This window comes from Massilia sp. AB1 (assembly GCF_018119385.1).
Taxonomy (GTDB): Bacteria; Pseudomonadota; Gammaproteobacteria; order Burkholderiales; family Burkholderiaceae_D; genus Telluria.
In genome coordinates this window covers 1-179183 of record NZ_JAGKSG010000004.1, presented here as the reverse complement: position 1 = coordinate 179183, position 179183 = coordinate 1, and the positions used below count along the sequence as shown (strand labels likewise).

167 protein-coding genes and 1 tRNA gene are annotated in these 179183 nt (G+C 65.9%); 58 read left to right on the top strand and 110 right to left on the bottom strand.

Annotated elements, in window-relative coordinates; genetic code table 11:
* Nucleotides 1–66 precede the first annotated feature (66 nt).
* Complete coding sequence (locus J8847_RS04435; protein WP_373999823.1) at nucleotides 67–2148, bottom strand: ATP-dependent DNA helicase; 2082 nt, start codon at nucleotides 2146–2148, stop codon at nucleotides 67–69.
* 35 nt (nucleotides 2149–2183) lie between these two features.
* Nucleotides 2184–2384: a YdcH family protein gene (locus J8847_RS04430; RefSeq protein ID WP_211523466.1), complete on the bottom strand. Its 201-nt coding sequence runs from the start codon at nucleotides 2382–2384 to the stop codon at nucleotides 2184–2186.
* Nucleotides 2385–2565: 181 nt separating this feature from the next.
* On the opposite strand from J8847_RS04430, the gene J8847_RS04425 reads away from it, so the two are divergent.
* Nucleotides 2566–3354: a PP2C family serine/threonine-protein phosphatase gene (locus J8847_RS04425; RefSeq protein WP_211523465.1), complete on the top strand. Its 789-nt coding sequence runs from the start codon at nucleotides 2566–2568 to the stop codon at nucleotides 3352–3354.
* A 164-nt stretch (nucleotides 3355–3518) separates the two neighbouring features.
* On the opposite strand, the gene J8847_RS04420 is transcribed toward J8847_RS04425, so the two are convergent.
* The 6 genes from J8847_RS04420 to J8847_RS04395 all read right to left on the bottom strand — a co-directional run bounded on the left by J8847_RS04420 (nucleotide 3519) and on the right by J8847_RS04395 (nucleotide 11550).
* Nucleotides 3519–4187, bottom strand: coding sequence for a hypothetical protein (locus J8847_RS04420; protein WP_211523464.1), 669 nt, complete (start codon nucleotides 4185–4187; stop codon nucleotides 3519–3521).
* Between the two features lie 14 nt (nucleotides 4188–4201).
* Nucleotides 4202–5302, bottom strand: a complete 1101-nt coding sequence (gene zapE, locus J8847_RS04415; RefSeq protein WP_211523463.1) for a cell division protein ZapE — start codon at nucleotides 5300–5302, stop codon at nucleotides 4202–4204.
* 84 nt (nucleotides 5303–5386) lie between these two features.
* Nucleotides 5387–6817: a dihydrolipoyl dehydrogenase gene (gene lpdA / locus J8847_RS04410; protein ID WP_211523462.1), complete on the bottom strand. Its 1431-nt coding sequence runs from the start codon at nucleotides 6815–6817 to the stop codon at nucleotides 5387–5389.
* A gap of 196 nt (nucleotides 6818–7013) precedes the next feature.
* Complete coding sequence (locus tag J8847_RS04405) at nucleotides 7014–7343, bottom strand: PspC domain-containing protein (protein WP_211523461.1); 330 nt, start codon at nucleotides 7341–7343, stop codon at nucleotides 7014–7016.
* Between the two features lie 40 nt (nucleotides 7344–7383).
* Nucleotides 7384–8628 (bottom strand): 2-oxoglutarate dehydrogenase complex dihydrolipoyllysine-residue succinyltransferase, encoded by a 1245-nt coding sequence (odhB, locus tag J8847_RS04400; protein WP_211523460.1) that lies wholly within the window; start codon nucleotides 8626–8628, stop codon nucleotides 7384–7386.
* A 66-nt stretch (nucleotides 8629–8694) separates the two neighbouring features.
* A complete protein-coding gene (locus J8847_RS04395; protein WP_211523459.1) occupies nucleotides 8695–11550 on the bottom strand; it encodes a 2-oxoglutarate dehydrogenase E1 component in 2856 nt (951 codons plus the stop codon).
* 305 nt (nucleotides 11551–11855) lie between these two features.
* Here J8847_RS04395 and J8847_RS04390 point away from each other — a divergent pair, with 305 nt between their 5' ends.
* Genes J8847_RS04390 through J8847_RS04370 form a run of 5 tightly spaced genes read left to right on the top strand, consistent with a single transcriptional unit; the run spans nucleotide 11856 to nucleotide 16259 of the window.
* Nucleotides 11856–12524, top strand: a complete 669-nt coding sequence (locus J8847_RS04390; protein WP_211523458.1) for a PepSY-associated TM helix domain-containing protein — start codon at nucleotides 11856–11858, stop codon at nucleotides 12522–12524.
* A 31-nt stretch (nucleotides 12525–12555) separates the two neighbouring features.
* The gene (locus J8847_RS04385; RefSeq protein WP_211523457.1) at nucleotides 12556–13068 is read left to right on the top strand and encodes a DUF2271 domain-containing protein; all 513 of its coding nucleotides are present in this window, start codon (nucleotides 12556–12558) and stop codon (nucleotides 13066–13068) included.
* A gap of 10 nt (nucleotides 13069–13078) precedes the next feature.
* The gene (locus J8847_RS04380; protein ID WP_211523456.1) at nucleotides 13079–13903 is read left to right on the top strand and encodes a DUF4198 domain-containing protein; all 825 of its coding nucleotides are present in this window, start codon (nucleotides 13079–13081) and stop codon (nucleotides 13901–13903) included.
* A 2-nt stretch (nucleotides 13904–13905) separates the two neighbouring features.
* Entirely contained in the window at nucleotides 13906–14916 is a 1011-nt protein-coding gene (locus tag J8847_RS04375) for an FAD:protein FMN transferase (RefSeq protein WP_211523455.1), read from the top strand.
* The gene (locus tag J8847_RS04370) at nucleotides 14913–16259 is read left to right on the top strand and encodes a sulfite reductase subunit alpha (RefSeq protein WP_211523454.1); all 1347 of its coding nucleotides are present in this window, start codon (nucleotides 14913–14915) and stop codon (nucleotides 16257–16259) included. Before J8847_RS04375 ends, J8847_RS04370 begins: the two co-directional genes overlap by 4 nt.
* Nucleotides 16260–16311: 52 nt before the next feature.
* Here J8847_RS04370 and J8847_RS04365 read toward each other — a convergent pair whose 3' ends face one another.
* A complete protein-coding gene (locus J8847_RS04365) occupies nucleotides 16312–16710 on the bottom strand; it encodes a KGG domain-containing protein (protein WP_211523453.1) in 399 nt (132 codons plus the stop codon).
* A gap of 270 nt (nucleotides 16711–16980) precedes the next feature.
* Between J8847_RS04365 and J8847_RS24045 the strand changes: the two genes are divergently transcribed.
* From J8847_RS24045 to J8847_RS04325, 8 genes are all read left to right on the top strand, one after another.
* Nucleotides 16981–18534: an ATP-binding protein gene (locus J8847_RS24045; protein WP_211523452.1), complete on the top strand. Its 1554-nt coding sequence runs from the start codon at nucleotides 16981–16983 to the stop codon at nucleotides 18532–18534.
* Complete coding sequence (locus J8847_RS04355; protein ID WP_211523451.1) at nucleotides 18531–19190, top strand: response regulator; 660 nt, start codon at nucleotides 18531–18533, stop codon at nucleotides 19188–19190. Before J8847_RS24045 ends, J8847_RS04355 begins: the two co-directional genes overlap by 4 nt.
* Nucleotides 19162–19662 carry a hypothetical protein gene (locus J8847_RS04350; RefSeq protein WP_211523450.1) on the top strand — a complete coding sequence of 167 codons (501 nt, stop codon included), beginning with the start codon at nucleotides 19162–19164 and terminating at the stop codon, nucleotides 19660–19662. The genes J8847_RS04355 and J8847_RS04350 overlap by 29 nt, the downstream gene beginning before the upstream one ends.
* A 149-nt stretch (nucleotides 19663–19811) precedes the next feature.
* A complete protein-coding gene (locus J8847_RS04345; RefSeq protein WP_211523449.1) occupies nucleotides 19812–20252 on the top strand; it encodes a hypothetical protein in 441 nt (146 codons plus the stop codon).
* Nucleotides 20253–20304: 52 nt separating this feature from the next.
* Nucleotides 20305–20685: a BlaI/MecI/CopY family transcriptional regulator gene (locus J8847_RS04340; protein WP_211523448.1), complete on the top strand. Its 381-nt coding sequence runs from the start codon at nucleotides 20305–20307 to the stop codon at nucleotides 20683–20685.
* A complete protein-coding gene (locus J8847_RS04335) occupies nucleotides 20682–20879 on the top strand; it encodes an oxidoreductase-like domain-containing protein (RefSeq protein WP_211523447.1) in 198 nt (65 codons plus the stop codon). The genes J8847_RS04340 and J8847_RS04335 overlap by 4 nt, the downstream gene beginning before the upstream one ends.
* Before the next feature lie 163 nt (nucleotides 20880–21042).
* Nucleotides 21043–21507, top strand: a complete 465-nt coding sequence (locus J8847_RS04330) for a DUF421 domain-containing protein (RefSeq protein ID WP_211523446.1) — start codon at nucleotides 21043–21045, stop codon at nucleotides 21505–21507.
* A gap of 172 nt (nucleotides 21508–21679) precedes the next feature.
* Nucleotides 21680–22270, top strand: coding sequence for a CHRD domain-containing protein (locus J8847_RS04325; protein ID WP_229512483.1), 591 nt, complete (start codon nucleotides 21680–21682; stop codon nucleotides 22268–22270).
* Nucleotides 22271–22276: 6 nt separating this feature from the next.
* Here the strand turns inward: J8847_RS04325 and gluQRS are convergent, their stop codons facing one another.
* The gene (gene gluQRS / locus J8847_RS04320; protein ID WP_211523445.1) at nucleotides 22277–23179 is read right to left on the bottom strand and encodes a tRNA glutamyl-Q(34) synthetase GluQRS; all 903 of its coding nucleotides are present in this window, start codon (nucleotides 23177–23179) and stop codon (nucleotides 22277–22279) included.
* A 50-nt stretch (nucleotides 23180–23229) separates the two neighbouring features.
* Nucleotides 23230–23721, bottom strand: a complete 492-nt coding sequence (locus J8847_RS04315; RefSeq protein ID WP_211523444.1) for a nuclear transport factor 2 family protein — start codon at nucleotides 23719–23721, stop codon at nucleotides 23230–23232.
* A 261-nt stretch (nucleotides 23722–23982) separates the two neighbouring features.
* Between J8847_RS04315 and J8847_RS04310 the strand changes: the two genes are divergently transcribed.
* Nucleotides 23983–24357, top strand: a complete 375-nt coding sequence (locus tag J8847_RS04310) for a hypothetical protein (protein WP_211523443.1) — start codon at nucleotides 23983–23985, stop codon at nucleotides 24355–24357.
* Here the strand turns inward: J8847_RS04310 and rnk are convergent.
* The 9 genes from rnk to J8847_RS04265 all read right to left on the bottom strand — a co-directional run bounded on the left by rnk (nucleotide 24354) and on the right by J8847_RS04265 (nucleotide 32249).
* Entirely contained in the window at nucleotides 24354–24761 is a 408-nt protein-coding gene (gene rnk / locus J8847_RS04305; RefSeq protein ID WP_211523442.1) for a nucleoside diphosphate kinase regulator, read from the bottom strand. The genes J8847_RS04310 and rnk overlap by 4 nt on opposite strands.
* A 472-nt stretch (nucleotides 24762–25233) precedes the next feature.
* Complete coding sequence (locus J8847_RS04300) at nucleotides 25234–25815, bottom strand: SRPBCC family protein (protein ID WP_211523441.1); 582 nt, start codon at nucleotides 25813–25815, stop codon at nucleotides 25234–25236.
* Nucleotides 25816–26008: 193 nt separating this feature from the next.
* Nucleotides 26009–27310 (bottom strand): citrate synthase, encoded by a 1302-nt coding sequence (gene gltA / locus J8847_RS04295; RefSeq protein ID WP_211523440.1) that lies wholly within the window; start codon nucleotides 27308–27310, stop codon nucleotides 26009–26011.
* 71 nt (nucleotides 27311–27381) lie between these two features.
* Nucleotides 27382–27648 carry a succinate dehydrogenase assembly factor 2 gene (locus tag J8847_RS04290; protein WP_211523439.1) on the bottom strand — a complete coding sequence of 89 codons (267 nt, stop codon included), beginning with the start codon at nucleotides 27646–27648 and terminating at the stop codon, nucleotides 27382–27384.
* A gap of 243 nt (nucleotides 27649–27891) precedes the next feature.
* A complete protein-coding gene (locus tag J8847_RS04285; RefSeq protein ID WP_211519177.1) occupies nucleotides 27892–28602 on the bottom strand; it encodes a succinate dehydrogenase iron-sulfur subunit in 711 nt (236 codons plus the stop codon).
* 49 nt (nucleotides 28603–28651) lie between these two features.
* On the bottom strand, nucleotides 28652–30430 hold the full coding sequence (sdhA, locus tag J8847_RS04280; protein ID WP_211523438.1) for a succinate dehydrogenase flavoprotein subunit: 1779 nt from the start codon (nucleotides 30428–30430) through the stop codon (nucleotides 28652–28654).
* A gap of 2 nt (nucleotides 30431–30432) precedes the next feature.
* Nucleotides 30433–30801 (bottom strand): succinate dehydrogenase, hydrophobic membrane anchor protein, encoded by a 369-nt coding sequence (gene sdhD, locus J8847_RS04275; protein ID WP_211523437.1) that lies wholly within the window; start codon nucleotides 30799–30801, stop codon nucleotides 30433–30435.
* A 3-nt stretch (nucleotides 30802–30804) separates the two neighbouring features.
* Nucleotides 30805–31230 (bottom strand): succinate dehydrogenase, cytochrome b556 subunit, encoded by a 426-nt coding sequence (gene sdhC / locus J8847_RS04270; RefSeq protein ID WP_211523436.1) that lies wholly within the window; start codon nucleotides 31228–31230, stop codon nucleotides 30805–30807.
* A gap of 254 nt (nucleotides 31231–31484) precedes the next feature.
* Nucleotides 31485–32249, bottom strand: coding sequence for a GntR family transcriptional regulator (locus J8847_RS04265; RefSeq protein ID WP_211523435.1), 765 nt, complete (start codon nucleotides 32247–32249; stop codon nucleotides 31485–31487).
* A gap of 285 nt (nucleotides 32250–32534) precedes the next feature.
* On the opposite strand from J8847_RS04265, the gene J8847_RS04260 reads away from it, so the two are divergent.
* The 6 genes from J8847_RS04260 to J8847_RS04235 all read left to right on the top strand — a co-directional run bounded on the left by J8847_RS04260 (nucleotide 32535) and on the right by J8847_RS04235 (nucleotide 40170).
* Entirely contained in the window at nucleotides 32535–33524 is a 990-nt protein-coding gene (locus J8847_RS04260) for a malate dehydrogenase (protein ID WP_211523434.1), read from the top strand.
* Between the two features lie 102 nt (nucleotides 33525–33626).
* Entirely contained in the window at nucleotides 33627–34616 is a 990-nt protein-coding gene (locus J8847_RS04255; RefSeq protein WP_211523433.1) for a CoA ester lyase, read from the top strand.
* Nucleotides 34616–35176 (top strand): hypothetical protein, encoded by a 561-nt coding sequence (locus J8847_RS04250; RefSeq protein WP_211523432.1) that lies wholly within the window; start codon nucleotides 34616–34618, stop codon nucleotides 35174–35176. The genes J8847_RS04255 and J8847_RS04250 overlap by 1 nt, the downstream gene beginning before the upstream one ends.
* 76 nt (nucleotides 35177–35252) lie before the next feature.
* Nucleotides 35253–37961: an aconitate hydratase AcnA gene (gene acnA / locus J8847_RS04245; RefSeq protein WP_211523431.1), complete on the top strand. Its 2709-nt coding sequence runs from the start codon at nucleotides 35253–35255 to the stop codon at nucleotides 37959–37961.
* A 405-nt stretch (nucleotides 37962–38366) separates the two neighbouring features.
* Nucleotides 38367–39620, top strand: coding sequence for a DUF2863 family protein (locus J8847_RS04240; RefSeq protein WP_211523430.1), 1254 nt, complete (start codon nucleotides 38367–38369; stop codon nucleotides 39618–39620).
* Between the two features lie 46 nt (nucleotides 39621–39666).
* Nucleotides 39667–40170, top strand: coding sequence for a GNAT family N-acetyltransferase (locus tag J8847_RS04235; protein WP_211523429.1), 504 nt, complete (start codon nucleotides 39667–39669; stop codon nucleotides 40168–40170).
* 83 nt (nucleotides 40171–40253) lie between these two features.
* Here J8847_RS04235 and J8847_RS04230 read toward each other — a convergent pair whose 3' ends face one another.
* Nucleotides 40254–40706, bottom strand: a complete 453-nt coding sequence (locus tag J8847_RS04230; protein WP_211523428.1) for a hypothetical protein — start codon at nucleotides 40704–40706, stop codon at nucleotides 40254–40256.
* 215 nt (nucleotides 40707–40921) lie between these two features.
* Between J8847_RS04230 and J8847_RS04225 the strand changes: the two genes are divergently transcribed.
* The gene (locus J8847_RS04225) at nucleotides 40922–41710 is read left to right on the top strand and encodes a carbon-nitrogen hydrolase family protein (protein ID WP_211523427.1); all 789 of its coding nucleotides are present in this window, start codon (nucleotides 40922–40924) and stop codon (nucleotides 41708–41710) included.
* Here the strand turns inward: J8847_RS04225 and J8847_RS04220 are convergent.
* The gene (locus tag J8847_RS04220) at nucleotides 41682–42626 is read right to left on the bottom strand and encodes a LysR family transcriptional regulator (protein ID WP_211523426.1); all 945 of its coding nucleotides are present in this window, start codon (nucleotides 42624–42626) and stop codon (nucleotides 41682–41684) included. The genes J8847_RS04225 and J8847_RS04220 overlap by 29 nt on opposite strands.
* A gap of 110 nt (nucleotides 42627–42736) precedes the next feature.
* Here J8847_RS04220 and J8847_RS04215 point away from each other — a divergent pair, with 110 nt between their 5' ends.
* Complete coding sequence (locus tag J8847_RS04215; RefSeq protein WP_211523425.1) at nucleotides 42737–43477, top strand: SDR family oxidoreductase; 741 nt, start codon at nucleotides 42737–42739, stop codon at nucleotides 43475–43477.
* Nucleotides 43478–43487: 10 nt separating this feature from the next.
* On the opposite strand, the gene J8847_RS04210 is transcribed toward J8847_RS04215, so the two are convergent.
* Nucleotides 43488–44168, bottom strand: a complete 681-nt coding sequence (locus J8847_RS04210) for a Fe2+-dependent dioxygenase (RefSeq protein WP_211523424.1) — start codon at nucleotides 44166–44168, stop codon at nucleotides 43488–43490.
* 67 nt (nucleotides 44169–44235) lie between these two features.
* Nucleotides 44236–46497, bottom strand: a complete 2262-nt coding sequence (locus tag J8847_RS04205; RefSeq protein ID WP_211523423.1) for a catecholate siderophore receptor Fiu — start codon at nucleotides 46495–46497, stop codon at nucleotides 44236–44238.
* A gap of 206 nt (nucleotides 46498–46703) precedes the next feature.
* On the opposite strand from J8847_RS04205, the gene J8847_RS04200 reads away from it, so the two are divergent.
* Nucleotides 46704–47132 carry a VOC family protein gene (locus tag J8847_RS04200; protein ID WP_211523422.1) on the top strand — a complete coding sequence of 143 codons (429 nt, stop codon included), beginning with the start codon at nucleotides 46704–46706 and terminating at the stop codon, nucleotides 47130–47132.
* A 37-nt stretch (nucleotides 47133–47169) separates the two neighbouring features.
* On the opposite strand, the gene J8847_RS04195 is transcribed toward J8847_RS04200, so the two are convergent.
* The 6 genes from J8847_RS04195 to J8847_RS04170 form a co-directional block, all read right to left on the bottom strand.
* The gene (locus tag J8847_RS04195; RefSeq protein ID WP_211523421.1) at nucleotides 47170–48600 is read right to left on the bottom strand and encodes a rhodanese-like domain-containing protein; all 1431 of its coding nucleotides are present in this window, start codon (nucleotides 48598–48600) and stop codon (nucleotides 47170–47172) included.
* Between the two features lie 160 nt (nucleotides 48601–48760).
* Nucleotides 48761–49918: a serine hydrolase gene (locus tag J8847_RS04190; protein WP_211523420.1), complete on the bottom strand. Its 1158-nt coding sequence runs from the start codon at nucleotides 49916–49918 to the stop codon at nucleotides 48761–48763.
* On the bottom strand, nucleotides 49915–50388 hold the full coding sequence (locus tag J8847_RS04185; protein WP_211523419.1) for a CYTH domain-containing protein: 474 nt from the start codon (nucleotides 50386–50388) through the stop codon (nucleotides 49915–49917). Before J8847_RS04185 ends, J8847_RS04190 begins: the two co-directional genes overlap by 4 nt.
* A 4-nt stretch (nucleotides 50389–50392) precedes the next feature.
* Nucleotides 50393–51514 carry a M14-type cytosolic carboxypeptidase gene (locus tag J8847_RS04180; RefSeq protein WP_211523418.1) on the bottom strand — a complete coding sequence of 374 codons (1122 nt, stop codon included), beginning with the start codon at nucleotides 51512–51514 and terminating at the stop codon, nucleotides 50393–50395.
* A gap of 124 nt (nucleotides 51515–51638) precedes the next feature.
* Nucleotides 51639–52004 carry a hypothetical protein gene (locus tag J8847_RS04175; RefSeq protein WP_211523417.1) on the bottom strand — a complete coding sequence of 122 codons (366 nt, stop codon included), beginning with the start codon at nucleotides 52002–52004 and terminating at the stop codon, nucleotides 51639–51641.
* A 246-nt stretch (nucleotides 52005–52250) separates the two neighbouring features.
* A complete protein-coding gene (locus J8847_RS04170; protein WP_211523416.1) occupies nucleotides 52251–52571 on the bottom strand; it encodes a KGG domain-containing protein in 321 nt (106 codons plus the stop codon).
* A gap of 343 nt (nucleotides 52572–52914) precedes the next feature.
* Between J8847_RS04170 and J8847_RS04165 the strand changes: the two genes are divergently transcribed.
* A complete protein-coding gene (locus tag J8847_RS04165; protein ID WP_211523415.1) occupies nucleotides 52915–54144 on the top strand; it encodes a hypothetical protein in 1230 nt (409 codons plus the stop codon).
* 162 nt (nucleotides 54145–54306) lie between these two features.
* Here J8847_RS04165 and J8847_RS04160 read toward each other — a convergent pair whose 3' ends face one another.
* On the bottom strand, nucleotides 54307–55737 hold the full coding sequence (locus J8847_RS04160; protein WP_211523414.1) for an aldehyde dehydrogenase family protein: 1431 nt from the start codon (nucleotides 55735–55737) through the stop codon (nucleotides 54307–54309).
* A 248-nt stretch (nucleotides 55738–55985) separates the two neighbouring features.
* Here J8847_RS04160 and J8847_RS04155 point away from each other — a divergent pair, with 248 nt between their 5' ends.
* From J8847_RS04155 to J8847_RS04145, 3 genes are read left to right on the top strand one after another with little or no spacing between them, the layout of a single operon-like run.
* The gene (locus J8847_RS04155; RefSeq protein ID WP_229429760.1) at nucleotides 55986–56954 is read left to right on the top strand and encodes a glycosyltransferase family 2 protein; all 969 of its coding nucleotides are present in this window, start codon (nucleotides 55986–55988) and stop codon (nucleotides 56952–56954) included.
* 37 nt (nucleotides 56955–56991) lie between these two features.
* The gene (locus J8847_RS04150; RefSeq protein ID WP_211523412.1) at nucleotides 56992–57645 is read left to right on the top strand and encodes a glycosyltransferase; all 654 of its coding nucleotides are present in this window, start codon (nucleotides 56992–56994) and stop codon (nucleotides 57643–57645) included.
* On the top strand, nucleotides 57642–58205 hold the full coding sequence (locus tag J8847_RS04145; protein ID WP_211523411.1) for an HAD-IIIA family hydrolase: 564 nt from the start codon (nucleotides 57642–57644) through the stop codon (nucleotides 58203–58205). The genes J8847_RS04150 and J8847_RS04145 overlap by 4 nt, the downstream gene beginning before the upstream one ends.
* A 76-nt stretch (nucleotides 58206–58281) precedes the next feature.
* On the opposite strand, the gene J8847_RS04140 is transcribed toward J8847_RS04145, so the two are convergent.
* The 8 genes from J8847_RS04140 to J8847_RS04105 all read right to left on the bottom strand — a co-directional run bounded on the left by J8847_RS04140 (nucleotide 58282) and on the right by J8847_RS04105 (nucleotide 67720).
* A tRNA-Pro gene (locus tag J8847_RS04140) sits at nucleotides 58282–58358 on the bottom strand.
* Nucleotides 58359–58510: 152 nt separating this feature from the next.
* Complete coding sequence (locus J8847_RS04135) at nucleotides 58511–59350, bottom strand: AbrB family transcriptional regulator (RefSeq protein ID WP_307727494.1); 840 nt, start codon at nucleotides 59348–59350, stop codon at nucleotides 58511–58513.
* Between the two features lie 207 nt (nucleotides 59351–59557).
* Entirely contained in the window at nucleotides 59558–60625 is a 1068-nt protein-coding gene (locus J8847_RS04130) for an ABC transporter ATP-binding protein (RefSeq protein WP_211523410.1), read from the bottom strand.
* Between the two features lie 18 nt (nucleotides 60626–60643).
* Nucleotides 60644–62458 (bottom strand): iron ABC transporter permease, encoded by a 1815-nt coding sequence (locus tag J8847_RS04125; protein WP_211523409.1) that lies wholly within the window; start codon nucleotides 62456–62458, stop codon nucleotides 60644–60646.
* Nucleotides 62459–62519: 61 nt separating this feature from the next.
* Nucleotides 62520–63611 carry an ABC transporter substrate-binding protein gene (locus J8847_RS04120; RefSeq protein WP_211523408.1) on the bottom strand — a complete coding sequence of 364 codons (1092 nt, stop codon included), beginning with the start codon at nucleotides 63609–63611 and terminating at the stop codon, nucleotides 62520–62522.
* A gap of 21 nt (nucleotides 63612–63632) precedes the next feature.
* A complete protein-coding gene (locus J8847_RS04115; protein ID WP_211523407.1) occupies nucleotides 63633–64604 on the bottom strand; it encodes a tripartite tricarboxylate transporter substrate binding protein in 972 nt (323 codons plus the stop codon).
* Between the two features lie 35 nt (nucleotides 64605–64639).
* Nucleotides 64640–65713 (bottom strand): porin, encoded by a 1074-nt coding sequence (locus J8847_RS04110; RefSeq protein WP_211523406.1) that lies wholly within the window; start codon nucleotides 65711–65713, stop codon nucleotides 64640–64642.
* A 120-nt stretch (nucleotides 65714–65833) separates the two neighbouring features.
* Nucleotides 65834–67720, bottom strand: coding sequence for an MFS transporter (locus tag J8847_RS04105; RefSeq protein ID WP_211523405.1), 1887 nt, complete (start codon nucleotides 67718–67720; stop codon nucleotides 65834–65836).
* 290 nt (nucleotides 67721–68010) lie between these two features.
* Here J8847_RS04105 and J8847_RS04100 point away from each other — a divergent pair, with 290 nt between their 5' ends.
* Entirely contained in the window at nucleotides 68011–68211 is a 201-nt protein-coding gene (locus J8847_RS04100; RefSeq protein WP_211523476.1) for a hypothetical protein, read from the top strand.
* A gap of 94 nt (nucleotides 68212–68305) precedes the next feature.
* Here J8847_RS04100 and J8847_RS04095 read toward each other — a convergent pair whose 3' ends face one another.
* Both J8847_RS04095 and J8847_RS04090 read right to left on the bottom strand, forming a co-directional pair.
* Entirely contained in the window at nucleotides 68306–69625 is a 1320-nt protein-coding gene (locus J8847_RS04095) for a homoserine dehydrogenase (protein ID WP_211523404.1), read from the bottom strand.
* Between the two features lie 21 nt (nucleotides 69626–69646).
* Nucleotides 69647–70876, bottom strand: a complete 1230-nt coding sequence (locus J8847_RS04090) for a pyridoxal phosphate-dependent aminotransferase (RefSeq protein WP_211523403.1) — start codon at nucleotides 70874–70876, stop codon at nucleotides 69647–69649.
* Between the two features lie 128 nt (nucleotides 70877–71004).
* On the opposite strand from J8847_RS04090, the gene J8847_RS04085 reads away from it, so the two are divergent.
* The 8 genes from J8847_RS04085 to J8847_RS04050 all read left to right on the top strand — a co-directional run bounded on the left by J8847_RS04085 (nucleotide 71005) and on the right by J8847_RS04050 (nucleotide 77526).
* Entirely contained in the window at nucleotides 71005–71385 is a 381-nt protein-coding gene (locus tag J8847_RS04085) for an Mth938-like domain-containing protein (protein WP_211523402.1), read from the top strand.
* 160 nt (nucleotides 71386–71545) lie between these two features.
* On the top strand, nucleotides 71546–72016 hold the full coding sequence (locus J8847_RS04080) for a peroxiredoxin (RefSeq protein ID WP_373888804.1): 471 nt from the start codon (nucleotides 71546–71548) through the stop codon (nucleotides 72014–72016).
* A gap of 219 nt (nucleotides 72017–72235) precedes the next feature.
* Complete coding sequence (locus J8847_RS04075) at nucleotides 72236–73999, top strand: PhoH family protein (RefSeq protein WP_211523401.1); 1764 nt, start codon at nucleotides 72236–72238, stop codon at nucleotides 73997–73999.
* 221 nt (nucleotides 74000–74220) lie between these two features.
* Nucleotides 74221–74979: a hypothetical protein gene (locus J8847_RS04070; RefSeq protein ID WP_211523400.1), complete on the top strand. Its 759-nt coding sequence runs from the start codon at nucleotides 74221–74223 to the stop codon at nucleotides 74977–74979.
* Between the two features lie 29 nt (nucleotides 74980–75008).
* Nucleotides 75009–75365 (top strand): YciI family protein, encoded by a 357-nt coding sequence (locus tag J8847_RS04065; RefSeq protein WP_211523399.1) that lies wholly within the window; start codon nucleotides 75009–75011, stop codon nucleotides 75363–75365.
* 93 nt (nucleotides 75366–75458) lie between these two features.
* Nucleotides 75459–75851 (top strand): YciI family protein, encoded by a 393-nt coding sequence (locus J8847_RS04060; protein ID WP_211523398.1) that lies wholly within the window; start codon nucleotides 75459–75461, stop codon nucleotides 75849–75851.
* Entirely contained in the window at nucleotides 75851–76258 is a 408-nt protein-coding gene (locus J8847_RS04055; protein WP_211523397.1) for a VOC family protein, read from the top strand. Before J8847_RS04060 ends, J8847_RS04055 begins: the two co-directional genes overlap by 1 nt.
* On the top strand, nucleotides 76258–77526 hold the full coding sequence (locus tag J8847_RS04050) for an RNA polymerase sigma factor (protein WP_211523396.1): 1269 nt from the start codon (nucleotides 76258–76260) through the stop codon (nucleotides 77524–77526). Before J8847_RS04055 ends, J8847_RS04050 begins: the two co-directional genes overlap by 1 nt.
* A 46-nt stretch (nucleotides 77527–77572) precedes the next feature.
* On the opposite strand, the gene J8847_RS04045 is transcribed toward J8847_RS04050, so the two are convergent.
* The 5 genes from J8847_RS04045 to J8847_RS04025 all read right to left on the bottom strand — a co-directional run bounded on the left by J8847_RS04045 (nucleotide 77573) and on the right by J8847_RS04025 (nucleotide 87988).
* Nucleotides 77573–78421, bottom strand: coding sequence for a FecR domain-containing protein (locus J8847_RS04045; RefSeq protein ID WP_211523395.1), 849 nt, complete (start codon nucleotides 78419–78421; stop codon nucleotides 77573–77575).
* On the bottom strand, nucleotides 78387–82238 hold the full coding sequence (locus J8847_RS04040; protein ID WP_211523394.1) for a filamentous hemagglutinin N-terminal domain-containing protein: 3852 nt from the start codon (nucleotides 82236–82238) through the stop codon (nucleotides 78387–78389). The genes J8847_RS04045 and J8847_RS04040 overlap by 35 nt, the downstream gene beginning before the upstream one ends.
* 11 nt (nucleotides 82239–82249) lie before the next feature.
* Entirely contained in the window at nucleotides 82250–83872 is a 1623-nt protein-coding gene (locus J8847_RS04035; RefSeq protein ID WP_211523393.1) for a ShlB/FhaC/HecB family hemolysin secretion/activation protein, read from the bottom strand.
* Between the two features lie 201 nt (nucleotides 83873–84073).
* Complete coding sequence (locus tag J8847_RS04030) at nucleotides 84074–86353, bottom strand: CHASE2 domain-containing protein (protein ID WP_211523392.1); 2280 nt, start codon at nucleotides 86351–86353, stop codon at nucleotides 84074–84076.
* Nucleotides 86354–86368: 15 nt separating this feature from the next.
* Entirely contained in the window at nucleotides 86369–87988 is a 1620-nt protein-coding gene (locus tag J8847_RS04025; protein ID WP_211523391.1) for an HD family phosphohydrolase, read from the bottom strand.
* A 176-nt stretch (nucleotides 87989–88164) separates the two neighbouring features.
* On the opposite strand from J8847_RS04025, the gene J8847_RS04020 reads away from it, so the two are divergent.
* Nucleotides 88165–89076, top strand: coding sequence for an MBL fold metallo-hydrolase (locus tag J8847_RS04020; protein ID WP_211523390.1), 912 nt, complete (start codon nucleotides 88165–88167; stop codon nucleotides 89074–89076).
* Complete coding sequence (locus J8847_RS04015) at nucleotides 89073–91418, top strand: GspE/PulE family protein (protein WP_211523389.1); 2346 nt, start codon at nucleotides 89073–89075, stop codon at nucleotides 91416–91418. Before J8847_RS04020 ends, J8847_RS04015 begins: the two co-directional genes overlap by 4 nt.
* A 36-nt stretch (nucleotides 91419–91454) precedes the next feature.
* Here J8847_RS04015 and pulA read toward each other — a convergent pair whose 3' ends face one another.
* From pulA to rpsF, 8 genes are all read right to left on the bottom strand, one after another.
* Complete coding sequence (gene pulA / locus J8847_RS04010; protein WP_229512490.1) at nucleotides 91455–94457, bottom strand: pullulanase-type alpha-1,6-glucosidase; 3003 nt, start codon at nucleotides 94455–94457, stop codon at nucleotides 91455–91457.
* Nucleotides 94458–94770: 313 nt separating this feature from the next.
* A complete protein-coding gene (locus J8847_RS04005) occupies nucleotides 94771–95781 on the bottom strand; it encodes an inorganic phosphate transporter (protein WP_211519124.1) in 1011 nt (336 codons plus the stop codon).
* Between the two features lie 24 nt (nucleotides 95782–95805).
* A complete protein-coding gene (locus J8847_RS04000; protein ID WP_211523387.1) occupies nucleotides 95806–96432 on the bottom strand; it encodes a DUF47 domain-containing protein in 627 nt (208 codons plus the stop codon).
* A 74-nt stretch (nucleotides 96433–96506) separates the two neighbouring features.
* Nucleotides 96507–97904, bottom strand: coding sequence for a replicative DNA helicase (locus J8847_RS03995; RefSeq protein ID WP_373888805.1), 1398 nt, complete (start codon nucleotides 97902–97904; stop codon nucleotides 96507–96509).
* 96 nt (nucleotides 97905–98000) lie between these two features.
* Nucleotides 98001–98453 carry a 50S ribosomal protein L9 gene (gene rplI / locus J8847_RS03990; protein WP_211523385.1) on the bottom strand — a complete coding sequence of 151 codons (453 nt, stop codon included), beginning with the start codon at nucleotides 98451–98453 and terminating at the stop codon, nucleotides 98001–98003.
* Between the two features lie 38 nt (nucleotides 98454–98491).
* Nucleotides 98492–98782: a 30S ribosomal protein S18 gene (rpsR, locus tag J8847_RS03985; protein ID WP_036249492.1), complete on the bottom strand. Its 291-nt coding sequence runs from the start codon at nucleotides 98780–98782 to the stop codon at nucleotides 98492–98494.
* 30 nt (nucleotides 98783–98812) lie between these two features.
* The gene (gene priB / locus J8847_RS03980; protein ID WP_211523384.1) at nucleotides 98813–99103 is read right to left on the bottom strand and encodes a primosomal replication protein N; all 291 of its coding nucleotides are present in this window, start codon (nucleotides 99101–99103) and stop codon (nucleotides 98813–98815) included.
* Between the two features lie 34 nt (nucleotides 99104–99137).
* Complete coding sequence (rpsF, locus tag J8847_RS03975; protein WP_020656856.1) at nucleotides 99138–99524, bottom strand: 30S ribosomal protein S6; 387 nt, start codon at nucleotides 99522–99524, stop codon at nucleotides 99138–99140.
* Between the two features lie 279 nt (nucleotides 99525–99803).
* Here rpsF and J8847_RS03970 point away from each other — a divergent pair, with 279 nt between their 5' ends.
* Both J8847_RS03970 and lexA read left to right on the top strand, forming a co-directional pair.
* On the top strand, nucleotides 99804–100019 hold the full coding sequence (locus tag J8847_RS03970) for a DUF6289 family protein (RefSeq protein WP_211523383.1): 216 nt from the start codon (nucleotides 99804–99806) through the stop codon (nucleotides 100017–100019).
* Nucleotides 100020–100188: 169 nt separating this feature from the next.
* Nucleotides 100189–100821: a transcriptional repressor LexA gene (gene lexA / locus J8847_RS03965; protein ID WP_211523382.1), complete on the top strand. Its 633-nt coding sequence runs from the start codon at nucleotides 100189–100191 to the stop codon at nucleotides 100819–100821.
* Between the two features lie 110 nt (nucleotides 100822–100931).
* Here the strand turns inward: lexA and J8847_RS03960 are convergent, their stop codons facing one another.
* The 23 genes from J8847_RS03960 to J8847_RS03850 all read right to left on the bottom strand — a co-directional run bounded on the left by J8847_RS03960 (nucleotide 100932) and on the right by J8847_RS03850 (nucleotide 125778).
* Entirely contained in the window at nucleotides 100932–101633 is a 702-nt protein-coding gene (locus tag J8847_RS03960; RefSeq protein WP_211523381.1) for an SEL1-like repeat protein, read from the bottom strand.
* Between the two features lie 87 nt (nucleotides 101634–101720).
* A complete protein-coding gene (locus J8847_RS03955) occupies nucleotides 101721–102332 on the bottom strand; it encodes a hypothetical protein (RefSeq protein WP_211523380.1) in 612 nt (203 codons plus the stop codon).
* Between the two features lie 81 nt (nucleotides 102333–102413).
* On the bottom strand, nucleotides 102414–103031 hold the full coding sequence (locus tag J8847_RS03950) for a hypothetical protein (RefSeq protein WP_211523379.1): 618 nt from the start codon (nucleotides 103029–103031) through the stop codon (nucleotides 102414–102416).
* A 195-nt stretch (nucleotides 103032–103226) separates the two neighbouring features.
* On the bottom strand, nucleotides 103227–103832 hold the full coding sequence (locus tag J8847_RS03945; RefSeq protein ID WP_211523378.1) for a hypothetical protein: 606 nt from the start codon (nucleotides 103830–103832) through the stop codon (nucleotides 103227–103229).
* 75 nt (nucleotides 103833–103907) lie between these two features.
* Nucleotides 103908–105149 (bottom strand): cystathionine gamma-synthase family protein, encoded by a 1242-nt coding sequence (locus J8847_RS03940; protein WP_211523377.1) that lies wholly within the window; start codon nucleotides 105147–105149, stop codon nucleotides 103908–103910.
* A 6-nt stretch (nucleotides 105150–105155) separates the two neighbouring features.
* Nucleotides 105156–106679: an amidophosphoribosyltransferase gene (gene purF / locus J8847_RS03935; RefSeq protein WP_211523376.1), complete on the bottom strand. Its 1524-nt coding sequence runs from the start codon at nucleotides 106677–106679 to the stop codon at nucleotides 105156–105158.
* 53 nt (nucleotides 106680–106732) lie between these two features.
* Nucleotides 106733–107221: a CvpA family protein gene (locus tag J8847_RS03930; RefSeq protein ID WP_211523375.1), complete on the bottom strand. Its 489-nt coding sequence runs from the start codon at nucleotides 107219–107221 to the stop codon at nucleotides 106733–106735.
* Between the two features lie 16 nt (nucleotides 107222–107237).
* Nucleotides 107238–108146 carry an SPOR domain-containing protein gene (locus J8847_RS03925; RefSeq protein ID WP_211523374.1) on the bottom strand — a complete coding sequence of 303 codons (909 nt, stop codon included), beginning with the start codon at nucleotides 108144–108146 and terminating at the stop codon, nucleotides 107238–107240.
* A 14-nt stretch (nucleotides 108147–108160) separates the two neighbouring features.
* Complete coding sequence (folC, locus tag J8847_RS03920) at nucleotides 108161–109459, bottom strand: bifunctional tetrahydrofolate synthase/dihydrofolate synthase (RefSeq protein ID WP_211523373.1); 1299 nt, start codon at nucleotides 109457–109459, stop codon at nucleotides 108161–108163.
* A gap of 69 nt (nucleotides 109460–109528) precedes the next feature.
* Entirely contained in the window at nucleotides 109529–110401 is an 873-nt protein-coding gene (gene accD, locus J8847_RS03915; protein ID WP_211523372.1) for an acetyl-CoA carboxylase, carboxyltransferase subunit beta, read from the bottom strand.
* Between the two features lie 287 nt (nucleotides 110402–110688).
* A complete protein-coding gene (locus J8847_RS03910; RefSeq protein ID WP_211523371.1) occupies nucleotides 110689–110958 on the bottom strand; it encodes a hypothetical protein in 270 nt (89 codons plus the stop codon).
* Between the two features lie 296 nt (nucleotides 110959–111254).
* Complete coding sequence (gene trpA, locus J8847_RS03905) at nucleotides 111255–112055, bottom strand: tryptophan synthase subunit alpha (protein WP_211523370.1); 801 nt, start codon at nucleotides 112053–112055, stop codon at nucleotides 111255–111257.
* Between the two features lie 65 nt (nucleotides 112056–112120).
* Nucleotides 112121–113365, bottom strand: a complete 1245-nt coding sequence (gene trpB, locus J8847_RS03900) for a tryptophan synthase subunit beta (protein ID WP_211523369.1) — start codon at nucleotides 113363–113365, stop codon at nucleotides 112121–112123.
* Complete coding sequence (locus J8847_RS03895; RefSeq protein ID WP_211523368.1) at nucleotides 113349–114041, bottom strand: phosphoribosylanthranilate isomerase; 693 nt, start codon at nucleotides 114039–114041, stop codon at nucleotides 113349–113351. Before J8847_RS03895 ends, trpB begins: the two co-directional genes overlap by 17 nt.
* An 8-nt stretch (nucleotides 114042–114049) precedes the next feature.
* A complete protein-coding gene (gene truA, locus J8847_RS03890; RefSeq protein WP_211523367.1) occupies nucleotides 114050–114850 on the bottom strand; it encodes a tRNA pseudouridine(38-40) synthase TruA in 801 nt (266 codons plus the stop codon).
* Nucleotides 114847–117918, bottom strand: coding sequence for a FimV/HubP family polar landmark protein (locus J8847_RS03885; protein ID WP_211523366.1), 3072 nt, complete (start codon nucleotides 117916–117918; stop codon nucleotides 114847–114849). Before J8847_RS03885 ends, truA begins: the two co-directional genes overlap by 4 nt.
* Before the next feature lie 362 nt (nucleotides 117919–118280).
* The gene (asd, locus tag J8847_RS03880; RefSeq protein ID WP_211523365.1) at nucleotides 118281–119408 is read right to left on the bottom strand and encodes an aspartate-semialdehyde dehydrogenase; all 1128 of its coding nucleotides are present in this window, start codon (nucleotides 119406–119408) and stop codon (nucleotides 118281–118283) included.
* A gap of 23 nt (nucleotides 119409–119431) precedes the next feature.
* Nucleotides 119432–120502, bottom strand: a complete 1071-nt coding sequence (gene leuB / locus J8847_RS03875) for a 3-isopropylmalate dehydrogenase (protein WP_211523364.1) — start codon at nucleotides 120500–120502, stop codon at nucleotides 119432–119434.
* Nucleotides 120503–120521: 19 nt separating this feature from the next.
* Nucleotides 120522–121169, bottom strand: coding sequence for a 3-isopropylmalate dehydratase small subunit (leuD, locus tag J8847_RS03870; protein WP_211523363.1), 648 nt, complete (start codon nucleotides 121167–121169; stop codon nucleotides 120522–120524).
* 53 nt (nucleotides 121170–121222) lie between these two features.
* Nucleotides 121223–121345 carry an entericidin A/B family lipoprotein gene (locus J8847_RS03865; protein ID WP_211518867.1) on the bottom strand — a complete coding sequence of 41 codons (123 nt, stop codon included), beginning with the start codon at nucleotides 121343–121345 and terminating at the stop codon, nucleotides 121223–121225.
* Nucleotides 121346–121398: 53 nt separating this feature from the next.
* Entirely contained in the window at nucleotides 121399–122799 is a 1401-nt protein-coding gene (gene leuC / locus J8847_RS03860) for a 3-isopropylmalate dehydratase large subunit (RefSeq protein WP_211523362.1), read from the bottom strand.
* A gap of 247 nt (nucleotides 122800–123046) precedes the next feature.
* Nucleotides 123047–124933 (bottom strand): chemotaxis protein CheA, encoded by a 1887-nt coding sequence (locus J8847_RS03855; RefSeq protein WP_211523361.1) that lies wholly within the window; start codon nucleotides 124931–124933, stop codon nucleotides 123047–123049.
* Complete coding sequence (locus J8847_RS03850) at nucleotides 124933–125778, bottom strand: protein phosphatase CheZ (RefSeq protein ID WP_211523360.1); 846 nt, start codon at nucleotides 125776–125778, stop codon at nucleotides 124933–124935. Before J8847_RS03850 ends, J8847_RS03855 begins: the two co-directional genes overlap by 1 nt.
* 391 nt (nucleotides 125779–126169) lie before the next feature.
* On the opposite strand from J8847_RS03850, the gene J8847_RS03845 reads away from it, so the two are divergent.
* The 3 genes from J8847_RS03845 to J8847_RS03835 all read left to right on the top strand — a co-directional run bounded on the left by J8847_RS03845 (nucleotide 126170) and on the right by J8847_RS03835 (nucleotide 128545).
* Nucleotides 126170–126634 (top strand): universal stress protein, encoded by a 465-nt coding sequence (locus tag J8847_RS03845; RefSeq protein WP_211523359.1) that lies wholly within the window; start codon nucleotides 126170–126172, stop codon nucleotides 126632–126634.
* 99 nt (nucleotides 126635–126733) lie between these two features.
* Nucleotides 126734–127378 carry a response regulator transcription factor gene (locus J8847_RS03840; RefSeq protein ID WP_211523358.1) on the top strand — a complete coding sequence of 215 codons (645 nt, stop codon included), beginning with the start codon at nucleotides 126734–126736 and terminating at the stop codon, nucleotides 127376–127378.
* Between the two features lie 372 nt (nucleotides 127379–127750).
* Nucleotides 127751–128545, top strand: coding sequence for a Crp/Fnr family transcriptional regulator (locus J8847_RS03835; protein ID WP_211523472.1), 795 nt, complete (start codon nucleotides 127751–127753; stop codon nucleotides 128543–128545).
* A gap of 241 nt (nucleotides 128546–128786) precedes the next feature.
* On the opposite strand, the gene J8847_RS03830 is transcribed toward J8847_RS03835, so the two are convergent.
* From J8847_RS03830 to J8847_RS03805, 6 genes are all read right to left on the bottom strand, one after another.
* Entirely contained in the window at nucleotides 128787–129875 is a 1089-nt protein-coding gene (locus J8847_RS03830; RefSeq protein ID WP_211523357.1) for a glycine zipper 2TM domain-containing protein, read from the bottom strand.
* Nucleotides 129876–129938: 63 nt separating this feature from the next.
* Nucleotides 129939–130586, bottom strand: a complete 648-nt coding sequence (gene pdeM, locus J8847_RS03825; protein ID WP_211523356.1) for a ligase-associated DNA damage response endonuclease PdeM — start codon at nucleotides 130584–130586, stop codon at nucleotides 129939–129941.
* Complete coding sequence (locus J8847_RS03820) at nucleotides 130583–133045, bottom strand: ligase-associated DNA damage response DEXH box helicase (protein WP_211523355.1); 2463 nt, start codon at nucleotides 133043–133045, stop codon at nucleotides 130583–130585. Before J8847_RS03820 ends, pdeM begins: the two co-directional genes overlap by 4 nt.
* Nucleotides 133042–134676, bottom strand: coding sequence for an ATP-dependent DNA ligase (locus J8847_RS03815; RefSeq protein WP_211523354.1), 1635 nt, complete (start codon nucleotides 134674–134676; stop codon nucleotides 133042–133044). The genes J8847_RS03820 and J8847_RS03815 overlap by 4 nt, the downstream gene beginning before the upstream one ends.
* Nucleotides 134669–135733, bottom strand: coding sequence for a ligase-associated DNA damage response exonuclease (locus J8847_RS03810; RefSeq protein WP_211523471.1), 1065 nt, complete (start codon nucleotides 135731–135733; stop codon nucleotides 134669–134671). Before J8847_RS03810 ends, J8847_RS03815 begins: the two co-directional genes overlap by 8 nt.
* 115 nt (nucleotides 135734–135848) lie before the next feature.
* The gene (locus J8847_RS03805) at nucleotides 135849–137558 is read right to left on the bottom strand and encodes an ATP-dependent DNA helicase RecQ (protein ID WP_211523353.1); all 1710 of its coding nucleotides are present in this window, start codon (nucleotides 137556–137558) and stop codon (nucleotides 135849–135851) included.
* A 397-nt stretch (nucleotides 137559–137955) separates the two neighbouring features.
* Between J8847_RS03805 and J8847_RS03800 the strand changes: the two genes are divergently transcribed.
* Nucleotides 137956–138228, top strand: coding sequence for a hypothetical protein (locus tag J8847_RS03800; RefSeq protein WP_211523352.1), 273 nt, complete (start codon nucleotides 137956–137958; stop codon nucleotides 138226–138228).
* Nucleotides 138229–138333: 105 nt separating this feature from the next.
* On the opposite strand, the gene J8847_RS03795 is transcribed toward J8847_RS03800, so the two are convergent.
* From J8847_RS03795 to J8847_RS03785, 3 genes are all read right to left on the bottom strand, one after another.
* Nucleotides 138334–139974, bottom strand: a complete 1641-nt coding sequence (locus tag J8847_RS03795; RefSeq protein ID WP_211523351.1) for a flagellinolysin — start codon at nucleotides 139972–139974, stop codon at nucleotides 138334–138336.
* Between the two features lie 100 nt (nucleotides 139975–140074).
* On the bottom strand, nucleotides 140075–140833 hold the full coding sequence (gene ugpQ, locus J8847_RS03790) for a glycerophosphodiester phosphodiesterase (RefSeq protein ID WP_211523350.1): 759 nt from the start codon (nucleotides 140831–140833) through the stop codon (nucleotides 140075–140077).
* A gap of 20 nt (nucleotides 140834–140853) precedes the next feature.
* Nucleotides 140854–141201 carry a DUF1294 domain-containing protein gene (locus tag J8847_RS03785; protein ID WP_211523349.1) on the bottom strand — a complete coding sequence of 116 codons (348 nt, stop codon included), beginning with the start codon at nucleotides 141199–141201 and terminating at the stop codon, nucleotides 140854–140856.
* A gap of 145 nt (nucleotides 141202–141346) precedes the next feature.
* Between J8847_RS03785 and J8847_RS03780 the strand changes: the two genes are divergently transcribed.
* Nucleotides 141347–141874: a hypothetical protein gene (locus J8847_RS03780; RefSeq protein ID WP_229429856.1), complete on the top strand. Its 528-nt coding sequence runs from the start codon at nucleotides 141347–141349 to the stop codon at nucleotides 141872–141874.
* A 55-nt stretch (nucleotides 141875–141929) separates the two neighbouring features.
* A complete protein-coding gene (locus J8847_RS03775; RefSeq protein WP_211523348.1) occupies nucleotides 141930–142355 on the top strand; it encodes a DUF3597 domain-containing protein in 426 nt (141 codons plus the stop codon).
* 17 nt (nucleotides 142356–142372) lie between these two features.
* Here the strand turns inward: J8847_RS03775 and J8847_RS03770 are convergent, their stop codons facing one another.
* Both J8847_RS03770 and trpS read right to left on the bottom strand, forming a co-directional pair.
* Nucleotides 142373–143422 (bottom strand): zinc ribbon domain-containing protein, encoded by a 1050-nt coding sequence (locus J8847_RS03770; RefSeq protein ID WP_211523347.1) that lies wholly within the window; start codon nucleotides 143420–143422, stop codon nucleotides 142373–142375.
* Between the two features lie 135 nt (nucleotides 143423–143557).
* On the bottom strand, nucleotides 143558–144580 hold the full coding sequence (gene trpS, locus J8847_RS03765) for a tryptophan--tRNA ligase (protein WP_211523346.1): 1023 nt from the start codon (nucleotides 144578–144580) through the stop codon (nucleotides 143558–143560).
* A 308-nt stretch (nucleotides 144581–144888) separates the two neighbouring features.
* On the opposite strand from trpS, the gene J8847_RS03760 reads away from it, so the two are divergent.
* On the top strand, nucleotides 144889–147213 hold the full coding sequence (locus J8847_RS03760) for a family 1 glycosylhydrolase (RefSeq protein WP_211523345.1): 2325 nt from the start codon (nucleotides 144889–144891) through the stop codon (nucleotides 147211–147213).
* Between the two features lie 163 nt (nucleotides 147214–147376).
* Nucleotides 147377–149113, top strand: coding sequence for a cation:proton antiporter (locus tag J8847_RS03755; RefSeq protein ID WP_211523344.1), 1737 nt, complete (start codon nucleotides 147377–147379; stop codon nucleotides 149111–149113).
* On the opposite strand, the gene J8847_RS03750 is transcribed toward J8847_RS03755, so the two are convergent.
* Both J8847_RS03750 and J8847_RS03745 read right to left on the bottom strand, forming a co-directional pair.
* Nucleotides 149110–150705, bottom strand: a complete 1596-nt coding sequence (locus J8847_RS03750) for an FAD/NAD(P)-binding protein (protein ID WP_211523343.1) — start codon at nucleotides 150703–150705, stop codon at nucleotides 149110–149112. The two genes, J8847_RS03755 and J8847_RS03750, sit on opposite strands and share 4 nt — an antisense overlap.
* On the bottom strand, nucleotides 150705–152216 hold the full coding sequence (locus tag J8847_RS03745) for a polyamine aminopropyltransferase (RefSeq protein WP_211523342.1): 1512 nt from the start codon (nucleotides 152214–152216) through the stop codon (nucleotides 150705–150707). The genes J8847_RS03750 and J8847_RS03745 overlap by 1 nt, the downstream gene beginning before the upstream one ends.
* 61 nt (nucleotides 152217–152277) lie before the next feature.
* Between J8847_RS03745 and J8847_RS03740 the strand changes: the two genes are divergently transcribed.
* Genes J8847_RS03740 through J8847_RS03715 form a run of 6 tightly spaced genes read left to right on the top strand, consistent with a single transcriptional unit; the run spans nucleotide 152278 to nucleotide 156994 of the window.
* Complete coding sequence (locus J8847_RS03740; RefSeq protein ID WP_211523341.1) at nucleotides 152278–152664, top strand: DUF350 domain-containing protein; 387 nt, start codon at nucleotides 152278–152280, stop codon at nucleotides 152662–152664.
* A gap of 39 nt (nucleotides 152665–152703) precedes the next feature.
* Nucleotides 152704–153729 carry an SPFH domain-containing protein gene (locus J8847_RS03735; RefSeq protein WP_211523340.1) on the top strand — a complete coding sequence of 342 codons (1026 nt, stop codon included), beginning with the start codon at nucleotides 152704–152706 and terminating at the stop codon, nucleotides 153727–153729.
* Between the two features lie 12 nt (nucleotides 153730–153741).
* On the top strand, nucleotides 153742–155181 hold the full coding sequence (locus J8847_RS03730; protein ID WP_211523339.1) for a DUF4178 domain-containing protein: 1440 nt from the start codon (nucleotides 153742–153744) through the stop codon (nucleotides 155179–155181).
* A gap of 6 nt (nucleotides 155182–155187) precedes the next feature.
* Nucleotides 155188–155349, top strand: coding sequence for a hypothetical protein (locus tag J8847_RS03725; RefSeq protein ID WP_211523338.1), 162 nt, complete (start codon nucleotides 155188–155190; stop codon nucleotides 155347–155349).
* Entirely contained in the window at nucleotides 155346–155705 is a 360-nt protein-coding gene (gene speD, locus J8847_RS03720; RefSeq protein ID WP_211523337.1) for an adenosylmethionine decarboxylase, read from the top strand. The genes J8847_RS03725 and speD overlap by 4 nt, the downstream gene beginning before the upstream one ends.
* 35 nt (nucleotides 155706–155740) lie before the next feature.
* The gene (locus J8847_RS03715; RefSeq protein WP_211523336.1) at nucleotides 155741–156994 is read left to right on the top strand and encodes a CaiB/BaiF CoA-transferase family protein; all 1254 of its coding nucleotides are present in this window, start codon (nucleotides 155741–155743) and stop codon (nucleotides 156992–156994) included.
* Between the two features lie 184 nt (nucleotides 156995–157178).
* Here J8847_RS03715 and J8847_RS03710 read toward each other — a convergent pair whose 3' ends face one another.
* The 3 genes from J8847_RS03710 to J8847_RS03700 all read right to left on the bottom strand — a co-directional run bounded on the left by J8847_RS03710 (nucleotide 157179) and on the right by J8847_RS03700 (nucleotide 159379).
* Entirely contained in the window at nucleotides 157179–157502 is a 324-nt protein-coding gene (locus J8847_RS03710; RefSeq protein ID WP_211523335.1) for a hypothetical protein, read from the bottom strand.
* Between the two features lie 121 nt (nucleotides 157503–157623).
* Entirely contained in the window at nucleotides 157624–158406 is a 783-nt protein-coding gene (locus J8847_RS03705; RefSeq protein ID WP_211523334.1) for a hypothetical protein, read from the bottom strand.
* Between the two features lie 70 nt (nucleotides 158407–158476).
* Nucleotides 158477–159379 (bottom strand): LysR substrate-binding domain-containing protein, encoded by a 903-nt coding sequence (locus J8847_RS03700; RefSeq protein WP_211523333.1) that lies wholly within the window; start codon nucleotides 159377–159379, stop codon nucleotides 158477–158479.
* Between the two features lie 93 nt (nucleotides 159380–159472).
* On the opposite strand from J8847_RS03700, the gene J8847_RS03695 reads away from it, so the two are divergent.
* Nucleotides 159473–160570, top strand: coding sequence for a tartrate dehydrogenase (locus tag J8847_RS03695; RefSeq protein WP_211523332.1), 1098 nt, complete (start codon nucleotides 159473–159475; stop codon nucleotides 160568–160570).
* Between the two features lie 60 nt (nucleotides 160571–160630).
* Here J8847_RS03695 and J8847_RS03690 read toward each other — a convergent pair whose 3' ends face one another.
* The 10 genes from J8847_RS03690 to J8847_RS03645 all read right to left on the bottom strand — a co-directional run bounded on the left by J8847_RS03690 (nucleotide 160631) and on the right by J8847_RS03645 (nucleotide 170983).
* Nucleotides 160631–163273, bottom strand: coding sequence for a tyrosinase family protein (locus J8847_RS03690; protein WP_211523331.1), 2643 nt, complete (start codon nucleotides 163271–163273; stop codon nucleotides 160631–160633).
* Complete coding sequence (locus tag J8847_RS03685; RefSeq protein ID WP_211523330.1) at nucleotides 163270–163545, bottom strand: hypothetical protein; 276 nt, start codon at nucleotides 163543–163545, stop codon at nucleotides 163270–163272. The genes J8847_RS03690 and J8847_RS03685 overlap by 4 nt, the downstream gene beginning before the upstream one ends.
* Before the next feature lie 208 nt (nucleotides 163546–163753).
* Nucleotides 163754–164782 (bottom strand): sigma 54-interacting transcriptional regulator, encoded by a 1029-nt coding sequence (locus tag J8847_RS03680; RefSeq protein ID WP_229512480.1) that lies wholly within the window; start codon nucleotides 164780–164782, stop codon nucleotides 163754–163756.
* 106 nt (nucleotides 164783–164888) lie between these two features.
* A complete protein-coding gene (locus tag J8847_RS03675) occupies nucleotides 164889–165638 on the bottom strand; it encodes a hypothetical protein (protein WP_211523329.1) in 750 nt (249 codons plus the stop codon).
* On the bottom strand, nucleotides 165626–166096 hold the full coding sequence (locus J8847_RS03670; RefSeq protein ID WP_211523328.1) for a hypothetical protein: 471 nt from the start codon (nucleotides 166094–166096) through the stop codon (nucleotides 165626–165628). Before J8847_RS03670 ends, J8847_RS03675 begins: the two co-directional genes overlap by 13 nt.
* 108 nt (nucleotides 166097–166204) lie before the next feature.
* Entirely contained in the window at nucleotides 166205–167425 is a 1221-nt protein-coding gene (locus tag J8847_RS03665; RefSeq protein ID WP_211523327.1) for a Xaa-Pro peptidase family protein, read from the bottom strand.
* A gap of 34 nt (nucleotides 167426–167459) precedes the next feature.
* Entirely contained in the window at nucleotides 167460–168710 is a 1251-nt protein-coding gene (locus J8847_RS03660; RefSeq protein ID WP_211523326.1) for an FAD-dependent oxidoreductase, read from the bottom strand.
* A complete protein-coding gene (locus J8847_RS03655; protein WP_211523468.1) occupies nucleotides 168707–168979 on the bottom strand; it encodes a 2Fe-2S iron-sulfur cluster-binding protein in 273 nt (90 codons plus the stop codon). Before J8847_RS03655 ends, J8847_RS03660 begins: the two co-directional genes overlap by 4 nt.
* Complete coding sequence (locus J8847_RS03650; RefSeq protein ID WP_211523325.1) at nucleotides 168972–170090, bottom strand: FAD-dependent oxidoreductase; 1119 nt, start codon at nucleotides 170088–170090, stop codon at nucleotides 168972–168974. The genes J8847_RS03655 and J8847_RS03650 overlap by 8 nt, the downstream gene beginning before the upstream one ends.
* Nucleotides 170087–170983, bottom strand: a complete 897-nt coding sequence (locus J8847_RS03645) for a dihydrodipicolinate synthase family protein (protein WP_211523324.1) — start codon at nucleotides 170981–170983, stop codon at nucleotides 170087–170089. Before J8847_RS03645 ends, J8847_RS03650 begins: the two co-directional genes overlap by 4 nt.
* A gap of 202 nt (nucleotides 170984–171185) precedes the next feature.
* Here J8847_RS03645 and J8847_RS03640 point away from each other — a divergent pair, with 202 nt between their 5' ends.
* A complete protein-coding gene (locus tag J8847_RS03640) occupies nucleotides 171186–171947 on the top strand; it encodes an AraC family transcriptional regulator (protein ID WP_211523323.1) in 762 nt (253 codons plus the stop codon).
* A gap of 93 nt (nucleotides 171948–172040) precedes the next feature.
* Here the strand turns inward: J8847_RS03640 and J8847_RS03635 are convergent, their stop codons facing one another.
* The 7 genes from J8847_RS03635 to J8847_RS03605 form a co-directional block, all read right to left on the bottom strand.
* Complete coding sequence (locus J8847_RS03635) at nucleotides 172041–172982, bottom strand: 4-hydroxyproline epimerase (RefSeq protein ID WP_229512478.1); 942 nt, start codon at nucleotides 172980–172982, stop codon at nucleotides 172041–172043.
* Between the two features lie 288 nt (nucleotides 172983–173270).
* Nucleotides 173271–174419, bottom strand: coding sequence for an MFS transporter (locus J8847_RS03630; RefSeq protein ID WP_229512476.1), 1149 nt, complete (start codon nucleotides 174417–174419; stop codon nucleotides 173271–173273).
* Between the two features lie 59 nt (nucleotides 174420–174478).
* Nucleotides 174479–175351, bottom strand: coding sequence for a hypothetical protein (locus tag J8847_RS03625; RefSeq protein ID WP_211523321.1), 873 nt, complete (start codon nucleotides 175349–175351; stop codon nucleotides 174479–174481).
* A 17-nt stretch (nucleotides 175352–175368) separates the two neighbouring features.
* On the bottom strand, nucleotides 175369–176157 hold the full coding sequence (locus J8847_RS03620) for a hypothetical protein (protein WP_211523320.1): 789 nt from the start codon (nucleotides 176155–176157) through the stop codon (nucleotides 175369–175371).
* A complete protein-coding gene (locus J8847_RS03615) occupies nucleotides 176154–176669 on the bottom strand; it encodes a hypothetical protein (RefSeq protein ID WP_211523319.1) in 516 nt (171 codons plus the stop codon). The genes J8847_RS03620 and J8847_RS03615 overlap by 4 nt, the downstream gene beginning before the upstream one ends.
* 49 nt (nucleotides 176670–176718) lie before the next feature.
* Complete coding sequence (locus J8847_RS03610; protein ID WP_159696031.1) at nucleotides 176719–177009, bottom strand: DnaJ domain-containing protein; 291 nt, start codon at nucleotides 177007–177009, stop codon at nucleotides 176719–176721.
* A gap of 86 nt (nucleotides 177010–177095) precedes the next feature.
* Entirely contained in the window at nucleotides 177096–177248 is a 153-nt protein-coding gene (locus J8847_RS03605; protein WP_211523318.1) for a hypothetical protein, read from the bottom strand.
* Nucleotides 177249–177391: 143 nt separating this feature from the next.
* On the opposite strand from J8847_RS03605, the gene J8847_RS03600 reads away from it, so the two are divergent.
* Complete coding sequence (locus J8847_RS03600; protein ID WP_211523317.1) at nucleotides 177392–179149, top strand: glutamine--tRNA ligase/YqeY domain fusion protein; 1758 nt, start codon at nucleotides 177392–177394, stop codon at nucleotides 179147–179149.
* The last annotated feature ends 34 nt before the right edge of the window (nucleotides 179150–179183 follow it).

Sequence of the window (179183 nt, the reverse complement as noted above, 5' to 3'; positions counted from 1 at the left end):
CCCCCCCCCCTAAACCCGGGCGTCCGGGCCCGGGGGGCCCGGCAACGACGGGCTAGCGTGTGTGGTTCAGGCGGCTCCGCCGCCCTCAGCCGGCTCCGACGTCCCCTCGAAGAACCCAATCACATCCGCCTGCACCCGCGTACGGCGGAACGGCGGCAAACTCTGCCAGATGCGCCGGCCATACGGCTTGGTGATCAGGCGCGGATCGCAAATCATCAGCACGCCCCGGTCCTCCACGTCGCGAATCAATCGCCCGGCGCCCTGCTTGAGCGTGATGATCGCCTCCGGCAACTGGTGATGAACAAAGCCATTCATCCCCTGCTTTTCCATCACCTCGATGCGCGCAGCCAGCACCGGATCATCCGGCGGTGCGAACGGCAGCTTGTCGATGATCACCAGCGACAGCGCGTCGCCGCGCACGTCCACGCCTTCCCAGAAACTCTGGCTCCCCACCAGCACGGCGTTGCCCGCATTGCGGAAGGAATCCAGCAGTTCGGTACGCCCGCGCTCGCCCTGCACGAAGAGCGGGAAATCCAGCCCGCGCTCGGCGAACTCGGCGCGCAGGCGCTCGGCCACGCGGTTGACCGCGCGGATCGTCGTGCACAGGAAGAAGGTGCGTCCGCCCGCCGCCTCGATCACCGGCAGCGCGCAGTCGACCACGGCATCGGTATAGCCCATCGAATTCGGCTCCGGCAGCCCGGTCGGCACGTACAGGATGCCCTGGTCGCCGTAGTTGAACGGGCTCGGCCAGGTCTTGGCCGGTTCCCCAGTCAACCCCAGCTGGTCGGAGAAATGGCGGAAGTCGTTCTTCACCGCCAGGGTCGCGGAGGTGAAGATCCAGCTGCGCGGCGTGCCTTCGCGCTGGCTGGAGAAGATCGGCGCGATCGACAGCGGCGTCTTGTGCAGCTGCAGCGAGGACGAGAAGGCCTCGACCCACAGCACGCACTGCTCGGCCGCGGCCGCTTTCATGTCCGGCTTCCAGGCGTCATAGGCGGCGCTCAGCTCCAGCGCGCGCACGCGGCAGGCTTCGATGGTCTCGGCGCGCGCGGCGTTCTCTTCCAGCACCGCGATCATGCCGGACAGCTCTTCCTTGAGCGTCTCGAGGGCCGGGAAGAATTGCGAAGCCGGCAGGATCTGCGGCAGCGACAGGCGCATGTTGTTGTCGCCGCCGAACGCCAGGCGCAGGTCGCGCGCGGCTTTTTCCACGACGGTGACGACCTTGGCCCAGTCCGGGCCGCCGCGCGCATGCGCCAGGCCTTCGGCCAGCACGTCGCGGCACAGTTCCAGCACTTGCGAGGTCGACACCGACTGGCCGAAGAACAGGGTCGCGGTGTCCGGCAGCTGGTGCGCCTCGTCGAAGATCACGGTATTCGCGGACGGCAGCAGCTCGGCCACGCCGGTGTCCTTCAGGGCCACGTCGGCGAAGAACAGGTGATGGTTGACCACGACCACATCCGCTTGCTGCGCTTCCCTGCGCGCCTTCATCACGAAGCAGTCCTGGTAGTACTGGCACTCCGCGCCCACGCAGTTGTCCCGGGTCGATGTGACCAGGTTCCAGATGGTGGCGTTTTCCGGCACCTTGGCCAGCTCGGCCTTGTCGCCCGAATTGGTCATCTTGATGAAGCGCGAGATCTCGCGCAGGTGGCCGACGTCGTCGCGCGAGGTCAGGCGGCCGTTCTGCAGCGTACGCTCCAGGTTGTAATGGCAGACATAGTTGGCGCGGCCCTTGAGCAGGGCCACCGATACCGGCGCGCGCAGTGCGGAGCGCACGGTCGGAATGTCGCGCAGGAACAACTGGTCCTGCAGGTTCTTGGTGCCGGTCGAGATGATGGTCTTGCCGCCCCATAGCAACGCGGGAACCAGGTAGGCGAAGGTCTTGCCCGTGCCGGTGCCGGCCTCGGCCATCAGGACTTGCTGGTCGGCGATCGCCTGGGCGATGGCCTTGGCCATCTCGGTCTGGGACTGGCGTGGCTTGAAGGTGCCGACGGCAGGCGCGAGCGGGCCGCCCGCTCCGAACAGGCGGTCGATGTCGGCGTCGTACTTTCCGGCCGGGGCGCTGGCTTGCGAAGCGGCGTCGGCGCCCGCGTCATGCAATGGCGTCGCGACCGGTTCTTCGGCTGCGCCGGGAACTGGGAGATGATCGGTCAAAATGTCGTGTTCGGTGTGGCCGGGCGGGAAGCGCCTCAGGCCGGGATATCGGGCACCAGCTGCATCTTCAGCAGCGTAATATGGTCTTTGAGCTGCAGTTTGCGCTTTTTCAGGCGTCGCAGCTGTAATTGGTCGGTGTGGCCGTCGGCCGTCAGCATGGATATGACAGCGTCGAGGTCGCGGTGTTCCACGTCGAGTTCAATAATGCGGCGCTGGATGTCCTGGACGTCGATCATGATGTCTGTTCCAAACAGTTCTGGTGTTATGCGTTACGGGAATTCGGTCCGCTGAAGGCGGTGCAGTGTGTCGCTTGGCCTTTACGGCTTGCAACATTCGGTCTTCTCAGTGCATAGTTTAATCTACGCTGAGGTTGCCGCCAACAAAGATTGGTGTAAGCGCTACGGAAAACACGAGTTTATGACTTCATACAAGATCGAAGCGGGGACCGCGCAACACATCGGGAACCGCCCGCAGCAAAACGACCGCACTGCCCTCATGACCGGCGCACGTGCGCCCGGCTACGTACTGGCCGTGCTGTCGGACGGGATCGCCAGTTCGGCCGGGGCCGACCAGGTGCTGCATACGGCGCGCCAGGTCTTCGACGAATTCAAGCCGGGCGACCACCCCAGCCTGGAGCGGCTCGGGCAGGTGCTCCAGGACATCATCAGCGAATCGCACCTGGTCATCAAGATGAATGCGGTGACCACCAGGACCGAGATCCATGCGAGTTTCGTGGGCCTCGTCCTGACGCCGCACGGCGAGGCCGTCTGGGCCCACGTGGGCGATTCGCGCCTGTACCGCTTTGAAAACGGCAAGTGCCTGGCGCGTACCAACGATGCGGCCTATATTGAGCACCTGCAGGCCGACGGCTTGCCGGAGGATGCGGCGCGCAACCACCGCAAGTCGAAATTGCTGCTCAATGTGCTGGGGAACGAGCGCAAGGAACCGTTCCTGACCTTCGGCAGCCATACCGGGCTGGCGGCCGGGGATTCGTTCCTGCTGTGCTCGGATGGGCTGTGGCACTTCTTTACCGATGCCGAGCTGGCGGCGGTGACGGCCAAGGCGACGCCGCGTCAGGCGTCGGAGATGCTGATCGAGAAGGCGATGGAGCGCTCGCAGGGCAAGGGTGGGAATTGCACGATGGCGATCATCAAGCTGGTCAAGCCGGCGCAGGATGGGGCTGGGGTGGTGAAGCGGGTGGTTTGAGGGGCTAACGGAGCGCGTCCAAACTTGGGTCCCCGCCTTCGCGGGGATGACGTTCAAACGTACGTAGCCGAAGTTACCCGCTGCAGCCTTCGCGCGCCGCCAAACAACGTCATCCCCGCGAAGGCGGGGACCCAAGTCCGTAGCACACCACTAACGCAAAACGATCACTTCCCAGCCGCCGCAGCAGCATCCGCCTTCGCCTTCGCCTCTTCCGCCGCCCTCTTCGCGGCCTTCGCCTCACGCTCCGCCATGCGGCGCGCCACTTCCTTCTGGCGCTCTTCCGACTTGCGCATGCGCTCCGCGAAATCCTTCACATTCTCCGCACGCTCGGCCGCGGTCAGGCTCTCGGCATCGTCGCGTTCGCGCTGCTTCTGGCGCTCGCCCGCGGCACGCGGACGCGGCGGCGGCAAGGCGGCCGGTTCGCGCGGCGGCGCCGGCGGCTGGGCGGCCAGGGCGGCTTCCTGGGCCTGGTACTCGGCCTCGGCCTTCGCCATGGCGCGGTCGCGTTCCTCGACCTTCAGCCGGCGCTTGTAACGCTCGGCCTCGATCTCGATCGCGCGCTGCGCCGACAGCGCATTGCGGCGCCGCTCCTGCGCCTCGTCCAGGCATTTGTTGACGAAGAATTTTTCATAGCAGACCGCCTCGCGCTCGGCATAGCGCGCCTCGATGGCCGCGCGCTCCTTCGCCACCGCCGCCAGGCGTTCGTCGGCCTGGGCCACGGACGTGGTCGGCTCGGTCGCCAGGGTCATCGGCGCCGGGTCGGTCGTGGCGCAGGCCGCCAGCAGGCCGGCCAGCAGCGCCGCGGTGATGCGTACTGCAAATGGATTCGTCATGGATCTCCTTTCGGTCAGGCGATGGCGTCGGCCGCGCCGCGGCGCTCGGCCAGCATGTACTCGCGCGACTGCATCTCGATGATACGCGATACCGTGCGGTGGAACTCGTTCGCCAGCTGGCCCTGGGTGTAGAGCTCTTCCGGCTCGACGGCGGCCGACATGATCAGCTTGACCTTGTGGTCGTAGAACACGTCGATCAGCCAGGTGAAGCGGCGCGCTTCCGAGGCCTGGCCCGCCGACATCGCGGGAATGCCCGACAGGATCACGGTGTGGAACTGGCTGGCCAGCTCCAGGTAGTCGTTCTGCGAGCGCGGGCCGCCGCACAGGGTGGCGAAGTCGAACCAGATCACGCCGCCGGCGCGGCGCAGCGCGCGGATCTCGCGGTTCTCGATACGCACCACTGGGTGCGGGTCCTCGGCGGTGTCGGCGATCTTGGCGAAGGCTTCGCGCAGCGCGTGGTCGGAGGCGGCGTTCAGCGGCGTGTAATAGGCCTCGACCTGCTCCAGCGCGCGCTTGCGGTAGTCGTTGCCGGCGTCGACGTTGAGGACATCGAGTTTGTCTTTCAGCAGCGCGATGGTCGGCAGCATGCGGTCGCGGTGCAGGCCGTCCGGATACAAGGTCGACGGCTCGTAGTTCGAGGTCATCACGAAGCTCACGCCGTTGTCGAACAAGGCCTTGAGCAGGTTATACAGGATCATCGCGTCGGCGATGTCCGAGACGTGGAATTCGTCGAAGCAGATCAAACGGTATTTCTTGGCCACGCGCTTGGCGACTTCGTCGAGCGGGTCGGCCACGCCCTTGAGCTGGTCGAGCTGGTGGTGCACGGAGCGCATGAACTCGTGGAAGTGCAGGCGCGTCTTGCGCACCACCGGCACCACCGAGTAGAAGGAGTCCATCAGGAAGGACTTGCCGCGCCCCACCCCGCCCCACATGTACACGCCGCGCGGCACGTCGGGGCGGTTGATGAGGCGCTTGAAAGCGGACGACCGCTGGGCCTTGTAATGGACCCAGTCGTCGTACGCCTGCTGCAGGCGGTCGACCGCGGCCTGCTGGGCCGGATCGGACTTGAAGCCGCGCTCGTTGAGGGCGTGCTGGTAATACTCTTGGACGTTCATAGACGGTGCTGTAAAAACATGGGGTGGACGGTACACCGCCCACCCCATGTGTGTGCGGCGGCGCGAGCGCCGCCACGGGACTGCTTAGAAGTTGAGCGAACGCTTGTCCACCGCCAGCGCGGCTTCCTTGGTCGACTCCGACAGCGACGGGTGTGCGTGGCAGATACGGGCGATGTCTTCCGACGAGGCCTTGAACTCCATTGCGACCACTGCTTCCGAGATCAGCTCCGAGACCATCGGGCCGACCATGTGGACGCCCAGGATCTCGTCGGTGGTGGCGTCGGCCAGGAACTTGACCATGCCCGAGGTGTCGCCCAGCGCGCGCGCACGGCCGTTGGCCATGAACGGGAAGCTGCCGGCCTTGTAGGCCACGCCGTCCGCTTTCAGCTGCTGCTCGGTACGGCCCACCCACGCGATTTCCGGCGAGGTGTAGATCACCCACGGAATGGTGTTGAAGTTGACGTGGCCGTGCTGGCCGGCGATGCGCTCGGCAACCGCGACGCCCTCTTCCTCGGCCTTGTGCGCCAGCATCGGGCCGCGCACCACGTCGCCGACCGCCCACACGCCCGGCAGGCTGGTGCGGCACTCGTCGTCCACGACCACGAAACCGCGCTCGTCGAGCTGCAGGCCGACGGTCTCGATACCCAGGCCGATGGTGTTCGGCACGCGGCCGATCGAGATGATCAGGCGGTCGAACTCGGCGGTCTGCGCGGCGCCGGTGTTGTCGGCGTATTCCACGGTGACCTTGTTGTCGCCCTTGGTGATCGCGCCGATCTTGCAGCCCAGGCTGATCTTCAGGCCCTGCTTGGTGAACAGCTTGTGCGCTTCCTTGGCGATCTGCTCGTCCACGGCGCCCAGGAAGGTCGGCAGGCCTTCGAGCACGGTCACGTCCGCGCCCAGGCGGCGCCACACGCTGCCCATTTCCAGGCCGATCACGCCGGCGCCGATCACGCCCAGCTTGCCCGGGACGGCGTCGATCGCCAGTGCGCCGGTGTTCGACAGGATCAGCTTCTCGTCGAAGGCTGCGCCCGGCAGTTCACGTGCGTTCGAGCCGGTGGCGACGATCACGTTCTTGGCGCTCAAGACGTCGGTGGTCGGGCCGCTTACGTTGATGGTGTAGCCGCCTTCAGCCTTGCCGGCGAAGGCGCCGCGGCCGTGGAAGAAGGTGACCTTGTTCTTCTTGAACAGGTAGATGATGCCGTCGTTGTTCTGCTTGACGATGCCGTCTTTGCGCTTGAGCATCTGGGCCAGGTCGATTTCCAGGCCCGAGACCTTGATGCCGTGGTCGGCGAAGGCGTGGCCGGCGTGCTCGAAGTTTTCCGACGATTGCAGCAGGGCCTTCGACGGGATGCAGCCGACGTTGGTGCAGGTGCCGCCCGGGGCAGGCTTGCCGGCGGCGTTGCTCCATTCGTCGATGCAGGCCACTTTGAAGCCCAGTTGCGCTGCACGGATGGCAGCCACGTAGCCGCCAGGACCGCCGCCGATCACGACGACGTCAAATTGTTTATCGCTCATTATTTATCCTTGTTGGTTCGATCCGCGTCCAGTCACCCGCGGCCTCAACCGTCATCCCCGCGAAGGCGGGGACCCAAGTTTGCGTGCTCAATGCCGACGCGTCACGCCAGTAGCAGCGCGACGAACTTAGGTTCCCGCCTTCGCGGGAATGACGTTCGAAAGCTAACGACGTCGGTGACGTCCTGGATCGAACTGATTATTCTTCGGGAACAAAAATCCACAACAGCAGGTAGACCACCGCGCCGAATCCGAACGTGACGGTGAACAGCACGAACACCAGCCGCCACACCCAGGAGTCCACTCCCGAGGCAACGCCCAGCCCTCCGCACACCCCGCCCAGCCAGCGGTCCACGCGCGAGCGGCGCAGGCCGCTCAGTTCGTCGGACAGCGAGCCGTTCCCCTTGTTCAGGTTCACGGACGGGGTGCTCGAGAGCACCCTGGCCTTGGCTTGTTCGAATTCGGCGTCGGTCAGCGCGCCGGCCTGGTGCAGCTCGTGCAGCCGTTTGATTTCGTCGGACAGGTTCATGTCGTTCTCCAAACAGCGTTTCAGGCGGCGCGCTTGCCGATTACAGGTCCAGCAGCAGGCGGGCCGGATCTTCCAGCGCGTCCTTCATGGCCACCAGGCCCAGCACGGCTTCGCGGCCGTCGATGATGCGGTGGTCGTAGGACATCGCCAGGTAGTTCATCGGACGGACCACGATCTGGCCGTTCTCCACGACAGCGCGGTCCTTGGTCGCGTGCACGCCCAGGATCGCCGACTGCGGCGGGTTGATGATCGGGGTCGACAGCATCGAGCCGAACACACCGCCGTTCGAGATCGAGAAGGTACCGCCCGACAGGTCGTCCAGGGTCAGCTTGCCGTCCTTGGCCTTCTGGCCGAATTCACCGATCTTCTTCTCGATTTCGGCGATCGACATCTGGTCGGCGTTGCGCAGGATCGGCACCACCAGGCCACGCGGCGAACCGACAGCGATACCGATGTCGAAGTAGCCGTGGTAGATGATGTCGTTGCCGTCGACCGACGCGTTCAGGATCGGGTACTTCTTCAGCGCGGCCACAGCGGCCTTGACGAAGAAGGACATGAAGCCCAGCTTGACGCCGTGCTCTTTCTCGAACTTGTCCTTGTACTTGTTACGCAGTTCCATGACCGGAGCCATGTTCACTTCGTTGAAGGTGGTCAGGATGGCGTTGGTCTGTTGCGACTGCAGCAGGCGCTCGGCGATGCGGGCGCGCAGGCGGCTCATCGGCACGCGCTCTTCCGGACGGTCGCCCAGGTTGGCCGGGGCCGGTGCGGCGACTTGCGCCAGGGCCGGCTTGGCGGCCGGAGCAGGAGCAGCAGCAGGCTTGTTGGCGACTGCGGCCAGGGCGTCGCCCTTGGTCACGCGGCCGTCGCGGCCCGAACCTTCGACGCCGGCGGCGCTCATGTTGTTGTCAGCCAGGATCTTGGCGGCGGCCGGCATGGCCACGCCTGCCTTCGACTGGTCGGCAGCAGGCGCTGCAGCCTGGATCGGCGCGTTCGGGGCGGCCGACGGGACGGCGCTCACCTGCAGCGGGCTCACCTGGGCCGAGGCTTCGGTATCGATGATCGCGATGACTTCACCCGACACGACGGTCGCGCCGTCGGCCTTGATCAGCTGCGTGATCACGCCGGCGCTCGGGGCCGGCAGTTCCAGGACCACCTTGTCGGTCTCGATGTCGATCATGTTCTCGTCGCGCGAAACGGATTCGCCGACTTTCTTGTGCCAGGACAGCAGGGTCGCTTCTGCAACCGATTCCGACAGTTGGGGGACCTTGACTTCGATTTGTGCCATGTTGTTTTAACTCCGTTATGTATTCTGTGCAAAGACCCCGGGCGCGAACCCGGGGCAGTGGTGTTTTTACTTCGTCAGGATGAAGCCCTTCAACTTCGCGAACGCGGTTTCCAGCAGTTCCTTCTGCTGCGCCACGTGCTTGTCGGCATAGCCGACCGCAGGAGACGCCGAGGCTGCGCGGCCGGCATACGCCAGGCGCTGGCCTTCTTCCATGCTTTCGAAGATGTTGTGCTGGATCTGGAACCACGGACCCTGGTTCTGCGGTTCATCCTGCGCCCACACCACTTCGGTCGCGTTGCTGAACTTCTTCAGTTCGGCGGCGAACGACTTGTGCGGGAACGGATACATCTGCTCGATACGGACGATCGCCACGTCGCCGGCGTTGCGCGCCTTGCGGGTGTTGACCAGGTCGTAGTAGACCTTGCCCGAGCAAACGATCACGCGCTTGACCTTCGACGCTTCGATCTTCTCGTCCACTTCGCCGATCACGGTCTGGAAACCGCCCTTGGCCAGGTCGGTCAGCGGCGAGCCGGCGTCCTTGTTACGCAGCAGCGACTTCGGCGTGAAGATCACCAGCGGCTTGCGGAACTGGCGCACCATCTGGCGGCGCAGCAGGTGGAAGATCTGGGCGGCCGTGGTCGGCTGCACCACTTGCATATTGTTGTCGGCGCACAGCTGCAGGAAGCGCTCGATACGGGCCGACGAGTGTTCCGGGCCCTGGCCTTCGTAGCCGTGCGGGAGCATCATGGTCAGGCCGGATGCGCGGCCCCACTTCACTTCGCCCGAGGCGATGAACTGGTCGATGACGACCTGGGCGCCGTTGACGAAGTCGCCGAACTGGGCTTCCCAGATGGTCAGGGTGTTCGGTTCGGCGGTCGAGTAGCCGTACTCGAAGCCGAGCACCGCTTCTTCCGACAGCACCGAGTCGATCACGGTGAAGTGCGCCTGGTTGTCCGAGACGTTGGCCAGCGGCAGGTAGATGCCCTGGTCCCAGCGCTCGCGGTTCTGGTCGTGCAGCACGGCGTGGCGGTGCACGAAGGTGCCGCGGCCGGCGTCCTGGCCCGACAGGCGGACGGCGTAGCCCGAGGACAGCAACGAAGCGTAGGCCAGGTGTTCACCCATGCCCCAGTCGAGGTTCATCTCGCCCTTGCCCATGGTGGCGCGGTCGTTCAGGACCTTCTCGACCAGCGAGTGCGGCTTGAAGTTTTCCGGCACCTTGGTGATGCGTTCGGCCAGGCGCTTCAGTTCGGTCAGCGGCACGGCGGTGTCGGCGGCGTCGGTCCACTTCTTGTTCAGGAACGGCGCCCAGTCGACGGCGTACTTGTTCTTGAAGTTGGTCAGCACCGGATCCACGGTGTGCTTGCCGGCGTCCATGGCGGCGCGGTATTCGGCCACCAGCTGGTCGCCGCCGTCGGCCGCGATGGTGTTCTGCGCAGCCAGCTTCTCCGCGTACAGCTTGCGGGTGCCCGGGTGCTTGGCGATCTTCTTGTACATCAGCGGCTGGGTCAGGGCCGGGGTGTCCTGCTCGTTGTGGCCCAGCTTGCGGTAGCAGATGATGTCGACCACGACATCCTTGCCGAACTCGACGCGGTAGTCGAGGGCAATTTGAGTAGCAAGAACAACTGCTTCCGGATCGTCCGCATTGACGTGCAGCACCGGCGCTTCGATCATCTTGACGACGTCCGAGCAGTACAGGGTCGAGCGCGCGTCGCGCGGGTCGGAGGTGGTGAAGCCGATCTGGTTGTTGATGACGATGTGGACGGTACCGCCGGTGCCGTAGCCGCGGGTCTGGGCCAGGTTCAGGGTTTCCATGACCACGCCCTGGCCGGCGAAGGCCGCGTCGCCGTGCACCAGGATCGGCAGCACTTCCTTGCCCTTGCGGTCGCCGCGGCGTTCCATGCGCGCCTTGACCGAACCTTCGACCACCGGGTTGACGATTTCCAGGTGCGACGGGTTGAACGCCAGCGACAGGTGGACCGGGCCGCCCGGGGTCGAGATGTCGCTCGAGAAGCCCTGGTGGTATTTGACGTCGCCGGCCGGCAGGTCGTCGGCGTGCTTGCCTTCGAATTCTTCGAACAGGTCGGCCGGGCTCTTGCCCAGGGTGTTGACCAGGACGTTCAGGCGGCCGCGGTGGGCCATGCCGATCACGATTTCCTGGACGCCCTTTTCACCGGCGCGCTGGATCAGTTCGTCCATCGAGGCGATGAAGGATTCGCCGCCTTCCAGCGAGAAGCGCTTGGCGCCGACGTACTTGGTGTGGAGGTAGCGTTCCAGGCCTTCGGCCGCGGTCAGGCGCTCGAGGATGTGCTTTTTCTTTTCGGCGCTGAAGGTCGGGGTCGAGCGGATCGACTCCAGGCGCTCCTGCAGCCAGCGCTTTTCGGTCGGATCGCTGATGTACATGAACTCAGCGCCGATCGAACGGCAGTAGGTGTCGCGCAGCATGTTCAGGATGTCGCGCAGCGAGGCGGTTTCCTGGCCAAAGTAGGTATTGCTGATGTTGAAGACGGTGTCCTGGTCCGCATCGCTGAAGCCGTAGAAGCTCGGATCGAGTTCCGGCAGGGGCGGACGTTCCTGGCGCTGCAGCGGGTCCAGGTTGGCCCAGCGCGAGCCGAGGTAGCGGTAGGCGGCGATCAGCTGGGTGACGGCGACGCGCTTGCGGCCCATTTCGACGTCGGGGGTGGCGGTCACGGTACGGATCGGGCCCTGCTTGGCGCGTTCCGCGAACGAGGCGACGACCGACGAGTGAACCACGTCGGGGCGGCTGGAGCCGTCGACCGCAGGCACGTGCTGCATCTGGTCGAAGTAGGCGCGCCAGTTGTCCGGCACCGAACCCGGGTTGTTCAGGTAGGCCTCGTACAACTCTTCCACGTACGGCGCATTACCGCCGAACAGGTATGAGTTGGCGTTATATTGCTGCATCATTTGTTGCTCACCTTTCTTCGCGCTTCGCGAGTATGGGGCGGGTTGGTCTAACCTTCCGCGACACGGCCTGACCGGTTAGCGGATCGCACTTACTACATCAAGTTGTGGGGGAAGGACTTAATTCTTGGCGCTAATGCGCACGCTTTTGCGTACTCAGTTGCCAATTAGCGCAGCCAGCGTGGCCCGCGACATTGTAACGCATCAGCTCTCGCAAGGCTGACAAGGTCGAGAGAAATTATTTATGAGGGAAGAGAAATCGATACTGCCCCGTTGACCACGTAAATGATAATCGTTATCATTTGCAAATGCAGCCGACCCTTACCTCTTCCTCCGCCCCAGCGCCCGCTTCCGCCCTTCCCGGGGCGCGGCGCGCCATGTGGTTAAAACAATTGCATCAATGGCACTGGATCAGCTCCGCCCTCTGCCTGATGGCGATGTTGCTTTTTAGCATCACCGGCTTCACCCTCAACCACGCGGCCCAGATCGAGGCCAAGCCCCAAGTCACCCGCCTGAAGGCCAGCCTGCCCGAGCCGCTGCGCGCCCAGCTGGCCGCCTACGCCGAGGAACACGCCGACGCCGAGGTGCCCCTGCCCGCCGAACTGGCGGACTGGGCCAACGGTGCCTTCCCGGTCGACGTGCGCGGCAAGCGCGCCGAATGGAGCGAAGAAGATGCCTATGTCGCCCTGCCCCGTCCGGGCGGCGACGCCTGGCTGCGCATCGCGGCCGACGGCAGCGCGGAATACGAACGCACCGACCGCGGCTGGATCAGCTGGCTCAACGACATGCACAAGGGCCGCAACACCGGCGCCGTGTGGAGCTGGTTCATCGACATCTTCGCGATCGCCTGCCTGGTGTTCTGCATCACCGGTTTCCTGATCCTGAAATACCACGCCGCCAACCGGCCTTCGACCTGGCCGGTGATCGGCTTCGGCATCCTGCTGCCCGCCGTGCTCGCTCTTCTATTCGTTCATTAAATATATCCACCTTCATATATAAGGCACCCTGATGAAACTGTCCCACTCGCTCGTCTTGACCCTGCCGCTGGCCTCCGGCTGGGCCATGGCCGCCGACCTGTCCGTGAAGTTCGAACTGCCGCAGCTGAACGTGGCCGAGTACCACAAGCCCTACGTGGCGGTGTGGATCGAGCGCGCGGACCAGACGGTCGCGTCCAACCTGGCCGTCCTGTACGACGTCAAGAAGAAGGACAACGCGGGCGAGAAGTGGGTCAAGGACCTGCGCACCTGGTGGCGCAAGGCCGGCCGCGACGCCAAGCTGCCGATCGACGGCGTGAGCGGCGCGACCAAGGCGGCGGGCACCCATACCCTCTCCTTCGGCCCGGCCGTCAACGGCCTGGACAAGCTCCCGGCCGGCGACTACAAGCTGGTGATCGAAGCGGCGCGCGAAGCGGGCGGCCGCGAACTGGTCAAGGTGCCCTTCGCCTGGCCGGCCAAGGGCAAGCTGGCGGCGAATGCGGCCGGCAAGGAAGAACTCGGCGCAGTGTCCATCCAAGTCCAATAAGGGAGCCTCCATGCAAACCCGTATCCTGAAGCACACCGTCCTGGCCCTGGCATTGGCCGGCCTGTCCCTGTCGGCCAGCGCCCACCGCGGCTGGATCAAGCCCAGCGCCACCCTGGTCGAGAAGGAAGAAGCCTGGGTCACCATCGACGGCGCCGTGTCGGAAGGCCTGTTCGACTTCGACCACGTCCCGCTGCGCATGGACGGCCTCACCGTCACCGATCCGGACGGCGCCACCGCGCCGGCGCAAGGCGCGGTGCTCGGCAAGCTGCGCAGCACCCTCGACCTGCGCATGCCGAAGGACGGCACCTATCGGCTGGCCCTGGTCAGCAACAACGCGATGGGCAGCTACAAGCTGAACGGCGAAGTGAAGCGCTTCCGCACCATGGAGGCCAACCTGTCCAAGGACATCCCGCAGGGTGCGCAGGAGGTCAAGACCACCATCACCGCCACCCGCCTGGAAACCTTCGTCTCGGCCAACAAGACCTCGGCCGGCGCCCTCAAGCCGACCGGCCAGGGGCTGGAACTGGTGCCGGTGACCCACCCGAACGAACTGCATGCCGGCGAGACCGCGCGCTTCCGCTTCCAGCTCGACGGCAAGCCGCTGGCGAACTTCCCGTTCAGCCTGGTGCCGGGCGGCGTCAAGTACCGCGGCACCCTGGGCGAACTGCGCTTCACGACCGACGCCAGGGGCGAAGCCAGCTTCACCCTGCCGGCGCCGAACATGTACTGGCTGACCGCCAAGTTCCCGGTCGAGCAGCCGAAGGGCCCGTCCGACGCGGCAGGCGACTCGCGCCGCTACAGCTACTCGGCCACCCTGGAAGTGCTCCCCCAGTAAGCATGCGCGACGTCCTCGTCCCGCTCGACATCGACATGGCGCTGCCGCCACCCGGCAGCGTGCTGCGGCGCGCGGCCGGCGCCTCGATGGGGACCGACTGGTCGGTGCGCCTGATGCTGCCGGAAGGCGTCGACGGCGCCGCACTGGCCCAGGCCCTGCAGCGCGAGCTGGACGAGATCGTGGCCCAGATGAGCCATTGGGAACCGGATTCCCTGCTGTCGCGCTACAACCGCGCCGAGGCCGGCAGCTGGCATGCGCTGCCGCCGCAGTTCTACGATGTGGCCAAGTACGCCCTCCAGGTGGCCGAGGACACCGGCTGGGCCTACGATCCGGCCGGCGGCGCCCTGGTCAACCTGTGGGGTTTCGGCCCGACGGGACGCTATGACCAGGCAGGCTTCTATGCGCCCGCGCCGGACGCCATCGAGGCCCTGATGGCAAAGCGCGCGGCCAGCCGCCCGGTCCTCGACCGTGAGGGACGCCGCCTGCTGCAGCCGGGTGGCGCGGTCCTCGACTTCTCGTCCGTGGCCAAGGGCTATGGCGTCGACCGCCTGGCCTGCTCTCTCGAACGGCACGGCGTGCGCCACTACGTCGCCGAAGTCGGCGGCGAGCTGCGCGGCGCCGGCATGAAGCCGAACGGCGAACCGTGGTGGGTCGAGATCGAAGGCGTACCCGGCGCCGGCAAGGCCGGCGAGCAGCCGGTGCTCGCCCTGCATGGGCTGGCGGTAGCCACCTCGGGCGACTACCGGCGCTGGTTCCACCATGGCTTGACGCGCGCTTCGCACACGCTCGACCCGCGCAGCGGCCAGCCGGTCGCCAACGAGCTCGCATCGGTGACGGTGGTGGCCGATACCTGCATGGCGGCGGACGCGCTGTCCACCGCCCTCACCGTAATGGGCCCCGATGAAGGCCGCGCCTTCGCGGACGAACGCGCCATCGCGGCCCGCTTCCTGGTGCGCGGCCGCGGCGCCCTGATTGAAACCACGACCGCCGCCTGGCGGTCCCTGCTCCAATGATGTTGACGATCGACCCCGTGCGCTGGGGCAGCGCGCTCGCGCTGTCCGGCACCTACCTGGCCATGTGCCTGGCCATCTGGCGCGCACGCGTTGCCGTCCGCGTCCAGCCTGACGCGGCGCCCGCCGACTGGCTGGTCGCCTACGCGAGCCAGACCGGCAGCGCCGAATACCTGGCGCGCCGCACCGCCGAGACCCTGGTGACTTCCGGCCTGGACGCACGCGCCGTGTGCATGTCCTCGCTCGACGCGCAGGCCTTGGGCCAGGCAAAGCGCATCCTGTTCATCGCCAGCACCTACGGCGAAGGCGATGCGCCCGACAGCGCCGCCCGCTTCGCCAGCCACGCCATGGGCACGGCGTGGGACCTGTCCCAGCTCCACTATGCCGTCCTGGCGCTGGGCGACAACACGTATGCGAACTACTGCGGCTTCGGCCGCCAGCTGGACGGCTGGCTCAGGGCGCGCGGCGCCACGCCCCTGTTCGAGCGGATCGAGGTCGACCGCGGCGCGCCGGCGGCGCTGAGCGAATGGCAGCACCAGCTCAGCCGCCTGGGCGGCACCAGCGACGTGCCCGATTGGGAAGCGCCGGGCTATGGCGAGTGGCGCATCGCCGAACGCAGCCTGATGAATCCCGGCAGCGCAGGCGCCCCGCTCTACCGCCTCGCCCTGATGCCGCTGGACGGCGAACTGCCCGAATGGCGCGCCGGCGACCTGGCCCAGGTCAGCCCGCCGGGCGACCCCGATCATCCGCGCGAGTACTCGGTGGCCTCGATCCCGGGCGAAGGAAAGCTGGAACTGATGGTGCGCCTGCAGCGGCGCGAGGACGGCACGGCCGGCGCGGCTTCCGGCTGGCTGTGCGAACAGGCGGCGGGCGGGGACGTCGTGCGGCTGCGCATGCGCGCGCACGAGCGCTTCCGCCTGGGCGCGAACGCGCGCCGTCCGCTCATCGCGATCGGCAACGGCAGCGGCCTGGCCGGCCTGCGCGCCCTGCTCAAGGAACGGATCGATGCGGGCGTGCACGACAACTGGCTGCTGTTCGGCGAGCGCAACGCGGCGCACGACTACCTGTGCCGCGAAGAGCTGGAGCAGTGGCTGGCCAGGGGCGCGCTGACGCGCCTGGACCTCGCCTTCTCGCGCGACCAGGAGACCCCGCGCTACGTGCAGCACCTGCTGCGCGAACAGGCCGACGTGCTGCGCGCCTGGGTGGCGGACAACGCCGCCATCTATGTCTGCGGCAGCCTGCAGGGCATGGCCGGCGGCGTGCACGACGCGCTTGCCGAGCTGCTCGGCAAGGAACACGTCGATACGCTGATGGCGCAAGGACGCTACCGGCGCGACGTCTACTGACGACGCAACAAGACCGCCGGCACCCGCCGGCGGTCTTCGACTTCAAACGCGCTTAGCGCTTGTTGTCGTTCTTGTGGCTTTGGCGTCCAGCCTCGGCATGCTGCTCCGGGGTACCGCCCTGGGTGCCCCTGCCGCCCTGGTTGCCACCCTGGTTGCTGCCTTGATTGCCACCCTGGTTACCGCTCTGCTGGCTGCCGCGGCCGCCAGACTGCTGGTTGTCGTTCTTGTGGCTCATCGAGCCGGCACGACGCGCCTCTTCCGACGTGAACTCATGGGCATTGCCCGATGCGTGTGCGGCGCGGCCGCCTTCGCTGGCGATTTCACGCTGGCGCTGCGGGTCCATCGATGCGAAACCGCGGTTGCTGGTATCGCCGCTCTGCTGGCTACCCTGGTTGCCCTGGTTGCCCTGGTTACCCTGCTTGTTGTTGCCGCCTTGGTTGTTCGATGCCATGATTGCCTCCTATCATTGTGAACAGATCAGCCGCTGTGGCTGAAGTCGGACACCCATCGTAGTCATCCCGACCCAGCCTGAACACCAAAAATGGAGGGTGCTTTTGTAGGACTGCATCCCGGTCCTCCCGCCGGTTTCTCTGTCGGCATCTTGGGAATGAATGTGTCCAAATTTCACGCACGGGCGCACTTTTTAGCATAGCAATTATCATTACCTCAGAGTTATAGTCAGCTCGTACTACAATTCAGAACGATATTTATCCTGGACAACGTGAAAATTTCCATCGGCGCCCGTCTGTTCGTGTCGGTCTTGCTGGCCATCCTGGCCGTGGCGGCCAGCGGCGTTGTCTTGCTGCGGCAAAACGTCCTGGCCAGTTTCGGCGACTATGCCGTGGCCATCGAACTGGACCGGTTGGACGAATTATCGGCCTCGCTCGCCCAGCAATACCGCAACCGTGGCGGCTGGCGATTCCTGCCTGGAGACGACGGACGCCGCCGCTGGATCGCGCACGAGCTGGCCCGCCTCCAGGAGGCGCGCGAACAAGGCGCACCGCGTCCCCTGCCCCCGCCGCCCGCGCCGGCCGCACCGGCTGAACCCGCAAACATGGTGGCCATGCCGGCGCCGCCCGTGGCTCCCGTCGCTCCCGTGGCCCCCGCGCCGCCTGCGCCTCCTCCGCCCCCCCTTCCGCCGCCGGACATTCCTGAGCCCGGCATGCCGGGACTCGCCTCCGACCTGCACGAGCGCGTGACCCTGCTCGACGCCCAAGGCCGCTACCTGGCCGGACGCGTACCGGGCACGCTGCCGCTGGCGCGGCGCGCGATCACGGTCGACAACAAGACGGTCGGCTACCTGGGCGTGGCGCGCAGCCACCAGCCCAGCGATGCCATGGCCTATGCCTTCCTGGCCGAGCTGCGCGCCAGCCTGTGGATGATCGGCGCGGCGGCGGTGGCGCTGAGCGCCCTGGCCGCCGTGCTGCTGGCGCGCCACTTCCGTCGTCCCATCGACCGCCTGGCGCGCGGCGCCGGTGAGCTTGCGGCGGGCAATTACGGCATCCGCCTGCCGCATGAACGCAGCGACGAACTGGGCGACCTGGCGCGCCACTTCAACGCCCTGGCCGAGCGCCTGTCGCAGGCCGAGACGGCGCGCCGCCAGTGGGTGGCGGACACCTCGCACGAACTGCGCACGCCGCTGGCCGTACTGCGCGCCCAGCTGGAGGCGATCCAGGATGGCGTACGCAGCGCCACGCCCGACACCGTGGACGCGATGCTGCGCCAGGTGCTGTCCCTGAACAAGCTGATCGACGAGCTGTACGCGCTGGCGCGCGCCGACGTCGGCGAACTCGCTTGCCGGCGCGAAGCCGTCGACCTGTGGCGCCTGGCGGGCGATGAAGCGCAGGCCTTCGCCGAGCGCATCGCCGGCGCCGGCTTGAGGCTCGACATCGGCCCGGCGCCAGTGCGCGCCGATGTACTGGCCGACCCCGACCGCATGCGCCAGGTGCTCGACAACCTGTTCGAAAACAGCCTGCGCTACACCGCCGCCGGCGGCAGCATCCGCCTGCACGCCCATGCCGATCAGGGCAGCCTGCACCTGACGCTCGACGACAGCGCGCCGGGCGTGCCGGACGAGGCCCTGGCGCGCCTGTCCGAGCGCTTCTACCGCGTCGACGCTTCGCGCAGCCGCGCGCACGGAGGCGCCGGACTCGGCCTGGCCCTGTGCCGCCGCCTGCTCGAGGCGCAAGGCGCCGGCCTCGCTTTCGCCCACTCGCCGCTGGGCGGCCTGCGCGTGACGCTCAGCCTTCCTCTCGCATCGAAGGAGACCGCATGACGACCCTGATGATCGTCGAGGACGAGCCGGAGCTGGCGGCCCTGGTCGCTGACTATGCTCGCGCGGCCGGCTACGAGCCGCGCGTTGTCGGCGACGGCGCGCTGGCGCTGGAAGCGATCCGCGCCACTCCGCCTGCCCTGGTCGTGCTCGACCTGATGCTGCCCGGCCTGGATGGCCTGGCGCTGTGCCGCGCCGTGCGCGCCTTCTCGGAGGTGCCGATCGTGATGGTGACGGCGCGCGTCGAGGAGATCGACCGTCTGCTTGGCCTGGAAAGCGGCGCCGACGACTACCTGTGCAAGCCCTTCAGCCCGCGCGAACTGATGGCGCGGGTGAAGGCCATCCTGCGCCGTGCCGGCAACGCGCCGCCGCCACGCGTGCTGGAGGTGAACGAAGCCGCGCGCCGCGTCAGGGTGCACGGCAAGGCGCTCGACCTGACGCCGAGTGAATACGCGATCCTGGCCGCGCTGGCGCGCCGCCCGGGGCAGGTGCTGTCGCGCGCCCAGCTGCTGGACGCCGCGCGCGCCGACAGCCTGGACGCGACCGACCGCGCCATCGACAGCCACATCAAGAACCTGCGGCGCAAGATCGATGCCGCTGCGCCGGGCCTGGAGGCGATCCGCTCCATCTATGGGCTGGGTTACCGCTGCGATCTATAAAGGAATGCCGTTGAAAGCCTCTGTCAAATACACCTTGCAAGAGACACGCAACGTTCTGATTCGAATGGCATGCCGCAGGCGGCTGGTGCGGGCTGGCCGGCCATTACCCGTGTTCGTGAGTGGAGACGCCCTCGACATGCAAATTGCCGTGGGCAACTGCACGGTACTCGCGACGAGTTACGACTATTTCGATGGCTGCCACCACTGGATCTATTTGCTTGGACCGGACGGCAGACCGATGGATAAACTCTGCATGCGCGATCAAGTAGGCGACATCGAGAACGTCCAGGTGCTATCCCAACACGAGATTTCATTTGGCTATATCGGCACCAATGACAGGTGGCGGCTTCGCGTGGATGAGGAAGGCTTTCGCTCGTTTTCATTGAGTGCACTGCGCATGCGAACAAATCGCTTCCTTTTGCGCAAGCGACATTGCGTCGTACATCGAACGAAAGGAGCCCCGGGACCCTGAATCGGAGCCTGAGGTCGGGGAGGCTGAAAAAACTTAGCGTAACGCAAGACGACTCCATTTTTTCTCCACATTTGGCGTGCAGGATGCAGTCATGGCCCGCCGCGCTGTTGGCGCATCCTGTGCGGGCCGCAGCCGAAAGGAGAACGATAATGAAGACGACCATCCCCCTGATCCTGCTCGCCCTGCTGTGCGGCAGCGCCAGCGCCCAGCAGGCGGAAACCCGCAACGGCCACGTATGGATCAAGTGCGGCCCGGGCACCAAGATCAAGTGCCCGCCGCCGCCGACTCCACCGGATCCGCCAGCCCCGCCCGCGCCACCGGCGCCGCCTGCACTGCCCGGCCATCACGACGGCTTTGCTCCGCCCCCGCCTCCACCGCCGGCGATGCCGACGATTCCCGCTCCGCCGGAGCCGCCCGAGCCGCCGCCGATGCCGAAGGTTCCCGACCAGGCCCATGCCGCTTGTGCCGACAAGTCCTCGGGCACCAAGATGACCTGGGCTCTGGGTGAGGAAGGCACCATGACCGGCACTTGCGAACGCAAGGCGGGGCGGATGCAGTTTGTGTTGGAAAGCCTGTACAAGTCGCGTTGAGCGCCGGAGTGGGGCCATGGACTTTGGAGTCTAGATCATTTAATCTAGATCCATGAGTACCATTGATGCCCCACCGAAGCCGACTCCGTCCGAGCTCGAAATGCTGCGCCTGCTGTGGCAGCTCGGCCCGGCCACCGCGCGCCAGGTCCATGAAGCCGCGGTCGAGACACGGCCCGACATGGGCTATGCCAACGTGCTGCGCCTGCTGCAAGTCATGCACGCCAAAGGCCTGCTTCAGCGCGACGAAAGCGCCCGCGCCCATATCTATGCGCCTGCCCAGCCGCAGGACAGCCTTCAGACCAGCCTGATCAAGGAGCTGATCCACAAAGCCTTTGCCGGTTCCGGCAAGGAGCTGGTGCTGGCCGCACTGCGCGGCCACGTCAGCAAGAAGGACCGCGAGGAAATCCAGGAATTGCTGAAGCGAGAGAAATGAATACGGTGCTCAAGCGTCCGGTCCCGCCGGTGCAGCCGGACCTGGAAGACTGCTGCCGCAGCGGTTGCGTTCCCTGCGTATTCGATCTCTACGAAGATGCGCTGGCGCGTTACGAAAAGGAACTGGCGGCCTACGAAGCGGCGCTCGCGGAGCAAGCCGTCAACGCAGTCTCCGGACCAGCGCCACGGCACTGATCCCACCCTGCGCCCCGGATTTGGACCGCAGCTCAACGTAGGCAAGCACCCCGCCCTCATCCACGCAAACTCCCGACCGATCCTCCCTCAGCCCGCACGCTTGAACTCGTCTTGTTGGCAAATTCATTACAATCGACTCAACGGTTCATGCATTGGAGGTCGTATGTTCGATATGGATCTTCCTTGGTGGGAATTCATAGTTCGGGGTTTGGCGGTCTACCTGCTCCTGCTGATCATGGTGCGTCTCTCGGGACGCCGGACGGTGGGTCAGTTCACGCCTTTCGATCTGCTGGTCGTGATGCTGCTGTCCGAAGCGGTGTCGAACTCGCTGTCGGGCGGCGACAATTCGCTGGTCGGCGGCCTGATCTGCGCCGCGACCCTGGTCGCCATCAATGCCCTGGTCGGTGTCGCTACGTCGCGCAGTGAGAAGATCTCTACGCTGGTCGACGGCGATGCTGTCCTGATCGGTCGCGACGGCGTCTTCTTCGAAAAAGTCATGCGCAATTGCCGGCTGTCGGACAGCGATATCGAGGAAGCGTTGCGCGAGCACGACTGCCCGCGTTCGGAGATGAAATGTGCTTTCCTCGAAGCGGACGGCGAAATCACCATCATGCGTAATCCCCAATAACGACGCCCCATTTCCGCTTCGATTTCCAGGCACCATTTCCGTCAGCGATTTGGGTGCCTGTTCTCCTTTGCCCTTCAGTACCGTGTGGCCTGGAACGTATGCCTGTGCTACTTTTTTCACCAGCGCTCCGTGTGAGCGCGGGTTGGTTTCTTTCCTAATCAGGAGGTATACCATGAAGAAAGTCTTGTCCGCGTTGACGCTGGCCGCGTCGACGCTCGCACTTGCACCCTCCGCACTGGCAGTCGATTATTTCCGCGCCGTGGCGAGCGGACCAGGCGAGGCGCCGCCCAACGCCTTTCCCGGCTACAGCATCGCCAGCCTCCAGCTCGACGGCATGATCCTGCGCGCCGATATCCCCTTCTCCGACCTGACGACCGGCACGGTGGCGGCCCACATCCACTGCTGCACCGCAGACAGCCTGATGGGCACCGCCGGCGTGGCGATTCCGCTGTTCGGCTTCCCCTCTGGCGCAAGCTCCGGCAACTACAGCCAGACCTTCGACCTGGCCGATCCCGCGGTGTATGACCCGGCCTTCCTGACCGCCTTCGGCGGCACGGCGGCAGGGGCGAGCGCTGCCCTGCTCGACGCAATGGGCGACAACACGGCCTACCTGAACATCCACACCACCCAGTATCCGGGCGGCGAGATCCGCGGCTTCATCGTGGCGGCGCCGGTTCCCGAACCGGGCTCCTGGGCAATGCTGGGGGTCGGACTGCTGGGCGTGGGCGTGATGGCGCGCCGGCGCATCGGCGTCCCAGGCTGAAGCCGGCTAGCTCAGTCCTGCGCCCGGATGGCGCTCGAGAAGCCGGCCCCAGGCCGGGATAGCCGCGCGCCAGAAGGCATCGAGCGAGTCCGCCTGCTCGACGCCGAGTTCCAGAAAACGCGCTGTCTCCAGCAGCGCGGCGACCGCGCTCGCCTCGTCGCCGGCCGTCACTGCCAGGGCCCCCGTCTGCTTGGATAATTTTTCGCCGTTGGCGTTGCGCACCACCGGCACGTGCAGGTAGCGCGGCGTCGGCACACCCAGCACGCGCTGCAGGAAGATCTGGCGCGGGGTGGAGTCGAGCAGGTCCGCGCCGCGCACAATGTCGGTAACGCCTTGCTCGGCATCGTCGACCACCACCGCCAATTGGTAGGCCCAGTAGCCGTCGGCACGCTTGAGCACGAAGTCGCCCGAGTCGCGTGCGAGGTGCTGGGTCACGCGGCCGGCGAAGCGATCGGTGAAGCTCACCTCGTCCATGCCGGCGTCCGGCACACGCAGGCGCAGGCTGCGCATGCCGCGCCCCTCGGCCAGGCCGTAGCGGCAGGTGCCGGGATAGATCGCTGCCCCATCGGGCGCGAAGCCCAGGCGCGAATCGGCGATCTCGCGCCGGTTGCAGCCGCAGGGATAGGTGTGAAGCGCAATGCGCTCAGCCGCCGCCGCATACAGGTGCTTGCGCCGGCTCTGCCAGACGATCTCGCCGTCGGCATGCATGCCCAGCGCATCGAGCAGGGCCAGGATGCCTTCGGCGGCGCCGGGCACGCTGCGGCCCTCGTCGATGTCCTCGATGCGCACCAGCCAGGCGCCCTCGTGAAAGCGCGCGTCGAGATAGCTGGCCACCGCCGCCACCAGCGAGCCCGCATGCAGCGGGCCGGTGGGCGACGGCGCGAAGCGTCCGATGTAGGGTTTGCTCACTTGCTGACTAACGAAATCCGGAAGGCGGTCACCTTAGCACAGGCGCCGGTTCAGGACTTCGTCTTCTTCGCGTTTTCGTCGATCAGCTTTTTGACCTGGCCGTTGACCTCGTTCGGCACCGCCATCGACAGCTGGTAATGCAGGATTTCAAAGCCCTTGTTCGTCTTGCGGATCACGCCGCTGGCCATGCAGGGGCCCATGTTCGGGGTGTCCAGCAGCTCGTCGAACCAGATGATCGAACCGTCCGCCGATGCGTACACGTTGCGGCGCGTGGCCTTGAAGCTCCAGGCGGACTTTCGGTCGAAGTACTTCTTGGCCCAGGCCTTGAACTCGTCGCGCTTCCACAGTTCCGTGCGATCGGTGCCGATGTACACGCCGTCCTTCGCCATCTTGTCGAAATAGGCCAGGCGCGCATGGGCCGCGTCGTCGTGCCACTCGTCGACGAAGGCGTTGACCTGGCGGGTCAGCTCGGCATTGGTCTCCGCACGGGCAGCGCCGACCAGGCTCAGAAACAAAAAACAGGCAGTGAGGAAGCGCTTCATGGACGTCCTTTATACAGTTGGGATAAGAACCGCGGACATTGTACACATTGAAATGTAACAAATTGTGCAAAGGCCCTGCTGCCGAGATCGGCGGTGTACATTTGCCAACATCGACACATTCATTAATGCAATGAAGCGACCGGCGGTCACGATCCCAGGCATGGAGGCCAAGCATGCTTTCGCATCCGGGCAAACCCGGCAAAAGCCGGGCCGCGACGCTCTTCCCTCACCAGGGCGCGTATATCAGATAGGGAAATGTTGATGAAGCATGCCATCACCTTGCTGGCCTTGGGCATGCTGCCTGTTGCGGGCGCGCTTGCCGACGCGCCGCCGAATCCGCCTACGCCTGTGACGACGGCGACCGCAGCCGACATCCGCGCCGCAGTACGTCCGCCGGCGCTCGAAGAGGCGTTGCGAGCGGCCCTTGCGGAGACGTCCGAACCGGAGCGCGACAAGCAGAAAGCGACGTTCGGCAGTGACGCGCGGACAAGCTTCGAGCGCCAGTTTGAAGAAGCCAAGGTGCCGTACTGCCTGCACGGCGACGGCCTGAAGCGGCAGTCGACTTTCTTCCTCAGCGGCTACATCGCCCTGCCCTTCGTGTTCGTGGCGCGGGCACGGGGCAAGTGCCTGTTCTAGCGGTGCAGTTCGCCGGCGCGCTCCGGCTGGTACTCGACGCCGCGCACGGTAATGTGGAAGCGGCCGCCGTCGGGGCGGTTCCAGGCGATGCTGTCGCCAACCTTCAGGCCCAGCAAGGCGGTACCGACCGGCGTCAGCACGGACAGTTGTTCTCCGCTGTCGGTCATGTCCTTCGGATAGGTCAGGGTCAGCGTGACCTCTTCCTCGCTGTTATCGAAGCTGAAGCGCACGCGCGAATTCATGGTGACGACGTCGGGCGGCATGTCCCAGGGTTCGACCATGTCGGCACGGCCGAGTTCATTGAGCAGCGCATCGCGCGCGTTGGCCTGGGCGGCCGGCAGGCGGTCGAGCACGCGCTCCAGGCGTTCCAGGTCGAGCCACGAGATAGTGATGGACGGTTTCATGTTGTTCTCCAAATAGAGGCCGCTCTCTGGCGGCCATCGACAAAAGGGATCCACCGGCGCGCTAGGCGCCGGAGACGATGTGATGGAGGTCGCTCGGGAGGAAGGCGAATGACAGGCTTTACCTGCCTTGTTTCCTCACCGAGCCCAGGAAAGCCAGGCGAGATTACGGGAGGAATGCACGGCGCGAATGACGGGCGCTGCGGCGCCGCTGCCAATAAGACAGAAGGCGTGGCGGGTCATGGGGCGGCGTGCGTGAGTCATGTGAGGAGTATAGCCTTTGTGACGAGATCGTCAACGGTCGAGACACATTGAGACAATTTGTCGCGTCTTATTTACAACCAGATGTTACACCAGGGATAATTTGGGTGCGGCGGTCGCTTTCGACCAAACCGGGCATTCGACCCTGCCGGCCGGATGTGCGATTCATACGACGCCGCACATCATCATACTCGCCCTGTCAATCGGAAAACTGCTACTCCCGCCGGTCCAGTCGCGACAACATTGCCGCCATCATCGCGGCGACATCTTTCCTTACAACGCTTGTCTCCACAGCTTCCGGCACACTGAACTTCGGCTCGATGGTGGCGTTGTACTCTACCCTGGTGCCGCTGGCGCCTGCCAATGGCGTCAGCTCCCAGCGCGCCCGGTAGACTTTCATGTCGCCCTCGACCAGCGAGATGTCGATGCGATCCGGCGCCCGCTCGTGCACCTGCACCACCAGGCGGATCGCCTGGCTGAAAAACAGGAAGCGGGCTTCACCCAATTGTTCGACGACGACCGTGTTGTCGTTGCGGGACAGGACGCGAACACTATGCAGGTTCGGCAGGTAATCGGCAAAATGCTCGTAATCGGTGAGAATACCCCAGACAACGCCTGGCATTGCCGCCACCTTGGCGCTCGACTTGATCTGGTAGACCTTGCCTCCATCGGCGCCGGCAACGCGCTCCACCTCGAGTGCGAACCTGGGCTCGCCCGGCTGCGCTGCCACTTGGGCAGCGATCGAGCCCGATAAAGTGCACCCGAGCAACAGCATGGTTGAGAGGCGACGTAGCATTCGCCGAGCGTAGCATGCGGATGCGCTTGGGTGGCAAGCCCGCGCCGCACCGGTGCGCAGGCCTCAACCATGGCGCCAAGCTTAACTTCTTCGCGCCAGGAACGAATCGATGCCCTGTGCAGACAGGTTGAAATAAAAAAAGCGGGCCGAAGCCCGCTTCCTGAAGACACAGCCCCTGCACGGGGCGGTCCGATTAACGCTTGTCGATCGTCGGCACGTCGCGCACCGGCGAACCAACGAACAGCTGGCGCGGACGGCCGATCTTCTGTTCCGGATCGGCGATCATCTCGTTCCACTGGGCGATCCAGCCGATGGTACGGGCCATCGCGAAGATACCGGTGAACAGCGAGACCGGGATGCCCAGAGCCGACTGCACGATGCCCGAGTAGAAGTCGACGTTCGGGTACAGCTTGCGCGACACGAAGTATTCGTCTTCCAGCGCGATGCGTTCCAGTTCCATCGCCAGCTTGAACAGCGGGTCGTCCTGCAGGCCCAGTTCGTTCAGCACTTCGTGGCAGGTTTCGCGCATCAGCTTGGCGCGCGGGTCGAAGTTCTTGTACACGCGGTGACCGAAGCCCATCAGCTTCACGCCCGAGTTCTTGTCCTTGACCTTCTCGATGAAGGCCGGGATGTTCTCGACCGAGCCGATTTCCTTCAGCATGGTCAGTGCGGCTTCGTTCGCGCCGCCGTGCGCCGGGCCCCACAGGCAGGCGATACCGGCAGCGATACAGGCGAACGGGTTGGCGCCCGACGAACCGGCCAGACGGACGGTCGAGGTCGATGCGTTCTGCTCGTGGTCCGCGTGCAGGATCAGGATGCGGTCCAGAGCGCGCACCAGCACGTCATTGACCTTGTACTCTTCGCACGGGTTGGCGAACATCATGTGCATGAAGTTCGCGCTGTACGACAGGTCGTTGCGCGGGTACATGAACGGCTGGCCGATCGAGTACTTGTATGCCATGGCGACCAGGGTCGGCAGCTTGGCGATCAGGCGGATAGCCGAGATTTCACGCTGCTTGGCATCGTTGATGTCCAGCGAGTCGTGGTAGAACGATGCCAGCGCGCCGACGGTGCCGACCAGGACCGACATCGGGTGCGCGTCGCGGCGGAAGCCACGGAAGAAGAACTGCATCTGCTCGTGCACCATGGTGTGCTTGGTCACGGTGTCGGTGAAGGTCTTCTTCTGCTCTGCGTTCGGCAGTTCGCCGTTCAGCAGCAGGTAGCAGGTTTCGAGGAAGTCGCAGTTGACGGCCAGTTGCTCGATCGGGTAGCCGCGGTACAGCAGCTCGCCCTTGTCACCGTCGATGTAGGTGATGCTCGAGTTGCACGAGGCGGTCGACATGAAGCCAGGATCGTAGGTGAACTTGCCGGTCTGGCCGTACAGCTTGCGGATGTCGATGACGTCCGGGCCGATGGTGCCCTTATAGATCGGCATGTCGACCGACGGGCTGCCGTCCGAGAACGACAGAGTGGCTTTGGTATCAGAGATGTTCATGGCACTTCCTTCTTTTGGGAGTGGAGTCTACAAAATATATAAAACGAAACCTCGCGAAACCTCGGTTCCGCTCACGCTTGCCGCAGCCGCGCCAGGAGGGCGCGCACGTGCGGCAGGTCGACCTCGCCTTCGGGCTCGGCGCGCCCCAGCAGCAGGTCCATCAGCGGGTTGTCCGCCAGGTCCAGCAGGCGGGTCAGCGCATCGACCTCCTCGTCGCTCAGGTCCACTTCGTGTGCGTCCAGGAAGCGCGTGAGGATCAGGTCGTTCTCGAGCAAGCCCCGGCGTGCGCGCCAACGCAGGCGGGCACGGTTGGCTGGGTCGGATTGATGCGTTTTCACACTAGAGTCCGTTGTTGGGTCAACACTATACTCCGGCTGCCAGGAATTGGCAGTACGGTACTTTTACTGTATTTGCGGCAAATTTGCCTGCATTTGCGCCAAAGTTACCCGTCGTTCCGGGCCTCGGCGGCCCCCTTGGCCGGAACCTAAGTTCGTTTGCGTTACCACGACGATCTCTAGTAGCGGTACTCACGCAAACTTGGGTTCCGGCCTCCGCCGGAACGACGGGATGGCGGCCGAGCTTTAGATCGCGCGGCGGACCAGCAATTCCTTGATCTTGCCGATCGCCTTGTTCGGATTCAGGCCCTTCGGGCACACGTCCGTGCAGTTCATGATCGAGTGGCAGCGGAACAGGCGGTACGGGTCTTCCAGGTTGTCCAGGCGCTCGTTGGTGGCTTCGTCGCGCGAGTCGGCGATGAAGCGGTAGGCCTGCAGCAGGCCGGCCGGGCCGACGAACTTGTCCGGGTTCCACCAGAACGACGGGCAGGAAGTAGAGCAGCAGGCGCACAGGATGCACTCGTACAGGCCGTCGAGCTCTTCGCGCTCTTCCGGCGACTGCAGGCGCTCTTTCTCCGGCTTGATCGAATCGTTGATCAGGTAAGGCTTGATCGAGTGGTATTGCTTGAAGAACTGGGTCATGTCCACGATCAGGTCGCGGATGACCGGCAGGCCCGGCAGCGGGCGCAGCACGATCGGCTGGCTCAGTTCGTTCAGGTTGGTGGTGCAGGCCAGGCCATTCTTGCCGTTGATGTTCATTGCGTCCGAACCGCACACGCCTTCGCGGCAGGAGCGGCGCAGGGCCAGCGAGTCATCGACGTCGGACTTGATGCGCTGCAGGACGTCCAGCAGCATCTTGTCGGTATCTTGCAGCTCGACGGTCACGTCTTGCATGTAAGGCTTCGTATCCTTGTCCGGATCGTAGCGGTAAATCTTCAGTTGGACGGTGCGTGCCATGTTTTTACCTGTCTTCTAAGCCGGGGCCCTGCCCCGGCTTCTTCAAATATTAGAAAGTACGTGCCTTCGGCTTGAAGGTCTCGACGGTCAGCGGCTTGGTGACCACAGCCTTGTACTCGAGGCGGTTGCCTTCCGAGAACCACAGGGTGTGCTTCATCCAGTTCTCGTCGTCGCGCTTCTCGTAGTCGCTGTGGGCGTGGGCGCCGCGCGATTCCTTGCGGGCTGCTGCCGAGACGATGGTCGCCTTCGCGGTCTCGATCAGGTTGTCCAGTTCCAGCGCTTCGACGCGCGCGGTGTTGAACACCTTCGACTTGTCCTGGAAGGACACGTGCTTGCGGCGCTCGTCGAGCTTCATGATTTCCTCGACGCCCTGGTTCAGCAGTGCGTCGGTACGGAACACGCCGCAGTACTTCTGCATGGTGGCGCGGATGTCGTTGGCCACGTGCTGGACCTTCTCGCCGCCGGTCGAGGTCTCGAGGCGGTTCAGGCGGTCCAGCGCGAAGTCGGCGGCGTCCTTCGGCAGCGGCTTGTTCAGCTTCTGCTTCAGGTTCGAGGCGACGACGTGGTTGCCGGCCGCGCGGCCGAAGACCACCAGGTCGAGCAGCGAGTTGGTGCCCAGGCGGTTCGCGCCGTGGACCGAGACGCAGGCGCATTCGCCGATCGCGTACAGGCCGTTGACGATTTTCTGGCCGCCGGTGCCGTCAGGAGCGACGACCTGGCCATGGATGTTGGTCGGGATGCCGCCCATCTGGTAGTGGATGGTCGGAACGACCGGGATCGGCTCCTTGGTGGCGTCGACGTTGGCGAACTTGTGACCGATTTCGAGAATCGACGGCAGGCGCTTCTTGATGGTGTCGGCGCCGATGTGACGCAGGTCCAGCAGGACGTGGTCCTTGTTCGGACCGCAGCCGCGGCCTTCCTTGATCTCCTGGTCCATCGAGCGCGAGACGAAGTCGCGCGGCGCCAGGTCCTTCAGGGTCGGCGCGTAGCGCTCCATGAAGCGTTCGCCGTTCGAGTTGATCAGGATACCGCCTTCGCCACGGACACCTTCCGTGATCAGCACGCCCGCGCCGGACACGCCGGTCGGGTGAAACTGCCAGAACTCCATGTCCTGCAGCGGCAGGCCGGCGCGCGCCGCCATGCCCATGCCGTCGCCGGTGTTGATGAAGGCGTTGGTCGATGCGGCGAAGATGCGGCCTGCGCCGCCGGTGGCGAAGATGGTGGTCTTCGCTTCCAGGATCATCGTGTCGCCGGTTTCCATTTCCAGGGCCAGCACGCCGACCACGTCGCCTTCGGCGTCGCGGATCAGGTCGAGGGCCATCCACTCGACGAAGAAGTGGGTACGGGCGCGGACGTTGCGCTGGTACAGGGTGTGCAGCAGGGCGTGGCCGGTACGGTCGGCGGCCGCGCAGGCGCGCTGGACCGGCTTTTCGCCGAAGTTCGCGGTGTGGCCGCCGAACGGACGCTGGTAGATGGTGCCGTCCGGGTTACGGTCGAAAGGCATGCCGAAGTGTTCGAGCTCGTACACGACCTTCGGTGCTTCGCGGCACATGAATTCGATCGCATCCTGGTCGCCGAGGTAGTCGCCGCCCTTGACGGTGTCGAACATGTGCCAGTACCAGTCGTCTTCGCTCATGTTGCCGAGGGACGCGCCGATGCCGCCCTGGGCCGCCACGGTGTGCGAACGGGTCGGGAACACTTTCGACAGCACCGCCACGTTCAGGCCGGCTTCGGCCAGTTGCAGCGATGCGCGCATGCCGGAACCGCCGGCGCCAACGATGACCGCGTCAAAACGACGGGTAGGGATTGCAGGTTTGATTGCTGCCACGATTACACGCTCCAGAGAATTTGCACGGTCCAGGCGGCGCAGGCAATCAGCCAGAGAATCGTCGCCAACTGCAGAAGCAGGCGCACGCCTGCCGGCTTGATGTAGTCCATCCAGATGTCACGGATGCCGACCCAAGCGTGGTAGAACAGGCCGAACAGGGCGACCAGCGAGAACAGCTTGAACCACTGCTTCGCGAACAGGCCAGCCCAGCCTTCATAGGTAAAGTTCTGGCCGGTCAGGAACATGACCAGCAGGATGACGGTGTAGACGGCCATGACGATGGCGGTGACGCGCTGCGCCAGCCAATCCTTGACGCCGTAGTGGGCGCCGACGACGAGGCGGCGCGGGCCGATATTATTCTTGGTTGCCATGGTTTAAAACACTCCGAACAGTTTCAGGCCGACCAGCACGGTCAGGGCCAGGCTCACGACCAGCACCCAGCGTGCGGTCTTTTGCGCAGCGTCCTTGTCCAGGGCCAGGTGGTTGTCCATGAACAGGTGGCGAACGCCGGCGGTGAAGTGGTGCAGGTAGGCCCAGGACAGGCCCAGCAGGATGATCTTGACGAACACGTTGCTCATGATGCCGCGGAAGTGCTCGAACGAGGTCTCCGACAGCAGGCTTTCCTGCAGCAGGTACAGCAGGAACGGCAGCATCAGGAACAACCCGGCGCCGCTGATGCGGTGCAGGATCGACACGATGGCCGACGGCGGCATGCGATATTTGCCAGTAATATCGCTAATGCCAATATTGCGGAACTCCGGCCGCCCTTTTTTTGCAGCTTCTCTCACGGCTTCGGACATACAACACCTCCCTTATGACGACAAATTTTTAGTGAACCCTTCATTTTCACCGATTTTGTGACCGGGCCCCACACGCTGCCGTGCAGCATGGCGGGACACCTTGCGTCGAACCGGGTCAATGTCCGTCGCTTACCCAAAACCAACATATTTTAATCGCATCAAGCGATCGTTGCAGCAGCCCGCGTGGGATTGCTGCAACTGCAAACCGGGCTCCCCACGACGGCGGAACCCGGTTTGCGTCATTCTTTACACCGTCACGACAGCTCGTTCAGGTAGTGATGCTGCGCGGTCGAGTACAGCCCGCGCCGCAGTTCCACGGCCTTGTCGCCGTAGGTAAACGAGACCCGCTCGGCGCACAGCAGCGGCGTTCCTTCCGGTACCTTCAGGAACTCGCTGGCCGAGGCGTCGGCGGATACCGCCCGGATTTTTTCGCTCGCGCGGATCATGCGGGTGCCGAACTCGGACTCGAACAGGCCGTACATTGGCCCCTTGTATTCCGCCAGCCGCTCCGCGCTCAGGCCCTTGAACAGCTGGCCCGGCAGCCACAGCTCTTCCAGAATGGTCGGCTGGCCTTCGAAGGACTGGACCCGCTTGATATACACGACCGCGTCGCCCGACTTGAGTTCCAGCAGGCGCGCGACCTCGGCCGGGGCGCGGATGCGCTTGACTTCGACGAAGCGGCTCTCGGGATGGTGGGGAACGCCCTCGTCGGGCATCAGGCGCAGGAAGCGGAAGTGGGCGCGCTCCTCGGCGTGGGTGGCGACGAAGGTGCCCTTGCCCTGGCGGCGCACCACCAGGTTCTCGGCCGCCAGCTCGTCGATGGCTTTGCGCACCGTGCCCTGGCTGACCTTGAAACGCCCCGCCAGCTCGACTTCGCTGGGCATCAGTTCGCCCGGTTTCCATTCGCCCGCTTGCAGGCTTTGGGTGATCAGGGCCTTGATCTGCTGGTACAGCGGCCGGAACGAAGGCGATGCGCTGCCGGCGGGATCGCTGGCCTGGTTGGTCGGGACGGGGTTCATAGACCGCGATTTCACCACAAAAGTGCAACACCGTCCAGTGTAGAAGGCCTCCACACATGTGTCTTATATAAGACATATGATATGAATTGACTGATGGAACGGCAGAGGAGTACACTCGCGGTCGACCTGGCGTCCGTTCTTGCACTTATTGTACGCGCGCGACACCAGTCTCACGGGCCGGATCGTGGATGGCGCTTTTGGTATCATTGCAGTTTTCCCAAACAGGCGTATCCTCGGCATCGACCCAGGCACCGACCGTTTTCATTCCCACTTTGGAGATTCATCATGGCTAAAACCCCAATGCGCGTTGCCGTCACCGGCGCGGCCGGCCAGATCGGCTATTCCCTGCTGTTCCGCATCGCCAACGGCGACATGCTGGGCAAGGACCAGCCGGTCATCCTGCAGCTGCTGGAAATCGACAATGAGAAGGCACAGAAGGCGCTCAAGGGCGTCATGATGGAAATCGACGACTGCGCATTCCCGCTGCTGGCCGGCATGACCGCCCACGCCGACCCGATGACCGCCTTCAAGGATGCCGACTTCGCCCTGCTGGTCGGCGCCCGTCCGCGCGGCCCGGGCATGGAACGCAAGGACCTGCTGGAAGCCAACGCCCAGATCTTCACCGTGCAGGGCAAGGCGCTGGACGCCGTCGCTTCGCGCAACGTCAAGGTGCTGGTGGTCGGCAACCCGGCCAACACCAACGCCTACATCGCCATGAAGTCGGCCCCGAACCTCCCTAGCAAGAACTTCACCGCCATGCTGCGCCTGGACCACAACCGCGCCCTGTCGCAAGTTGCCGCCAAGACCGGCAAGCCGGTGTCGTCGATCGAAAAGCTGGCCGTGTGGGGCAACCACTCGCCGACCATGTACGCCGACTACCGCTTCGCGACCATCGACGGCCAATCGGTCAAGGAGATGATCAACGACGACGTCTGGAACCGCGACACCTTCCTGCCGACCGTCGGCAAGCGCGGCGCCGCCATCATCGAAGCGCGCGGCCTGTCGTCGGCAGCCTCGGCAGCCAACGCCGCCATCGACCACATGCACGACTGGCACGTCGGCACCAACGGCAAGTGGACCACCATGGGCATCCCGTCGGACGGTTCGTACGGCATCCCGAAGGACACCATGTTCGGCTTCCCTGTCACCGTTGAAAACGGCGAATACAAGATCGTCCAGGGCCTGGAGATCGACGAGTTCTCGCAAGAGCGCATCAACCTCACGCTGAAGGAACTGACCGAAGAGCGTGAAGGCGTGGCCCACCTGCTGGCCTAAACTTCCACGCGGTTGATGGAACCGGCCAAGCCGCCCGTCCGCCGCATACGCCGTGCCGCCTCTCCAGGCGGTACGGCGGCTTCCGCTTCGACTGAACACCACATGCATCCTTCCGAGGTTTTATTCCAGGGCAAACGCCAGCCGCTCCTGCTCCCCGCCTGCGATCACTACGCCGGCTCGGAGAAGCTGATGCGCAAATCGATGGCCCTGCAACAAGAGCTTGGGCCCGTCTTCGACATCACCTTCGACTGCGAGGACGGCGCCGCCGCCGGCAGCGAAGCCGGGCATGCCGCCCTGGTGGCGTCCCTGCTGAATAGCGAAGACAACCGCTTCAACCGCATCGGCGCGCGCGTGCACGAGCCGGGCAGCCCCCATTTCGAGCACGACGTCGCCACCATCGTGGGCGCCGCCGCGCCGCGCCTGGCCTTCGTGATGCTGCCCAAGGTGAGCAGCGCCATGGAAGTGGCGCGCGCCATCGACCTGATCAACCAGCACGCCGCGCCGAGCGGCCGCAGCGACCTGCCGGTGCACGTGCTGATCGAGACCCACGGCGCCCTGCGCGAGGCCTACGACATCGCCGCCCTGCCCCAGGTCGAATCGCTGTCCTTCGGCATCATGGATTTCGTGTCCGCCCACTACGGCGCGATTCCCGCCGGCGCCATGCGCACTCCGGGCCAGTTCACCCACCCGCTGGTGGTGCGCGCCAAGCTCGAGATGGTCGCCGCCTGCCACGCGCACGGCAAGGTCCCGTCGCACAACGTGACCACCGACATCAAGGACAGCGCGATCGTCGCCAACGACGCCCAGCGCGCGGCCGCCGAGTTCGGCTTCACCCGCATGTGGAGCATCCACCCCGACCAGATCAAGGCGATCCTGAAGGCCTTCACGCCGCGCCTGTCGGAAGTGAACGAGGCGACCAACATCCTGAGCGAGGCCATGGCGGCCGGCTGGGGACCGATCGCCCACCATGGCCGCTTGCACGACCGCGCGAGCTATCGCTATTATTGGACGGTGTTGCAGCGCGCTAAGCTGGCTGGCCTTGCGCTGCCCGAAGCCGCGGCGGCCATCGTCAACCACACGGAAGCCTCCTGATGTCCACCCAACTGTCCAAACTCCTTGCCGCCGGCGCTTTCGCGTTCGCGGCCGCCGGCGTATGCGCGCCGGCCACCGCCGCCCCCGCCGACAAGCACCCGAAGGCGGAAGCCGTCCTGAAAGCGCAGGCCAAGAAATCCAAGTCCAAAGCGAAGAAAGCCAAGGCCGGCGCCGCCGGCGCGGCCGCGGCCGCCGCGGCATCCGCCGAGCCCACCGTCGATCCGAGCAATCCGGAGCAGGCCGAGCCGGACATCACCGATACGATCGTCACCGAATACGCTTGTGAACTTAACAACAAGGTCACGATCTACACCAACGAAAAAGACGATGCCCACATCGCCCTGCGCTGGAAGAAGCGCCTGCACCGCCTGGCGCGGGTGGGCACGACGACCGGCGCGCAGCGCTTCGAAAACCCCTTTTGGGGCTTGATCTGGATTGGCATTCCGGCCAAGGGCATCCTGCTGGATTCCCGCCTGAACCGCCAGCTGGCCAACGAGTGCAAGACCCCCCAACAGGCGGCGCCCATCGTGGCTTCGTCGCCCGAGGAAAAGAAAAGCTGATTCGCGGCCAGCATCGCCGCGCATTGCCTGATGTTATTGATAGTGAAATAACAAAATCCCCACTGAAGGAGAGATTATGTCTCGCAACACTCTGAACACACTGAAGGAATTCCCGATCGGCGCAAGCCAGACCGGTCAGTTCTACTCGCTGCCGGCCCTGGCCGAAAGCCTCGGTGTGAACCTGTCGCGCCTGCCGGTGTCGATCCGTATCGTCCTCGAGTCCGTGCTGCGTAACTGCGACGGCAAGAAGGTCACCGAAGAACACGTGAAGCAGCTCGCCAACTGGGGCGCGACCGCCGAGCGTACCGACGAGATCCCGTTCGTCGTCGCCCGCGTCGTGCTGCAGGACTTCACCGGCGTGCCGCTGCTGGCCGACCTGGCCGCGATGCGCAACGTCGCCGCCAAGACCGGCGCCGATCCGAAGAAGATCGAGCCGCTGGTGCCGGTCGACCTGGTGGTCGACCACTCGGTCACCATCGACCACTTCCGCGAGCCGGGCGCGCTCGACCTGAACATGAAACTGGAATTCCAGCGCAACAACGAGCGCTACCAGTTCATGAAGTGGGGCATGCAGGCATTCGACACCTTCGGCGTCGTGCCGCCGGGCTTCGGCATCGTCCACCAGGTCAACCTGGAATACCTGGCGCGCGGCGTCATGAAGCAGGGCCAGGTGTTCTACCCGGACACCCTGGTCGGCACCGACTCGCACACCACCATGATCAACGGCGTCGGCGTCGTGGGCTGGGGCGTGGGCGGCATCGAGGCGGAAGCCGGCATGCTGGGCCAGCCGGTCTACTTCCTGACCCCGGACGTGATCGGCGTCAACCTGAAGGGCAAGCTGCGCGAAGGCTGCACCGCGACCGACCTGGTGCTGACCGTCACCGAAATGCTGCGCCGTGAAAAAGTCGTGGGCAAGTTCGTCGAGTTCTTCGGCGAAGGCACCCGCTCGCTGTCGACCACCGACCGCGCCACCATCGCCAACATGGCCCCGGAATACGGCGCGACCATGGGCTTCTTCCCGGTGGACGAAGCGACCGTCGACTACTTCCGCGGCACCGGCCGTACCGAAGAAGAACTGGCTGCCTTCGAGAACTACTACAAGGCCCAGGGCATGTTCGGCATCCCGCAGGAAGGCGAGATCGACTACACCCGCGTGCTGGAACTGGACCTGTCGACCGTGACTCCGTCGCTGGCCGGCCCGAAGCGTCCGCAAGACCGTATCGAACTGGGTCACGTGAAGAACACCTTCACCGACCTGTTCAGCAAGCCGACCACCCAGAACGGCTTCAACAAGTCGCCGGAAGACCTGTCGAAGGTCTACGAGACCACCAACGGCGTGCGCGTGAAGAACGGCGACGTCCTGATCGCCGCGATCACCTCGTGCACCAACACCTCGAACCCGAGCGTGCTGCTGGCTGCCGGCCTGCTGGCCAAGAAGGCGGTCGAGCGCGGCCTGACCGTCGCTCCGCACATCAAGTCCTCGCTGGCCCCGGGATCGCGCGTGGTCACCGAGTACCTGACCGCCGCCGGCCTGCTGCCTTACCTGGAAAAGCTGGGCTTCGGCGTGACCGCCTACGGCTGCACCACCTGCATCGGCAACGCCGGCGACCTGACCCCGGAACTGAACGCCGCGATCGTCGAGAACGACATCGTCGCCTCGGCCGTCCTGTCGGGCAACCGTAACTTCGAAGCACGTATCCACCCGAACATCCGTTCGAACTTCCTGGCCTCGCCGCCGCTGGTCGTCGCTTACGCGATCGCCGGCAACATGACCCGCGACCTGATGTCGGAGCCGGTCGGCAAGGACACCAACGGTGTCGACGTCTACCTGGGCGACATCTGGCCGTCGTCGCAGGAAGTGGGCGAGCTGATGCGCCTGGCGATGAACTCGGAGGTGTATCGCAAGAACTACGCCGACGTCAAGGGCAACCCGGGCGAACTGTGGGAGCGCGTGTCGTCGACCGAAGGCCAGGTGTACAACTGGCCTGAGTCGACCTACATCGCCGAGCCGCCGTTCTTCAGCGACTTCGAGATGACCCCGAAGGCAGCCGCCAGCGGCATCACCGGCGCCCGCGCGCTGGGCGTGTTCGGCGACTCGATCACCACCGACCACATCTCGCCGGCGGGTTCGATCAAGGAAGACGGTCCGGCAGGCAAGTGGCTGAAGGATCACGGCGTCCTGAAGGCCGACTTCAACTCCTACGGCTCGCGCCGCGGCAACCACGAGATCATGATGCGCGGCACCTTCGCCAACGTGCGTATCAAGAACAAGATGATCCCGCCGAAGGCGGACGGTTCGGCGGTCGAGGGTGGCATCACCATCCACCAGCCGTCGGGCGAGCAGCTGTCGATCTACGACGCGGCAATGAAGTACGTGGCGGAAGGCACCCCGACCATGATCTTCGGCGGCGAAGAGTACGGCACCGGTTCGTCGCGCGACTGGGCGGCCAAGGGCACCCAGCTGCTGGGCGTGAAGGCCGTGATCTGCCGTTCGTTCGAGCGTATCCACCGCTCGAACCTGGTGGGCATGGGCGTGCTGCCGCTGCAGTTCATCGGCAACGACAGCGTTGAAAGCCTGGGCATCACCGGCAAGGAAACCTACGACCTGAAGGGCCTCGAAGGCGAGATCAAGCCGCAACAGCTGGCGACCCTGGTGATCCACCGTGAGAACGGCGAATCGCAGGAAGTCAAAGTGCTGCTGCGTATCGATACCCCGATCGAAGTCGACTACTACAAGCATGGCGGCATCCTGCCGTTCGTGCTGCGTCAGCTGCTGGCTGCTTAAGCTGGACTGCTGAAGTGAAAAGGGCCGGAACCTGAGAAGGTTCCGGCCTTTTTGTCTTGGACACGGCGCTTGCGGCCGCCAATAAAAAAGAGCCCTGCCGATCCTGTCGGCAGGGCGATCCGGTTGCCCGGCGGGGGGTGGTACTCGACCGGCAGTCCGGCTCGGCGCTGTTCCTGCCCACAGGGGAGCGCATGCCAAACCGCATAATAAATGATAACGATTCCCATTATCGTTTAATATGGCAAGCTTGGCAAGCGCGCTTCTCCACGACCGCGTCAGACAATGGATGTTGCCTGCGTGTTCATGACATGTGGCCGAATCAACTACAATACCGGGGGTAAGGGTTTATGATGACCCCCATGGACTTTCGATCCACACTTCATTGACAAGAGACCCCTTAGCGCCATGCGTCGTCCATCCAAAGATTCATCTCCTAAACTATCCGCAGAAAGCCAGCGCCTCGTCAGCATCTCGCAAGCCATCATGCAGGCTGCGAGCCGCGTCGAGGAACGGGCCTGGGAACGCCAACTGGACACGCAACTGCAGAAACTGCTCAAGACCAACCATCAGGAGAGCATCGACCTGGCCCTGAACGTCCTGTTCAAGGACGACCTTGGCGCCTACGACGTTCTGATGGATACCGTCGAAGCCGTCAGCGAGTCGGCCTCGATGGTCGAGCAGCAGGACGGCGGCGACGTGACCTGGCAGGCCCTGCTGGTCGCAGCGCCGATCCTGGCCTGGACCCGCTTCTCTATCGCGACCGGGAACATCCCGAGCGAACTGCTGAACACGCTGTCCGCGCACTTCTCGGGCCACCTGCTGGCCGAAGGCACGCGCCTGGCCATTGCTCCCACCCTATATTCGATCGACCAGCTGCCGCGCACCCACGCCGAGACCTACGCGCTGACCCACAAGCTGGCCGCGGCCGCGCACAAGGGCGGCACCATCAAGCCCGCCGCGCGCGAAGCCGAGACCGCGCCCTTCCTGGCCGATACCCGCTACCTGCTGGTGGCCGTCGTCGCGCCGCAGGGCGCGCCGCTGTTCCGCTGGCAGGAGCCGCAGCACCACACCCACTTCGCCGAAGAGCGCAACCGCGCGCTTGAGCAGTGGCGCGCCCAGGCCACGGCCAATGTCGCGCGCCTGCTGCCGGGCTGCGGCATCGAGCTGCTGCTGCCGGAAGCGTATTACGTGGCCTGCCGCGAAGCCGACAAGCTGATCCGTCCGATCTCGATCCGCGCCGCCGTGCATTACCTGACCAACACGCTGGGCGTGGAAGCCTCGGACCTGCGCGCCGTGATCGCCGGCTTCGGCGAAGAAGCCTCGGACATCCAGATCGACGAGTACCGCGTCTCCTTCACCATGCGCCAGAGCCCGGACGTGGTGTACGGCATCGTCTGGCCGCTGTACGGCCAGGAAGACGAGAACGGCACGCCGATGGAAGGCCCGCTCGCGGCCGGCCCGACGCCGCTGACCCCGATCAACGAGATCGTCGCCCACCTGAACGATGCGGGCATCGCCCACATCAAGCGGATCAACGAGCGCTATGTCGCCGAGTACTGCGACGACTGCGGCGCGCCGCTGTTCGCCGATCCGACCGGTGAGCTGGTCCACGCCGAAATGCCGGAAGACGCGCCGACCGGCACCGAGCACTTCCATTGACAATGCAGGCGCCCCCGGGAACCGGGGGCGCTTCATTTTTCCTGCCATGATCGACCTGCACATCCGTCCCGAACGGCCCGCCGATGCGGCATCGATCGCCGCCCTGCTCTACGCCGCCTTCGCCGGCAACCAGCACAGCAATCACACCGAACACCAGATCGTCGAGCGCCTGCGCGCCGGCGGCCGCCTGGCCGTGTCGCTGGCCGCCCTGCTGCCCGATGGCCGGCTGGTCGGGCATGTCGCCTTCTCCAAGGTGACTATCGATGGGCGCGACGAAGACTGGTATGGGCTGGGGCCGCTCGCGGTGCTGCCGCAGGCGCAAGGCCAGGGCGTCGGCGCGGCCCTGGTCGAGGCCGGATTGTCGGTCTTGCGCCGCAAGGGCGCGCGCGGCTGCGTGGTGCTGGGCGAGCCGGCGTATTACTGCCGCTTCGGCTTCGCGCAGGATGCGGGCTTGCGCTACCCGGGGCCGCCGCCGGAGTACTTCATGGCCCTGCCGTTCGCTGGTCCGGCGCCGCAAGGCGTGGTCGCCTACGACGGCGCGTTCGCCTGAGATACACCAAGTCCACCTTCCTCCAAGGACCGGGCCATGAAGCGCTCACGCTTCGCATGGCAGTGTGGAGAAGCCGCAGCTACTTAGCGCCGAGTCCCCCGCGCTTCAGGGACGTCCGATACCATCTTGTCGTGATAGGCGATGGTGCAGGCCCGCACCCCACACAGGATTCCGAGACCGAAAGCCAGCGGTAAGCAGTCGCTGACGGACAATGCCGGCCCGAAGACCATCCGGCTGATCACCGTACCGAGACCTGAGGCAAGCATGAAGTAGCCGCCGAAGTGGAAGAATTGCAGCGGCTCCCGCAGGAGAAACGGGTTGATCGACCAGTCGGGATAGCGCCAGGTTGTTGCCGACAACGGGTTGAATCGCTGAAAGCCAACCACGCCGAGCAGGGCCACTATCCCGAAGACGAACACCGCGATCAGGAACAGAACCGGCATGTCTTCGGTCTGCTCCGGTGGGGTGGAAGGAAACGCCGATGCAACGAGCGTCGCAGCAATCAATGCCAGGCGGATAGTGGTCCATTTCGACATGATCAGCTCCTCGCTTGTCTTGCGCCCGCACCCCAGACTTGGGGATAGCGATGCGCAGCGTACCTCAATGCCGATGTCTGGTGCGAGTCCTGTCGGGCTCATCCTCGCATTCAACTCATCCGGTGACAAGGGCTCCAGCGTAAAATCATGCATTGCTGAACGCACGGCTGCATGACAGCCTGTATCTAGCCTTTCCCAGACCATACATGCCTACGATGACCAAGCCCGTTTTCGCCGCCGCGCAATGCAGTGTGCGCGCCGGCGACCTTGCCGAGAATATCCAGCGCCATCTCGTCTTCATGCACGCCGCACGCCGGCATGGCGTACGCTTCCTCGTCTTCCCCGAGCTGTCGCTGACCGGCTACGAGCCCGCCCTGGCCGACGCGCTCGCCCAGCAGGAGGACACGGCGCTCCTGGAGCCCTTGCGCAGCCTGGCGCAGGACGCCGCGATGACGACCGTGGTCGGGCTGCCGCTGCGCTCCGCCGCCCATGACAAGCCGCTCGTCGCCGCCTTCATCCTGCATGCCGACGGCAACATGACGGTGCATGTCAAGCAGCACCTGCACACCGGCGAAGAGATGTATTTCAGCCCCGGCGACGGCGGGCCCATGCTCGAGGTGAGCGGCATCCCGACCGCCCTGTCGATCTGCGCGGACTTCGGCCAGCCGTCGCACGCGGAAGCGGCCGCCGCCGCGGGCGCGCAAGTGTATGCGGCGAGCGTCCTGATCGGCGAGGGAGGCTATCCGACCGACAGCACGATCCTGCGCGGCTACGCGGAACAGCATCGCATGGCGGTGCTGCTGGCGAACCACGGCGGGCCGACTGGAGGCTGGACCTCGGCCGGGCGCAGCGCGTTCTGGGATGAACGCGGCGCGCTGGTCGCCGCCGCGTCGGGGGCAGGCGATCAATTGCTTCTTGTTTCGCGCGGCAACATGGGATGGGTCGGATCGACCGTTTCCGTAGAGGTAGGCGTCCCTAGCGAAGAGGCTGGGCTGGCGCCCTGAACTGCTCCGCCAAGCCCTGCGCGCGGAAACGCTCCACCACGAACTCCACGAATGCCCGCGTCTTCGCGGGCAGCAGCCGCCGGCTCGAGTAGTAGATGCACAATGGACGCGCTTGTGCGTGCCAGTCCGGCATCAGGTGCACCAACTCGCCGCTGCGCAGGAAGGGCAGCGCGTGCGGCGCCGGCAGCAGCGCCACGCCCATGCCCGCAGCGGCGGCGGCCGCCATCGCTTCAGGATCGTCGCAGACCGCCGCCGCGCGGAACTCTACGGGCACTTGTTCGTCGCCCGCCTCGGTGCGCAGGGTCCAGCTGTACAGCCTGCCGGTGCGGATGGCGCGCCGCGCGATCCCGTCGTGGGCCGCCAGCTCGTGCGGCGTGTGCGGCGTGCCGCGCCGGGCGAGATAAGCCGGCGCTGCGGTCACGATGATCGGCACCTGGGTCAGCTCGCGCGCGATTACGCCTTCGCTCAGCTCGATCCCGCCGCCGATGGCCACGTCGAAACCTTCGCCCACCAGGTCGACCTGGCGGTTCTCCAGATACAGGTCGGGCACGATCGCCGGATAGCGCTCGCGGAAAGCTTCCAGCATCGGCACGAAATAGGTGCGGCCGACGGCCGGCGCCATGCTCACCTTGAGCGTGCCCGCAGGATGGGCCGCTGCCTCCCGCGCGGCCAGCACCGCTCCTTCGATCTGGCGCCACGGTTCCGCCACTTCACGCAGGAACTGCTCGCCCTCCTCGGTCAGGCGCAGCTGGCGCGTGGTGCGCTGGAACAGGCGCACGCCAAGCTGGCGCTCGAGCGCGGCGACGTTTTTGCTGACTGCGGCCGGCGTCATGCCGAGCCGGCGGGCGGCGGCGGAAAAGCCGCGCTCCTCGGCGCTGTAGATGAAGGAAACCAAGTGGCTGATCGATTCGAGCATGCCTCCATTTTATACCTGGAGTTGAAAGTATTTCGACAATCGCCCGGCTAGTTTCAACTCCCGGTCAGGGCAATACTGATGTTCACCAACCATCCCACCAGGAGAACATCATGCAAAACCTTCAGAACAAAGTCGCCTTCGTCACCGGCGGTTCGCGCGGCATCGGCGCCGCCATCGTGCGCCGCCTGGCGCTCGAGGGCGCCACCGTCGCCCTCACCTACCAGAGCTCGGCCGACGCGGCGCAAGCCCTGGTGAGCGAGATCGAAGCCGGCGGCGGCCGCGCGCTCGCCATCCGCAGCGACGCCGGCGACCCGGCCGCACTCCAGCAAGCCATCGACCAGGCGGCGGACCGCTTCGGCCGCATCAACATCCTGGTCAACAATGCGGGCGTGCTGCACCTGGGCCCGGTGGACGAGTTCGCACTCGAGAACTTCGACAACACGATCGCCGTCAACGTGCGCGCGGTGTTCGTCGGCCTCAAGGCCGCGCTGCGGCACATGGGCGAAGGCGGACGCATCGTCAACATCGGCAGCGTCAACGCATTCCGCGTGCCCTTCGCCGGCGCTGCCGTGTACGCGATGAGCAAGTCCGCGCTGAGCGGACTCGTCAAGGGACTGGCGCGCGACCTGGGTCCGCGCGGCATCACTATCAACAACGTCCTGCCGGGGCCGGTGGACACCGACATGAACCCGGAGAACACGGATTTCGGCGCCTCGCTGCACGGTTTGATGGCCCTGCCGCGCCACGGACGCCCGGAAGAAATCGCCTCGATGGTGGCCTACCTGGCCGGCCCCGAATCCGCCTTCGTGACCGGCGCGGATCTGGCAGTCGATGGCGGTTTCGGCGCCTGAACCGCCGAGCTCAGGTCTCGGCCCACTGGCGCAGCAGGTTGTGATAGTGGGCCGTCAGCGCCACCGTCTCCTGGCAATCGCCCAGGCGGGCGCGCAGGGATTCGATGGTGCGGTCCAGCTCGTACAGCATGCTGCGCCGGGTGTCGTCGCGGATCATGCTCTGGGTCCAGAAAAAGCTGCAGATGCGCTCGCCCTGCGTGACGGGTTCCACCCGGTGCACGCTGGTCGAGGGATAGACGATCAGGTCGCCCGCGTCGAGCTTGACCTCGTGTTCGCCGTAGGTGTCCTGCACCACGAGTTCCCCGCCCTCGTATTCTTCCGGTGCCGACAGGAACAGGGTGCCGGAGACGTCGGTGCGCAGCATGCCGCTTGCGCCCGGCACCACGCGCACCGCGCCGTCGACATGGTTCCCATAGTGCTCGCCCACGCCATAGCGGTTGAACAGCGGCGGCATCGAACGCACCGGCAGGACGGCGGCGAAGAACATGGCGTTGCGCGCCAGCGCCGCCTGCACGATGGCGGACAGCTCGCGCGCCTCCGGCGAGGCTTCCGGCAGCTGCCGGTTGCGCTTGACCTGGCCACCCTGCGCACCCACGGTGGCACGGCCGTCCTGCCAGTCGCTGCGATCCAGCCTGGCGCGGATGCCGCGCAGTTCGTCCTGGGTGAGCACGTTCGGGATATGCAGGAGCATGGGAATCCTTTCAACAAAAGCGTGCCGGCCGGGTTCCAACCCCGGCCGGCACGAAGGGTTCAGCCTGTCAGAAACGGATGTTCGCGCTCAGGCTGGCCGAGCGCGGCGCGCCCGGGGTGTAGCGGTAGCCGCTCTTGTTGATGCTGGCCACGTAGCGCTCGTCAGCCAGATTGTAGACGTTCAGGCGCAGGTCGATGTTGTCGTTGAGCTTGTACGACGCCATGGCGTCGAACACCCAGTAGGACTCGGTGAAGGCCGGGGTGCCGATGGCGCCGTCGGTGCCGCGCTTGAGCTTGTCGCTGAAGCGGGCGCCGGCGCCGATCTTCAGGCCGAAAGGCAGGTCGTACGAGGTCCACAGGGTGAAGGACTGCTTGGGCGTGTAGCTCAGGCTGTTCTCGCCGGAGGCCGTGACCATGCGGCCGCGCTCGACGCTGGAGTCCTGGTACAGGTAGCCCGCGCTGACCAGCCAGTTGGTGGCCAGTGCGCCGGTGGCGCCCAGCTCCACGCCCTGTACGCGCTTGCGGCCGGTCTGGTGCCAGGTCAGGTCGACCGGATCCTGCTCGACTTCGTTCTTGACCTCGGTGCGGAACAGCGCGGCGGTCAGGGACAGCTTCTGGCGCAGCAGGTCCAGCTTGCCGCCCACTTCCTGTGTCGTGGTCTTCTGCGGATCGTAGATCGGGTTCTGCGCGTTGTTCAGGTTACCCGACACGGTGAAGTTCGCGCCCGGCGGCTGCTTGGAGCTGGCCATCATCGCATACACGCTGCTGTTGGCGGTCGGCTTGTACAGCAGCGAGGCCTTGCCGTTGACCAGGGTGTCGGACACGGTGAAGTGGGTCGGCACGAGCACGTTGTTGGTCAGGGTGACCACCGAATAGTCGCCCTCGTAGCGCTCGGCGCGCACGCCGGCGTTGAAGATCCAGCGCTCGCCCAGCTTGACGGTGTCGAACACGTACACGGCCTGGGTGTCGATATCGCCCTTGTTGTAGGCGCCGGTGCGGCTCGGCGCGAAGCCGGTGACCGGATCGGCCGGATTCGGACGATACAGGTTGGCCGCCGGCAGCGAACCGAGGCCGGTGCGGCCATAGCTGATCTGGCGTTCGTTGGCCAGCTCGAGGCCGCCGACCAGCGTATGCGCCAGCGCGCCGGTCGCGAAGTCCGCGGTCAGGGTGGTCTGGTTGGTCAGGATCTTGTTTTCCTGATCCTTCGAGGTCCGGGTGCTGCGCGCCACGGTCCAGGTGGACGGGTCGTTCTGCACCGGGGTCTGCAGGTTGACCGCGTTGGCCAGCCAGGCGCTCAGGATGTAGTCCTGGCGGGTACGGCCGTAGCGGCTGGTGTTCTGCAGGCGCAGGCCCGGCGAAAACTCGTGCTCGACGCGCACGGTGGCCATGTCGGCCTTGATCTTGTCGAAGTCGCTCCTGGAACCGTAGAAGTTCTCGGGATCGACCGGCGCCGCGGCGCCGATGAAGGCGCGGGTCGGGTCCGGGCTGCTGTAGCCAGGCAGGCCCACCGTCGAGACGCCGCCGTCCGGGATATTGTCCTGATCGACATGCAGGTAGTCCAGGTGCACGCGGGTCGCGCCGTTCAGGCCGAAGCCGATGCTCGGGGCCACTGCCCAGCGCTGGTTCTTGACCACGTTGCGCGCCGGATTGCCGGCTTCCTGGGCCATCACGTTCAGGCGCAGGGCGATGCCGCGCTCGGCGTTGAGCACGGTGTTGAGGTCCGCGGTGGCGCGCTTCTGGGAAGCGCTGCCGACGGTGGCCGAGGCCGAAGCCGCCTGCGCCATATGGGCCTTCTTGCTCACCAGGTTGACCGAGCCGGTCGGCGCGCCGCGCCCGGTGTCGGTGCCCGCCGGGCCCTTGAGGACGTCGATCTGCTCCAGGTTGAAGACGTCGCGCGAGATCGAGCCGACGTCGCGCACGCCGTCCACGAACACGCTGCCCGAGGTATCGAAGCCGCGCATGAAGATCGCGTCGCCGGTATTGGTGTTGCCGTTCTCGCCGAGGAAGAAGGCGCCGACGCCCGGGGTGTTGCGCAGCGCTTCGGTCAGGGTCTGGGCGCCCTGCTGCTCGAACAATTCCTTCTTGATGACCTGCACGGTCTGGGCGGTGTCGACCAGTTTCTCGGTGTACTTGGGCGAGGAAGCATGCTCGGCGCGGAAACCGTTGGCGCCCTGGCCCACCACAGCCACGGTCGCGGCCGGCTTGACGTCGTCCGGCGGCGGCGCGACGTTGTCCGCCTGGGCGGCCAGCGGCAGCAGGATGGCCGCCAGGGCGGTGCCCATCACGTGGGGGTTGGCAGGCAGGCGCTTACGGCTTTTTATTGCTTTCATTACAAACCTTCTCTCGACAAGTGGACGGAACGATCGATGACTGAACCTTATGGGATGGCAGCATTGTAAAGAAAAAGTAAAGCTAAGTAAACGAGAATCATTCTTATTCTCATGCGCGTTAAGTAAAATGCGGGCGAATGCGTTCGGTTGTCCGGAGCGGTATCATCGCTGGACCATTTGGTGTCTCACTCGACAAGGAGAACGGCATGGAAACTCAGGAACTGCACCGCGGGCGGCTGATCGACCATATCCAGCTGGTGGTGCGCGACTTGCCGGCCTCGCAGGCGTTCTACGAGGCGGTATTCGAGGTTTTGAAGGTGCCGATGGGCGGCACGGGAGAGGGGTATTTCTGGGCCGACGAATTGTTCGTCTCGACCGCCGACAGCGAGGCGGCCCAGGGCGTGCTGACCGGGCGCCACCATCTCGCCTTCCAGGCCGAGGACCGCGCCATGGTCGACGCCTTCTACCGGGCGGCGCTAGCGAATGGCGGCAAGGACAACGGCGGGCCGGGCGAGCGGCCCTATCACCCCGGTTATTACGCGGCCTTCGTGCTCGACCCGGACGGCAACAACATCGAGGCCGTGCACCACGGCGCAGCGCAGCGCAGCGCGCCTTCCGTGAAGATCACGTTCTGAGGGGCCAGGGCAGCCTGCAGCCGCCCTGCCCGCCGCGTCAACGAATTCCGGAAGCGCTCGCGTCCGAGGACCGGCGGTAAGGGGTGGCGGGCGGCGCCGGCGGTGCATAGTAGCCGCCGTTGCCGCTGTAGCTGCGCTGGCTCTCGCGCTGCTCCGCGGCCGCGTTCCCCTGGGCGACCAGGACGTTGACGCTGTCGACGAAGTCGTTCACGCGCCTGCGCTCCCTGACGATCTCGCTGCCAAGCTGCTTTTCCAGCGCGGCGGCCTGTTCGATCAGCTTCAGGTTGTCGCGGCTGGCGACCCTGCCGAAGCGTCCCCATGCTTCGTCGGGCAGGCAATTGCGCCCACGCTTCATGGAGCAGGTATAGGGGTGAGTCCGTTCCGCCCTCTCCACATAGACACCGAACTGGCCGGCGTCGAGACTTGGCATGCCGTTCACCATCGATTCGACCCTGTCCATGCAGGCGCGGTAGGAATCCGTGCGCTGGCTCAGGGCGTCGATCACGCCGTTGTTCAGGTGCGGAACCTGGTAGTTGAAACTGCCGCAGCTGGCCGACAGCGGCTTCATCGCGCGCGCACGCTCGATCATTCCGCCCAGGCTGGCAAGCGGTGCGTCGTCCACGACCACCGTCAGGTATTTGGCCGGGTTCGCATCGAACTCCGCCCACGCCGCCTTCAGGCTGCGCGCCACTTCGGCATCGTTGCCGGCAATGCGCTGCGCCAGGTCGGCCTTGCGCCCCTTGTGGTCCTCGACTTCGGGCCGGATCTTCTCCAGGCAGAGCTTGCGTGCCTGCCGGATTCGCCTGGCATTCACCTCCAGCTCGGCTTCCACCTCGTTCGAGGCGAACGAGGCGACGCCTGCAGCGACGTTCTCGCCAGCATAGGTGTACGCGCAATCCTTCAGCAGGCTGGCATAGCGTTCCGCCGGATCTGTCTCGGTTTCGCCTTCGAAGGCGTATCCGGCCTTCTGCCAGCCATCCATGCCCGCGCGCAGCCAGTAGACCTTGCTGTACCCGGCCTGCACCATGTTGGCCGCGGCAAGCTGCGACAAGGCGCAATGGGTGTGGTGGCAGTACACCAAGACCGGCTGGGTGCGCCGCCCCTGGGTCAGCTTGCCAAGATCCTCGGCCAGCTTGGCAAGCGCGGCCGGGCTGTTGCCTGCCGCCCAGGGCATGGGGATCGCGCCCGGGAGCTTGCGCTGATCGCCGACCGCGGCGACCACGGTCAGTTCCGTGCCGAGCTTTTTCATGAGGCAGCGGGCTTCGCGCGGCGAGACCGTCACGACGCCTTCGATGGTGGCCGGCGTTTCGCCACGCGCGCGCCGCTCATACTGGGTTCCCTGGGCTTCCTGGCCCGGGCTGCAGGCGGAGACGGCGGAAGGAAGGTCGGCTGCCCAGGCGGCGCCGGACAGGGTTGCGCTCGCGCCCAGGAAGAGGAGCGAAGCGAGAGAGAAAGCGCGGTTGATCATGTCATTCTAACAATTTAAATTTCCACCATTCATTTTATATGTGGGGTGGATAAAATCGCTAGAAATTTAAGCAGCCTGCCGCAGAGTGTGGACAAGCGCATACACAGGGCCATGCACGGTGCAGGAAGGCGGCCGGGCTTCGGTCCGGCCGCCCGGGCGCTTATTTGCGGATGGCGGCAATGACCCTGGTGGCGAATTCGGCCGGGTTGCCCGCGTGCCAGCGCCATACGATCACCAGGTCGTGGTCGGGCGAGACCAGGATGGTGTTCTGCCCTGCCCCCAGCGCCGCGTAGGCGTTCGGCGGCAGGCCCGGCAGGTTCTTGCCCTTGGTATTCAGCCACCACAGGTAGCCGTAGTCCGGGCCGTGCTCGCTGGGCGTCAATGCCGCCTGGACATAGGCCGGAGGCACGATCTGCCGGCCGTTCCATGCGCCGCCGCGCAGCCACAGGTAGCCGAAGCGGGCCATGTCCCAGCTGTTGATCCACATGCCGCCACCCCATCGTGTGCCGCCGCTGACGGAAGGCGCCTGCTTGCCCTTCAGTTCGACATAGCTGTTATGGTAGGGAACCCATTTCCAGGTGCTGGAGGCGCCGATCGGGTCCATCACCTGCTCCTGGAACACCTCCGGCACCGGCTGCTCGAACACGCGCAGCAGCGACAGTGCGAAGCGGTTGATGCGCACGTCGTTGTATTCGTAGAAGCCCCCCGGTGCCTTTAACGCGCGCGGTTTGCGCTCGCCGGCGCCGAACTCCGTCTTGCCGACGAAGTCGCCGTTCTTGCCCCACATGCTGCCTTCCCACTCGGATTCCTGCTGCAGGTGCTGCTTCCAGGTGACCTGCGCATTGTGGCTGGTCGCATAGCCGCCGTCGTTCACGCGCCTGGCGACCGGCTCGTCGACGCCGAGGCGGCCGTCGCGCACGGCCACGCCGGCGACCGTCGCCAGCATGCTCTTGGCCACCGAATAAGTCGGATCGACAAACTGCGTATCGCCGAACTCGGCCACCACATAGCCCTTGTAGATCACCAGGCCATTGGTGCGGGCGCGCTTGGTCGGCATCGAGCCGAGGCGCGTGCCGAAGGTGGCTTCCTGGTCGGAGAAATCGAGGGCGCGGGAGGTCTCGTGCGATTGCGCATACTGCACCGCCGCCGCCAGGGCCGCCGGGTCCAGGCCCAGCTGTTCAGGCGATCTGCGCGCCCAGTCTCCCGCAGGCGGGAAGTAGGCCGAGGCAGCGGTGGTGGCAGTGCCGGGGGTGCCGCAGGCAGGCAGCAGTATGGCGACACCGAGCGCCAGCAGGCAGCGGCGCGACAGATTCGTCATGGATTGGTCCAGGTGGAATAAGGATTGCGGATCAGGCTGGAGTTGTAATAGCGCTTGTCGCCGGTGACTTCGTGGCCGACCCAGGCTGGCCGCTCGAAGGCGGTGTCTTCGGAGGGCAGCTCGATCTCGGCCACCACCAGGCCCGCGTTCTCCCCCAGGAATTCGTCGACTTCCCAGACGAAGCCCGCATGCTCGATGCGGCGCCGGGTCTTCTCGACCAGCGGACGCTCGCACAGGCGGTCGAGCAACTCGGCCGCCTCATCCAGCGGGATCGGGTACTCCCATTCACCGCGCGTGGCGCCGATACTCTTGCTCTTGATGGTCAGGACGCCCTGCCCGCCTTCGATGCGCACACGCACGGTGCGCATCGGGTCGGCGCACAGGTAGCCCTGGCGCAGCAGCACGGGCTCGCCGAGCGAGCGCCAGTCGTCGCCTACCAGCAGGAACTTGCGCTCGATCTCGAGGCCCATGGCATCAATCCAGCGATTGCAGGATAGGCTGCAGGATCGCCGCGCCGAGCGCCGCGCTGCGGGCGCCGTTCCAGCCGGTGTGCGGATCGGGCAGGTCGGCGTTGTCCTTGAACGGCATCTCGAGGGTGAGCGAGAGGCACTTGAAGGTGTGGCCGATGTATTTCGACGCCAGGGTCAGCAGCTCGTCGTTGTACTTGCTGGCCGCGTAGCCGTACACGTTCTGGAAATCCGGGCTGGACGCCATGTACTGCTCCACGAAGGCCTTCTGGCGCGCCATGCGTTCCGGCGTGAAGTCTTCCAGCATCTCGTTGCCGGCCACGAAGTTGTAGGGCAGCGCCTCGTCGCCGTGGATGTCGAAGAACATGTCGACGCCGGTCTCGTGGATCTTGTTCTTCACGCACAGCACTTCCGGGCTGCGCTCGAGGCTCGGGGTCATCCACTCGCGGTTCAGGTTGGCGCCGGCGGCATTGGTGCGCAGGTTGCCGCGTACCGAGCCATCCGGGTTCATGTTGGGGACGATGTAGAACACGGCGCGGGAAAGCAGCTTGCGCGAGATCGGATTGGCATTGTCCAGCAGCGCATCCATCATGCCTTCGACGAACCACTCGGCCATGGTCTCGCCAGGATGCTGGCGCGCGATCACCCAGATCTTCTTTTCGGCCTGCGGATTGCCGATCACGACCAGGTTCATGTCGCGGCCGTCGACCGTGGTGCCGATGTCGTGCACGCGCGCGATCGGGTTTTCGGCGACTTCGCCCAGCAGGCGCAGGTGGCGTTCCCAGGTGTAGGGCTCGAAGTAGGCGTAGTAGACGCTGTCGAGCTCAGGGGTATGGTTGACGGTCATGACCTGGCCGTCGAAAGAGGTCGGCACGCGGAACCAGTTCTCGGTGTCGTAGCTCGCGGCCACCTGGTAATCCTCGAAGCCCTTCGGGTAGGTGGCCTGGCCCGCGTTCAGGAAACGCATCGTGCAAGCCTGGCCGCGCGCGCCCTGCAGGCGGAAATGGAACCACTGGTGGATGTCGGCGTGTGAATCGCTGCGCAGATTCAGTTCGATCTGCTTGGGGTGATCGGCGCGGACGACGTCGATGGCGCCGGAGTCGAACATCTGGCTGATTTTGATGGGCATGGAGGATCCTTTCGTGGCCGAGTCAACAATACCGAGCATATTACCGAGGATCGTGCCGCGGGCAAAATGCCGAATGGCGGCCGCCGGACCGGCCCCTGCCATCCGGCGCCGCGCCTTGCCTAGATTACTGGGCTTCGAGGTCGATCAGGTCCTTGGTGTACAAGCCCATGATCTGGCGCATCAACTCGACGTTGGCGCGGTCGAGCACCACGGTCAGGTCTTGCTTGCTGTCGAGGACGAAGTGCATGCGCAGTGCGCCCGGCAGTTCCTTGCAGTTCACGTACTGCGCGCGCGGCGTGTAGGGATTGTCCCAGTCGTGCTGCGTGATCGCCGGGCCCGGCGGCGGCGCGACCAGGCTCGGATCGCGGTTCACCGGCAGGTGCTTGAGCAGCCAGAACACGATGGTCGCCGGCACGTAGATGGCGAGGTCGCTGGCGCCCTGGGTGGAGAACTTGGTCAGCAACAGGTTGCCGACACGGTCGCACGACATGGAGAGGCTCTTGACTTGACGGATAACCGCTGGTTTCACGACGTTGTTCCTTAGGGAAGATTGAAAAAGGCGCAGCGATTCTACCGCATCCCATCGGCGTTTTGTGTGGCCAGAAAGCCAATGTCAGGAGAGAAAGCAGGAAGGGATGGCCAATAACAAAGCGGGAGCCTCGAAGGCCCCCTGCTGGATGTGGTGTCAGCCTGCCGCGACGTCCGGCAGGCCAGGCAAGCGGCTGACCTTGCCGGCTTACTCTTTCGAGCCGCCGCGGTTGCCGCTCGACGAGCTTTGGCGGTTGCCGCCGCTCTTGCTGCTGGTACGGGATGCGCCGCCGGCGCTGGCGCTGGCCGACTGGCGATTGCCGTGGCTCATGCTGCCGGCACGGCGTGCTTCTTCCGAAGTAAATTCGTGTGCCGTTCCTTTTGCGTGGGCAGCCTTGCCGCCCTGGCTGGCGATCTCGCGCTGGCGTGCCGGATCCATCGAAGCGAAACCGCGATTGCGGGTACCGCTGCTCTGGCTGCTGCCGCCCTGATTGCCGCCCTGTTTGCTACCTTGATTGCTTGAGGCCATGATGGTCTTCTCCCTGTTCGCTTTTAGAAACCGCCGCGTCCTGCGGCAGGCTTAACCCGGCTTGCGGCAAAGCGCCGATGAGCGAGGGTCGAAGTCATCTTAGGCACGGGTGATGGATGAGGGTATAGGACGTTTTCAGATGACTTTGTAGGACTACACGCGACAGAAAATGCAGTTGCGAAAATGTACTTCCAGTCGTCAATAAAGGCGCAGCCAGCTGATCAGAAGCAGTCCTACACAGCCCCCCTACGTCTTCCTATACATAGCAGAGGGAGGGACGAGCATCATGGCAATATCAGGCGGTGCTTGTCTCGCGCCGCCACCATTCCAACAGGAGGCCAAGATGGATGCGAACCAACGCAGCGAAACCAATAACCAGACCAACAATGGCGCCAATGAAAAATGGACCCCGGGATCGAAAGGTAATACCACGAGCGGGCCGAACGATCATACCTATCCAAATGGCGACACCATGCAGCAGGTGCAACCGGGCTCGGGCCCGGTTGGCACCCAGCAGGCGGACCTGAATGCGGGGGCGTCGGAGCAGAACTGGTTCAACCGTGACGACAGCAAGTTCCCCGCGACCGGCGGCGACCTGCATGGCGGCTCGATGCAGAGCCAGCAGACCGGCGGTTCCGGTCCGCAGCAGGGTATTACCGACAGCCACCAGCGCCAGATGGAGATGCATTCGGAGGCCTGGGGCCTGCTGGAGCAGCCGGTTGGCCGCCGCGACAAGCACGGCGGCGTGGACGTCCACCCGCATACGGGCAACAGCCAGGCCGTGCATGACATGAATCCCCAGAATATTAACCAGCCTGAGCTGCAGGGCGGCTCGCTGGGTCACCATCACCACCACTACGACGCGCCGCAGGTGGTCGGCGAGTCGCCGCTGCGCAGCGCGCAGGCCGACCTGTCGGCGACGCCGCACGAGGAACTCTACGGCCGCGACCAGGTGCATGCGCCGCGCAATGCGATGCAGGCCGGACCGCGGAACATGCAGTCGGGTGGCGGGGAGCAGCAGTCACGGCAGTCCCAGCAGGGTGGCGGCATGCAGTCGGGCGGCGCGCAGTCCGGCAGCATGCAGTCCGGCAGCAGGCAGTCCGGTAGCGCAGCGTCAGGAAGCGCCCCGTCGGGGAGCGCTCCATCGGGCAGCGCGTCTTCGCGTGGCGTACAGCCAGGCAGCATGCAGTCGGGCAGCGTGCAGTCCGGCAATACGCAATCGGGCAGCGGCCAGTCCGATCAAAGGGAGTACGCCAACGAGCAGCGAAGCGGCGGCCACTCCCAATACAGCGCCGACCGTGACGGTTCCCAGACCGGTGAACAGGCTCGCGACAAGGGTACCGAAGATGTCCACCTGTCGAACGACGTCGCGGGCGGTTTGCCGCGCAGCCCGGGCAACAGCGGCCCGCGCAGCGACAATCCGGGCTGGAAGCCAGGCGGCAGCATGCAGCGCGACCCTGCCGTGCATGAATCGAACGACACCATCGGCGGCCTGCCGCGCAGCCCCGCCGGCGCCAACCAGCTGGCGGGCGACCGCAAGATGGATGACGACACCGGCTTCTCGCGCAAATAAGGCGTGACCGGCCTGATATAAGCCGGGTGTTTGACGACGTCCCCGCAAGCATGGGGCCGTCTGGCGGGGAGGTGCACTCCACTTGGCATGCACCTCCCCGCTTCACTTCTCCCGCTCATCCCGCCATGGCCTGCGCCTGGGGCAGCCGGGATGGAAGGCCGGTCAGGCCCCGGTATAACTGGTCTTGACGGTCGTGAAGAACTCGACTGCGTTGGTCCCCTGCTCGCGCGGTCCGAAGCTCGACGCCTTGGTGCCGCCGAAGGGCACGTGGTAGTCGACGCCTGCGGTCGGCAGGTTCACCATCACCATGCCGGCCTTCGCATTGCGCTTGAAGTGCGTGGCATGCTTGAGCGAGGTCGTGCAGATGCCGGACGTCAGGCCGAACTCGGTATCGTTCGCCAGCGCCAATGCATGCTCATAGCCCTTGGCCGGGATGACCGAGGCCACCGGCCCGAAGATCTCTTCGCGCGCGTGGCGCATGCCCGGCTCGCAGTCGGCGAACAGCGCCGGACTCAGGAAATAGCCGTCCGTGTCGCGCTGCAGGCGCTCGCCGCCGCACACGAGGCGTGCGCCCTCGCCTTTCGCGATCTCGATGTACGACAGGTCCTGCTCCAGCTGCGAGGCATCCACGACCGGGCCGATGTCGATGCCCTGCTGCAGCGCATGGCCGACCTTGAGCGCCGCCATGCGGCTTGCCAGTGCATCGATGAACTTGCCGTAGATTTGCTCGTCGACGATCAGGCGCGAGGACGCGGTGCAGCGCTGGCCGGTCGAGAAGAACGAACCCTGCAGCGCGGCGTTGACGGCCACGTCCAGGTCGGCGTCGGCCAGCACCACCAGCGGGTTTTTGCCGCCCATTTCCAGCTGGACGCGCGCACGGCGGCGGGCGCAGGCGAGCAGCACGCGCTCGCCGGTGGAGGTCGAGCCGGTGAAGCTGACCGCATTGACCCGGCTGTCGTTCAGCATGGCTTCGCCCACCACGCGCCCCGGTCCCATCGCCAGGTTGAACACGCCCGCCGGCAGGCCGGCGCGGCTGATGATCTCGGCCAGCGCCCAGGCGCTGCCCGGCACCAGTTCGGCCGGCTTGAACACGACCGTGTTGCCGTAGGCCAGTGCCGGCGCGATCTTCCAGGCCGGAATCGCGATCGGGAAATTCCATGGGGCGATGATGCCGACCACGCCGACCGGCTCGCGCGTGACGTCGACGTCGATGCCCGGGCGCACCGAGGCCAGGTGGTCGCCGCGCACGCGCAGCGCTTCCTGGGCGAAGAACTTGAAGATGGCGCCGGCGCGGCCTGCCTCGGCGATCCCTTCCGGCAGCGTCTTGCCTTCCTCGCGCGACAGCAGCGTGCCCAGTTCCACTTTGCGCGCCAGGATCTCGGAACCGATCGCGTCGAGGGCGTCGGCGCGCTGTTGCACGCCCGACAGGCCCCAGGCCGGCGCGGCCGCGTGCGCGGCGGCCACCGCCAGCGCGGCCTGCTCCGCACCCGCGCTCGCGTACTCGTCGATCACGTCACTGCGGTCGGACGGATTCCGGGTGGTGGTCACGCCTGCGCCGTCGATCCACTGGCCATCGATATACAGTTGTTTCATGCTCGGTCCCTGCTTGTCATGTTGTTCACAGGCGGCAGTGTAACAAAGGTCGCCAGCATACCCGTCCGAAATGCCTTCCGCGGTCCTGTCCAGCACAGCTTTTGATCCACATCCAAGCTGCTCCGCCGGGCAGGAACCCGGCAGTAAGCAAGCACTCGAACCGCACTCGACACCCTCGTGAACATGCCCTGCGGGGCGCCAGTCCGGCACGGCGGACGGTGCGCTTGCAAGCATCAGCGGAGACCACAATGTCAGCAACGGATGACGCACTGATTGCCGTTTCGGTCGTACTGCCGGCGTGCGGCCGCATGGACCTGCTCGACCGCAGCCTGGATGCGCTGATGCGGCAGAGCCTGGACCCGCGCAGCTACGAAGTCATCGTCGTTGACGACGAACCGAACCACAACACCCTGCACCTGGTCGCCGGCTGGCGCAGCCGCACCCTCGAGCGGGGACCGCGACTGGCCTACGTCGCCAACCCGGGGCCGCGCGGTCCGGCGGCGGCCCGCAATCGCGGCTGGCGCGCGGCGCGCGCGGCGATCGTCGCCTTCACCAGCGACGACGCGGTCCCGGCCGCCGACTGGCTGGCCCAGGGACTGGCGGCCTTCCGCGACGATATCGACGTCGTTTGCGGCCGCATCGAAACGCCTGCCCATGCCCATGCCCATGATCGGCTCGATTTCACCAGCGCCAACTGCTTCATCCGCAAGCCTGTCCTGGAACGCATGGACGGGTTCGACGAACGCTTCAGCGTCCGCCGCGGCACCGACGCCGACCTGCATTTCCGCCTGCTGGAGAGCGGCATCCAGGTCAAGCGCGCGCCGCAGGCGCTGGCCGAGCATCCGATGCGCCCTGCGCCCTGGGGGGCGAGCCTGCTGCAGATTCGCCACGCCGTCTTCGACGCCTTGCTGTACAAGAAGCATCCGGCGCTCTACCGCCAGAAGGTCGAACCGCGTCCGTGCTGGGAGCACTACGCCACCGTCGCCGTGCTGCTGCTGGCGCTCGCGGCCCTGGCAGCCGGCGCCAAGGCCCTGGCCTACGCGGCTGGCGCCGCCTGGCTGGTCCTCACTGCCCGCCTGTGCGCGCAGCGCCTGCGAGGAAGCACGCGCACTCCCTCGCACGTGGCCGACGTGATCCTTACCTCGATGCTGCTTCCGCCGCTGGCGGTATTCTGGCGGCTGGCCGGCGCGGTGCGCTACCGCGTCCGCTTCGCGTGAGTCCGCGATGCCAGGACTTCGCCACTCCGCCTCCCGCATGGCCACTTTGCGGCGCCGCCTGGGACTTGCGCAAGACCGCTTCCTCATTCTGCACGCAGCGGGCCTGGCGCCACGCGCCGGCGCCGATACGGCAATCCTGGGGCTTGCCATGCTGCGAACGTGCTGGGGCGTGCATGCCGATCTGATCGTCGTATACGAGGACCTGGGGCGAGCCACGGCCTGGAAGCCGCAGCTGAACCGCCTGCGCACTGCCGCCGCCGATCTCGGCATCACGGCGCAGGTGCGCTTTACCATGCTGGCGGCCCCCGCGCAGATGCGCGCGTACCACGGCGCGGCGAACGCGGTCGCCGTCACGCCCTGGTATGCATCCGCCTGCACGACCACTGCGGCCGCGATGGCCTGCGCCCGCCCGATCATCGGCACGCGCGTCGGCGGCGTCGAGGACATGGTCGTCGATGGCTTGACAGGCTACCTCATCCCGCCGCGCGATGCCGAGGCGCTCGCCGCGCGCCTTGCAGCCTTCCACCGCCAGCCCGCGCAAGCCGACGCGATGGGCGCAGCGGGACGCCGGCACTTGCGCGCGCGCCGCAGCGGCCAGCCACAGGTAGGCTGCGAAGACATTCAGGCCCGCCCTGCCGCCCTCGACGACGATCGGCAGCCGGCGTGGCTGCCGTACGGAGAGGCAGGATGAAAGCAATCTTCCTGGACAAGGACGGCACCCTGGTGGATGACCTGCCTTATAACGTCGAACCGCGCCGCATTCACCTGGTGCCCGGCGCGGGCCTGGCGCTGCGCCTGCTGGCCGACATGGACTACCGGCTGTTCGTGGTCACGAACCAGTCCGGCATCGCGCATGGCTGTTTCGGGGAAGAAGCCATGGAGCCGGTGGCCGAGCGCCTGTCCGACCTCTTGTTCCGTGAACAGGTCGCGCTCGACGGCTATTATTACTGCCCGCACCACCCGCTTGGCACCGTTCGGGACTACGCGATGGCCTGCCATTGCCGCAAGCCCTCGCCCGGCATGCTGTTGCGGGCTGCGCATGAACACGGGATCGACTTGCGGACTTCCTGGATGATCGGCGACGTCCTCCACGACGTCGAGGCGGGCAACCGTGCAGGGTGCCGCACGCTCCTGATCGACAACGGCAACGAAACCGAATGGCGGCTCGGACCTCGGCGCCTGCCGACGCGCATCGCCCCCGACCTCTATAGCGCGGCGCGCCTGATCGCCGAGCATGAGGAAGCTCGCTGAGGCAGGCGGAAGTGCTGCGCAAGGCCAGAAAAAGAAAAAGGCCAGCTCGAAAGCTGGCCTATCTCTTTGATTCTATTGGTCGGGGCGAGAGGATTCGAACCTCCGACCCCCTGCACCCCATGCAGGTACGCTACCAGGCTGCGCTACGCCCCGACGAGCCAACAATTATATCAGAGACAGAAAAATTGCTTGAGTTTTTGTTATACGTTTTCACGCAAATGCGTGTGCCGGCATGCGTCAAGCGTGCTCGCCGGAGCGCTCATGGGCTGACCGCCGGCGCCGGCCTCGGATGCGGGGGCCCTCTTTCACCCCAGGCGGCGCCAGACCCTGTACAGCGGCCCGATGGCCACCACCACAACCACCATGCGCGACACATGAAAAGCCGTCACCACCGGCACACCCTGGTGCAGCACGCGCGCCGTGAGGGACATCTCGGCGATCCCGCCCGGTGAAGCCGCCAGGATCATGGTCCCCGGATGCAGCCCGGCGGCCATGGCGACCAGGAAGGCGAACGGCCCCGCCAGCAGCATCGTGACCAGCGTGCATGCCGCCACCCCGCCCAGGTAGCGCGGCGCGGTCCGCACGAAGTGCGGCGTGAAGCGGGTGCCGAGCGAAATGCCGATGAACAGCTGGCCCGCGCGGATCATCCACTCGGGCAGGCGCGAGAGTTCCACGCCGGCTGCGGTCAGCATCAGGCTGACCGCCAGCGGCCCGATCACCCAGGCATTCGGCAATTGCAGCCGCTTGAGCAGCAAGGCGGCGGCGCCGGTCAGCAGGATCAACAGGATCAGTCCCGGCACATGGACCGTGGCCGCTAGCGGCACGAAAGGATCATGTCCCTCGCCCCAGCCGTGGCCCGACAGCCAGCGCACCGCGAAGGGAATCAATCCCACCACCATCATGATGCGCAGGCTGTGCGCCTCGGCCACGCGGTCCACGGCGGCGCCATGACGCTCGCCCTGCACCGCCATCTCGGACGCGCCGCCGACCGCCATCGCGAAGAAGGCGGTCGCCTCGTCCACCCCGGCCAGCCGGCGCAGCAGCGCGCCCGCCGCCATGCCGAGGCAGATCGCGAAGGCCACCGCCAGCGCGATCCATCCGATATTGCGCGCCAGGACCGCCAGCACCGGCGCGCTGAAGTACAGCCCGAGCGCGCTGCCGATCGCCCACTGCCCTGCCTCGCGCCTGCACCGGCGCGGCCATGCGCGCCCCGGCCATGCAGGCGAGCGCGGTGGAGAACAGCGGCCCGATCATCCACGGCAGCGGCGTGTCGAGCGCCACGCAGGCCTGGGCCGCGGCGAGCGCCAGCAGCAGCGCCGGCGCGAACCGCCGCAGGCCTGGCGGCGGCGGACTCAGAACACCCAAAGCTTCTCGGCCGGCATCTCGAGCCAGTACTGGCCCGGATCGATGCGGTGCTTGGAGTAGGCGCGCACGCTGGCCGCCTCGCCCTTGAACAGGCACTCCCAGCGGTCGCCCAGGTACATGCAGGTCGACAGCGGCAGCTGGATGCCGTTGTCGACCGGAGCGCGGCCGATCCGCACCTCCTCGACGCGGATCAGGGCCGCGGCATCGGCCTTCCCTCCGGCGGCGCCGCGCGCGGTGGCCTTCAGCTGCATGCCCTCGACCTGCAGACGCGCAGCATCGCCCTCGCGCCCCACCACCTGCGCCGGCAGGCGGTTGTTACTGCCCATGAATTCGGCCGTGAACAGGGTCTCCGGCGACTCGTACATCGATTGCGGCGTGCCCTGCTGCTCGATCCTGCCGTTGTTGAGCAGCAGGATGCGGTCGGCGATCGCCATCGCCTCGGCCTGGTCGTGGGTCACCATCAGGGCCGACAAGCCCAGGCGCACGATCAGTTCGCGCAGGAAGGCGCGCGCTTCTTCGCGCAGCTTGGCGTCCAGGTTGGACAGCGGCTCGTCGAGCAGGATCACCGGCGGGTTGTACACCAGCGCCCGCGCGATCGCCACGCGCTGCTGCTGGCCGCCCGAAAGCTGGTGCGGATAGCGCTCGCCCAGGTGCCCCAGGCCGAGCTGTTCCAGCACCTCGCGCACCTTCGGCTCGATCTCGCGCGCCGCCATCTTGCGCAGCTTGAGGCCGTAGGCCACGTTGTCGAACACGGTCTTGTGCGGCCACAGCGCGTACGACTGGAACACCAGGCCCAGGCTGCGCGCCTCGGCCGGCAGTTCGAGCCGGGCGGCGCCGTCGAACACGCGCCGCTCGCCGATGTCGATGGTGCCGGACTTCGGGCTTTCCAGGCCGGCCACGGCGCGCAGCAGCGTGGTCTTGCCGCTGCCCGAGGGCCCCAGCAGCGCCACCACTTCGCCGCGCTGCAGGTGCATCGACACGCCTTTCAGGATCGGATTGGCGGAAGCGCCGCTGCCGTAGTCGAGATGCAGGTCGTTGACGGTCAAAACGTTCATAGATGTCTCGCAGATTGATTAGTTGTGCAGCTTGACGCCGAAGCGCAGCGCGATGCCCAGGCCGATGGCCACGAGCGTGATATTGATGAAGGACAGCGCGGCCACCAGGTCGGTCGAGCCGCCGGCCCACAGCGAGACCAGCATGGCGCCGATCACCTCGGTGCCGGGCGTGAGCAGGTAGACGCCGGTCGAGTATTCGCGCTCGAAGATCAGGAACACCATCAGCCAGGCGCCCAGCATCCCGTACTTGATCAGCGGGAGCGTGACGTCGCGGGTGACGCGGCCGCGGCTGGCGCCGACAGCGCGCGCCGCCTCTTCCAGTTCCGGGCCGACCTGCAGCAGCGAGGTCGAGACCAGGCGCATGCCGTAGGCCAGCCAGACCACCGAATACGCCAGCCACAGGGCGAAGATGGTCGAGCGCAGCTGGCGCAACTGGGGAATGAAGTGTTCCGACAGCCAGGTGGCGATGCCGCTGTCCATGCCCTTGAGGATCTCGTCCAGCCAGCTCGGCACGAACAGGAAGACCCACAGGAAGGACAGGCCGGCCAGCAGGCCCGGCACCGCGCGCGGCACCAGCACGCTGTAGTCGAGCAGGCGGGTCACGCCGTCCGGCTTGCGGTGCATGGCCAGGGCGATCGCGGTGTAGCAGACCACGGCCAGGGCGCCGCCGATCACGCCGATCAGGATCGTATTGATGATGCCGCGCACCAGCGAGTGCTGTTCGAAGATGTCGCGGAAGTGCTGCAGGGTCAGGACGTCGGCCAGGTTCACACCCTCGCCCCAGTACTGGACGAAGGAGCGCAGCACGATGCCCGACAGCGGCACCACGATGGTGACCGCGACCCAGCCGCCCAGCAGGGCCAGCGCCAGCCACTTCCACTTGCCCAGGGCGAGCGGCTTCTGGCGCGCGCCCTTGCCCTTGATCGAGACGTATTTGTTGGCCGACTTCAGCAGCCAGCGCTGCAGCATCACCAGCGGCATGGTCACCGCCACCAGGCACACGGCGACGGCCGCCATCAGGTGGTAGGACGGGGTGCCGAGCTTGTTGGTCAGCTTGTACAGGTAGGTGGCCAGCACCAGGTGGCCTTCCGGGTCGCCCAGCACCAGCACCAGGCCGAACACCTCGAAGCCGAGGAAGAACACCAGCACGCCGGCATAGGCCAGGGCCGGCATGATCATCGGCAGGGAGACGTTGAACATCACCTGCAGCGGCGAAGCGCCGGAGACGCGCGCCGCCTCCTCGACGTCCGAGCCGAGGCTCTTCAGGGCGGACGAGGCGTACAGGTAGACGTGCGGCACGTGGGTCAGGCCGGCGATCACGACGATGCTGGTGAAGGAATACACGTTCCAGGGCACCACGCCGATCAGTCCGTGCACCCAGGTCGAATAGAAGCCGACCGGGCCCATCGCCACCACATAGCCGAAGCCCATGACCATCGGCGACACGAAGATCGGCACCAGCAGCAGCGGCCCGATCCAGCCGCGGCCCGGCAGGTCGGTGCGCACCATCAGGAAGGCCAGCATGCCGCCCAGCGGCACGGCGATCACGGCCAGGCCGGTGGCCAGCAGCAGGCCGTTCTTGAAGGCCATCCAGAAGTCGCTGTCGTCGAAAATGAAGCGGTAGGCGTCCAGGCCGAGCGCCTTGTCCGGCATGAAGAAAGGCGCCGTCAGGACACTCTGGTAGAACACCAGGAACAGCGGCAGGAAGATCGCCAGGCAGGCGAGCAGGACGACGATGGCGCGCGGCCAGTTCAGGCGCGGCTTGCGCGCCTTGGGCGCATGCGGCGCGGCCCGCGACGGCAGGCGTGCGCCAGGCAGGGAGAAGGTAGACATGGGGAGATCCGATCAGGCAGCAAATCGGCGGGCCGGCGGCCCGCCATGGGAACCGCGCTTCTTACTTCTTGCCGGCGGTGGCTTTCCACTCCTTGAGGAAGGCCATGCGGATGGCCGGATCCAGGTATTCCGCCACGGCCGGGCTGACCGGCAGCGGCTTGATGTTCTTCTCGCCCACCATCTTGATCAAGTCGCTCGAGGTGGTCTCGCCGGTGACGTCGGCGCGGATCGCATACAGCTTCGAGGCGTCGGAGATCACGGTCTGGCCGCGCTTGGACAGCAGGTAGTCCATCCACAGCTTGGCGGCGTTCGGATGCTTGGCCGCCTTGTTGATGAACTGGACGCGCGAGATGATCAGGGTGTAGTCCTTCGGCAGCACCACGCCCAGCGAGGGATCGGTCTTGGCGCGCACCAGCGCGTAGGAGCCCAGCACGTTGTAGCCGATCAGGTTCTCGCCCGACGAGATCCGCTCGAGCATGGTGCCGGTCGAGGACTGCACGCGCACCCGGGCCGTGCCGAAGGCTTGCAGCAGCGGCTTAAACTGCGGGAAGTCGCGCTCGTCCTGGGTGATGAACATGAAGCCGACGCCGGATTTCTCGATGTCGTAGGTGGTGACCTTGTCCTGGAACTTCGGCTGCGCGATGATGCGCGCGAAGTCGGCATGGGTCTGCGGAATGTCGGCGCCGGTCACCAGGCGCTTGTTGTAGACGAAGGCGGCCGGCTCGAAGGTGGTGCCGTAGGCCGTGTCCTTCCACACCGCCCAGCCCGGGATCTTGCCCGCTTCGACCGACTTGTACGGCATCGCATGGCCGCCCGCGGCGAGCTTCATCTGCAGGTCCATGGCGGAGGACCACAGCACGTCGGCGGTGTCGCCGCCGGCCGCGTTCTCGGAAATGAAGCGGTTGTAGACTTCGGTCGAGTTCATGTCGTTGTACTCGACCGTGATGCCCGGATAGAGGACGTTGAAGTCCTTGATCAGCGGCTGCGCGGCCTTGCTGTCGGTGGCGCCGTAGACGACCAGCTTGCCCTCCTTCCTGGCGCCGTCGACGATCTGCTGGTAGGCCGCCGGATAGCCGGCCGGCACCTGCGCCAGGGCCGGGGCGGCGATGAAGGCGGCGACGGCTGCGGCGATCAGGGTGTGCTTGATGTTCATGTTGTCTCCTTGTGTTTTTCGTTAGTGTTGGCGTACCAGCTTGAACTGCCTGGCTTGCCGGTTGTAGTCGGTGACTGCCTGCTTGATGTACCGGGTCAGGGCCTCCCCGGTGAGGGAAAAGGGAGTCAGGCCGGCCTGCTCGCGCAGGCGCGCGAAGCCGGGCGCGGCTTGCATGCGCTCGAAGGCGGCGACCCAGCGGCGGTAGTCGGCGTCCGGCACGTCGGGCCCCATCCACACGCCGCGGATCACCGGCCAGACCAGGTCGTAGCCCTGCTCGCGCGCGGTGGGCACCTTCGCCAGCACGCCCGGCAGGCGCTTTTCGGACAGCACCGCCAGCACGCGCACCTTGCCGGGGCCGGCGTACAGCGAGGCTTCGGAGGCGTCGCCCGATATCGCCTGCACGTGGCCGCCGGCCATCGCGGTAAAGCCCTCGCCGCCGCCTTCGAGGGCGACGAAGCGCAGCTGCTTCGGGTCGATGCCTGCAAGGCGCGCCAGCAGCGCCATCTTCATCCAGTCCTGGCTGCCGATGGTGCCGGATACGCCGATCAGCACGGCCTGCGGATCGCGCCGGATCGCCTCCACCAGCTCGCCCAGGCTGCGCCAGGGCGCATCCGCGCGGACCGCGATCATGCCGTAGTCGGCGCCCAGCGCGGCCACCCAGCGCACGTCGTCGGCGGTGGCCTTGCCGAACTTGCCCTGGGCGAGATTGAGCAGCGAGCCGCCGGAGAACGCGACCAGGGTGTCGGGCTCGGCGCGCCGCTGCGAGACCAGCGCGTGCCAGGCCACGGCGCCGATCCCGCCCGGCATGTAGCTCAGCCTCAAGCGGGGATCGCCCGGCCCTTCCGGCAGGGCCTTGCGCGCCAGCTTGCAGGTCAGGTCCATCGCGCCGCCCGGCTTGGACGGCACGATGCACTCGGCCTCGCCGCCGTGCGCGGAACCTGCCATGCAGGCCGCGCACAGCAAAGCGCTGGAGAGGAATCGCAGGATGGTCATGGCGTGCATCGGAACCGTGGGTCCGCGCCTGCGCATCAGAAGCGGTGCTGGATGCCTGCGGTGACGCCGGTCTGCGTCGTGCCCATGCCCGCGTCGTCGCGCGACAGGCCGACCAGCTGGCCGTTGTCGGCCTTGGCGTGCGCCGCCGACAGATACAAGTCGGTGCGCTTGGACAGCGCGTACAGCATGCGCGCCACGAGCATGGTCGGGTTGGCGTCGCGCGCCGCCGGCAGGTTCCTGGTGTTGATGTGATAGACGGCGCCGGTCAGAGTGGCCTTGCCGGTCACGAAGCTGACGCCGCCCCAGTAGGTATCGGCGCGCAGGTCCGGCGTGGCCGCCTTGCCCGATTCCAGCTTGTAGCCGCGCATGCCGGCCGTGTAGCGCCACGGGCCGGTCTTGTAGTCGGCGCCCAAGTGGAAGACATTGGTCTGGTCGCGGCGGCCGGTGGCGGCCAGGGTCAGGCCGTTGACCTGCTCCCAGGACGCCATCAGGCCGACGCCGTTGGCGAACCAGGAACCGCCGACCGCGACCTTGCGGCCGTCGGATTCGTGGGCCGGCTGTTCGCCCAGGCCGATGCTGGCGCCGTAGGTGAAGGTGCTGTCGCCCGACTTGGTGGTGCCGGTGTACTTGACCAGGTTGTCGAAGGCGGTGGTCATGCCGTATTTCGACGGGCCGGTGGCGCCGCCGGTGGTGGCCCAGGAATAGTTGGGCGCGAAGCCCATCGGGTCGAACTTGATCACCAGGTCATAGGTGGTGGTGAAGGAGCGGCCGATGATCACGCGGCCGAAACCGCCTTCCAGGCCGACGTTGGCCTGGCGCTTGAACAGCGGGCCGTCCGATGCGCCGGTGTCCATCAGGATGCCGCCTTCGAGGGTATAGACGGCCTTCAGGCCGCCGCCCAGGTCTTCGCTGCCGCGCAGGCCCCAGCGCGAGGTATTCTTGCCGCCCGAGACGACGCGCGCCATGCTGCCGCCGTCGGCGTCGGCATGGTTGACGACTTCGACGCCGGCGTCGATCAGGCCATAGACCTGGACGTTCGATTGGGCGTTGGCGGACTGGTTCAGGGAAAGCGCTGCCAGGACGGCGAGCGCGAGGGCCGACTTCTTCATAAGGTCTCCGGTTGTTGTAATCGTGGCAGTCGCGGTGCGCTGCTGTTTGATCAACTATATGGGCCTCAAGCTTTCAATCAGCTTTCAGCCCACCGGAGATGCGTATGAAAGGACCGGCTCCTACTTCCAGTCGCCGCGCAGGGCCAGCACCTGCTCCTGCAGGTACTCGGGCGTGGCCTTGTCCGGTGTGACCGGCAGGCCGACCGCCAGCGCCAGCTTGGAGCGCACGCCGCGCTCGATGCGGCGCTCGAACAGGTTGGTCTTGTCGCGGGTGAACATGCTGCCCCACAGGCCGCGCAGGGCCATCGGAATCACGGGCACCTGGCTGCGCGCGACGATCTTGGCGATCCCGGCGCGGAACTCGCTGATCTCGCCGGTCGAGGTCAGCTTCCCTTCCGGGAAGATGCAGACCAGTTCACCGTCGTGCAGCGCATGGGCGATGTCCACGAAGGCCTTCTCCATCACCCACGGGTCTTCCTTGGCCGGCGCGATCGGGATGGTCTTGGCGGCGCGGAACAGCCAGCTCAGGAAAGGCGTCTTGAAGATGCGGTGGTCCATCACGAAGCGGATCGGACGCGGGCTGGCGGCGCCGATCACCAGCGCGTCGACGTAGCTGACGTGGTTGCACACCAGGACCGCCGGGCCCTGTTCCGGAATGCGCGCCATGTCCACGGTACGCACGCGGTAGACGGTGTGGATCAGGAGCCAGGCCAGGAAGCGCATCAGGAATTCCGGCACCAGCGAGAAGATGTAGACCGCCACCAGGGCGTTCAGCAGGGCCGTGACCAGGAACATTTCGGGAATGGTGAAGCCCTGCCCCAGCAGCAGGATCGCCACGCCGGCCGAGGCCACCATGAACAGGGCGTTGAGGATGTTCATGCCGGCGATGGTGCGCGAGACGTGCTTCTGGTCGCAGCGGGTCTGGATCAGGGCGAACAGCGGCACGATGAAGAAGCCGCCGAAGATGCCGATCAGGACGATGTCGGCCAGGATGCGCGGCACGCCCGGCTGGGCCAGCAGCGCGAAGGCGTCCACCGCGGCGGTCCCGGCATAGGCGCTGCTGGCGAAATACAGGTCGATGCCGAACACCGACAGGCCGATCGAGCCGAAGGGCACCAGGCCGATCTCGACCTTGCGGCCCGACAGGCGCTCGCACAGCAGCGAGCCGGCGCCGATCCCGAGCGAGAACACGGTCAGCAGCAGCACGAACACGCTGTGGTCGCCGTGCAGGTAGTCCTTGGCGAACAGCGGGAATTGCGCCAGCACCAGCGCGCCGTAGAACCAGAACCAGGAATTGCCCAGCATCGACAGGAACACGGTACGGTTCTGGCGCGAGAAGTTCAGGTTGCGGATCGATTCGGCAAACGGGTTGCGGCTGATTTTCAGCTCCGGCGCCGGGGCCGGCGACGGCGGAATCCGCCAGCTGGCAAGCAAGCCCAGCACCGCGCAGCCCAGGGTGGCGCCCGCCACCAGCTCGATGCCGAAAGGCTTGGTGGCCACCAGCACGGCGCCGGCGACTTCGCCCAGCAGGATGCCGACGAAGGTGCCCATCTCGATGACGCCGTTGCCGCCCACCAGTTCTTCGGGCTTGAGCTGCTGCGGCAGGTAGGCGTACTTGACCGGGCCGAACAGGGTCGAATGCAGGCCCATGCCGGCCACGGCCGCCACCAGCAGCCACAGCGTGTGGGTCAGCCAGCCGATGCAGGCCACCAGCATGATGGCGATCTCGAGCAGCTTGACGAAGCGCGCCAGCTGGCCCTTGTCGAACTTGTCCGCGACCTGGCCGGCGGTGGCCGAGAACAGCACGAAGGGCAGGATGAACAGGCCCGGGATCAGGTTGTTCAGCAGGGCCGGATCGAGCGTGGTCCAGGACAGCGCGTCATAGGTCAGCACGACCAGCAGCGCGGTCTTGAACAAGTTGTCGTTGAAGGCGCCCAGGAACTGGGTCCAGAAGAAGGGGCCAAAACGGCGCTGCGTCAGCAGGGAAAACTGGTTCGGTTGGCTCATGCGCAAATTCGCTGAAAAAGGTTCGCTGGACGGGAGTGCGTAATGTACAACGGCGGACCCCGGTAAACAAACGCTGTTTCTCACATTCATTATCCGGTAGCCGGAAGGGATACCTGCGGTCGCAGGTCTCGATACCCATGTCACTTGGCGACGCGCTATTGAACACGAATCGTGGCGCTGGACGGGCGTGCGAAATCAAACTGTATGTTTCAAACAATACCTGATTGAAATGGCTCAAGCAGGCCCCGTTCCGGAGCCATGCTGCAGTGCAGCGCAGGTAGAATCCGCGGATGACTTCCGCCAACTTCCACGTTTGCTACGCCAGCGTCGCCAGCGCGCTGTTCGAGCACATCGAGCAGGATCTGCTCCTCCTGACCACCGCCCTCCTCGACGACGACGAGGCCCAGCCACAGCGCCATTTGCCCGGCCACCTGCCCGATACGGTGCGGGGAACGATACCGGTCCAGTGGGACATGCCGCCCATCTGTTGACGCGGCCTGGGCGAAACCCGGGCAAAAAAAATGATACGGAAAAACGGCCCAGGCCGTCGTTTCCGTATCATGTTCGCCGCGCAGCGGCGCCGGATCAGCTCAGGGCTTCGAGACGGATGCGGGTGACCTTGCTGATCACCGCCGGCAGCTGCTCGATCTTGGCGATCGCCGCGTCGATGTTCTTCTCGCGCGTCTGGTGGGTCAGCATGATGATGTCGAGGTCGGTCTGGTCGCCCGGCTCCTTCTGCAGCACGGCGTCGATCGAGATGCCGGCGTCGGCCAGGATGCGGGTCAGGTCGGCCATCACGCCCAGCTGGTCCTTCACGTGCACGCGCAGGTAGTAGCTGGTGGTGATCTCGGACATCGGCACGATCGCCACGTCGGTCATCTCGCCCGGCTGGAAGGCCAGGTGCGGCACGCGGCAGTACGGGTCCACGGTCGCCAGGCGGGTCACGTCGACCAAATCGGCGATCACGGCCGAGGCGGTCGGCTCCGAACCGGCGCCCTTGCCGTAGTAGAGCGAGGCGCCGACGGCGTCGGCCTGCACCAGCACGGCGTTCATCGCGCCCTCCACGTTGGCGATCAGGCGCGCGGCCGGGATCAGGGTCGGGTGCACGCGCAGTTCGATGCCGTCGCCGCTTTCGGTGCGGGTGCGGCGCGTGATGCCCAGCAGCTTGATGCGGTAGCCCAGCTGCTCGGCATAGCGGATGTCGGCCGCTTCCAGCTTGCTGATGCCCTCGATATAGGCCTTGTCGAACTGCACCGGGATGCCGAAGGCGATCGCCGACATGATGGTCAGCTTGTGCGCCGCATCCACGCCTTCGATGTCGAAGGTCGGGTCAGCCTCGGCATAGCCCAGCTCCTGCGCCTGCTTGAGCACCGTCGCGAAGTCCAGGCCCTTCTCGCGCATTTCGGACAGGATGAAGTTGGTGGTGCCGTTGATGATGCCGGCCACCGATTCGATGCGGTTGGCGGTCAGGCCTTCGCGCAGCGCCTTGATGATCGGCACGCCGCCGGCCACCGCCGCTTCGAAGGCCACCGTCACGCCCTTGTCCTGGGCGGCGGCGAAGATTTCGTTGCCGTGCAGCGCCAACAGGGCCTTGTTGGCGGTGACCACGTGCTTGCCGTTGGCGATCGCCTTGAGCACCAGCTCGCGCGGCAGTTCGTAGCCGCCGATCAGTTCCACGACGATGTCGATGTCGGGATGGTTGACCACGGCGAACGGGTCGGCCACCACCTCAATGCTGTTCCCGGTCAGCTGGCGTGCCCGTTCAATATTGCGCACTGCCGCCATGGTAATTTCGATGCCGCGGCCGGCACGGCGGCGGATCTCTTCCTGGTTGCGCTGAAGAACGTTAAAGGTGCCGGCACCGACAGTGCCGAGCCCCAGTAGGCCAACTTTGATGGGTTTCATGGTGTTGTTTCTCGTTGAAGTCTAGGCGCGTCCATGGCGCCGTCGGTAGCCGTCGAGGAAGCGCGCGATGCGTCCGCAAGCGTCGGCCAGGTCGTCGGAATTGGGCAGGAACACCAGCCGGAAGTGATCCGGGGCGATCCAGTTGAAGCCGGTGCCTTGCACCAGCAGCACTTTTTCCTCGGACAGCAGTTCGCAGATGAACTGCTGGTCGTCCGTGATCGGGTACATCTTCGGGTCGAGGCGCGGGAACATGTACAGCGCGGCTTTTGGCTTCACGCAGCTCACGCCCGGAATGTCGGTAAGCAGTTTGTGCGCGAGGTCGCGCTGTTTGAGCAGGCGGCCGCCCGGGCCCACCAGGTCGGCGATGCTCTGGTAGCCGCCGAGGGCGGTCTGGATCGCGTACTGGCCCGGCGCGTTGGCGCACAGGCGCATCGAGGCCAGCATGTTCAGGCCTTCGATATAGCCCCTGGCGTGGCGCTTCTCGCCCGACACCGTCATCCAGCCGGCGCGGTAGCCGCAGGAACGGTAGTTCTTCGACAGGCCGTTCAGGGTCAGGAACAGCACGTCGTCGGCGAGCGAGGCGATCGAGACGTGCTCTTCTTCGTCGTACAGGGTCTTGTCGTAGATCTCGTCGGCGTAGACGATCAGCTGGTGCTGGCGCGCCAGCTCCACGATCTCGAGCAGCACTTCGCGCGGGTACAGGGCGCCGGTCGGGTTGTTCGGGTTGATGACGACGATCGCGCGCGTGTTCGGCGTGATCTTCTTGCGCATGTCCTCGATGTCGGGGAACCAGCCGGACTGCTCGTCGCACACGTAGTGGACGGGACTGCCGCCGGCCAGGCTCACGGCCGCGGTCCAGAGCGGGTAGTCGGGCGCGGGCACCAGCACTTCGTCGCCGTTGTTCAGCAGGCCTTGCATCGCCATCACGATCAGCTCGGAGGCGCCGTTGCCCAGGTAGATGTCGTCGATGCCGACGCCCTGGATGTTCTTTTCCTGGGTGTAGTGCATGACCGCCTTGCGCGGCGCAAACATGCCCTTGGAGTCGGTATAGCCGGCCGCGCCCTGCATGTTGCGGATCATGTCGTGCACGATCTCGTCCGGCGGATCGAAGCCGAACACGGCCAGGTTGCCGATGTTGAGCTTGATGATCTTCTGCCCGTCGTCTTCCATCTGGCGCGCCTTTTCCAAGGCGGGGCCGCGGATTTCATAGCAAACGTCGTCGAGTTTGTTTGATTTGGAAATCGGTCGCAAGATATCCTCTGGAAGAAAGCGTTATGTTGCAGTGCGAAAAATACCATTCTGCCGCAAGCGCACAAATCAAGCAACCTTGCCGATTTCGGTACAATGACCGATCCCCTGCCCTCTGACAAAGCACGACAATGAAGCTCCACTCCGACAACACTCAACAATACCAGACCGTGACCGGTTACGACGCCAAGGGGGTCGAAATCAACGCCCAGCGCTTCGATTTCAGCCTTACGGTCATGCCCGAAGTCCCGCCCCGCCCCTGGAACGTGGCGCGTTTCGAAGATTTGACGAACGCCCATTTCGAGGAAATCGCCAAGGACGCGCCGGACGTGGTCGTGCTCGGCACCGGCGAGCGCCAGCGCTTCGTGCACCCGAAACTGGTCGCCAGCCTGTCCAGCTTGCGCATCGGCGTCGAATGCATGGACAGCCAGGCCGCCTGCCGCACCTATAACATCCTGATGGGCGAAGGCCGCAAGGTGACCCTGGCGCTGATTATCGAGCAGGCCTCTTGAAATAAAGAAACACGTCTCCATCTTGGCGAAAATTGTTACCTTGGCAGCCCGGGACTAGCCTGCGGTGGCGGTGCGGGATTATCATGCGCACTGCCGCTCCCTGCGCGCCAGGGAGGATGAACGCGCAGCGCGCCGCGCTGCCACTGCCCAGGAGACGCCCGTGGCCGAGAGCCCAACCGCCGCACCAATTGCCCCCTTCTCCGCGCCGATGACCAGCGGCCTGACCTTCGAGCTGGCCGGCCGTCCCGCCAAGTACACGGTGCTGTACTTCTATCCCAAGGACAACACCCCGGGATGCACCACCGAGAGCATCAACTTCCGCGAAGCCTATCCCGAGTTCCAGGCGCTGGGCGCCGAGATCTATGGCCTGAGCCGCGATTCGCTGCGCTCGCACGAGAACTTCAAAGGCAAGCTGGGCCTGCCCTTCGAACTGATTTCCGACCCGGAAGAGGCCGTCTGCAACCAGTTCAATGTCATGAAAATGAAGAATATGTATGGCAAGCAGGTACGGGGGGTCGAGCGCAGTACGTTTGTCATTGACGCTCAAGGCCGATTGGTGAAAGAATGGCGTGGCGTGAAAGTCAATGATCACGTCGCCGAAGTGCTGGAATTTTTGAAGAGCCAGCCTTAAAGGATGGCTCCAGGTAAACAACTTCTGGATTGCTATCGCCTATTTTGAGTCAACCCGCAACACATCCGCATCAATCCAATCTGGCTGCCTGCCGGCCCGGGCACATTCCGGGCCACGTTCGCAAGCAGCAAGTTCCCCGAGTACCGATTCCGAACGACGGCGCGGCCCTGTGGCCCGCGCGTGTTCGGCCTTCCCGTCTTTTTTGAGATTGAGACCCTGATGCCACTGCCCAAAATGCCTACCAAGCCAGCCACCATGCTGCTGGCCAAAGATTACCCGAAGGCGGAACCCGGCAAGTCGCCGGTCCGTCCCGCATCCACCCAGACCGACAGCGAACTCGAAGAGCTGATCAGCGGCCAGGCCGTGCCTGCGCCCAAGACTCGCCCGCGCAAGAAGGCCGCGCCGGCCCCTGCGCTTGCTGCCGTGCCCGCGCCGGAACGCGGCGAGACCCAGCGCAGCGCCCCGGCCACCGTGGCCAAGCTGCGCGAGACCGATGCCGACCAGCCGCATCCAGCCAAGCACAAGCCGGTCGAAGTCACCGTCAAGTCGTCCACCAGCCGCAAGGCCGACAAGTCCGGCATCACCAAGGTCTTCGTGCTCGACACGAACGTCCTGATGCACGACCCGACCTCGCTGTTCCGCTTCGAGGAACACGACGTCTACCTGCCGATGATGACCCTGGAAGAACTCGACAACCACAAGAAGGGGATGTCGGAAGTCGCGCGTAACGCGCGCCAGGTCTCGCGCACCCTCGACGCCCTGATCGCCAACGTCGACGACGACGCGATCGAGGCCGGCATCCCGCTGGCCAAGCTGGGCAACAAGGACGCCAAGGGCCGCCTGTACTTCCAGACCAGGCTGGGCGCCGCCCCGCTGCCGGAAGGCCTGCCCTCGGGCAAGGCCGACAACCAGATCCTGGGCGTGGTGCGCGCGCTCGAGGAAGAAATGGCCGGCCGTGCCATCGTGCTGGTGTCCAAGGACATCAACATGCGCATCAAGGCGCGCGCCATGGGCCTGCCGGCCGAGGACTACTTCAACGACCATGTGCTGGAAGACACCGACCTGCTGTACTCGGGCATCGTCCAGCTGCCGGAAGACTTCTGGGACAGCCATGGCAAGGACATCGAGTCGTGGCAGGAGAACCGCAACGGCTATTCCTCGACCTTCTACCGCATCACCGGGCCGGTGGTGCCCAGCCTGATGGTGAACCAGTTCGTCTACCTGGAACCGAAGGATGGCGACTCGCCCTTCTACGCCCAGGTCAAGCAGATCAACGGCAAGACCGCCGTGCTGGAGACCCTGCGCGACTACAGCCACAACAAGAACAACGTGTGGGGCATCACCGCGCGCAACCGCGAGCAGAACTTCGCGCTGAACCTGTTGATGAATCCGGAGTGCGACTTCGTCACCCTGCTCGGCCAGGCCGGCACCGGCAAGACCCTGCTGGCCCTGGCCGCGGGCCTGGCCCAGGTGCTGGAGACCAAGCTGTACAACGAGATCATCGTCACCCGCGTGACGGTGCCGGTGGGCGAGGACATCGGCTTCCTGCCGGGCACCGAGGAAGAGAAGATGTCGCCCTGGATGGGCGCTTTCGACGACAACCTGGAAGTGCTGATGAAGTCCGACGGCGACGCCGGCGACTGGGGCCGCGCCGCGACCCAGGACCTGATCCGCTCGCGCATCAAGATCAAGTCGCTCAACTTCATGCGCGGCCGCACCTTCGTGAACAAGTTCCTGATCATCGACGAGGCGCAGAACCTGACGCCGAAGCAGATGAAGACCCTGGTCACGCGCGCGGGCCCGGGCACCAAGATCCTGTGCCTGGGGAATATCGCGCAGATCGATACGCCGTATCTCACCGAAGGCTCGAGCGGCCTGACCTATGTGGTCGACCGCTTCAAGGGCTGGGGGCATAGCGGGCACGTGACCCTGGCGCGCGGCGAGCGCTCGCGCCTGGCCGATCACGCGAGCGACGTGCTTTGACCGTTTTCGCTCCGGAGAGCCCGCCAGATGGCGGGCTTTTTATTTGCCTGTATGCCGTGCGGATGAAACCGCGTTAGCACGACGCGACGGACTTGGGTTCCGGCCTTCGCCGGAACGACGTGCTGGAGCTAGCCGCTAGCTCATAAACCGTCGTTCCGGCGAAGGCCGGAACCCAAGTTCGCAGCACACCACCATTTTCACCGTTCACCACAACAACAAGAATGCCCCTCTTACTAAAACTCCTGCTCGTCCCCTCCCTCATCGCCGCCGTTACCCTCGCAGGCCGCCGCTGGGGCCCCAAGGTCGCCGGCTGGCTCTCCGCCTTCCCCATCGTCTCCGGCCCCATCCTGCTGGCCATCGCCCTCGAACAGGGCAGCGACTTCGCCGCCACCGCCGCCGCCAACACCCTGCTCGCCGTGCTGGCCATCCTGGTTTTCAGCGTCGCCTACGCCCGCATGGCGAAGCGCCAGGGCGTGTTCGCCTCCATGACCGCCGCCCTGCTCGCCTGGGCCCTGAGCGTCGCCCTGCTGCGCAGCCTCGAATTCCCGCTGTGGGCCGGCTTTGCCGCCGTCCTCGCCGCCCTGCTCGCCGCCCCGCGCCTGATCGGCAAGATCGATGCGCGCAAGACCTCCGCCGCCCCGGCCCGCGACCTGCCCTGGCGCATGGCCGCCGGGGCGTTCCTGACCCTGGCCGTCACCGCCGCCGCCGCCCAGATGGGCCCGCGCCTGAGCGGCATGTTCGCCATGTTCCCGGTCATGAGCACGGTGCTGGTCGGCTTCTCGCACCGCAGCTCCGGCCCCGGCTTCGCGGTCGACCTGCTGCGCGGCATGGTGCGCGGCTACTATGCCTTCGCCGTGTTCTGCCTGGTGCTGGCCCTGCTGCTGCGCGCCCAGCCGCTGGCGCCGGCCTTCCTCGCGGCCACGGTGTGCGCCCTGGCAGTGCAGCTGGGCTTGCGCGCCGCCATGGCCCGCTTAAAATAGCTCGATTCACCATACACAAGGAGACCGGGATGCCCCACATGTTGCTGATCCACGAACCCGTCGGCCAGCGCGCCACCCGCAGCGATCCGGAAGGCCGCGCCGTCTACGACCGCATGCTGCGCTGGGGCGACGACCTGAAAGCCCGCGGCCTGCTGCTGGGCGGCGAATCGCTGGCCTCGACCGAGCACGCAGTGCGCGTCAGCACCGGCGGCGGCCGGGCGCGCATCGTCGACGGCCCCTTCGCGGAAGCCAAGGAAATGGTTGGCGGCTTCTTCCTGGTCAACGTGGACACGCGCGAGGAAGCCGTGGCCCTGGCGCAGACCTGCCCAGCCGCCGAATGGGCGACGGTCGAGGTGCGCGCCTTGGCGCCCTGCTTCGAAACATAAAAAAATATCAGCGGCGATGTCGAAACGCCGCGCCGCCGTTCGTCGTAGGGAATGAAAGGCGGCATGCGCCGCTTTCCAACCAAGGAGAACGACATGCGTTTCATGATCATCGTCAAGGCGACCGGCGCGACGGAAGCGGGCGTCATGCCCGACGCCAGCCTGTTCGCCGCGATGGGCGAGTACCACCAGGAACTGGCCCGCGCCGGCGTCTTGCTCGACGCCAACGGCCTCAAGCCGAGCAGCCAGGGCTGGCGCATCCGCTACAAAGGCAAGCAGCGCAGCGTGATCGACGGCCCCTTCGCCGAGACCAAGGAGCTGATCGCCGGCTACACCCTGATCCAGGTCCGCTCGCGCGAAGAAGCGCTCGAATGGGCGCGCCGCTTCCCCAACCCGCACGGCGAGGACGCCGCGGCCGAGATCGAAGTGCGCCCGCTGTACGAGATGGACGACCTCCCCGCCTACGCCCAAGCCCACAAGGAGCAATGATGCATACCCAGATCTACGTGAACCTCCCGGTCAAGGACCTCGAACGCAGCAAGGCCTTCTTCGGCGCGCTCGGCTTCAGCTTCAATCCCCAGTTCAGCGACCAGAACGCCGCCTGCATGATCGTCAATCCCGACGCCTATGTGATGCTGCTGGCCGAGCCCTTCTTCCAGGGCTTCACGCGCAAGCCGATCTCAAGCGCCAGGGACAGCACCGAGGTGCTGGTCTGCCTGTCGCGCGACAGCCGCGCGGCGGTCGACGAGATGGTGGCCAAGGCGCGCGAAGCCGGCGGCAGCGTGCCGGCCGAAGCGCGCGACTACGGCTTCATGTACCAGCACGGCTTCGAAGACCCGGACGGCCATATCTGGGAGCTGGCCTATATGGCGTCGATGCCCCCGGCGCAGGCCTGATGGACGCCAGCGTCGATCAGGCGATTGCGGGCGTCTGGCGTATCGAGTCGGCCCGCATCGTCGCGAGCGTGGCGCGTATCGTGCGCGACGTCGGGCTGGCCGAGGAGCTGGCCCAGGACGCGCTGGTCGCGGCGCTCGAGCACTGGCCCCGGGACGGCATTCCCGAGCGTCCCGGCGCCTGGCTGCTCACCGCCGCGCGCAACAACGCCCTCGACCGCCTGCGGCGCGACCGCTCGCTGCGCGACAAACTGGAACAGATCGGCCTCGACCTCGAGGCCCAGGAGGCGCTCGTGGTGCCCGACTTCTCCGACAGCCTGGACGACAAGCGGGGCGATGTGTTCCAGGACGACATGCTGCGCCTGATGTTCACCGCCTGCCACCCGGTGCTGCCGGCCGACGCCAGGGTGGCGCTCACCCTCAAGCTGCTGGGCGGCCTGTCGACCCCGGAAATCGCGCGCGCCTTCCTGGTGCCGGAAGCCACCATGGCCCAGCGCATCGTGCGCGCCAAGCGCAGCCTGGGCGAGGCCAGGGTCGCCTTCGAGCTGCCGCCGCCCGAGGAACTCGACGAACGCCTGGGAACGGTGCTGGAAGTGGTCTACCTGGTCTTCAACGAAGGCTACTCGGCCACCGCCGGCGAAGACTGGATGCGCCCGCAGCTGCTCGAGGAAGCCCTGCGCCTGGGCCGCATCCTGGCCGAACTCGCGCCCGGCGAACCGGAGGTGCACGGCCTGGTGGCCCTGATGGAATTGCAGGCCTCGCGCATGCATGCGCGCCTGGACGGCGCCGGCAAGCCGGTGCTGCTGCTCGAGCAGGACCGTGCACGCTGGGACGGGGTGCTGATCCGGCGTGGGCTGGCAGCCCTGGAACGCGCCGCGAAGCTGGACCTGCCGCGCGGCCCCTACGTGCTGCAGGCCGAACTCGCGGCCTGCCACGCCCGCGCCCACCGCGCCGAGCTGACCGACTGGCGCCGCATCGCGGACCTGTACGCGGAGCTGGCCGCGATCCAGCCCTCGCCGGTGGTGGAGCTCAACCGCGCGGTCGCCGTCGGCATGGCGGACGGGCCGGCCGCCGGGCTGGCCCTGGTCGACCAGCTGGCCGCCGGCGGCAAGCTGGTCGGCTACCACTGGCTGCCGAGCGTGCGCGGCGACCTGCTCGCCAAGCTCGGACGCGGGCGCGAAGCGAAGCAAGAATTCGAACGCGCCGCCGCCCTGACTTCCAACGCGCGCGAGCGCGAACTGCTGCTCGAGCGCGCGGCCTCCCAACAATGACAAAACCCCGCGGCCGGGAGCCGCGGGGTTTTGGTGGAGGACACGGTCAGCGTACGATGCAGTCGGTCGACTGTCCCTGTCCGGGTCCTGCGCCATTGCTGGCCACCGGACCGCCGCTGCCGGCGTCGAAGCTCGGCGGCGGAACGAACTGGATGCCCGGGTTCGACGGCACGATCACCGGCGGCTGGTTCACGTTCGGCACATAGCCGAACTGGCCGGCCTGGAAACCGAGCGCGCCGCCATTGTTGGTGACGATGATGGCGCCGTCGGTCACCTGCAGGTGCAGGCCCGGGGCCAGGGGCGGCGGCGCCGGACCGTCCGCACCACGGGGCAGCTTGCCGCCCGCGCCAATCGGTGTCTTTTCCGCCGGGTTCGACGGCGGCAGCGCACTGGTGTTGTACTCGATGCGTATGCCGGCCGGCGGTGGTGGCGGCACGTACTGCGCCACGAAGGTGGTGCCGCGGATGCCGATGGTCGCGGTCGGCGTCTTGAGCGAGAACTTTTCCTTGTTGCGCTTGCCCATCAGGCCGGTGATCGAGCGCAGGCCGCCCTTCACCAGGCTGTAGCTGGCGTTGTCCGCTTCCGGCTTGTTCTCGTCATAGGAGAAGTTCTCGACCTTGAAGGTGGTGCCGGGGCGCAGCGTGATCTCGCTGTTGTCCACGAACTTGATCTGGGCGTAGGTGTTCTTCTCCGACACCAGGGTGTCGCCGCTTTCGATCTCGGAACGCAGAGCCAGCACCTTGACGCTGCCGTCCGCCTTCTTCGCCAGCAGCGGGCCGCTCAGGTGCGTCACCATGCCGGCCACCTGCGCCGCCCAGGCCGCGCCGCCGGCACCGAGCAGCAGCGCGAACAGCAGCGCCTTAATTGCAGTACATTTTTGCAGCAGGTTTTTCATTCTTCACTCCAGTGTTCTCCGCGGACGCAGGACCGGCCTGCTTCTCGTTCTTCTCCGGCTGTTCCGGACCGCCCTGGCCCGCATCGGCCTTCGCCTCGTTCTGGCGGTTGATCAGGTTGACCGCCACGCGCTGCGTGTCGTCGATCGGTGCGGTCGCCTTGCCCTGGCCGGGGGTCGATACCTGGCAGGCCGGCAGGGTCGGATCTTTCGAGCACAGCACGGCCGTCGGCAGCACCGCTTCGCAGCCTTGCAGGTTTGGCGACACCACGCATTGCGCCAGCTTCGGCAGGCGCACTTCGCAACCCTGCAGGGACGGGCTGCCGATGCACTGCGCCAAGGTCGGCAGCACCACGCCGCAGCCCGGGGCGCCTGGCTTGACGATGCACTCCGACAGCGTCGGCAGCACGCCTTCGCACACCGGGGCGCCCGGGTCCACCAGGCAGGAATCGAAGGTCACCTGCACGGTCTGGGCGCAGCCTTCCTGGCCCGGATTCACCTTGCACACCTCGATGGGCGGCAACACCACGGCGCAGTTCGGCCCCGTCGGGTTGACCAGGCAAGCCTCGAAGGTGGCGCGCCGGATCACCGGTTCGCAGCCCGGCTGCTTTGGGTTGAGCTGGCACTGGGACAGCGGGGGCAGGATGCTGCCGCAGTCCGGGCCGGCCGGATTGACGATGCAAACCTGCAGCGCGGCATCCAGCACCGGGGCGCAGCCCGGCAGCGCCGGATTGACCAGGCAGGCGGACAGCGGCGGCGGCGGGAGCGGTTCCGGTTCAGGTTGCGGATCCGGTTTCGGGTCCGGTTGCGGATCCGGCTGCGGCTCGGGTTGCGGATCCGGCTTCGGGTCCGGCTGCGGCTCGGGTTGCGGGTCGGGTTGCGGATCGGGTTGCGGGTCCGGTTGCGGGTCCGGTTGCGGATCGGGTTGCGGGTCCGGCTTCGGGTCCGGTTGCGGGTCCGGCTTCGGATCCGGCTCCGAACCGGTGGTGGTCACCGTGAGGCGGTCCGCCGGCACCAGGATGCTGCCCGGTGCGATCGAGGTCGAGCCGCCCTCCACGCTCACGCTGCCGCTGGCGGTGTTCACGCGCGCGGCGGCGCCGATGGTGACCGCGCCGCCATTGTCGGCGAACAGGCGGATGTTGCCGCTGTCCGAGCTCACGCTGCCTTCGATGGTCAGCGGGCTGTGGGTGATCAGGCTGATGTTGCCGCTGCCCGTCTTGATGCCCTGTTCATAGGACTCGGTCGCCGCCACGGTCAGGCCGCCGGTGCTCTCGATCGCGATCGCGCCGCCGTTGCCGCTGCCGGCCTGCACCACGTCCTGCAGGATCAGCGGGCGGTCGTTGACGATGTTGATCGGGGCGATGCCGGCCGCCGTATTGGTGGCCGAGAGGATGTTGGCGCTGGTATGCAGCGGGAGCTTGTCGCTGCCGATGCCGCCGCGCGAGGTCAGCGACAGGTAGCTGCCCTTCAGCGCGCCGGCGCCGCCGATGGAATCCGCGTCGATCAGCACGGCGGTTCCTTCGAGCGCGCTGTCGACGAGCAGGTCGCCGCCGCGCAGGTTCACTTCCACCCCTGCTTTCACGCCCACCAGCTCGCCCAGGGTGGCGACGCGCAGGCTGTCGATCCAGTTGAAATGAAACTGGTGGCCGGACGCGGCGCCTGCCAGGGCGCCGTCGACCTTGTTGGCGCCGCTCAGGTACACCGTGCCGCCCTGCACGGCCAGGTCGCGCGTCGTGATCGCGCCCGACCCGTTGATCGAACCGCGTGCGCTCAGGTCCACCAGGCCGCTCGCGTTCACCGCGCCCGACAAGCTCAGGCTTTCGCCGGCCTCGAGCACGACGTCGCTCGACTTGATGGCGCCATCCACGCTGAGCGCGTTGCCGCTCAGCTTGACGCCGGCGCTGGCCTCGATGGTGGCGGCGCGGTCCACCGACACGCTTGCGCCGCCCAGCCTGGGGTGCAGGTTGCCGACGAACTGGCTGTTGGCGCCGGTGAGCGTGACCGGGGCGCCGATGCTGATCGCGCCGCGCGTGTCGATCACCAGGTTGCCCGCCAGGGTCACGGGACTGTCGATCCTGACCATCCCGTTGTGGGCGCTATTGCCGATGCTGATCTGGTAGACGTCCATCTTCGCCAGCTGGGACGGCTGCAGGCTCAGGGAGCCGGTGTCGTAATAGCTGCCGATCTCGGCCACCTTGATGGCGGTGGCGTCGTTATAGGTGGTGAAGCTCACCGTCGGCAACACGCCGTTCACACCGCCGACCTTGCCGAAGAAATTCATGCGGGAGGCTTTGAAGTCGATGTAGCCGGGGCTGGAGACCGAGCCTTCCTGGTCGAGCGTGAAGCTGCCCTTGGCGCGGAAATCGGCGGTGCCCCCGACCCGCAGCGCCGCGTTGACGACGATGTCGTTGCCCGCCTCGGCGCGCAGGCTGTAGGGCGTGTCGATGCCCAGTTCGAATGTCAGGTCGTGCTGGGCCTGGAGGACGATGTCGGCCTTGGTGTCCAGCAGGGTCTGCGGCGAGACCCGGCTCACGCCGCTGGCCGGTCCGCTGCCGAACACCGCGACTTCGAGCGCGCTGGCCTCGCCGCCGGCCCCGACCACGATGTCGTAGGGGTCGAGCAGCCAGGTGCCCTGGCGCCCCTGTGCGGAACCCGCATCGACGCGGATGCCGGCGACGTCCAGGTCGTGGCCCGAGGTCTCGACCAGGCCGCCCTGGCCCATGCCGCGCGCCGAGATGCTGCCGTAGGCCGCGGTCGCGCCATCCGACCACAGCACCACCTTGCCGCCCTCGCCCTGCGCGAGCGCGTCGGCGCGGATGCTGGCGTCCTTGCCGAACCAGGTCTGCCGCGCGTTGGGCAGCAGCGGGTTCTTGCCCTGGTAATCGCCGCCGGCCAGCACCGTGCCGCCGCCCAGCTGGCCGCTCGCGTCCACCGCGGCGTTGCCGGCCAGGCCGACGCGTTCGCCCAGCAGGTGGATGTCGCCGCCCTTGCCGGCGCCGCGCGCACTGGTGACGCTGCCCTGCCCCAGCACGGCGTCGCGGCTGGCCTTGAGGACGATCTTGCCGTTGGCGCCGACCACGGCGCTGTCGGCATTGACCGCGCCGCGCTGGTTCACCAGGGCGCCGTAGATGCCGATGCGGCCGCTGCTGGCCACCACCTGGCCCAGGTTGATCGCCTGGTCCTGGGGCGCCGACACGACCACGTGCAGGTCGGGGTTGCCGGCGTCGACCAGCTCCACGCTGCGCCCGGCAGCGAGCACGATCTCGCCGTTGGGCGCGCTGATCACCCCGCTGTTCTCGATGTTCGGTGCGACCAGGAACACCTTGCCGCCGTTCGGCGTGGCGATGGCGCCTTCGTTGCGCACAGCACCGGCGGCCGCTCCCTCCTTGAAGCGCTTCTTCCCGGCCAGGAAGTCGGCGTCGCTCATGTTCAGGGTCGAGGCCACCAGGCCGTTCACGTCGACGCGCGCGTCGCGGCCGAACACGATGCCGTTCGGGTTGATCAGGAAGACCTTGCCGTTCGACTGCAGCGCGCCCAGGATGCGGCTCGGGTCCTGGCCCAGGATGCGGTTGAGCACCGCGCTGTCGCTGCTTTGCTGGATGAAGCGCGTGACCTCGCCCGCATTGACCGAGAAGCTTTGCCAGTTGATGATCGTGCCGGGCGTGTTCGTGATCGAGAACACGTTGCCCTGCTGCGAGAAGCTGGCCTGGCCGGCGACGACCTGCGGCGAGGCCGGCGCTGCCTGGGCGCCGCCGACGCCCGCCACGGCGGCGGCCACGAGCAGCGCCGCCTTGCGGATCTTGAAGAGTGGTTTGTTCATCTGGTCTTCCTTTAGTAGGCCAGGCCGATACGCACGTGCAGCTTGTCGCTGCCCTTGCTGACCGTCCCCAGCGCGCCCGCTTTCACGACATGGCCGTAATCGACCTGCAGCGAAGCCGCGCTGCCGGCGGCGAAGCGCAGGCCGAGGCCCGCGCCGGCGATGGTGGTGCTGTCCAGCTCACCCGGCAGCGGATGCTTGCGCTTGCCGTAGGCGCTGTCGTAGAAGGCGAGCGCGCGGCATTGCCAGCCGGCGCGGCTGCACCAGTTGGGCGTGTACAGTTCCAGGTTGGCGTTCAGGCCCGAGTCCGTCGACAGTTCGCGCTCGCGGAAGCCGCGCACCGAGGTCGAGCCGCCGGCGCCGAACTGCTCGCCCGGCACCAGAGCGTCCGGGCTGAGCTGGCCGTTGGCCAGCAGGCGCGCCTGCCAGTCGCTCTCGCCCAGGGCCTGGCTCCAGGCGCCGGACAGGCGCAGCGCGGTGTAGCCCGGCTTGGCGTTCAGGCGCGCACGCTTGAAATCCTCGTCCGAACCGCGCGATCCGCCCGGCAGGTTGCGCAGCAGGGTCAAGGCGAAATTCGCTTCGCCGCCGTCGAGCGCTACCCGGCCCGCGTAGCCGATGCTGAGCGGACGCACGGTGACGTCGTTGCCGAAGTCCTGGTCCGCGAACAGCACGCTGTTCTTGTAGGCCTTGATGTCGGCGCCCAGCAGCAGGCGCGCTTCGAAGTCGCGCCCGCCCAGGAGGCTCTTGGGCAGGATCTTCGTATAGCGCGCGCCATATACGGCGCCGCGGCCGCTCACGGCCAGGTCGAACAGGCCCGCGCTCACCACGCCGGAGTCGACGTCCGAATAGCTGGCGTAGAAGTCCAGCGCCGCGCCTTGCGCATACAGGGGAATGTGGTAGCCCAGGCCCCAGACGGCGACCTGGTCGGGCTTTTCGACGGTGGTGGTGTACTGCAGGCTGCCGACATGGTCGCGCCCCCCCAGGTTTGCATGCTGCAGCACCACGCCCGCGTGGGTCTTGCCGGTTTCGTCGGTGCCGGTGTTGTCGAGGTTGAGCATCACGCTCCAGGGCTTCTCGTCCTGCACCTCGATGCTGGCGTCGACGCTGTCGTCGGCCGCGCCGCTGCCCAGGCTCAGCTTGATCTTCTTGGACGGGTTCTCGTTGGCCAGCTTGAGGTTGGCCGACACCTCCTTGAGGTTGGGCGTCTGTCCCGCGGCCAGGGCCGGCAGGCTGCGGCGGATGTTCTCTTCGCTATGCCAGGCGTTGCCGCCGACCTTGATGCTGCCGATCTTCGTCTGCAACACCTTCAGGCGCACCACCCCGCCATTCAGCTCCTGTTCCGGCAGCTGCACGGTCACGACGTTGTAGCCGCGCGCGTGGTACAGGGCTTCGAGCGCCTCCAGGGCGCGCTGGACGTCGCCGAAGTCGCGGTCCGGTCCCGCGTAGGGGGCGACCGCCTGCTCGATCTCCTTCGGGTCGAGCAGGGTGTTGCCGGCCACGTCGAAACGGCTGATCTCGAACCGGACGATATCATCGGACGCGGGCGCGGCGGCCTGGGGCCCTTCCTGGGCCCAGGCTGCGCCGACGGCGACGGCAAGCACGGAGCCTGCGAGCAGGCGTGCGAAGCGTTGTTTCATGTGTTAGCTCTACGGTGTTTGTTCTTATCTGTTTTTGGCGCGGACCGAGCGCACCCGGAGGCGCGCTGGCGGGACTGCATGCATGGTGAGTGTACCCAGCTTTAACTTGCAATGGAGAAAAAGTAAGGTATGAAAAGCAACTTCCCCCACGCGTAGGGGGAAGGAAGACGTCACATTGTTGTTCTTATGCAACTTCAGATGTCATTTGGTCTCGAAACTGGTGACGCCGTCCCAGTCCGGCCCTGGAGGTCGACGCCGGTAGTGGGCAAGGCGTTCCAGGTAGAGGGCATACAGGGCCTGCTGCGGATGCCGATCCTGCAGCGCCTGAATGGCTTCCTGCGCCGCGTCCCACTGCTGCGCTCGCACCAGCGCCAGTGCGGCGTCCCAGGCCGCCAGCTCGCCATGCACGGCCGCATCGAGTTCGCCTGCCCTGCCGAGCGGCTCGAAGATCGCGACCGGCTCGTTCTTGCCCTTGACCCGCACAAGGTCCAGCTCGCGCCAGGCGAATTCCGGCGCCGCCAGGCGGGTCGCCTCGCCGGCCGCGATGCCCACGCCGTAGACCTTGGTAATGCCTTCCAGGCGCGAGCCCAGGTTGACCGCGTCGCCCATCACCGTGTAGGCGCGGCGGATCGCCGAGCCCATGTCGCCCACGTGCATCAGGCCGCTGTTCAGGCCGATGCCGATCCTGAGCGCCGGCCAGCCGCGCTGCAGGAACTCGCGGTTCAGGCGTTCGGCGCTCTCCTGCATCAGGAGCGCCGTCGCCACCGCACGGCTGGCGTGGTCGGCGAAGTGCACGGGCGCGCCCCAGAAGGCCATCACGGCGTCGCCGATGTACTTGTCGAGCGTGCCCTGGTGGCTGGAACGGATGTCCTCGGACATCGCGGTCAGGTAAAGGTTGATGTACTCGCGCAGCTCCTTCGGGCTCAGGCCCTCGGAGATGGTGGTGAAGCCGCGCACGTCGACGAACATCACGGTCAGCTCGCGGCTTTCGCCGTCCATGTTGTAGGCGGCCGGGTCCTCGGCCATCCTGGCCACCAGCTCGGGCGCGACGTATTCGCCGAAGCGCGAAACCAGCGCCCTGCCCTTGCGGAACTCGAAGAAGTAGCCCCAGGCCAGGTTGAGCACGAACAGCGCGCCGACCAGCAGCAGGCAGATGAAGATGTCGAGCACCATGTCGTGCTCGGTATAGAGGTAGAAGTTGAACCAGGCGCAGAGGGCGAACACCGCGCCGGCCAGCAGCACCGACCAGGCGGGCGACAGCAGCGCCAGCGCCGCGCTCAGGACCAGGCCGACCACGGCGACCTGGATCGCCTCCACCGATTGCGCCCACCAGGGACGGGTCTTGAAGCGGCCGTCCAGCATCGACTTGATCAGGTTGGCGTGCACCTCGACCCCGGGGAAGACCGGGTTCACGGGCGTGGCGCGCAAGTCCTGCAGGCCCGGCGCCGTGGTGCCGACCAGGACGATCGTCCCCTCCAGCACCTGCTTCGGCACCCGGCCGGCCAGCACGTCGGCGGCGGAAACGTAACGGAAAGCGCCGCCTTCCGGTCCGCCGCTGCCGCGGTACTGGACGGCGACCGTCATCGCCTGGCCGACCGGGATGCCTGTCGCGCGCCGTCCCGGCAAGAACATATCGAGGTACTCGACCGAATCGGCCTCGCGCTCGAGCGCCGACAGCGTATCGACCGTCTCGGTGAAACGCGGCTTGACCGCGGTGGCCTCGGCGAAGACGGCGGCCGTGGCCACCGACAGCGAGGGATAGTAGCCATCGCCGATGCGGAAGATCAGGGGCGACGAACGGATCAGTCCATCCGCGCCCGGCAGGGTCGTGAAGATGCCGGCGCCGGCCGCGGCCTCCTGGAGGCGCGCGATGTTCGCTTCATATCCCGTTCCCGCGTAGCTCAGCAGCGAGCGGCCGTTCAGGTCTTCGCCGGTGAACGAAGGCGCGGGCAGCACGCCCTTCTTCACTTCCGCGGACAGGTTAAAGCCGAGCACCACCGGCTGCCCGCGCAAGGCCTCGGCGAAGCGCCCGTCGTAGTCGAGCTGTCCCTTGATCTGGCCGAGTTCGCGCTGCAGGCCCGGCACGTCCTTGAGCTCGCGCGCGGCCAGGCGCTCCAGCACGGCATAGCCGGAGCTCAGGTCCGGTTCCGGGAACGAGATGTCGAAGCCCACGGCGCCGGTTTCGTAATGGCGCGTGAGCTGCTCCACCAGCCTGGCCAGCACATGGCGCGGCCATGGAAAGCGCCCGATCTCGTCCAGGCTCTTGCTGTCGATATCGACGATGACGATCGAAGGATCGAGCTCGAAGGGTTCCAGGCGCATGCGCAGGTCCGAGATGATCGTGTCCTGGCGCGCGATCGTGTGGCTGGTCCAGACATCCAGCGGGTACAGCGCCGCGACCAGGGTGAGCAGCACACCGGCGGTCCAGCGGACACCGTATTTCGACCACGCGCGGCCGAAAGCCTGCCGGATGCTTCCCATGCCCTTCCCCGCAGCTCAGGGCTGGTAGCCGGGAATCGCCGCCTCGTCGACCTCGTCGATCTGCGACGGGTCCAGGTTCTTGCGGGCGAACTCCAGGTAGACCTTCCGGCGCACGAAGACGTCGAACAGGTCGGGGTCGATGTGGCCGTTGAGCGCGAACTTGCCGAGGATGTGCAGCGACTCCGACAGGGTCTTGCCCTTCTTGTAGGGCCGGTCGCGCGCGGTGAGCGCTTCGAAGATGTCGGCGATGGCCATGATGCGCGCCTGGACCGACATCTGCTCGCGCGTCAGGCCGCGCGGATAGCCCTTGCCGTCCATGCGTTCGTGGTGGCCGCCCGCGTATTCCGGCACGTTCTTGAGGTGCTTGGGCCAGGGCAGCGACTCCAGCATGCGGATCGTCACCACGATGTGGTTGTTGATGATCTTGCGCTCTTCCTCGGTCAGGGTGCCGAAGCGCACGGTCAGGTTCAGCACCTCCTCGGCGCTGAGGAAGTCCTGTTCCTGCCCATCCGGCCCGGTCCACGGGGTGCGGGCGATGCGGCGCACGCGTTCCTGGTCTTCCGGCGCCATGCCTTCGCCGCCGACGTTGGCGCGGCGCAGGAAGTCGCGGTCGGCGCGGATGCGGTTCTGTTCCGACAGCAGCCGGTCCTCGATGGCGGCAGTGTCGGCGTCCGGCTCCAGCCTGGCGCGCAGGGCGCGGATCTCGGCGTCGCGCAGCAGCACTTCGAAGCGGGTGTCGACCAGGTGGATGCGGTCGAAGATGGTCTGCAGCTTGGTGGCCTTGTCGACCACGTGCACCGGGGTCGTGATCTTGCCGCAGTCGTGCAGCAGGCCGGCAAGCCACAGCTCGCGGCGGTCGGCGTCGGTCATGCTGAAGGCCGCCAGCGGCCCGCTGCCGGAACCGTGTGCGGCCTCGGCCAGCATCATGGTCAGCTCGGGCACGAACTGGCAATGGCGGCCGGTATAGGGCGATTTCTCGTCGATGCCGATGTTGATCAGGTTGACCAGGGCTTCGAGCAGGCCTTCGAGCTGCTTGACCAGCTGCTGGTTGGTCAGCGCCACCGCGGCCTGCGCGGCCAGGGCCTCGATGAAGCGCTGGTCGGTCTGGGTGAAGGCGCGGATGGTCCCGGTCTCGCGGTCCTTGGCGTTGACCAGCTGGAGCACGCCCACCAGCTCGCCCTCGTGGTCGGTCATCGGCACCGTCAGGAAGGATTGCGAGTGATAGCCGAAGGCCGCGTCGAAGGCGCGCATGCCGGAGAAATTGAAGACGTCCGCCTTGTACACGTCCTCGATGTTGACCGACTGGTTGAAGTTGGCCGCATAAGCCGCCACCGAGGCCAGGTTCTTGTTGCCGTAGCTGTCGTAGAGCGGCACCGGCTGGATGTCGATCGGCTTGCCGCTCACTCCGCCCTGGTAGATGCCGAGCGTGTCGTTGATCGAGATGTGGAAGCACAGGTGCTCCCCGTCCTCGCTCGGGCGGTACAGGGTGCCGCCGTCGGCGTCGGTCATCTGCTTGGCGACGCGCAGGATGCGGTCGAGCAGCGCGGCGGTGTCGCGGTTGCCGCCGAGCGCCACGCTGACCTCGGTCAGCTGATGCAGACGTTGCGCGAGTTGGGACGGGGTCAGCTCTTCCATGTTTCGACGGCAATGTGAATTGCAAAATGGTATCTTTCCGCAGTGTAGCTTTCTTACGGCACGCTGACCACATATTCTGGTGATGAGTCGCAATTTTTAGAGCCACAGAGACACAAACCCGCTATCATCGAACCTGTTTTCACAACAAAAAGACAAGTTCTGGCAGGAGTGTCCTGATGAAATTCCGCTTCTGGGGCGTACGGGGATCGATCCCGTCACCGGGTCCCCGCACCGCACGCTACGGCGGCAACACGACCTGCATCGAAGTGCGCACCGACGACGACACCCTGATCGTGCTGGACGGCGGCACCGGCCTGTTCCCGCTGGCCCAGCACCTCCTCGCCCGCAGTCAGCAAACTGCGCGCGAAGGCGGGATCGCCGCCAACATCTTCATCACCCACAGCCACTGGGACCACATCCACGGCCTGCCCTTCTTCACCCCGCTGTTCGTCAAGGGCAGCCGGGTGCGCCTGCACGGCGCCTACGACCCGGTCACCGGCAAGGGCATCGAGCACGTGATGGCGGTGCAGCTGCAGAACAGCTACTTCCCGGTCAGCGAGACCCAGATGGACGCCACCATCGAATACCGCACCCTGGAGATCGGCCAGGCGATCGAGGTCGGCGATGCGGCCGTGTCGAACGTCCTGATGAACCACCCGGTCACCAACCTCGGCTACCGCATCGCCTGCGGCGGCAAGTCGGTGTTCTTCACCGGCGACCACGAGCCCTGGCACAACCCGCATCCGCCGGGCGGCAGCGAGCACGCCGCCTTCGAAGAGCACCTGGCCGCGCGCGAGCGCGAGATCGACGCCGCCATGCGCGGCGTGGACGCCCTGATCGTCGACTGCTCCTACACCCGCGAGGAATACCCGTCCAAGCTGGGATGGGGCCACGGCACCTTCGACGCCGCCATCGAGATGGCGCTGCGGGTCGGCGCGCGCGCGCTCTACTGCACCCATCACGAACCGACGCGCGGCGACGACGAGCTCGAAGCGGTGTTCGCCGACGTGCTGGCGCGCTACGCGCACAAGCTGGGCGGCTTGCGGGTCCACCTGGCCTACGAAGGCCTGGAAGTCGAACTGCCATGAACGACGCCCTCAGCCCCTCCGCCGGCGACGCCGAGCGGCGCCTGGACTTCCTGGGCAAGCTCCAGCACACCACCACCAAGATCCACGCCACCTCCAAGCTGGACGAGATCATGCTCGACCTGGGCATGGACTTCTGCGACCTGTTCCACTGCGACCGCTTCACCCTGTACGCGGTGGCGCCGGACAAGGAGCACATCGTCTCCAAGGTCAAGACCGGGCTAACCTCCTTCCGCGACCTGCGCCTGCGCATCGCGCCCAGCTCGGTGGCGGGCTATGCGGCGCTGACGCGCCAGACGATCTCGATCGCCGACGTCTACGACGAGGACGAGCTGCGCCGCCTTTCGCCCGAGCTGCACTTCCAGCGCGGGGTCGACCAGCGCACCGGCTACCGCACCCGCGAGATGCTGGCGGCGCCCCTGGTGGCGCAGGGCGGCGAGCTGCTGGGCGTGGTCCAGTTCATCAACCACCGCGACGGCGGACCCTTCCCCGCCCTCTACCTGGACGGCGTGCGCCAGCTGTGCGACACGCTGGCGGTGGCGCTCGACAAGCGCCTGGGCCCGCAGCCGGTGCGCGGCAAGTACGACGCCCTGGTGCAGGAAGCCGTGCTGTCCGCGGCCGAGCTGGAACAGGCCACCCGCGCAGCGCGCGACCGCGACCTCGACATCGAGGACCTGCTGGCCGACGAACTGCGCGTGCGCCGCGCGGCGATCGGCGCCGCGCTGGCCGCCCACTACGGCGTGCCCTACGAACCCTTCCGCGCCGACCGGATCAAGCCGATCGAGCTGCTGCGCAACCTGAAGCTCCAGTATGTCGAGGAAAGCGGCTGGCTGCCGCTCGAGGACGGGCGCGACGGCCTGGTGGTGCTGGCGATCGACCCGGACCGCACCAGCGCATCGCGCATCGTGTCCCAGCTCTTCCCAAAGGCGAAGGTGCTCTGGCGCGTCACCACGCGCCGCGAATTCCGCCAGACCGCCGACCAGTTCTTCGGCACCGGCCCGGCCAGCAACGAATCGGTGGGCGAGCTGCTGTCCGGGCTGGAGGACGACGAGGACGGCGAAGGCTCATCCGAGGTATCGGAAGCGGTCGAGAACGAACTGGTCAAGCTGCTCAACAAGGTGATCGTGGACGCCTACCGCCAGGGCGTATCGGACATCCACATCGAACCCCAGCCCGGCAAGGGCAAGACCGGCATCCGCTTCCGCAAGGACGGCATCCTGGTGCCCTATATCGAGATTCCGTCCAGCTACCGCAACGCCCTGGTGGCGCGCGTGAAGATCATGTGCGACCTCGACATCTCGGAGCGCCGCAAGCCCCAGGACGGCAAGATCAAGTTCCGCAAGTACGGGCCGCTCGACATCGAGCTGCGCGTGGCGACCATCCCGTCGAGCGGCGGGGTCGAGGATGTGGTGATGCGCATCCTGCAGGCGGGCGAGCCGATCCCGCTCGGCCAGCTGGGCATCAGCCCGGGCAACCTGGAACGCCTGGTGCCGGCCATCGAGAAGCCCTACGGCCTGTTCTTCGTGTGCGGCCCCACCGGCTCGGGCAAGACCACCACCCTGCACTCGATCCTGGCCCACCTGAACACGCCCGAGACCAAGATCTGGACCGCGGAAGACCCGGTCGAGATCACCCAGAAGGGCTTGCGCCAGGTGCAGGTGAACCGCAAGGCCGGCCTGGACTTCGCCGCCGTGATGCGGGCCTTCCTGCGCGCCGACCCCGACATCATCATGGTCGGCGAGATGCGCGACAAGGAAACGGTCAGCACTGGCATCGAAGCTTCGCTGACCGGCCACCTGGTGTTCGCGACCCTGCACACCAACAGCGCGCCGGAATCGATCGTGCGCCTGATGGACATGGGCATGGACCCGTTCAACTTCGCCGACGCCCTGGTCGGCATCCTGGCCCAGCGCCTGGCGCGGCGCCTGTGCACGTCCTGCCGCGAAGCCTATCATCCGGACGAGCACGAGATCGAGGCCCTGCTGTTCGAATACTGCGAGGACCTGGTCGCCACCAGCGCCTTCCGCAGCGATCCGGTGGCCGCGCGCGACAAGGTGCTGGAGGGCTGGCGCGCCCGCCACGCCGACGGCGAAGGCCGTTTCACCTTGTACCGCGCGGTCGGCTGCGATGCCTGCACCAAGGGCTACCGGGGCCGCGTCGGCCTGCACGAGCTGATGCTCGGCACCGATGGCCTCAAGCGCCTGATCGTCGAGCACGCGCGCGTGGCCGCCCTGCTCTCGAACGCCCTGGAGGACGGCATGCAGACCCTCAAGATGGACGGGGTCGAAAAAGTGCTGGCCGGCCTGACCGACATGAAGATGGTGCGGGCCGTCTGCATCAAATAAAGGCCGGCGGCGCACCGCGCCGCCGGCTCATGCCGCTTACTGCTCGACGAACACGGCCGCCGTACGCGCCGGCACCGTGAAGCTGGCGCTGGCCGGATCGAAGCGCGAGCCCTGCACCACCGCGTCAGCCGATTTGCGCTGCAGCTTGTGCAGCGACAGGCGGGCGCCGCGCAGTTCCGGGATGGCGATGGTCTTGGCCGCCTTGTCCACGTTGAACAGCACCACCACGCTGCGGTACTGGGCCTCCGGGTAGCGGCTCGGCTGGTCGCCCGCGATGCGCATCGCCACCAGGCCAGGCACCTGGTCCGGACCCGTATTCAGGAAAGTCAGGCGCTCGCTGACGTCCTGGGCGCTGCGCAGGCGGAACAGGCTGCTGTCCTTGCGGATCGCCAGGAATTCCTCAAACACCGCCTTGGCCGACTGGATCGCGCCGCTGTCCGGCTTGATCAGCGGATTGGCCAGGATAGGCTGCATCACCCACCAGTTGTCGCGGTTGACGCCCGCCATCGGCAGGCCCACGCCGAAGTTGTTCGACGCGTAGCTGTAGTCCAGGCGGTTGAACCAGTCGCCGGCGTTATAGCTGTCGCGGTCGAGCGACTTGGAACGCAGGATTTCCTGGCCCGCGTGGATGAAAGGCACGCCCTGCGACAGCAGCACGATGGCCGCGCCCAGGTTCTGCACCCGCACCCGGTCCGCCACGCTGGTGTTCTGCGGGAGGCGGAAGGCGTTGATGTCGAACAGGGTCTGGTTGTCGTGGGCTTCGATGTAGTTGATGGTCTCGCTGGGCGCGGCCGCGAAGCCCGCCTGCTGGCCGAAGTAGTCGATCTGGGCATTGCTGCGCAGCGAACCGAAACGGTCGACGAAGCGGTAGTCGCGCAGGGTGCCGGACAGGCCGACGCGCACCAGGTCGGCCAGGCGCAGCGCATCGTCCTTCGACTGGCTGGCCCAGGCGTTCGGGTCATACCACGCGCCGTTGATGAAGCCCTGCTGGCTCACCAGGTTGCCGCCGCCGTCGCAACAGCCGCCGCCGCGCACCGCGTCGCGCAGGCGGTCGTTGAAGGAACCGATGCCGCTGCCGAACATATTGGCCTGGCGCGCCTGCACGAAGCGCGCGTCGTTGCCGACCGTGCCGAAGTTCCAGGCTTCGCCGTACAGGTAGATCTCGCGGCCGGCGGAGCGGTTCACCTCGGCCTGCAGGCGCTTCATCAGGTCCAGCGGCGCGAAGCCCATGATGTCGAAGCGGAAGCTGTCGACCTGGTAGTGCTTCGCCCACAGGGACACCGAGTCGATCATCAGCTTGCCCATCATCGCGTGCTCGGCGGCGGTGTCGGCGCAGCAGCTGTCGTTCAGGATCGAGCCGCTGTTGTTGAGGCGGTAGTAATAGGCCGGGACGATCTTGTCCAGCACCGATGTCGGGCCCTGCTGCGAGCCGCTGGTGTGGTTGAAGACCACGTCCATGGTCACGCGCAGGCCGGTTTCATGCAGGGCCTGGACCATGGAACGGAACTCGCGCACGCGGGCCGCGCCGTCGTTGGCATCGGTGGCGTAGCTGCCGTCCGGGGCGTTGTAGTGGACCGGGTCGTAGCCCCAGTTGAAGCAGTCGCTGTCGCGCACCGCGTCCACCGCCGCCTGCTGGCTCTCGGAGTCCGGCGCCGCGTTCGGGATGGCCGGGCTGACGCAGCCGGTTTCGTCGACGCTGGCGATGTCGAACACCGGCAGCAGGTGCACGTGGCTCAGGCCCGCCTTCTGCAGCGATTTCAGGTGGCGCATGCCGTTCGAGTCGCGGTCGGCGAAGGCCAGGTACTTGCCGCGGTGGCCGGCGGGCACGGTGGCATCAACAGCGCTGAAGTCGCGCACATGCAGCTCGTACAGCGAGATGTCGGCCGGATGCGCGAGCTTGGGGCTGCGCTGGTCGTCCCAGCCGGCCGGCTTGAGCGCGGCGCTGTCCAGGTTGCCGACGAAACTGCGGCGGCCGTTGGCGTTGAGGCTGACCGAATACGGGTCGGTCACGGTATTCGTCACCACCGCATTGTTCGCCCAGCGCGACAGCACCTTGACCGTGTAGGTATACCAGGCGCGGTTGGTCCAGTCCGCGTTCGGGGCGGTATAGGTCCACAGGCCGCTGGCGGCGTCGCGCCGCATCGCCACCTGGGTGGCGGCGGGAGCGGACGCATCCGCATAGATGTCGAGGCTGACGGAGCGCGCGGTCGGCGCCCAGACGCGGAAGGTCGGCACGCCGGCGCGGTCGAAGGTGACGCCCAGCTGGGCGTTCATGGCCTTGGCCGCAAAGACCTCGTCGAGCATGCCGGCGTTCTGCAGCGAGGTCACCTGCACCAGGCGGCCGTCGGCGCCGAACTGGGCGATCGCGAACTGGGCGCTGGCCAAACCTGCAGCCTGGGCGGCGTCCGCGTCCGACAGGGCCAGGCCGGTGGCGCCGGCGAGGTGCGGGAATTTCTGGCGCACGGACTCGGGGAGGCTCGCCGGCTGGAGCGCGAAGCTGCCGTCGGCGCCGGTGACGCCCTCGATGCCGGAGCCCAGACCCCCTTCGCGCGCGTAATACAGGCGGTAGCTGCCGCTCGACGGCACGCCCGGCCAGGCCAGGTGGCGCGCGGACAGCCAGTGGGCGCTGGCGCTGGACAGGTTGCCGAAGCTGATCGCCGGCGGCGAGTTGTAGATCGTGCAGTCGCCTTCCAGCAGCCAGATCTCCTGGCCTTTCTGCCAGACGTCGGCGTTCAGGGCCGCGCCCTGGTCATTGCCGCAGTTCTTGGTGCCGTTGCCGTCCGTGACCAGGAACCAGAACGCGCTCTTGCCCGCGGCCAGCGGGATGTCGACGTAGCCGCCGAAGCCGTCCGTTTTCGTGAACATGAAGCGGGTGGTGATCCAGGCCGTGCTCGGGTTTTGCGGGCCGTCCCAGGAGTACACGCCCCACTCGGCGGTATCGTTCTGGACGCGGCGGAAGTGGACGCGGATGCTGCCGGGCGCCAGCGCTTCGCTGCTTGCTGCCGCGGTGGTGCCGGCCAGGCTGCGGTTGGCGGACATGCCGGACACGGCGGAATCCTCTCCTCCGCCGCACCCGGCCAGCAGGCCGCCTGCGGCGAGCACAGCGGCAAGCACTCGCAGCCGTGAAGTGAAACTACGTGCATCGAACATTGTGTCTCCTCTGTATTTTTGTCTGCGCTGCCTTCATAGCGAGGCTTCAGTACCGGCGGCAGCGGTGGCCAGCGGTCACTGTGTAATATTACTACTAGCGTTAGCAAAAATGTAAAGAAGTATGCACACTGCGGCGATTGCGCGACAGGCGAAAAAAAAGCGGAGCCTGCGCTCCGCTTTTTCGTACCGGACCAGCCGGGAATTACATGATGTGGGTGCCGATCCACCACGCCACCGCCGCCATGAAGGCCGACGCCGGGATGGTGAAGATCCAGGCCCAGACGATGTTGCCCGCCACGCCCCAGCGCACGGCCGAAGCCTTCTGCGAGGCGCCCACGCCGACGATCGCGCCGGTGATGGTGTGGGTGGTCGAGACCGGGATGCCCCAGAAGCTGGCCATCAGGAGGGTCATGGCGCCACCGGTCTCGGCGCAGAAGCCGCCGACCGGCTTGAGCTTGGTGATCTTCTGTCCCATGGTCTTGACGATGCGCCAGCCGCCGAACAGCGTGCCGAAGCTGATCGCCGCATAGCAGGAGATGATGACCCAGGTCGGCGGAAGCGCATCGGTCGGGCTGGTGTAGCCTGCCGCGATCAGGAGCATCCAGATGATGCCCATGGTCTTTTGCGCGTCGTTGCCGCCGTGGCCCAGCGAATAGCCGGCGGCCGAGGCCAGTTGCAGGCGGCGGAACCACACGTCGACCTTGCGCGGGGTGGACTTCACGAAGATCCACGACACCATCAGCATGATGACCGAGCCGAGCACGAAGCCGAGCAGCGGCGCCAGCACGATGAACATCACGGTCTTGATCAGGCCCGCCGAGATCAGGGCGCCGGTGCCGGACTTGGCCACCGCGGCGCCGACCAGGCCGCCGATCAGCGCGTGCGAGGACGAGGACGGAATGCCGTAGTACCAGGTGATGATGTTCCAGACGATGGCCCCGACCAGGGCGCCGAAGATCACATAGTGGTCCACCACATGCGGATCGATGGTCCCCTTGCCGATGGTTTGCGCCACCTTCATGCTGACCACGAAGATCGCGATGAAGTTGAAGAACGCAGCCATGGCGACTGCGGTTTGCGGCTTCAGGACGCCGGTCGAGACGACGGTCGCGATCGCGTTCGCCGAATCGTGGAAGCCGTTCATGAAGTCGAACACCAGCGCCAGCAGCACCAGCATGCCCAGCACGTAAATGCTGATGTGTAGAGTTTCCATAGTTATTCTTGTTCTGTGGCCGCGTTACGCGTTCTCGACAATGATGCCTTCGATGATGTTGGCGACATCTTCGCAACGGTCGGTGACGGTTTCGAGGATCTCGTAGATGGCTTTCATCTTGATCAGGTTGCGCACGTCCGGCTCGTCGCGGAACAGCTTGGACATGGCGGCGCGCATCACGTGGTCGGCGTCGGACTCGAAGCGGTCGATCTCTTCGCAGATGGCGACGATCTTCTGGGCGTTGCCCATGTCGTGCAGCAGGGCGACAGCGTCCTGCACCTTCAGGCAAGCCGACAGGCACAGCTCGGCCAGGCGCTTGGCTTCCGGGGTCACCGCATGCAGGTCGTACAGCGAGATGGTCTGGGCCGCGTCTTCCATCATGTCGAGGATGTCGTCCATGCGGGTGATCAGCTTGTGGATGTCGTCGCGGTCGAGCGGGGTGATGAAGGTCTTGTGCAGCAGGTCAACGCAGGCGTAGGTGATCTTGTCAGCCTGTTTTTCGATGCTCTCCACAGCGTGGGTGCGGTTTTCCAGGTCGTCGAAGTTGGTCATCAGGCCAACCATTTCCTGCGCACCCTTCACGCACAATGCGGCGTGCTGGTTGAACAGATCAAAAAACTTGCCCTCCTGGGGCATCAGGCGTCCAAACATATTGTTCTCCGTTGTGAATCTCTTGGGACTTCGAAACCGCTGGACCGGTCGGCAGCGGCAAAGTATTCGACGGCTTAATCGCCCTGGTAGATGGCGAGGTTACCGCTGTAATTGCCAAACTTGGTGTACTGGCCGATCCAGGTCAGGCGAATCGCGCCGATAGGACCGTTACGCTGCTTGCCGATAATGATCTCGGCGGTTCCTTTGTCGGGCGAGTCCGGGTTGTAGACCTCGTCGCGATACAGGAAGATGATCACGTCCGCATCCTGTTCGATAGCGCCGGATTCGCGCAAGTCGGACATGACGGGACGTTTGTTGGGGCGTTGTTCCAGCGAGCGGTTCAGCTGGGACAGCGCGATGACCGGGCAATGCAATTCCTTGGCCAGGCCCTTGAGCGAACGCGAAATCTCCGAGATCTCGGAGGCGCGGTTGTCGCCCGGCTGGCTGCCCTGCATCAGCTGCAGGTAGTCGACGATGATGAGGCCCAGTTTGCCGCATTGGCGGGCCAGGCGGCGCGCGCGTGCGCGCATCTCGATCGGGTTCAGCGCCGGCGTCTCGTCGATGTAGAGCTGGGCGTCGTTCATCTTCTGGATGGCGTGCGTCAGGCGCGGCCAGTCCTCGTCGTTCAGGCGGCCGGTACGCAGGCGGTGCTGGTCGAGCTGGCCGACCGAGCCCAGCATACGCATGGCCAGCTGGGCGCCGCCCATTTCCATGGAAAACACGGCGACCGGCAGGCCCGCTTCGATGGCGACGTTCTCGCCGATGTTGACCGAGAACGCGGTCTTGCCCATCGACGGACGGCCGGCCACGATGACCAGGTCGCCCGGCTGCAGGCCGGAAGTCATGCGGTCGAGGTCGATGAAGCCGGTCGGCACGCCGGTGATCTCGCCCTGGTTCTCGCGCGAATACAGTTCGTCGATGCGCTCCACCACCTGGGTCAGCAGCGGCTGCACCGCGGTCCAGCCCTGGGCGCCGCGGGCGCCCTGCTCCGCGATCGCGAAGATCTTGGACTCGGCCTCGTCGAGCATCTGCTTGACTTCCTTGCCTTGCGGATTGAAGGCATTGCCGGAGATCTCGTCGGCGACGGTGATGAGCTTGCGCAGGATGCCGCGGTCGCGCACGATCTCGGCGTAGCGGCGGATGTTGGCCGCCGACGGCGTGTTCTGCGCCATCGCGTTCAGGTATTGCAGTCCGCCCACTTCCTCGGCCTTGCCGAGCTGGTTGCAGGCCTCGTAGACCGTGATCACGTCCGCCGGCTTGCCCGAGTTGATCAGGCGGATCATCTGTTCGAAGATGATGCGGTGGTCGTAGCGGTAGAAGTCGTCCGCATGCATGAAATCGGCAATGCGGTCCCAGGCCGCGTTATCGCGCAGCAGGCCGCCGATGACGGACTGTTCTGCTTCGATGGAGTGCGGCGGGATGCGCAGGGATTCGATTTGCGGATCGGCGGGTGCGGAATTCATGGGCGGCATTATACCTGCTCCGGTCACGCGGCTGAAATAATTGGTGAATCTTGCCAATAAAAAAAGCCGGGCGAACCCGGCTTTTTTCTTTTATACAACAACAGCTTAGGCTGCTTCGCCCACGACGGCGATGGTGATCTCCGAGACCACATCGGTGTGCAGGGCGACGGCCACCGGGAATTCGCCGGTGGTCTTCAGCGGGCCGGTCGGCAGGCGAACCTGCGACTTCTCGACCGGGAAGCCTTGCTTGCTCAGAGCTTCGGCGATGTCGAAGTTGGTGACCGAACCGAACAGACGGCCGTCCACGCCCGCCTTCTGGGCGATGGTGACGGTCATGCCGCTCAGCTTGTCGCCTTGCGCCTGGGCAGCAGCCAGCTTTTCAGCGGCGGCTTTTTCCAGTTCGGCGCGCTTGGCTTCGAACTCGGCCACAGCCGACTGGGTCGCGCGGCGTGCCATCTTTTGCGGGATCAGGAAGTTACGTGCGTAACCGTCCTTGACTTTGACGACGTCGCCCAGGTTGCCGACGTTGACTACTTTTTCCAACAGAATAACTTGCATGTTTTATCTCCAGGATATCTGACTGTCGTGGCCGACGATTAGGCGTTGTGCAGGTCGGTGTACGGCAGCAGCGCGAGGTAGCGTGCGCGCTTGATCGCGGTGTCGACCTGGCGCTGGTAGTGCGCCTTGGTGCCGGTCAGGCGTGCCGGCATGATCTTGCCGTTTTCCTGGACGAAGTCCTTCAGGGTGTCGACGTCCTTGTAGTCCACCTGTTCCACGCCGGCGGCGGTGAAGCGGCAGAACTTCTTGCGCTTGAACAGCGGGTTCTGCTGTTTGCGCTTGAGTTTTTCTTTAGCTTTGTTTTTGTCGAACTTTTTACCGAATGCCATTTTGAGGCTCCTGTATCTATCTAGTGCCGCTTAGGCGGCTTGAAAATCAATGATGTGAAACACCAGGGCTTTGCTGTTGCGGTTTTTCTTTGCGAGGAATCCGCTGAAACGGTAGCTGGCGCCGAGTTCCGCGCTGCCGAACCTGCCCGAGATCTCACCCGCGGCGAAGGCGGGGATCTCGAACTCGACCTGCCTTGCGACGCCGGCCTCTTCCTGCTGCCCACTGTGCATCAGGATGGCGGACACGATGGGTACGCCGGCCGGGGTGTAGCGCAGGACATCACGCTCGGCGATGGTCGCTTCGAGCTCGAGCTGGTTCACTACTTCCGTTTACTACGAATTCCTGGAGAAAAACTTAGGCAGCTGCGGCCGGGGCAGCGGCTGCTGCTTCTGCGCGGTGGCTCTTGGCTGCGTCTTCGCGCTGGACCGACTTCATCATCGGCGACGGTGCGGTTTCAGCTTTCTTCATCTTAACGGTCAGATGACGCAGGACAGCATCATTGAATTTGAATGCGGTTTCCAGCTCGACCAGGGTCTCGTTGTCGCACTCGATGTTCATGCAGATGTAGTGAGCCTTCGGCAGCTTCTGGATCTGGTAAGCCATCTGGCGACGGCCCCAGTCTTCCACGCGATGGATGTTACCGCCGCGGCTGGTCACCGTGGTCTTGTAACGCTCGATCATCGCCGGAACTTGTTCGCTCTGGTCCGGGTGGACGATAAAAACGATTTCATAATGACGCATGCAACACTCCTTGAGGACGTTTAAACAAATGCCCACCTCGGCGTCAAGACGAGTGTGGGAAGGGAAAGCCTGCTATGGTAACACGTGCACAAGCCGCAGGCAACCGGTCGGTCCCGGATGCCTTCGCTTTTCCCACGCCCGTGCGAAAAGATGGCTGCTGCATAATATGCAAGAATGTGAATTCTCACATCATTTTTGTTTCATGTGCGGTGCTAGCATGTCCTGGCTGAACACAAGTTCAGCCTAAGAAACGACATGTCGCACACACCTGGAGACAATATGAAACTGAAGAAACTGTACGTTGCAGTATTGGCGATCACGGTATCCGCAGCGGCCTACGCCTGGCCCTCGAGCACCTGGACCCGGGTTTATTATTCGGACTCCGCCATGACCACCCAGGTCGGTTCGCAGACCTTCACTTGCCGCGGCTACATGATCACCACCGGCCAGCAGACCGCATACTTCGACTACACCGAAGAAGGCTGCGAGTGGTAAGCTGAGGCTTCGTACCCGGCGGCCAGGGCAGCCGGGCGCGCGGGAGCGGTGCGCGTGGAAAAAACCAACGCGGCCGCTCCCGCCCTAAAAATATTCCTGTTTTCCCTTGCGTCTTGCGAAATACTGTATAAAAATACAGTCTGGTCCTACAACTATCCAGCCGCACGACATGCTCAAGCTCACTGCAAGGCAAGAACAGATCCTGAACCTGATCAGGGAAGCGATCGACAACACCGGGTTCCCGCCGACCCGCGCCGAAATCGCGGCGGAACTGGGCTTCAAGTCGGCCAACGCCGCCGAGGAGCACCTGCAGGCCCTGGCGCGCAAAGGCGCGATCGAGATTTCGCCGGGCACTTCGCGCGGAATCCGCCTGGTCGGCGCCAGCGCCGAACAGATCCCCATGCCGCCGCCTGCGCTCATGATGTCCCTGCCCCTGGTCGGCCGCGTGGCCGCCGGTTCGCCCATCCTGGCCCAGGAACACGTGGAAGCCACCTACAGCGTCGACGCCGCCATGTTCTCGGCGCGGCCGGACTTCCTGCTGAAGGTCAAGGGGTGGTCGATGCGCGATGCGGGCATCTGCGACGGCGACTTCCTGGCGGTCAAGAAGATCGACAGCGCCAAGAACGGCCAGATCGTCGTGGCCCGCCTCGGTGAAGAAGTCACCGTCAAGCGCTACCGCAAGACGGGCGAGACCGTCGAGCTGCTGCCGGAGAATCCGGATTTCAAGGTGATTCGCGTGGAGCCGGGCGACGAGTTCGCGCTCGAGGGCCTGGCGGTTGGCTTGATGCGTAGCTGGCACTGATCGCGTCGGCTGCGATAACACTGCCCTGCAAACTTGGGTCCCGGCGGGGGCCGGGACCAAGTTTCCCCGAGCAGCCGGAAACTTAACTCCGGCCCCTTCAGCTCCCCACCTTATTTATTCTGCTTGATCATCGCGTTGTGCTCCGACACATACGCCTCGGTCGCCGCACGCCAGGCCGCGAAGTCCGCGAGGATCAGCTTGGAACTCACCTTCGCTTCCTCCGCCAGGTTCTCGCGCACCCGCTCCAGGTGAGCGTGCGCCGCATCGGTCTCCTGCTTGTTCATCAGCTTGGCGATATCCGCCGGGATCTTCTTCGACAGCGGCGAGGATGCGTTCAGGTTCGTGACGAACTTGTTGTAGCAGTTCTGCCAGGTCGCCACCGCGCCGCTGACGCGGTCGATTTCGTCATTCAGCTTCGACATCGCCGGAATGCGCGGCGCCGGGCAGCGGAATTCGCCCGATTTGAGTTCCGCGCCGTCGTACTCCCTGATCCAGTAATCGATCTCCGTGCGGCGCTTGACGCGCTGGTCCATCACGTCCAGCGAGGCGGCGGCGATCTTGTTGCCTTTCGCGGCCGCTTTCTTGAACAATTCCCTGGCCTTGGCTTCGTCCACCTGCCCCGCTTCGCCATACCAGTACATCTGGCCGAGCGCCTGCTGCGCTTCGACATTGCCGGCATTGGCGAGCTTGGTATAGGCCTGGAGGGCTTCGGGATAGGCTTTTTTGGCGAACAGGGCGTGGGCGTCGGCCAGCGGATCGGCGTGGGCCACGGAGCAGAACAGCAGACTTGCTACGACGAGAAAACGCTTCATGGGACGGTCGAGAGTGAGGGAATGCTGCATGGTAACGCGAATACTCCCTCAGCCTCAACCGCCCTTACAATCATTTAAGGCCGGCATTCAAGGGCGCGTCGGCGGCGGCGCCTCGGAAGAACCCATGGTCGGCTGGGTGCGCGGGTATTGCTGCCCTTCCCGCTCCTGCGCGCGGCGCGAAGCGATGGCGCGCTCCATCATGCGTGCGCGGTGGTCGGCCATCACGAATTGCTCGGTGGCGTCGCGCCAGGCCTCGAAGCGGGCGGACACCTCCGCGGAGTTCTGCTGGGCTTGCGCAGCCAGGCTCGCGTGCACACGCTCGATGTGCGCGGCGGCCTGTTGCGCCTCCGCCAGAGTCAGCAGGCCGGCGACATCGGCCGGAATCCGGCTGCCTTGCGCCACGGTCTCGTTGAGCTTGGCGACAAAGCCGTTATAGCATTGCTGCCACGCCTGGAAGGATTCGGAAACCGACTTGATCTGCGCCTTGGTCCTCGACAGCTCGGGAATCGCCGGCGCCGGGCAGTCGAAGCGCCCCGACACCAGGTCTGCTCCCCTGTAGCCGCCGGTCCAGAAAGCGATGTCGGCGGCGCGCGCTTCACGCTGTTTCGCCACCTCCTGCGCATTGCCCGCGGACTGCAGGCCGCCGGCCATCGCCAGGCCCGATACACCCAACATCAAGACGCCCATGATTCGTTTCATCATTCCTCCCTGTGGTGGTGCAAACATGCCGGCAAGCCGACGGTCACGCCCCTGGCATCCTCCAGAGGCGTGATGCAAGCCTCAACGGCGCCCCGGTCCCGGCATGGTCGCCGGCGACGGCACCGGCTGTGCGCCCGGCTGCGGGTAGCGCTGCGCTTCGCCTTCCTGCTGGCGGCGCGCCGCCATGTCGTATTCGAGCCTGCGCGCAGTGTTATCGGATTTGACGTAACGTTCCGTGGCGCCCTGCCAGGCGTCGTACTTGGCCATGACTTGCGAAGCATTCTGCTGGGCTTGCGCGATCAGGCCCTCGTGCACGCGGTCGACGTGGGCGGCGGCCTGTTGCGCTTCCTGCGGGGTCAGCAGTGCGGCGACATCGGCGGGAATGCGGCTGCCGCGCGACATGGTCTCGTTCAGGTTGGCAACGAAGCCGTTATAGCACTGCTGCCAGGCCTGGTAGGAATCGGACACAGACTTGATCTGGGACTTGGTCTTCGACATGTCCGGGATGCTGGGGGCCGGGCAGCTGAACCGGCCCGACACCAGGTCTTCGCCCTTGTAACCGCTGGTCCAGAAGGCGATGTCGGCGGCGCGGGCCTCGCGCAGCTTCGCCGCTTCCTGGCCGTTGCCCGCGGACTGCATGCCGCCTGCCATGGCGAGTCCGGATACACCTAACACCATGACACCAACGAGTCGTTTCATGATTCCTCCCATATTGTGGTGTAACAATTCTAGCCTAGCTGGTGATACAAGCAACCGATTCCCGCGCCACCCTGTCAAGATTGACAGGGTGCGCTTTCGGATTGCCGGCAGTGGGAAGCTTGCTGTCTGGCGACAGCGTTTGGAAGAGCTTGGTCACGAACAGCCGTGGCGCCGGCGCGCCACGGAGCCGATCATTCAACGCCGGGACGGCGCAGGCGCGGTGCCCATGCCGGATCCGGGCTGGGGATAGCGCTGCGCCTCGCTTTCCTGCTGCTGGCGCGCAGACATCTCGTATTCCAGCTTGCGCGCAGTGCTGTCGGATTTGACGTAACGTTCGGTGGCGCCCTGCCAGGCGTCGTACCTGGCCATGACTTGCGAGGCATTCTGCTGGGCCTGGGCGATCAGGCCCTCGTGCACGCGGTCGACGTGGGCGACAGCCTGCTGCGCCTCCTGCGGGGTCAGCAGGGCCGCGACATCCGCGGGGATGCGGCTGCCGCGCGACAAGGTCTCGTTCAGGTTGGCGACGAAACCGTTATAGCACTGCTGCCAGGCCTGGTAGGAGTCGGACACCGACTTGATCTGGGACTTGGTCTTCGACATGTCCGGGATGCTGGGCGCCGGGCAGCTGAAACGGCCCGAGACCAGGTCTTCGCCCTTGTAGCCACTGGTCCAGAACGCGATGTCGGCGGCGCGGGCCTCGCGCTGCTTCGCCGCGTCCTGCGCATTGCCGGCGGACTGCATGCCGCCTGCCATGGCCAGTCCGGAGACACCTAACACCATGACGCCTACGAATCGTTTCATGATCCCTCCCGTGTTGTGGTGTAACAATTCTAGCCTAGTTGGCAACACGGGCAACTAATTCGGCTTTCTCTCTGGCTAAAGTGAGAGCGCACCCGCGAAGTCCGCCAGCAGGTCGTCGGTGTCCTCGATGCCGACCGATACCCGGATCAGGGACTCGGCAATGCCCATGCTGGCGCGGCGCTCGGCGCCCATCTCGAAGAAGATGGTGTGCGCGACCGGAATCACCAGGGTGCGGGTATCGCCCAAATTACTCGCAGGAATCGCCAGCTTCAGGCGGTTCAGGTAGTCGAAGCAATCGATGCCCTCCTTCAGTTCGAAGGACAGCAGCGAGCCGCCCGAGCGGAACAGTTCCTTGACGATGCCGTTCTGCGGATGCGAGGCCAGGCCCGGGTAGTGGACCGCCGACACGCGCTCGTCGGCTTCGAGCATCGTCGCCAGCGCCAGCGCGTTGGCGCTGGTGCGCTCCATGCGCAAGGCCAGGGTTTCCGCACCCACGGCGATGTGGTGGGCCGCTTCCGGACCGAGGGCGGCGCCGAAGTCGCGCAGCGCCTTGGCGCGCAGCTGGGCCATGCCCTGGTTCTGGGACGGCTGCTTGCGGAAGTTCTGGGCGATGTTCGGGTAGGCGCTCCAGTCGAACAGGCCGGTGTCGGTCAGGGCGCCGCCGAGTGCAATGCCGTGGCCGCCGATCGACTTGGTCAGCGAATTCACCACCAGGCCCGCGCCGACCGCCTTCGGACGGAACAGGTAGGGCGTGGTCATGGTGTTGTCGACCACGTAGAGGATGCCGCGCTCGCGGCACAGCTGGCCGATGCGCGCCAGGTCCGCCACCTGGGTGCGCGGGTTGGCGATGGTCTCGACGAACACCAGGCGGGTGTCCGGCTTGAGCGCCGCTTCCACCTTGGCCGCGTCGGTTGCGTCCACGAAGGCCACGTCGACGCCCTGCCCCGCCACGGTCTGCCACAGGCTGTTGGTGTTCCCGAACAGGAAGGACGAGGAGACGATGTGGTCGCCCGCCTTGAGCAGCGCCTGGAACAGCGCGCCGATGGCGCCCATGCCGGTGGCGAAGCACAGCGAGGCGACGCCGTCTTCCATCTTGGTGATCTTGTCCTCGAGGGCGCCCACGGTCGGGTTGCCCTGGCGGCCATAGCGGAAGCCCGGCTCCTTGCCCTGGAAGACGCTGGCCAGCTGGCGCGCGTCGCCATAGCCGAAGGCCACCGAGGTGTGCACCGGCTTGTGCAGCGAGCCCTGCTCGATCGCCTTGCGGCGATCGTTGTGCAGGATCGTGGTGGTGAAGCCGTACTGTTTGGTCTCGCTCATACGGCTTTACTCGGCGGCGACGGGCGGGTTCAGGTTGAGCTGGGTGCGCACCGGGTCCTCGATGGTGTTCTTGCTCGGCTTGTGGCGCGCCGATTCCAGGTTGTCGAGATATTCCGGGGTCACGTCGCCGGTCACGTAGACGCCGTCGAAGCAGGAGGCCTCGAAGTTCTTCAGCGCCGGATTCACGTCCGAGATGGCGCGCTTGAGCGCATCCACGTCCTGGTAGACCACGCGGTCGGCGGTGATCTCCTTGCAGACTTCCTCGACGGTGCGGCCGTGGGCGATCAGCTCGTCGCGGGTCGGCATGTCGATGCCGTACACGTTCGGGTACAGCACCGGCGGCGCGGCCGAGGCGAAGAAGACCTTGCGGGCGCCCGCTTCGCGCGCCATCTGCACGATTTCGCGGCTGGTGGTGCCGCGCACGATCGAGTCGTCGACCAGCAGCACGTTCTTGTCCTTGAACTCGGCGCTGATCGCGTTGAGCTTCTGGCGCACCGACTTCTTGCGCATGCCCTGGCCCGGCATGATGAAAGTGCGGCCGATATAGCGGTTCTTGATGAAGCCTTCGCGGTATTCCACGCCGAGCTTGAGGGCCAGCTGGATCGCGGCCGGGCGCGAGGAATCCGGGATCGGCATCACGACGTCGATCTCGTCGACCGGGATTTCCTGGCGGACCTTGTCGGCCAGGTATTCACCCATGCGCAGGCGGGTGGCGTAGACCGAGGCGCCGTCGATGACGGAGTCCGGACGGGCCAGGTAGACGAATTCGAAGGCGCAGGGGTTCAGCGAGGTGTTCTCGGCGCACTGGCGCTCGTGCAGGTTGCCGTCGTTGTCGATGAAGACCGCTTCGCCCGGCGCGATGTCGCGCACGAAGCGGAAGCCCAGGCCTTCCAGGGCCACGGATTCGCTGGCCACCAGGTATTCATTGCCCTGCTCGGTCTCGTTCACGCCCAGGCACAGCGGACGGATGCCGAAGGGGTCGCGGAAGGCCAGCATGCCGTGGCCGGCGATCTGCGCCACGACGGCGTAGGCGCCCTTCACGCGGCGGTGCACGGCGGCGACGGCCTTGAACACGGCGTCCGGGTTCAGGGTGTAGCCGTCGGCCGCTTCCTGGACTTCGTGGGCCAGCACATTGAGCAGCACTTCCGAATCGGAATCGGTGTTGATGTGGCGGCGGTCGTTGCGGAACAGCTCGTCCTTGAGCTGGGCCTGGTTGGTCAGGTTGCCGTTGTGCGCGAGGGTGATGCCGAAGGGCGCGTTCACGTAGAACGGCTGCGCTTCTTCCTCGCTCGACGAGCCCGCGGTCGGATAACGGCAGTGGCCGATACCGGTGTTGCCTTGCAGCGAACGCATGTTCCGGGTACGGAACACGTCGCGTACCAGGCCGTTGGCCTTGAACATCGAGAACATGCTGCTGTGATTGGTCGCGATCCCCGCCGCATCCTGGCCGCGGTGCTGCAGCAGCAGCAATGCGTCATACAGAAGCTGGTTGACGGGAGAGTGCGAGACGACGCCGACGATGCCACACATGGTGCGCTCCTAAAAACTGGACTGCTTGATTGCTAAAAGGTTCAAAACTTGGTTCAGTATCTGACGTGCTGCGCCAGCGCAGCGGGCAGGAAAGGCTTGACGGTGCGCACGCCGGTTTCCGCCATGGGCGACAGCAGCGCATCCCGCCAGAAAGCCTGTTGTGGAATGGATGTCATCCCACACAATATGACGGCGGCAAGCACGATTACAATGCCGCGCGCCAGACCGAACAATCCTCCGAGGCCGCGGTCGGCGAGGCCCAGGCCGCTGGCTTCCACCAGGGCGCCGATCGCCAGGGACAGCAGGCCCATCAAAATTCTTACGCCCAGGAACAGCACGATGAAGGCCAGGATCAGGCGCGCCGTCTCGCCCGGCAGCAGGTCGGGCAGCATGGGCGCCAGCTTGGCGCCGTAGGCGTTGGCCACCACGAAGGCCACGATCCAGCCCAGCAGCGACAGGATTTCCTTCACCAGCCCGCGCAGGGTGCTGATGACGACGGACGAGACCAGTACGAACAGGACAAGATAATCGAAAATCGTCACGCCTGCTCAACCCGTCTTACAAAGGCAGCATCGTGGGGGATAAGCCCATGCCGCTCAGCTTGGCGCGTACTTTTTCCGCCTCTTCCTTGCTGAACGGACCCACGCGCACACGGACCAGGTCGCCAGACTTCTGGGTGAAGGACGAGACCCCGGCCGCGCGCAGGCGGCTCTGCAGTTCGGCGGCCTTTTCCTGGCTTGCCAACGCGGCGGCCTGGACCACGTAGCGCGGCGCCGGGCCCTCGGCCTTCTCGGCGGGCTTGCCTTCCAGGATGGCGATGGCGCGGGCGCTGTCGTCGGCGCGCGGCTTCTCCGCCTTTTCCGCGGCCTTGGGCTCGGCGGGCTTGGCGGGCTTCTTCTCGGGCTCGTGCTTTTGCGGCTCGGGTTTGCGCGCCGGCTCGGGCTTGGCGGCCTCATGCTTGGGCTCGGGCTTGGCGGCCTCCGGCTTGGAGGTCTCGACAGTGCGGACCGGCGGCGGTTCGGCGGCCGGCGGCGCGGCCTTGGATGCTGCGGGCGGGGCGTCGACGATTTCTTCGCCGCTGTCTACGCTGTCCTCCGCCGAGACGGGTTCATCGGCGGGTTCTGCCGCAGGCTGCGACGGCACCGGCAGCGGCGCGGCCTTTTCCTTGGAGGGGATGTGGATGGCGATGTCGTCGGCCAGCGGCTTGGGCTCGGAATCGAGCAGCATCGGCAGGCCGACGGCGGCCGCCAGGGCCAGGGCGATGGCGCCGACCAGGCGGCGGCGCGCGCGTTTCTTTTCGGGAAGCACCGGGTCGGCGCCACGGCCGCGCCGTGCGCTCTCCCCTGCGTGCGTCGCGCGCTTGGAGCGGGCGCGCTCGCTGAATGCGGCATCGTCATCCTTGACGAAATGCCCGCTGTCCCGGACAGTTTCTTGCTTGTTTTTATTGCCGAACGAGAACAAGCCCATGCGTTTTCAGTCGATCAGTGAAGAGAGTTTTTGCGGGCCGCCATCACGCCTGCAACGGTGTAGAACGAGCCAAAGACCACAATTCTATCATTCTCCTCTGCGCGGCCGAGGGCATTCGCATAGGCATCGCCTGGATTGGCGAAGGCGGTAACCGAAAAATCGCCCTCTTTCGCGCCCGCGGGCTTCAAGGCGGCCAGCTTTTGCGCCAGTTCCGCGGCCTTGGCCGAGCGCGGCGAATCGAGGTCGGCCACGCACCAGTGATCGACCAGGCCGGCCATCGGCGCGATCACGGCGTCGATGTCCTTGTCTTCCATGATGCCGAACACGGCATAGGTGTAGCGGTGGAAGCCCATGTTGCCGAGGTTCTGGGCCAGGGTCGCCGCGGCATGCGGGTTGTGGGCCACATCCAGCACCTGGGTGGGGCGGCCCGGCAGCACCTGGAAGCGTCCCGGCAGTTCGACCATCGCCAGGCCGGCGCGCACTTCCTGGGCGCCGCAGGGCAGCTGCATGCGCAGGACTTCGAGCGCGGCCAATGCAGCCGAGGCGTTGAGCAGCTGGTTGGCGCCGCGCAGGGCCGGATAGGCCAGCGAATTGCGGCGCTGGCTGCGGCCGCCGTAGCTCCACTGCTGCTGGTCGCCCTGGTAGTTGAAATCGCGGCCCAGCAGCCAGAGGTCCGCGCCAATGTCCTCGGCATGCTTGATCAGGGTGCTCGGGGGGACCGGGTCGCTGCAGATCGCCACTTTGCCGGGGCGGAAGATGCCGGCTTTTTCGAACCCGATTTCCTCGCGGGTGTCGCCCAGGTAGGCCGTGTGGTCGATGTCGATGCTGGTGACGATGGCCACGTCGGCGTCGACCACGTTGACGGCGTCCAGGCGTCCGCCCAGACCGACTTCGAGGATGGCCACGTCCACGCCCGCTTTCGAGAGCAGGTGCATGATGGCCAGGGTCGTGAATTCGAAATAGGTCAGCGAGACCTCGCCGCGCACGGCTTCGACCGCGTTGAAGGCCTCGACCAGGGCTTCGTTCGACGCCATCTCGCCGTTGATGCGGGCGCGCTCGTTAAAGTCGAGGAAGTGCGGCTTGATGTACAGGCCGACGCGGTAGCCCGACTGCAGCAGCATGGCTTCCAGCATTGCGCAGGTCGAGCCCTTGCCGTTGGTGCCGGCCACCATGATCACGGGGCAGGAAAAGGCCAGCTGCATGCGCTCCTTGACGGTGCGGACACGGTCGAGGCCCATGTCGATGTGGGTTTCGGCATGGCGCGACTCGAGCAGCGCCAGCCAGTCGGGCAAAGTGGTCGGGAGAGTGGACATGTGTACGTCTGGAAGGTACGCGATGCGCACAGTGCGGCACGCTCCTGGCGCGCCGCACCGGGGATTGGATCAGGCCAGGACTTCGGCGGCCTGGTTCTGCAGCAGTGCCAGCAGGCGTGCGATTTCTTCGCGCATCTTGCGGCGGTCGACGATCATGTCGACGGCACCCTTCTGGACCAGGAACTCGGCGCGCTGGAAGCCTTCCGGCAGTTTCTCGCGCACGGTGTTCTCGATCACGCGCGGGCCGGCGAAGCCGATCAGGGCTTTCGGTTCGGCGATCACGACGTCGCCCATGAAGGCGAAGGAAGCGGAGACGCCGCCCATGGTCGGGTCGGTCAGCACGCTAATGAAAGGCAGCTTCTTTTCCGACAGCTTGGTCAGCATGGCGGTGGTCTTGGCCATCTGCATCAGCGACAGCAGGCCTTCCTGCATGCGGGCGCCGCCGGTGGCGGTGATGCAGATGAAGGGGACCTTCTGCTCCAGCGCCACCTGGGCGCCGCGGGCGAAGCGTTCGCCGACGACGGAGCCCATGGAGCCGCCCATGAATTCGAATTCGAAGCAGGCCACGACGACCGGCAGGCTCATGATCGAGCCGCCCTGCACGATCAGCGCATCGGTTTCGCCGGTGGCGTCCATGGCTTGCTTGAGGCGGTCCGGGTACTTCTTGCTGTCTTTGAATTTGAGGGTATCGACCGGCAGGGCTTCCTGGCCGATCTCATAGCGGCCGCCTTCGTCGAGCAGTGCATCGAGGCGCTCGCGGGCGCGGATGCGCATGTGGTGGTCGCACTTCGGGCAGACGTGCAGGTTGGACTCGAGGTCCGCGCGATAGAGGACCGACTCGCACGATGGGCACTTGACCCACAGCCCTTCGGGCATGGTCTTGCTCTTGGCGGCATCGGAGCGCTGGATCCGAGGGGGCAGCAGTTTTTCCAACCAACTCATCTTATCTCCTTTGCGGCAAATCTTTCAGGTGGCGGTAGTGTAGCCGCTCAGGCCCCGCTTGTCGAATCGTAGCAAGCCGACAATTATCATTCCAACAATCCCGCTCCCCCCCCTACCAAGAGGGTCAGAGTCGAATTGTTTGACAACTTTGAGGAATTTCCCAGCAATTCGACTCTGACCCTCATTGCTTAAAAGTTGTTTCTTTTTTAATAAATTGGGGTCGGAGTCGAATTGTTTGACAACTTTCGGGAATTGCCCGGCAATTCGACTCTGACCCCAATCTAATTTCAGCTAGCGACTTCAGCGGTCGTGAATTCGAAGCCGCCCATGCGTGCCGCTACCAAGTTGTAAATCCATGCGGTCAGCGCTCCCATCAGGTAGGTGATCAGTGCGTACATGAATGGGAACAAGACGAGCGCAGCTAGGGGCATCACTTGGATGCCCATTAAGGTAGGGATAAGCAGGATCGCGACAAAAGGCAGCGATATGACGAAATAGATTGCCGCCATCATCTTTCCACATTGAGACACGGCCACATGGCTGATGCGCTTCTTCATAACCACTCCTATCTGGTTCATAAGGAAGCACAATTTATCGTGGGAAACCTCGCTCGATATGAGCGTGCGACAAGAATTTCAATGCGCCAAAGCAAAAGCTTTGGCCGGTTTGAAGCCTCCAGCCAGAGTGAATCCTCACCATAGGGCAATTACCCAATAATTCGACTATGACCCTGTGCCAAGAAGTTGTTTCTTCAGCAATAAATTAGGGTCAGAGTCGAATTGAATGACAACTTTGGGGAATTTCCCAACAATTCGACTCTGACCCTAATTAGAAAGCTATTGCCCGTGGGACGTTACTTGCCGTCGAGGGCGACGCGGATGCCGGAGGTGAATGCGCGGACGGCTTCGACAGCATTTTCCTTCGGCGTGTTTTCCAGCTCCTGGATGATGCGGCTGCCGATCACCACCGCATCCGCCACTTCCGCCACCGCCTTCGCCGTCGCGGCGTCGCGGATGCCGAAACCGACGCCGATCGGGAGCTTCACATGTTCGCGGATCGCGCCGACGCGGCGCGCAACGTCGGCGGTGTCGATGCTGCCGGCGCCCGTCACGCCCTTCAGCGAGACGTAGTAGCTGAAGCCGCTGCCGTAGCGGGCCACCTGCTTCACGCGTTCCACAGTCGAGGTCGGGGCCAGCAGGAAGATGAGGTCCAGGCCGTTCTCGCGCATGGCATCGGCGAATTCCGCGCACTCTTCCGGCGGATAATCCACCACGATGGCGCCGTCCGCGCCGGCTTCCTTGGCAGAGCGGATGAAGTTGTCGGGGCCGATGCGCTCGATCGGGTTGGCGTAGCCCATCAGGACCACCGGCGTCGTCTGGTCGTTCTTGCGGAACTCGCGCACGAAGCCGAAGACGTCCTTCAGGCCGATGTTGAACTTGAGCGCACGCTCGCAGGCACGCTGGATCACCGGGCCCTCGGCCATCGGGTCGGAAAACGGGACGCCCAGTTCCAGGACGTCGGCGCCGCCCTCCACCAGGGCGTGCATCAGCGGCACGGTCAGTTCGGGGCCCGGGTCGCCCGCGGTGATGAAGGTGACGAGGCCGGTCTTGTTCTGCGCATTGAGCGCGTTGAAAGTCTGTTCGATACGGGACATGCTGTGCTTTCTATGGTCGATAAGGTGAACGGGAATGGAGGAGCAATCAGCCGATTAGCTGAAACTTAGCTGAAGTCCATCCCCATTCGCGCCGCCACCGTATGCATGTCCTTGTCGCCGCGGCCCGACAGGTTGACCAGGATGATCTTGTCCTTCGGCAGGGTCGCCGCCAGCTTGACGCCGTAGGCGATCGCGTGCGAGGACTCCAGCGCCGGAATGATGCCTTCGATACGGCAGCAGTCGTGGAAGGCGGCCAGCGCTTCCTCGTCCGTGATCGACACATACTGCGCACGCGCCGAATCCTTCAGCCACGCGTGTTCCGGCCCCACGCCCGGATAGTCCAGGCCCGCCGACACCGAGTGGGTCTCGATGATCTGGCCATTCTCGTCCTGCAGCAGGTAGGTGCGGTTGCCGTGCAAAACGCCCGGCAGGCCCGCCGTCAGCGAGGCCGCGTGCTTGCCCGAATCCAGGCCCTCTCCCGCCGCCTCGACGCCGACCAGCTGCACGCCCGGCTCGCCGATGTAGGGATAGAAAATGCCCATCGCGTTCGAACCACCGCCGATGCAGGCGACCACGTAGTCCGGCTGGCGTCCCGCCAGTTCCGGCATCTGCACGCGGCATTCCTCGCCGATCACCGACTGGAAGTCGCGCACCATCATCGGATATGGGTGCGGGCCGGCCACGGTGCCGATGATGTAGAAGGTGTTTTCGATGTTGGTGACCCAGTCGCGCATCGCTTCGTTGAGCGCATCCTTGAGGGTCTTGGAACCCGATTCCACCGGCACCACGGTCGCGCCCAGCAGCTTCATGCGGTAGACGTTCTGCGCCTGGCGCTTGACGTCTTCCGCGCCCATGTAGACCACGCACTCCAGGCCGAAGCGCGCGCAGATGGTGGCGGTGGCGACGCCGTGCTGGCCGGCGCCGGTTTCGGCGATGATGCGCTGCTTGCCCATGCGGCGCGCCAGCAGGGCCTGGCCGATCACGTTGTTGATCTTGTGCGCGCCGGTGTGGTTCAGGTCTTCGCGCTTGAAGTAGACCTGCGCGCCGCCGGCGAGCTCGGACCAGCGGCGGGCGTGGTAGACGGGCGAGGGACGGCCGACGAAGTGGGCCAGCTCGTAGCGGAATTCTTCGAGGAACTCGGGATCGGCCGAGTAACGGGCATAGGCCTCGTTCAGCTCGGCCAGCGCGTGCGACAGGGTCTCGGCGACGAAGCTGCCGCCGTAGGGACCGAAGTGGCCGGCGGCATCCGGCAGGGGGTAATCGGGGGTCTTGAACAATGCGGCGGCGGCGCTGCTAGGAACTTCTTTCATGGTCGGACTCACTTGAAGGGGTGGCATCGGCAGCCCGCACCGCGGCAATGAAGCCGGCGATCTTGCGGGCGTCCTTGATTCCCTTGCCTTCCTCGACGCCACTGCTGACGTCGACGGCGAAGGGACGAACGCGTACCACCGCGTCAGTCGCGTTGTGTACGCTCAAGCCACCACTCAAAACGACCCGAGGCGCGAGCTCTTTTGGAATAAGAGACCAATCAAAAACCTTTCCTGCGCCGCCGTAGGCATCCACGTAGGTGTCGAGCAGGACGCCCGAGAACCAGGGACTGGCAGCGCGGTTTGCAGCTTCCCATTCTAGCAAAGCCGCAGGCTCCGTGTCCGGTTTGACGCGAAAAGCCCGCACATACGGGCGCCGCACCGCCGCCGCGATCTCCGCGCACTGCTCTGCCGTTTCGTCGCCATGGAACTGGATCAGGGCCAGCGGCATCGCCTCGGCCACGGCGCGGACTTCCTCCACGTCCGGGTTGACGAACAGCGCCACCGCGCTGACGAACGGCGGCAGCCCCGCGCACAGCTCACCCGCGCGCCCGGGCGAGACGTAGCGCGGGCTCTTGGCATAGAACACGAAGCCGAGGGCGTCGGCGCCGGCATCGACCGCCGCGCGCAAGTCCTGCTCGCGGGTGATGCCGCAGATCTTGATACGGGTACGCTGCATTATCATCCTTACAACCAAGGGAGGGGCGGAGCATCTTCCTGGGGAAGCCCCCACTTGGGATCGTACTCGATCCTGGCGAAATACAGGCCGTCCGGCATGAAGGTGGGCGCGGCGACGTCGCGCGAGCGGCTCTCCAGCACCTCCTTCATCCAGGAAGGCTCGTTGCGCCCCGTGCCCACATAGATGAGCGAGCCGACGATGTTGCGCACCATGTGGTGCAGGAAGGCGCTGGCGCGCACGGTGAACACGATGATGTCGCCATGGCGCCTGATGCTGACTTCGTGCATGTCCTTGACCGGCGTATTGGCCTGGCAGCCGGAGGCGCGGAAGGCCGAGAAATCATGGGTGCCGATCAGGTACTGGCCCGCTTCGCGCATGCGCTCCACGTCCAGCGGACGGAACACCCAACCCGCCCTGTCGGCCAGCAGCGCGGACGGGTTGGCGTGGTTGTACAGCACATAGTGGTAGGTGCGCGAGCGCGCCGAGAAGCGCGCGTGGAATTCGTTGCCTTCCACATCCGCCGGCACCTCGTGCGCCCAGCGCACCACGATGGTGTCGGGCAGGAAGGCGTTCACGCCGCGCACCCAGGACTGGGACGGGCGGTCGAGCTCCGTGTCGAAATGGACCACCTGCTCGATCGCATGCACGCCTGCGTCGGTGCGGCCGGCGCAGGTGGTGTGCAGCGGGACGGTCGCGAACTTCTCGAGGGCGATCTCGAGCTGGTCCTGGACCGTGTTGCGCGCGGGCTGCTTCTGGTAGCCGTTCCAGCCCGTGCCGACGTACTGGACTCCGAGTGCGATCCGCCTCACGCGAGCAGCTCGCGCATCGCGCTGGCCTTGCTCACCTGTTCGCTGCTGCCACCCTTGATGACTTCGTCCAGCAATTCACGTGCGCCTTCCTTGTCGCCGATCTCCTGGTAGGCGATGGCGAGGTCCAGCTTGGTTTCCATCTCCATGTGCTCCGGCGACATCTCGGCCGCGGTGTTCACCTCGGTGACGTCGGCCACGGCGGCACGATCTTCCACTGCGAACTGCTGCTCTGCGACCGGCGCGGCGCTGGCCGGCTGGGGCAGATCCAGGTCGAAGTCGGCCAGGTCGAAGGCCGGCTCCAGCGGCACGCCCGGCGACGGAGTCGCGGCTTGCGCAGGCGCGGCGGCCGGCACCTCAGGCAGCGCGAAGGGATCGTCGTCCAGCGTGAACTCGGCTGCAGCCGGCGCCGGCGACGCCACCGATCCAGCTGGCGTTTCCGGGAGGCCGAAATCCATCGCGTCCAGATCGAACAGCGGATCTTCCGATGCAGCCGGCGCTTCGGCGGCCGCCGGACGCACGGCCGGCACTTCCCCGAGGGCCGGTGCGCTCGGTGCACCGAAGTCCATGCTGTCCAGGTCGAACAGCGGATCGTTCATCTCGTCCGTCTTCGCAGCAGCCACGGTCTCCTGCGGCATGGCCGGCAGCGGCGGCAGGCCGTCGAATTCCTTGGCCAGGCCCTGCATGTCGACCATGTGGTCCACGGCCAGCGGCTGGGCGGCATGCGGGCTCAGGTCGAGCGTGAAGTCCTCGTCGTCGGCCAGCGCTTCCGCTGGTGCGGGCTGCGCCGTCGCCGGCTGGTCGAAGTTCATGTCGAAGGACAGGTCGAAGGGCTCGTCGGCCGCAGCGGTGGTGCTTGCGGCCGCAGTTGCGGCAGGCTGGGCGCCGGCGGCCGGCTCGATCGGATCCAGGGTGAACTCGAATTCCGGCACCGCAGTGGCGTCCAGGTCCGTCTTCTGCTCCGCGACAGGGGCGGCGACCGCATCGCCGCTGCTCACCGGCTCGAAGCTCAGGCCGCCGAGGTCGAAGTCGAGGGCATTGTCGTCGGTGCGCGGCTCGGCATCGGCCGGCACCGCGGTGCGGTCGGCGTCGTCCTGTGCCAGGGCGGCGCCGGCCACTGCGCCCGCGCCCAGCGCGGCTGCCGCCGGAGCGCCGCCACGGAAGGCGTCTTCGAGCTGCTGCGACAGCAGCGACTGCTGGGTGCGTTCCTGCGGCGACGGCGCCGACGCCGGCGCCACAGCCGGGGCGCCCGCATACAGCGGGTTGAGCGGATCGATGCTCAGGCCCAGCGCGGCGGCTTGCGCCCACTCGTCGCCCTGGCCGCGGGTCAGGCTATACAGCTCGCTGGCCTGGGTTTCGAAGGCGCGCAGGTCCTTGCGGGCGGCGTAGATCTCGAGCAGCTTCAGGCGCACCGGATGGCGTTCCGGATGCACGCGCAGGGCTTCCTTCAGGATCTCCTCGGCCTGGGCATCGCGGCCGTAGGCGATGTAGACGTCCGCTTCCGCCACCGGGTCGACCTCGTTGGTGTCGAGCTGGCTGGCCGACGGGGCAAAGCTGGAGTTGAACACGCTGTTGTTGGTGTCGACGCTCTGGCCGCCGGTCTCGGCGAACAGCGAGTGCGCGGCCTGGGTCGGCACGCCCACCACCTTCGGCTCGGTGATCACGGTCTTCTCGGGCGCGGGCTTGCGCTTGCGGCGCTGCGACAGGCCGAGGCCCGCCAGCAGCAGCACGGCGGCGCCGGCGGCGATGTAGGTGATGTTGTCCATCAGCGTGTCGGCCAGGCTCGGCTCTTCCTTGACCGGCTTCTTCTTCGGCTTGGCCGCAGGCTTCCTGGCCGCTTCCGCCGTCTTGCCGGCAGCCGCAGCGCCGGTGGCGGCGCCGGCAGCCGCGCTCTGGGCTTCGCTGCCCGGACGGCTCTTCACCGTCATCAGGTCTTCGAGCTCGCCCACGTTCTTCTCGAGCTCCTTGACGCGGGCCTCGGCCTGGGCCAGTTCCTTCTGTTTCGCGATGGTGTCTTCGACGCTGGCGGTCGCGCCCTGCGGGCCGCTCTTGGCGCCCGGCACGGCCTTCGACAGGCGCAGCTGGTCTTGCGATTCGTTGGCGGCGGTCGGGCGTTCCTCGACCTTGGCCGTGACCTTGCCGGCGGCGCTCTGGCCGGCCTGCGGGGCGCGGCTCGGCGCCGCGGTTTCCACCTGGCCGGCGAGCTTGTTGCGATAGGCGTTGAAGTCGGCCGCATGGGCCACGACCACGCCGCGCGCCTCGCCTTCGCCGGTGCCGCGGATGGCCTCGGCGTCCGGCACCGACAGGATCTGGCCCGACTTCAGGCGGTTCATGTTGTTGCCGATGAAGGCGTCCGGATTGGCGCGGTACAGCGCCACCAGCATCATGTCGAGCGAGATGTCGGCCGGCTTGATCCTGGTCGCGATGCGGCCCAGGGTGTCGCCCGGACGCACGCGGTAGCTGCTCGGGGCGGCGGCGTCCCCCGCCGGCGCAGCGGCCTGGCGTTCCACAGGCGCGGGCGGTGGGCGACGCGCCGGTTCCTGGGCGCGGGCAACCGGAGCAGCCGCCGCAGCTGCCGGCGGCTGCGCAGCCTGGCTGCGCGGGGCTTCCGGCGCCGCGGCCACCTGGGCCGGCTGGGTGGCGCGCAGTTCGGCCGGGTCGAGCAGGAAGGTGTATTCGCGCACCAGGCGGCCGTTATTCCAGGACAGCTCGAGCAGCATGTCGACGAAAGGCTCGTTCAGCGGCTGGGTCGAGGACAGGCGGATGACCGGGCGGCCGCCGCGCTGCTCCACGCTGAAGCGCAGCGACAGCAGGGCTGGATTGAATTCGATGTTCGCGGCGCGGAAGGCGTCCGGCGAAGCCAGCTTGACCGCCATGCTGGACGGATCTTCGCCCGCACTGGTCGTCAGTTCGATTTCGGCGCGCAGCGGCTGGCCAAGCGCCGACAGCACCGTCAGTTTTCCCAGGCCGGCCGCGGTGGCGGCGGAAGACAGGAACACTGCACTGGCCACGGCTGCGGTGAGCGATTTCAGCGCAAACGCCATGAGCGGAGGACGGTGGGTAGATTGCATAGTAAGCAGCGAAAGAAAGTTGACCAGAGGAAAGGCGGTTTCCGGGAGTCTCAACATAACATCATGCTCTGGAGCATGCAAGCTTCCCGCGCACATCGATGACGCAGTAATAAAGGATCTGTGGCCAGAATGACCGATGCGGGGTGGGTTTGATAGCGTTTGAATACCGACGCTTGTCAAACTGTCAGGAGGTGTGGCAATGCCGCCAATATCGCGTAGGGTGGACGGCTTTGCCGTCCACGCGTTCAACCTACGGTCGCACGTCGAAACGCGTCTCGTCCTCGCGCGCGCCGGCTGGACGCGTGGACGGGAAACCCGTCCACCCTACAGCCGGCGTTCGCGGTGGTTCGTGTCAAAGCCGGTTAACGGTCCAGCACGATGCGCAGCATGCGGCGCAGCGGCTCGGCGGCGCCCCACAGCAGCTGGTCGCCGACGGTGAAGGCCGACAGGTAGTCGCCGCCCATCGACATCTTGCGCAGGCGGCCGACCGGGATGGTCAGGCTGCCGGTCACCGCTGCCGGCGACAGGTCGCGCATCGAGGCTTCGCGGGTATTCGGCACCACCTTCACCCACTGGTTGTGCGAGGCGATGATGTCGTTGATCTCGTCCAGCGGCACGTCCTTGGCCAGCTTGATGGTCAGCGCCTGCGAGTGGCAGCGCATCGCGCCGATGCGCACGCACAGGCCGTCCACAGGAATCGCCTTGGAACCGAAGGATTCGCCCAGGCCCAGGATCTTGTTGGTCTCGGCGCCGGCCTTCCACTCTTCCTTCGACTGGCCGTTGCCCAGGTCCTTGTCGATCCACGGGATCAGGTTGCCGGCCAGCGGCACGCCGAACTGCTTCGTTTCTTCGGCCGACATGCCGTGCTGGGTGGCCAGCACGCCGCGGTCGATCTCGAGGATGGCCGAGGCCGGGTTGTCCAGCAGCGGCTTGACGGCCGCGTTGATGGTGCCGAACTGGGTCAGCAGTTCGCGCATGTGCTGGGCGCCGCCGCCCGATGCCGCCTGGTAGGTCATGGACGTCATCCACTCGACCAGGCCTTTTTCGAACAGGCCGCCCAGGCCCATCAGCATGCACGACACGGTGCAGTTACCGCCGACGAAGTTCTTCACGCCGCGGGTCAATGCGTTCTTGATCACGTCCTTGTTGACCGGGTCCAGCACGATGACGGCGTCGTCGTTCATGCGCAGGGTCGATGCCGCGTCGATCCAGTAGCCGTTCCAGCCGGCTGCGCGCAGCTTCGGGAAGACTTCGGTGGTGTAGTCGCCGCCCTGGCAGGAGATGATGATCTCGCACTTCGACAGTTCGGTAATGTCGGTGGCGCTTTTCAGGGTGGTTTCGTTTTTCGCCATGGCCGGAGCGGCGCCGCCCGGGTTCGAGGTGGTGAAGAACACCGGCTCGATGTGGTCGAAATCGCCCTCTTCCTGCATGCGCTGCATGAGGACCGAGCCGACCATGCCGCGCCAACCAACCAGACCTACTAGTTTCATGATGTTTCCCTTAGATTGAATCGTTATGCGAGCGCCGCGACGACCGCATTGCCCATTTCTTCGGTGCCGACCTTGGTCGACCCTGGTTCGTAGATATCCGGCGTGCGCAGGCCCTGGGCCAGCACGCGCTTGACCGCGTCCTCGATGCGCTCGGCCTGGTCCAGGCGGCCCAGCGAGTAGCGCAGCATCATCGCGGCGGACAGGATGGTCGCCAGCGGATTGGCCACGCCCTGGCCCGCGATGTCGGGCGCCGAACCGTGCGAAGGCTCGTACAGGCCCTTGTTGTCGGCGTCCAGCGAAGCCGAGGGCAGCATGCCGATCGAACCGGTCAGCATGGCGGCGGCGTCAGAGAGGATATCGCCGAACATATTACCAGTAACGATGACATCGAACTTTTTAGGGGCCCGAACCAGCTGCATCGCGGCGTTGTCGACGTACATGTGCTCGAGCTCGACGTCCTGGTAATCCTGGTGCACGTCGGTGACGATGTCGCGCCAGAACTGGAAGGTCTCCAGCACGTTGGCCTTGTCCACGCTGGTCAGGCGGCTGCCGCGCTTGCGCGCTGCCTGGAAGGCCACGTGGGCGATGCGGCGGATCTCGCCTTCGGCGTAGCGCATGGTGTCGAAGCCTTCGCGCTGGCCCTGGAAAGGACCGTCCGGGCATTCGCGCACGCCGCGCGGCTTGCCGAAGTAGATGTCGCCGGTGAGTTCACGGATGATCAGGATGTCCAGGCCGGACACGACCTCGGGTTTGAGCGTCGAGGCGCCGGCGAGTTCCGGATACAGGATCGCGGGACGCAGGTTGGCGAACAGGCCCAGCTCCTTGCGCAGGCCGAGGATCGCCTGCTCGGGGCGCAGGGCGCGTTCCAGCTTGTCGTACTTGTAATCGCCCACGGCGCCGAACAGCACCGCATCGGCTTCCTTGGCCAGCTTGAGGGTGGCTTCCGGCAGCGGGTGGCCGTGCGCGGCATAGCCGGCGCCGCCGACTTCCGCGCTTTCCATCTCGAAGGGCTCGCCCAGGGCGCTCAGGACTTTCACCGCCTGTGCGGTGATCTCGGGGCCGATGCCGTCGCCCGGCAGGATCGCAATCTTCATCCAGTATTCTTTCGACTTGTCAGATGGTGTTGGCCAGCCACGGCTGGGCCGCGAGATGGCGCTGTTCGAAGGCGCGGATCTCATCCGCGTGGCGCAAGGTCAGGCCGATGTCGTCCAGGCCGTTCAGCAGGCAGTACTTGCGGAACTCGTCGATGGCGAAGCCATAGGACAGGCTGCCGTCCGCGCTCGAAATACGCTGGTTTTCCAGGTCGACAGTAAGAGTGAAACCCTCCGCGCTTTCCACCGCCTTGAACAGGGTGTCGACGTCTTCTTCGCTCAGCACCACGGGCAGCAGGCCGCTCTTGTAGCAGTTGTTGAAGAAGATGTCGGCGAAGCTCGGCGCCACGATGGCGCGGAAGCCGAACTGCTGCAGCGCCCAGGGCGCATGCTCGCGCGAGGAGCCGCAGCCGAAGTTCTTGCGGGTCAGCAGGATGGAGGCGCCCTGGTAGCGCGCCTGGTTCAGCACGAACTCGGGATTCACCGGACGGGTGCCGCAGTCCTGGCCCGGCTCGCCGTGGTCCAGGTAGCGCCACTCGTCGAACAAATTTGGCCCGAAGCCGGTGCGCCGGATCGATTTCAGGAACTGCTTCGGAATGATCGCGTCGGTATCGACGTTGGCGCGGTCGAGCGGAGCGACCAGCCCTTCGTGTACGGTGAATTTGTCCATCTGCTTGCCTTCTGTCCATCGGACGCCGCGTGCGCGGCGGGTTGTTTTTTTCTTTACTTACCGCCGGCGCCGGTCACGATCTGGCCGGCGCGCTGCACGTCACGGCCAATGCCGGAAATGGTGTTGCAGCCTGCCAGCAGGACGGCGATGAGCGAGAGAGCGAATACTTTTTTCATGATAGTTCGGTGTAAAACCAGAGTTAAAAACGCCCAATTTTACCAATGCGGTATCACAGTGCGCGCGCGTCGACAAAGTGGCCCGCGATTCCTGCGGCAGCCGCCATCGCCGGCGAGACCAGGTGGGTGCGGCCGCCCTGCCCCTGGCGGCCCTCGAAGTTGCGGTTCGAGGTCGATGCGCAGCGCTCGCCCGGTTCCAGGCGGTCGGCGTTCATCGCCAGGCACATCGAGCAGCCCGGCTCGCGCCATTCGAAGCCGGCTTCCTTGAAGACCTTGTCCAGGCCTTCGCGCTCGGCCTGCTCCTTGACCAGGCCCGAACCCGGCACCACCATCGCCAGCTTGACGTTGGGAGCGCGCTGGCGGCCCTTGACCACTTCCGCGGCTTCGCGCAGGTCTTCGATGCGCGAGTTGGTACAGGAGCCGATGAACACCTTGTCGATGGCGATCTCGCCGATCGGGGTATTCGGCTGCAGGTCCATGTAGGCCAGCGCCTTCTCGATGGCGTTGCGGCGCACCGGGTCGGCTTCCTCGCGCGGGTCCGGCACGCAGCCGTCGATCGAGGTGACCATCTCGGGCGAGGTGCCCCAGGTGACTTGCGGGCGCACGTCCGCGGCATTCAGGGTGACCACGGTGTCGAACTTCGCGCCCTCGTCGGAGTGCAGGGTGCGCCAGTAGGCCACGGCCTGCTCCCACTGCTCGCCCTTGGGCGAGAACGGGCGGCCTTTCACGTACTCGATGGTGGTGTCGTCCACGGCGATCATGCCGGCGCGGGCGCCCGCTTCGATCGCCATGTTACAGACCGTCATGCGGCCTTCCATCGACAGCGAGCGGATGGTCGAGCCGGCGAATTCGATGGCGTAGCCGGTGCCGCCGGCGGTGCCGATCTTGCCGATCACGGCCAGCACGATGTCCTTGGCGGTGACGCCCGGCGGCAGTTCGCCGTCGACCTGGACCAGCATGGACTTCGACTTCTTGGCCAGCAGGGTCTGGGTGGCCATGACGTGCTCCACTTCCGAGGTGCCGATGCCGTGCGCCAGGCAACCGAAGGCGCCGTGGGTCGAGGTGTGCGAGTCGCCGCACACGACCGTCATGCCCGGCAGGGTCGCGCCCTGCTCCGGGCCGATCACGTGCACGATGCCCTGGCGCTTGTCGCTCATGTTGAAATAGGTGAGGCCGAAGCTCCTGGCATTGGCGTCGAGCGTCTCGACCTGCAGGCGCGAGGTGGGGTCGGCGATACCCTGGGCGCGGTCGGTGGTCGGGACGTTATGGTCGGCCACGGCCAGGTTGGCGGAGGTGCGCCATAGTCCGCGGCCGGCTTCGCGCAGGCCTTCGAAGGCCTGCGGGCTGGTCACTTCGTGCACCAGGTGGCGATCGATGTAGAGGACAGTGGTGCCATCGGCGTCGGCACGCACGACATGGGAATCCCAGAGTTTGTCGTAGAGCGTTTTTTGCATGGTCGATCAAGAAGGTCGGCGGGGCCGCCTTATGCGGGCCCGGTTTTTGATTATGCCATATTTGTGCACTGCCGCACCAAGAGGGGGCATTGCACGATTATGCCAAAGACCATGCTATGCAGAAAATTTAATTTGCAACAATTTTGTTATATGCAAATAAAAAAAGCCTGCGATGGAAACACAGGCTTTTTGTGTGCGCTTTTGCGCAGAAGCGAACGATTTGTTCGTTTTGCGCTGCGGCAGACGCTCAGGCCGCCAGGCGCACGCTGCTGCGGCAGCCGTCCATCAGGAAGGACAGGCCGACCACCAGCACCAGCTCGCCCTCCGCCGAACGCGCGGTACCGGTGATGCCTTCGACGCTCAGCGCGGTCATCGGCTTGATCACCAGGTCGGCCGTGCCGTCCACCGCTTCCACCGCCAGGATGTACGGCTGGGGAGCGTTGACGACGATGCCGACGCGCTCGGAGCAGGCTTCGTAGCCCAGCGACAGCGCCAGCGAGCGCACCGGCAGCGGGCGGCCCTGGTCCTTCAGCACCGGGGCGCCGCCGACGCACATGAAGTCTTCCGGCAGCTCGACCACGCGCTCGACGACGGCCATCGGCAGCGCCAGCTGGGCGCTCGAGGTCGACACCAGCATGGTCGGCACGATCGACAGTTCGATCGGCAGGCGGATCGCGAAGCGCGTCCCCGTGCCCAGCTGGGATTCGATGCGGATCGCGCCGCGGTTCTTCTCCACCGCCGTCTTGACCACGTCCATGCCCACGCCGCGGCCCGAGACCGAGGACGCCACTTCCTTGGTCGAGAAGCCCGGCAGGAACACGAGCTGGTAGGCTTCGTCGTCGCTCTGCGCGCTGTGCTCGCCGATCAGGCCCTTGTCGATCGCCTTCTTGCGCAGCTTGACCGGGTCCATGCCCTTGCCGTCGTCCTGCAGCACGATCATGACGCTGTTGGCTTCCTGCCAGGCTTTCAGCAGGATGAAGGCCTTGGCCGGCTTGCCGGCGGCGACACGCTCTTCCGGCGACTCGACGCCGTGGTCGAGGGCGTTGCGCAGCATGTGCACCAGCGGGTCGTACAGGCTGTCCACCACCACGCGGTCGACTTCGGTCTCCGCGCCTTCGATGGTCAGCTCGACGTCCTTGCCCAGGTCCTTGGCAAGCTCGCGCACCAGGCGCGGGAACTTCTGGAACAGGCGGCCGACCGGCTGCATGCGGGTCGCCAGGGTGGCGCGCTGCAGTTCGGCCGAGTAGCGCGAAGCACGCTCCAGGGTCTCGGTCAGGGTTGCGATCAGGGTGGCGGCCTGGCCTTCGAACTTGAACTGCTGCAGGCGTTCCAGCAGCACGGCGGCCTGGTTGGCGGCCTGCACCGATTCGCCCGCCACTTCGAGCAGCGCGTCCAGCTTGACCGCGTCGATACGGATGCTTTCGTCCTTGGCCGGCGCGGCTGCGGCGGCCTTGTTCTCGCCACCGCGGCGCTCGACGCCATCCCAGCCGTTCCTGGCGGCTGCCGCCGGTGCGGCTGCTGCAGCGGGTGCGGCGGTTTCGGCGGCGACAGGCGCCCCAGCAGCGGCAGGCGCAGCAAGCGCGGCGATGGCTTTGTCGGCCGGCACCACGGCGTTGTACATCGAGACCCAGTCCAGGCCGTCGTCACCGGCTGCGGGAGCAGCGGCCGCCACGGGTGCGGGAGCGGCTTCCACCGCCGGCGCGGCAGCGGCCGGAGCCGGTGCGGCGGCAGGGGCCGGCGCGCTCGCGCCCTTGCCTTCGATCGCGTCCTTCAGGATGCGTTCCAGGTCGGCCGGCATCTGCGCCAGGCCTTCCGGCGGCGTGCCGTTGTTCAGGTCGCCCAGCTGGTCGGCCACGAAGCCGGAAGCCTGCAGGGCGGCCTCGATCGCGAGCGGGGTCACCGGCGCTTCGCCGGTGCGCAGCGCGTCGAACAGGTTCTCGGTCAGGTGGCAGGCCGCGACCAGTGCGGGCAGGCCCATGAAGCCCGCGCCACCCTTGATCGTGTGGAAGGACCGGAACACCGCATTCAGCGTTTCCTTGTTATCCGGATCGCGTTCGAGGCGCAGCAAATGCTCTTCCACATTGACTGCCAGATCCATCGCCTCGACGACGAAATCCTTGAGCATATCGTCCATTAGAATCCCAGATCGGCGAGAAGATCGTCAACGTTGTCCTGGTCCAGGGCCGCTTCCGGCACCGACGGACCCTGCATCAGGGGCGCCGGCTGGGCCGCTTCCTGCTCTTTCCTGGCCAGTTTCTCCTTGATGTCTGCCGGCGCGTTGTCGCGCAGCAGCTGGGCCAGTTCCTGCTCGACCGTCTGGGTGATCTTGACCACCTTCTTGATCAGCTGGCCGGTGATGTCCTGGAAGTCCTGGGCCATCATGATCTCGAGCAGGCGCGCCTTCTCGGCTTCGGTCGCTTCGTTCACGCTTGCTGCGAACTGGCGCGAATCGCCGGCCAGGGCCTTGAATTCGTCCAGGCTCAGCTTGCCGGAGAACAGGTCGGCCCAGCGGGTTTCCATGTCCTTGGCCTGCTTCGACAGCAGGTCCTGGGCCGGCATGCCTTCGTCCAGGGTGTTCAGCACCTTGTTGGCGGCCTGTTCGGTCAGGCTGGCGACGTATTCCAGGCGGTCCTGGGCGTCCACGATCTGGGACGAGGCTTCGGTCAGCGCCTTGTCGTAGCCCAGCTCGCGCAGCGAGTCGTGCAGCAGGCGGACGATGCCGCCCAGGCGCTCGAACATGCCGCGCTCGGCCTCGCTCACCGGGGCTTCTTCGGCGGCGGCGGCTGCCGGCGCGGGCGCGGCGGCGAGCACCACGGCCGGGGTGGCGGCGGACACCTGGTCGAACAGCGACTCCAGGTCATCCTCGTCGGCTGCGGCAGCGGCCACGGGCGCAGGCGCCGGCTCGGCAGCGGGCGCGCTGGCGCGCTGCGCCGCCACTTCCTCGAATAGTGCGTCGAAATCGTCAGCGGCGTCGGTCATAATCCCTGCTTCTCCATAATGTATAAATTCGCAATGAGCTCTGCAATTCGGGGGTACTGCGTCCATCCGGGGCCGCTCTCCGGCCGTATTAACAGATGGTATGAGTTTGCATGCGAGTGTAGCAGCGTGGTTGCCGTAGGTAAATCTCGGAAACCGGCACGCAACAAAATGGACAAAGAAACTTAATTCCGCGACAATTAAATCGCGTGGTTCCTGAATGTTTACACAAGGCCGGTGTTGTATTTTGTAATCGTAGGGCCTGTTGCTGCCATTTCCATTGTGCATTGGAACAACAGCTCGGGATGTTTGATCCAACTCAACAGTTTGCGTTAAAGCAATCGCCGCCGCGCCCTTGACCCTCCAGAATGGCGTGGCCTTTGGGAGGAACATCATGTACCGCAAAATCCTGATCACCACCGACGGCTCGGCCGTGTCGCAGCATACCGCCTGCGCCGGGGTCAAGTTCGCGCAGCAGATGGGCGCCGAGGTGCTGGCCCTGTTCGTCGCGCCCGAGTACCAGTATCCGGTGTACGTGGAAATCATCCCGCCCTCCTACCCCAGCGAGGAGGACTACATCGCCCAGATGCGGCGCATGGGCGAGGAATACATGGGCAAGATCATGCGTTCCTGCGCCGGCGCCAACCTGCAGCACAGCTGCATGACGGCGTTTTCCGACACCGCGGCGCTGAAGATCGTCGACGTGGCGGAGCAGGAAGGCTGCGACCTGATCTTCATGGGTTCGCACGGACGCAGCGGCTGGGGCCAGCTGCTGCTGGGCAGCGTCACCAACAAGGTGCTGTCGCACACGAGCAAGCCGGTCCTGGTGCACCGCCTGATCAAGGAGCCGGGCACCTGAAACCCGCTCCGCATAGTTTCTTCAGCGGTAACTTTTTCGCCCGGGCGGTGTGCTAATCTGAAAAGGGAGTCATGCCGTTCGCGGCCGGAAGGATGGAATATGGTAAGAATCGTCATTGCCGATGATCACACGATCATGCGCGAAGGTCTCAAGCGCATTCTCGACGGCGCTGCGGATATCGAGATCGTCGGCGAGGCGACCAACGGCTTCGAAGTGCTGGGCCAGGTGCGCCAGGGCGGCTTCGACCTGCTCCTGCTCGACCTCTCCATGCCCGGCCGCAGCGGCGTCGACCTGATCCGCCAGGTGCGCAGCGAGGCGCCCAAGCTCGCCATCCTGATCCTGACCATGCACGAGGAAGAGCAGTACGCGGTGCGCGCCATCCGTGCCGGCGCGCAAGGCTACCTGACCAAGGAAAGCGCGGGCACCCAGCTGGTGGGCGCGATCCGCAAGGTCGCTTCCGGCCGTCCGTATATCAGCACCGAAGTGGCCGAGCAGCTGGCGCTGAACATCATGGCGCCCAGCGAACAGCTGCTGCACAAGCAGCTCTCGGACCGCGAGTTCGAGGTGTTTTCGCTGCTGGTCGGCGGCAAGTCGATCACCGAGATCGCCAACGGCCTGCACCTGTCGGTCAAGACCGTCAGCACCCACAAGACCCGCATCATGCAAAAGATGGGTATGAATTCGCTATCCGAAATGGTCCAATATGCCGTCGCCCACCGGCTGCTGGCGCCGATGAAAGCGTAAGCAAACAGAGTTTGACCAGTTCCTGAAGAATTCGTGCCGCGCTTGTTGCTTGCGGCTCGCCCCCCTCCCTCGGCCCGCGACTGCACGGGCGTGCAGCGCCGAGCGCCATCTCTCCCTATGACGCACTGGTGTATGAGTCGGAAGATTCCTACACTGACTACATCTCTCCTACCTTCATATTCAGGCATCGCTGATATTCGAGCCGGACTCGTGTTGGCATACTGAATTCAGCGTTTCGACTTGCTTGCGATCTAAGTGTCAGCCAAAACGGATCGCTGCCTGAAACCCTGAGTCACTCACCTGGAGATGAGCATGCAGTCCCAGCCAACGTCAGAACAACGCAATGTCACCCAGCCGACCCTGCATACGCCGATGGAAGCGGGTCGCCAGCGCCAGGGACGTCTCTGGTCCAACCTGAAAGAAGTCTGCGATCTGCTCCGCATTCCGGCCAGCGTATCGGTCACCTCCGAAGAATTGCTGTTCCAGCACGTCCAGTTCAAGACCGGCCAGCGCGTGCACACCATCGGCCAGGCCTTCGACACGCTCTATATCGTCAACTCCGGGTTCCTCAAGACCGTGCTGATCGACGAGTTCGGCAACGAGCAGGTGCTGAGCTTCCCCATGAAAGGCGACATGCTGGGCGTGGACGGCATCCACACCCGCCATTACGCCTCGGAGGCGGTGGCCCTGTCCGACTGCGACCTGATCCTGCTGCCCTTCAAGAAGCTGACCGCCCTGGGCCGCGTGCATTCGGAGCTCGAGAACATGATGTACGGCGTGATGAGCCGCGAGCTGGTGCGCGAGCAGACCATGATCGGCATGCTCGGCGCCCTGTCGGCCGAGGCGCGCGTGGCGAGGTTCCTGGTGTCGCTGGCCGACCGCTTCGCCGCCATGGGTTATTCGAGCAAGCTGTTCAACCTGCGCATGACCCGGCACGAGATCGGCAGCTACCTGGGACTGACCCTGGAGACGGTGAGCCGCACGCTGTCTGCGTTCAACGAGATCGGCCTGATCACGGTGGACCAGCGCACCATCGGCATCAAGGATGCGGATGCGCTCAAGACCCTGCGCCGGCTGCCGCCGTCGAGGTCGCGGGCCAAGGGCGCCGCGAAGCAGAAGGCGGAGCTGGAGCAGCCGGGGGATGATCAGGTGTTGGCGCCGGCATAAGAAGCGATAAGAGCAGTCAGCATCCCTGCCGAAGTCGCCGCCGCTCACATCCCCACACCATAAAACAACGTCATCCCGGCGAAGGCCGGGATCCAAGTTTTCACGCACACCACTACGTTAGTATTTAGTGGCAGCGCGACGGACTTGGATCCCGGCCTTCGCCGGGAGTCATTGCCGCCAGTGGCGGGAATGACGTTTTATGGCCGCGGGCTGACGAAAGCTGCGGCGGCTTGCGGCGTGCTTACTGATCCCGCGACAACACCCCGCCATTCACCCTCACCCGATCCCCCACCCTGAACCCCGGATCGTTCTCATACTGAATCGCCTGCGTCGCCCCGCTGTTCGCATACCGCACGATCACTTCATAACGCTGGCTCTTGCGCATATTCCTCTCCAGCTGGCGCCCCGCCACCGCGCCGCCGACCGCGCCGGCCACCGACGCCGCCTTGCGCCCGCTGCCGCTGCCGACCTGGTTGCCCAGCAAGCCGCCAACCACTGCGCCGCCGATGGTGCCCAGGTAGCTGCCGTCGCCGCTGACCTCGATCACATTGACCGCCTCCACCGTCGCGCAGCTGGTGCAGTAGCGCGTCTCTTGCGGCGCCGCCGTGCGTCCGCCGGCCCCCAGCAGCGGCTGGCCCAGCACCGAGGTCGTGTAGCGCCCATTGGCGCGGATGGTCGCCGTCACCCGGCTGTTGGACAGGATGCGGTCGGTATTGCGCACCACATACACCGCGCTGTACTCGCCCTCCCTCACCTCGGGCAGGAAGAACACGCCGCGTGCGCCGGCGATCGCCACTTCCACGCGCGCACCCGGCGTGCCGCGTACGTTGAAGCGCAGCTCGTTGCCCGGACCCAGGTCGGGACTGCCCTGCACCTCGAAGCGCTCGATGCGCGGCGAGCTCGCCAGGTCGCCGCGGCGGTTCTGGGCGCGCGGCGCGTCGCCCCGCAGCAGCGATTCGGCGAGCACATTGGTCGCCACCTGGTTGCCCAGGCGCAGGTTGGCGGTGACACCGCTCTCCGGACGGATGCGGTCGTGGGTGCCGATCGTGTAGGTGCCGCTGTACTGTCCCGGCTCGACCTCGGTCATGTGCACGTTGCGGGTGGCGCCGTCGATGCGCAGGGTCGCCGTGCCGCCGGGGCTGCCGTACAGGTCGAAGTGCAGTTCCACGCCCGGCCTCAGCCGCTGCACTTCCTCGACGTTGAAGCCGTTGATCACGGGACCGTAGTTCCGGTTTTGCTCATACTGCTGGGCATGCGCGGGTGCGCTTGCCATGGTCATCAGTGGCACGAGCGCGGCCACCAAGGTATAGAAAAACTTGCGGAAACGCATGGCTCACCTCCAGGCTGGTTATGCCTGGAGACCTTACGCCCGCGCAATGAGGGGGTCGGTACGCTATCGAACGCTGTGAACGGCCTCGCCCGAGGTGACATAGATGCTGTCGCCCGGCCCCGGCCGGATCGCATGCCCGCCCGTGAACGAGCCGAAGGACGGCAGGATCATGCGCTCGCGCCCGACCACGAAACACGGCAGCCGCAGCGCGTCGAAGCGCGTCGCCAACACATAGACGGGATGGATGTGTCCCGCCAGCGCATAGCCAGGCACGTCTATGTCCGGGTGATGGCAGAAGGCGAATGGCCCGATCGTGTACGGCTCGTCCACCAGCCCAATGCCGAGCGCCGCGGCCGGATCGCCCGCATGCAGGTCGTGATTGCCGCGCACCAGGGTCAGCGAGAGTGAGGACTGGCGCTGGCGCCAGGCCAGCATCGCCTGCTGGGTCGAGCTGGCGTGCGAGGCGCGCGCGTGCAGGAAGTCGCCCAGGAACATGATGTGCCGGGCCCCATGCGTGGCAACCAGGAAGTCCAGCCCGGCCAGGTTCTCGGAGGTCGTCCCGCGCGGCACCGGCACGCCTTGCGCGCGAAAGGCGGCCGCCTTGCCGAAGTGGATGTCGGCGATGATGAGCATGCGCTCGGCCGGCCAGAACACAGCTTTCTCGGGCAACAGCAGCAACTGCTCGCCGCCCACCTTCACCATTGCACTCATGCCGCTGCCGCCTTCTCCAGTTCGCGCACCATGCGCGCCACCCGGTCGGACAGCTTCTCGCTGCTGACCTTCTCGCGGTAGCGCTCCACCATCAGGGTAAACCCGAAAGGCGTGGCGCGCTTCACTTCGCACAGGACGATGCGGCGCGCCTGCAGCGCACTCAAGGTATCGCGCAGGCGGGTCAGTTCCAGCTCCTGCTCCATCACCTCGCGCTGGGCCTGGGTGAGCAGCAGGTTGCCGGAATCGTGCTTGCGGAACACTTCGAAGAACAGCGAGCTCGATGCCTGCAGCTGGCGCGCCGATTTCGGCTGGCCCGGATAGCCCGAGAACACCAGCCCGGCGATGCGCGCCACTTCGCGGAAGCGCTGCTGGGACAGCTGGGTCGCGTTCAGGCTTTCCAGCACGTCTTCCAGCAGAGTCGCCGTATCGAACAAGGCGACGTCCGCCCCGGTCTCCCCGTCGAACACCGCGCTCCAGTCCACCGGCTCGGGCGCCAGCAGTTCGAAACCGTAATCGTTGACGGCGATCGAAAAGGTGATCGGCCGGGTACGCGCGATGCGCCAGGCGAACAGCGAGGCCAGGCCCATGTGCACGGCGCGTCCGCCGAAGGGATAGACGAACAGGTGCCAGCCTTCGCGGCTCTTCATGTGCTCGATGACCAGGGTCTCGGGCGTGGGCAGGGCCGACCAGCGTTCCTGGATCTCGATCAGCGGCCGCAGCGCCTTCATCTCGGGGCCTTCGAAAATGCCCTGCGACGCCAGGCGCAGCTCGGCGAGGGCGGCATTCGCCAGTTCCGCCGACATCGGCAGCTTCACGCCCTGCCAGCGCGTGATTGCCCCACGCTTGCCGGTGGCGCGCTTCACGAAGGCCGTCATCTCGTGCACCCGCACGAATTCCAGGATGCGCCCGCCGAACAGGAAGTGGTCGCCCGGCTTGAGGCGGGCCGCGAAGGACTCTTCCACACTGCCGATCCGTCCGCCACTCATGTACTTCACCTGGATGCTGGAATCAGACACGATGGTGCCGATCCCCATCCGGTGGCGCCGGCCGATCGCCGCATCCGGCACCCGGTAGACGCCCTGCTCGTCCGGCAGCACGCGCCGGTATTCCGGATATACCGTCAGGCTCTGGCCGCCGCGCGCAACGAAGTCGAGCGCCCACTGCCATTCTTCTTCCGTGAGCGCGCGGTAGGACCAGGCGCTCTTCACTTCCTCGTACAGCTCGCGGGAATCGAAGCCGCCGCCCAGCGCCACCGTCACCAGGTGCTGGACCAGCACGTCGAAGGGTTTATTCGGCACATAGCGCCCTTCGATGCGGCGCGCCGCTACGGCCTTCTTCGCGCCCGCCGCTTCCAGCAGTTCCAGGCTGTTGGTCGGCACCAGGGTCACGCGCGAAACCCGTCCCGGCGCGTGGCCGCTGCGTCCCGCGCGCTGCAGCAGGCGCGCGATGCCCTTGGCGCTGCCAACCTGCAGCACGCGCTCGACCGGCAGGAAGTCCACGCCCAGGTCCAGGCTGGCCGTGCAGATCACGGCCTTGAGCACGCCGTTCTTCAGGCCCAGCTCGACCCACTCGCGTACCTCGCGGTCGAGCGAGCCGTGGTGGAGCGCGATCACCCCGGCCCAATCGGGGCGGGCCTCCAGGATGTTCTGGTACCAGATCTCGGACTGGGCGCGGGTATTGGTGAACACCAGGGTCGCTTCATGCTGTTCGATCTCGCGGATCACGGGCTCCAGCATTTGCATGCCCAAATGGCCGCCCCAGGGGAAGCGCGAGACCGGGTCGGGAATCAGGCAGTCGACCACGATCTTCTTGCGCAGGTCGCCTTCCACCAATACGCCTTCGTCGCCGCCCAGCAGCACCTGGCGGGCCAGGTCGAGATCCCCCATTGTGGCGGACACGCCCCAGACCAGCAGCTGCGGGCGCCAGCGGCGCAGCCGGGCCAGCGCCAGCTGCACCTGCACCCCGCGCTTGCTGCCCATCAGTTCGTGCCATTCGTCGATGATGATCATGTCGAGATGGCGGAACTGCTCCTGCGCGGCGGCGTGGCTGAGCATCAGGGACAGGCTTTCGGGCGTGGTCACCAGCGCCGACGGCATGCTGCGCGTCTGGCGCGCGCGCTCGGCCGAGCCGGTGTCGCCGGTGCGCGCGCCGACGCGGAACTCAGGCAGCAGCACGGCGGCCGAATCCTCCAGCGCGCGCTGGGTGTCGGCCGCCAGGGCGCGCATCGGCGTGATCCACAGCACACGAAGCCCGGCGGGGCGCCGTCCCGTTTCCAGTCCCGCGCGCTGCAGGGCCGCGAACCACACCGCGAAGGTCTTGCCCGCGCCTGTATTCGCATGCAGCAGGCCGGAGTGTCCCTCGAGCGCGGCATCCCACACGGCGCGCTGGAAGGGAAAGGCTTTCCATCCCTTCTCCGCGAACCAAGCTTTCATGCGCTTGGTAACCTCGTTGGCGCTCATGGCGCAGCGGCGGCCAGTAGGCCTTTCAAGGTATCGAGGGTATCGGCCTCCTCCACCGGCTTGTCCTCGCGCCTGCGCAGAATGCGTGGAAAGCGCACGGCGATCCCGGCTTTGTGGCGCGGCGACAGCGCAATGCCCTCGAAGCCGATCTCGAACACCATGGTGGGCTTGACCGAACGGACCGGACCGAATTTCTCGATCGTGGTGCGGCGGATGACGTTGTCGACCTGGGCGATCTCCGCGTCCGTCAGTCCCGAATAGGCTTTGGCGAAGGGCACCAGCTTGCGCTGCTCGCCCTCCCCGTCCCACACGGCGAAGGTGTAGTCGGTATAGAGCGAAGCGCGGCGCCCGCTGCCCGGCTGGGCGTAGAGCAGCACCGCATCGATCGTATAGGGATCGATCTTCCACTTCCACCAGGTGCCCACGTCCTTGGTGCGGCCGACGCCGTAGCGCGCCTCGCGCGCCTTGATCATCATGCCTTCCACGCAGCGCTCGCGCGAAGCGGAACGCAGCGCCGCTAAATCCTCCCAACTGTCGGCGTGCACCAGCGGCGACAGGCGCAGCTGCGGCTGTTCCGCCTTTGCCACTTCGGTCTCGAGCAGCGCACGCCGCTCGTGCTGCGGCAGGCCGCGCAGGTCGACGCCGTCCAGCTCCAGCAAGTCGTAGCAGCACAGGACGGCGGGCAGCTCGGCCAGCAGCTTCGCGGACAAGGTCTTGCGGCCGATGCGCTTCTGCAGGTCGGCGAACGGCGCGGGCGCGCTGGAATCCGGCTGCCAGATCAGCACCTCGCCGTCGAGCACCGTGCCTTCCGGCAGGCGCACCGACGCCAGTTCAGGGAAGCGCTCGGTGATCAGGTCTTCGCCGCGCGACCACAGGTAGCTCTGGCCGCCGCGCCGCACCAGCTGGGCGCGGATGCCGTCGTACTTCCACTCCACCAGCCAGTCGTCGACTTCACCCAGCGCCGCGGGTTCCCCCTGCAGCTGGTGCGCCAGGAAGAAGGGATAGGGCTGGCCGCCGCGCAGTTGGTGTTCAAGATCGGTCTGCTCGGCGATCAGGTTCAGGAAGCCGGTGGCCGTGGGCTGCACGCGGCCGTCGGTCCAGCCCATCAGCCGCTGGGCGATCACCTTGCTGTCGACCGCCGCGATGGCGGCCAGCGCGCGCGTCACCAGCAGGCGCGACACGCCCACGCGGAAACCGCCGCCGATCAGCTTGATGAGCAGGAAGCGCTCGCGCCAGTCGAGTTCATCCCAGTAGCTGAACAGGGCTTCGCGGATGCGCGCCGGCTCGGCCCCGCGCAAGGGTGCGATGCGCTGTTCCATCCATTCGGCCAGGCCGATATCGGAGCGCCGCGTGGGCGCCGGCAGGATGTGGGCGATGGTCTCGGCGAAGTCGCCGACCGCATGATAGGACTCGTCGAACAGCCAGTCGTCGAGCGCCGCGTATTCGATGGCGTACTGGCGCAGCAGCTTGGTCGGCACGGCCTGGCGCGGCTTGCCGCCGGCCAGGAAGTAGACGGCCCAGGCGGCGTTCTCCGGAGTGGCGCGGGAAAAATACTGCTGCAGCGCGTCCAGTTTGCGGGTGGTGGACGTGGTCTCGTCGAGATCGGCGTAGAGGCGGGCGAATTCACGCATCCGATTCTCCCTTCGGCGCCTCCGTCGCTGTTTCCCGATGCGCGGCAGCGCCTGGAGGCGGCGTGGATTCGTCTTCTTCCTCGTCGCCGTATTCGGTCGTGAAGCCTTTGGCGTCCAGCCCGTTCTGGCACAGCCAGCGCACCATGGTCGGAATCGAGCCGTGGGTGACGATCACCTGCTCGGCCTCGGTCGCCTTGATGGCGCTCATCAGGCCCGGCCAGTCGGCGTGGTCGGACAGCACGAAGCCGCGGTCGACACCACGGCGGCGGCGCGCGCCGCGCAGCAGCATCCAGCCGCTGGCAAATGCGTCGCTGTAGTCGCCGAAGCGCTTCATCCACGGCGAGCCGCTGGCGGACGGCGGCGCCACCACGATCGCGCGGCGCAGCGCGGCCTTGTCCACGTCGCTCACCATGACGGTGGGCGGCAGCTCGACGCCGCCGGCGCGATAGACCTTGTTGAGCGGTTCCACGGCGCCATGGCAGACGACGGGGCCGATGCTCGGATCGAGCCCGGCCAGGATGCGCTGGGCCTTGCCGAAGGCGTAGGCGAAGACCACGCTGCAGCGGCCCTCGTCGGCGTTCTTGCGCCACCAGCGGTTGATCTCGTCCATTACCTGCTGCTCGGGCTCCCAGCGGTAGATCGGCAGGCCGAAGGTGGATTCGGTAATGAAGGTGTCGCAGCGCACCGGCTCGAAGGGTACGCAGGTCGGGTCCGGTTCGACCTTGTAATCGCCCGAGGCGACCCAGACTTCGCCGCCGCATTCCATGCGCACCTGGGCGGAACCCAGCACGTGGCCGGCCGGGTGCAGCGAGATGGTGACGCCGTTATGAACGATGCGCTCGCCGTATTCCAGGCCGTCGACTGTGATATCGCCGAGCCGCGACTTGAGCACGCCGATGCCCGGCGCAGCAGCGAGGTAGTGGCCATGCCCATAACGCGCATGGTCGCCATGGGCGTGGGTGATCACCGCGCGGTCGACCGGCCGCCACGGGTCGATATAGAACTGTCCCGGTACGCAATAAAGTCCTTCCCTGCGGACGACTACCATGTCTCCCATGCGGTCCCTTCCCAGAGGTCGTTTGAACATGACCATGCCTGCGTTGCGGCTCCTCGCCGTGCAGCAGCACTGTCTTCGTCGCCGCGCCTTGCCCTGGTCATGTTCAACCGACCTCTCAGGCCGGCTCGAGGTATTCGGCCAGGAAGGTACGGCTATCCTGGTCCGGGAATTCCAGCGTTATCTGGTCGCCCGCGACCGCGACGACCACGCCCTCACCGTACTTCGGCGCCTTGACGCGCGCGCCGACTTCGAACTTCGGCCCCTCCGGCTCCGGCGTCGGTTCGCGGTCGAACTCGTCGTCGCGGATCTCGATGTCCTCCGTGAGCGTGAGCGCCGGCGGATTCAGGCAGTTATCGCAGCGGCAGCACTTCTCGAAGCCTTCGACCTCGTCGCCGAAATAGTCGAGCAGCAACTTCCAGCGGCAAAAACCGCTCACCGCATAGCCTACCATCTGGTCGAGCGCTTCGCGGTCCCGTTCCTGCTTCTGGACGTAGACCTGGGCCAGGCCATGGAAGCTGCCGCTGCGCGGCTCGGTACTGGCCGGCAGGTATTCGAGCTTGCGGTTCTGGCGCAGCAGCTTGCCGTCCTTGAGCAGCTTGAGGCAGACCTTGATATTGGCTTCCGTGATCTCGTCCAGCTGCTCTTCGATGCGGTCCACCGTCACCGGCCCCTCCTCGCCCAGGGAGCGCACCGCTCCGTAGATCGTCTTGAGCTCCTCGGCGGCCGGGTAATGCTTTACCAGGAAGAATTGCTGGATGCGCTTGTCGTCCTGCAGGAACAGCAGGGTGCACTCGGCGTCCAGGCCGTCGCGCCCTGCCCGGCCCGACTCCTGGTAATAGGATTCGAGGTTCGCCGGGATCTGCAGGTGGATCACGAAGCGGGTATCGCTCTTGTCGATACCCATGCCGAAGGCATTGGTGGCGACCATCACGCGGCGCTCGCCGCTCATGAACATGTCCTGGTTCAGCTTGCGCTCGGCGGCCGGCAGCTTGCCGTGGTAGATGGTGACCGATTCGCCGGCTTCCTCCAGCACGTCCAGCATCTCTTCGGCCGCCTTGACGGTGGCGGCGTAGACGATGCCCACGCCCTCGGTCTCGCGCACCAGGCGCAGGGCTTGCGAGTATTTCTCTTGAGCATTCGTCACCTGCAGCACACGGTAGTGCAGGTTCGGCCGGAAGATGCCGGTATTGATGACGTTCATCCGGGGCCGGTTCAGCTGCCTGGCGATGTCCTCGACCACCTCTTCGGTCGCGGTCGCCGTCAGCGCCAGCACCGGCGGCTTGCCGAGGGAGTCGATGGCGGCGGCCAGGCCGATGTAGGCCGGGCGGAAGTCGTGGCCCCACTGCGAGATGCAGTGGGCTTCGTCGATCACGACGATGTCCAGGGTGACCTGGCGCAGCACCTCGATGAACTCGGGCGAGACCAGGCGCTCCGGGGTGCAGAACACGATCTCGCAGGCTTCGTCGGCGATGGCCTGGAGGGCGCTCTCTTCTTCTGCCGCGCTCAGGCTGCTGTTCACCTGGACCGAGCGGATGCCGAGTTCTTCCAGCTTCTCGAGCTGGTCCTTCATCAGCGAGATCAGGGGAGAGACGACGATCGTGATCCCCTTGAGCATCTTGGCGGGGATCTGGTAGCACAGCGACTTGCCGCCGCCGGTGGGCATGATGGCCAGGGTGTCCTTGCCATCGAGGACGCTGTCGATGACACGCTGCTGGCCTTCGCGCAGGGATTCGATCCCGAACACGGAAGTGAGCAAGCGGCGGATGGTGTTGCGGCGCACGGCGAGCAAGCCGCGGTGCATGAGTTTGGGGTCGTGTCGGGTCATGATGGAAGCCATTCTGGCTCCCGCGCCCGGGCTCGACTATAGGACACGACCTACCGCAAACGTAGGAAGCCTACTTTCGGCGGACGCGAATTAGCACAAGGTGAATTCCTACAATGTGACGGAGAATTCGCCGATCCCTGCTGTCGGGTCAGATCGATAACATGGGAACCATCATCCATAGCACATAACGCACTCGGGAGAATCATCATGGCGCGCCATCATCCAATCACGTGGACCGCAGTCCACCTGGCGCTGGCAACTGCAGCCACCTGGCTGTTGCTGGAAACCGAGGCCCTGACCGGGGCCTTGATGGTGTTCTTCCACTGACGGGCGTATTGTAGCGTGGGGTGACAATTCTTGATGTCACCTGAGGTCAATCGTGCGCGGGGTGGTGGTTTTGACAAGCCTCGCAAGTACGCCAGTCTCTCCTTACACCACTAGCCGTAAAACCGTGGGGGGGGGGGGGGGGGGGGGGGACAGGGTTTTTGGGGGGGGGGGGGGGGGCGCCCCCCCCCCCCCCCCCCCCCCCGGCCCCCCCCACCCCCCCCCCCCCCCCCCAACCCCCCCCCCCCCCCCCCCCCCCCCCCCCCCCCCCCCCCCCCCCCCCCCCCCCGGCGGGGGGGCGGGGGCCCCGGGGGCCCCCGCCCGCCCCGGGCACGACGGTTCGTAGGGACGTGTCCGAAGTCTGTTGAACGGTATTCACCCGCTCCTAAACCAACGTCGTCCCCGCGAAGGCCGGGACCCAAGTTTGCTCGAACAGCCGAAAAGCTTGCGATTACCGCAACAAGGTCAGCACCGCCCTCGGCTGGGTATTAGCCTGCGCCAGCATCGCCGACGCCGCCTGCTGCAGGATCTGGGCACGGGTCAGCCCCGCCGCGCTGGTGGCGTAGTCGACGCCCTCGATGCGTTCGCGCGCCGTCGCCAGGTTCTGGGAATTGGTTTGCAGCGCGTTGACCGCCATGTCCAGCCGGTTGCTCGACGCTCCCGCCGCCACCCGCTGCTGGTTGACGAATTCCAGCGCCTGGTCGATGTGCAGCAGCGCCACCGACGATCTGCGCATATCCAAGTCGGCCAAGCCCAGCGCGGACGCATTCATGGACGAGAACTGCAGCTCGATCAAATCCCCCGCCCCGTCGCCCACCTGCACCTGTACCTTGCGCGTGCCGGTCGCGCCGCCCAGCTCCGGATACTCGACCGCGAAGCCGGACAGGCCGTCGCTGGCGTTATTGGTGCCGGCGTCCGCTACCACCTTCCTGGCGTCGAACACCGGCCCGCCGTCCGCATCCAGGCCGCCGATCGCCCCGGTGTCTGCGTTGGCCAGGTTCATCTTGTTGTCGATGAAATCCTCGCCGTTCGCCCTGAAATCGGCCAGGAAGGCGGCCTCGTCGGCATACTCGCCACGGCTGACCGTCGCCAAAGCCTGGCTCAGGTTATCCGAACGGTGCGTCGTCAAGTGCTGCATGACGCCCTTGATACCGCCCTCCACGCCCAGCTCCTTCATGCGCGCATGCAGGTAGCGGCTGGCGGCGTAGGAGCCTTCGTAGCTGAAGACGCCGTTCGCCGTGTCGGTCACCAGGGCCGCCGAGCCGCCCGCCGCCGCGCCCGCCAGGCGCTCGTCCGCGCCCTGGATCAGCTCGGCCGTGCCTTCGATGAACCATTTGGGAAGCCCGCCCATGTTCACGCTGCGGAACATGACGGCGTGGGTCATCTCGTGCGCGACGATGCGGTCGCTGTACAGGAAGGCGGTGCCGCCGTCCGGCGTGGCCGCGGTGCCGAAGTCGGCCATGTCGATGTTCATCTGCACGCCGCCGGCCACCGGGCCGACCGAGGCCAGCACGGTCGATGGGCCGTCGCTGGTCTCCAGGTTGACGATCATCTTGGCGCCGTCGCCCTCCAGCCCGTAATACTTCTTGATCATGTCCTCAGCCGCGCTCAGCCAGCCGGACTTGAGGCCGTCGAGCACCGCGCGCCGCTTCGCCTCGCCGCCGATACTGGCCGTTTCCTGGGCAAATACCGCTTCGCCATTGAACCTGGTTTGCTCGCCCACCTGGGTGATGTGATGGAGCAGTTGCGCCGCCTCCTTCTGCAGGGAGTCGCGGTCGCCGTCGCCATAGCTGCCGTTGCCGGCCGCCACCGCCATCTCGCGCAGGCGCTGCAGGCTGTCGGTGACGCTGGCCATGGCGCTGTCGGCCACCTGCAGCATCGAGCTCGCATCGTTGATGCTGCGGATCGCCTGGCTGATGCCGCGCAGGCCGGACGACATGCGCGAGGCAATGGCCTGGCCGGCCGGGTCGTCGGCGGCGCTGCCGATGCGCACGCCGGTCGTCAGGCGCGAGATCAGCTTCGCCTGGTCCTTCACGTGCGTGTCTAGGCTGCGCTGCGCGTTCAGCGACAGCGAATTTGAATTGATTGACAATGACATTTTTGCCATACCCTAGGGGTGGTTGTCTGTACTTAACGACAACCTGTCAAACTTCTTGAGTGTTAGTTAAGAGAATTTTGCGCGCGGGCGCACATCACCGGAAATCCGGCCTGATCAGGTCGATGCGGTCGGTGCAGAAGGCGTCCACACCCCAGTCCAGCAGCTCGCGGGCGCGGGCCGGGTCGTTGACCGTGTAGCAGAACAGCCCGAAGCCGGCCTCCTTCACGGCGCGCGCCTGCTCGCGCGTCAGGTAGCGGTGACAGGCGTGGATCGCGACCGCCTCCACGGAGCGGGCGATGCGCTCCCAGTCGGGCGCCAGGCGCTCCATCAGGCAGGCGCGCGGCACCCGGGGCGCGGCCGCCATGGCCGCCTCCAGCGCCGCATGGCTGAACGAGGACAGCAGGGGCACGCGGCCGATCGCCTCACCGCCCTCCTCCAGCTCGCCGGCGAACAGGGCGGCCGCGATGCGCGCGACGGTCTCGCCGGTGGCGCGCTCGAAACCGGGCGCCGGCTTGATCTCCATGTTCATCCACACGCCGTGCGCCTTGCAGAACTGGGCGAATTCGACGAACAGCGGCACCGGCTCCCCGAGAAAGCCTTGCGCGAACCAGCCGCCCGCATCCATGGCCGCCAGCTCGGCCGCGTCATAGTCGTGGACATGCCCGCTGCCATTCACCGTGCGGCCCAGGACGGCGTCGTGCAGGACCACCGGCACGCCGTCGCGCGCCAGCATGATGTCGAACTCGATGGCGCGAAAACCCTGCTCCATGCCGCGGCGCAGAGCGGCATAGGTGTTCTCGGGAGCGAGGGTGCCGCCGCCGCGGTGGGCCAGGATCCGGGGGTATCGCCACATGCGCCGCTCCTTGGGTTGGATCAGATTCGAGACAGGCCGAACTGCCGCGACAGCCAGAAGAACAGGCCGATGTTCAGCGCCACCGTCAGGTGGAATTTCCACTGGAACGAGGTCTTGGCGGTCTTGTGGCGCAGCCATTGCTGGGCCAGCAGCGCCCCCGGCCAGCCGCCCACCAGGCCCAGCACCAGCAAGGTCGCCTCGGGGGTGCGCCAGGCCTTGGCGCGGGCTGCGGACTTGTCGAGGGCGTAGGCGACGAAGCAGGTCAGGCTGGTCACCAGGTAGGCCGCGCCCACCAGCAGCGGCAGGGACCAGGCCAGGGTCGCGAACAGGTAGAGCCCGGCGAACAGGATCAGGGGGAAATAAGGCATGGCGACAGCTTACGTTTCTGCCTGGGGAATGTCCATATGGCAAAAAAGACAAGGCTTTGCGGCTTCACCGTTCGTTAACGAACAGAGAAAGGCATGTCAAAACGCCTACCCTCGACCTTCAACCCCGGACAAGCAGGAGAACGACATGGCTTTTGATCTAGGCAACCTGTTGCAGCAATACCTCGGCGGCGCCGCCAACATGAACCCGAACGCCGCGACCGACGACTTCGACCGCGTGGCCCAGGCTGCGCCGCGCGAGACCGTCTCCCAGGGCGTGGCCGGCGCGCTGCGCTCGGACCAGACCCCGCCCTTCCCGCAAATGGTGAGCCAGCTGTTCGGGCAAAGCAATCCGAACCAGCGCGCGGGCATGCTGAACCAGATCCTGGCCACCCTCGGCCCGACCGTGCTGGCGCAGCTCGGCAACGGCGGCCTCGGCAACCTCGGCAACATCTTCGGCGGCCGCACGCCGACCCAGGTGACGCCGGAACAGGCCTCGCAAGTCTCGCCGGAACAGGTGCGCGAACTGGCCGAGAAGGCCGAGCAGCAGAACCCGAGCATCGTCGACCGCATGAGCGACTTCTACGCCGACAACCCGACCCTGGTCAAGGCCATCGGCGGCGCGGCGCTGGCGATCGCGCTCGGCCACATGGCGCAGAACATGCGCAAGCAATAAGCAGGCGAACCGCAGTGAGCCGTCTTTCGAACCAACAACAACCAGCGAGGACATCATGGGCATTCTGAGCAATATCTTCCACAAGATCTTCCCGGGCTCGGCGCCGAAGCCGGCCCCCGCTCCGGCACAGGCGCAGGCACCCAAGCCAGCGGCTCCGGCCCCGAGCGCCCCGGCCGCACCGCAGGCTCAAGCGCAAGCCCAGGCCCAGGCGGCGCCGATGCAGCAGGTCGACGTGGAGCAGATCCTCAACGACATGCAGAAGTCGTCCGGCCAGCAGCTGAACTGGCGCACCTCGATCGTCGACCTGCTCAAGCTGCTCAACCTGGACAGCAGCCTTGCTTCGCGCAAGGAGCTGGCGGCCGAGCTGCACTACACCGGCGACACCAACGATTCGGCCACCATGAACATCTGGCTGCACCGCCAGGTCATGAACAAGCTGGCGGCCAACGGCGGCAAGGTGCCGGCCGACTTGCGTGACTAGATCCTGACCAGTTGATGTCAGTCGGCCAGGGTGGTATTGGCCGCTGTCCCGCACGAAAAGCAGAAGCGCGCGAACGCGTTCTTGCGCGTACTGCAGCAGCCGCAGCGGTCGAACAGGCCGATGCCGCAGTGCGGACAGAAGTCGATGCTGCTGTCCTTCAGGTCGACCTGGCGCTCGCAGCCCGGACACACGCTCTTGCCGAGCCGGGCCAGCGCCAGGTCGTAGCGCATGGTCTGGCGTCGTTCGACGTCGGGCAGCGCCTCGGCCGCCTTCTGGCGCGCCAGGTAGGCCTGCAGCCAGCGGATCGCATAGCGGCCCGCCACGAAAGTAAGGCCGATGCCCACCAGGTAGCGCACATAGCCGCCGTAGCTGGGCAGGTAAGGCACCAGTTCCACGAAGAAGGCGAACAGCGCGAACAGGATGAAGCCCCAGGCGAACGGCCAGTCGGGCGTCTTGCGCTTGTGCTTGAACAGCCAGGCGGCGATCAGCAGCAGCGGCAGGGTCACTGCCAGGCGGTACAGGAAGACCCGCAGCTCCTTGGCCTTGGAAGCCTTGGCGTAGGCTTCATGGGCGGGCGCTTCCAGCCGGTCCAGCTGCGCCTGGGCGCGCTCGGCGGCCTGGGTGGCGTCGAGCATGGCCTGCTGCTCGGCCTCGACCGCGCCGAGGGCCTTGCGCTCCTCGGCTTCGAGCGCGTCGAGGGCCCTGGTGCGGGCGACCAGCTCGGGATCCTGGCTAGGGCGCGCGGTGGCCTGGCGCGTGGCCAGCCAGTTGTCGAAGGTGGCGCGCGCCGAGCGCGTATTGGATTGGGCGACGCTGTGCTTCTGGGTCGCCTGCTCCAGGCGTTCCCGGGCCGCGTCCAGCCGCTCGCCGGCCTGGCGGCGGTCGAGGCTGGCCTGCCCCAGCTTGGCCGGGTCCATGAACTGCTCGACGCTCAGGGGAGCTTCGACGTCCCACAGGTTCCCGACCACCAGGCTGCCCAGGCCGATCAGGAAACCGGCGAATACGAAAGCAACCAGCCACAGCGCGCGCTGCAGCCATTTCTCGGTCAGGCGCAAGCCTTTGTCCATGGAGCGACTCCTCTCAGCTTAGTGGAGCCGCCAGTGTGCCATCGGGAACGGGGCCCGGCCAGCGCCGGGCGCAAGGGTTGCCGCGCGCGCTACCCGCGGTACCGCGCGGCGATACCCGGGTTGCATGCGACACGATCAGAAGTAGGACAGGCCCAGCGCCTTCTTGACTTCGTCGGTGGTGACGGCCGCGATCTCGCGCGCCCGTGCGGTGCCTTCCTTCAGGATCTGCAGCACCTGGCCGCGGTCCTTGGCGAATTCCTCGCGGCGCGCGCGGATCGGGGCCAGCATTTCCTGCAGCACGCCTTCCAGGCGCTTCTTGACCACGCTGTCGCCCAGGCCGCCACGGGTGTAGTGCTCCTTCATCGCGGCCACGCCTTCCTTGTCCGGATCGAAGGCGTCCAGGTAGATGAAGGCCACGTTGCCCTCCAGGTGGCCCGGATCGGAAACCTTCAGGTGCAGCGGGTCGGTGTAGACCATCTTGACCGCGGCGCGGATCTCGTCGGCGGAGGCGCCCAGGTTGATGGTATTGCCCAGCGACTTGCTCATCTTGGCCTTGCCGTCGGTGCCCGGCAGGCGGCCGACTTCCGGCACGATGGCCTTGCACTCGACCAGGATGTCGCGGCCGGCGTTGCGGTTGAACTTGCGCACGATCTCGTTGCACTGCTCGATCATCGGGATCTGGTCCTCGCCCACCGGCACCACGCTGGCCTTGAAGGCGGTGATGTCGGCGGCCTGGCTGGCCGGGTAGGTCAGGAAGCCTGCCGGGATGTCGCGCTCGAAGCCGCGCAGGATGATTTCCTGCTTCACGGTCGGGTTGCGCTCCAGGCGCGCCACGGTCACCAGGTTCAGGTAATAGAAGGTGAGCTCGGTCAGTTCGGGGATCTGCGACTGGATCAGGATGGTGGTCTTGGCCGGATCAATCCCTACGGCAAGGTAATCGAGCGCCACCTCGACAACATTCCGGTGTACCTTTCCGATGTCATCCATGTTGTCGGTCAGGGCCTGGGAGTCCGCGAGCATCACGAACTGGCGGTAGGTGTCCTGGTAGGCGACCCGGTTGCGCAGGCTGCCGACGTAATGGCCGAGGTGCAACGGACCGGTCGGACGGTCGCCGGTGAGGATGATAGGCGTGGAAGGGTTAGCGGTTGGCTGGCTCATCGGGGTTCCTTGTTCTTGCCCCGATCATCCTGCGCCAATATAAAAACGCCACCTGAGTCGAGGCGGCGTTGTTTGAAATGCACATCATTTCCTGGGGCCGCGCGTTACGAGCGGCGCCACCAGGTACGAAACGTCAGATGTGCTTTCGGAAAGTTCATGGGTTGCATGGTTGCAGGTTGGCGTCCCGCTGTCAACCGCTGCGCACCCGTGACACGGCAGGCAGGGCTCCCCACAAGGTCTTTTTTCATCCGGGCGCCCTCCTGAGACCACGTTGTTGTAAAAATTCTAATAATTAATTGGTGAATGTTATGGATTTAAATACGAGCACACACACTTCGACCCGCCCGCTGGAACTGTGGGGCGGCCTTGAATGCACGGTCAACCGCGTCCGCGACGAATATTTCAGCCAGCTCGACCGCAACGGTCACGCTGAGCGCGCCTGCGACATCCAGCGGTTCGCCTCGCTCGGCATTCGCGCAATTCGCTATCCGATCCTGTGGGAACGCACGGCCCCGAACGGCCTGGACAGCGCAGACTGGACCTGGCCCGACGAGCGCCTGCCCGCCCTGCGCGAGGCGGGCGTCAACCCGATCGCCGGCCTGATCCACCACGGCAGCGGGCCCCAGCGCACCAGCCTCGTCGATCCGAACTTCGCCGAGCAGCTGGCGGAGTATGCGGGCGCGGTCGCCGCGCGCTATCCGTGGCTCGAGTATTACACCCCGGTGAACGAGCCCTGCACCACGGCCCGCTTCGCCGGCCTGTACGGCGTGTGGTACCCGCACGGGCGCGACGACCGCACCTTCATCCAGGCACTGCTCAACCAGTGCCGCGCGGTGGTGCTGTCCATGCGCGCCATCCGCAAGGTGAACCCGGACGCCAAGCTGGTCCAGACCGACGACCTGGGCAAGACCTACAGCACGCCCGAGATGGCCCACGTGGCGGACTTCTACAACGAGCGCCGCTGGCTGGCCTGGGATCTGCTGTGCGGGATGGTCGGGCCGGAGCACAAGCTGTGGAAGTACCTGACCAAGACCGGCATCCCGGCCGAGGAATTCCTCTGGTTCCGCGACAACACCTGCCCGCCGGACATCATCGGCGTCAACTACTACGTTACCAGCGAGCGCTGGCTCGACCACCGTCCCGAGCGCTTCCCGGAACACCACCGCGGCATGGCCGACGGCAAGCCCTGCGCCGACATCGAAGCCTCGCGCGTGCTGGCCACGCCGACCGCCGGCATCGCGCCGCTGCTGGCCGAGATCTGGGACCGCTACCGCATCCCGCTGGCCGTGACCGAGGCCCACATCGACGCCAACCGCGAAGACCAGCTGCGCTGGCTGCTGGAGATCTGGGAAGCGGCCCAGCAGTCGCAGCGCAATGGCGTGGACGTGCGCGCCGTCACCGTGTGGTCGCTGCTCGGCTCCTTCGACTGGAATTGTCTGGTCACCGCGAACCGCGGCTATTACGAGCCCGGCCCCTTCGACGTGCGCTCGCCCATGCCGCGTCCGACGGCGCTGGCGAAGATGATGCACGAGCTGTCCTCCGGCGCGCCGCTGTCGCACCCGGTGCTGCGCGGCCAGGGCTGGTGGCGCCGTCCGGGGCGCTTCCTGTGCCACCCGCCGGTGGCCACCCCGGCCGCCCTGACCTCGATCTCGGCCGACGGCCACCGCCTGGTGGGCACGGGCGCCGCGCCGATCCTGGTGCTGGGCGCGACCGGCACCCTGGGCCGCGCCTTCGCCCGCGTGTGCCAGAAGCGCAACCTCAACTTCAAGCTGCTGTCGCGCCAGGACATGGACATCGCCGACCCGGATTCGGTGGAGCGCGCGCTGGCCGAATACAAGCCCTGGGCGGTGATCAATACCGCCGGCTACGTGCGGGTGGACGACGCCGAGACCGACATCGAACGCTGCCTGCGCGAAAACGCGTTCGGCCCGGCGGTGCTGGCGTCGGCCTGCGCGCGCCACGGCGTGCACCTGACCAGCTTCTCGAGCGACCTGGTGTTCGACGGCCGCCAGGACCGGCCCTATGTCGAATCCGACCCGGTAGCGCCGCTCAACGTCTACGGCCGCAGCAAGGCCGAGGCGGAGCGCATCGTCCTGGACCGCAACCCGGACGCCCTGATGGTGCGCACCAGCGCCTTCTTCGGGCCCTGGGACAAGTACAACTTCGTGACCCTGGCGCTGGCAGCGCTGGAGCGCGGCGATCCCTTCGTCGCGGCGAGCGATTTGACCATCACGCCGACCTACGTGCCGGACCTGGTGCATGCCTGCCTGGACCTGGCGATCGACCGCGAGAAAGGAATCTGGCACCTGTCCAACGGCGGCGAGCTCACCTGGGCCGAGCTGGCGCTGCGCGCGGCGGAGCGGGCCGGGGTCGATGCGAGCCGGCTGGAGCTGCGCACCGGGGCACAACTCGGGTTCGCGGCGGCGCGCCCTGCCTACTGCGCCCTGCACAGCGAGCGCGGGGTGCTGCTGCCGAAGCTCGATGATGCGCTGGGACGCTATCTCGAACTGCGTGCCGGCGATCCGGTGGAGATGGAGGAGCTGGTCATGACGGCCGAGAGCCGGCAGCCGGTGGCGAGCGGGCACCGGCAGCAGGAGGCGACGGATTTGGGGGCGGTGCAGGCGGGTACCTAAGCTACGGGTACGCGTGCAAACTTGGGCCTCCGCGAAGGCGGGGGCCCAAGTTCCCTCCCGAAGTCGACATACCCGGCCAATCCCCTCCACAACCGACGGGAGACGCGCATCAAACGCTACAATGCACCGGCCCACCCCCGACTAACTACCAGGCCGATTCAACGTGCAAGAGCAACACGCCTTCCCCTTCCTGCGAGAGATCATCCTCTTCCTGATCCTCTCCGGCATCCTGATCCCCCTGCTGCAGCGCCTGCGCATCAACCAGGTCCTCGGCTTCCTGGCCGTCGGCACCATCGCAGGCCCCTACGGCCTGGGCCTGCTGGCGGACCAGTACCCGATCATGAGCGTCTTCACCTTCCCCAGCGGCGAAGGCGTCTCGATGCTGGCCGAGCTGGGGGTCCTGTTCCTGATGTTCATGATCGGCCTCGAACTCTCCGCCGCCCGCCTGTGGGCCATGCGGCGCTGGGTATTCGGCGCCGGCACCGCCCAGGTGATCCTCAGCGCCGCCCTGATCGGCGGCGCCCTCACCCTCTACGGTGAATCGAGCCCGACCGCCGTCATCCTCGGCCTGGTGCTCTCGCTCTCCTCCACCGCCGTCGTGATGCAGCTGATGACCCAGCAGCAAAGCACCGCCACGCCCCTCGGCCAGGCAGCCTTCGCGGTCCTGATGCTGCAGGACCTGGCCGTGGTGCCGATCCTGATCCTGATCGGCGCCCTCGGCAAGGGTGGCGGCGACGGGGTCGCGATGCTGGCCCTGGTCACGATGGCCAAAGCGGCAGGCGCCATCGCCCTGATTTACCTTGCTGGCGGACGCGTGATCCACCCGCTGTTCCGCGCCTTCGCCCGCCACCGCCAGCCGGACGTCTTCATGGCTTTGATCCTGCTGTCCACCTTCGGCATCGCCGCCCTGTCGGCGGCGGCCGGGCTGTCGATGGCGCTGGGCGCGCTGATCGCCGGCCTGCTGCTGGCCGAGACCGAGTTCAAGCACGAGGTCGAACTGATGGTCGAGCCCTTCAAGGGCCTGCTCATGGGCCTGTTCTTCATGACCGTCGGGATGAATATCGACACGCGGCAGATCCTCGAAGCCCCGCTATGGCTGGCCGCCTTCGTGGCCAGCCTGGTGCTGATCAAGGCCGTGGTGGTGGTGATGCTGTTCCGGATCGGCCACCTGTCCTGGGGCCGCGCCATCGAAGGCGGCCTGCTGCTGGGCCAGGGCGGCGAATTCGCCTTTATCGTGATCGGCTACGCCGTCGCTACCCGCGTGCTGGACCCGGCCCTGGGCGCACGCGTGATGCTGGCGGTCGGGCTGTCGCTGTTCATCACGCCGATGCTGGCGCGCCTGGGCAGCATGATCGGCGAGCGCTGGGAACCCAGGCAGGAGCAGCCGGAGGCCGACGAGGCCACGCTGGCCTCGGCGCGCGGCCACATCATCATCGCCGGCTTCGGCCGCGTGGGCCAGCAGCTGGCCAAGCTGCTCAAGGACCAGAACATTCCCTTCGTCGCCTTCGAGAACGACGCCAAGCTGGTCTCGAAGCTGCATGCGGAAGGCATGCCGGTCTACTTCGGCAACGCGTCGCGCCCGGAACTGCTGCGCCACGTGCACGCCGACGAAGCGCCCGCCATCGTGCTGACCATGGACCACCCGGCGTCCGCCATGCAGGCGGTGCGCGGCATCCGGCGCGAGTTCCCCCACGTGCGCCTGTTCGTGCGTTCGCGCGACGAGAAGCACGCCCGCGCCCTGCGTCTGGCCGGAGCCAGCGTTGTGGTGCCGGAGACCCTGGAGGCAAGCCTGCAGCTGTCGGCCTTCGTGCTGGAAGCGATGGGCCTGGACGAGCGCGTGGTGGACGATATCGTGGACCGCGAACGCGACGAGTTCGCAGCCAAGCTGCTGGAGTCCTAGGCGGCGCAGCGGCGCGCCGCTTCGCAGCCCCACCACGCCGCTTCCTCGAACACGGAGAAGCCCGACAGGTCGCTGTGCGCGAACAAAACCGGCCCGTCCGCTTCGCGCAGCGCCGCCAGCCCTGCATTGCTGCGAAAGCCAGGCGCCGGGATCGCCATGGCATGCGCCCGCAGGGTGATGTCGGCCCGCTCCACGCAGGCGGCAAACGCCCAGCCGTAGGCCTGGCGCAGGTCGCTGGACGCCAGCTCCATCAGCTCGGCGGGCGCGGCCTGCTGCAGCCAGCGCCGCGCCTCGAACGGCGTGCGGTCCGCCAGCGCCATGTAGGCCGTGAACACGGTCTTTTCGGGCGGCCGCACGCGGATATCCTGGTGGGTCGACACCACATAGCCCAGGCCCTTGCCGCCGTAGACGACGTTATCCCAGGCCAGCGGCGCCCCGCCCTGCTCGCGCGGGAAGTCGCGCATCAGGAAGTTGGTGACCATCCAGGGCGCGTAGGCCGGCATGTGGCGGCGGGCGTCGAAGCCCAGCGCGCCGATGTCCTCGACCACGCGCGCCGCGACGAACAGCGGCATCGCGCATACGATGCGCCGCGCCCGCACCAGGAAGCTGCGCGGTTTGCCACTCTCCAGCGTGAAGCACAGCGCTTCCGCCCTGCCGCCACGCACACGCACCGACACCGCCGTTCCCGCACGGCGCCTGCTGGCGGGCCGCGCGGCCAGCGCTTCGGCGATGGGCGACAGCCCGCCCGGCCAGGTCAGCAGCCCGTTGTCTTCGGCATTCGCCGCCCGCCCCCAGCGCCCCGCGAAGTAATGCACGCCGGCCCAGGCCGACACGTGGGCGATGCCGGCGCCGTAATCGTCGCGGCAGCAGTAGTCGAGATACCAGCGCAGCGCCGGCGAGCGGTAGCCCGCGCGGTCCAGCCAGGCGGCGAAACTGATCGCGTCCAGGCCGTCGAAAGCCGGGTCGCCGGAGGACAGCGCCGCCGGAAACGCGAAGCTGCGCCGCCCGTCCCGGCCGCGCCCATGGCGCAGCAGGTCCATGTGGGCAAGGAAGCGCTGCTGCTCGGCCTGGTCCTCCGCCGGCATCAGGCCGTCCTGCCAGTGCCCGTGCATGAACAGGCGCTCCTCGGGACCGTGCAGGACGAAGCGCTCGTCGTAGACAGGCCGCTCGTCGAGGACACCGGCCTGGATGATGCCCAGGTCGCCCAGCATCTCGCGCACATGCAGCGCCTCCATGCCCGGAAGCGGCAGGTAGTGCGCGCCCGTCGGGCAGGCGAATTCGCCGTAGCGGCTGCTTGATGCGTTGCCGAAGGCTTCGGGACCGTCGAACAGCAGATAGTCGCGCTGCCCCAGCCGGTCCAGCTTCCAGGCGGCCGACAGGCCGGCGATGCCGGAACCGAGGATCGCCACGTCGGTCTCGATGGTTTCCGAGGATGGCGGCAGCTGGGCACGGTCGCGCAGAAGGTGGCCTTCCATGCGGCCCGGGTAGCGCACCGTGGGCGTGATCTCCTGCCAGCGCAGGAAGCCCGCAGCGCTCGCCAGCCCCGCCAGCCCCGCCCCGGCGGCCGAGACGATGAAGGAACGCCGGTCCATCAGCGGATCACCTGCTGCCAGTCTTCCTCGAACTCGCGCACCAGCGACTGGGAATCGAGCCGGTTCGGCTTCATCGGCAGGCGCTGCATGTCGGGCGGGAAGGCGAACATGGCGCGGGTGGTCTCGGCATCGAGGTAGCGCATCGGCAGCGTGTAGCGCTCGGGCGGGGTGAAGCTGCCCTGCGGCGAGGCCAGGACGAAGCCCCATTCGCCGAAGGACGGCACATACAGGTGATAGGGCCAGGTCTTCATCCCCACTTCGCGCAAGGTCGCCTCGATGGTCCAGTAGGCATGCGGCGCGAAGAAGGGCGAGGTCGACTGCACCGAGATCATGCCGTGGGCCGCGATGTGCTTGCGCAGGATGCCGTAGAACGGCACCGAGTACAGCTTGCCGAGGGCGAAGCTTGACGGGTCGGGAAAGTCGACGATGGCCACGTCGTACATCCCGGCCTCGCGCTGCAGCCAGACGGCGGCGTCGGCGTTGATCACCTTGACCCGCTTGTCCCTGAGCGCCCCGGCATTGAGCTTGACCAGTTCCGGCCTGGTCGCGAAAGCTCCGGTCATCTGCGGATCGAGGTCGACCAGGGTCACTTCCTGTACGTTCGGATAGCGCAGCACCTCGCGCAGGGCCAGGCCGTCGCCGCCGCCCAGCACCAGCACCTTGCGCGCCCAGGGCGCGGCCTGCATGGCCGGATGCACCAGCGCCTCGTGATAGCGGTACTCGTCGCGCGAGGAGAATTGCAGGTTGCCGTTGATGTAGAGGCGCAGGTCGTCCTTCCAGCGCGTGATCACCAGGCGCTGGTAAGGCGTGGTGGTCGAGTACACGACTTCGTCGCCGAACAGTCCGCGCTCGCCCCACTCCACCATGCGGTCCGACAGCCCGAAACCCAGCGCCAGTACGAACATCACGCTGCCGGCGCGGATCGCCCGGCCGCCCAGGTTGGTCAGCTCGGCGCGGAACACGTAGAGCGTCCAGATCGCCACGCCCACATTCAGCATCCCGAACAGGAAGCCGGTGCGCACCAGCCCCAGGTGCGGGGCCAGCACCAGCGGGAACAGCAGCGACACGGCCAGCGCGCCCAGGTAGTCGAAGGTCAGCACCCGGCTCACCAGCTCGGAGAATTCGGTGCGGCGCTCGTTCAGGGCGCGCATCACCAGCGGCACTTCCATGCCGACCATGGCGCCGATCATGAAGACCGTCACATACAGCACGGTGCGGAAAGGCGCGGCCATCCAGGTGAAGGTCATGAACAGCAGCGCGGCCGAGACGCCGCCGATCAGGCCCACCGCCAGTTCGATGTCGACGAAGCGCGCCAGCACGTCTTCGTCGCGCACGTATTTCGACAGATGGGCGCCGACGCCCATCGCGAACAGGTAGCAGCCGATGATGGTCGAGAACTGCAGCACCGAGTCGCCCAGCAGGTAGCTCGACAACGCCCCGGCAATCAGTTCGTAAGCCAATCCGCATGAAGCGACGACAAAGACGGAGAGAATGAGAATTTTTTTGGTCATACCTGTTGTTTTGCTCTAAGATCGCGGTGCTGCCAACCTGACATTATCCGTGGAGGACGAGGTGCCCGCCATCCTAAACTATCTGTTGCATCTGGCAACGGCTGTTGCCCTGGTCATGGGTTTCTTCGTGGTTTACACGCGCGTCACGCCCTACGACGAAGTGCACCTGATCCGCGCCGGGAATGGCGCGGCGGCGCTGTCGCTGGGCGGCACCCTGCTCGGCTTTTCGGTCACCGTGGCCGCAAGCCTCATGTACACGGGGGACTACGTCCAGTTCCTGGGCTGGGGCGCCTTCGCCATGCTGGTGCAGGTGCTCGTCTTCGTGATCGCCACCCGCCTGCTGCGCATGTCGAAAGACCAGATCGAAGCCAACAACATGGCTTTCGGCGGCCTGCTCGGCGCCATTTCGCTGTCCATCGGCCTGATCAACGCCGGCAGCATTTCCTGATTCACCACCCCTTTACTCAGTTCGCATACGGAGGCCGCCATGTCGCTCGGTTCTTTCATCAAGAAGCAGTTTCTCGACGTCCTGCAATGGAACGAGGAGACGGAGGGCGTACTCGCCTGGCGCCATCCGATGGAGGACTACGAGATCCAGAACGGCGCCACCCTGGTGGTGCGCGAATCGCAGATCGCGGTGTTCGTCGATGAAGGCCGCATCGCCGACGTGTTCGGGCCGGGCACGCACCGCCTGACCACCTCCACCCTGCCGGTGCTGACCAACCTGAAGAACTGGGACAAGCTGTTCGCCTCGCCCTTCAAGTCGGACGTGTACTTCTTCAGCACCCGCGTCCAGACGGGCCGCAAGTGGGGCACCACCCAGCCGGTGACGATCCGCGACAAGGACTTCGACATGATCCGCGTGCGCGCCTTCGGCATGTATTCCTACCGTATCCAGGACCCGCGCCTGTTCTTCACCGAGATCAGCGGCACGCGCGCGGCCTACACCCGCGACGAGGTCGAGGACCAGCTGCGCGGCATCCTGCTGGCGACCATGGCAAACTCGCTGGGCGCGTCCAAGATCGCCTTCCTCGACATGGCGGCCAACCAGACCCTGATGGCGCAGCAGATCCGCGGCGACCTGGCTGCGGCCTTCGCGCGCTACGGCGTGGGCCTGGACGAATTCAACGTCACCAGCGTCAGCCTGCCGGAAGAACTGCAGGCCGCGCTCGACGAACGCATCTCGGCCGGCATGAAGGCCAGCCTGGGCGCGGACAAGATGGGCGGCTTCACCCAGTTCCAGGTGGCCAGCAGCATTCCGCTGGCGGCCCAGAACGAAGGCGGCATCGCCGGCATCGGCGCCGGCGCGGGCGCGGGCATCGCGATCGGCCAGGCCATGGCCCAGGGCATGAGCGGCGCCTTCGCCCCGCCGCAGCCGCCGGCCGTCCCGGCGTCGAGCGATTCGATCGAGGACCGCCTGGGCAAGCTCAAGGGCCTGCTCGACAAGGGACTCATCTCGCAGGCCGATTACGACAGCACCAAGGCCGAGCTGCTCAAGAAACTGCTGGGCTGAGCACTTACCTAGATGCTGAGCGTTTCCTGCCCTTCCTGCGGCGCCCCCGTCTCCTTCCGCTCGCACGCCTCCGTCATGGCGGTGTGCGAGTTCTGCCGCACCACGGTGCACAAGGACCCGGGCGCGGTGAAGGACCTGGGCAAGCTGTCCGAGGTGTTGGAGGACTATTCGCCGATCCAGATCGGCACCTCCGGCAAACTCGGCGGGCGCGGCTTCACCGTGATCGGCCGCATCCAGCTGCGCTACGACGCCGGCATGTGGAACGAGTGGTACCTGATGTACGACGACGGCGAAGCCGGCTGGCTGGGCGACGCTTCCGGCCAGTACACGGTGACCGCCGAACGTCCCCTGCCCAGGGAATGGCCGGCGTTCGACATGGCCAGGGTGGGCGCCCAGGTTGACCTGGGCGGCGGCCTGTTCGTCGTTTCCGACCGGCGCGTGGCGACCTGCATCGGCGGCCAGGGCGAGCTGCCCTTCCGTGTCGGCGACGGCTGGCAGGCCTTGGTCGTCGACCTGCGCCGCGCGGCCTCCTTCGCCACGCTCGATTATTCGGATGGCGACACGCCGCGCCTCTACACCGGGGGCGCCGTCACGCTCGAAGCGATGCAGTGCCAGCTGCTGCGCGACGACGAGGCGATCAAGGCCACGGCCGGCCGCTACCGGGGCAAGGTCGATGCCTTGCAATGCCCGTCCTGCGGCAGCCCGATCGGCTACCTGCCCGGGATGGCCAGCAACCTAGTCTGCCCGGCCTGCGCGGCGCGCATCGACGCCGCCACGCCCGAGGCCCAGGTGCTGGCCGCCGGCGAGCGCACGGACCGGGTTCCGCTGACCTTGTCGCTTGGCGCCGTGGCGAAGATCGGCCAGCAGGAATTCCGCCTGCTCGGCGCCATGCGGCGCGTCGACGACGATGGCGAGGAATGGACCGAGTACCTGCTGTACAACGCGCGCGGCAAGTTCTTCTGGCTGGTCGAAACGAGCGAAGGCTGGTGGCGCTCCGAGGTCCTGGACGAGTGGCCGGAGCCGGGCACGCCCTCTGTGCCGAAAGCCAGGCTGCACAACGTCGACTATGAGCGCACGCTGGACTACCCTGCACGGGTAAGCTGGGCGGCGGGAGCCTTCAACTGGAAGGTGGCGGCAGGAGACCGCGTGCGGGTGCGCGAGTTCGAACGCGGCATGACCAGCCTGTCGGCGGAGAGCACCGAGGCGGAACTGACCTGGTCGCGCTCGACGCCGGTGGCTGCGGACCAGGTGCGCACCTGGTTCGGGCTGGCCGTGCCGGTCTCGACACACAAGGTGCCGCCGTCGCTGAGCGAGCTGCAGTGGAAGTTCCTGCTGTGGATCCTGGGGCTCAATGCCATTCCGCTGGTATTCAACTTCGGCGAGACCATGCTCTGGATGCTGGTCGGCCTGGTGGCGCTGTTCATCCCGCCCGATATCGTGAAAAGGGACTGACGCGCCATGAACAAGCGTTACTTCGTCTATGCAATCGCCGTCACGATCGTGACCACCATCGTCTGCTGGTTCAGCATGCTCGACTCCTCGAGCTCGTCCAGTGGCCGCGGCTACAGGTCGGGGGGCGGCTCCGGCTACTATGGCGGCGGGGGCAGCGGCCACAAATGAGCACGGTTCACCGCCCCGCCGGCATCCACCTGCTGGCCGACCTGGCCGGCATCGAGGCCGGCCTGCTCACCGATCCGGATGCGATCGACGCCCTGCTGCGCGAAGCCGCACTGAGAGCCGGCGCGCGCATCCTGCACAGCCATTTCCATACCTTCGGCCCCGGCATGGGCGTCACCGGCGTACTGCTGCTGGCCGAATCGCACATCTCGATCCACACCTGGCCCGAGCACGGCTTCGCCGCCGCCGACATCTTCATGTGCGGCGCGGCCCAGCCTGTACTGGCGCTCGAGCTCATCGAACGCGCCCTGTCCCCTGCGTCGCGCACGGTACGGACGGTGGAACGCGGCCAGCTATAATCCGAGGCTTCTCGACCTTTCACTAGAACAGCCACATGACGCAATCCGGTATCAATTCTTCGGCGCTGCCGAAAGCGCTGGGACACATCCGCGTACTCGACCTGTCGCGCGTGCTCGCCGGGCCCTGGTGCTCGCAAAACCTGGCCGACCTCGGCGCCGACGTGATCAAGATCGAGCGCCCGGGCAGCGGCGACGACACCCGCGCCTGGGGTCCGCCCTACGCGAAGGATGCCGAAGGACGCGACACCAGCGAGGCCGCCTACTACCTGTCCGCCAACCGCGGCAAGCGCTCGGTCACGGTGGACATCGCCAGCCCGGACGGCCAGGCATTGCTGCGCGAGCTGGTGAAGCACTGCGACGTGGTGCTGGAAAACTTCAAGGTCGGCCACCTGAAACGCTATGGACTCGACTATGCCTCGCTCAAGGAGATCAAGCCGGACCTGGTCTACTGCTCGATCACCGGCTTCGGCCAGGACGGGCCGTATGCGCACCGCGCGGGTTACGACTTCCTGATTCAGGGCATGGGCGGGCTGATGTCGGTGACCGGCGAGCGCGACGACTTGCCGGGCGGCGGGCCGCAGAAGGCGGGCGTGGCGCTGACCGACCTGATGACCGGCATGTATGCGACGGTGGCGGTGCTGGCGGCGCTGACCCACCGCGACCGCAGCGGCGAAGGCCAGCACATCGACATGGCCCTGCTCGACACCCAGGTGGCGATGCTGGCCAATATGGGCAGCAACTACCTCAACAGCGGCAAGCCACCCAAGCGCTGGGGCAATGCGCACGCCAACATCGTGCCCTACCAGACCTTCGCCTGCGCGGACGGGCACATCATCGTCGCCACCGGCAACGACGGGCAGTACCAGAAGTTCGTGGAGGCCGGTGGGCGGCCCGAGCTGGGGCAGGATCCGCGCTTCGCGACCAATCCGCTGCGCGTGAAGAACCGCGACTTGCTGGTGCCGGTCCTGGCCGAGATGGTCAAGGAAAAGACGCGCGACGAATGGATCGCGCTGCTGGAGGCCTGCGGCGTGCCTTGCGGGCCGATCAACGACATCGGCGAAGTGTTCGCCAACGAGCAGGTGGTGGCGCGCGAAGTGGCGATCGAACTGCCGCATCCCAAGGCGGGCAAGGTCAAGCTGGTGCGCAGCCCGATCAGGATGTCGGCGACGCCGGCGACGAGCGACAAGGCGCCGCCTTTGCTGGGGCAGCATACGGAAGAAGTGCTGCGCGAGGTGCTGGGGCGCAGTGAGGAGGAGATTGCTTCCTTGCGGGGTAAAGGGGTGGTGTGATGTGATGGAAAAAACCGCGCTGAGGCGCGGTTTTTTGTTGGGGTGGTAGTGTGCTGCGAACTTGGGTCCCGGCCTCCGCCGGGACGACGGATCAAGCGCTAGTGGCAAGCCCAAACCCGTCGTTCCGGGACTCGGCGTCCCCCTCGGCCGGAACCTAAGTTTGCCTGCAGACCCGTAGCGCATCTTAGTGCAACTGATGCTTAAAGTCCGACAACTCATCATGCACCCGCATCACCATCGACTGCACCTGCGGCGACGGCTGCGCGCTGCGGCACACCCGCTTGGCTTCATCGCCAATCGCTTCCAGGTCGTCGATGCACTGGACGATATCGGACTGGTCGTTCGACTGCATCACGCCCTGCGCCCGGCTCGACTCGTGCGCCAGCTTCTGGATGCAATCGCGGATTTCGTTCGGAATGTTCTGGTCGTTGCGGCAGACCTCTTCAGCTTGGTTGATGGTCTGCTGGACGTGACGGAAACGCTGTTGAATTTCGGCAGGTTGCAACATGATTGACCTCCTGAAAGTAAGCGGAATAAACCACTGGAGCATTCCACTTTAGGATGAATTCAGGGTTTATCAAGCGTTAATTGAAGCAGAGCTTCGGGACAAAAACGGGGCGTTCTTCCCATCATTCCGAAGCCCGGTCTTCCAGTGCCATCTGACATTCCACAAAATGCCGGGTGATCGAACCGGGCTCGGCGAGTTCGCGCTGCGCCCACGCGCGCAGCTCGCCTGACGCCAGTCCAGACAGCAGGGATTCCGGTAATGCATCAGCTTCGGCCACACGCCCGAGTCCGCGCAGTACGTCGATACCTATACGTACGTCACGAACCAAGTTGGACAATTGCGCGGACATACGCGGATGGATCGGTGGCGGAAAAAGTGGCCATGCCGTGGAATCACGATTGACCTCCGCCAATAGTCTGAGAGGATCATGGCGGTAACGGTCCGCCAGCGCAAAATCCCCCACTTCGACCACCTCCGGCAGCGCCAGATAGGCGTACTGCCGTGCCAGTGCCGGCTGCCCGGCATCCAGCCGCACGAACAGTGCGTGGGTCGAGCGCGCATCTCCCAGCGTCCTGTTCATGTCGGCGATGAGCGAGAAGCGCTGCACACGGCGGAAGCTATCCTCGTCCTTGGCCGCATCGTCGTCCAGGCCCGCGTACAGGTCGCCGGCGAACAAGCGCGCCGCCTGTTCGTCCCGTGCCGCTTCCAGTTCAGCCCGTGCCGGCGGGTAGTCTTCGACTAGCATTTTCCAATGAAACATTGTCATAAAAAAGCGGGTGCGCTCCGGCGCCACTTCCAGCTCCGCCTCGGCGAGCGATTGCTGCAAGAGGACGAGCAGATCGGCGTAGCGGCCCGCCTCGTACAAGTCTCTCATCCGTTCCGTGCGCGCTGCGGTATCGCTCATTGCTGCTCCATCCAGGCATGTGATCGGATGAACCTTAGCATGCGCAGGCAGCCGCGAAATGCGCCCTTTCTCACGGCTTCGCATCCGCCAGATAGCGTTCCAGCATCTCCACGCACACCCTCACCTTGGCCGAACCCGCCAGGCGCTGCGGATACACGGCCCACACGTTCGCTTCCTGCGCATACTCGGGCAGCACCTGCACCAGGCTGCCGTCCGCCAGATAGGGCTGCACGTCCCACAGCGAGCGCAGCACGATGCCCGCGCCTTCGCGCGCCCAGCGCAGTGCGATCTCGCCATGGTTGGTCGACAGCGAGCCCGACACCTTGACCGTCTCTTCGCCCTGCCGGCCGCGCAGGCGCCAGGTGCCGAAGGGGTGGTCGCGCTCCTTGATCGGCAGGCAGTTGTGGCTGGCCAGGTCCGCCAGGACCTTCGGCATGCCGTGGCGCGCCAGGTAGGCGGGCGATGCGCACAGCACGCGGTGGTTGTCCTTCAGCCGCCGCGCGATCAGGTGGGGCGGAATCACGTCGCCGATGCGCACATCCAGGTCGAAGCCCTCCTCCACGATGTCGACCAGGCGGTCGAACACCTCGAAACGGATCTGCAGGCCGGGATAGTCCGCCGCCAGCCGCGCGATGACGGGCGCGACCACGTTGCGGCCGAAACCGAAGCTGCTGCAGATGCGCACCCGCCCGCTCGGCTCGCGGCGCCGTTCGGAGACCGCGTCGACCAGGCTGTCCAGGTGCTCGAGGATGGTCTGCGCATGGGCCAGCACGCGTTCGCCATCGTCGGTGATGACGATGCGGCGCGTGGTACGCTGGAACAGCCGGACGCCCAGGGACTGTTCCAGGATGCCGATGCGCTTGCTCACATAGGCGGGCGACATGCCGAGCTCCTGCGCGGCCGCGGCGAAGCCCGCCTTGCGCACCACGGCGACGAACACGCGCAAATCTTCGTTCTCAACTGGATTATTCACAGACTGTGTTTTCAGTATCAACCATAGGCTGGATTATAAACAAATCGTTTTGAGTTAATCTAACACTATTCCTTCACATACCAGAGAACAAACATGAATACGACCAGGACCGCGCACCGCATCGCCGTCATCGCCGGTGACGGCATCGGCAAGGAAGTCATGCCCGAGGGCCTGCGCGCCCTCGAGGCCGTCGCACGCCGCTTTGACATTCCGCTGGCCTTCGAAACCTTCGAATGGGCCAGCTGCGACTATTACCTCCAGCACGGCAAGATGATGCCGGACGACTGGTTCGCGCAGCTGCGCGGCTTTGACGCCATCTATTTCGGCGCGGTCGGCTGGCCGGACACGGTGCCGGACCATATCTCGCTGTGGGGCTCGCTGCTGAAGTTCCGCCGCGACTTCGACCAGTACGTGAACCTGCGTCCGGTACGCCTGATGCCGGGCGTGCCCTGCCCGCTGGCCAACAAGAAGCCGGGCGACATCGATTTCTACGTGGTGCGCGAGAACACCGAAGGCGAATACTCTTCCGTCGGCGGCAAGATGTTCGAAGGCACCGAGCGCGAGCTGGTCCTGCAGGAATCCGTCTTCACCCGCCATGGCACCGACCGCATCCTGCGCTATGCCTTCGACCTGGCCCAGCGCCGCCCCAAGAAGCACCTGACCTCGGCCACCAAGTCGAACGGCATCGCGATCTCCATGCCCTACTGGGACGAACGCCTGGCCGCGATGGCCGGGTCCTATCCGGACGTCGCCTGGGACAAGTACCACATCGACATCCTGGCGGCCCGCTTCGTGCTGTCGCCGGAACGCTTCGATGTGGTGGTGGCCTCGAACCTGTTCGGCGACATCCTGTCCGACCTGGGCCCTGCCTGCACCGGCACCATCGGCATCGCCCCGTCGGCCAACCTCAACCCGGACCGGACCTTCCCGTCCTTGTTCGAGCCGGTCCACGGTTCGGCCCCGGACATCTACGGCCGCAACATCGCCAACCCGATCGCGATGATCTGGTCGGGCGCGATGATGCTGGACTTCCTGGGCAACGGGGACGCCCGCTACACTGAGGCACACGACGCGATGGTGCGCGCCATCGAGCACTGCCTGCTGCAAGGCCCGCTCACGCCGGACCTGAAAGGCAGCGCCAGCACCACCGACGTCGGCAAGGCGATCGCCGCCTACCTGGCCTCGGCCTGATCGCTTTCTTGCTGCGTGCTTAAGTGCGGGCGCAGCAAGCGCGCGTAGCCTGCCGCCGGCTTAGCGCAAGATCGGCGGCTGGTCCTTGTCGTCGCGCGGACGGCAGACGTGCCGCGCGCACCGTCTCAGCTGCTCGATATCGATGCCGAGCTGCTTGGCCAGCTCGGCGAAGCGGCCGGTCAGCACCCGCTCGCTCAGCAGGCAGCAGAGCAGGTCCTTGACACCATCATCGCCCTTGCCGTCATGACCATCGCCACCCTCGCCCGGCCGCGGATCGCCGGGCTGGGGCGCGCGCCCGATCACGGCAGTCAGCAGCTGCTCGCGCGTGAACCTGGCGCCGCGCGAGGCCAGCCCTTCCGCCACCACATGGAAGCGGTAGGCGCCGTCCTGGGTGGCCAGCATGGCCGCCTCGAACACCCCGGTGTCGGTCTCGTGCAGCGCGACGAGGGCGGTCGAGTGATCCGGTAGCGTGACGGTCGTGTTGACGACAGGGTGGGTGGCGAGCGGCCGCTCGTATTCCGTGAGCGTGGCGCGCAGGTACAGGGTGGAGCCCGGCGCCACGCCGGTCTGGCTGAGCGTGGCGCGCATGTGCAGGTTGGAGCGCGCGTGGATCAGGGCGTGGAAAGGCAGGCGCGGCCCCTGCCCCGGCGCCGCGACGGCGGGAATGTTCGCCAGCCCGGTTGTATAGCCGCGGCCCATCAGCGCCAGCAGCAGCTGCCATTCGCCCTCCCAATGCTCTTTCCCGTCATGCAGGACCGGCAGGGTCACGCGCAGGTTGCGCGAGGCCGCGCCGGGCCGGTAGGCGCCCGGCGGGAGCTGGGGCACGCCGATGATCGTCCCGTCCGGCGCCTGCAGGGCGACGGCCAGGAAATGCGGCGCGCGGGTCAGGGCCACGGCGTCGAAGGCGATGTCCGAGCGCGTGATCGAGAACGGCACGCGTGCGATTTCGCCGAAGCCCACCGAGCCTGGCGGGTCGCGCACGATGTCCCGGTTGAGCACCCCCGCCAGGATCTGGATGAAGAATTTCTCCAGCAGGAATTCGTCGTCCTGCGCGAGCGCGCCCGTGACCAGCATGAAGCCGCCCGAATTGTTGGCGATGGCGCGCAGGATGTCGTTCTGGACGTTGGCTGCGTCGGCCACCCCCACGGCGTAGAGGCGGTCGGTGATCAGGTGCTGGACGTCGGCGATCCTGGGCGAGCGGTCCTCGATGCCGTCCGTGAAGACGATGGTGGCATTGATCTCGAAGTCGCCCTTGATCGGCGAGGCGGCGATCAGGTCTGCCGCCTGCTGGATCCCGGCGCCGATGCAGGTGTGGGGATAGGCGTCGGGCGGACCGTGCTGGGTGATCTTCAGGCGCACGTCGTTGCGCACGCCAGACGTGAGCGGCCCGGCCACCTCCAGGTCGCGCACGGTCTGGGCGGCGTCGGAAAACGACACCATCGCGATTCCGTTGTCGTCGTAGAGCTGGTCGACGAAGGTGGTGGCCGCGAACTGCAGCACTTCTAGGCGCATCCGGTTGTTGCCGGCATTCGCGAGCATGCTGCCCGACTCGTCGAGCACCATGGTGACGGACGCGCGCGGGCGCTGGACGGAATTGGCGACGATCGGGATATCGTCGTCGCGCCAGAGCTCGTCGCCGAACATGTTGTGCGCGACGACACGCATCGTGCCGTTCGCGAGCGTGCCGGGCGCCTGGCCGGTGTACTGGACCCAGATCCTGAACTGGTCGGCCGGGAAGTCGCTGCCGGGGAAGGAATACGGACTCGGGTCAGCCAGGGTGAAAGGGCCGGAGGTGATCGCCGCCTCGAACATCAGTCCCCCGCAGCCCACGATCTTGAACAAGGCCGAGCGGTGGGTCGTGTCGCCCTCGGGTACGTCGTTGAAAGTGACCTGGGGCGTCTCGAGCGTGACCGTCAGCGGGTCGCCCGGGATGAATCCCGCCATGCCTCTTGCCTGGGCGGCGGCGAGCAGCAGGTCGTCGCGATGATAGACATAGCCGAGCGCGACATGGTCGAGCATCGACGCGGGCGTGGCGCCGCCGTGCATGGGCGAATTCAGGCCCACGAAAGCATCTTCGTCCTCGTTGCAGGTGCTCGGGCCGGTCGAGTATTGTTCGACGCCGGGCGCGGGGTGATTCAGCTGCCAGATGGCCCAGATGCGGTCGACATTGCAATGGTGCAGGTAGAACAGGGGATCGTCCGGCGAGCGGCCGCCGGCCATGCTCTCGCCCACCCAGACGTGGGCGTTGACGTGCGTGCCGCATTCGATCGCGCGGAAGGCCGCATAGTTGCCGGCGGAGAGCTCGTCGAGCACCTGGTTCAGGCTGGGAAGCACGTTGCCCGCGGCATCGCTGCGGCGCACGAAGTCCCAGTGGTCGAAGCGGCCGCCGCTCTTGTTGCGCCCGCCGAAGAAGGACTTCCACGGCTCGGCGTCGATATCTTGCGAATCCGCGCGCGTCCAGTCCCAGTACGGCAGGCTGACCCGGTCGTCGAACTGGCGCAGCTCCCATTCGAGCCGCAGCAGGAAGTGGCGGTGCCAGGGAAGAAAGGCCGGCCCCCAGTGGATGCCGTGGTTGAAGTGATCGTTATGCTCGGTGCCCATGCTGGCGATGACGCCGCGGCTGAAGACGTCGTTGAAGGCATCCCCGAGCCGTTCACGCTCGACCGGGGTCAGCTCGGTGAAGTTTTTTCGGCAGCGCATCATCGTTCTCCCCGCTGTTCGTCTTGTCCCGTGCCGCCCCGCTCGCGCTCGGACTGGCGCAGGTATTCGCGCACCGCCTCGAGCAGCGTTTCGCGCGCCGGCATATACGCATTGTCGGCAAGGACATATCCGCCCGAATTCTTGAAGAAGCGGCGGCGCGTGCCGTCGATCCACAGTTCTTCATGGTCGGGCCCGGTCACGATGCGGACCACGTGTCCGTCCACGTCGTGCTCGGTCGATTCAGGGTCCGGCCGCTTTTCCGATGGTGCTGGCATGGCGTGCTCCTTTCCTTGCGGTTATGGCGTCGGATGCCAAACCTTCCAATGTCTGCATGGATCAAGCAATCCACATGCCAGTTACAGGCAAAAAGCGGAATGCACGAGAATCGGGGAGAGGCCGCGAACAATGGCAGCCCGCCGGGGCGATGTGTACCCGGTTCGGCGGACCCACCGGGTCATTACCAACCCACCCGGCTTGCGGAGATCACATCCGGAAACGCGAAGGATCGACGTGGTACTTCTGCAGGAGCTTGCCGAGCGCCCGCCTTTCCTTGCCGGCGAGGCGGGCCGCCTGGGTGACATTGCCTTGCGTGCGCCGGAGCAGCGCGTCCAGGTAGCGACGGTGGAAGACGTCGAGCGCCTGGGTGCGCGCCGCCGTATAGCTTTGCGGGGCGTCCCCGGCGGCGGCCTGGAGCAGCTCCGGACCGCCCAAGGCCGGAACATCCGGCGCCGGCAGGCTCAGTTCCGGCCCGTCCGACAACAGGAAGACGCGGTGGATCAGGTTTTCCAGTTCGCGCACATTGCCTGGCCAGGCATAGGCATCGAACCAGGCATGCGCATGGGAATCGATCGAGCGCCTTGCCTCACCGGAAATGCTCCCGTAACGCTGCGCAAATTCGTCCAGGAAGTGGTGCGCGAGCAGCCACGGATCGCCTGGACGATCGCGCAAGGCGGGCATCTCGAGCGACAGTACATGCAGGCGAAACAGCAGGTCGGCGCGGAAGCTGTGCTCCCCGACCAGGGTCTTGAGCCTGCGGTTGGAAGCGACGATGATGCGCACGTCCGCCGACTCCGCATGCTGGGCGCCGAGCGGCCGGTAGTGGCCATCCTGCAGGAAGCGAAGCAGCGCGACCTGGCCGCGCGCCGGCAGCGCATCGATTTCGTCGAGGAACAGAGAGCCCTGGTGCGCCAGCCGCAGCAGTCCGGGCACGGCGATGCCCGCATCGGTGAAGGCGCCGCGCGAGTGGCCGAACAGCTCGTTTTCGATCAGGCTCTCTGGTATCGCACCGCAATTGACTGCGACAAAAGGCTTCGCCCGCCGCCGGCTGCCGTCGTGGATACCGCGGGCCGCAAGCTCCTTGCCGGTGCCCGTTTCTCCCTCGATCAGGACCGGCGCGTCATAGTGCGCGATGCGCGCAATGAGCTTCAGGGCGGCCAGGAAGCGGGGCGATTGCCCGACCATGCCGCGCAGGCAGCCGGCGCCGCCGCGATCCGTATCGAAGGCTTCCATCATGACACTCTGCACTATGGAATGGTTGAGCTCCCATGGCGGCCGGCGCCGCCATCGATATGGCTACGGTATTCCAATATGGCGGGATTGGGAAGCCGGACGGCGCTGCCTACGTATGTTGGACGACACTTTTGAGCTGTTCCGGATGCCTGACGCATCCAAACAGATAAAACATGCCGCTGTGGAAGTGCTTCCTGTCGATCGTCGTACCGGGAAGCTGGAGCACCAGGGTCATGCGCTTGCCACAGACGTCGCAGTCCTGGTGCTTGGGGCTCTGGGCCCAGGCCGCGCTGGCGCCGATACGGGCCTGATCGATCGGTTCGAACTCGCCGCTTTCGCCGCCGGCGCACAGGAGATAGGACAGCAGTTCCTTGGGATGGCCGGGACATACCTGCTTCAATGCCGCCTCCAGCTCCTCGCTGGCGGCAAGGTATTTCTCGGGTGCGAAAGCATTGCGTCCCTGGCCGGTGCCTGTCGTCTGGTGGCGGGGAACCTGCAGCGGACGGCATACCTTGCCCGACAGCGAAGGCTGGGCCGGCGCCGCGTCGACGAAGCGGAACGCCACGTCGTCCGTTCGGGTGACTTCGATGGTCTTTCCCGCCCAGGGAAAGTCCGGCAGGCCTGCCGGGATCGGAATCAGGCAGCCCGGATTGTCGTTCGTCTCGTTCGTGCGCGCCAGGATATAGCCGTTGGAGGCGATCGAACCGGTGCGCTCGACAAGCTGGTAGATGTGCTCGAGCTGGCTTGCCGAAGCCGCCGCCGCGGCGCGCATGATCCGCCGCTGTCTCAGATTGAAAGGGATGAGCGCGACGGCCAGGAGGATGGCCAGGACAGCGAATACGAGGACTAGGCTTGACATGGGTGCTTCGAAGAGCGGCGCCAAACGGCGTAGAACACAAGCGCCCCGATGACACCGTGGAGGCCGAAGAGCAGGATCTGCTCGCCGAACATCAGCCACGCATGGGTCGTGGGCAGGCCATCGATGTAGGTGTCCACATATTGACCGTGCCAGTTCACGCCTGCCGAAAATCCTTCGAGGCGGCGCGGCCAGCCCAGGACGGCGAGCGGCAGCGTGCCCGCCACGAAGCCGGCAAGGGCAAGCGAGATCCAGTTCAGGCGCTGCAACTTGCGAAGCAGAAGAAAGCCTGGGATACCCACCAGCAGCACGCTCGCCGCCGCAACCACGACGACACTCAGCAAGACCAGGCCCACACTATGCAAGGCTTGCTGCCAAGCGGCGTGGTCCGGCGCCAGCCGCGCTGCGAATACCAGAGGCTGAACCGCGACAGCGGCGAGTGAGGCTGTCCAGATGCGCATAGAGTCCTGACGCTCGATGGAAGGATGACGGGCATCCCGGTTTAGGTGAAATCGAGTGTAGGAGAAAAATGGATTAAGAGCAACAAATGGCGGCAGCGCCCTCTCCCATCAGGCCGCGTCGAACGGTTTGTCCAGGCTCGCCGCCGGCCGGGTGAACCATTTCGGCCCGTTCGCAGTCATGTAGAAGTGGTCTTCCAGGCGGATGCCGAACTCGCCCGGCACGCAGATCATCGGTTCGTTCGAGAAGCACATCCCCGGCTCGAGCGGCCTGCGTTCCCCGCCGACCAGGTAGGGCCCTTCATGGATGTCGAGTCCGATGCCGTGGCCGGTCCGGTGCGGCAGGCCCGGCAGCTTGTAGCCCGGTCCGAAGCCATTGGCTTCGAGCGAGCGGCGCGCGGCCTTGTCGACTTCTTCGCAGGGAATGCCCAGCCGGGCGGCGTCGAAGGCCGCCTGCTGCGCCTGTTTTTCCGCGTTCCAGACGAACTTCTGCTTTTCCGAGGCCTCGCCGAACACATAGGTGCGGGTGATGTCGGAAATGTAGTTGTGGACCTTGCAGCCGGTATCGATCAGCACCGTGTCGCCGCGCTGGAGGGTCTGGACGTAGTTCACGCCATGCGGATACGAGGTCGCTTCGCCGAACAGCACGATGCAGAAGTAGGACCCGCTTGCTCCCACCTTGCGATGGGCGAGCTGGATGAACTCCTCCACTTCCGCCGTGGTGATCCCTTCATGCAGGATCGATCCGGCCGCGCGGTGCACGGCCATCGTCATGTCCATCGCACACTGGATCAGCGCGAGCTCCGCGTCGGACTTGCGCATGCGGCAGAACGAGGTCACCGGGTAGGCGTTCTCCAGCACGTAGCCGGAAGTGGCGGCGCGGATCGCGTCGAACATCAGCAGCGGCGTGCTCTCGTCGATATACAGCTTCGGCGGCGATTGGGTGTTTGGCGCGACGCCGAGCTTTTCCAGCACCTGGCGCAGCAGCGCGGCCGGGTTATCGTGCTCGTCCCAGCAGGCGATCTCGCCCGGGACCTGCATGAATTTCTGGATGGTGCCTTCCTCGAAGGCGGGCGCGATGTACACCAGTTCTCCCTCCGCCGGGAGGATGGCGCCGACCATGCGCTCGCTCGGGCTCCACCGGGTGCCGGAAAAATAGCTCAGGTTGCTGCCCGCGTTGAGGTAGAGGGCCGCGACCCCGTTCGAGCGCATGAACTCCTGCGCGCGCCGGATCCGGGACTGGTGTTCGTCCACGCTGATCGGCACCGCGCGCCCGGTCATGTTTTCGAGGGCGTCGAGCGCCTGCTGTTTCGTTTTCCCGCCAATACTCATGTGTTCTCCTGCATGTCCAAATGACTTCCACTATTCATTCTATCTGCGATAGCGCCGCCGCACTTGCCGGCACGATCGGTATCCGCGACGCCGGGGGCGCCCAGCCGAACAGGAACTGGCAGGCCGCGCCGCAGGTCTTGCCCTGGCACGGCCCCATGCCGACCCGTGTCGCCAGTTTCGCCTCGCGCCAGCTCCGGTGCGGCGCCAGGCTCGATGCGGCGACGTCCTCGCAGCGGCAGACGATGGTGCCGGGCAGGCACATCTCCCTCAAGGAGGCGTCCGGCTTGAAGCTGCGCGCCAGCAGCGCCGCGAAATCGTGGCTCTGCCTGAGCATTGCCCTGTCCTGCGCCGAGGGAAGCATCGCCAGGGCGTCGAGCGCGGCAATGCGTCCTTCGATGATCGCCTTGTCCACGCCGCCGATGCCGGTGCACTCCCCCGCCGCCCAGATATGCGGGCGGTTGGTCTTTTGCAGCGCATCGACCACGACGGCATCGTTAGCGGTGTCGCAGCGCAGCGAACAGGCGAGGTCGATGTTGGGCACCAGGCCGAAGCCTGCCGCCAGGAAGTCGCACGCGAATTCCTGCTGGCGGCGGCCAGTCCTGACGACCACGCTCTGCACGGCGTCCAGGCCCCTGGCCTCGACGATCCGGCCACCGGTGAGGTAGGGAATCTTCCGCAGGCGCGAAAACAGCGACACGGCCTGGCGGAATTTTTCCCGATGCCGCAACAGCAGTTCCAGGCCGAAGGACGACAACTGCGGCAAGCCCTGGTGCTCGACGATGGCCTCTACCCGTGCGCCCGCTTCCATCGCGGTGAGCGCGGTGGCGAGCAGCAGAGGCCCCGACCCGGCGATCACGATGCTGCGGTCTTGCACCGGCATTCCGCCCTTGATCAGCGCCTGCAGGCCGCCCGCGCCGGTAACGCCAGGCAGGGTCCAGCCAGGGAAAGGCAGGAACAGCTCGCGCGCGCCCGAGCAGATCAGCAGGCGCTCGAAGTCGACCCGCACCGGCTCGTCTTTTACCTCCAGCAGCAGGGAATTGCAGTCGACGCTGCCGATCACCTGCGCGTTCGAAAGACGCGTGAAATGCGGATGCGCGTGCAGGGTCTTCCAGATCTCCAGGGCGCGGGAATCGGTCCATTTGTCGGGTCCTCCCCGCCAGATCTGGCCGCCCGGCGCATGATCGTTATCGATCAGGCAAACCCTGGCCCCGGCATTGATCGCGGTGTGCGCCGCGGACAGCCCAGCCGGGCCGCTGCCAACGATGTGCAGGTCGGCAGGCCTCATGCCCTGCCTCCGGTGACGACCACCATGCCGTCCTTGCAGATGGTGCGGCAGGCCAGCTGGTGGGGTTTGCCGTCGATCGTCACCCGGCATTCCTGGCACTGGCCGATGCCGCACAGGGCAAAGCGCGGCTGGCGGGTGACGGAGCGCCTGGTGCGCAGCTTGCCGGCAATGACCAGCGCCGCCACTACGGTGGCGCCGCTGGGAACCTCGACCCGGACGTCGTCGACCGTCAAGACGCGGATCACTTCGGCACGGAACACTTCAGACATATGCATGGGTGAATCTCGAAGGTGAATACACGCCGGCGTTGATGCAGGGCGGTCTGCCGAGCATCAGGTCGGCCAGCAGTTGGGCGGTGCCGAAGGCCGTCGTCACGCCCAGGCCTTCATGGCCTGCTGCGAGCCAGACATGGTCGAGCGCGGGGTGGCGGCCGATGATGGGCCGGCCGTCGCGGGTCGCGGGACGCATCCCGGTCCAGCTCCTGAGGATCCTCATCTCGGCCAGGCAGGGCAGCAGGTCGATGGCCGAGCGCAGCAGCTGTGCGAGCACGCGCGGATCGACGTCCGCATGCTCGATGCCGTCCTGGCGGCACGAACCGATCAGCCATTGCCCGGTCGCGCGCGGCTGCACGTTCGCCGCGACCGCCAGTGCGTCGCTGCCCGCCTCCGTCTGACCATAACCCATGCTGACCAGCTGATGGGACAAGCGGCCGGGATAGCGGTCGGTGATGGCGAGGTGGCCTTTGCGTGGAAATACGGGGATATCGGGCAGCAGGCGCGTGACGCCCGTGCCGGCGGCAACTACCACATCGGCAGCGGAGAGGCGTTCGCCGCTGGAGAGCTGCACGCCGTTGCTGCCGATACGCAGGACCGGGACGCCGAACAGGGTGCTGCCGCCCTTCGCCACAAGCTGTTCGGTGAGTTCCCGCGCCACCGCGGGCGGAAAGACGGCGCTGTCGCGCGCGACGCGGACGCCGCCCGCCATGCCCTTGCGCAGCGAAGGTTCAAGCCTGGCCAGCTCCGCCCCCGACAGCAGGGACGCGCTCCAGCCGCGTTGCGCCAGCCTTTCCGCACGCGCGACCGCGTGGGCCATTTGCGCTTCGTCTTCGGCGACCCAGAGCGTGCCGCACTGCGCGTGTTCGGCGATGCCGCCCTTCCTGGACAGATAGCTGTCCCAGCGCGCCAGCGACAGCATGCACAGGTCGAGTTCATCGTCGGTCTCGTCGAGGGCGACCAGGTGGCCCATCCCGGCCGCGGTCACGCCCGCGCCGGGATGATGCTCGTCGACGAGCAGCACCTTGCGCCCCAGGGACTGGAGTTCCAGGGCGCAGGCGGCGCCGATGATGCCGGCGCCGACGACAATGACGTCCGGGTTGCTCACACCAGGGCGGGCAGCTTGGGACGCTTGGCGATGGCCGCCTTGATGGTTTGCTCCGCCTTCAGGCGGCGCTCGCCGACCAGCGGCAGGCGCGGTGCGCGCACGCGTTCGTTGGAACCGATGGCCAGCGCTTCGGCCAGCTTGATGTTCTGGACCAGGTAGGTCGAGACGTCGAGGTCCAGCAGCGGTCGGAACCAGCGGTAGATCTCGAGGGCTTCGTTGTAGCGGCCGGCCTGGGTCAGGCGGTAGATCGCCACGGTTTCATGGGGGAAGGCTAGGCACAGGCCGGCCACCCAGCCCACCGCGCCGACGGCGAGCGCTTCGAAGGCGAGATTGTCGACGCCGGTCAACAGGTCGAAGCGGTCGCCGAAGCGGTTGATGATGTCGGTGCTGCGGCGGATGTCGTCCGAGGATTCCTTGACCGCGACGAAGCGGGTGTCGCCGGCCAGTTCTTCCATGATCTCGATGGTCACGTCGACGCGGTAGGCCAGGCGGTTCGAGTAGATCATGATCGGCAGGTCGCTGGCCTGGGCGATGGCCTTCAGGGTGGCGACCGTCTCGCGCGGATCGGTGTGGTAGATGGTGCTCGGCACCACCATCAGGCCGTCGGCGCCGGCTTGCGCGGCCTTCCTGGCCAGGGCGCAGGCGTCGCGCGTCGCCGCTTCGGCCACGGTCAGCAGGGAGGGCTTGTTGCCGCTGACCTGCTTGCACAGCTTGAGCACCTCGATGCGCTCGTCGTGCGACAGCATGGGACCTTCGCCCAGCGAACCGCAGGCGATCAGGCCGTCCACGCCGGCATCCATCTGGATGCCGAAGCAGCGGATCATTTCCTCATGGTCCAGGGAACCGTCGTCCTTGAACTTGGTGGTCACGGCAGGAAGAACACCTCTCCACATGGCAATACCTCTCCTTCGGTTATGGCTTTTGAAAGTATCCATGCTAGGCCCTGGCGGGCCCGCGGTCTTGCTCCAAGCTTGCCCAAAGCGCGCCGAAATCGGCACAGCGGGCAAACGCCTGTTGGGGTACCCTCCTGCTCGGCGCCTGGGCGATTGCGAGGCATCGGGAAAGCGCCTATATTGTGGAGGTCGGAGAGGAAGAATGATTGACGTCACAGCGTTTAAGTCGTTTGACGGGGTCGGCATGGAGGCCGTCGAATCGCTATTCGACGCCCTGAACGACATCGCCTATTTCGTCAAGGACAGGGAGGGCCGCTACCTCAGCATCAACCTCACCATGGTGCGGCGCTGCGGAGTCCGGCACAAGAAGGATGTCATCGGCAAGACGGCGCTGGAGCTGTTCCCGCGCGTGCTGGCGGAAACCTACCTGGCGCAGGACAGGAAGGTGATCGACAAGGGCGCGCCGATCGACAAGCACCTGGAACTGCATATTTATCCGGGGCGCAGCCGTGGCTGGTGCATTACCAAGAAAGTGCCGCTGTATGGCAAGGATGGAGAGGTCATCGGGCTGATCGGCACCTCGCAGGACCTGGGGCTGCTCGACGACCTGCATCCCGCTTACCGGCAGATCGCGCATATCGCGCAGACCATCAGCGAGAACTACCACGAGAACCTGTCGCTGCAGGCGCTGGCGCAGGAGGCAGGGTTATCCCTTTCGCGCGTCGAAAGGCTGTTCCAGAAGGTGTTCCAGCATTCGCCGCGCCAGTTGCTGCTGCAGTGCCGGTTGACTGCTGCGATGGACCTGATCGAGCGGAAACCCGACGCCAGGATTGCGGACATCGCCTACGAATGCGGGTATACGGATCACAGCGCGTTCAGCCGGCAGTTCAAGTCCTATGTTGGCATGAGTCCGACCCAGTATGCGGTACACGTGAGAAATGGCGTGGACGCAACGAACGCGTAGTCATAGTTGAGCGCATTCCTTCGTTAGCATTGAAACCGTCGCCCCGGCGAAGGACGGGGTCCAAGTTCGCTGCACAGCCGTAACGCCCGCAATCTAAGCGTCTTGTCCCGCAATACCCCAGGCAAACGGATCATCCTCCTGGAAGATCAGCGTCGCTTCCCCGCTCACCCAAGCCGTGCCGCGAATGGTCGGCGCAATCCCCCCATTCTCCCGCCGATAGCTGCCTTCAAACACGCTGCCGATAACGCTCTCCTGCCGCCAGACCGCGCCCTCTTCCAGCTTGCCGTCCGCCGCCAGGCAAGCCAGCTTGGCGCTGGTCCCGGTACCGCACGGCGAGCGGTCGTAAGCCTTGCCCGGACAGAGCACGAAATTCCTGCTGTCCGCCGATTGGGACGCCGTAAACAACTCCACGTGATCGATCAGCGCCCCGCCTGCGCCGGTAATGCCCTGTTCCCGCAACGCGTCCATGATCGCTTCAGAAAACCGGGTCAGCGCTTCGATATTGCCCGGCTTGATCTCGAAAGGATGATCTTCCACCAGGAAGAACCAGTTCCCGCCCCAGGCGATATCGCCGTTCACCGTGCCATAGCCGTCGACCGCCACCGACACCCGCTTCTGCAGCCGGTACGAGGCTACGTTATCGACGCTGACGGAGCCGTCCGCGTGGAGTTCGGCCGTCACGACGCCGACCGGCGTATCGATCCGGTGCCGCCCGGCGCTAATGCGCCCCATATGGGCCAGCGAGGCGACCAGGCCAATCGTGCCATGCCCGCACATACCGAGATAGCCGACGTTATTGAAGAAGATGACGCCGGCGGCGCAGTCGTCCGCATGGGGCTCGCACAGCAGCGCCCCGACCAGGACATCCGACCCTCGCGGCTCGCACACGGTGGCGGTGCGAACGTGATCATGCTGTTCGCGCATGAGGGCCAGCCGCCCGGACAAGGGGCCACTACCCAGGTCCGGCCCTCCATCGATGATGAGGCGAGTCGGCTCGCCGCCCGTGTGTGAATCGATGATCGATATTTTTTTCATCTCGGCTCTACTGTTATCGGAACTATCCCGCACTGGCATCTACGTGGCACTAGACTACCGTCAGTGGCCGAGGCGGTCTTGTGCATTCTGGGCCTGTTCTGCATGGAAAAAGGCACACCAAGCTAGGGTATAACGTCCTCTTCGACCTGAAAGCCCGGAACGGCCGAATGAGACTACTGTAATTCGATAGGAACCGATGATTATCGATAGCGCACATCTTAGTGCTGACAATAGATCAGGAACGTTGCGTCTTTGCATTCGCCATGCAGCCAGGTCAAGCTAACCTACTCAGGTTGGGACCACTGGCACTGGTGCAAGTGAACGCAGGCGCAAGGCAATTCCGAGCCCTACCAATAGAATCGCTCCCAGCATGAGCACAACGCCCGGCCATGCCCATTGCTCCCATACATAGCCGGTAGCCCACCCCACCACACTCGACCCGAGGTAATAGAAGAAGAGATAAATGCCCGACGCCAGCGCCTGTGGGGGCTTGGCGCGCCGCCCCACCCAGCTGCTGGCCACCGAATGCGAGGCGAAGAAGCCGAAGGTCGCCAGTCCCACGCCCAGCACGACCGCGAACACCGAATCGTGCAGCGTGATGAGCAACCCCGCGATCATCACCCCCATCACCAGCCAGAGCACGTTGCGCCGCCCCAGCTTGTCGCCCAGCTTCCCCGCCCACATCGAGCTGAAGATCCCGAGCAGGTAGAGCAGCGACAGCGCCCCGACCGCGCTCTGGCGCAGCTCGAACGGCGGCGCCAGCAGCCGGTAGCCGATGTAGTTGTACAGGCTGACGAAAGACCCCATCAGCAGGAAAGGCAGCGCGAACAGCCATGGCAGCCCTGGATCGCGCAGGTGCACGCGCAATCCGTCGATGAAGCCAGGCCCGCGCGGCGGCCGCGTATCCGCATGACGCGAAGGCGGCAGGCTGCGCGAGAACTCCCAGGCCGCATACAGACCCGCCACGCCCAGCAGCCCGACGGCGATGCGCCACGAGACGAAGTCGCTGATCAGGGCCGAGATCACCCGCCCGCTCATGCCGCCAAACGCGCTGCCGCTGATGTACATGCCCATCGACAGCCCGAGCGAGGTCGGCTCGATCTCGTCGCTCAGGTAAGCCATGGCCACCGCGGGCAGCCCGCCCAGCATCAGCCCGAGCAATCCCCTCACCCCGACCAGCTGGGCGTAATCGAAGGTAAAGGCGCACAGCAAGGTGAGCACCGCGCCGAAGTACATCGACGCGACCATCACGGTCTTGCGGCCGAAGCGGTCGGCCACGCTGGAGGACGCGAGCAGCGCCACCGCCAGGGTCGCGGTCGACACCGACAGCGCCAGGCTGCTTTGTGCGGGAGTGAGATGAAAATCCTGCGCCAGCAGCGGCATCAGCGGCTGGACGCAGTACAGGAGGGCGAAGATGGAAAAGCCCCCGAAAGCCATTGCGCGGTTGATGCGCCGGAACTCAATGCTCCCGGACGCGATCCGACCGCGCGAGGCGTTCACGGGTAGTCCGCCTCGAGTTCGGAACCGGCGTAGTTTTCCAGCTCGGCGAACAGCTGCTTGAGACTGGCCTTGGTCCCGATGTTCTGCAGCACGGTGCAGTGGGTGCGGTAGGTGTCGATGCGCTCGGCGATGATGGCCTTGTGCGCATCGGGAATGCGCGCCATGAGTTCCGCCCAGCCGGTTTCGAAGTCCGGCTGGTTCTTGCGCACCGATTTGACGAAGCGCTCGAACTCCTTCTGCCCCGCGCGCGCGGTGATGCGCGCGCCGCCTTCCACCGCGAAGATGATCGCCAGCGCGATCACGCCTTCGGCGTTCAGGTCCGGATCGTTGATCGGGCCTTCATAGTGATGGCGGCGCAGCCACTGGGCGGCGCGCACGATGGCCTGCACGCCCTTCCTCTGCTCCACCTGGCCCAGGTAGCGCTCGTAGCCCGACCAGCTCTCGCCCGGATCGGCGGTGCAGATGTCGACGAACAGTTCCTTCAGGCGGCGCTGCGAGTACACCGGATCGTTGTCGTACTCGCCGATCAGGCTGTCCTCCGGCAGCGCGGCCAGTTCGCGGATCAGGCGGAAGCCCGCCTGGAACACGTATTCGGCGCCCTCCTCGATCAGGATGTCGAGCGCCTCCAGGTCGTCCTCGCTCTCGACCAGGTGTTCGAGGCCGAGCGACACCCCGCCCACGCTCAAGAGCATGGCGCGCTGGATGCCTTCCGCAGTACGGTCGTTGGTGAACTTCTCGGCCACCATGGCGGTGATCCCGGACAGTTCGTCCGCCAGGATCGCCGCCTCGTCGGCGGTGGCCTCGGTGGACAGCAGCTTGATCGCCCGCACCAGGCGCGGCGGCTTCTCGATGACGATGGCTGGCAGCATGGCTCCGCTGGCCCCGCTCACGAGAAGATGTCCGTGCCCAGGCTGCGGCGGGTGCTGCGGCGCGGCATGCTGCGCACCGACGGCACCTGCTTGCGCAGGCGGTACAGCAGCTCGCGGGTCGAGCGCTGCATGAATTCCGATTCCTCGTCCGGGTCGTCCGGCAGCTCGATGTCGGCCATCTCGGCGCTGTGGCGGAATTCCGGGAACAGCTCGAGCAGCGAACGCTCCCAGCCGTCCTCGCTGGCCTTGGCCAGGTCCACCGCCAGCGGCACGATGTCGCTGTCGCCGCTGGTCTGGGCGGTCACGTAGCGGCCCTTGGAGATGATCTCGCCGGCCACTTCCAGGATGTCCTTCGGCGCCAGCGACCACAGGATCGCGAACACGGTCGCGCCATGGTCGGTGGCCGAAGCCTCGGCCAGCAGCTCGTTGCGGCGGTCCTCGTCGTCCTGGGCATAGACCACGCCGTGCACGTGGTTGAACAGGTTCTCGGCGATGCGCTCCGGGTCGTCCTCGATCATGTTGTCCGGCCAGGTAGCGGCGATATAGGCCAGGCTGTCGGCCCAGGCCTTGGGCGGCACCAGCATGGTCGCCAGCGAGGTCTTGGCGCCGTCGAAGCCCGACAGGTGCAGCGCGGTGACCTGCGGCGGCAGGTCCTGCAGCACCTGGGCCACGGCGTAGTCGCCGTGTTCGTCGGCCGCTTTCGAGAACACCTCTTCGGCGTGTTCGAGCGAGCCGGCCAGCACCAGGTCGCCGACCTGCTTGGTCAGCGCGGGCAGGTTGCTGCCTTTATTACCTTCGTCGCTCATTCGCGGTCCCCTCCTTCCTGGTCGAACAGCTGGGTGAAGTCGTCGGATGCGGCCGTGCTGTCCATCTCATCGCCCTCATCGTCGTCCTCGCCTTCGGCCAGCTGGTCGAGCGACTGGTCGACGTCGTCCCAGCGGCCCTGGTTCTTGTACAGGAAGGCGGTGATGATGGCCTGGCGCGCCAGTTCCGGGTGGTTCGCGATCATCGAGTCGTACATGGCCGCGCCGTCCTCGCCATCGCACTCGGCCATCGCGAACACGCGCGACGGGTCGCCGCCCTCGTAGTCGGCGGCTTCGCGCATCAGGCCCTTGGGATCGGTGAAGCGGATGCGGTCGACCAGGGCGAAGGCCATCAGGTTGACATCGTCCAGGCCCGAGCCGCTGGCGTACTCGGACACCAGGGCGCCGACCATCATGTCGTAGTTCTTGCGGTTGGGCGGGTCGCCCAGGGTGCCCTCGATCTGGCCTTCCAGTTCACGCGACTGGAACGAGAATTCGGGATGTACGTGTTTCATTGTTCTATCCTGTTGATTCGGTGGTGGCCGCGCAGCGCGGCGCCATGGCTCAGGCCTGGAGATTGACGCCATTCAGCGCGAACAGCGAGCGCCACAGTTCGAAGGCCTCGGCCTCGGCATCGAGCACGATGCGGTGGTTGACGCTCTGGTTGTATTCCGCGCGCTTGGCGGGGTCGGACAGGATCTCGTAGGCCTTGGTCACGGCCTTGAAGCGCGCCTCCGCGCCCGGCGCCTGGTTGCGGTCCGGGTGGTAGCGCATGGCCAGCGAACGGTAGACCTTCTTGATCTCGTCGTCGCTGGCGTTCGGCGCGACGCCGAGGATCGCGTATAAATTTTCCACTTGAGACTCTCCGGCGATCGGCAAAGGCGAGATTATCCACTATAAAAGGATAAGCTGTCAGGCTTGCCAGATTGATAACAAGCTGTTCAGTGCCTGTAGGGTGGCAATGGCGGCTCGGGCGGATGCACGGGCGCTACGGGGACAGCTTGCGGCGCGGCCGGCAGCGCGGGCATGGGCAGGCCGCCGAGCGCAAACAGCCAGGCACGCACCAGGTCCGGATGGGTGGCGAGGGTTTTCATGGGTTCGACCTTGCAAGGGGTTGAGCTGTCCCCAAGTATGCGCATTGGGGGCCATCCTGACGGTGCGCTCCACCACATAGGGGACCGGAGCGGCCCCGTCTACGGTAAAATGCCCCGAACTTACCTATCCAACACCATTCTTCATGAGTAACGACAAGAATAACCCGGCAGCGGCAGGAAATCCGCTGTCGTCGAACTTTGTGCGCGCCATCGTCGAAAACGACCTGGCGGCCGGCACCCACAAGCGCGCGGGCCTGCCGCCCGTGATCACGCGCTTCCCGCCGGAGCCGAACGGCTACCTGCACATTGGCCACGCCAAATCGATCTGCCTGAACTTCGGCCTGGCGCGCGACTACGCGGGCCTGTGCCACCTGCGCTTCGACGACACCAATCCCGAGAAGGAAGAGCAGGAATACGTCGACACCATCATGGACAGCGTCAAGTGGCTCGGCTTCTCCTGGGAGCAGGAAGGCAAGGAGCACCTGTACTACGCGTCGGACTATTTCGACAAGCTGTACGAGATGGCCGAGTACCTGATCAAGACCGGCAAGGCCTATGTCGACAGCCAGAGCGCCGAAGAGATGGCGAAGAACCGCGGCAATTTCGGCACGCCGGGCACCAACTCGCCCTTCCGTAACCGCCCGGTGGAAGAGTCGCTGCAGATCTTCCGCGACATGAAGGCCGGCAAGTACAAGGACGGCGAGCACATCCTGCGCGCCAAGATGAGCGAGGACGCGATGGCGTCCCCGATCATGACCAACCGCGATCCGGCCCTGTACCGCATCCGCCATGCGCACCACCACCGCACCGGCGACAACTGGTGCATCTACCCGATGTACGACTACACGCATCCGATCTCGGACGCGCTGGAGAACATCACCCACTCGCTGTGCACCCTGGAGTTCACCGACCACCGCCCGTTCTACGACTGGCTGGTCGAAACCCTGGCCGAAGGCGGCTTCTTCCAGAAGCCGGTGCCGCGCCAGTACGAATTCGCGCGCCTGAACCTGACCTATGTGGTCACCTCCAAGCGCAAGCTGCGCTCGCTGGTGGACGACGGCATCGTCACCGGCTGGGACGACCCGCGCATGCCGACCATCGTCGGCCTGCGCCGCCGCGGCTACACGCCGGAATCGATCCAGCTGTTTTGCGAGCGCATCGGCGTCTCGAAGGCCGACGGCTGGATCGACATGAGCACCCTGGAAGGCGCCCTGCGCGACGACCTCGATCCGAAGGCGCCGCGCGCCATCGCCGTACTGCGTCCGCTCAAGCTCATCGTCGACAACTTCCCCGAAGGCGAAGCCCACGAGTGCACCTCGCCGGTCCACCCGCACCATCCTGAATGGGGCGTGCGCACCTTCCCGTTCACCCGCGAACTGTGGATCGAGCGCGAAGACTTCATGGAAGTGCCGACCAAGGGCTACTTCCGCTTCACGCCTCCGGTGGGCGACCAGCCGGGCGCGCGCGTGCGCCTGAAGTACGGCTATGTGGTCGAGTGCACCGGCTACGACAAGGATGCGGACGGCAACGTGACGGCCGTGCACGTGAAGTACTTCGAGGATTCCAAGTCGGGCACGCCGGGCGCGGACAACTACAAGGTCAAGGGCAACATCACCTGGGTCAGCGCCGCCAGCGCGCTCGAGGCCGAAGTGCGCCTGTACGACCGCCTGTTCCTGGAGCCGCAGCCGGACGCCGGCGGCAAGGACTTCAAGGCCGTGCTGAACCCGAACGCCCTCGAGACCATCACCGCCTACCTGGAGCCGGGCCTGAAGGACGCGGTGGCCGACCAGCGCTTCCAGTTCGAGCGCCACGGCTACTTCGTCGCCGACCGCGTGGATTCGACGCCGGGCAAGCCGGTCTTCAATCGCGTGACCACGCTCAAGGACAGCTGGGCCAAATAAGGGCCAGCTTCCCCAAAAAAGACCGCTGCGGCGG

Coding starts and splice junctions, on each gene's coding strand:
- J8847_RS04430 (WP_211523466.1), bottom strand. CDS start 2,384: ATGATCGACGTCCAGGACATCCAGCGCCGCATTATTGAACTCGACGTG.
- J8847_RS04425 (WP_211523465.1), top strand. CDS start 2,566: ATGACTTCATACAAGATCGAAGCGGGGACCGCGCAACACATCGGGAAC.
- J8847_RS04420 (WP_211523464.1), bottom strand. CDS start 4,187: ATGACGAATCCATTTGCAGTACGCATCACCGCGGCGCTGCTGGCCGGC.
- zapE (WP_211523463.1), bottom strand. CDS start 5,302: ATGAACGTCCAAGAGTATTACCAGCACGCCCTCAACGAGCGCGGCTTC.
- lpdA (WP_211523462.1), bottom strand. CDS start 6,817: ATGAGCGATAAACAATTTGACGTCGTCGTGATCGGCGGCGGTCCTGGC.
- J8847_RS04405 (WP_211523461.1), bottom strand. CDS start 7,343: ATGAACCTGTCCGACGAAATCAAACGGCTGCACGAGCTGCACCAGGCC.
- odhB (WP_211523460.1), bottom strand. CDS start 8,628: ATGGCACAAATCGAAGTCAAGGTCCCCCAACTGTCGGAATCGGTTGCA.
- J8847_RS04395 (WP_211523459.1), bottom strand. CDS start 11,550: ATGATGCAGCAATATAACGCCAACTCATACCTGTTCGGCGGTAATGCG.
- J8847_RS04390 (WP_211523458.1), top strand. CDS start 11,856: ATGCAGCCGACCCTTACCTCTTCCTCCGCCCCAGCGCCCGCTTCCGCC.
- J8847_RS04385 (WP_211523457.1), top strand. CDS start 12,556: ATGAAACTGTCCCACTCGCTCGTCTTGACCCTGCCGCTGGCCTCCGGC.
- J8847_RS04380 (WP_211523456.1), top strand. CDS start 13,079: ATGCAAACCCGTATCCTGAAGCACACCGTCCTGGCCCTGGCATTGGCC.
- J8847_RS04375 (WP_211523455.1), top strand. CDS start 13,906: ATGCGCGACGTCCTCGTCCCGCTCGACATCGACATGGCGCTGCCGCCA.
- J8847_RS04370 (WP_211523454.1), top strand. CDS start 14,913: ATGATGTTGACGATCGACCCCGTGCGCTGGGGCAGCGCGCTCGCGCTG.
- J8847_RS04365 (WP_211523453.1), bottom strand. CDS start 16,710: ATGGCATCGAACAACCAAGGCGGCAACAACAAGCAGGGTAACCAGGGC.
- J8847_RS04355 (WP_211523451.1), top strand. CDS start 18,531: ATGACGACCCTGATGATCGTCGAGGACGAGCCGGAGCTGGCGGCCCTG.
- J8847_RS04350 (WP_211523450.1), top strand. CDS start 19,162: ATGGGCTGGGTTACCGCTGCGATCTATAAAGGAATGCCGTTGAAAGCC.
- J8847_RS04345 (WP_211523449.1), top strand. CDS start 19,812: ATGAAGACGACCATCCCCCTGATCCTGCTCGCCCTGCTGTGCGGCAGC.
- J8847_RS04340 (WP_211523448.1), top strand. CDS start 20,305: ATGAGTACCATTGATGCCCCACCGAAGCCGACTCCGTCCGAGCTCGAA.
- J8847_RS04335 (WP_211523447.1), top strand. CDS start 20,682: ATGAATACGGTGCTCAAGCGTCCGGTCCCGCCGGTGCAGCCGGACCTG.
- J8847_RS04330 (WP_211523446.1), top strand. CDS start 21,043: ATGTTCGATATGGATCTTCCTTGGTGGGAATTCATAGTTCGGGGTTTG.
- J8847_RS04325 (WP_229512483.1), top strand. CDS start 21,680: ATGAAGAAAGTCTTGTCCGCGTTGACGCTGGCCGCGTCGACGCTCGCA.
- J8847_RS04315 (WP_211523444.1), bottom strand. CDS start 23,721: ATGAAGCGCTTCCTCACTGCCTGTTTTTTGTTTCTGAGCCTGGTCGGC.
- J8847_RS04310 (WP_211523443.1), top strand. CDS start 23,983: ATGAAGCATGCCATCACCTTGCTGGCCTTGGGCATGCTGCCTGTTGCG.
- rnk (WP_211523442.1), bottom strand. CDS start 24,761: ATGAAACCGTCCATCACTATCTCGTGGCTCGACCTGGAACGCCTGGAG.
- J8847_RS04300 (WP_211523441.1), bottom strand. CDS start 25,815: ATGCTACGTCGCCTCTCAACCATGCTGTTGCTCGGGTGCACTTTATCG.
- gltA (WP_211523440.1), bottom strand. CDS start 27,310: ATGAACATCTCTGATACCAAAGCCACTCTGTCGTTCTCGGACGGCAGC.
- J8847_RS04285 (WP_211519177.1), bottom strand. CDS start 28,602: ATGGCACGCACCGTCCAACTGAAGATTTACCGCTACGATCCGGACAAG.
- sdhD (WP_211523437.1), bottom strand. CDS start 30,801: ATGGCAACCAAGAATAATATCGGCCCGCGCCGCCTCGTCGTCGGCGCC.
- sdhC (WP_211523436.1), bottom strand. CDS start 31,230: ATGTCCGAAGCCGTGAGAGAAGCTGCAAAAAAAGGGCGGCCGGAGTTC.
- J8847_RS04265 (WP_211523435.1), bottom strand. CDS start 32,249: ATGAACCCCGTCCCGACCAACCAGGCCAGCGATCCCGCCGGCAGCGCA.
- J8847_RS04260 (WP_211523434.1), top strand. CDS start 32,535: ATGGCTAAAACCCCAATGCGCGTTGCCGTCACCGGCGCGGCCGGCCAG.
- J8847_RS04255 (WP_211523433.1), top strand. CDS start 33,627: ATGCATCCTTCCGAGGTTTTATTCCAGGGCAAACGCCAGCCGCTCCTG.
- J8847_RS04250 (WP_211523432.1), top strand. CDS start 34,616: ATGTCCACCCAACTGTCCAAACTCCTTGCCGCCGGCGCTTTCGCGTTC.
- acnA (WP_211523431.1), top strand. CDS start 35,253: ATGTCTCGCAACACTCTGAACACACTGAAGGAATTCCCGATCGGCGCA.
- J8847_RS04240 (WP_211523430.1), top strand. CDS start 38,367: ATGCGTCGTCCATCCAAAGATTCATCTCCTAAACTATCCGCAGAAAGC.
- J8847_RS04235 (WP_211523429.1), top strand. CDS start 39,667: ATGATCGACCTGCACATCCGTCCCGAACGGCCCGCCGATGCGGCATCG.
- J8847_RS04230 (WP_211523428.1), bottom strand. CDS start 40,706: ATGTCGAAATGGACCACTATCCGCCTGGCATTGATTGCTGCGACGCTC.
- J8847_RS04225 (WP_211523427.1), top strand. CDS start 40,922: ATGACCAAGCCCGTTTTCGCCGCCGCGCAATGCAGTGTGCGCGCCGGC.
- J8847_RS04220 (WP_211523426.1), bottom strand. CDS start 42,626: ATGCTCGAATCGATCAGCCACTTGGTTTCCTTCATCTACAGCGCCGAG.
- J8847_RS04215 (WP_211523425.1), top strand. CDS start 42,737: ATGCAAAACCTTCAGAACAAAGTCGCCTTCGTCACCGGCGGTTCGCGC.
- J8847_RS04210 (WP_211523424.1), bottom strand. CDS start 44,168: ATGCTCCTGCATATCCCGAACGTGCTCACCCAGGACGAACTGCGCGGC.
- J8847_RS04205 (WP_211523423.1), bottom strand. CDS start 46,497: ATGAAAGCAATAAAAAGCCGTAAGCGCCTGCCTGCCAACCCCCACGTG.
- J8847_RS04200 (WP_211523422.1), top strand. CDS start 46,704: ATGGAAACTCAGGAACTGCACCGCGGGCGGCTGATCGACCATATCCAG.
- J8847_RS04195 (WP_211523421.1), bottom strand. CDS start 48,600: ATGATCAACCGCGCTTTCTCTCTCGCTTCGCTCCTCTTCCTGGGCGCG.
- J8847_RS04190 (WP_211523420.1), bottom strand. CDS start 49,918: ATGACGAATCTGTCGCGCCGCTGCCTGCTGGCGCTCGGTGTCGCCATA.
- J8847_RS04185 (WP_211523419.1), bottom strand. CDS start 50,388: ATGGGCCTCGAGATCGAGCGCAAGTTCCTGCTGGTAGGCGACGACTGG.
- J8847_RS04180 (WP_211523418.1), bottom strand. CDS start 51,514: ATGCCCATCAAAATCAGCCAGATGTTCGACTCCGGCGCCATCGACGTC.
- J8847_RS04175 (WP_211523417.1), bottom strand. CDS start 52,004: ATGTCGTGCGACCGTGTCGGCAACCTGTTGCTGACCAAGTTCTCCACC.
- J8847_RS04170 (WP_211523416.1), bottom strand. CDS start 52,571: ATGGCCTCAAGCAATCAAGGTAGCAAACAGGGCGGCAATCAGGGCGGC.
- J8847_RS04165 (WP_211523415.1), top strand. CDS start 52,915: ATGGATGCGAACCAACGCAGCGAAACCAATAACCAGACCAACAATGGC.
- J8847_RS04160 (WP_211523414.1), bottom strand. CDS start 55,737: ATGAAACAACTGTATATCGATGGCCAGTGGATCGACGGCGCAGGCGTG.
- J8847_RS04155 (WP_229429760.1), top strand. CDS start 55,986: ATGTCAGCAACGGATGACGCACTGATTGCCGTTTCGGTCGTACTGCCG.
- J8847_RS04150 (WP_211523412.1), top strand. CDS start 56,992: ATGGCCACTTTGCGGCGCCGCCTGGGACTTGCGCAAGACCGCTTCCTC.
- J8847_RS04145 (WP_211523411.1), top strand. CDS start 57,642: ATGAAAGCAATCTTCCTGGACAAGGACGGCACCCTGGTGGATGACCTG.
- J8847_RS04130 (WP_211523410.1), bottom strand. CDS start 60,625: ATGAACGTTTTGACCGTCAACGACCTGCATCTCGACTACGGCAGCGGC.
- J8847_RS04125 (WP_211523409.1), bottom strand. CDS start 62,458: ATGTCTACCTTCTCCCTGCCTGGCGCACGCCTGCCGTCGCGGGCCGCG.
- J8847_RS04120 (WP_211523408.1), bottom strand. CDS start 63,611: ATGAACATCAAGCACACCCTGATCGCCGCAGCCGTCGCCGCCTTCATC.
- J8847_RS04115 (WP_211523407.1), bottom strand. CDS start 64,604: ATGACCATCCTGCGATTCCTCTCCAGCGCTTTGCTGTGCGCGGCCTGC.
- J8847_RS04110 (WP_211523406.1), bottom strand. CDS start 65,713: ATGAAGAAGTCGGCCCTCGCGCTCGCCGTCCTGGCAGCGCTTTCCCTG.
- J8847_RS04105 (WP_211523405.1), bottom strand. CDS start 67,720: ATGAGCCAACCGAACCAGTTTTCCCTGCTGACGCAGCGCCGTTTTGGC.
- J8847_RS04100 (WP_211523476.1), top strand. CDS start 68,011: ATGACTTCCGCCAACTTCCACGTTTGCTACGCCAGCGTCGCCAGCGCG.
- J8847_RS04095 (WP_211523404.1), bottom strand. CDS start 69,625: ATGAAACCCATCAAAGTTGGCCTACTGGGGCTCGGCACTGTCGGTGCC.
- J8847_RS04085 (WP_211523402.1), top strand. CDS start 71,005: ATGAAGCTCCACTCCGACAACACTCAACAATACCAGACCGTGACCGGT.
- J8847_RS04075 (WP_211523401.1), top strand. CDS start 72,236: ATGCCACTGCCCAAAATGCCTACCAAGCCAGCCACCATGCTGCTGGCC.
- J8847_RS04070 (WP_211523400.1), top strand. CDS start 74,221: ATGCCCCTCTTACTAAAACTCCTGCTCGTCCCCTCCCTCATCGCCGCC.
- J8847_RS04065 (WP_211523399.1), top strand. CDS start 75,009: ATGCCCCACATGTTGCTGATCCACGAACCCGTCGGCCAGCGCGCCACC.
- J8847_RS04060 (WP_211523398.1), top strand. CDS start 75,459: ATGCGTTTCATGATCATCGTCAAGGCGACCGGCGCGACGGAAGCGGGC.
- J8847_RS04055 (WP_211523397.1), top strand. CDS start 75,851: ATGCATACCCAGATCTACGTGAACCTCCCGGTCAAGGACCTCGAACGC.
- J8847_RS04050 (WP_211523396.1), top strand. CDS start 76,258: ATGGACGCCAGCGTCGATCAGGCGATTGCGGGCGTCTGGCGTATCGAG.
- J8847_RS04045 (WP_211523395.1), bottom strand. CDS start 78,421: ATGAAAAACCTGCTGCAAAAATGTACTGCAATTAAGGCGCTGCTGTTC.
- J8847_RS04040 (WP_211523394.1), bottom strand. CDS start 82,238: ATGAACAAACCACTCTTCAAGATCCGCAAGGCGGCGCTGCTCGTGGCC.
- J8847_RS04035 (WP_211523393.1), bottom strand. CDS start 83,872: ATGAAACAACGCTTCGCACGCCTGCTCGCAGGCTCCGTGCTTGCCGTC.
- J8847_RS04030 (WP_211523392.1), bottom strand. CDS start 86,353: ATGGGAAGCATCCGGCAGGCTTTCGGCCGCGCGTGGTCGAAATACGGT.
- J8847_RS04025 (WP_211523391.1), bottom strand. CDS start 87,988: ATGGAAGAGCTGACCCCGTCCCAACTCGCGCAACGTCTGCATCAGCTG.
- J8847_RS04020 (WP_211523390.1), top strand. CDS start 88,165: ATGAAATTCCGCTTCTGGGGCGTACGGGGATCGATCCCGTCACCGGGT.
- J8847_RS04015 (WP_211523389.1), top strand. CDS start 89,073: ATGAACGACGCCCTCAGCCCCTCCGCCGGCGACGCCGAGCGGCGCCTG.
- pulA (WP_229512490.1), bottom strand. CDS start 94,457: ATGTCCGCCAACCGCAGCCTGGCCGGCACCACCGCGGCAGCAAGCAGC.
- J8847_RS04005 (WP_211519124.1), bottom strand. CDS start 95,781: ATGGAAACTCTACACATCAGCATTTACGTGCTGGGCATGCTGGTGCTG.
- J8847_RS04000 (WP_211523387.1), bottom strand. CDS start 96,432: ATGTTTGGACGCCTGATGCCCCAGGAGGGCAAGTTTTTTGATCTGTTC.
- J8847_RS03995 (WP_373888805.1), bottom strand. CDS start 97,904: ATGCCGCCCATGAATTCCGCACCCGCCGATCCGCAAATCGAATCCCTG.
- rplI (WP_211523385.1), bottom strand. CDS start 98,453: ATGCAAGTTATTCTGTTGGAAAAAGTAGTCAACGTCGGCAACCTGGGC.
- rpsR (WP_036249492.1), bottom strand. CDS start 98,782: ATGGCATTCGGTAAAAAGTTCGACAAAAACAAAGCTAAAGAAAAACTC.
- rpsF (WP_020656856.1), bottom strand. CDS start 99,524: ATGCGTCATTATGAAATCGTTTTTATCGTCCACCCGGACCAGAGCGAA.
- J8847_RS03970 (WP_211523383.1), top strand. CDS start 99,804: ATGAAACTGAAGAAACTGTACGTTGCAGTATTGGCGATCACGGTATCC.
- lexA (WP_211523382.1), top strand. CDS start 100,189: ATGCTCAAGCTCACTGCAAGGCAAGAACAGATCCTGAACCTGATCAGG.
- J8847_RS03960 (WP_211523381.1), bottom strand. CDS start 101,633: ATGAAGCGTTTTCTCGTCGTAGCAAGTCTGCTGTTCTGCTCCGTGGCC.
- J8847_RS03955 (WP_211523380.1), bottom strand. CDS start 102,332: ATGAAACGAATCATGGGCGTCTTGATGTTGGGTGTATCGGGCCTGGCG.
- J8847_RS03950 (WP_211523379.1), bottom strand. CDS start 103,031: ATGAAACGACTCGTTGGTGTCATGGTGTTAGGTGTATCCGGACTCGCC.
- J8847_RS03945 (WP_211523378.1), bottom strand. CDS start 103,832: ATGAAACGATTCGTAGGCGTCATGGTGTTAGGTGTCTCCGGACTGGCC.
- J8847_RS03940 (WP_211523377.1), bottom strand. CDS start 105,149: ATGAGCGAGACCAAACAGTACGGCTTCACCACCACGATCCTGCACAAC.
- purF (WP_211523376.1), bottom strand. CDS start 106,679: ATGTGTGGCATCGTCGGCGTCGTCTCGCACTCTCCCGTCAACCAGCTT.
- J8847_RS03925 (WP_211523374.1), bottom strand. CDS start 108,146: ATGGGCTTGTTCTCGTTCGGCAATAAAAACAAGCAAGAAACTGTCCGG.
- folC (WP_211523373.1), bottom strand. CDS start 109,459: ATGTCCACTCTCCCGACCACTTTGCCCGACTGGCTGGCGCTGCTCGAG.
- accD (WP_211523372.1), bottom strand. CDS start 110,401: ATGAGTTGGTTGGAAAAACTGCTGCCCCCTCGGATCCAGCGCTCCGAT.
- J8847_RS03910 (WP_211523371.1), bottom strand. CDS start 110,958: ATGAAGAAGCGCATCAGCCATGTGGCCGTGTCTCAATGTGGAAAGATG.
- trpA (WP_211523370.1), bottom strand. CDS start 112,055: ATGTCCCGTATCGAACAGACTTTCAACGCGCTCAATGCGCAGAACAAG.
- trpB (WP_211523369.1), bottom strand. CDS start 113,365: ATGAAAGAAGTTCCTAGCAGCGCCGCCGCCGCATTGTTCAAGACCCCC.
- J8847_RS03895 (WP_211523368.1), bottom strand. CDS start 114,041: ATGCAGCGTACCCGTATCAAGATCTGCGGCATCACCCGCGAGCAGGAC.
- J8847_RS03885 (WP_211523366.1), bottom strand. CDS start 117,918: ATGCAATCTACCCACCGTCCTCCGCTCATGGCGTTTGCGCTGAAATCG.
- asd (WP_211523365.1), bottom strand. CDS start 119,408: ATGAAACTAGTAGGTCTGGTTGGTTGGCGCGGCATGGTCGGCTCGGTC.
- leuB (WP_211523364.1), bottom strand. CDS start 120,502: ATGAAGATTGCGATCCTGCCGGGCGACGGCATCGGCCCCGAGATCACC.
- leuD (WP_211523363.1), bottom strand. CDS start 121,169: ATGGACAAATTCACCGTACACGAAGGGCTGGTCGCTCCGCTCGACCGC.
- J8847_RS03865 (WP_211518867.1), bottom strand. CDS start 121,345: ATGAAAAAAGTATTCGCTCTCTCGCTCATCGCCGTCCTGCTGGCAGGC.
- leuC (WP_211523362.1), bottom strand. CDS start 122,799: ATGCAAAAAACGCTCTACGACAAACTCTGGGATTCCCATGTCGTGCGT.
- J8847_RS03855 (WP_211523361.1), bottom strand. CDS start 124,933: ATGGACGATATGCTCAAGGATTTCGTCGTCGAGGCGATGGATCTGGCA.
- J8847_RS03850 (WP_211523360.1), bottom strand. CDS start 125,778: ATGACCGACGCCGCTGACGATTTCGACGCACTATTCGAGGAAGTGGCG.
- J8847_RS03845 (WP_211523359.1), top strand. CDS start 126,170: ATGTACCGCAAAATCCTGATCACCACCGACGGCTCGGCCGTGTCGCAG.
- J8847_RS03840 (WP_211523358.1), top strand. CDS start 126,734: ATGGTAAGAATCGTCATTGCCGATGATCACACGATCATGCGCGAAGGT.
- J8847_RS03835 (WP_211523472.1), top strand. CDS start 127,751: ATGGAAGCGGGTCGCCAGCGCCAGGGACGTCTCTGGTCCAACCTGAAA.
- J8847_RS03830 (WP_211523357.1), bottom strand. CDS start 129,875: ATGCGTTTCCGCAAGTTTTTCTATACCTTGGTGGCCGCGCTCGTGCCA.
- pdeM (WP_211523356.1), bottom strand. CDS start 130,586: ATGAGTGCAATGGTGAAGGTGGGCGGCGAGCAGTTGCTGCTGTTGCCC.
- J8847_RS03820 (WP_211523355.1), bottom strand. CDS start 133,045: ATGAGCGCCAACGAGGTTACCAAGCGCATGAAAGCTTGGTTCGCGGAG.
- J8847_RS03815 (WP_211523354.1), bottom strand. CDS start 134,676: ATGCGTGAATTCGCCCGCCTCTACGCCGATCTCGACGAGACCACGTCC.
- J8847_RS03810 (WP_211523471.1), bottom strand. CDS start 135,733: ATGGGAGACATGGTAGTCGTCCGCAGGGAAGGACTTTATTGCGTACCG.
- J8847_RS03805 (WP_211523353.1), bottom strand. CDS start 137,558: ATGACCCGACACGACCCCAAACTCATGCACCGCGGCTTGCTCGCCGTG.
- ugpQ (WP_211523350.1), bottom strand. CDS start 140,833: ATGTGGCGATACCCCCGGATCCTGGCCCACCGCGGCGGCGGCACCCTC.
- J8847_RS03785 (WP_211523349.1), bottom strand. CDS start 141,201: ATGCCTTATTTCCCCCTGATCCTGTTCGCCGGGCTCTACCTGTTCGCG.
- J8847_RS03780 (WP_229429856.1), top strand. CDS start 141,347: ATGGCTTTTGATCTAGGCAACCTGTTGCAGCAATACCTCGGCGGCGCC.
- J8847_RS03775 (WP_211523348.1), top strand. CDS start 141,930: ATGGGCATTCTGAGCAATATCTTCCACAAGATCTTCCCGGGCTCGGCG.
- J8847_RS03770 (WP_211523347.1), bottom strand. CDS start 143,422: ATGGACAAAGGCTTGCGCCTGACCGAGAAATGGCTGCAGCGCGCGCTG.
- trpS (WP_211523346.1), bottom strand. CDS start 144,580: ATGAGCCAGCCAACCGCTAACCCTTCCACGCCTATCATCCTCACCGGC.
- J8847_RS03760 (WP_211523345.1), top strand. CDS start 144,889: ATGGATTTAAATACGAGCACACACACTTCGACCCGCCCGCTGGAACTG.
- J8847_RS03750 (WP_211523343.1), bottom strand. CDS start 150,705: ATGGACCGGCGTTCCTTCATCGTCTCGGCCGCCGGGGCGGGGCTGGCG.
- J8847_RS03745 (WP_211523342.1), bottom strand. CDS start 152,216: ATGACCAAAAAAATTCTCATTCTCTCCGTCTTTGTCGTCGCTTCATGC.
- J8847_RS03735 (WP_211523340.1), top strand. CDS start 152,704: ATGTCGCTCGGTTCTTTCATCAAGAAGCAGTTTCTCGACGTCCTGCAA.
- J8847_RS03730 (WP_211523339.1), top strand. CDS start 153,742: ATGCTGAGCGTTTCCTGCCCTTCCTGCGGCGCCCCCGTCTCCTTCCGC.
- J8847_RS03725 (WP_211523338.1), top strand. CDS start 155,188: ATGAACAAGCGTTACTTCGTCTATGCAATCGCCGTCACGATCGTGACC.
- speD (WP_211523337.1), top strand. CDS start 155,346: ATGAGCACGGTTCACCGCCCCGCCGGCATCCACCTGCTGGCCGACCTG.
- J8847_RS03715 (WP_211523336.1), top strand. CDS start 155,741: ATGACGCAATCCGGTATCAATTCTTCGGCGCTGCCGAAAGCGCTGGGA.
- J8847_RS03710 (WP_211523335.1), bottom strand. CDS start 157,502: ATGTTGCAACCTGCCGAAATTCAACAGCGTTTCCGTCACGTCCAGCAG.
- J8847_RS03705 (WP_211523334.1), bottom strand. CDS start 158,406: ATGAGCGATACCGCAGCGCGCACGGAACGGATGAGAGACTTGTACGAG.
- J8847_RS03695 (WP_211523332.1), top strand. CDS start 159,473: ATGAATACGACCAGGACCGCGCACCGCATCGCCGTCATCGCCGGTGAC.
- J8847_RS03690 (WP_211523331.1), bottom strand. CDS start 163,273: ATGATGCGCTGCCGAAAAAACTTCACCGAGCTGACCCCGGTCGAGCGT.
- J8847_RS03685 (WP_211523330.1), bottom strand. CDS start 163,545: ATGCCAGCACCATCGGAAAAGCGGCCGGACCCTGAATCGACCGAGCAC.
- J8847_RS03680 (WP_229512480.1), bottom strand. CDS start 164,782: ATGATGGAAGCCTTCGATACGGATCGCGGCGGCGCCGGCTGCCTGCGC.
- J8847_RS03675 (WP_211523329.1), bottom strand. CDS start 165,638: ATGTCAAGCCTAGTCCTCGTATTCGCTGTCCTGGCCATCCTCCTGGCC.
- J8847_RS03670 (WP_211523328.1), bottom strand. CDS start 166,096: ATGCGCATCTGGACAGCCTCACTCGCCGCTGTCGCGGTTCAGCCTCTG.
- J8847_RS03665 (WP_211523327.1), bottom strand. CDS start 167,425: ATGAGTATTGGCGGGAAAACGAAACAGCAGGCGCTCGACGCCCTCGAA.
- J8847_RS03660 (WP_211523326.1), bottom strand. CDS start 168,710: ATGAGGCCTGCCGACCTGCACATCGTTGGCAGCGGCCCGGCTGGGCTG.
- J8847_RS03655 (WP_211523468.1), bottom strand. CDS start 168,979: ATGTCTGAAGTGTTCCGTGCCGAAGTGATCCGCGTCTTGACGGTCGAC.
- J8847_RS03645 (WP_211523324.1), bottom strand. CDS start 170,983: ATGTGGAGAGGTGTTCTTCCTGCCGTGACCACCAAGTTCAAGGACGAC.
- J8847_RS03640 (WP_211523323.1), top strand. CDS start 171,186: ATGATTGACGTCACAGCGTTTAAGTCGTTTGACGGGGTCGGCATGGAG.
- J8847_RS03635 (WP_229512478.1), bottom strand. CDS start 172,982: ATGAAAAAAATATCGATCATCGATTCACACACGGGCGGCGAGCCGACT.
- J8847_RS03630 (WP_229512476.1), bottom strand. CDS start 174,419: ATGGCTTTCGGGGGCTTTTCCATCTTCGCCCTCCTGTACTGCGTCCAG.
- J8847_RS03625 (WP_211523321.1), bottom strand. CDS start 175,351: ATGCTGCCAGCCATCGTCATCGAGAAGCCGCCGCGCCTGGTGCGGGCG.
- J8847_RS03620 (WP_211523320.1), bottom strand. CDS start 176,157: ATGAGCGACGAAGGTAATAAAGGCAGCAACCTGCCCGCGCTGACCAAG.
- J8847_RS03615 (WP_211523319.1), bottom strand. CDS start 176,669: ATGAAACACGTACATCCCGAATTCTCGTTCCAGTCGCGTGAACTGGAA.
- J8847_RS03605 (WP_211523318.1), bottom strand. CDS start 177,248: ATGAAAACCCTCGCCACCCATCCGGACCTGGTGCGTGCCTGGCTGTTT.
- J8847_RS03600 (WP_211523317.1), top strand. CDS start 177,392: ATGAGTAACGACAAGAATAACCCGGCAGCGGCAGGAAATCCGCTGTCG.